Source organism: Bacillus sp. LQ16, from assembly GCF_057784645.1.
Genome location: NZ_CM173491.1, coordinates 2557884 through 2788569, shown reverse-complemented (window position 1 = coordinate 2788569; position 230686 = coordinate 2557884). Strand labels below are relative to the sequence as shown.

Below are 230686 nucleotides of genomic sequence, written 5' to 3'. Positions count from 1 at the left end.
AATATTCCGCAGCACCAGTAGCAAGTAGTACAAACGGTGCTTCTAACGTACCGATATTAGTATGTACAAACCAATTGTTTTCATCTTTATCTAAATTATAGACCGAAACACCGCACCTAATATGTACTGAAAGTGATTCTGCTTCTTCATGAAGTCGCTTCGATTCTTCTATTCCGTTCCACCATTCTCCAGTAGGCTCTTGATGCAACTGTCCTAACAATCTCCCACCCGGCTTCATAAATTCATCAATAACGAGCACTTTTAGTCCGAAACGAGCACAAGAGATAGAAGCAGATAATCCCGCTGGTCCTGCACCAATGATAATTACATCACTCATCGTTTTTTCACCATCTCTCTCACGATATTCGGATGCTGTTTCCCGCTTTCAACAACCATGTTTTCTTCTACAACAGTTAAGCATGCGCGTACATTTGTTTGATTATTTACTGTCACGCGGCATTCAGAACAGTGCCCAATATTACAATAAATACCTCGCGGTGTCCCGCTATCTTCATGAACTCTTAATGTCCGTATTTCATTTGCTAACAGGGCAGCAGCTATCGTTTCATGTTCATATGCTTCGTATTGATGACCGTTAAATTGAAAAGTAATACGCTCACTACTTTGTAAAGTACCTAAAATAGGGTGATGTGTAATTCTACTCATTTACTTTCACCTACCGATCCAAAAGTAACTGCACGTATTGGTGGTTGATATTTTAACGGTAGTTCATTAAGAGTTACGTCAGGATTCGCATTTTCAATCATTCGATCTATCATTATTCTGCATGTACGACCACCGCAAAATCCCATGCCAGCACGTGTTCTTAGTTTTAATTCTCTTGCCGAGCAGTTATATTCAGCAATTGTCGATTGAAGTTGTCCGTATGTAACCTCTTCACAACGACAAACGATTAAGTTGTTTTTATTGGTCATGTGTATTCCTCCTCTAGTTCGGTTTGCACAAATTATATATGCAAAAATCATGCCAATATAGAGGAAGGAGAGAGCTACCTGTAAACGCCTAATCGGTGCATACTGCTTCTTTATTGAAGTCCAAGTTTTTTTAAACGGTTATATAAAGTAGCCCTTGTTACGCCAAGTTGTTTTGCACATTCTAATTTATTCCCATTTAAAATTCGTAAAGCCCTTTCAATAACTTTTTTCTCATGCTCATCCATCTCTTCTTGTAAAGAAAGGATTGTATTATTGTTGCTGAGTAATAGGGAATGAGCTGTATGATTGTCTAAATTTTCGGTTGTATGAAATGGTAAATATTCTTGTTTTATAATTCCGTCTGTCGCAAATACCACAAGTCGTTCAACAACGTTTCGAAGTTCGCGAATATTACCTGGCCAATTGTAATGAAGCAGTTCATGCATAATGCTTGAAGGTAAGTCACGAATTGGTCTGTTATAGTTGATTGAAAAATCGTTTAAGAATGAGTATGTGAGTTCGATAATATCCTCTCGTCTTTCACGCAGCGGTGGAATATGCAGGCTAACTACATTTAAACGATAATATAAATCTTCTCGGAAAGTTCCTTTTCTCATTTCTTCTTGTAAATCCCGATTTGTAGCAGCGATAATGCGGAAATCAATATTAATTTCTTTTTCTCCGCCAACTCGGTAATACTTTCGTTCTTGTAGTACACGTAACAGTTTTACTTGCATATCGAGCGGCATTTCGCCAATCTCATCGAGGAATAAAGTACCGCCTTGTGCGAGTTCAATTTTACCTTTTTTCCCTTTACTATTAGCTCCAGAAAACGCCCCACGCTCGTAACCGAATAATTCACTTTCAAATAACGCTTCTGGAATTGCCCCGCAGTTAATCGAAATAAAAGGCGCCTTCGCTGCTTCACTTGCTTCATGAATTGCTTTCGCAAATACTTCTTTTCCAACTCCGCTTTCCCCAAGTATTAAAACAGTTGATTTCACCGAACAAACTTTTCTAGCTAATTGTATCGTTCTTTGTATAACAGGACTTTTTCCATTCATCGCAAGGAAAGGATCAGATTCATCTTTATACTTTGCCACTTCTTGTTCTAAACGGTGCATTTCATGTGACATATTAAATAGTTTTTCATTTAAAGCGACTTGATTTGTAACATCTGTTTCTGAAACGACTGCTCCTATAATTTCATCATTACAATAAACTGGATTTGAATTAATTAATACGAATAAATCGGGACGAGGCTGATGGAACTGAGCGACTATGCTTTTTCCATCATGTAAAGATTGTAAAATTTCCAAGTCTTTATAATCAAAAAAACGAGTAATCGGTTGCCCAATAATTTCATTATGGTTGACTGAAAATATTTTTTCAGCACCATCTGTCCAAGTTCGAACGCATTCTTTACTATCAATGACTGTAACAGAAGAGTCAGTTGTTAGTATTACGGTGTCATAAAATGCCTGTAGTTCATTGTAGGACTTATAAAGAAATGGAATCATTTGCTGAGAAGTTATACAGCATATCGGCTCATCGTTTTCGTTAAGGATGATAACAGCTAATTCATAAGAAAAAGCGTCAATTAGTGCAGTGAATGAGTCATCTACATAAATAATGGCGCAATTATATTCTTCTGTAGTAGAAGGGAGATAATAAAACCTTTCGTTTACTTGCTTAATGTGATTAAGGCTACATGTATGATCGATTAAAATACTTTCCAAAAACTCTTGTATAGTCGGAAATGAAAATGCCATAATATCCTCCTGTTATGTATAAAAATTTTGACAGTGATAAAAAAATAATACACCTATTTACTATAAATTTGAATTATTTTTACAAATAAAAATATTGTTTATGGAAATTGTATATGTGCAGAATTGGCACGTCAATTGCATAAAAGAAAGTGAGAGGTTTAGGGAAAGGAGGAGTATATTGTGAGGCACTGCGACGTTTTAATTATAGGTGGTGGAATAATAGGGTGTTCTATCGCTTATTACACTTCAAAATACGGAAGAGACGTAACAATCATTGAAAAAGGAGAATTTGTCAGCGGGACGTCTTCACGGTGTGATGGGAATATTTTGGCCATTGATAAAGACCCAGGGTTTGATAGTCAAATGTCTTTAGTAAGTCAAAAATTAGTAACTGATTTAAGTGAAGAATTAGAGCATTCATTTGAATATAGGGCACCAGGAAGTATTCTCGTATGTGAGTCAGACGAAGAGATGGAGGCTGCACAGCAATGGGTAAATCGGCAAAAAAAAGCTGGATTACCGTTTCGAATGCTTGATAGGCAAGATATAAGAGAAGAGTCGCCTTTTTTTGCTGATGATTTATTAGGCGGTTTAGAATGTGCGACGGATTCAACTGTGAATCCATATCTCCTTGCTTTCTCGCTTCTGTCAGAGGCACAAAAGTTTGGCGCAAAAGCCTTTAAGCAGACCGAAGTAAAGAGTATGAAAATAGAGACGAATGGTTCATTTGTTGTAGAAACTACGAATGGTACTTTTACAGCAAAACAAGTTGTAAATGCAGCCGGTGTGTGGGCTCCTAAGATTGGTCAGATGTTGGATATAAATATACCAATTGAACCGAGAAAAGGGCATATTATAGTAGCATCAAGGCAACAACATGTAGGGTGCCGTAAAGTAATGGAATTCGGTTATTTAATTTCTAAATTTGGCGGAAAAAGAAAAGTAGATGTTTTAACTGAAAAATACGGGGTTGCGCTCGTATTTGAGCCTACTGAAAGTCAAAATTTCTTAATTGGAAGTAGTCGTGAATTTGTAGGGTTTCATACGAGAATAAACAATGAAGTCATTAAATGTATCGCAAATAGAGCGATTCGCTTTTATCCGAAAATGGCAGATATGATGGTAATTCGTTCTTACGCTGGTTTACGTCCGTGGACAGAAGATCATTTGCCGATTATTTCACGAGTGGAACATATTCCGAATTATTTCATTGCCGCTGGACATGAAGGGGATGGGATTAGTCTTGCAGCAGTTACTGGGAAAGTAATTGAAGAGTTATTAAATGAAAAAGAGACAATTATTCCTATTGAACCACTTCGTTTGAGTCGTTTTACAGAAAGGGTGTTAAACGGATGAGGTCACAAAGAGTCTTTACGACTATTGATACACATACGGGCGGGAATCCAACGAGGACATTAATTAGCGGACTTCCAAAGTTGATTGGAGAGACGATGGCAGAGAAGATGTTACATATGAAAAAGGAATATGATTGGATTCGAAAATTGTTAATGAATGAACCGCGTGGTCATGATGTAATGTCAGGGGCATTATTAACAGACCCATGTCATCCTGAGGCTGATATAGGTGTTATATACATAGAGACAGGTGGATACTTACCGATGTGCGGTCACGATACAATCGGTGTATGTACAGCGTTAGTTGAATCAGGTTTAATTCCAGTAGTTGAACCGATTACTTCTTTAAAACTAGATACCCCGGCTGGCTTAGTGGAAGTAGATATTGCTGTTCAAGATGGAAAAGCAAAAGAGGTATCTTTCTGTAACATACCAGCTTTTTTATTGAAAAATATTACTGTACAAGTTAAAGACATTGGAACTGTAGAGGCTGATATTGCGTATGGAGGGAATTTTTATGCCATTATTGATGCGAAGTCAGTAGGCCTAGAATTAGTACCAGAAAATGCATCTACAATCATCGATAAGGCGATTCATATAAGAAACACAATTAATGAGAAGTTTGAAATCATTCATCCAGAGTATTCGTTTATTAGAGGATTAACACATGTTGAATTTTATACAGATGCTACTCATGAATGTGCGCATGTGAAAAATACAGTTGTTGTACCACCAGGCGGAATAGATCGATCCCCATGCGGTACAGGAACATCTGCGAAGCTAGCTGTATTATACGCTCAGAAAGAAATCAAAATTGGTGAAGAGTTCATTCATGAGAGTATCGTTGGTTCTTTATTTAAAGGATATGTCGTGAATACGACACATGTTGAAAATATTGAAGCTGTCATAACGAAAATTACGGGATCAGCTTGGCTTATGGGTATGCATAAATTTTTTTACAATGAAATGGATCCACTCAAAGAAGGATTTTTGCTAATTCCGCCGATGGAACATGAAACGGAGGATATAAAATGAACATTCAAAAAATGTATACAGCAGTAGACGTACATGTAAATGGCGAGGCATTTCGTGTAATGAAAGACGTACCATGCAAATACTACTACAGTTTGGAGCAATTAAATGAACAATTTTCAGGTGAATTAGCAGAAGAGATGAAGCTTTTATTAAATGAACCACGTGGTTTTATTGGTTTGAATGGGTGTATTGTTGTTCCATCTATCCATAATGAAGTGGATGCAGCTGTATTATTTTTTAATTATGAAGGTTCGATTCCGCTTCATTATGGGGGCATTGTTGCGGTAATAACGATGTTACTCGAAAGTGGGTATTTAAAAAAGAGAGAGTCCAATCAATACAAAATTGAAACGTTATCTGGAATATTTTTAGTTCATGCGTATGTAGAGAATGATGAAGTTATATCTGTTTCGTTTGAAAGCAAACTTTGCTATTTGATTGAGGAAAATTTACAGGTTGGTAATGTAAGTTATTCTCTCATACAAGCAGATAAAGTATATGCAGTTGTAGAAAAAGGTGCGTATTCGCCAGAAATTCGTGTTGAAAACATTTCAGAATTGAAAAGATGGGGAGAAGCTACACTGCAGGCTATACAAAAACAGTCGCTAATAAAAAGGCTTATTTTAGTAGATCCTTCGCAAAAAGAAAAGAACCATATAAAGTCGATTACATTTCATGAAGATAACTTTATCGTACGTTCGCCAGGTTTTGTTTCTACTATCGTTTCCTATGTTCATGCATTATTTAAAAATGATTATATGGCGGATAAACCTTTTAAAAATGAAAGTATATTTAATAGTTTTATAACTGTGGAAAAAGTGAAGAAGGAGGAACTAGGATACATTTTCCGTTTTGAAAGTAGAGGATTTATTACAGGGATGCAGACGTTTCTATTAGACCCTACGGATCCGTTTCCGGCAGGATTCTTATTAAAATAAAATGTGATAGGGAGAGATAAATATGCAAAAAATTAAAGGGGCATTTCCAGTATTAATAACACCGATGGATGAATTTCAGGAAATTAATTGGGATGGGGTAAAACAAAATGTAAATTACTTTATCGAACAAAAGGTTGCAGGTATTATCATTAATGGAAGTACAGGAGAGTTTGTAAGTTTATCAAAAGAAGAACGATTTAAAATGGTAGAAACTGTGTTGAAAGAAATTGATGGCCGTATTCCAGTCATTGTTGGAACTGCAGCAGAGACCACAAAAGAAACAATTGAATATACGAAACATGCAGAAGCGCACGGAGCGGATTGTGCATTAATTATAAACTCTTACTATTGTAAACCGAAGGAAGAGGAGATTTATTTTCATTTTAAAGAAATCTCAAACTCTGTAAATATACCAATTATGCTATACAATAACCCATTTACTTCTGGTGTCGATATGAGTACAGAGCTAATGCTCCGTATTGGAAAAGAGTGTGAAAATGTTACACATATTAAAGAATCTAGCGGAGATATTCGAAAAGCGAGAGATTTAGTAAGACAAAGTGAAGGGGCTTTCCAAGTCTTCTGTGGTTCTGAAGATTTAGTTATGGAATCATATTTAGTTGGTGCTTCGGGATGGGTTTCAGTAGCAGGAAATATCGTTCCCGGTCTCGTTACAAAAATGTATGAGCATTTTCAAAATGGTGAATTAGAAAAGGCGTGGGAAATAAACGATGCTATTTTACCACTTTGCGAGTTTCTTGAAGGATCAGGGAAATATGTTCAAATCGTTAAACGTTCCATGGAATTACATGGGCAAGCGGGAGGACCTTCTCGCTATCCAAGACTAGGATTAACTGTTGACGAAGATCAAAAGCTTCAAACGATTTTATCAAATATTGCAGCTCATGCAGCTGTTTAAATAAGGAGGAGAACATAATGTTAAAGACAAATATTGAGCTGAAACCAAAAGTGGAAGCGTTTTTAAATGAAGAAATTAAAATGTTTATTAATGGCGAATTTGTTTCTGCTATTGGCGGAAAGACGTTTGAAACATACAATCCAGCAACAGAAGATGTTCTAGCAGTCGTATGTGAAGCGCAAGAAGAGGATATTGATGCTGCAGTAAAAGCAGCAAGATCTGCATTTAAATCTGGTCCGTGGGCAGAAATGACTACTGCTGAAAGAGCGCATCTTATTTATAAGTTAGCAGATTTAATTGAAGAACATAGAGAAGAATTAGCGCAACTAGAAGCTTTAGATAATGGAAAGCCATATCAAGTAGCACTTGATGATGATATTTCAGCGACTGTAGAAAATTATCGTTATTACGCAGGATGGGCTACAAAAATTATTGGGCAAACAATCCCAATTTCAAAAGATTACTTAAATTACACGAGACATGAACCTGTAGGTGTTGTAGGTCAGATTATTCCGTGGAACTTTCCGCTCGTTATGTCTTCTTGGAAAATGGGAGCTGCACTGGCGACAGGTTGTACGATCGTATTAAAACCAGCAGAGCAAACACCTTTATCCTTACTATATACAGCAAAACTCTTTAAAGAGGCTGGATTTCCAAACGGTGTTGTAAACTTTGTACCAGGCTTTGGTCCTGAAGCAGGAGCAGCAATTGTAAATCATCATGACATTGATAAAGTTGCTTTTACAGGATCTACTGTTACAGGAAAGTATATTATGCGTCAGTCTGCAGAAATGATTAAGCATGTAACGTTAGAGCTTGGCGGCAAATCACCAAATATCATTTTAGAAGATGCGGACTTGGAAGAAGCAATTAATGGTGCATTCCAAGGTATTATGTATAATCACGGTCAAAATTGTAGCGCAGGATCACGTGTATTTGTTCATCGTAAACATTATGAAACTGTAGTAGATGCACTTGTGAAAATGGCGAACAACGTAAAACTTGGAGCAGGTATGGAGAAAGGAACGGAAATGGGTCCACTCGTATCTAAGAAACAACAAGAGCGTGTGTTACATTACATTGAGCAAGGGAAGAAAGAAGGTGCTACAGTGGCGGCTGGTGGCGAACGTGCGCTTGAAAAAGGTTATTTCGTTAAACCAACTGTATTCACAGATGTTACAGACGATATGACAATCGTTAAGGAAGAAATATTTGGACCAGTTGTTGTTGTACTTCCATTTGATTCGACAGAAGAAGTAATTGAACGAGCGAACAACTCATCTTATGGCCTTGCTGCGGGTGTATGGACGCAAAATATCAAAACGGGTCATCAAGTAGCAAATAAATTAAAAGCAGGAACAGTGTGGATTAATGATTATAACTTAGAAAATGCAGCTGCACCATTTGGTGGATACAAACAATCTGGTATTGGCCGCGAATTAGGTTCATATGCGCTTGATAATTATACAGAAGTGAAAAGTGTTTGGGTAAATATAAAGTAATAGGGTGTTTTACTGACAAAAATTGAGGGATGAAATAATGAAAGATGCGGACAACTAGAAAGTTTGATAATAGTTGTCCGTTTTCTTATATACAAAATTGCTTTTCCAAAGAATGATAAGGGGGATTTGGATGGAGAATTTAGTAGAATGGTTAGTAGGGCAAGTGTGGAGTATCGGTTTAGTTGTTTTTGCATTAGGGGCAGGCGTATATTTCACGATTGCAACACGTTTTTTGCAAATTCGTTATTTTAAAGAGATGATTAAACTATTATTTGAAGGAAAGAGTTCAGAGACGGGAATATCATCTTTTCAGGCATTTTGTTTAGCCTTATCAGGAAGAGTTGGAATTGGTAATATCGCAGGGGTAGCGACAGCGATCGCTTTCGGCGGGCCTGGAGCTGTATTTTGGATGTGGGTAATGGCTTTGTTAGGGGCAGCGAGTGCGTTTGTTGAATCAACATTATCTCAAGTATACAAAAGTAAAGTAGGGAATGAATATCGCGGCGGTACTCCATATTTCATTGAGAAAGGTTTAAAAATGAAATGGTTTGCAGTCATTGTAGCGGTAGTTGTAACACTTTCATATGGCATGTTATTACCAGGTATTCAATCTAGTAGTATCGCAGTTGGATTCGAAAACTCTAATGGTATTAACAAATATATAACTGGTATATTTTTAGTCGTGTTACTAGCGGCAATTATTTTTGGTGGTGTAAAGAGAATTGCTGGCGTTTCTCAAATGCTTGTTCCATTTATGGCAATTGGTTATGTAATTGTTACATGTATCATATTAATTGCGAATGTAACGGAGATTCCAAGTATGTTTGCTTTAATTTTCTCTAGCGCATTTGGTGTAAATGAAATGTTTGGTGGAATTGTTGGTGCAGCTATTGCATGGGGTGTAAAACGTGCTGTATTTTCAAACGTTGCTGGTGTCGGAGAAGCGACGTATAGTTCGGCTGCTGCTGAAGTATCGCATCCTGCAAAACAAGGATTAGTTCAAGCGTTTTCCGTATATATCGATACAATTGTCGTATGTACAGCGACAGCTCTTATGATATTAATTACAGGTATGTATAATGTTATACCTGAAGGGAAAAGCGCTATTGTAAAAAACATAGGAAATGTGGAAGCAGGTCCAATTTATACGCAACAAGCAGTTGAAACTGTGATGACAGGATTTGGTCCAATATTTATTTCAATTGCAATTTTCTTTTTTGCATTTACAACGTTACTCGCTTATTACTATATTGCTGAAACGACACTTACTTATTTAGATCGTCAATTGAAGTATGGCTGGTTAAAACCAGTTTTAAAATTTGGATTTTTAATTATGGTTTACATCGGTAGTGTTGAATCAGCGTCGCTTTTATGGAATCTCGGAGATTTAGGAATCGGTAGTATGGCATGGTTAAACTTAATCGCGATTCTATTATTAAGTCAAATCGCATTAAAAGTGTTAAAAGACTATGAAACGCAGAAAAAAGAAGGGAAAGATCCAGTATTTAATCCTAAAAATGTGGGGATTGAAGGATTAACATTTTGGGAAGAAAGAAGTAAAGAGGTTGAAAGAAAAAGTTCTAGAGGAAAAGTTATTGTAGATGATAATTTAAAATTATAACATAAATTAACTGAAAATTCTTAATTTAAAAGAAGGTATATTGCCTCCATTTCATCGCATACTACAATAGGTATGGATAATATGACTGGAGGGAATAAGATGGAACATGAGCAACATAGTTCGATAAATGATATTCTACATCATTATAAAGAAGGTATAGGTAGTTTTACAAATCAAATTCCTGAAATCGCTGAGACATATAATGCGTTCACGCAAGCTTGTTTTCAAGAGGGTGCTTTAACAAAAAGAGAAAAACAACTTATTGCATTAGGAATTAGTTTAGCAACGCAAGATGAGTATTGTACAATTTATCATACAAAAGGTTGTCTTGATCAAGGATGTTCGGATAAAGAGATTCTGGAAGCATGTGGTGTTTCAGCAGCATTTGCTGGCGGAGCTGCGATGAGTCAAGCGGTAACTTTAGTGCAAGAGTGTTTAACAGAACTGAAAAATCAAAAGCATTGAATAAAAAACGTTTTAAACTTTATGTTTAAAACGTTTTTTATGTGAAATTAAATTTGAGTATAAAAATTATCTAGGATGGGTTCAATTTTTATCGTTTTCAATTTGTATTCAATTTAATATTCTATATCTTCATAAATAGATTTTCCTACATCAGGAAGAATTGTGTATATACTCTTACCGATTAAAGCTTCTAATTCTTTCTTAATCGCATAAAACCCTTTCCAATGTAAAGATGTATGAGATGTTGTACCATGACGCAAACCAACGGAAATTAATCTTCTTTCCAGCGTAGTAAAGCCATCTGCGTCAGCAAGAGCGTCACAAAGAGTAATTACTTTATTATATAAGTCGTAGTTACTATGTTCATTCAATATTGCAACTAACCGGCTTTTCATATGGTGAGGAACGAGACTCCACTCCGCTGCGATATCTATATGTTCATTTTTGCATGGGAATGAGTGTGTCACACAAATAACAGCGTTTCCTGTATACCCTAAATCATTCATATACATATAACCATCATAGGAATGAATGACCGATTTGGTAAAACCTTTGTATCTTCCGATATCATGCAAAAGGGCAGCATTATATGCTATGTCAGCATCTAGCTTGTACCCTTTTTTTATAAGTTCTATAATTATGTTTTCAGTTGCTTGAGCAACATGTAGTGAATGTTCAAACCAAGGGCCCGGGTTTTGTTCATATGCCCATTCGAGTAATTCTTTTGCGTACGTTCTATCTAATATATATTTCATATCGTTATCCTTTCAAAAAAAATCATATCTTAATATAAATTCATCTTATTATTTCATTATTCCTTCTTTAAAAATTGTTACAATGAAACAAAAGGGGGAAAAGTAATGCGAAATTTAGTAATTGAAGAAATTAAGAAACTAGAAAATGATATGGAAGAACTTTCGAAACTTTTGAAAATGGTTGTAAATGATGGGGCATCAATTGGTTTTTTGCCTCCACTGGAACAAAAAGACGCAACAAAGTATTGGCAAACAGTATTAGCGCCAGAAGTGATATTGTATGTGGCTAAAATAAACAACGAAGTAGTAGGGAGTATTCAATTACAATTAGTTACAAAGCCTAACGGAATTCATAGAGCCGAGATTTGTAAATTAATGACTCATCCAAACTTTAGACGTAACGGTATTGGACGATCGCTTATGCAAAAAGCAGAGGAACGAGCAAAGCAAGAAAACAGGTCTCTTTTAGTATTAGATACTAGAGAAGGAGATCCTTCCAATAAATTGTACAAATCACTAGACTACCAAGAAGTTGGAACAATACCAGGGTATGCAATTTCTCCGAATGGAAAGTTAGATGCTACGGTTATTTATTATAAAAACATTTAAGATATAATCAAACGGGGAGAGTGCTTAATTATTAGTAAGTGAATAATAAACAACTATTTTTAACACAGTCTATATTTTTCTGGCGGTGTTAAAATAGTTAATTATAATCTAATTAACGCACTAAATGAATTTGAGAAAGTTTTTAGAGGGTTCTTTTAGTAATGATTCTCGTCTTATAATAAGTGTAGAGAAGATGACTAGCCAACTATAGTTATTTTCGCTTTATTATCGGAAGGGGATGAAAGTATGAAAAAGAATAGTTTACAAAAGATGAAGAAAGTTATTTTAAGTGGTGGAGTATTACTTACGGGATTATTAACATTTGGATTTTCAGAAAAGGCTTCAGCTCATGGATATGTAGAATCACCAGCGAGCCGATCTTATTTATGTAAGCAAGGGGTAAATGTAAATTGTGGACCGATTCAATATGAACCACAAAGCGTAGAAGGGATAGGTGGATTTCCGCAACTAGGACCTTCTGATGGACAAATTGCAGGGGCTGGTCATTTTCCCGCTTTAGATGTTCAAACTGTAGATAGGTGGAAGAAAGTTACGTTAAATGGCGGGATGAATACATTCAAGTGGAAACTAACGGCTCCTCATAGTACAAAAGAATGGAAATATTATATTACGAAAAAAGGTTGGAATCCAAATAAACCTTTAACGCGATCAGATTTAGATTTAGTGCCATTCTATGTAAAAAATGACGGTGGAGCTAGACCAGGGACAACAGTAACGCACGAAGCAAATGTACCAACTGACCGTAGTGGGTACCATCTTATTTTAGCTGTTTGGGAAATTGCAGACACTGGAAATGCGTTTTATCAAGTTATAGATGTAAACCTTTTGAATAATGGCTTATCCTCAAATTTCGCTTTTAACAATGTAGTGCAAACTCCTACACTATTTTAATTGAAACATATATTTCGATCATCTAATTCATTTTAGATGATTTTTTTTATGAAAATGATGAAAAATATAGAAGAAAGTGCAATTATTTATAAAAAAATATGTTTTAAATATTGTCATATTTGCTTCTTTAAGATATCCTTTTCATGAAGAGGTGGAAAACATGGAAAAAGTACTAGTTTTCGGGCATAAAAACCCAGATACAGATGCAATTTGTTCTGCAATTGCTTATGCAGAATTGAAAAAAGAATTAGGAATGAATGCTGAGCCTGTACGTTTAGGCGAAATCAGCGGTGAAACTCAATTTGCGTTAGACTATTTTAAAGTAGAAGGACCGCGTTTTGTTGAGACAGTAGCAAGCGAAGTGGACAACGTTATTTTAGTTGACCATAACGAGCGTCAACAAAGTGCTAACGATATCGAATCAGTTCGTGTGTTAGAAGTTATTGACCATCACCGTATTGCTAACTTTGAAACAAGCGATCCTATATACTATCGTTGTGAGCCAGTTGGATGTACAGCTACAATCTTAAACAAAATGTACAAAGAAAATGGCGTTACAATTCGTAAAGAAGTTGCAGGTTTAATGTTATCTGCAATTATTTCAGATTCTTTACTATTCAAATCTCCAACTTGCACAGAACAAGACGTAGCAGCTGCTCGTGAATTAGCGGAAATCGCTGGTGTAGATGCTGATAGCTACGGCTTAGAAATGTTAAAAGCTGGTGCTGACTTAAGTGGAAAAACAATGGAACAATTAATCTCTCTTGACGCTAAAGAATTCCAAATGGGTAATGCGAAAGTTGAAATCGCACAAGTAAACGCTGTTGATACAAACGACGTTCTTGTACACCAAGCGGAACTTGAAAAAGTAATCTCTGCAGTAGTAGAAGAGAAAGGTTTAGACCTATTCTTATTCGTTGTAACTGATATCTTAACTAACGATTCTGTCGGTCTTGCGATCGGTAAAGCAGCAAACGTTGTTGAGAAAGCATACAACGTATCACTAGAAAACAACACAGCTACTTTAAAAGGTGTTGTATCTCGTAAAAAACAAATCGTACCAGTATTAACAGAAGCATTCCAAGCTTAATTTTATTGAGTACACAAAAACAGCAAGGACAAGTAGTCAGATTGGCTACTTGTCCTTTTTTATCTCTAAAAAACAGAAAATTAAAAACGGGAGGATTGTGTATGTTGAATGATTTGGAGAGTAAATTACAGTCACTTTTAGAGCGAAATATTACGTCGGTTTCAGAATTAGAGAGCTGGCTTTCGGAGGAGCTGCGTTTAAACGCAGAAATAGAAGAAGAGTTAACGATCAATTTAATCGCTATGTATAGAGATACAAAAGATAGTAATATACGTGATATACATATGTATAACCAAAATGAAATTCAGCCACTTTTAAAAAGATACAATGCAAAATTTGACCAGAAATTTAGAAATTGTCCGTTTTCTGATTTATTAGATGAGCAGAAATATGGATTTATGAAAAAAGCAAGATTGGCAAAAAGTAAAATGTTTAATGAAAAAAACATTGCACTTTCTATTAAAGAGCAAGAACTTATTACGAAGTATAGAGAAGTAATGTCTAACATAACAATTAATTGGGAGGGGGAGCAAAAGACGTATGCATACGTTAAAGCAAAGCTAGATAACCCCAATAGAGTTATTCGTGAAAAAGCTTGGTACGCTTTATGTAAAGCAAGAAGTGCAGTGAAAATGGAAATAGATTGTATTATGAATGAGCTCGTACAATTACGGAATGAGCTCGCTTTAAATGCAGGGTTTCATAATTATAGTGAATATGCTTTTAAACAAAAAAATAGAGATTACAGTATTGAAGATTGCTATAAGCTCCATGAATCTATAGAAAAGTATGTTGTACCAATTTGGAAACAGTTAGGAAGTCTTTTTAAAAAGAATCTTGATGTAAAAACGTATCGTCCTTGGGATCTTGCTCCTTGTAATTTGCAAAAATCTTCATTTGAAAATTACATTGATTTATTGGATGGGGTTGAAGAAATGTTTCGGAAGACAGATTCATGTTTTCATGAGGAATTTACTCATTTAAGGGAAGCGGGATTAATTGACGTACAAGAACGGAAAAATAAAGCATCAGGAGCTGCTTGCTTTACCTTACCTCATAGTAAAGACGTTTTTATTTATTCTAATTTTAGTCCTTCATTTTATGCAATTCATGCATTAATACATGAATTGGGGCATGCATTTCATTTTTATAAACAATTTAACAATGATAGTAGCATGCAGGAAAGATATCTGCGCGAAGAAGTGGCTGAGCTTTATTCACTCAGTCTTGAGTTATTAGTGATGGATAAGTTAAATGTTTTTTATAAGCAAGAGGATGAATATAAAGAAGTGCAGCGCGTACAATTATATCGTGCTCTGTCTTTATTAATGTCGTCAATTGCAGGAGATATATTCCAGCATTGGCTTTATGCAAATCCAAACCATACACCAGAAGAGCGTGATAAGAAATATGCCGAACTATGCAAAAGGTATCAATATTCATCAGTCGACATTGCAGGATTAGAAGGTGAAATCGGTGCAAGCTGGATAGAGTCATTTCACTATGTTCAGTTTCCTTTTTATAAAATTGAATACGCAATTGCACAAATAGGAGCGATGCAACTGTTTCAAATATATCGAGAGGACCCAGAAAAAGCGATTGCTTTCTTTAAAGAGGGAGCGAGTGCAGATTGGAACCTACCTATACAAGAAATATATGAAAAAACCGGTGTCACGTTTGACTTTTCAGAAGAAAGGATTGAAAGTGCTGTAATGGTTATTTTGGATCTGATTAGCGGATTAAAATAAGGATAGCATTCGCTATCCTTATAACTGTTTATTTGTAGATTTTTTCTTGTTTATATAAAATGTAATAATAGCAGTAATGAGGAAAATAGGTATAGCATACACTTGCCCAACAAACAACTTCCAGCCAACATGATTATAGCCTTGAGATGCTGGATCAAGCATAGCGATTATGCAAACAATAATATAGAGTACTAGTGCAGGGGTTATATTTTTCATTTGTTCACCTCCTTTTCAGAAAATCATCACATGTATATTTATATAATACATTATAGCTTGAGATAACAAATATGTTTTTCTAATATTTATGTAAATAAAAGGGTTGTTTTTAAGTGGAATAGAATAGGTGTATGTAGAATGATATAGGGGTGTTACATATAATGAACAATATATTAAATCGAATAAAGAAAGATGTAAGTATAGAATTATTGAATACGCTATGGCCTGGTTTTAAGAGGGCTGCATTTGCACTATACGATGATGAGCATGTGTATGTATTTCATCATCCTCTATTTTTGAAAGATAATGATGAGTATAGTGTTTTAAAGTGGGATGAACAATTTAAAGGTGATACTTGTATTCTATTCAAAGATTATCCAACTGCCATCGTGAATATGAATAGATATAAAGATTATGCAAGTTTACTTGCGATTATGGTGCATGAACTTTTTCATTGTCATCAATATTTGAATAAAGAAAGTAGATTTCCAAATGAATCTATAGGATTTCAATATCCTATAATAGAAGAAAACACAGAATTACGAAATAAAGAACGAATTTGTTTATATGATGCTGTTCATTGTAAATCTCAAGAAGAGAAAATTAATTATATTAAGCAATTTATTAAACTAAGAGAGCAAAGAGCTAGTGTTATGGGAGAAGATTTTATAACATATGAGCATATGATTGAAAGTATAGAGGGGCCTGCTTGGTATATTGAAATGAATGCTTACAATGCAGTATGTAAAAATGATGAAAGCGACACATTACGAAAATATAGCGGACTCATTTTAGATGCATATGAAGCTAATTGTAACATTAGAAAGAGCTGCTATAGCTCAGGAATGCTTTTATGTTTATTATTAGATGAAGTCCTACCTGAATGGAAAAAGAGCTTCTTTAATAGTGATAAATCGTTATATGCTTTTTTAAAACAAAATATAAATGTGGATTTGAGTTTAAATAATGAAATTACAATAAGTAAAGAAACGAAGCAAATCCTTCATTTTGTTCAAGACGAAAGAGATAAGGATTTCAACCACTTTTATGAGGAGAAAGGGTATCATTTGTATATTATAGGAAATATAAAATTAAATTCGTTTAATCCAATGAATGTAAAGTTAAACGGAAATAAAGCATTACATAAAACATTTTTAAGTGTAGGTATACATAATAAAACGTATATGATAAATCAGCCTGTTTTAGCATCTTTTGAAGAGGATTTTAAAAATATGACAAAAGTTCATATCATAATAAACAAAAAACCGAAAGAAACAGATAATGGATGGAACGTATTAGGGGTTGGAGATATAGAAGCTGAGTATGAAGAAGTAGAGGGTTCTATATTTTTATATTTAAAAAGTTAGAAATGAGGTAAGAAAAAACGATGAAAAGGTTATGCATAATTCCATGCGGAAAGAAGAAAATTTGGGATAAGTATCCTGATTACGGACCGATGGAGGCAAAGGATGTATATATTAGCCCATTCGGAAAAGCATGTCAGGTGTATGCAACGATGTTTTTCGAGAATTGGGTTATATTATCGGCGAAGCATGGATTTTTAAAGCCAAATGATATTGTACTAGAAAACTATGATCTTGCGTTTGATTCAAAGAGTGATGAGATTATTAGTATGGAACAATTAAAACAACAAATGATTGAAAAAGGTTTGCTTCATTTTGATGAAATTGTTTTACTCGCAGGTAAGAAGCATAAGAAGGTAGTAACACAATTATATCCAGAAGAAATCATTACGTACCCGTTAGCAGGATGTAAAGGGATTGGATATATGTTGCAGAGGTTGAAAGGGGCTGTAGGGGAAGGTAAGGAATTATAATAGAAAACTAATTCGTGTTTCTATAATATGAAATAAAATCGACTCTTTTTTAGAGTCGATTTTATTATTTAAAACTTAATTTGGTAATTAAATGGTTCAGGTTTTATATCGTAATTTTCACTTGAGCCTTCTAGTATTAGTTGCAATTCACCTTGCTCAATTGGGAGTTTAGGGAATGTTAAAACAGCATCACTAGTTACACCAGGCATCATACCTTGTGGAATTTTAGGGTATTTTGCTTCATAATTATCTTGGTATTCTAATTGTTGACCACCTACAATTAATTTAGAGTTAAAATCATAGAAATTAAATGCTGCAGTTGCATCATTTTTGGCTGTAAAATAAACTCGTGTTTCTTTATCAGCAATTTCAATTTTTTTAACAATCATTTTATAACCATTATGGTCTTGCTCTTGATTTACTTCAATTGTTTTTTTTGCTGGATCAAAAGCTGTTGCATAATCTGTTTTTTCGATACTTGTTGCAACAATAGTGGGGCCTTTTACTTTTCCACCAAATGCATTTTCACCTTCAAAGACGTCTTTTATTGTTCCCTTTACATGAATGTAGTCTTCGCGTTTTACATCTAATTTAGGGTCTTTAAAAGCAATAATAGTGTTTTTGCTGTGCTCTTTATCAGCCCAAGCTTGAAGATATGTACCATCTTTATCACGTTCAGGCTCGACAAAGATTTGCGCATAGAAATCAACCTTTTTTCCTTTATACTCTTTAGGATTAGAGTGCATCTTTTCAAATTCTTCTTTTGATAATACCTGTGTCGATTCACTTGTCTCCTTAGTAGTTTTCTTTGATGTTGAATCTTTAGAGTCTGTATCTTTAGAGCATGCTCCCCCTAAAATAATAGCTCCACAAAGAACAGATAATAGAATTTTTTTCAAAATTTATCCTCCTACACATATAAAATATATTTTCGGTTTATAGTATAACAGATTACAAGTAATTATTTTACAAAAACTTTAAAAAAGAGTTATTTTTAGTAAGATTTACTATACTAAAGAGTCAAAACTAGACTAGCAAACAAGCATTTTATACTTTTAAACATAGAATATGTTGAATTCTAATTAGGAGGATGCATATTCATGGGGAATCATTGTAATTGCAGACGTTCATTTTGGGACGATTTAATGTTTGGAAGATGTAGATGTAGGGAGTGTCACGAATGTCGTTGCAAAGAGAAACCGAAGTGCGATTGTGAAGAGTGTTGCTGCAAGGAGAAGCCGAAATGTGATTGTGAAAAATGTCATTGTAAAGAGAAACCGAAATGCCATTGTAAACATGAAGGGTATTAATAATAAAAAGAGTACGTTAAGTACTCTTTAATTGTATAAGGTTATATTCCATCTTCAACAGATTTTTTTACAATTTTCCATTTATCCTGTTTTTTAATCTTTATAGCTACATGAGTTCCAGTAGACTCCTTATAAAAAATATATCCATTGTTTGCGTTCACATATGTCAATGGTTCACCTATGCAATCTCGTGAACAAGATGTATTGATAATCTCAATTAAGGATAGTTCGCTCGGATCTGTCCTACTTGCATCTATAATCGTATCAAGGTCTGTTTTACGATAACCTTGTAAGTTTACTTGGAAATTTTGTTCGATTTCTCCTGTAATACTAGTATTTATTACTTCAACTGAATTTTTCTTTTCTTGAAGAAATCCTTTTTCATAAAGTAATTTTGTATAGCCAATCCATGCTATTAACACTAGCATGAAAAACATACCCGTCAGTTTAAGTATTCGAAGTCGTTTGCTTATAATTGTTTCTGAGTATTTCATTCAGTCTAATCCTCCAATGTTTTTAATTTAAAATATGCTTGGATACATACTTTTAGAAGAGGATGAAAGTTAATGAGTTTTCAATAAAAAAGAAAACATCTAGAGTTAGATGCTTTCTTTTTTTTGTATTTTTCGCTATCTGTTCGTTACTTGTTTCATAAGTGGTCTTATTTCTTTAACTGGTGGTTTCTTATCATAGGCATCAACGTAAGAAAAGTAGTAGTTTAAGTTTCTTAGAAGACCTTTTCCTATTTTTGCACTTAAGAAAGGAAATACTTGTCCGGTATAATCATCGAGAGATTTACAGTAATATTTTTCATCTAAATATATACTGTATTTACATGTTAGTTCTACTAAAGGATTCCCTTCATCATCAAATACTTCTTTAGAATCAATAATATCTATTAGTGCAAATTTTTCATTTAAGTAAACTTTCTTTTTTTTCTCGTGTTTATTTGTAAGTATAAAAACGAGACCAATCGCGTTAATCAAACTATTTCCTCCTATAAAAAACGGATATTAATAAAATATATCGATATAAGCTAAATGTAAAGAGGAGAGGTGAAATATCATGGAGAGAAAACTAAATAAGCCGATTTATGTTTGGAAATCGACTTATTTTTATTAAGTATTACTTAGTAGTAATACCTACTCTGATTAAAGTTTTACTTTATTGAAATACTTGCGGGAATTGTTTTACGATTGCGTTTGTTATCATGTCGGCCATTTCTAATGCTTCTTTTTCAATTTTATCGTAAAGTTTTACTCCTGCTTCATAATCTTTATTTAGGAATGCCAGTGCTTCTGCCTTAGTTAGTGCTAAATGTTCATAAAACATTTTTCTAAATTCTTCTTTATCTATATATGGGTTGATACTGTTAAGAAATTGAGTAATTTCATCACCATTAGCGTACCATTTTTTTTCTATAGCGGCCGCTGCATTTTGATCACCAGCTTTTGCGGCTTTAACAAGATCCGCTGCAATTACTAAGTGATCTTTAATTAATGCACTATATTTTTTCACTGCATCCTCACCGTAAAATGGTTCAAGTGATAGACCCATATGTGTTGCGTTTTGTAGAAGCCGTCCAACAGTAACGTTAACATCTGGTAAATTAAATACAATACTTATAATAGCCAATCTCGTCCAAGCGACGTGTTGTTCCCATAAAGAACGCATATACCCTTTTAAAAAATTCTCGTTTTTACTAATTCGGTAGTTACGTACGGATAAATCATAGTTTACATAAGGATTATGGTAGGGGGAGTAATACGATTGCCAATAAGAATACATAAATAGTAACACTCCTTTGAACATGTATAACTCAAAGTATGATAAATATTTATTTTTAGTTACGTGTCCTAGATTATTTTTAGGGAATTTGAAATGGAGAAATTCAACGAATGATGTTGTGGTATATATGAATAAAATGAATATAAAGTAAAAGAGAGTCTGCAAGGGAAGTTGCAGACCCTCAAAAGGGTATTGCCGAGATGTCGGACTCGACTACGTAATGTTATCATAAAATTCTTTTGAAAAAACCTGGTAAATGTGTCCAAATGAAATTGGTACCGTCATAAAGTCAAAGGGACCTGCTTCCCGCGGCAGGCCCCATTAACTAGATAATGTCGATGAGCAAAAACTCATCTGGAGTACTTTTATAGTAACAAGTAAAATGTGTTTTGTGTATTGAGAAAGAAGAATTGCATAATTATATGTGAACAATTTAAATCCCAACGATTTATGATTATCATTAATTGTTGGGATTTAAATATAGTTATAAAATGGAGAAAAGACTTGGAAGTGGGATTGAAGTGCACAGAAGTATGTAATCATGAAAAAGACCTGCTAATATAAGCAGGTCAACTTAAGGGGTTTATCCAACAGATTATTATATATGGTAACAACTGAATTGTAGTAAGCCTATACGTTTAATATTGAGAAAACTTCTGTGAATGATACATTTTTTGCGCATATATTAACTTCTAAAAAGTTGAGAAAGAAAATGTAAAAGCTTTTTATAAGAGAATAATGGCTGGTACTTATAGTATGATTCATATTTCCACGCATCATTATTAGAGAATTGGAGTTGTGTTGTTTTCTTTTTTGTTGTGATGGAACTCATATTACGATGTTTCATATAGAAACCTCCTGAATTTATATGTATACGATTAGTAGTATTCAAGAAAGGGAAATAAAATGAATATTTAAATTGAAACTCTTTCTTCATGTGTACTGGATTTACGTTATAAATGTTGTAAAACATATAAAACACGGATGCTAATTCATATTAAATATAGAATAATGAAAAAACAATAAGCATTTATTCATCCCTTTCAAGTCGTATAAGTGATTGATATAATAGAAGTAGATGAAAGATAAAGAAAAGCAGGTGACTCTTTTTTGTTTACTAAAGCACAAGAACTTTTAGCGTCCTACTTTGGTTATTCTTCGTTTCGAAGAGGACAAGATGAAACAATTAAAAATGTACTAGATGGGAAAGATACAGTTTGTATTATGCCAACGGGTGGCGGTAAGTCGATTTGTTATCAAATTCCGGCATTAGTATTTGAAGGAACGACGTTGGTTATATCCCCTTTAATATCACTTATGAAGGATCAAGTAGATACATTGGTACAGAATGGCATTTCAGCTACATATATTAATAGTTCTATTTCTATTGCTGAAGCAAATCAGCGAATTCAATTAGCGAAACAAGGACATTACAAGTTACTTTATGTGGCGCCTGAGCGTCTTGATTCGATGGAGTTTGTTGACCAACTTATCGATATGAAAATCCCTATGATTGCGATTGATGAAGCACACTGTATTTCACAGTGGGGACATGATTTCCGTCCAAGTTATTTACATATACATCGCATTTTAGATTATCTTCCAGAAAAACCGCTCGTATTAGCATTAACAGCAACAGCAACACCGCAAGTACGTGAAGATATTTGTAACACACTTGAAATTAATCAAGAAAATACAATTATGACAACGTTTGAGCGAGAGAACTTATCGTTTTCTGTCATTAAAGGACAAGATCGAAATGCATATTTGGCGGATTATATTCGTCAAAATCAAAAAGAATCTGGGATTATATATGCAGCTACTAGAAAAGTAGTCGATCAGTTATATGAAGATTTAATGAAGGCAGGAGTTTCTGTATCAAAATATCATGCTGGTATGAGTGATAGTGATCGAAATGAGCAACAAGAACTCTTTTTACGAGATGAAGTAAGTGTAATGGTAGCAACATCTGCATTCGGGATGGGTATTGATAAATCGAATATTCGTTACGTAATTCATTATCAGCTTCCAAAAAATATGGAAAGTTACTATCAAGAAGCGGGACGTGCTGGTCGTGATGGATTAGATAGTACATGTATATTGTTATATTCTTCTCAAGATGTACAAGTACAGCGGTTTTTAATTGATCAATCAACTGGAGAATCACGTTTTTCAAATGAACTTGAAAAATTGCAAAATATGACCGATTACTGTCATACTGAACAATGTTTACAATCATTCATTTTGCAATACTTTGGAGAAGAACCGAAAGAAGATTGTGGACGCTGTGGTAATTGTACAGACAATCGCGAGAGCATCGATGTGACAAGGGAATCACAAATGGTTTTATCATGCATGATTAGAACGAACCAACGCTTTGGAAAGCAAATGATAGCGCAAGTATTAACGGGGTCGAAAAATAAGAAAGTTATTGAATTTAATTTTCATACTTTACCAACGTATGGGCTTTTATCGAACCGTAGTGTAAAAGAGGTCAGTGAGTTTATTGAGTTTTTAATTTCAGATGAGTTAATTGCAGTTGAACATGGCACTTATCCGACGTTAAAAGTAACAGAAAAAGGGAAAGAAGTATTACTTGGTAAAGAGAATGTTTTACGAAAAGAACGAGTAGAGACAAGACAAATTGTTCAAGACCATCCTTTATTTGAAGTGCTTCGTGAAGTACGTAAAGAAATTGCACAAGGAGAAGGTGTACCTCCGTTCGTTATTTTCTCTGACCAAACATTGAAAGATATGTGCGTGAAAATGCCGCAAAGTGATTCCGAATTGTTGACGGTAAAAGGTATCGGAGAACACAAACTTGTGAAATATGGCTCGCACTTCTTACAAGCAGTTCAGCATTTTATTGAAGAAAATCCAAATTATGCTGAAACGATTAAGACAGAAGTAGTTTCAGAGCGTAAAAAGTCAGGAAAAGCGTCCGCAAATTCTCATTTAGAAACGTATGAAATGTATAAACAAGGTATTGATTTGAATGAGATTGCAAAAGAACGCAACTTATCAAGACAAACAATCGAAAACCATTTAATTCGCTGCTACGAGGATGGAATGGAAGTAGAGTGGCAAAGTTTTGTTCCATCAGAGTATGAATCTCTTATTGAAACTGCCGTTCAAAATGCAGAGGGTGGTCTGAAATCTATTAAAGAACAGCTTCCGAATGAAGTGAGTTACTTTATGATTCGTGCTTATTTACAAATAAGAAAGTAGAGACATATAAAGGGGATAAGAATTTATGTATCATGTTTTCGTTTATGGCACGTTAAGAAGAGGACAAACGAATGCTCATTATATGCTAGGTGCAACATGCATTGCAGACAGAGCTTGGACATATGGAAAATTATTTGATACGAACGAAGGATATCCGGCCATGACTTATTCGATTGAAGAAAAGGTGTATGGAGAAGTTTATGTAGTAAATGATGAGATATTGTGTAAGTTAGATGAACTAGAAGAATATACAGGTAATGCGGAGACTGATTTATATGATCGAATCACGCAAACAGTATATGTTGCTGATAGGGAAATTGAGGCATATGTGTATATCGCTCAAGATAAAAAGATGATATTGAAAGTTATTGATTCTGGTGACTGGATGGAGTATCAAAAAGAAAAATAAGAGTAGCTAAAGAGTAGATAGTGGAATAATCCATTATCTATTTTTTATACTTTCACTTTCAAAATTCTTATTATTTTGATAAATTGTAAGTGTAGGGAAATCCAAAGGAGGATTTTTCATGGGGATTAGAAATTTAGTTTCTCACCTGTAACAGAAAAATAATTTGCAGGAGGAGAATAATAATGAACGAATTAAATGTAAAAGAATTTTATAAAAAACAATTTGAACTAATGAGCTATGATATAAATAATGAAAATTGGTTACAGGAAGTTGCTAAAGAAGTGCAAGAACAAGTTGGATATCCAATTCAGACGATGTTAGAACTAGGAGCTGGAAATGGCGGATTTGCAAGGGCGATGTCTAATTTGAATGTAAAAATGACTACTGTTGAGCTTGTACCGGAGTTAGCTATGTTTGCAAAAGAACATTCTACTAATGACATTGAGGTTCATTGCGCCGATTTTTATAAAATTAACTTTAAAGAAAAGTTTGATGTTGTTATTTATTTAGACGGATTTGGTGTAGGAACAGATGAGGAACAATTATTTTTATTAAAGCGTATAAATAACTGGTTGAAAGATGATGGATGTGCACTTATTGATATTTATCAACCGTTATATTGGGAAAAAGCCAATGGACAAGAAATGCCGATAGGTTCTGCAATACGAAAGTATGAATATGATAGTGAAAATGCAAGAATGCTAGACCATTGGTGGGAAATAGATTCTTCAAATGATATCGTGACACAATCTTTACGCTGCTATGCTGTAGATGAGATTAGTAATTTATGTGCCGAGGCTCATTTAAGTATAGTTGGGATTTTCCCAGGAGGAGCGTATGATTTTGAAGCTGGGAAATATGAAGAGCAATCATCTTTAAATGAATGTTTATCATATCGAGTAAAAGTGAAAAAGAGTAGGGATTAAATCCTTACTCTTTTTACTTTTATTGTGTGAATAATTGTCGTTCTCTTTTTATTCTTATAGTTCTTAGTACGATTCCAATTCCGAGAAATAAAACAGTAGCAGCGACCCCGCTAATAGGATTTAACCAAAAATCACTACTGTTTGTAAGAGTAATAATCCCTGTTATTGTGACTAAAACAGTAGGAACAGCATCCTCGATCGCATGCATGATAACGCATGGCCAGACGGATTTTGTAAGTCTATATATTTCAACATACATAATTGACCAACAAACCATAAGGATACAGCCAGATAAAAGCATATTTAATCTTGAGATAGATTCAAAATATTCATTTGGCAAAAAGACTATATAATATGCAGCATGCCAAAGTGCCCAAATTAAACCAGAAATAATATAAATGTACCAATCGTTTAGATTTAGTTCAATCAACTTTGGAGTTAAATAACCACGCCAAGAAAACTCTTCAAAAATATTTTTAATAAAGTTACCAATAGTAGACATGACTATGAGTGACAATAACGTGGATATATCAAAACTAGCAATATGAGCTACTCCAAAAATGAGCGATATGCTTATCGTTATTACTGTAACGAATGGATAAATAAGTAGTGCAGTGAAATACCATATAAAGTTTCCTTTCAAATTTGGCTTGATGCCAAAATCATTCCAATCTCGGCTAATAACTCTAAGTAAAATGCTTACGAGGAAAGGTAATATTAGCCATAACCCCATACCTAAAGTATTTCCTTCAGGTTGATTTGTTAGAAGAGAATCTAGAAATACCCCAATCCATCCACTGGCCAAAACAGTTAATACAAAAATAAGTAAATATAACTTTAGTGATTTCTTTTTCGCGAATTTCATTTGAATAGACTCCTTTACTTTTATTTAGCCTACTATTTGTGGGCAGTAAAACCCCCTTATAAAATTTTCACTTTATGTATCTTTGATTTTTACATTGTTTGTCAATATATAAATTAAATAGGTCACAAATAGAAAGAGGTATCTTTTGTATGCATCACTATACTATATGTGTAGTGATGTGATTTAGATGTTGTATATATCTTTAAAATTAGAAAGATAAAAAGTAAGTTTTTTCGGAAAATTTAATTGGAAACTATTGACTTTACGGTTGAATTTTTAATACAATGGTATTTCGACTGAAAAATTAGAACGGACAGGAGGGAATCGTCGAAATGAGCAACATATTTGAAGATGAGTTACAAAAAATGAAGGATACTTTACATACGATGGATGAGCAATTGGATAAGCTTGAAAAAATCCCAGTTTATTATGGAGAAGATTTTAAAGAGCAAATTCTTGAAAGTATGAGAGAGTCTAATAGACAAAATTTACGTATTGGTGTGCAAGAGCCGTACTTTGGAAGGTTAGATTTTCAGGAAGATGGTAAAGAAGCAGTTATGCCGATTTATATTGGAAAAGTAGGGGTTTCGGATATGGACACGATGAAACCAATTATTATTGATTGGAGAGCACCTGTCGCAAGTATGTTTTATTCATTTACCGGTGGAGAAGAGTTAGCATTTTATCAATCACCAGATGGGTTAGTAGAAGGTGATGTGTATTTAAAACGAAACATTTCCATTCGAAAAAGAGAACTTGAACGTGTTGTTGATACATATGTAAAAGGAAATGAAGATGTATCGCATGCCGATGATTTTCTTCTATATCGATTAGGTGAGAATAAAGATAATAAGCTAAAGGATATTGTTTCAACGATTCAATCGGAACAAAATGATATTATTCGTGCGGAAAGAAACTTGCCATTATTAATTCAAGGGGTTGCAGGGAGCGGAAAGACAACAATCGCTTTACATCGCCTTGCTTTTTTAATTTATGAATATCGTGAACAACTAGAAGCAGAAAGAATGATCGTATTTGCGCCGAATAGTCTGTTTTTAGACTATATTTCGAGTGTACTTCCTGAATTAGGTGTAGGGAATATTAGTCAAACAACGTTTTCGGATTGGGCATTACGTACGTTAGAGGGTTCAGTGAAACTAAAGCAGACAGAAGAAAAATTGAAAGAAGCCTTTTCAATTAATCGCGATGAAAGAAAGATTATGATCGGTAAATTAAAAGGTACGCTAGAATTTAAGGCGTTTATAGAAGAAAGAATGACTCAATTTGAAAATGATTTAGTGCCAACAAAAGATTTTGAGGCATGGGATAAAGCTGCTATTCCAGTGGAAGACGTTAAAAAATGGATGCAAGTGGAATATAAACATTATCCATTAAAGAAGAGAAGAGAACGTTTAGTCGGCCGTATGAAACGTTGGATTGAAATTGAACTTAAAAAGTATGGAGAAACAAACGAGAAAAAGTTACTAAAAAAAGAAGCAACAAAGAGATTGAACACCTATATGAATTTTTGGCCAAAAATGAGCCCACTTTCACTATACAGTTCAATGTTGAAAAGCAAAGAAATACTCGAAGTATTACCTGAAGAACTTGTTCAAGAAACAGAAAAGAGTTGTCGTAAAAAAGAAGTGTATGTAGAAGATTTACCAGCTTTAATATACATACATCATCGTATAACAGGGATTGAAATCGGGCAGAAGTTTCATCACGTTGTTATTGATGAAGCGCAAGATTTTTCGCCTTTCCAAGTTTATGTATTAAAAGAAATTACATTAGGTAATTCTTTCACTATATTAGGTGATTTATCGCAAGCGATTTATGATTACCAAGGAATTGAAGATTGGAATGCTTTTAAGGAAGTATTCCAAGAAACCGGTTATTATGAATTGACAAGAAGTTATCGTTCTACAAAAGAAATTATTGAATTTGCAAATGAAATAATTAAAAATGCAGAAATCCCAGTAGGACTCGCAACACCAGTCTTCCGCAGTGGAGAAGATGTAAAAGTAATTCATGCAGAAAATCAATTTACTGAAATTGTGAAGACGGTAAAACATTTGCAAAATGCAGATGTGAAAACAATTGCGGTAATCGGAAGAACAGAAGATGAATGCCGTGATATATATGTGAAATTAACAAATGCAGGATTAACGGTCAACGTAATTGAAGCAAACCAAAGTAAATATGAAGGTGGTATATCAGTAGTACCTGTCTATTTAGCGAAAGGTTTAGAATTTGATGCGGTGCTTTTAATTGATGTGGATGAAGAACATTACAAAAACACAAAACATGATGCAAAATTACTATATGTCGGATGTACGAGATCACTTCATGACTTATGGATTTTCCATAGTGGAGAAGTGTCACCTTTAATTAAAGGATTAAAATAAAGTAAAACTATAATCAGTGGGGAGTTTTACTGCAAGCTAATGTGGGATAAATATAAAAAGAGGATTTTCTAGTACAGTATGAAGATCCTCTTTTTTATATTAAAATGGTAGACGAATTAATGACTTGAGCTGTTGTTTAAATGATATACGATGCTTTTTTCTAATTCCTTAGTTTGTTCTTTTTCCCATGTACGAACAGCATCTACTGGAGTTTGTGTATGTTTTAACCAATCTAGAATAAGGTGTAGTTGTTCTTGTATTTGACCAATGTTTTGCTCCTTTATGTTCTTATTCTGAATTCTATTAATTAATTGAAGCATATAGGGAAGTTTTTCTATACATTCGCTTAAATCTCCGCAATAACCTGAAGGGAATTCATGTGTACCAAATTCTAAAGTATGGATGTAATTAGAAACTAGGTATATCATAGCTTCTTGTTCGGTATCACCACCTAATTCAATCGCTTTTCGAAGGAATTTTTCTAAATCGTCATCTTTATTGCTAGAGTCCATATAAATTCCTATCCATCTAAAAGGTCTTGAATCAAATGGGTTGTTTTCTGTCCATCTATATAGAATGTCTATTAGAAAACTATTTAGTGCGAAAGTTAAGACCTCATCTTTTTCGTTTAATGCATCTAAAATAGTAAACAGTGAAGTGGCAAACTCTTCTTGATCTTTTGATTCCCATTTCTTTGCATTTGAAATAAATGTCTCTAAATGTTTATAAGCTAATTTTCGAAGTCCCGCTTCGCGATGCTGACAGTAACAAATAAAATCATGCCAATGCTCATTTGTATTCATATGTATAATAATAGTTTGTAATGTAGTGAGAGGTTTATCCATTATAAGTCCCCAATCTATTAAGAACGTGTTGAAAATTTAGTGTTATTATATCATTACATAAATTAAAAAGGGAGAGTTACTATGATTACAAAAGTAATTACGAAAAGTAATTGGGAAATCGCAAAAATAATTGGAAAAATTAATGAAGATTCCCTTATAGAAGAGGGATTTATTCATTGTTCATTAGTAGATCAAGCTTTAAGAGTTGCAGAAAAATATTTCAAGTATGAAGAAGATGTTTTATTACTTACAATTGATCCAGCCCTATTAAAAGCAGAAGTAAAATATGAACTTGCTTCAAACGGTCAAGAATATCCGCATGTTTACGGAGTAATTAATGTTGAGGCGATTGTAGAGGTTGTTCCATTTTCTAAAGAAAAAGGGGAATTTATATTACTTAAATCAGTTCGACTTTAGTAATAGGCGATGGAGTTCGCTATAATCGCTATATATAGCTAATGAATCCTATTGATAAACGAGATTTTTTGTTTATCAGTAGGATTTTTAATTGTATTCGAACAGACTTAAAAAGAGCACATTTGAATTGTGCTCTTAAAGAGAAAAGTGAATTAGGGTTTTTACTTCTAGATAATGTATGAGTGATTCATCATAATGTGACGATGAATCACAAAAGAGCAGTTAGAGTGGGAAGAATTTAAGATGGATTTTATTGGTCACGGGATCCAATCGATTGGTAATGAAGCAGTTCTAACAGGACTCATTATAGACTTTGAAGATGAAACGTAAAAAAATTATTATGTTTATCTGAATATTGAGGGAATACAAAAGTTTTACTTATCTAATTTTTAGAAAACATAGACTATAACGTTAATAAATGGTATAATTTCCTTGTTATTGGAATTAAAATGAAAATATTTGAAGAAAAAGGATTGGGTTGGTTTTAATGGGGGATTCTGATCACAAAGAAACAAAGGCAATATTAAAGTTATGGTTTATTTATATACCACTTGCATTTGGAGAGTTTGTCTTTTCGAATATCATAGGTTATTTAAAAAAATAAAGATTTTGCATTTGAAAAACAATTAACCTAATTTAATTGTTTTTTTATTTTACTTTAATAAACCAAATAAAAATAGAGATTTTGAAAAAGATGAAGTTTATGAAGGAAATAACGTTGATTAGGTGCTGAAAACAGTGTGAAATCAACAGTGCCTAAAGAATAAAACAGGAATCATTCAACCATGGTAATTTGCCGTTTTAATAGCTTCCTATAGTGATATGTTATGTTCACATCATATGTATACGATATTTGTAACATAGCATTACTAGAACTTCAAAATTAGTCGTTAAGGTGCTACCTTTTAGAGTGCTATAGATATATAACTTAGCTAAAAAAGCAAAAATCATATAATTTGCGCTTTTTATTATCCTTTTTTTGGTAAATGATTATAGTTTTTGTCACATTAATACTGTACGATACATAGTATAAAACACATACTGTATGACATATAGTAACGGAAATGAGGTGAGTGAATGGATACTTTATTAAACTCGTTAATTACTGAGTTAAGAAGAGGGACATTAACGTTAGCTGTTTTAAGTCAATTAAGAACGCCGCAGTACGGATATTCACTTGTCCAGTTATTGGAGCAATCAGGGATTACAATTGATCAAAGTACTTTATATCCGCTACTTCGCCGATTAGAAAAGCAGGAGTTAGTGACGAGTAGTTGGGATAAAACAGAGAGTAGACCTCGTAAGTATTATGTTTTAAGTGAATATGGATTAGAGATATTTTTACAATTGAAAAAGCAGTGGGTAAAGGATTCGAAAGAACTTTATAACTTATTAAAGGAGGAGGACGAAAATGAGTTTGATTGATATGTATGTCCATGAAGTTGCGAAGAGATTGCCTGAACAAAATCGTGAAGATATTACACTTGAACTACGGTCAACAATAGAGGATATGTTACCAGACGATTATAATGAGGAAGATGTGAAGAGTGTACTCGAAAAATTGGGAAGTCCAGTTTCATTGGCTAATGGTTATTTGGATAGACCGATGCATTTAATTGGACCACGTTATTTTGATGTATATACGACCTTGTTAAAAATGATTATACCAATCGCAGCAATCATTGCACTCATATCAATGGTTGCAGAAAATTTTATAGGATATAGTGGTGATCAAGCGGTATTAAATGTTATTTTACAATTGATAGGTAAAGGTATTGGGGAAATTTTTGAAGTGGGTCTTCATGTATTTTTCTGGTTGACACTTGTGTTTGCTATTTTAGAAAGAACTGATAAAGAAAAGGATCCACACCCATTAACAACAAGCTTAAAAAAATGGACACCAGATGACTTGAAAAATGTTTCGTATATCCCGAAGAAAAAGGCGATTTCAAAGTTTGAAGTTTTTGGAGGTTTAATGTGGACAGCAATATGGGCTACACTTTACTTTTATGCGAATCATCTTGTAGGCGTATATCATGGTACAGAAAACGGATTGAAGTTTGTCGCGCCAACGTTTAATCAAGATGTTTTGCTTCAATACTGGCCCCTAATTTTGGTTATGATCGTTTTCGAAGTAGCTATATCACTTTATAAGTTAGTACAGGGACAATGGACGAAAAGGTTAGCAATTGGAAATGCTATTCTTCAAGTAGTCGGAACAATCATATTCATTGTAATTGTAGTAAATCCACATTTATTAAACGAAGGATTCATTACGTATTTGGCAAATGCATTTACTACTTCCCCAGAGGAGTTTAAAACGTGGCTCATTGGGGGAGGAATTTTCTTTTATATGTTATCTGCTGCAATAAATATATTTGATGGTTTCCGAAAAGCTAGTATTCGTATGTAGATAAAAATACAGAAATTTCGATAAAATAAAACTATTAAGAAAATAGTGAAATAAGATGAACATGATGAAAGGAAGAAAATAATGATAAGGGAAGCAACGAAAAGAGATTTAGCATACATTTTAGATATTTATAACGATGCGATACTTTATACAACAGCTGTATATGCGTATAAACCTGTAACCCTTGAAAATAGAATAGATTGGTATGAACAAAAAAAGGCTGAAGGGTATCCCATTTTCGTATATGAATTAGATAATAAAGTAGTAGGGTTTGCAACATTCGGCCCATTTAGAGCGTGGCCTGCTTATAAATATTCAGTTGAACATTCTTTGTATGTAGATAAGGCGTATAGAAAAAATGGCATTGGATCTTCATTAATGAAAGAATTAATCAAAATTGCGAAGGAAAGAGAGTATATGACCTTAATTGCTGGAATTGATGCAGAGAATGAAAAAAGTATTGCCTTGCATCAAAACTATGGATTTGTTCATGCAGGGACAATAAAAAAAGCTGGTTATAAGTTTAATAAATGGCTAGATTTAGCTTTTTATCAGCTGGAGCTTAACGGTCCTGAAAATCCTATAGAAGAATAAATATTTTTCGGTAGCAAGAAAAAATTCATGCTACCTTTTTCTTATTTTAATAGCTGATGAAAAGGTATTTTATATTTAATATGGAATTATTATAAATTAATATAACAATATTAAAAGGAGGATGGAAATGGAAACTGTCATAAATAAAATAAAAGAGGTACAATCTAATTATGTGGGAATGGAAATTTATTCTACAAAAAACAATCGTATAGTTGCTTCATATAATAGTGAATTAAATATTCCGTTAGCATCAGCAGCAAAATTAGTTATTGGATTTGTAGTAGCACAAATGGTGAAGGAAAATAAACATAATTGGAATGATATACTTCATCACATTAAATTTAATCCGCATGAAGATAGTGCACAGTTATATCCGCACTTACAAGGAAGAACTTCTTTAACACTTAGTCAAGCGGTCGAGGTAATGATAGCTTGTCATGATAGTTATGTTGCACAGTCAGTTGTAATGCACTGTGGTGGATGGGATGCTGTGAAAATGTATGTACAAACGTACTTTTCAAAAATTCATATACAAGAAAACGCTAGAGATGAGAAAAATATTGGAGACTTAAATGAAGTTCTTGCCCTTTTGATACAAACCTTTCAAGGTTATAAATCAGAACCAGAATTATGGGAACCAATTATTAGTGGTATGGTAAGACAACAAGGGGAGTATGAAGAAATCCCATATTATCATTTAGCTCATATGACAGGTGGATTGCTCACAGCTACAATAAATATTGGTATAATAGGAATGTTTAACGAATTTTCGCTTCTTTATGTGATTGGGGGAAAAGATTTACCGAATCGACGTGAAAATAAAGAGGTAGATGAAGCTTTTGCAGTAGTTTTAAAGTACATATACAAAGAATATAGTGAAAACATGCTAGGAGTGAGCGGTTGAAAAGAAACTTAAAGACTTCAACAATCATTATTTTAATTTTAACGATTATTGCTCTTGAAGTTGGAATCGCACTATATGATCACGATTTGTCATTAGATACAATTTACTTTACAGCGATCCTTATTTGTATTGTCTTGCTTTTTGGCACACGTGTTTCTGGAGAGAAAGAAAGTACATCGAAACGAGGAAGAAGAAAAACAGCTCTTATATTTTGGCCATCTATTTTATTGTCTATCGTTTGTTTTGCGGTTATAAGTTACATAAGGGGAGGATATGTCTTTGTACCAGGGATAATTGGCTTTTCATGCCTTGTTACATATGGTGGATTCGTATGTATTAGTATTTCGAAGAGAAAAAATAAAATGTAGCTTACTAAGCTGAAAGGAAGCAATATATATGAAACATATAAAGAACGGTACACGCACTGAAGGAGAATATATTAAAAATAAAGTTATTCAATATAATATGTCCATCTTAACAGATGAGGCAAGACAGACGATGGAAGAAGTACGCCTCGTAGTAAAAAATGAAGAAGGAAAAATTTTTGGTGGCGTAACAGGTACGATGTATTTTTATCACCTTCATATCGACTTTTTATGGGTTGATGAATCAGTTCGTCATGACGGTTATGGCAGCCAACTTTTACATGAAATTGAAGGGATTGCGAAGGAAAAAGGGTGTAGATTAATATTGCTAGATTCATTTAGTTTTCAAGCACCAGAATTTTATAAAAAGCACGGTTACAGGGAGTATGGTATTGTTGAAGATCACCCGAAAGGTCATAGTCAGCACTTTTTTGAAAAGAGATTATAATAATATTATGTATACTGTTTGATAGGAGAAAGAATATGTAGACGTATAAATTGCAACAAGAACAACCAATCTGTGCAGAAAAAATAAAAAAACTTTATGATTCTGTCGGTTGGTGGCCAGAAAGAAAAGAAGTCGATATTGAAAAAATGTTAAAGAATAGCATAGCCATTGGAGTATGGGAAGAAAATGAATTAGTTGGATTTGCTAGAGTCGTTTCTGATGGTGTTTTTCGAGCATACATTGAAGATGTTGTCGTACATGAGAGTATAAGAAATAAAGGTATTGGAGAGAAGATGCTAACAATATTACTTCGAGAAATATCTCATATTGATATTGTTAGTCTATTTTGCGGAGAGAAGCTAATAAAGTTTTATGGTGAGCAACAATTTCAAGCAACGAAGCAAATTGTGATGCATCGTAATTAAACAGGGAAAGAATAAGAGGTGCCAATTAAAATGAATGCAACAAGAGCGTACTGTTTATCGAAAAGAAAAGCGACAGAAGATTCTCCAGATGGTTGGAGTGCAACATGTATGAGGCTTAATAATAAAATATTTGCGATAGTAAATCATGAAGAAGGTGAAAAAGCTGCGATTACATTGAAGTGTGATCCAGAAGTCGCATTAAGAATAAGAGAAGATTATCCAGAAACAATTATTCCAGGCTATCATATGAATAAAAAACATTGGAATACCGTTTATATTCATAAGGGTATAGAACAGGAGCAAATAAATAAAATGATTGATTGGTCGTATGATTTAGTACTACAATCATTTTCAAAGAAAAAGCAGCAGGAGTTAATGAATTAAAATGCATTAGGAGTGTGTGTAATGAAAGATTCGATTAAAGATACGTATGATAAATTAGCGAGTACATATAAAGAAAATCTAGATTTCGCAAATCCATATAACAGTTATTATGAAAGACCGGCGATGATGGAGCTTATTTCAAAGGAACTAGAAGGAAAAAAGATACTAGATGCTGGATGTGCAGCTGGATGGTATACTTCTCAATTCATAGGAAGAGGAGCAAATGTTACAGCAATTGACGTAAGTCCTGAAATGGTAAAAGCAGCAAAAGAATATATAGGAGAAGAAGCAACGTTCCTTTGTCATGATCTGCAAGAAACATTGCCATTTGAAGATAATACGTATGATGTGATTGTAAGTTCGTTAACTCTTCATTACTTAGAAAATTGGAATCAAGTATTTCAAGAATTTCGTCGCGTATTGAAGCCGGGTGGAGAACTTATATATTCTATCCATCATCCTTTTATGGATTTCACAAAGTTTCCATGTGAAAGTTATTTTGAAAAACAGCTATTAATAGATACTTGGGTTAAACCGAATATTACTATTGAAGTCGAATTTTTCAGAAGGTCACTACAAGACATAATAAATGAAACTACAAATTATTTTGTATTAGAAGAGATAGTGGAACCGAAGGCAGTTGAAAAGATGAAAGAAGTAGACGAAAAATCATATTATTATTTAAATACGAATCCACATTTTCTTATCATAAAAGCAACTAATAAATAGCTAGTAAAATAACTTTATTTTACTAGCTATTTACAGTTATACATTATATATTAGGAGACTTTAAAATGAATACGAAACGAAATAGAGTATTATATGCACTATTTACTATAGTTGTTATTATTTTAGGTCTTAGCTCAAGAAAGTTTTCTTTTGCACTACCACATCTATTAAATGATTACTTAGGCGATGCTTTATGGGCATTAATGATTTTCACTGGCTTTGGATTTTTGTTTCCTAAAACAGAGACGAAGAAGTTGGCTTTTATTAGTTTAATGTTTTGCTACGGGATTGAAGTGAGCCAATTGTATCATGCGAAGTGGATAGATAGCATTCGTGCAACGACTTTAGGCGGACTCGTGTTGGGATACGGTTTTTTGTGGAGTGATTTAGTGGCTTATACAATTGGTGTTGGAGTGGGAATACTTTGTGAGTTTATGTTACGGAGGAAATAATCGATTTTAAAAAGGAGCCCTTTATGAAAAAAATAATATTAATTGGTTCTGGTGGTTCAGGAAAATCTACATTAGCAAGGCAGTTAGGGAATAAATTAAATATTAAGGTGCATCATCTTGATGCATTATTTTGGAAACCGAATTGGGAAGGTGTTCCGAGAGAAGAACAAATAACAGTTCAAAATAACTTAATTAAAGATGAGAAATGGATTATTGATGGGAATTATGGCGGGACGATGGGTATAAGACTGAATGCAGCTGATACAATTATCTTCCTTGATATTCATAGAACAATTTGTGTTTATAGGGCTTTTAAAAGAATTGTAAAATACCGAAATAAAACAAGACCAGATATGGGCGCGGGATGTGAAGAAAGATTTGATTTGCAATTTTTTAAATGGATATGGGAATATCCTAATGCTAAACGACCTACAATTTTAAAAGGGTTAGAGCAATTGCCCGAAGAGAAAAAGGTTATTGTTTTAAAATCTCCAAATGAGGTTCGGAAATTTTTAGAACACATATAATAATAGAATGTAACAAAACAATTCTTTGTAGATCTTACCGATTAGTTTAATAAAACTAATCGTTTTTTATTATGAAAAATTTAACGCTTTTTGAAAATTGTATTTTGTAATGAGTATATGACTTTAATTTCATATAAAATGAACGTTTGGAGGAATAGAAAATGACTAACGATTTAATTCAACTAATCGATTCATTAATGGTCAATATTCCAACTGGAGAGGTAGTATTAAGAGATGATCGAATAAAAAAAGAATGGCTAGTACAAATTCAACCATTTCTTCTTGCAAAGTATGCTGTAACAATGGAACTATATGATGCTATTACAAATAGTACATTAAATAATTTTGATAAAAATCATAAACCAGTTGTCAATATTTCATGGAACGATGCCATTGCGTTTTGTAATGTACTTTCAAAAAAAGCGGGATTAAAAGAATATTATTCTATTAGTGATGGTGGTCAAATTGTGAAATGTAATTTAGATTCAAATGGCTACCGATTACCATCTGAGGCGGAGTGGCAATATGCATGTAAAGCAAGTACAACCGGATATACATACGGGAAACTTCATGATATAGCGTGGTATAATGAAAATTCAAATGGACATATTCATGACGTTGGCCAAAAAGAACCGAATGCATGGGGACTTTATGATATGCTAGGGAACGTTTGGGAATGGTGTTATGATTTGTATGATGAAACAGTGTACGGATCATACCGCATTTTTCGTGGTGGTAGTTGGGCTGAAACAGCGAGAGGGTGCGGCGCTACTTGTCGTCGTCGAAGCCATCCTACATTTCATATAGATGATCTCGGTTTTAGACTCGCTAGGTCAATTTAGTAGGAACATGATACGAACAGCTAGGAAAAGAGTATGGAGAGAATCCGTACTCTTGCCAACATAGAAATGATTTAACGTAAGGAGTGTTTATTATGGCGCGTGTTTTATTTATTAATGCTGGATCAGAAGGGCATATAAATCCAACTTTACAAGTTGTAGATGAATTGATTTCTCGTGGTGAAGAGGTCGTTTATTTTTCAATAGAAGCTTTCAGGTAGCGGATTGAGAAGACAGGTGCTACTGTACGAACGATTGATGATCAAAAATTTATAAAAGCGTTTCTATCTGGAGGCAGAAATTATTTACAGGAAAGAATAAATGGCCTTCTACATACAGCGGATATTGTAATACCTAGCGTTTTAGAACAAATTGAAGGTGAACATTTTGATTACATAATTCATGATTCTATGTTTGGCTGTGGCCACTTAATTGCTCAAATTCTTAAATTGCCATCCATAAATTCATGCACATCTTTTGCGCAGGATGAAAAATCCTTTGAGCAAATGTTAGGTCATCTATCAAAAAATATCCCAGTAGAAATTTATGATAAAATACAGAATGATTTTCAAAACTTAACGAAGGGAATTGCTGAAAAATATGGTGTTGAAATAAAATCATCGTATGAAGTTTTCTGTAATCCTGCATCCCTTACTATTGTATATACAATTAAGGAGTTCCAGCCTTTTGGTGATACGTTTGATGAAACATATAAATTTGTAGGACCATCTATCTCTGCACAAATGAAAAACAGAGACGTTGATTTTACTTCAATTGAAGAAAAAAGTCCGATTTATATTTCATTAGGTACTGTTTTTAATGAAGCGATTGACTTTTATAAACTGTGTATGAAGGCCTTTGAGAATAGTGAGCATACAATTGTTATGTCTATTGGTAGTAAAACAAAAATAAGTGATCTAGGCGAAATTCCTAAAAACTTCATTGTGAAAAACTATGTACCCCAAACGGAGCTGCTTACATATACGAAACTATTTATTACACACGGCGGGATGAACAGTGCGCATGAAGGACTGTATAACGGGGTTCCGCTCGTTGTAATACCGCAAAGTGCAGATCAGCCAGTAGTCGCAAAGCAAGTGGAGAGTCTTGGAGCAGGAGTAAAATTACAAATGCAAGGATTAACTGTGGATCAACTAAGTGAAAGTGTAGAAATAGTATTAAATAATCGTTCATTTAAAGAAGTTGCTTTGAATTTGAAGGAATCTTTCCAAAAATCAGGTGGATATAAGGAAGCTGTTGATGAAATTTTTTTATTTGTAGGTCAGTGAAAAAAATGAAATTATACATTAGAAAAGCATCTAAATAGGATGCTTTTTATTTAACTTTATAATTCTTATTTTTAATATCTAGTATGGTTAAAACTAAGGCACTGAGAGATATAAGTATAAGAATAAAAGTTAACCAGTTAAATGTATTTTCAATTATGAAGTAAAGATGATAGATAAATATATTCAAATTTTATTTTAAAATATTAGGACTTAGTTTTACATGTTAGTAATAATTTCACTGTTTCTGCACAACTTCTGCACATACTCAGGTAATTTCTATGTCATGATATATCCATAAAGTGAAATATTTCACAAGAAAAATATAATTTTACTGCGGTGTATGCATAATTAACACATACATCGGTACAAGTTTGTCTCTTGTTATTCTTTTACATCAAAGCCCACATTCCACTACAAAGTATAACAAGAAGGAGACATGAACATGAATAATCGATTTTTAAAACAACTACAAAATATGAAAATGAACAAAAAAAGTTTAGGAGCTGTAGCATTAACAGCTGGAATTATTAGTACGACACTTATTCCTCAAAATGCTTATGCGCACGGTTTTGTTGAAAAGCCCGGTAGCCGATCCGCTTTATGTAGTTCAACTTATGGTGCGCTAAATGTAAACTGTGGAAGTGTTATGTATGAACCACAAAGTTTAGAAGCTCCAAAAGGTTTCCCACAAGGTGGTCCAGTAGATGGACAAATTGCTTCAGCAGGCGGAAAATTTGGTGGTATTTTAGATCAACAAACAGCAAATCGTTGGTTTAAAAATACAATTACTGGTGGGGAAAATACATTTACTTGGAAGTATACTGCGCCTCACTTAACGAGTAAGTGGCATTACTATATTACCAAAAAAGGATGGAATCCAAATAAAGCGCTAACAAGAGCAGATTTTGAACCAATTGGAACTGTACAACATGATGGTTCTGCAGCTTCAAATAATTTAACTCATAAAATCAATGTACCTACTGATCGTAGTGGATATCATGTGATTTTAGCAGTATGGGATGTAGCTGATACAGCAAATGCATTCTATAATGTAATTGATGTTAATCTTATTAATGATGTGAAACCAGACATAGAAGCGCCAAGTATTCCAAATGGACTTCAGACGCAAAAAGTAACAGCGAATAGTGTAGAACTAACATGGAACGCTTCTACGGATAATGTAGGGGTAAAAGGATATCAAATCTTCCGTAACGGAGAGATGATTGATACAGTACTAGGCACTCATTTTATTGATAAGAAATTACAACCAAGCACAGAATACTCTTATACTGTAAAAGCAATTGACTCAGCTGGAAATGTATCGAAAGAAAGTACAGCGCTTACAGTAAAAACAACAGATGAGATTCCTGATACAGAAGCACCAACACAACCAAAAGGATTACATAGTATGGGAACGACAGCGTCAAGTGTGGATTTAATGTGGAGTCCATCTGACGATAATATTGGTGTAGACCATTACGATATTTATAGAGAAACAGAAGGATCAATGAAAAAGATTGCAACATCCAATACAACTTCTTATATGGATAAAAATCTGCTCGCTAATACTACTTATAAATATGTAGTAAAAGCTGTTGATGTAGCTGGAAATGAATCCGTACAGAGTGATATATTCACAATTACTACAAAAACCGAAAGCGCTTCATATGAAGCGTGGGATGCAAAAAAAGCATATAAAAAGGGAGATAGAGTTCTACACGAAGGAAAAGTATATGAAGCAGTCCAGAGTTATCAAGGAAATGGTGATCCGAACTGGATTTATGCATTATCATTATGGAAAACAGTGTAAGCTTTACCTAGATATGAACTAAGAGATGATGGGCTTTGATGAAAAAGGGAATCTTGAGAATTCACTTTTCTATTAATAAAAAAGGGTAGTGTATGAATACATAAGATTCATACACTACCCTTTTTATTATGATAACATTTTCGTCATAAGTATATGCGGAATGCCATCTTCCATAAATATATCAGAAGAAGTTTCATAACCTAATTTTTTATAAAATCCTTCAGCTTGTGTTTGCCCGTGTAGTTTCACTTTTGTAGCTTGTTCGTTACGAGCAATTTCTTCTAACGTTTGAATGATGACTTTACCTAATCCGTATGTACGATAATCTTTTAAAATGCAAATACGTTCTAATTTTCCGACGCCATCAACAAATCGTATACGCCCTGTACCTACAGGAAGCTCATTATAATAAACTAAAATATGTTTACATTGCTCTCCGATTTCATCGAATGTATCGAATTCATCTGAAAGAGGGACACCTTGTTCTTTTACAAATACTTCTTTTCGAATATGAAAGGCAGTTTCTAAATCAGCAAGTTCTGTTATAAGTTTGGATTGCAAAATGTTCAGTCCTTTCTAGTGTAATCAGCTTGTGTTTTCATAGTATATCATAATAAAGCGCTATTAAGAGGAGAACATACTAAAAAGCCAACTTTAAAAAGTTAGCTTTTATTACAATTCCTTTATCCCATTTTTAGCGCCGATAATTACTTTACTCGTCATACTTATAAACAACCCTGTTTCAACTACACCAGTAATCATTTTTAATTGAGTGTGTAAATGGGCAGGATTAGAAATATGATTAGAGAATATACAATCGATAATCATGTTATTGTTATCGGTTATATAGGTTTCATTATTTTTCAAACGTAATGTTGTTTGACATCCTAAAGACTGAATTTTATTTTCGGTTTGTTTCCATGAAAAAGGGATGATTTCAATAGGTAATGGAAAAGTACCTAAATGTGTTACAAGTTTCGATTCATCAGCAATGATAATTAGTTCTTTAGAGGAAGAGGCAACGATTTTTTCGCGAAGTAATGCACCGCCACCGCCTTTTATAAGTTGTAAATTTGAATCAATTTCATCCGCTCCATCAATTGTAAGATCAAGACTTTGTACGTCGTTTAACGAAATTAGGGGGATATTTAGTTGATGTGCTAATGCTTCAGTTTCTTTTGATGTCGGTACAGCTTGAAATGATAATCCTTCTTTTACACGCTCACCTAATTTTTGTATTGTCCAATATACAGTAGAACCTGTACCAAGCCCAATCTTCATGCCATCATTTACAAAGTTAGCGGCATATTCGCCAGCGAGCTGTTTTAAATTCATCGCTTTACTCCGCCGGACGCGGTCCGGCATCAAGACCTGAATTTTCAACTGTAAGTACCGGACGAACGACTATATCTTTATGTACACGCATTTGACAAGATAATCGTAAATGGTCTTCAATCCCTTTTTCCGTCATTGCATGTTTCTCATTCGCACTCGCTTCACAGAAATCACCTGCTAGTATTTCTACTCTACAAGTTGTGCAACGTGCATTCCCGCCACAACGATGAAGAATGTTGACACCGCTATCTTCAATTGCTAATACTAACTTCGTTCCTTCTTTTACATCAAATGTTCCCGCACCTTCAATTGTTAATTTTGGCAAATTTGTTCCTCCTCACGTAAAATTGTACATAACATATTTATGACCGCGAATTATTGAACATAAACATTATTTTTTTATATCCCCGTAACTTTTTTTTATGTTGAATCGTTTATTAAGTAAGCGCTGAAAAGGAGTGGTTATTTTGTGCACAAAAGTAACTCATGTTTTAAAGAACCGTATCGATATGAATCATTCAAATATAAACTTTTTAATTGAACAATATGGAGAGTTAAAAAGATATTGTACTTTTTTAACGAAAAACAAATGGGATGGGGAAGATCTCGCCCAAGAAACAGTGTGTAAAGTGCTTCAAAAATATAGAAATAAAGATATTTGTATGACACTCGTCTATAAAATAGCAAGAAATCGTTGGTTAGATCAGATGAAGTCTAAGTCTGTTCATGAAAAAATAAGAGAACAAATCACTTTTGAAGAACCACATGAGAACATTGCAGATTTGCATGAAATGGTAGGGAAAGTATTGTCTTCATTAAATGTACAGCAATCCGCAATTTTATTATTAAAAGATGTTTTTCAATATAGTATCGCTGATATTGCTAAAGTGTGTTCTGTATCAGAAGGTGCAGTGAAAGCTTCTTTATTTCGGAGTAGAAATAGGCTGAAAACTGTAAGTGAAGAAGGGGTCGAGATAGTCGAATTCACAGATGATATGGAAGTTGTAGTAACGTCTATTCGAGAAGAGAGACCGGAATTATTAACGAAACTGCTTCCGTCAATAGATTTTACTAAGTTACCATCTAAACAGCCAGTCTTATTATTTAATGTGAAACAACCTTCTTCCTACAGTTGTATGCTTTGCGCAGCATAACAAGTATTGGAGGGATTTAAAATGAATGCAATTCCATATGTAGTAGAACAAACAAAATTAGGAGAACGTTCCTATGATATATATTCAAGGTTATTAAAAGACCGCATTATTATTATCGGTTCAGAAATTAATGATCAAGTAGCGAGTAGTGTCGTAGCTCAATTATTATTTTTAGAAGCAGAAGATGCAGAGAAAGATATATTCTTATACATCAATAGCCCCGGCGGTTCAACGACAGCAGGTTTTGCAATATTAGATACGATGAATTTAATTAAACCAGATGTGCAAACGCTGTGCATGGGCTTTGCGGCATCATTTGGTGCATTGCTATTATTATCTGGAGCAAAAGGAAAACGGTTTGCGCTCCCTAACAGTGAAATTATGATTCATCAGCCGCTTGGTGGTGCACAAGGGCAAGCAACAGAAATTGAAATAACTGCGAAAAGAATATTAAAGTTAAAGCATGATATTAATAAAATGATTGCAGAAAAAACAGGCCAACCGATTGAAAGAGTAGCACATGATACAGAAAGAGATTATTTTATGACTGCAGAAGAAGCGAAGGAATATGGGATTGTAGACGATGTTGTTACGAAAAAATAAGATGAAAAAGGCTAGAGGACATATTAATTCTCTAGCCTTTTTATTAATCCTTTACCCATTCATCAACTAATGCTTGATTTTTTTTAATCCATTTTCGCGCAGCTTCTTCAGGATCTTTTGTTTTATTTAACATGACCATTAACGTACCGAGCTGTTCATCGTTCATTTTCCATTTATCAAAGTATTTTATAACATCTGGGTGATCTTTTTCGAAACCTTTACGAACGGAGTAATAAATGTCATCTTTTTCACCATATACTTTCTTAGGGTCTTTTAAATATTTCAAGTCAAATTCTGAAAAACCCCAATGCGGATTCCAAAGCGTAACAGCGATTGGTTTCTTTTTTGTATATGCTTTCTTTAGTTCACTCATCATCGCAGCTTCAGAGGATTGGACAAGTTTTAGTTTTATTTCATATTCTTTCATTGCTTTATTCGTTAAATTCATAAGACTACTACCGGGTTCGATACCGACAATTTTATTATCTAGTTCATCTTTATGAGCATTTAAATCTTCGATACTGTTTATGTTTTTCATATAAGAAGGGACGACTAAACCTAGTCCAGTACCTTCGTACCATTTTGATTTTAAGACAATATCATCTTTATAACGATCGTTTAGCGGTTTATCTGTAACTGGTAGCCATACTTCTAAATTCGCATCAACATCGCCACGAGCAACACCAGTCCAAATTGCGGCTTTTTCTAAATACATAAGCTCAACTTTGTAGCCTTTTTCTTCTAATAAAACTTTCCACATGTTTGCAGTTGCAATATTTTCTTTCCAACTTGTTACACCAAGTTTAATTTTTCCTTTCGAATTTGCATTTGTTGCATTACATGAAGTGAAAATCATAGTAATAAATAATGCAAGGCATATAAACCAAATTTTCTTTCGCATCGAAAACCTCCTAAGTAACGTTTGCCTTATAAAATAAATGTATAAGTAAGCATTCTTATTATGAACGGAAACGAGAATTTTAAAGAAATCTTATGAATGTCATTTTTATGTAATATTTCTTTGTAAAATCGCAACACTATGTGAATAGATGGGTAGAAAAGGAGTAGTGACATGGATAATACAAAGGTGCGTGTTGAAAACGTAACAAAAGTATTCGGGAAACATCCGCAAAAAGCCCTTTCCTTATTGAAAGAAGGAAAAAGTAAATCGGAAATTTTAAAGGAGACAGGAATGAACGTTGGTGTGAAAAAAGCAACGTTTGAAGTATACTCTGGAGAAATTTTCGTTATTATGGGTTTGTCTGGTAGCGGGAAATCTACGCTAGTTCGTATGTTAAATCAATTGATTAAACCAACCGCAGGTCATATATACATAGATGGTGAAGACATCGCAACGATGGGAAAAGAAGAGTTACGGAGAGTAAGAAGAACGAAAATGAGTATGGTATTTCAGAAGTTCGCTCTATTTCCGCATCGTACGGTTATACAAAATGTTGCATATGGGTTAGAAATACAAGGAGTTCCGGTTGAAGAGCGAGAGAAAAAAGCGTTAGAATCGCTACAGTTAGTAGGACTCGATCATCATAAAGATAATTATCCAAGTCAACTTAGTGGTGGTATGCAGCAGCGCGTTGGAATCGCAAGGGCGCTAACGAATAATCCAGATGTATTACTAATGGACGAGTCATTCAGTGCATTAGATCCACTTATTCGAAAAGAAATGCAAGATGAATTGTTAGAGTTGCAAGATAAAATGGAAAAAACGATTATATTTATTACGCATGATTTAGATGAAGCGCTTCGAATTGGAGATCGTATCGCATTAATGAAAGATGGAGAAATCGTTCAAATTGGAACGCCAGAAGAAATTATGATGAGCCCCGCTAATGAATTTGTAGAAAAGTTTGTTGCGGACGTGAATTTAGGAAAAGTAATTACGGCGGAGTCTATTTTAAAACGACCAGAAACTTTATTAATTGATCGTGGACCTCGTGTAGCCCTTCAAATTATGAGGAATGCTGGTGTTTCAACTGTATATGTTGTAAACAAAAAGTATGAGTTTTTAGGTATATTAACTGCGGATGATGCGAGTAAGGCAGTACAAAAACAGTGGCCGATTGCTGATTTATTACTTAATGATATTCCGCATGTGTATTTAGATACTTTACTGGAAGAGACGTATGCAAAAATGGCGGAGATGAAATATCCGTTACCAGTAATCGATGAGAAGAAAAGGCTAAGAGGAATTATTAAACGTGAAAGTGTCATTCAAGCTCTTGCAGGAAACATTGAGGAAGAGGTGAAAGACGATGAATAGTATACCGCGTATTCCATTAGGGGAATGGGTAGACTCATTTGTTGCAAGTTTATATGAGCACTTTGAAGGCTTATTCCGAGGATTCTCTTATATTATTGGTGGATTCGTTGATTTACTCACTAATTTTTTAATAATAATTCCTGCCATATTGATGATTATTATCTTATGTTTCCTCATTTGGTACACAACGAGAAAACTATCTTTAGTCATTTTTACGCTTATTGGATTATTATTTATTTTGAATATTAACTACTGGGCACAAACGATGCAAACATTGGCACTCGTACTTACGTCAGTTATTATTTCAATTATTGTCGGAATTCCAATTGGTATATTAGCATCTCAAAATGAACGTTTCTCAAAATTTTTAAAACCAACATTAGATTTTATGCAAACAATGCCTGCATTTGTATACCTTATTCCAGCGATCACATTTTTCGGAGTAGGTGTAGTACCTGGAATTATTGCATCAGTAATCTTTGCAATGCCACCGACAATTCGTTTTACTGACTTAGGAATTAGACAAGTTCCAGAAGATTTAATTGAAGCAGCGAATGCATTTGGATCCACTGCATCACAAAAACTATTTAAAGTACAATTACCACTTGCTACCGGAACGATTATGGCTGGTGTGAACCAAAGTATTATGCTTTCGTTATCGATGGTTGTAACAGCGTCACTTGTAGGAGCTCCTGGACTTGGAGTTGATGTATATCGCTCGGTAACACAAGTTAATATCGGAATGGGATTTGAAGCTGGATTAGCTATCGTAGTAATCGCAATTATATTAGACCGAATTACACAAGGGTTCCATACGAAAAGAAAATAATGACCAAAAAACACACTTTTATACTACAAAGTGTGTTTTTTATTGCATCCAGTTTACATACGAACGATAACAGAACCTCCAGCTGGTGCACAAACTTGGTTTTGCTGTTGTTCCATGGATTTAATTAATTGATTATTTTCTTCAATTAATGAGATTAATTTAGCTAACTGACTTTCAAGACTTGCGATGCGCTGCATCATATATTGTGAATCATGATGCAATGTATTCCTTAAAGGATGGGGGAATAAACATACTGTTGATTTATATTTGGATTCCAATGAGGATGCATTTGAATCGTTCCTCCTTCAATAAATTACGGATCTTTCTTATAGTAAATGCCTATATATATTTAATGGTTACTTGAAATTTTTTCATTATAAAAGGAGTATGTACAGAAAATGGAAAATATTATATATGAAGTTAAAGTGCATTTTTTGAAAAGATTCAAGCGAGATAGTGCGTATATTAATACATTTAAATGAATGCATGTTGTTTAGGGAGAAATGATGGGAGGAGATGCAATTTTGGCTAAAAATAAAAAAAGAAATGATGCTTTGGCAGTAGGTGTCGGTATAGGGGTTGTAATCGGTGTATTTCAAGGGCACTTTACAAATAATTTAATAATCGGAATTGTGATTGGGATTATAATTGGGATTGCGTTTTTGAAGAAATAATGAGATGTAAATTCATTTCAAAAATTGTTGTATCAAAAGAATGAAAATTCGGAATACGAAACCTGTTTTTCCTTTTTTTGTGCTATTATATATGAAAAGGAAGGTGATGGATATGTCAACAAACAATCAAATAGAACAAAACTGTTTCATTTGCGAAAAACATAAAGGAAATATTATAGTTCCAGGTGGAGCTATTTACGAAGATGAACTCGTTTACGTTGGACATGTCTACTGGGATAGTGAAGAAACATACCTAGGTTATGTAATGATAGATATAAAAAGACATGTACCTGGACTTGCTGAACTAACAGATGAAGAAGCGAAAGCGTTCGGACTTATAACAAGTAGAGTAAGTAAAGCGCTAAAAGAAAGCGAAGGTGCAGAGCATATTTACACTTTTGTTTCAGGAAATGGTGTACCACATATGCATATGCACATTATTCCACGTTATCCCAATACACCAAAAGAATTTTGGTCACCAACCGAAGTAGCGAAATGGACTGGTGCACCATATGGTGATGAAGAGAAAATAAAAAAACTATGCGAAAGAATACGTAAGTATATGGTAAATGAGTATGCATACAACAAATAATACACAATATTCATGGGTTGGAAATATAGAAATGTGTTTAGGAGAAATTTCAGTTAAGCAATATGGTGATATTGTACTTGGTAAATATGGCGGGAATATAAGTGCTGGAGCGAAAAAGAATGAAGATGGTGCATTAGTTTGGTCAAATGGTGAATGGGAATTTGCAGCTACATTAGATGGACATAATAGTGCAGAAAGTGTTGATTTAGTAGTAAATACAATCGAAAAAGAATATGAAAATATAAGCGTAATTTTGAATGAACCAATTGATACAGTATTTCAGTCTGTTGAAAATCATATACTTACAATTTTTCAGTCATCTTCATTTAAGGAAAAGTGCAAAAGAATACAAGGTGAAACAGCTTGCTTACTATGTGTAAGAAAAGAAAATTATATATGGTGGCTTTCTATTGGTGATTGTTTAGTTTATGTATTTCACGAAGAGTTACATAAGTTAGGACAATATGCATTAAATCAACGTCATTTTTACGAATGGATTGGAAATGTAAACACATTTGATTTACTTGTTCCTTGTTATTCATCAGGTATTCGTGAATTACGTACTGGAAAGAACCGAATTGTAATGGTGACAGATGGAGTATTAGAATGCGGGGAACGCCGATATGAAACGCCAGTAAATCTGTATAATAATATGAATAGAAATAATAAAAAACTTGAAGAAAGTGTTCATCATGTATTAGAGCACGTTCATCATCAATTCGGACGCGATAGTGCGACTATAATTAGTTGGGACGTTGAAAATAAAGAGAGTGCTACGTATCCGAGTAATCAGCCGGAGAAAAGGTAAAGGAGGAGGCCTTTCTGTTTTTTTTGAAACTAATTGTCTTATTGTTATGGATTATAATTTTATTCTTTTTAGAAAAAATTGTGAGGAAGAAGTTAAATATACCGAGACAAACTGGATGGAATAGTAAATATGTCAGCCAATCACATAAATGGGGGCAATGGATTATCATTATTTCTTATGTAGTACTTATGATGATAGGTTCAATTTTGAATCCAATATACATGACTTATATACCAATTTTCTTTTTTATGACGTTGTACATTTTTCAAGGATATATGCAGTGGAAATATGATAGGAAAGCAAAAGAATATATTATTTCGTTTGGAATTGTTCCGTTACTAATAATTACAGGTTTTATTTTGAATGTATTCTATAATACGTATTGGTGATGAATGGTCATACAAATAAAGGGTGAGAAAATGATAAGACACCACGTTTACGGGCTGAAGTAATGATTGTAAACGACGAACATTCAAAAGTACTAGTACAATGTGATGAGAATGAATCATTTTACCGTTTTCCAGGTGGCTCTATTGAATTTGGTGAAACGCCAAAAGAAGCAATGATTCGAGAGTTAATAGAAGAATACGATTTGAAAGTTGATGTTCAAGAGTTAGCAATTGTAAATGAACACATTTTTGAGTGGGGCAACGAAAATGGTCATCATTGTACATTGATACATTGGGGGACTGTTGAAAAAATCATTACAAATGAAATAAGGCATAAAGAGCATGAGGATATTATATTAATTTGGAAAAGTCTAGAGGAATTACAGGAGAAGCCGACATATCCTGAAGGCATCATAAGTTATTTAGAAGGGGATAACCGTAATATAGTCCAATTTATTTCAAGTAATTAAATGAAATAATAGGAGGGGTTAAAATAGGAGCTTCTACTTTTTGGATTATAACTATTGTTTTTTGTATAGCTGTCTATTTTCTCGATAAGTTTTTAAGAAAAAAATTGAATATGCCCACGGGTGGTTTTTGGGGATATAAGAAACATGTAAATAGTTTACATAAAAAATTGGAAATAGGACTACTTTTTATTTATTTAATAACTAGCTTTATATTTATCTTTAAATTTGAGAGTGTTAATATCGCTTATGTCATTTTTGCTTATTTAGGTGGGACGTTAATCTTAAGAGCAGTGATGGAATGGAAGTATGATAAAGAATCGAAAGAATATATATTTTCGGTAATTGGGGTATTCACGTTTATTTTTATGACTTCGATACTATTTTACTTCTTTCCACCTGCTGTATAATAAAAATTTGATAGTGCAAATAATGAAATAACTAATAAGCAAGAAACCATTTACTACTAAATGGTTTCTTGTTTATTTAAGCATTTATTTTAGTTAATATAGATGTAATGAAATTAGTTTTATCTTCTGCATACTTATGTTTATCAATAGGATTAGCTTGTGAAAGTTGAATCTTTAACTGTTCATACTGCATGCGTGCAGTTTTATTGTCTATTAAGTAATCACGAAATTGTAATTGTTCTATTAAATATGTATTCCCTTGTTCATACATATGAATTTGATGAGTTCTTGGTTCACCTTTATTAAAATAGTATCTTTCGGGTAATACTTCTTTTCTATATTTATAGTTTAGTAGTTCTAACTTTTTAATACAATGTATACCGTCCGTATAATTTTCTAATTCAATTACTATATCAATAATTGGCTTTGCACTTAAATATGGAATAGAAGTACTACCAATATGGTGTATCGCTAAAATATGTTCGCCAATTTGTTCCTCAATGATTTGTTTCTCTTTCATAAACTCAATTTCCCATTCTTCAGTCCACGGCACTAAAAACACTTCCCCATACGGTAAACCTAACATTTAATTAGCACCTCTTTCAAAATAGTTTTCAAAAAGTTTATTACATCTTCTTAAAGCTTCTCAAAACAAGGTATTCCCACAATCTCCAAGGAAGAATCTTCTTCGTAAAGATCATAAATTTTACACCTTTTCCAATAGGATATCGTAAAGTAGTACGCTTTTTTTCAGCAATTTCAACGATTTTATTAGCAACATTTATCGGATTACCAAATGTATCACTACCGCTATTAATATGTTTTTGTATTTTATCCATATATTCTTTGTAAGGAGATGTTGTATCAGATTGGTTTTCAGCTAGTTGTTTACCAACCTCCCATATATTTGTGTTGTAAGAACCAGGTTCAATTAAAGCGACATCTATTCCGAAAGGTTTTAATTCTAAGCGAAGCGATTCACTCCAGCCTTCTAATGCATATTTTGAAGATACATAAGGAGATAAACCAGGAAATCCAACTTGGCCGCTAATGCTGCTTATATTAATGATTTTTCCGCTTCTTTGTTCTCTCATATATGGTAAAACAAGCTGAGTGATTGATATAGCTCCAAAAAGGTTCGTTTCAAATTGCTTTCGATATTCGTCTACTGGGATTTCTTCTACAAAGCCCCCAGTTGCATATCCTGCATTATTTATAAGGAGATCTATTCTATTAATTTCTTTTAAAAACAATTGGAAATTATGTATAGAATTTTGATCTGTTACATCTAATTGTTGAACTTTTATATTGTGCTGTAAGTTAAGTTGAGTAACTTGGGATAGTAAGGTTCCTTGTTTTTCAAGGTTTCGCATTGTAGCGATAACTAAATAATCTTTTTTTGCGAGTTCGAGTGTAGTTAATAGTCCAAATCCACTTGAGGCTCCAGTAATTATTGCGATTTTTTTATTCATTTTTCGCCAGCTTTCTTTTTCTTTTATCATAACGAGTTATGATAAGAAAATCTATTATTCTTACATTCAGTATGAAATGAATTTGTATGTAAAAAAGGAGATTATAGGGAATCAGCGTATATAGAGTAGTGTATATTAATATGATAATGAAATGAGGGAAGAAAAATGGTCCATGTAAAAGCTGTATTAGCAGATCAGCTATTAGCGAATGCAAATGATCTCAGTTGGTATATGCCATTTTCAGATGCAGTTAAGGATTTATCTGAGAGGGAAGCTTTCTGGAAACCGAATGAAGAGAGTAATAGTATAGCTGAAATCGTACAACATTTACTGTATTGGAACTCTACGTGGCAAACTAGGTATAAAGAATCAAATGTGAATGCAGTACCCGCTATAGGAGATAATAACAAAAGTTTTATGCTCTCAGATAATCAAACTTTCGATGAATTACGGGAAAAACTACTAGAAAAACTGTTACAATGGCAAAATCTCATAAATGAAGAAAAGGTTGAAAGTGATGTAGTGGGATTTCCTGTTTCTGCAAAGTGGTGGGAAGTGCTAGCGAATGTAACAACTCATAATGCATATCATATTGGTCAAATTATTTACATCCGAAAATTACAGAAGAGCTTTGATAATGAATAAAGTAACAATTCTCTTATTAAGGGAACAAAAGTGGACAAAACGAGACAAACGTCTCATTTTGTCCACTTTTTTATTGTTTAAAGATAGAGAAAACCTATTAAAACAAGGATTCGAAATTGGCACAATACTTGCAATATAAAAGACGAACAAGAAAATAGGAGGGCTGGACATGTTAAAAACAACTGAAAGTAAAGGGAATGAAATTACGAAAGAACAAGCTCGTTGGATGTACGAAAAAATGTTAGAGATTCGTAAGTTTGAAGATAAGGTGCATGAATTGTTCGCGCAAGGCGTTTTGCCAGGTTTCGTTCATTTATACGCAGGTGAAGAAGCGGTAGCAGTTGGTGTATGTGCCCACTTAACGGATAGTGACAGTATTACAAGTACACATAGAGGTCATGGACATTGTATCGCAAAAGGTTGTGATTTAAATGGTATGATGGCTGAACTTTTCGGGAAAGCGACAGGATTATGTAAAGGAAAAGGCGGTTCCATGCATATTGCCGATTTAGATAAAGGAATGCTAGGTGCGAATGGCATTGTAGGCGGCGGTTTCCCACTTGCTTGCGGTTCAGCATTAACAGCTAAATATAAAGGAACAAAAGATGTAAGTGTTTGCTTCTTCGGTGACGGAGCAAATAATGAAGGGACATTTCATGAAGGGGTTAATTTAGCGGCGATTTGGAAGTTACCAGTTATTTTTATCGCAGAAAATAACGGTTACGGTGAAGCAACTACATTTGAATATGCTTCAAGTTGTGATTCTATTGCTGATCGTGCAAAAGCTTATAATATTCCAGGTGTTCAAGTAGATGGAAAAGATCTTCTAGCTGTATATAAAGCTGCTGCAGAAGCAGTGGAACGTGCACGTAATGGTGATGGTCCAACAATTATTGAATGTATGACATATCGTAATTATGGTCATTTCGAAGGTGAAGCACAAACATATAAAACATCAGAAGAAAAAGAAGAACATTTAAACGAAAGAGATGCAATTGTGAATTTCCGTAAGCATTTAATTCATGAAGGTTTATTAACGGAATCTGAACTTGTTGATATGGAAAAAGCAGTAGATGATGCAGTACAAAGATCCATTGAATTTAGTGAAAATAGTCCATACCCAGACGATGAAGAATTATTAAAAGATGTATACGTTTCTTACAAATAAGAGGAGGGTGAAAAATTATGACTAGAACAGTAAGTATGTCAACTGCAATTAATGAAGCAATGAAAATCTCAATGCGTCGTGATGAAAATGTAATTTTAATAGGTGAAGACGTTGCAGGCGGTGCACAAGTTGATCACCTGCAAGATGATGAAGCTTGGGGCGGTGTGCTTGGTGTTACGAAAGGACTTGTACAAGAGTTTGGCCGAAATCGTATATTGGATACACCAATTTCTGAAGCGGGTTATATGGGAGCTGCGATGGCCGCTGCTGCAACTGGGTTACGTCCGATAGCTGAGTTAATGTTTAATGATTTTATCGGTAGTTGTCTTGACCAAGTATTAAACCAAGGTGCGAAATTCCGTTATATGTTTGGAGGTAAAGCAAAAGTACCCGTTACAGTACGTACGATGCATGGCGCTGGTTTTAGTGCAGCAGCTCAACATTCACAAAGTTTGTACGCATTATTTACGAGCATACCAGGTATTAAAGTTGTTGTTCCTTCCACACCGTATGATGCAAAAGGCTTATTATTAGCGGCAATTGAAGATGATGATCCAGTAATCTTCTTTGAGGATAAAACACTTTACAATATGAAAGGTGAAGTGCCAGAAGGATACTATACAATTCCATTAGGAAAAGCAGATATTAAACGGAAAGGTTCTGATGTAACAATTGTCGCAATCGGAAAGCAAGTTCATACAGCGCTTGCAGCTGCAAAGCAATTATCGAAAAAGGGGCTTGAAGTAGAAGTAATTGATCCACGATCTTTATCACCGCTTGATGAAGATACTATTTTATCATCTGTTGAAAAAACAAATCGTCTTATCGTCATTGACGAAGCGAATCCTAGATGTAGTATTGCAACAGATATTGCGGCAATTGTAGCGGATAAAGGTTTTGATTTGTTAGATGCACCTATTAAACGAATTACAGCACCACATACACCCGTTCCGTTCTCACCACCACTTGAAAAGTTGTATTTGCCAACGCCAGAAAAAGTAATTGAAACTGTATCAGAAATGATCGGAGACCAATCTTTATTACATGTGTAATAAAACGATGAGAAGGGAGAGAGAGACATGGCTGTAGAAGTTGTAATGCCGAAGTTAGGTATGGCGATGAAAGAAGGTATTATTACGAGCTGGAATATTAAAGCAGGCGATAATGTAGCAAAAGGAGAACTAATTGCTAGTATTAATTCAGAAAAAATTGAAACGGAAATTGAAGCGCCAGCTGATGGTACGGTACTTGATATAGCTGTAAGTGAAGATGAAGGAGTGCCGCCTGGTACTGTAATTTGCTACATCGGTAAACCGAATGAAAAGGTAGAAATGCAGGAAAGCACACATGTTGTAGGAGAAAAAACATCTAATATAGAAGTACAAAATGTACAAAATCAAGAAGCAAATGGGAAAGAAGTATCGAAGCAAAGAATTAAAATTTCACCTGTAGCCAAGAAAATTGCAAAGTCTGAAAATCTGGATATCAAGGCATTAGTTGGTACAGGTCCTGGCGGAAGGATTACAAAGGCAGATGTATTAAAAGTACTTGAGGTAAGAGTAAACGTTCCGGAAATATCTGAACGAGAAGAAAGTAAAGCGATTCCTGTTACTGGTATGCGTAAAGCAATCGCAAATCGTATGCACGCAAGCTTACAAAATAGCGCACAATTAACGTTAACGATGAAAGTAGATGTAACAGATTTAGTTGCTTTACATAAAGAAATAGCGGAAGTTGTACAAAAAAGATATGATAATAAATTAACTATTACGGATTTTGTCTCGCATGCTGTTGTATTAGCACTTGGAGAGCATAAAGAAATGAACAGCGCTTATATAGATGATGCAATTCATCAATTTGAACATGTGCATTTAGGCATGGCAGTCGCATTAGAAAAAGGGTTAGTCGTTCCAGCTATTCGCTTTGCAAATAATTTATCTTTAGTAGAGTTGTCTAAAGAGATTAAGAATGTGGCACAAAAGGCACGAGCAGGTAGCTTAAGTAGTGATGATATGCACGGAACGACATTTACAATTAGTAATTTAGGTAGCTTTGGTATTGAATATTTCACACCGGTATTAAATACACCTGAAACTGGTATTTTAGGTGTAGGTGCAATTGAACATGTTCCTGTATTTAAAGGGAAAAAATTAAGAAAAGGAAGTATGTTACCTTTAAGTTTAACATTCGATCATCGTGTATTAGACGGTGCACCAGCAGCTGCATTTTTACGCACAATTAAACATTATTTAGAAGAACCTATAACAATTCTTTTATAAAGAGAAGGTGAGAGAATGAGTAAATTAGTTGTTATTGGGGGCGGACCTGCTGGCTATGTAGCAGCAATTACCGCGGCTCAAAATGGCAAAGATGTCACTCTTATTGATGAAGCTGACCTTGGCGGAACATGTTTAAATGTTGGGTGTATGCCGACGAAATCACTGTTAGAAAGTGCTGAAGTACATGACATTGTGAGAAAAGCGAATGATTATGGGGTTACGCTTAATACAGGAAGTATATCAATTGATTGGGATCAAATACAGGCGAGGAAATCACAAATCGTAATGCAACTCGTCCAAGGAATACAATATTTAATGAAGAAAAATAAAATTAAAGTTGTAAAAGGAAAAGCGAAATTCGAAACGGATCATCGTGTGCGAGTTGTACAAGGAAATAAAGAAGAAGTAATTGATGGGGAGAGCTTTATTATCGCAGCTGGTTCCGATCCTACAGAATTACCATTCACTCCGTTCGATGGAAAATGGATTTTAAATAGTAGCCATGCCATGTCTCTTGAGAGTGTACCATCTTCATTGTTAATCGTTGGTGGTGGTGTAATAGGATGCGAGTTTGCAAGTATTTATAGTAGACTTGGCACAAAAGTATCGATAGTTGAGATGGCACCGCAATTACTACCTGGTGAAGATGAAGATATCGCGAATATTTTAAGAGGAAAATTAGAAAAAGATGGTGTGGAAATTTTTACGGGAGCAGTTTTAAAAGGATTAAATAACTATAAGAAGCAAGCTGCATTTGAATACGAGGGAATTACTCACGAAGTAACTCCAGAATTTGTTCTTGTTTCTGTAGGAAGAAAACCACGAGTACAACAATTAGGATTAGAAAAGGCAGGAGTTCAGTTTTCAAATAAAGGGATTGCTGTGAATGAACATATGCAAACGAACATATCGCATATTTACGCAGCTGGTGATGTGATCGGTGGAATTCAGCTTGCTCACGTTGCCTTCCATGAAGGAACGACAGCAGCATTACACGCAAGCGGAGAAGACGTGAAAGTAAATTATCACGCTGTGCCCCGTTGTATATACACAGCTCCAGAAATAGCTAGTGTCGGGTTAAGTGAAAAAGGTGCAAGAGAACAATATGGTGATATTCTCATCGGAGAATTTCCTTTTACAGCGAACGGAAAAGCTCTTATTTTAGGAGAACAAGTAGGTAAAGTAAAAGTCATTGTAGAACCTAAATACCAAGAAATTGTAGGGATTTCTATTATCGGTCCTCATGCAACTGAACTTATTGGTCAAGGAACCATAATGATTCATACAGAAGTTACCGCTGATATAATGAGAGATTATATTGCAGCACACCCTACTTTATCAGAAGCAATTCATGAAGCGTTAATGCAAGCGGTAGGACATGCTGTACATGCTTAAATGGAAATATAATAAACCACTATTCTCTAAACAAATAAGAGAATAGTGGTTTGATTTTTTATTAATAGAATATCCTATTATTTTTTAATTTCAATCGCTGAAGTAATATCGTTCCAATCAGGAGCTAAATTAGCAGTTTTACCATACCAATCAGCGTGTTTAAATATAACACCTTTTCCTAATCCTTGTGTAGAAGTATGCTCCCAAAGTGTCGTTGAATAACTTGCAGAAGGTGACGCTGTACTTACAGAAGAAATTCTGTCATTCCAGCTAGATGGTAAGTTTTTAAAGCCGCTGCTCCAGTATATATATTGGCCACCTTTATCTTTATGTTCATAAAAATCAGTACTACCAGCACCGCTACCTAAAGAATAAATATTATTTTTAATTGCTTTTTTATCCTTTTCAATATACGCATCTAATGTTTCGCGGCTAGTAAAACCATAAGCTAGCCAATCTCCATTTTCATTTTGCTCTGGTAATACCATAGTAATTTGGATATCTTTCTTATCCTGATCACTTAATTTTGCAAATGAATTAACATTTTGTTCATCCACTTTTAAATAATCAAATGACTTAATTGTGTTACTTTTTTCCTCAGCACTTACTGCACCTAGTCCTCCAGTTAATGCAAAACCCGCTACTAATGTCCCTGCTACTAATTTCTTCAACATATAACCATCCCTTTTTGTTTGAATTTTTGTACAGGTGAATCTTGTACAGCTAAAATGTATTCTAATTTTATACTTTTGTAAATATTCTGAAGTTTTAGAAATAATAGGCGGAATATTTACATTTTTACATTATTTCTTTAGAAAAAATGGTTATTGGAATGATATAATAAGTGGATATATTGTTTTTACTGGATGTAAAGATATTTTAGGAGAGGTGTCATTGAAATATTTTACAAGAGAATGGTATAAAAAAATGCAAGTTTTAGAATTTATAAGTTTTATAGAGTCTATAAAAGAATGGTCGGAAATGGATATACAAAGTTTAAAGGAAGAAATAGAGGAAAGGAAAATAGATTTATTAAAATTCCTTCCTGAATCGATATACTCAATTATACAAAACATAACAATTAATTCAGAATACTCATCAGGTGAACTGAAAAAACTTATGCAAGAGTGGACAACAGATTATGAGAAAAGAATGGCACAATTAGATCAATCATACGTAGAATATTTTAATTCCATTGAGAAAAAACTTCCGTCAAATGTCGCTCAGTTACACAAGACATCACTACACGATAGTGTAATTAAAGTAATAAAGAGAGAATCAGAAGATACTTTGTCTATCGTATTAGATTGCAGTGGTACTTTTAGTGAATTTGATAAACTTGAAGTAACCTTTATAGGAGTAACAAAGTGTTCTATGCCGGAAAACTTTGAAAATGCTTGGTGGTTATATCATGAAATAGCTCTTACTGAAGATGGTTTTGAACTTGGCGTTTTATTTGACTCTCCGTTTAGAGAAGTGACGATTTGCGCAGCAGATGTATTACTTGTGAAGAAATAATGTTGTATGGAGTATTACAAACGTTTGACATAATAAAAAAATAAAGTTATTGTAGATACATGAAGTCTACAATAGGAGCTGTACTATGAAATATTCTAAAGCTACAAATTATGCTCTTCATACAATGCTTTTTCTGGCAAAGGCCACACCAAATAAGTTAGTTAGTGTTCACCAATTAGCAGAAATGCAAAATGTTTCACCAACGTACTTGTCTAAAATACTAACTAAGTTGACGAAGGAAGGGATGATACACTCATCATCTGGTCCAAAGGGCGGTTACTCGCTTAGTAAGAATTGGGAAGATATTTCATTTTTAGATATTATACATGCAATTGAAGGCAAAACATCATTGTTTGACTGTTGTTTACATGACAAACCTGGATGTTTAATTAATGAGGCAATGCTCGCAGCAGAAGAGAAAATGGAAGAAGAGTTAAGAAATCAAAAAATCATAGATCTTGCGAAAAAAATAAAAGTGGATTTTTAATCTGCTTTTATTTTTAAGTTAATTAAGGATAAAAAGGCTCTTTAATATCTTTAATTGTAGTTAGAAAATGATATGAAGAAGGAGAGAAGATGATGAATAATTTTTGGAATGATCGATATAAATCAGATGAATATTTTTACGGGGAAGAACCTAATACATTTATTAAAGAACAAGCATTTCGTTTAGCAAATCACAATAAAGTAATAGCATTTGCGGAGGGAGAAGGTAGAAATGCTGTATTTCTAGCAAGACAAGGGAACGAAGTAACAGCTATTGATTATTCGGAAGATGGATTAGAAAAGACAAAAAAATTGGCAGAGAAGCATAACGTAAACGTGCATACAAAAAAAGTAGATTTATTAGCTGATAGTTTGCCAGAAAATGAATATGATGCAGCAATTATGGTATTTGGACATTTTCATGATGATTATAAAAAAATGATATTAGGTAAAATGATACAAACGATAAAGCCTGGTGGATTAATTATGTTTGAAGTTTACTCAAAAAAACAAATAAACTATGGTACTGGTGGACCAAAAGATGTTGATATGCTGTATGATCCAATTGATATCCTTACTTGGTGTGAAGAACATAAGGTAATTCATTTCTTTAATGGAGAACAAAAGCGAGTTGAAGGGAAAGGGCACACTGGTTTAGCTGATGTTATTCAAGTTGTTATTAGAAAATTAATATAAGTGTTAATGAAAGTGTTAAATGTATGAATGTAAAAAGACCAGTCGTATAAGACTGGTCTTTCTATTTAGATACTAAATTATCAAGCTTCCAATATGTATTTGTTAACGGCGCAGCTTTGCTATCTATGTATAAATACATATTATTTAAATCTTTTGGTGAAGTTTTCAGTTCAAACACAATGTCAGTAGTTAATGAGAATTCGTGTGGAACATTTTTATAGTGCTCGTCATCTATCGGATGAGCTTCACCTTCATATTTCTCACCAGTTTTTTCATCTTGTATGAAATATTTTATTTCCGAGAGGTCAATAGTTTGTCCATCGTCTCGAACATTATTAATCATAACACGAGTAGTAAGGCGTCGCTCTTCGTCTATTTTTTCAAACTTTGCATTTTCAACTGTCGCTCTATAGTATTCGTTTTTAACTATTTCTCCATAATGCATTGCATTCTTTTCGAGAGCGCTCTTTTCTTGTTTTGATGTAGTATTGCTATTACATCCTGTTAATATTCCTGTAAATAATAATGCTGTACAAGTTACTTTAATTAAAGAGTTCATAGAAATTCCTTTCTGTATTAAAAAGTAAAACATAGGAATAATTTTACAACAATAAGGAAATAAATAGAAGCCTTTTAGTAAAATATGCAAATGTACATTTATCCGGTGTTTGAGTTAATAAAATGGAAAAAATGGGGGGAACCTGCATAAAAACGGAAGAAAAAGGATTGAAAATATTGTAAAACGGAAGAAACGGGCATATAATTAACATAAAGTTTAAATTTCTGAATCTTCAATAATGGTGGTGGCAACATGTTTACTGAAGAACGTCGAGAGAACATTTTAGAATTGCTTAAGAAAGATGGAAGAGTAATCGCAAAGGATCTTGCGGAAAGGTTCGATATGTCTATCGATTCTATAAGAAGAGATTTGTCTATTATGGAGAAGGAAGGGTTATTAAAAAGAACCCATGGGGGTGCAATTGAACTTGCACGAGTGAGAAACTTAGCTGCGGAACCAACTAAACGTTATAGTGATAGCTCAATATATGAGGACACAATTGCAAGAGTTGCGGTATCTTATATACAAGAAGGTGATTCAATTTTTATTGGTGGGGCTTCCGTTCATAATGCGATGCTGAAATATTTACCGGAAGTATCATTTACGGTTATTACGAATTCTATAGGAATAGCTGGTTATCTACGAGAATATAAGAATATTGATACGTATTTAATTGGCGGAAAAGTAAAACCTTCAGGAAATATTACTGATACACTTGCCTCTGAATTGATAAGTAGATTTTCTATTGATCTTTATTTCTCTACAGGTGGAGGTATTTCATTAGAAGGTATAAGTACAGCAACACCTGAAGTTGCTTATTTTAGTAAAAGAGTAAGTGAAATTGCTAGAAGAAATATTTGTTTAGCTCCGCATAATAAACTTGGAATAGATTGTTTTATAAGAGGAGAGTCTCTAAAAGAAATTGACCTTATTATAACTGACGAAGAGGCTAGTAAAGAAACTGTTCAAGACTTTGAGAAACAAGGTAAACAAGTTGTAATAGCACCAGTATACTCATTTGAAAGGAGTTTGACATGATTATAAAAGAGCAAGAGTTTCATATAAATGGATTAACTTATACAATTCGTTCTGCAGCTGAGAAAGATGCTGACCAGTTATCGAAAATTAGAGTTCAGATTGATGGAGAAACTGAAAATATGGATAGAGATGCTGGAGAGGGATTTATAGATAATCTAGGATTTCAAAAAATAATAAAAACAGATAGTGAAGAGACGAAGAATCTCTTTTTAGTTGCAGAAGTGCACAATCGAATCGTTGGATTTTCAAGGTGTGAAGGATCAAATTTTAAGAGATTATCTCATAAAGTGGAGTTTGGCGTTTGCATTTTAAAAGAGTTTTGGGGATATAAAATGGGTAAGAGCCTATTACAACAATCTATTAAATGGGCTGACGAAAATGCAGTAAATAAAATATCTTTACAAGTATTAGAGACAAACGAGAAAGCTATTCATCTTTATAAAAAATTAGGTTTTGAAGTAGAAGGCGTTTTGAAAAATGACAAAAGACTATCGGACGGAAAGTATTATAATACGGTAGTGATGGGAAGGTTTACTGATACTTTTCATGAAAGAGGTGAAGAAGTATGTTTTACAGAAGGAAGTACTATGTAGTGAAAAATGAATTCATAGAAGTATTTAATGATCATTTCAATAACACGAACTTACCTAATCAATTAAAGCATGGTTCTAAGCTAATATGACGCTGGATGAAAGATAATAAGAATGGTACGTCTGAAGTATTTGCCATATGGGAATATGATAGTTATGAACAGTATAAAGAAATAGAATCGAAAATTAGAAGTGACGAGAGGCATATTAGAAGAATACATGAATGGTATGAAAACCATGGCGGGAAAGAATATGTTTTACAGGAGTACATAGTAGAGATGAAAAATGAAGAGTTAGTATGTACTGTAAAGTAATAGAGGGGTGAGGGATAATAGGAATGAAAACAAAATTATATTTTAGTTTAGCATCCACTATTTTATTTGCAATAGCCGTGATTGTTTTCTTTATAAACGGTAATCCACAAAAGTGGTTTTGGTTATGTATTTTCTTTGCTTCCATTATACAAAATATAGTGCTACTAAAAAAGAATAAAGAAGTGCATTAAGATATTCAAATTATTAACATATTTGTGTCGTCTTTCTAGTTTTATTGAAAACGCTTTTATTCAGTTTTATAATAAAAGTATGTTTTTACAGATCTCCAAAACAATGAATAGGGAGATGATACAATGTTAGCTTCACCGTTTTACTTACATACATGGAAAAAGTTTATTAATGAAGGAGTCCTTGATTCGAACCGTATAAACGAAAGAATTTCAGAGTCATGGCATCGATGTAAACAAGCAAATGTGAATCCTCACATGAATAAAGGTCAGAAAATTTTGTCTTCTATTTTTTTTCAAGATCAAAAGAAAAAGAGTGAAATCTTCCTAGATATCGCAATCCCTCAAATACAAAATATGAGAAAAACCATTGATGAACTACAAATGATGGCATTATTAATCGATCCAGATGGTTATGTTCTATCGTTAAGTGGAAATAAACAAACGTTAAAGCGAGCGAAACATATTAATTTTATTGAAGGTGTAAAATGGACGGAAGCAGCTGTGGGGACAAACGCAATAGGAACAGCGCTAGAAATTGAAGAAGCTATTATGATAAGTGGTACTGAACATTACTCCGTGTTATCTCATAGCTGGAGTTGTGCGGCTGCTCCCATTCATAATGATGATGGGAAATTAATTGGTGTTCTAGATTTCTCCTGTCCAATTGAATTTTCGCATCCATATATGCTCGGTATGGTAACTTCAATTGCACATGCGATAGAACGTGAATGTAGCATAAGAGTTCATCAAAATGAATTACACTTAATTCATCGTTTTTTAGATGTCATTGATAGTGATGAACAAGTAGTTATTTGTAATCATCGTGATGTTATCGTTTCTGCGAGTAAGAGCGTTCGTGAACGAATAAATAATTGGTCAAGAATGAAACTTGAAGAGTTAATGCACCATGGATTAGAAACTAAATTAGAAATACCAGTATATAGTAATGAAAGAATGATTGGGAAATATATGTATTTAAAGGAAAACAAACAAATGAATACATATTCTGCTTTCACATTTATAAAAGGAATTACTTTTCCAGGAGTTACCGGGACAAGTAAAGCATTTCAACACACACTAGAAGAAATTAAGCTTGTTTCACCGACTGATGCTAGTGTGTATGTATGTGGTGAGACAGGAGTAGGAAAGGAATATGTCGCGAGAGCGATTCATGAAAATAGTCCAAGAAAAGACGGACCCTTTATAGCTGTTAACTGCGGTTCTTTGCCTAAAGAATTAATGGAAAGTGAATTGTTCGGTTATGCTGAAGGTGCGTTTACAGGTGCGCGACGTCAAGGATATAAAGGGAAATTTGAACAAGCGAATGGAGGAACACTGTTTTTAGATGAAATTGGCGAAGTACCACCAGAGATGCAAGTAGCCTTATTGCGTGTTTTACAAGAACGCACAATAACTCCAATAGGAAGTTCAAAAGAGGTACCAGTAAATATTCGTATTATTACTGCCACACATAAAGATTTACTAAGGTTAGTAGAAGAAGGAAAATTCCGTCAAGATTTATATTATCGTTTGCACGTTTATCCGTTATATGTTCCATCGTTAATAGAAAGAAAAGAGGATATCCCATATTTTATACAACACTATTGCGAACGGAAGAATTGGAATGTTGTATTTCCAAAGAGTATATACAATCAATTTTTACAACATACATGGCCCGGAAATATTCGAGAACTAGTAAATGCATTAGAACGCATTTACATTTTGTCGCAAGGACGGGACATATGCGAAAAACAAGTCGCTCTTTTGATACAAACAAAGATGGGAAATCAACAACAACTTGAGTTACAAGTTGAAAATAAAACCGAACATACATTGAATTTTCGCGAAAAAATACAGCGTGATAGCATGATTGAAGCATTACAAAAGACAAACGGAAATGTTTCATTAGCTGCAAAACTATTAGATGTACCCCGTAGTACATTTTATAAACGAATGCAAAAATATAAGTTATAAAGTAGATTTTTGTAATCTACTTTTTCTTTGTGGGCTCATGTTCTGTCGGAATGTGCGCTTACCGGGGAAATAATAGAATTGTTAGAAGGGAAATTTCCTAATGGGGGTTAGTGTGTGAAGTATATTGAAATTGGCTTCGGAAATAGGTGGTTCGTTCGAACAGAAACTGAAAATAAAGATGGAACTGAATTTGAAGAACGAGGAATTATAAAACCTATTTATTTTGAGTCTTTATATGTACGAGTGTGGTTTCGGAAAACGTGTTTAATTTTTGATACGAAAGAAAGGTTTAAAAAGGTTAAGAAGAGGAGGATTGAATATAAATTTATAGTTGGAATTGTAAGTAGACTGGATAAAGAAGAAGTGGGCTAACATGCGTAGTTATATTGGACAGGAAATTCTTTTGACTTATATCAAATTCATAAAAAGCAATTTTACTAAATATAAATTGTTAATACAACCACTAAAAATTATTATCAAGACCTAAAAGCTAAAAATCTTTAAAAAATAAAGGTGAGCGCATATTAGTCATGTATAATATGTACTCACCTTTATTTTCTTGTTCAAAGCACCCGTTAGTCACTCATGGAACATGGAATAAAGTGTGGTATTGATTTAAAATAAAGTTTGATAATTTATAAAAAAGATTGATAAAATCCTGTATTAATATAAGGTTTTTTTTTGCCCCTTAAATTTCAGTTGTATTGTTCAATTAAAGGGCCAGATTGTTGAGGAAACAGGAATAATAAGAATACTCAAAAGATTGTTTGTGAAGTGTTACACTTAAACTAACGGGCAGTTTAGCTTAAGTACATTTTTTCACAAATTTAAAGGGGGAAATTTCCCCATTTTTTATACCAGCTTAACGTTGATTCGGGAATATTGAACTTCGCTACCTGCTAATTGAATTCTACTTCATCTGGAGACCTTTAAATTAAAATGTTTCCTTTCTTCTGACAGACTTATTAAATTTCGAAAACAATCAATTCAATCATCTTTTCGTATAGAAAAACTTATTAAGAAACATGCACTAGAAAAAATATAAATCATATATAGGAGATATCCCGTTTGAATGCTTGAGGAGGATATTATGAAACCTATGTTACCTAGTGAAAAATATTTCGGTAATTTAGAACTAGTTTATGCATTTTATGGGGCTATGCCTACAGGTGTTACTGTTTCAGAAACCGGTCGTATTTTCATTTGCTTTCCGAAATGGGGAGACGATGTTAAATTTACTGTGGCGGAAATTTTTGAGGATAAATTGCAGCCTTATCCTAATTTACAAACCAATTTGGTTAACCCCGAGAATATCCCAATGACTTTCATCAGTGTCCAAAGTGTAGTTGCTGATGGAAGGGGAACGCTTTGGATATTAGATACAGCGGCACCAAATTTTTCTGAACCTATTAAAGGGGGGGCAAAATTAGTCGCTGTTGATTTAGAAACCAATACAATAAGAAAAGTATATACCTTTACAGAAGATGTTGTCCTGCCTACAACTTATCTGAATGATGTCCGTTTTGATTTTCGTGTTGGAAAAGCAGGTTATGCCTATATAACGGATTCTTCTTCAAGAGGACCAGGAGCTATTATCGTCGTAGATTTATCAAATGGAAACGCGTTTAGACGGTTAAATGGAGCAAATTCAACTTCACCCGATCCCTATTTTTTACCGAAAGTAGAAGGTCAAATTTTAATGAATCGAAACAAAGACGGTTCAACTTCTCCATTTAGATTGGCGTCTGATAGTCTTGCGATTTCTCCTGATGGAAAGATATTATTTTTTGCTCCACTAACCAGTCGGCATTTGTTCTCGATCTCAACAGAAGCCCTGAGAGACAGAACGATATCGGACATGAATTTACCTTATCATGTGGAGTATTGGGGAGAAAAAGGTGCGTCTGATGGAATGATCACTGATGCAAAAGGAACTGTTTATGCTGGAGATTATGAAAATAACAGTATCCGTAAGATATTTCCAAATGGCATAATGGAAACTATTGCACATGATCCGAGAATTTTGTGGCCGGATACTTTTTCAATTGGTCCGGATCAATATTTGTATGTCATTGTGAACCAATTACATCGACAGCCTAGATTTCATTATGGAAAAGACTTACGACAGAAACCTTATAGTTTACTTCGTATCAAAATTGATGAATTTCCTGCTCCGACCTTTTCATAATAAAAATAGTCAATTAATTGTTTTCATTGATAGAAAATGATCAAACTTTTTTATAAAATCAAAACATAAACCTGCTGAATAAGAATCCATTTTGATCAATCTTTTTCAAAATGGATTCTTTTTATTTACCATAGAATACGGGTTAACACGATATTTTTAATCAAACTTTATTTTAAAATTACGAAGAAACTCATGAATGTTTTAAAAAATATGGTGAAGTAGTAATACCCGAACTTATGAGTGAAATTAATGAAAAGTTAAAATGGGATGTTGTTAGTTATGTAGATCATAAGGAGTATGCTTTATGGCCACTACTAAAATATTTTAAAAAGATAATTAAACAAGATTCACAAGAATGGAAAACGCGAGGTTTAGAACTGTATAAATTATCTAGTGTAGCAGATATAAAGGGGAGTCATTTTCTTATCCTTTCTATATAGAAATTGCTATTGGTATTATTATACAATAGGTGTCAGAAAATACAGTTGTTTATTATTGGAGTGGGAGAGAATTATATGTCGATGTCGCTATATTATAAAAAAATCCGTGAGCAATTAGGCCATGAACTAATTCTAATACCGAGTGTAGCTGCTGTTATAAAGAATGGGCAGGGAGATATTTTGTTTCAATATCCTGGCGGGGAATACTGGAGTTTGCCAGCTGGAGCAATTGAGCCTGGAGAAACTCCAGAAGAAGCGGTAGTTCGTGAAGTGTGGGAAGAAACGGGTTTGAAAGTGCAAGTAAAAAAACAAAAAGGGGTATTTGGAGGGGAAAGGTTCCGTCATATATATCCGAATGGCGATCAAGTAGAATATATTGTTGTTGTGTTTGAATGTGAAATTACTAGTGGAAAACTGAAATCGATAGATGGTGAATCTTTAAAACTACAATATTTCTCATTTTCTGAAAAGCCTACTTTAGCGCTACCATACCCAGATAATATATTTTTATAGATGTAAAATAACACACCTTACTTATTGAAGGTGTGCTATTTATATAACCCGGTCGTATACATCTCCGTTAACGTATACACAATTTCCTCTAAGTTAATCTTTTTATCATTTTGCGTAATAGTCCAAAGAAACGATTCATTCATCGCGAACCAACCGCGTGCTACAATCTCTTTATTTAAATTAGGTTGTGCTAATCCACTTTCTTGAGAGTAAGTAATATCCTGTTTAATACTTGTTATAAAACGTTCCCGAATCTCATCCCATTTTTGCCGTATTTCTCTTGATAATCCTATTGCTTCCTCTACAACTTGCAAAATAGCGCGTTCTTCATCTGCTAATTGCAGGAATGCTCTAACTTGATTTTGGATCATTATACGTGCTTCCTCTTTTGTTTGTGGAGAAAAAGAGAGCTCAGCAATATTATAAAATTGATTCATAACATCTTCCATTAAACTAATTAGGAGATCATCTTTGTTTTTGAAGTATACATATGCTGTTCCATAACCAGTTTCTGCATGTTTAATAATTTGTGTAATTGTCGTTTTTTGAAATCCATTATTTATAAAAATAGTGTAACCAGAGTGTAATAGTTTCTTCTTCGTTTCTAAGGAGCGGTGTTTTCTTGATGAAAGAGTAGAGTTTTTCAAAGAATCACCTCTTTATACTGAAATATCTGAAAATATAACTGTATTGTAAAAGAAGTTCATATATAAAGTCAACTGACACAATATCATTGACGTTGTATCAATTATGGTGATATATTTCAATTAGTTAGAATAAAAAGAAAATTAAGAGAAGGTGACACCATGTATAAAGAACCATTTCAACCAACTTATGAGTATGCGCTTGAATGTGATAAACATGATGAACTGAAAGATTTTCAAACTGAATTCTATAAAAAAGAAGGTACTATATATTTAGATGGAAACTCATTAGGGCTACTTTCAAAAAGAGCAGAGAAATCATTACTTACGTTGCTAGAATCTTGGAAAGAGTATGGCATTGACGGCTGGACAGAAGGTGAGCACCCGTGGTTTTTCCTTTCAGAGAAATTAGGTAAACTTACAGCCCCTCTTATTGGAGCTTTACCCGAAGAAACTATTGTAACCGGTTCTACGACTACGAATATACACCAAGTTATTGCGACGTTTTATGAACCAAAAGGAATACGTACAAAAATACTTGCGGATGAATTAACTTTCCCGTCAGATATTTATGCACTTCAAAGTCAAATTCGTCTAAAAGGATTAGACCCAAATGAACATCTAGTAAGAGTGAAAAGCCGAGATGGTAGAACACTTTCTGAAGAAGATATTATTTATGCGATGGAAGATGATATCGCTTTAATTTTATTACCTTCTGTTTTATATAGAAGTGGTCAAATTCTGGATATGAAACGTTTAACAACGGAAGCTCATAAACGCGGCATTCATATCGGATTTGATTTATGCCATTCAATAGGATCTATTCCGCATCATTTCAAAGATTGGGATGTCGATTTTGCTGTTTGGTGCAATTATAAATATTTAAATGCAGGACCAGGTAGTGTTGCAGGCCTTTATGTAAATAGTAAACATTTTAATAGACTGCCAGGATTGTCTGGATGGTTTAGTTCTAGAAAAGATAAACAGTTTGATATGGAGCATACATTAACAGCTGCTGATCATGCAGGTGCTTATCAAATTGGTACACCGCACGTATTAAGTACAGCACCATTAATTGGTTCACTTGAAATTTTCAAAGATGCTGGTATTGAACGTTTACGTGAGAAATCTTTACATATTACGAGATACATGCTGAATTTAATTGGACATGAATTAAAAGATTTCGAATTTACAATTGGAAATCCATTAGAGGATGAAAAACGAGGTGGGCACATTTATTTAGAGCATGCAGAAGCAGCACGTATATGTAAAGCACTAAAAGCAAATGGAGTAATTCCAGATTTTAGGGCGCCAAATGGGGTGAGACTTGCGCCGGTCGCTTTATATAACACATACGAAGAAGTGTGGAAATCTGTACAAATATTAAAGAAAATTATGAAAAATGAAGAGTATAAGCAGTTTGAAAATAAGCGAGAGGTTGTGGCATAAATATGAAAACATCAGAGTGGATTGATATTTCACAACCGCTAAATAATAATATTGCAACGTGGCCAGGAGACACACCGTTCTCGTATGAAGTTTCATGGTCAAAAGAAGAAAGTGGCTCAGTAAATGTCGGAAAGTTAACGATGAGTATTCATACAGGCACTCATATTGATGCACCATTTCATTTTGATAATGATGGAAAGAAAGTATTAGATTTAGATGTTCAAGTTTATGTTGGCCCAGCACGGATTATTGACGTTTCTAATCTTGAAAGCATCGGGAAAAAGGAATTAGAAAGCTTTCATTTAGAAGGTGTAGAACGATTATTATTACGTACATCTTCACATGGAAAAGCTGAAGAATTTCCAGAGGTGATCCCTCATTTACGTGCAGACATAGCGTCGTTTCTTTCAGAGAAAGGTATTCGTTTAATCGGAGTAGATGTACCATCAGTTGATCCGCTAGATGATAAAGAATTAGCAGCGCATCATCAATTATTTAAACATGGAATTCATATTTTAGAAAATGTCGTACTAGATCATGTAGCAGACGGTGATTATGAACTTATTGCATTACCACTTGCATTAACTGATGCAGATGGAAGTCCAGTTCGAGCCGTTATTAGACCAATATAAGTAGAATCATATAAAAGGGGCGTTTGGCTAATATGAAAGAAAATGAAAAAGTAATTATGGAAAAAGGGATTCATACGGATTTTAAAGAGAATATGACGTATGGGGAGTATTTACAATTAGATAGTTTACTATCTTCTCAAAAAAGATTATCGGACCATCATGATGAAATGTTATTTATCGTTATTCACCAAGCAAGTGAGCTTTGGATGAAGCTCATTTTACATGAGCTAAATGCGGCGATTGAATCTATTAAACAAGATAAATTACAACCAGCTTTTAAAATGTTAGCACGTGTATCAAAAATTCAGTCTCAAATTATTCAATCTTGGGATATTCTTGCGACATTAACACCATCAGAATATATTGAGTTTCGTGATTCACTCGGTCAAGCTTCAGGTTTTCAATCGTATCAATATCGTATGATTGAGTATGCACTTGGCTATAAAACGCCACACGCATTAAAAATTTATGAAAAGGATCCAGAATTACATGCACGACTTCATAAAGCGCTACATGCACCAAGTCTATATGATGTCGCGATTCAAGCATTAGTAAAAGAAGGATTCCCTATTCATAAAGATGTGTTAAACCGTGATATTACGCAGCCTTATGAAGAAGATGCAACAGTAGAAGCAGCGTGGTTAGAAGTATATGCGGATGTGAAAAAATATTGGAATTTATATCAGCTTGCTGAAAAATTGATTGATATTGAAGACTGGCTACAACAATGGCGTTTCCGTCATATGAAAACAGTAGAAAGAATTATTGGACATAAAATGGGAACAGGTGGATCCTCCGGTGTTTCTTATTTAAAACGAGTACTTGATCAACAATTCTTCCCAGAGCTTTGGAATGTTCGTACGAAATTATAAAAATAAACCTGTCAGTTCATTATGGCTGACAGGTTTATTTTTATTTGAGCACAATTATGTTTAAAATGAAGGAACAAGATATAATAAATGGAGTAACTATTTAAATGGAGGTAAAGTTTTTGGATTTCAAGCAACTAGAAAATAAATTCGAAAAGAAAAAAGTGAATACATTTCTTGTTTATCAAAAAGGGGAATTAACAACTGAGTACTATAAAACACCTGAATGTGCAAATAACTTATATAAAATAAATTCGATTACAAAAAGTATTGTATCTTTATTAATTGGTATTGCTCTTGATAAGAGCTATATAAATGATATACATACACCGATTACAGAGTGGATTGAAAATGTACCTGGGGAAAAACATGATTTGACGGTTTATCACTTATTAACAATGACTACTGGTGAGGATTGGAAAGAGTTTGGAAATGGAGTAGTATTCCCAAATGACTTTGTAGAATCAGAGAACTGGGTGCAGTACATATTAGAAAAGCCAATAATTGAAGAACCCGCTAAAAAAATGAATTATAATTCAGGTTCTTCTCATTTACTGAGCTATATTATTCAAGAAGCTACTGGAATGTCGACAGAGCGGTTTGCAAAGAAATATTTATTTGATCCATTAGAAATTAACGAATACGAGTGGCAACAAGATCCGCAAGGTATATATGTCGGCGGCTTCGGTATGAAAATGAAATCTACCGATTTATTAAAATTAGGAAAGTTATGTTTGCAAAATGGATATTGGAATGAAAAAGAAATTGTATCAGCGAAATGGTTAGAAGAGTCAAGTAGGGCTCTATTTGAAACATATGAACATGTCGGTGCATATGGATATCACTGGTGGGTATTACATAACGGAAGATTTCACATACCGTATTGTATATATTTTGCTATGGGATACGGCGGACAATACATCGTTATCATTCCTCAGTTAGAAATAGTAGCAATTATAAGTAGTCATATGCCAAAACGTGGGCTTGTTCCATTAAAACTATTTATTGAGCATGTACAGGGAAATTCTAATTATATATAAGAAAAGGGGGGAATGTATGAAGGATGAAAAAATTTTATCTTTATTTAGATTATGTTTAAGTCTTCTAGTGTGTAGCGCCATTGTTACGCAATTCATAATTAGGGCACAAGTGAAGCCGTTTAATCCAGTTAACTTTTTTAGTTTCTTCACCATTGAAAGTAACATTTTAGTTGCATGTATTCTCCTTTTAAGCAGTATCGGAACAGCTACATTTGGTCGCTCAGAACAGTTTAGTATACTTCGTGGTGCGGCAACGGTATACATACTTACGACAGGACTCGTTTATTTTTTGTTACTAAGAGGGTTAGAAGAGTCACTTCAAACGGCAATACCATGGGTAAATACTGTGCTACATTATATCATGCCGATTGCAATGCTTTTAGATTGGATTTTAAATCCACCTATTAAGAAAATCACTTGGAAACAAGCTGCAAGTTGGCTCTTATTCCCGTGTTTTTACGTTGTATATAGCTTAATACGTGGTCCAATCGTGAATTGGTATCCATATCCGTTTTTAGATCCGAGAATAGGTGGATATGGTAAAGTACTTTTATATAGCATAGGGATAGCTGTAGTAATTGGCGCTATTTGTATATTGGTAAGATTTTTAGGGAATCGAAACTTTAGGAAAAAATTTTAGAAATGCAAGGAACCCCACTGTTTCCATTTTTAACAGTGGGGTTTCATTTTATCCCGCATTAACGGGCAGCCCGATTGGTGAGGGCTGATTAAAGTTTCACTTTATCTACTCGTCTTCTGAAACGACAACTTTATAAATTTCTCCGTCTTCGTTTCAAATTCTACATCAACAAAAACACCATATTCTTTTCCATCTTCACGTAACCACAATTTAAATTTTTCAACAGTTATTTGAACTGTTTTTGGTTTTCTACCTATATGAAGATAGTCAATAATTTCTGCTTTTGGGTATTGTTCTTTCGTCTTTTCTACGGCAAGTTTACCCCATTTGGCATACGGCGGCTGCGCATGAACAATTGATGAGCCTGTATATATATTTGAACATGTTGTTAGGAACAGAATGACGAGTGCGACACGTTTTAACGATTTCTTCATGATGAACTCCTTTCATCCTTTTTTTATATTGTTTACATATTTTTTCAACGATATTAGTTTGGATTTTTTTGTCTTCTTTACATAAAAGCGAGGCTTTTACAAAACATAACCAAGAAATCATTTCCGTAATTAAGGAGGGAAAATTATGCGCCAAAAAGCTATTTTTAAAATAGCAGTTTTACTTGCGTTCATAGGACTGTCTTTAATGGTCAGTAGTATACAACTAAAGAATGTAGAAGCTTTTTCTAATCAAGTTATTCAAAGAGGAGCATCTGGCGAAGATGTCATTGAACTGCAATCTCGTTTGAAATATAACGGATTTTATACGGGAAAAGTGGATGGTGTTTTCGGATGGGGTACATACTGGGCACTTCGGAATTTTCAAGAGAAATTCGGATTACCCGTTGATGGTTTAGCTGGAGCTAAAACGAAGCAAATGCTCGTGAAGGCAACGAAGTATGACAAGTCAACTGCTAATAAAGGGACAACAACGAATAAAGGAAATAGCGGCGGAACTGCACAAGAGAATAAACCACCTCAAAATAAAGGGACAAATGTTCCGAACGGTTATTCTCAAAATGATATTCAGCTTATGGCAAACGCAGTATACGGAGAATCACGTGGTGAACCGTATTTAGGACAAGTTGCGGTAGCTGCCGTTATTTTGAATCGTGTTACAAGTGCGTCATTCCCAAATACTGTTTCAGGTGTAATCTTTGAGCCTAGAGCATTTACAGCAGTAGCCGATGGACAAATATATTTAACGCCAAATGAAACAGCAAAAAAAGCAGTTTTAGATGCGATTAACGGATGGGATCCAACAGGAAATGCTTTATATTATTTCAATCCAGATACTGCGACTAGTAAATGGATTTGGACTCGTCCACAAATTAAAAAAATCGGTAAACATATTTTCTGTAAATAGAGCGGAGGTGGGACAATGTTACGAGGTATTATCATTGTATTATTAACAGTCGGTGTAGTAGGAACAGGCTATTGGGGCTATAAAGAGCACCAAGAGAAAAATGCGGTTTTAATTCGAGCGGAAAATAGCTATCAACGTGCATTCCATGATTTAGCATACGAAGTCGATTTATTACACGATAAAATTGGCACAACACTTGCGATGAATTCACGATCATCTTTATCACCTGCATTAGCGGATGTATGGCGTTTAACATCTGAAGCTCGCTCAGATGTAGGACAACTTCCTTTAACATTAATGCCATTTAATAAAACGGAAGAATTTTTAGCGAATATCGGTGATTTCAGTTACCGTGCAGCCATTCGTGATTTAGAAAAAGAGCCGTTAAATGAGCAAGAATATAAAACGCTACAAACTTTATATTCAAATGCAGGAAATATACAAGATGAACTAAGAAAAGTACAACATCTTGTTTTGAAAAATAATTTACGCTGGATGGATGTAGAAATGGCACTTGCATCAAATCGTGATCCAGCAGATAACACAATTATTGATGGATTGAAAACTGTAGAGAAAAACGTAACATCATATTCTTCTACAAACTTCGGACCGACCTTTACAAGTGCGCAAAAAAATAAAAAAGGCGGATTTGAAGCGGAAGGAAAGGCAATTTCTAAAGATGAAGCGGCGAAAATTGCCAAATCGTTTTTGAATTTAAAAGGAAATGAAAAAGTAGATGTAGAGAAAAGTGGAAAAGGTGCGAAAGAATCCTTCTATAGTGTGAAAATTAAAGATGAAGCAACGAACAATGAGTTCTATATGGATATTACCGGAAAAGGCGGATATCCAATTTGGGTTATGAATAACCGCGAAATTAAAGAACAGAAAGTTAGTTTAAACGATGCAGGTAGTAAAGGTTTAAAATTTTTAAAGGACCATAAGTTTAATAATATGGAGCTTTATGATAGCTCACAATATGATAATGTTAGTGTATTTACGTATGTAGTAAATGAAAATGGAGTACGAATTTATCCAGAAGCAATCCAAATGAAAATTGCTTTAGATGACGGTTCTATCGTAGGGTTCTCCGCAAAAGAATATTTAGCGTCACATCAAAAACGAACAGTTCCATCGGCAAAGCTAACTGCAGCAGAAGCAAGAAAGAAAATCAATCCGGATGTAAAAGTAATGGAAGAACGTAAAGCTGTAGTAGTTAATGATTTGCATAATGAAGTACTTTGCTATGAATTTGTAGGTACTTTAGGAAAAGATACGTACCAAATATTCATTAATGCTAATAGCGGGGCCGAGGAAAAGGTAAAGAAAATGCAAGCTGTTGAAAAAATTTATGATTAAACCTTAAAAGTGAAGTGGTGAAAATAATGAAAACTCTAATATATATATTAATGCTTTGCTTCGTTATAACTGGATGCAGTATTGGAACAAAAGAAAACCCAAACGAAAAGCCGGAACAAAAAAATGTTTCAATGAAAAATGTTAATTATACGAATAAATCCAATAAGCCAAATGAAAAAGCGGCAGATCATTTAGCATCTTTAGCAGCAAGTGTGCCAGGTGTGAATGATGCGACAGCGGTCGTTGTTGGAAAATATGCTATTGTAGGTATAGACGTAAAAGCAAAACTTGATCGAACTCGTGTTGAATCAATTAAATATTCTGTTGCAGAAAGTTTAAAAAATGACCCTGACGGTGCTAATGCAGTCGTTGTAGCAGATGTTGATACGTATGAACGCCTCAAACAAATCGGAAAGCAAATTAAAAAAGGAAAAACAGGTGAAGGTATACTAGATGAATTAGCGGCTATTGTGGGACGAGTAATGCCACAAGTTCCAAATGATATGATTGAAAATCGAGAAACGAATCCAATTAAAGATAATGATAAACAATTACCAAAAGATGAAGAACAAGAGTTAAGAAAAGAACAGGATGATCAATCAAATAATCATTTGAATAAATGAAATTAGCCTCGTACTTAATTGTGCGAGGTTTTTAAGTATAATATTAAATATTCAGTTTATTTTTAAGGGAATATATGGTTTAATTATGATGGGAGGGACAACTGTTATGATGAAAAAAAGCGCATGTATATTGTTTAGTTTATGCTTAGGTTTCAGTATGACAGCGTGTGAAAAGAGAAAAGAAGCGAAAAATCAAACAGCAACTTCTTCTACTGTGATGGAAAGGCAACAGAAAGAATCTATCAATATAAATCATTTCTCGAACATAAATGAAGGAATGACTTATACAGAAGTGAAAGATTTAATTGGTTTTGAAGGGGATTTACTTATAGAAGAAGGGGTAGAACATTCTACACAAATTAAACAAATTTTTGCTTGGAAAGGAAACGATCCAAATTCATTTGTTGAAATTACCTTTTTAGATGGAAGAGTGCATTCAAAAGCACAGCAAGGTATAAGTTAATAAGCTAAAAAATGGGAGAGTTTAGCATGAACATACACACAGGGGAAATTCAATTAGTTCCGTATAAGGAGAAATATAAAGAAGTTATACAAACATTTACTTTACCAAGTGAACAAGTTCAGTTTACAGCAGATCCAAGCGCATTACTGGAAAAAGCAAAAAGTGATCGTACAAAAAATGTGATTGTTATTTTAGATTACAATAGGGTACCGGTGGGTCTTTTCGCATTGGAAACGGGAGATAGAGTAAAGGAGTTCACAGATAATGAGGATGCTTTACTTTTAACGTCATTTTCTATTAATCACAATAGACAAAGAAAAGGATTCGCTAAAAAGTCATTGTTATTATTAGAAGAGTTTGTAAAACGCTATTTTCCAATAAAAAATGAAGTTGTACTTGCTGTGAATGAAAGAAATATTCCTGCACAAAATTTATATGCAAAAGTGGGCTTCGAGGATAAAGGTTTTAGAAGAATGGGACCAATTGGCCAACAAATAATAATGCATTTACCTATAATGAAATAATGAGATAGAAAACTTACTCTTGAATATTCACGTAGTAGGTTTTTTTATTTTAGTAATATATAATATATGTATATAAAATGAAACAGAAATGAAGGATATAAAAAATGAATCAAGATAGAAAATGGAATATCGTTGGGGGAAGAGTGATTAAAACTGGGATTGCAGTTTTTCTTACAGTGTTAGTTTGTGAATTTTTTAACATTCCAACTATTTTTGCTGTAATAACAGCAATTGTTACAATTGAACCAACTGCAACAGACTCAATAAAAAAAGGGCTTATTCGCTTTCCGGCCTCAACAATTGGATCGGCATATGCCATGACTTTCACATTTTTCCTAGGTCACCAAGCAATTTCTTATGCATCAGCTGCAATGTTTACAATCGTAACATGTCAAAAACTAAGGTTACACGCGGGAACTTTAGTCGCAACTTTAACTGCTGTAGCTATGATTCCAATTACGGCAGATCATTATTTTACTGCATTTTTAATTCGTTTAGCTACTACATCTACTGGTATTATTGTATCTACTTTAGTGAATTTTTTCATTTTCCCACCCCACTACACGAAAACGATTTTTGGATGTACAGAGGATCTATTCGCTAAAACAGCAAATATTATGGAAGAATGGATTACTGCATTAGTTGCAGGAAAAGGTATGAAAAAGGAGACTGCTCAGGATTTATCTAAATTGACTGTATTATTGCATAAGGCGATACAATTTGTTCAATATGAGCAGAAAGATTGGAAATATCATCAACATACAAAGAAGGAAATGAGAAGCTTTTTAATGATGCAGAAGCAACTTCATATATTACAGCAAATCATTTACCATATAGATAATTTAGCTCGGGTATCAATTGAGACTTGTGACTGGTCACAAAGTGAAAGAGAAATATTACAACGAACAATTCATTCTATAATTGCTATATTGAGAAACCATTGTAATGAAATTGATGAGGAACATTTCAAACTTATTGCTGAATTAGATAAGCAATTTTGGAGTTATAAAAATGATTTAAAAGATTTTAAACCAAATCATTATCATCACCATTTTTTAAGTGAATCTATTGTTTTATTTGAGGTATTATCTATTCATGATATGTTAGAAGAATTAAAACAAATATCCGAGAAATATGAGTTGGAAAATCGATTCAATTGATAAGTTCATTTTATTGTGGGGGGGATAATATGACACTTTATATTGCATTACTAAGAGGAATCAATGTCGGTGGCCATAAAGTAATCAAAATGGCTGATTTAAAACGAGTGTTTGAATCAATAGGGTTAAAACAAGTGAAAACATATATACAAAGTGGTAATATCGTGTTCGAATCTGAGGAAGGTATAAACTTTCTAAAGGACCGAATACAATCTGAACTAAAAAAAGAATTTGATTTCGATGTTCCAGTCATGCTAAGAACACATGATGAATTTATAAATATTATTAAACAATGCCCGTATGAAGTTCATTCATTGTTAGAAGGAGAAAGTGTTCATATTGCTTTTTTAGCTAATGAACTTTCTGAAGAAGAGAGTAGTCAATTGCTTACATTTAAAAGTGAACTTGAAGATTGCTATATAGATGAGAAGGTCGTTTATTTATTGTTCAAATATAGCATTCGAAATTCTAAATTAATGAACCAGTTTCAGAAGTTACATACACCAGCTACAGTTAGGAATTGGCGGACTGTGAATAAATTAAAAGCAATTGTAGAGAGTATGTAAATATAAAAAGATGAGGTTTTCTACATGTAGAAAACCTCATCTTTTTACTTATATTGTTTTGCAACTATGAGTTCGACAATAGGATAAATAAAGAATGAAGAGCAAATTGCGATGAACAGAGGGAGGTTTTTAACGCCATCTAAATTAGCCCCCATAGAAAATCCTTCGGAGAAGATTAATAAAAGGAACATTACAACTACAAGCACAAAATACGCAATTTTAAAGCTTTTATATGTAATTTGTTGGCCCATTTCATCTTGACTTTCTTCTGATACACCGTGGGGATCTCCCCAAGTAATGTGATTAATTAAATTACTAAGTATTAACGAGATAGCAAAAATCGTACCACCCAAAATAGAACCTTCAGTGATGTATTTATATGTGCCATGTACTAGTATTGCAATTAATGCTAAAACAATGATTATAAAAATAGTTTTTTTAGTATTCAATAAATAATTGCCCCCCTCGATTGTAAAAAACTCTTTACAAATATAAGTATAAAATTGGAAAAGTATCATGTCAAATACTTTTTACATATAATATGTAAGTATGCAATATTTTGGTTTTATGATAAATAAAAAATTACAATACATTTGAATGTAAAAGAATGGGCTCGCATATATTTGGAAGGGATGTCAGATTAATTTAGGGGGTAGTTATGTCTATACTTTTAAAAGCTGGTGCAGATGCAGGAAACAACGGTTTGAAGTTAATGGTGAAAGGGCAAGACCCTATTTTTATTCCGAGTATTTATTCTTTATATATAGGTGAGCCGACAGGACTCTTAGATGAGGTAGATGTTTCATTATCTGAATTAGAAAACCACATTGATGTGACTATAAGTTCGCCATCGTTAATGCTAAATAATGTACGATACATCGTTGGAGAAAAAGTCATTCAAGATCAATTAAAAGGTACTGAGGTAGAGAAGAAATCAAATAAGTCAACGGATGAGTTAATGGTTATTACAATACTATCAGGTTTGGCGGTAAGCGCTATGCGTCAAAGTCCAACTTCTAGCCATATTAATATTCGATATGATTTATCTGTCGCTCTTCCTATGCAGCTTATTACACAAGAAATAGCTGCTGAAAATGCAAAACGTTATATGGGAAATCATAAGGTTATTTTCCATTATCCGAACGGACGCGATGTGACAATTAATGTTTCAATTGAGTATTGTAAATGCCTGCCTGAGGGTGCTTCTGGGACGTGGGGCATTGTATACGATGAAGAAGGAAATGTTGTGAAACATAAAATAGAATGTGAGCAAAATCAAGTTTCTGAAATTGATTTTGTAGATAAAACTCTACTCTCTTTTGATATTGGTGCAGGGACGACAGAAGAAGTCGTTTCATTAGGGGTAAATTTCCGTCCGCAACTAAGTAAAGGTTTATCTTATGGTGTAAAAGAGACGTTACTACAAATCATTACGAGATGGAACCGGAAGTATCCAACTAAGACGATTGATAGTATTACAGAATTCAATCAAATTTATTTAAATGATAAGCATCCGAGAAATACCTTATTAGTTGAGGAATCACAGCCAGCGCTATTAGGTTTAGCAGCACGTGTTGCAACAGATATTATAAATAAAATTGATGATATGAAAGACGATCCATACGTGTTTATTTATGGCGGGGGTGCAGTAATTATTAAAAACAGTTTAAAAATGATTTTAAAGCAAAAAGGACGACTCAAAAATGTAATCTTTGTAGATAATCCGTTATTTACAAATGCACGAGGATTATTAGTTTATACTTGTTCGCCAAAATATAGAGAGCATAAGCAAAAAGAGTTAGGATTTACAAACTTAACGATAAGTTAGTTGGTGGAAGTATGCGATCTAGGCGATATAAACGTGGTGATCGAGTAAAAATCAATATTCATAAATCGGTATCACCTGAAATGCTTGCGTGGCTGAATAAACAATCAAATCCAACTAATTTCTTCTTTTTTGCTGCGCAGCAATTATTTAAACAAGTAGGAGATATTGACGTTTCAAAAGCTTTACCAAGCAGCCATGTTTTCTCATTATATGTGGAGCCTTCATCCTTATTAAAAGTCGAAGTAAACCCTTTTAAAAACATGACACTAGAAGCAAATACATCCACCGAAAATGCAAAAAAAAAATTATGGGAATCTGTTGATCAATTAGATTGTCCATTTTTTTAAACATAGAAAAATATAAGAAGTCCCATCACTATACATACGAATACAGTGATGGGTTTTTGTTTGTAAATGGAAGGGGGCACAATACAATTTGTGCCCCTTCTGTTAATTATTTGTTTGTCTAAATTTCAGATGTATGTTTAGAAACCGCAGTAATTATGCTTTCCCAATCATTTAGATGATTTTCATGACCTGCCCCTTTAAGAGTTAATAGTACTGAGCTTGGAATTTCATCAATTAGTGCGAGGCCATGTTCAAATGGGAGTGCTGTATCGTCTGTTCCATGAATAACCAATGTTGGTGATTGTATGGAGTGAAGTACACCTTCATATGCATCATCACCTTGAAGTAAAGCGTGATTAAACATACTTAATAAATTGTTTGCGCGTTCTATTTCTTGTTTTACTTGTGTATAAACTCTATTTTCATCAAATATTCGTTCTGATCCACATAATAGACGAGATCCTGAAACTAAATACTCTGCCACATCATTTTTATTTGTCCAATCAATACTTGCGCTCTTTACATGATGTGTTAAAATCCTTTCATCCATTGGGGGTAAATCGCGAGTATTATTATCAGATCCTATTACACTAGTCGCTAGTAAAGTTAGCGTCAAAATTCTTTCGGGATGTTTTACAGCGGCAATTTGAGCAATCATACCACCTAATGACATACCAAAAAGATGGGCTTTATCAATATGATAAGCGTCTAATACCCCGATTACATCTTCAGCCATATCTGTTACTGAATAATTTGAAGTGCCAGGTTCATATGTAACAGAGCGTCCAACATCGCGATTATCAAAGCGAATAACAAATTTTCCTGTGTTCGCCAACTGTTCACAAAATTCTTCATCCCAATATATCATTGAACAAGTAGCTCCCATAATTAATAAAATAGCGGGATCATTAGAGTTACCGAAGCTTTCTGTACATATATCAATACCGTTTATTTTAAATATCTTTTCACTCATAAAGTTAGCCCCATTTCTTTTGAATTTAATTAATAATACAGTTTTGAATAATTCTAAGATGTGTGTAAGATTCTTTTTGAAATTCATCCCGCTATTTGCCGGGCAGTAAGAGCCCGATTGGTGAGGAATGATTAAAGTTTTACTTTATAATGCTTTATGCATAATTACCCCCAAAAATAAGTATATGGTAATTCAAGGCAAAAAATTTTGAGAAATAATTGTATGTTATTAAAATAAACAGTAAGGAGGAGAGGAAATGAAAGCAATTGTTATTGATCGATATGGCAGTGTTGAAGAATTAAAAGAAAGACAAGTTTTAAAACCGGTTGTTAAGAATAATGAGGTATTAATACGTATTCATGCAACATCTGTTAATCCAGTTGATTGGAAAATAAGAAAAGGTGACTTACAAGAACAGTTACGCTTTTCATTTCCAATCACTTTAGGATTAGATGTAGCTGGAGTTATTGAAGAAGTTGGAGAAGATGTAGAGTGTTTCAATATAGGAGATAAAGTGTTTACGAAACCTGAAAATATAGGAAGCGGCTCTTATGCTGAATTCATTGCAGTACAATTAGATTTAGTATCACATATGCCTAATAATATTAGTTACGAAGAAGCAGCTTCTATTCCTCTTGCAGGACTTACAGCGTGGCAAAGTCTTGTAGATTACGCAAAAATAAAAGAAAATGACCGTGTATTCATTCATGCCGGAGCTGGTGGCGTTGGAAGTTTGGCAATCCAAATCGCAAAATCATTTGGAGCTTTTGTTGCAACGACTGCTAGTAGAAAAAATAAAGAATTTTTACAGTCTTTAGGAGCGGATCTCGTTATTGATTATAAAAAAGATAAATTTGAAGAACTAGTATCAGATTTTGATATTGTGTTAGATACAATAGGTGGCGAAGTGCAAGAAAAAAGTTTTCGAATTATTAAACCTGGTGGTGTTCTAGTTTCCATTGTTCATGAACCACTACAAAAAGTAGAAGGAATAAAATCAGGATTTTTATGGCTAAAACCAAATGGAAAACAATTAGAAGAATTATCAGCTTTAATTGTAAACGGGAAAATCAAACCAATCATAAGTAAAGTGGTGCCATTTAATGAAGCAGGAGTTCGAGAAGCTCATATTTTGAGTGAAGGACAACATGTTAGAGGAAAGATTGTAGTTAAAGTGGAATGATAATCAAGATTACAGCTTATAGAGTAACTAGATTTGAATAACGAAAAAGCTCAACAATAAATAATATCCCATACTATACATTTTCATTTGCAGGTATTATTTATTGTTGGCTATTGTGATATTACTTCTAATAAATACTGTTTCGTATTGTATCGTGTAATTTCTCTAATCCAATTTCCATATCTTTCTCGTTTAACATTGAATAGCTAATTCTTAATTGGTTATCATTTGTTTCGTAATTTAATAGACAAGCTGTTCCTGGTAAAAAAGAGACATCTACTTCATTTGCTTTTTGTAATAAGGTAAAGGGATCTATCGAATCAGGCAGTGTCACCCATAAATTAAAACCGCCATTTGGTATTTCAAAGTTTAGTTCTTTTAATGGCGATAATATATCAATTGTTAAATCACGTCTCATTTGTAAAGCTGTTCGTAATTTTTCTAAATGATTTTTCATACGTTCCGCACGTAAAAACGGTAGAAGTGCCTTTTGTGTTAATAAAGGACTACCGATATCCATTGAACCTTTCACTGCATATAGCCACTCAAAAATAGGGCCATCGGCAATAAGTGCTGCAATACGCAATCCTGGTGCTAACGTTTTACTAAATCCTTTTATATATATTACGTGGCCATCTTTATCAAAACTTTTGATTGGAGGTGGTACTACAGCATCTTCAAAATATATTTCTCCGAAAGAATCATCTTCAATGATAAAAAATTGATATAGCTCCGCTAGTTCTATAAGTTCCATTCTTCGTTCTTTACTCATTACTGTACCTGTCGGGTTTTGGAAGGTCGGATTCGTATACAATAAAACGGGATTTTTACTTTGACAAATATCATCAATTAAGTCGGAGCAAACTCCATGATTATCAAGAGAAACAGGAATGATTTGAACACCTTTATTGATGAAAACATCAAGCGCGGCACTGTAACACGGACTTTCTACTAATACAGTATCTCCAGGTTTTAATAATGTTTGAGCAATTAAATCAATTCCTTGTTGTGCTCCGCTTGTAATTAATAATTGAGATGGGTCCGTCACTAATTTCTGGTGTTCATTTAAGTAATTTGCTATTTCAACTCGCAATTCATAATCGCCTTGAACTGGCCCATAAGTTGCTAACAACATCGGATTTTTATCCAGCAATTTATGCATTTCATCTGCCAAAAATGGATTTGGTAACAGACGAGGATACAGAATTGCTTGTGAAAAATTATAATATTTAAGGTGCTTATTCATTGCATATTGAGAACGCATAACATTAATCGTTTTCGTTTGTTGCCATTTATACGGAATTGGTTTGAAATCTTTCTTTACCCGTTTATATATGTAAGCACCTTTTCCTTGTTCGATGCGTATATACCCTTTCGTTTCTAACTGTTTATACGCTTTACGAACTGTTAATACATTGATTTGTAAATCTGTGGCCATACAACGTAAAGAAGGAAGAGATTCACCATGTGAAAGCATACCACTTTGTATTCTGTCAACAATTTGCATATATATTTGCTTGTAATACGGTATGTTTGTTTCTTTACGCAACACAATCTTCATAGGTTCACCTATTTTTCTTTTTAATTTAATTAAAGCGAAAAATATATAGGGAATCAACTACAACTTGAAGTAACTGTTATATGTACCGATACACTGTTATACACCATAGCCTCTATACTCATTTTAAGAGTAAAAAGGAGGAAGTAAAATGGTCATTTTTAATTACATTTTAGTATGTATTATTTTCGGGACAACATTTTTAACGATTAAAATTGGAATTGAAGCAGGGGCGCCACCGTTGTTTTCAGCAGGAATTCGCTTCTTTTTAGCGGGTATAATCCTTATGATTATTTTTAAATTAAAGCGAAAAGAAATTATGCCACATATATTTTCAAAACGTATTATGTATGCTGGATTTTGTTTAACATTTATGACATTCGCAAGTTTATATTGGTCAGAACAATATATTTCTTCGGGATTAGCTGCTGTTCTTTCTGCTACGGGACCAATGATGATTTTATTAATACAAGCAAAGAGGAATAGGGAGAAATTACAAAAGGAACAACTCGTTGCTTTAGTTATTGCACTAATAGGTGTTATATTTGTTTCTTTACCAGGAATGCATCAACAAGTAAGTTTCATATGGAGTATTGCTTGTATTGTTTTAGTTATAGGAGAGTTATTTTACGGAATAGGCTCTATTCGTTCAAAAGAAATACTTTCAGATTTATCAAATGTATCACCATTTCTTATTAACGGAATTCAAATGTTTTATGGAGGGATTTTACTACTAATCGCATCTATTATTGTAGAACAACCAAATGTAACTGTATTAACTTCATGGAGTGTACAATGGCCTATTTTATATCTCATATTTATCGGATCGATCGGTGGACACGGATTATATTACTGGCTCTTATCAAAAACAAACCCAGTATTTCCATCGACGTGGTTGTATGTATCACCATTAATAGCAATTATCGTAGGGTATATCGTATTAGGAGAACCCTTAAATCCTACAATGGGAATGGGGGCTTGTTTCATTTTGATAGGTGTATTTTTAGCAAACCGTACAACAATTGGAGCTTATTTTAAGCAAGGGAAGCTATTAAAGAAGGAGCTTTAAATAGAAACGACTGAAGTGTTTTGAGAACTTAAATAAATAGATGACACAAAAAACATGCTATTACTAATTTGTAGCATGTTTTTCTTATTGGAGCCGTTACCGTAATTTTCCTGGATAATAACGAACACTGTACTTTACGAACAGTGTTCGTTATGTTATAAATAGAACAAGTAATTCAAAAACATGTAAGGTGTGATTAATGATGGAAAGAACGAAAAATACGAAAAAAAGAATTGCCATTATAGGCGCTGGACCAGGAGGATTAACATTAGCTCGTATATTACAACAACATGGTTTAAAAAGTGTGGTGTATGAAAGAGAAACATCCCCAATGAGTCGTCAACAAGGAGGTTCATTAGATATCCATCATGATTCTGGTCAAGAAGCGCTAAAAGAAGCAGGATTGTTAGAGAAATTTTATGAATTTGCTAGATATGAGGGAGAAGATTTTCGCTTATTTGATAAAAGTGGAAAAATATATTTAGATGAAGAAGCAGATTCAGCTGGCGGAGATCGTCCTGAAATTGATCGTGGTACTTTGCGTGAGTTGCTTTTAAACTCTGTTGATTCAGAATGTATACATTGGGGATATAATTTAATAAAAGCCGTTTCTCTAGAAAATGGTATGCATAAACTTCATTTTGAAAATGGACATGTAGATATTGTGGATTTAGTTGTAGCGGCAGATGGTGCTTTTTCACAAATTCGCCAACTTGTCACAGATTCGGCACCGCAATATACTGGAATTAGTATGATTGAATTGAATTTGCAAAATGTCACGGAAAATCATCCGGGAATAGCGGAGTTTAATCGACGTGGTAAAGTCTTTGCACTTTCGGATCAAAAAGGTATTTTGGCACAGTTAAATGGAGATGACAGTATTCGAGTATACTTAAGTTTTAGAACTAATAAAGAATGGCTTGATAATTGTGGGATTCCATTTGAAAATGTAGAAGAAGCAAAGAGTCAACTTCTACAATATTTTGAGGACTGGGATGAAACTCTTAAAAATTATATTAGATGTGCAGATGGTGCAATTTTTCCTAGACGAATTTATATGTTACCTGTGGGGCTAACTTGGAATAGTACACCTGGTGTTACTTTAATTGGTGATGCTGCTCATTTAATGTCTCCATTTGCTGGAGAAGGTGTGAACCTAGCTATGCGTGATGCAGCAGAACTTGCACTAGCTATTGTAAAGTATGACGATTTGAACGAAGCAATCAAAACTTATGAAGGAAAAATGTACGATTATTCTTCACAATCTGCTGCTATCTCAAATGATAACCTTGAAATTTGTTTTTCAGAAGATGCTGCTATTAAAATGTACAATCTTATGAATCAACTTCATGGACAACAATAAAACTGGATGTAATTAAGGAGAACTATGGAAGAGAAAACAAATACAACGAATAGCCGTCGTTCGCGACCAGCAAAAGAACCATTGAGTAAAGAAATCATTGTGAAAACCGCATATAACCTCCTGGAGTCTGAAGGAATATCAGGTCTTAGTATGAGAAAAATTGCAAAAGTGCTAGATACAGGACCATCTTCTTTATATGTTTATGTTAAAAATGCTGATGAATTAAGAGCGTTTGTATTAGATTATGGTCTAGGAAAGATTGAAGAAATAGATGTCAAAAATGAAACATGGAAAAAAGAATTATTTGAACTTGTATATTCATATTTCAGAATTTTGTTCAATTCCCCTGGAATGGCAGAATTGGCTTTAATGACAATTCCAATTGGACCAAATTCGTTAGCTCTTACCGAACAGATTTTGCACCAATTACACCTAGGAGGAGTAAATGCGAAATCATCAGCATGGGGAGTAGATATTCTACTGTTATATGCTGCTTCAGTCGCCTTTGAACAAACAGCACGTAAAGAAAAGGGAACTACACTTGACGCAATTCGTGCTTCGTACGAAACATTAGATGTAGTAAAGTATCCGATGATTGTAAGCTTAAAAGATGATATGTTGTCTGGTGGAGAAGAAAGGTTCCGCTGGGGATTAGAAGTTGTACTTCAAGGTATTTTACATGCGCAATAATAAGGATTTTAAAATCGAGAATTAATGGCGATATTTATATAAAATAAAAAACACACTATGTCTTTAAAATATAGTGTGTTTTTTATAATTAATTCACTTTTTTAATAAAGCCTTTATAATGACGTTTTACAAGCTGGCTTTCTAACGTCTTCATAGTTTCTAGTGCTACACCGACAATGATAAGTAAGCTTGTACCACCAATTTGAGCAGAAGGTGGTAACGTAGCAATTTTCGTGAATACGAGCGGTAATATAGAAATTACACCTAAGAAAATTGCACCAATAAATGTTAAACGGTATAAAATTTTAGTTACATATTGTTCAGTTGCTTTACCAGGACGAATACCAGGAACATATCCATTTTGCTTTTTCAAATTCTCAGCCATTTGTTCAGGATTTACTTGAATAAATGCGTAGAAGTATGTGAAAGCAACAATAAGACCGACATAAAGTGTCATTCCAATTGGATGTGCGAAATCAAGATTTGCAACTAACCATTTTGATACGCTTGAATCAGGGAAGAGCTGCGCAATTGTACGCGGCGTCATTAAAAATGCAGAAGCAAAGATAACTGGTATAACACCAGCACTATTTACTTTAAGCGGTAAATGAGTGTTTTTTGCTCCTTGATATTGATTGTTTCCTGAAACAGCTTTTGCATATTGGATCGGTATTTTACGTACAGCTTGTTGAATGTAAATAACACCAACAACTATCGCTAAAATTATGAGTCCAATTAAAACAATTTTTATTATTTGCATAAATAGCTGATCGCCAGCATTTTGGAATTGTTGTAAATAAATTTGATTTGCAACATTTGGAATCGCGGCAACAAGACCTGCGAAGATAATCATCGAAATACCATTACCAACTCCGTTAGCGGTAATTTGTTCGCCTAACCAAAGTAAAAATGCAGTACCTGCAGTTAAAACTGTCGCAATAAATAAGTATGTAGTCCAGCTTTGATCTGTTATTAATTGTCCACCTGCTATATTATTAAAGCCATAAGACATTCCGATGGCCTGTATGAATGCGAGAATGATTGTAAAGTATCGAGTGAATTGAGCTGATTTCTTACGGCCCATTTCTCCTTGCTTTGCCCATTCCGAAAATTTAGGTATAACATCCATTTGTAGTAACTGTACTATGATGGAAGCTGTAATATATGGTGTAATACCTACAGCAAAGATTGAGAAGTGTTGCAATGCTCCTCCGCCAAATACGTTTAACATACCTAGAACGTTAGCTTGATCTTGTACTTTTAATACCTCTGCGTTAGTATGAGGAACTGGAATAAACGTGCCAATTCGAAAAACGATTAACATCGCTAGTGTAAAAAGGATTTTCCTTCTTATCTCAGATACTCTCATGAAATTTGAAATCGTACGAAACATTATGTCGCCTCCTATATTTTTATCAGTAAAAAACTGATTATTATACCCTATGAAGTAACCACAAACCTCCTTCCGCACTAAATTCATTTGACAAATGGATTTTCATACACTTTGTAGTTTTCACGGATATAAAAATATAAGGTGTTATATAAGCGACCTATACACTTCACGTAATCATTCAATACCCATAATATATCGAATAAATTAACAAATGTACATACATACGCATTAAAAATGAATAAATAGGGTCATTTTTTACATTTATTTAATGATAAATTGATAGGACATTACTATTCAAGATTGTTATACATGTTATAAAAATAAAAGCGAGCCATTATGATTTATAACTAATATTCATTCAAATGTGTCAGCTAATAGTGTCTCCCAATCTTTAAAGGATAATTTATCATTTATATGTTTTAGTGCGTTAGGTACAAAAATATGACAAATAAGTTCTAAGCTATTACCATCTGGATCAATAAAATAAACAGATGCATTACCTTGATGTGGACGGACAAATGGTTCAATAGATTCATTACTCCCAAACGGAACAGCTTTAATTTGAAGTGAGTGTAACCAATGTAATGATTCTTTTAAATCCTCATAGGAAACTCTAAATGCAATATGACGTAAAGAAGGATGATATTTTGTTTCGTATTCAGAGCCCGCCCATAATCCCAGCCAACTTTTCCCGTCCTCAATCCAAAAGAATGCTGTTGATTCATCGCTCCAGGCTAACTTCAACCCTAGTTTTTCATAAAATTCGATAGATTGTTGTAAATTACTCACTGGTAAATGCGCTTCGTATATTCCTTTAATCAATTAAAATCCTCCACCTTTTTATTTTCTTACAATTAATATATCGATTTAAAAAGAATGTAAAATCAAATAAAAGTATGAAAGTACATACTACTTTAGTAGTAATAGTAATCAATTATATTTCAATTCAAATTCATCGCCCGCTGATTAAAGTTTCACTTTATGTGATTAGAAAATTCTTTTTGTTTAAGAAGGAATAAATATTAAAGAAAGCTAAATAAACAGTGTACGTATTTATAGGGGAGAAGATGTAAATGAAAGTTGTTATAAAAAAATTACCACCATTAGAAGTAGCGTATATAAGACGAACTGGTAGCTACTTTGAACCGCAAGATCATTGGGGAAAGTTACTGAACTGGTCAATTGAAAATAAACTGTATCCACCAGAGCAATCATTTATCGGAATATCATTAGATAATCCTGAACTTGTTGCAAGTCATAAGTGCCGGCATGATGCATGTGTTACGATTCCTGAAAACTTCGATAAAGAAAAGTATCATGATGTGCAATTTAAAAGATTAGATGGAGGTACATATGGTCTATACCAGTTCTATGATGAACCTCATAAATTAAGTGAAGCGTATCAATACATGTATGCAGAGTGGCTACCAAATAGTGAGTATGATGCAGATTATGATAGAGATAATTTAGAGTTTTGCTTAAATAATGTTGCTGAAGATTTAGAAGGAAAGTTAAAGGTTGATTTATTTGTGCCAATTAAAAACATACAAAAAACAAATAACTTCATTTGTGGCTTTAAAATGAAATTGGAATAGTAGTGAAAGAAAATCTGTTTTCGAAGATAATATTTTTAGCGTAGAAATTTAAGTATGAAGGTTGCAATGAAAGGAGAATCCGCATGGATACATTTGTAAATGAAAAGTTTTATGAAACGAGAAATCAATTAGTTGAGGAAATTTCTTTGTTGAGTGATGCTCAATTTAATAGGAAACCAGATAAGGATAAATGGAGTATTGCACAAGTTTGTCATCATTTAGTTTTATTAGATGAGAGAGTGATAACAGTTATTTCCTCAGGGTTAAAAAAGTTAGATAGTACCCAAAATGAGCGTAAAGAAATTCATAATATTTTATTAGATAGAACGAAAAAGTTTATAGCTCCAGAAATGATTGAACCAAGTATAGAACCATTTGAAGTGCAGCAAATGCTCAATATGCTAAGCAAATCAAGAAAAGAATTGATGCATTTCCTGAGTACAATAGAAGATGAATCTATATTAGCGAAAAAATCAGTGATGCATCCAGCTCTTGGAGAATTACACCTTGATCAGTGGATAGAACTGATCTATCTGCATGAACAGCGTCATATAGAACAAATTAAAGAAATAAAATTGCTATGTGAAATTGAAAAGTAAAAATCCCCCCTATTTATTGATACGTATTATAAACAGGGAAAACGGTTGATTCATATTGATTCAGAAGAAAACAAAAGTAGAATGAAATTAGTTGAAAGTAACCAATAAACTTAAGAAAATATGAAACTACCCGATTTTCTGTATAAGTGTAACCCCGTCTTAAATGAAGAGCGGGGTTATTTTTTTTGAAAGTGTTTTTATTTAGAAGGAAATAAATCAGCAACGAAATTCAAAAAATTAATCATCATAACATATTGTATATGCCCGTTTTAATAAATAGAAATGATGATGAATGATATGTCCTTATTTTGAAAGTACACTTCACACCCTTAAGGAAGGGGTATTCTGTCAGGAAACGATAAAATACAATTCTGTTAGGGGATGTATGCAATTTATTCTCTTTATTTTTGCAACAGAACCACCTTCAAAATTATTTTTTGTAGTTGAAGTTTCCCGAATAATAAGTTACATTTTTAAAGTTCAAACAACTTTACGAAAGTACAAAAAGGGGAGAAATATTATTATTATGCAAAGAATGAAATGGAAGAACTATGTATGTTACTTTGTAATTCTATTACTGCTCGGAACAGCAGTCATAGTCAAACCACTTATCTCTATGGCTGAGGAATCTGAAGTTAATATTACATTGTTAGGTACTGCAGATATTCATGGTAGATTTATGCCGTGGGATTATGCACTTGATGGAGCAAATATGAGTGGAAGTTTGACGCAGCTTTATACGGTTATAAAGAAGGTCCGTCAAGAAAATCCAAATACCATATTAGTAGATGCCGGGGATACAATTCAAGGAAACTCAGTAGAATTATTCAACGATAAGCCACAATCGCCAATGATGGTAGCGATGAATACAATGGGATATGACGCCTGGGCATTTGGAAATCATGAATTCAACTTTGGATTAGATACATTGAAAAAAGTTAGTGAGCAATATAAGGGAAAAACGTTAGCAGGTAATATTTATAAGGAAAATGGAGAGCGCTTTCTTCCTGCATATACAATTGTAGAAAAAGGTGGAATTAGAGTTGGGATTATTGGTATGAATACACCAATGATTAGTGATTTTGAAAAAGGGACAGATCACTTAGATGGTTTAGTGGTGAAAAATCCGGTAGAAGAGACGAAAAAGGCAATTAAGGAATTAGAAGGTAAAGTAGATGTAATGGTAGGAGTTATGCATATGGGATTAGAAAATGAGAATGGTATCCCTGGTACTGGTGTTCAAGATATTGCAAATGCTTGTCCGGAACTAAGCGCTATTTTTGCGGCTCACATGCATAAACTTGTAAAAAAAGAAGTTGTAAATGGCGTAATTATTACAGAGCCAGATAAATATGGAACACATATTTCACGTATTGATCTTACTTTTACAAAGCAAGATGGGAAGTTGGTTTTAAAAGATAAAACTGCTACCGCTATACCTGTAAAAAATGCTGATGGAACAACGATATTATCTGATCCTACACTTGAAGAAACACTAACACCTTTTCACGAATATGCGAGAGGAGATGCAAATGTTGTAGTCGCTCAATTAAAGGGTAGAAATCTTGTTCCTGAAAATGAAATAAAGGGTATCCCAAGTGTTCAGGTTCAAGAAACACCTTTATCAGATTTCTTTCATGAAGTCATGCTCTACTACAGTAAAGCAGATGTAGTAGCCCATCAAATTGATAATGATTATGCCCGTTTGGATACAGGTCCTATTAAGAAAAAAGATATTGCGTATAATTACCAATATGCCTTGGGAGAAATTACAGTATATAAGATTTCTGGAAAAGATTTAAAAGACTATATGGAATGGGCAGCAGGATATTTTAACTCATCTCGTGCCGGAGATGTAACCGTTAGCTTTGATAAAACCCGCCGTGCATCTAAATACAGTACGAACGATTTCTTTGGAGGCGTAAAATACGAAATTGACTTAACAAAACCATACGGAAGTAGAATTACAAATTTACGCTCTATTCGTACAAACAAACCAATCAAAATGAGCGATGTTATGACGCTGGGAATGAATGCATATAGAATGGAGGCTCTTCAGGCAAAAGGAGGAGCTTTAGAGGGGCGTAAGTTTGAACAAATTTGGTCATCTAAACAAGAGAATGCATTTGGAGAAACAGGTGGAACCATTCGTAACCTTGCTATTACATATTTAAAAGAGGTAAAGAACAGTGTATACACACCAAAAGTTATGCGTAATTGGAAAATTACTGGTGTAGATTTACATTCTTCAGAGCATAAGGCTGTAGTTGATCTTGTGAATAAAGGGATTTTAGAAATTCCAAAAACAGAAGACGGAAAATACACAAATATAGCATCTATAAATACGAAAGACTCAATTTCACAAGAAGAGATTGTAGCACTCTCACAAAAAGCAAATATTAATCCAAATCAGTTTAAGCATATAAAAACGAAAGGTGAATTTTACAAAAAACTTAGTAGGATTACTAAAAAAATATAAATTATAAGGTTTCTTATAGTAATTGTTATTTTAATAACATTAAACCCACTCTTACAATAGTAAAGAGTGGGTTTTTATGTTGTTATTTAGAGGTAAGTATACTTTTATTACAATGAATATAGATAATTAATAACTAACCAATTGGATGAGCGCCTATAAGGACTCTCTTTTATTCAAATTAATGTACATATGTGTTCCGTTCATTATTTATAATATTGACCACAATTTATGTAATTTTGCATAATGTTACATAAATTGTGTATTTTCTCTTTTTTCCGACAGAAATAGACAGTATACTTTGTACAAGCTTTCTATTTCAAAAATTATACGAGGTGAAATAATGAAAAACAAAAAGACATTAACTAAGGTAGCATTAACAACAGGATTAGCTTTAACAGCTGTGGCACCATATGGGGTAGCTCATGCAGAGGAAACAGATCAACTACAAGTTCAAATTCAGGAAGAATCGTTCCGTTCGGGTGAACTGACACAACCGTCACAAAAGACACCAGAAAATGTAGTAAAGGATGCACTTAAGAAGAAAACAGAGCAAGCTCTCTCCCAAAAACAAGTCAATGGAGAAGCAGGAGTAGATTATAAAGTCCTTCAAAAACGTGGTTCGTATGATGGAACTACACTTGTACGTATGCAGCAAACATACGAAGGAAAAGAAGTATATGGTCATCAATTAACTGCACACGTAGATAATAATGGTGTTATTAAAAGTGTTTCAGGTGATAGCGCGCAAAATTTAAAACAAGAAGAATTGAAAAAATCTATTAATCTATCAAAAGATGAAGCAAAACAATTTATTTATACGAAGTACGGGAACGATATCAAGTTTATTACTGAGCCAGAAGTTAAAGAGGTTATTTTTGTTGATGAAAATAATGGACAAGCTAAAAATGCATACCAAGTTAAATTTGAAGCTGCAACACCAAACTATGTTTCTGGTACTTATTTAGTAAATGCACAAAATGGTGATATGTTAAAAAATATGGTACAAGAATCTAACTTAAAAGCCAGTGACAAACTAGTTGGCGCTTTAAAGAAAAGTAAACAAAGCAGTCTTACATCATTAACCGGAACAGGAAAAGATGATTTAGGTATTAATCGTTCATTTGGTATCTCTAAACAAAGTAATGGCAAATATGCTCTTGCTGATTATACAAGAGGGCAAGGAATTGAAACATATGATGTGAATTACAGAGATATTACTAAAGAAGAAAGCTATTATCCGGGTACATTAGCGACTAGTACTTCGGCAACATTTAACGATCCAAAAGCAGTAAGTGCTCATTACTTAGCAACAAAAGTATTTGATTTTTATAAAGATAAATACAAGCGTAATAGCTTTGATAATAAGGGACAAAAGGTAGTTTCAGTTGTACACGCTTGGGATTCTGAAGAGACGAATGATCCGAAGAATTGGCAGAATGCATTAAGTGCTAATAATGGAAGTATGCTTGTATATGGTGATCCTATTGTTAAAGCATATGACGTAGCTGGACATGAATTTACACATGCTGTTACTTCTAGCGAATCTAATCTTGAATATTACGGGGAATCCGGTGCGATTAATGAGGCACTATCTGATATTATGGGAACATCTATTGAGAAATACGTAAATAATGGAAACTTTAACTGGACAATGGGAGAACAAACGGGATCTGTTTTCCGTGATATGGAAAACCCAGCTTCTGTTCCATCTTCACTTGGAGTACCTTATCCAGATGATTACAGTGAATTTAACGATTTTAATGGATGGGATCAAGGCGGTGTTCATTTTAATTCAAGTATTATTAATAAAGTTGCGTATCTCATTGCAAAAGGCGGAACTCATAATGGAGTGACTGTTAAAGGAATTGGTGAAGATAAAATGTTTGATATTTTCTATTATGCAAATACTGATGAGTTAAACATGACTTCTAATTTCAAAGAATTGAGATCAGCATGTATTCGAGTGGCAACTAATAAATATGGTGCAAATACAGCTGAAGTTCAAGCAGTTCAAAAGGCATTTGATGCAGCAAAAATTAAGTAATTTAGAAATATAGTTATCATTCATATATTAATACATTATGAAAAACAGCTAATATCATTTTAAGGATATTAGCTGTTTTTTTACTTAGCAATGTATTATTGGAAATAAACTGACTAAGCAATAATTAGGTGCGTTATCTGTAAGAAGTTGCGACAAATAAATAAGGTTTAAAGTTTGTAAAAACAGAAAATTAATAATATATTGACCTCTTGATAGAAAGTCTATAAAATGAAAGCGATAACAAACGATTGCTTTAAAATGATTTCCCTGACCTTTTAGCATTTACAAATATATGAGGGCATACACAAATCTATTTTTTTAAGCATTAATGCAAACGTTTTCGTATTAAAAGGTCATTGAAATACATACGTGAAAATAGCCAATATGGAGGTGAATTAAAAGAGATTTCTAGATTAATTTAAGCAGTGTTATTCAGTGTAAGCATAATAAATCGCTAGTAATATTTGAAGAAAGGGTGTATGTGGTGCAAATTACAAAAAGGTTAATTAACAAATCATTCTTATTACTTACCATAATCGTTATGTTATCATCTGTTTTCTCCTTTCAGAGTGTGAAGGCAATTTCAAATTCGAAAACAACTGAAATTATCATTCATTACAAAGAGAAGCTTGGAAATACAAAAGACTGGAATCTTTGGTTATGGGGTGAAAATGCAAATGGTACATCTTATGAATTTACTGGTGAAGATGAATTTGGAAAATACGCTAAGATAAAAATAGACGGTGACTATAATCGTGTAGGATTTATAGTTCGAACAAATGAATGGGAAAAAGATGGTGGAGATCGTTGGATTGAAAATATAAAGGACGGTCGTGCTGAAGTATGGATTCTTTCGGGTGATGAAAAAGTATATAACTCTAAGCCTTCTTCAGATCTCTCAATTCAAAAAGCAACTATTGATAGTTTCCATGAAATTACTGTAATGACTAATGTCCCATTTAATATTAGGGAAAAGAAAATTGAAATTGAAGGCATTAAAATTAAGAATATTAGTCCTTATGATATAAACAGTGGAGATATTACTAATAAGGTTAAAATAATTACGGAACAGAAAATTGATTTAAAACAAACATACAAACTTAAAATAGAAAACTTAGCTGATACGAATACTGAAATTGGTAAAGTCATTCGTAGCGAGGAATTTGATAATTTATTTTATTATAGTGGTAACGATTTAGGGAATACATATACCGCGCAACATACAAAGTTCCGTGTATGGGCTCCTACTGCAAGTGAAGCGAAGTTAGTTACATATAAAAAATGGAACGATAAAATAGGTACTGAAATAAACATGCAGCAAAGTGTAAAAGGAACTTGGACTGCAGAACTAAAAGGGAACCAAAAAGGGCTCTTTTATACATATAAGGTCAAAATTGGTGATAAGTGGACTGAAGCAGTTGATCCATATGTGCGTGCTGCTTCTGTAAATGGGGATAAAGGTGCAGTCGTTAATTTAGAAGAAACAAATCCGAAAAAATGGAAAGCAAACAAAAAGCCAAAATTTAAAAATCCGGAAGATGCTATTATTTATGAGTTACATATACGCGATCTTTCCATCCAACCTGAAAGTGGTATTAAACAGAAAGGGAAGTATTTAGGTGTAACAGAAAAAGGAACAAAAGGGCCAGAAGGTGTAAAAACAGGACTTGATCATATAAAGGATCTAGGTGTTACTCACGTTCAGTTTTTACCGATATTTGATTATGCTTCAGTAAATGAAGAGACTTTAAATGAACCGCAATATAACTGGGGATATGACCCTAAAAATTTTAACATTCCAGAAGGCTCCTATTCTACAAATCCTTATGAGCCGACTGTGCGAATAACTGAATTGAAGCAAATGGTTCAAACACTACATGATAATAATCTTCGAGTAGTGATGGATGTAGTATATAACCATATGTATAACGCTGCTGAATCTAATTTCCATAAGTTAGTTCCAGGTTATTATTATCGTTACAATGAAGATGGAACATTTGCAAATGGAACTGGAGTAGGAAATGATACTGCTTCAGAAAGAAAAATGATGAGGAAATTTATGATAGATTCCGTCACATATTGGGCGAAAGAATACAATTTAGATGGATTCCGTTTTGATTTAATGGGTATTCATGATTATGAAACGATGAATGAAATACGTAAAGCTGTTAATCAAATTGACCCTTCTATTATACTACACGGAGAAGGATGGGATTTAAATACACCTCTTGCAGCTGAGCTGAAAGCAAATCAAAAAAATGCAGAGAAAATGAAAGGGATTGCTCATTTTAATGATAATATACGTGATGGATTGAAAGGTAGTGTATTTGAAGAGAAGGAAAATGGTTTTATAAATGGAAAGGAAAACATGGAAGATCGTATTAAAAAAGGTATTACGGCAGGTATTGACTACGATACAAATTCGTCTACCTATCAAGATCCAGAGCAGGTGCTAACTTATGTGGAAGCACATGACAATCATACATTATGGGATAAACTTGAGTTAACTAATCCAGGTAACAACGATGAAGTGCGAAAACAAATGCACAAATTGTCTTCTTCGATTTTATTAACATCACAAGGAATTCCATTTTTACATGCAGGGCAAGAGTTTATGCGGACGAAATATGGTGATCATAATAGTTACAAATCTCCAGATTCAATTAACCAGATGGATTGGCTGCGCCGTGCAACGTTTAATAATGAAGTAGATTATATGAAGGGCTTAATAGAATTACGCAAAAAGTACTCAGCTTTTCGAATGACATCTGCAGAGCAAATAAAAACACACGTATCATTTATTGATGCTCCGAAAAATACTGTAGCTTATACAATAGAGGGGAATAAAAATGAATACTTTACAGTGGCTCACAATGCAAATAGAGAAGCTGTTGAAATAACACTTCCATCGAAAGGTCCTTGGAAAGTACTAGTAGATGGGAAGCAGGCGGGAAGTACACCACTTTATGTTGTCCATGACAATAAAATTAAAGTCCCTGCATTAAGTTCATTTGTTTTAAAGTTAAAATAATATAATTTCACATACTGTAATTATATTACAATTTAATAAACAAAAAGAGAAGAACTCACCAAGGTTCTTCTCTTTTTAATGTGAAATTAGCGTTTCCATAATTGTAGATATAAGAGTTCTTGAAAATAGCAAAAGGCAAGACGATGAACCTATTTACAAAATGACAAGAAAATGACAAAACTGTAAGAATGCATGAATGTTTGTAAGAAAGTTCGATGTTTTCCTTTTTCTTTTTTTATTAAAGTGAAAAAGAAGAAAGTGATGTCATAAGAGGTTGATATTTTTAGATAGATACAATAACCAAAACTATTTATGTAATGAAAGTATATGGAAATCGGTAAAACACCTTACTAAAAAGGAGGGATTTGAAATGTCTTTTTCTCAATTCAATATTGATATTTTTCGAGCAATTAATGATTTAGGTAAACAATATTCATTTCTAAACTCAGCCATGGTATTTTTGGCAGAATATATGGTATATATTTTTGCTTTAATTATTTTAGCTTATTGGTTTACTGGGTCCAGAAAAAGTAGAATGATGGTTATTCAAGCGCTGGTTGCTTTTGTAATTGCCGAGGTAATCGGGAAAATAGCAGGGAAATTTCATTTGAATTATCAACCGTTTGCAGTATTACCTGATGTTAATAAACTTGTCAATCATGCTATAGATAATTCATTTCCTAGCGACCATACGATTCTCTTTTTTTCGATTTGTTTTTCATTTTGGCTTGTTCGTAAGAAGACTGGATGGTTATGGCTTATACTTGCATTTTGTGTGGCAATCTCTCGTATTTGGGTAGGAGTTCATTATCCTTTTGATGTAGTAATAGGGGCTTTAATAGGATGTGTTTCAGCGTTATTTTCGCATTGGTTTATACCGAAATTTTCTTTTATCAACAAGTTGCTTACTCTATATGGAAGAGTAGAGAAACATGTTTTACCATCAAAAAACAAATCAAAGGGATTTTGAGTATACAAGTATGTGAGTCTTTTGAATAACCAAATGGCATTACATTAAATCGTCTTGGAGGTCATTTTAAAGGAAGAACTGTTTTACACTGGAATGTTGGAAATTATATTAAGGCATTTTGCTAACAGGTGATATTTTTCAAGTGATTGCCAACTGTCAGTGAGTGAGTTTCATGTACAGTTATCTACATCCACTGCTAGTAAAGTAAAATAGCTGACGGATATAGTAAAAGGGCTACCATTCAACCGTATTTATAATGCTTTTCATCGAGTCGTGTCAAAGCATGTGGACCTTGCTGTTCAGAAGTCAGCAGATCGATACATAAATGTACTGCAGGGAACACTTTTTAATACATGGGATGTTTCAATATTATCTATAGATATCTGTAAGAAATAAAAATAAATAGATAAGTTTAGAGCATGTTATTATCATTTTTTAAAACATGCTCTTTGTATTTAAAGTAACACCAGCATTACTGACACGTACAAGTTATCAACAATCTTTATGTTGAAAGAATCTTAGTGTACAAATGTTGGTACTACCCCTACTTAGTAATCTCACAATTTAAGACCTGTCATTGGATAAATGCAGGGAGTTCAATCGATTTTGAATAAAATTGATAGTATCAGTTGCAATTTTTTTACGTTTAAGAACTATCCCGGCATGCCCACATGTATAAATATATCGTGTAGGCCTTTCCCAAGATTCCCACAAGTAGTCTGTATCCTCAGAATGCACATATAGATCGTGCTTACCTGAAATTAATAAAATATTTTCTTTTTTTACTTTTGGTAATGCTTGACTCGGTTCAGTGATTTTCCAATAATCTATTAAATCATCATACGTTACACCATGATGTTCCAAGTCTTCTCTAATAAATTTACCTGGAGTTGTATTCCAAATTGAATAAGAGAGTCGATTTGCATAGAAAATGGATGCTAACACATCAATTTCTTCTTCAACAAGAGAGGTTAAGTTAGTAATAAATCCACCTAAACTAATTCCTATTAGAATCAGGGGACCATTTTTATTTGCTTTAATCCATTTAATCAAAGCTCGTAAATCAGCTACCGCTTGTCTAGTTGCTTGTACTGTTCGTTCAATATTTGCACTTACCATATACTCTCCACTGAAAAAGGATTGATCGGGTTTTCTTTCAAAATGATAGGGTAGAGTGAAATAATACATATTCCACTTCAGGCTGGTCATATGATCGTGGAATATTTTTTTCACACGTTCGTTAGAATCCATTCTCCAACCGTGAACAAAGATAACATGAGGTGCATTTTCATTTTTATGTAAGAATAATTCCCCAGTTACAGAGTCGTTGCGTGAATCACCGGATTGAACCGAGCTTTTATATTTGAATTGCCCAACCATGTATTCCTTTTCCTGTTTTGAATGCTTAATGTCAAAATGAATATAGGATGGTTTTACTTTATAAAAAGATTCTATGTCCTTTATATTTAATGAAGTGTTAGAAAGGGAAGTATACTGAAACGCTACACTTCTTTTTTTGTGTAAATCATATAAGGCGTACCGATCAATGAGTTTTGAAAAAATCAAATTAACCTCCTCCAAAATACATATTGTTTAAAACATGGACAAAATTTATGTTGTAAATTAATTATAAAATATTCTCTTTTCCTAATAGTAGGTGATAAATTTGTATATCATATTATAAAGCTTGCAATAAAATAAAACTATAAATAAATTATACTAAAATCTAAAAAGCAAGTTAATATTCTTATTCATATAAGAGAATATTAACTTGCTTATTTTCGTATTAAAAGATGCACCTTTTAAAGTGACGTGATTTGTATGAGATACAGTATTAAAATCCCTATTATAGATATCCAAATAGGTTTCTCTATATTTATTGTATAGAAATTACACAGTAAATATTTTTTGTGCTACATACATTAAATTAATCTTAACTTTTATATAAATTTATTAAACGGAATAACTCCTTACCAATATTCAAAAACGGCTGCGTTTTTGAATTTGTGTTCTAGCTTTTTTGGAACAGGTAAATAACTACACATAAACTCCTTATTTCTCTAGTTAAACTACCGATTAGCTCCATATAAACTCTAGATAACCTATATAGAATACAAGATATCAAGGAGGTAAGAAAAAATGAATTTTATGAAACGAGCAATTCTCAGTATGAAAAAAAGGATAGGAACATCATTAATTTTGATGGCAGTTTTTCTGATTGTTACAAATTTGGTTCTTTCAGGTTTCACAATCCAAAATGCGTCAAAAAAAGCAGCGGATGCTGCGAGAAAAAAACTTGGTGCAGATGTTACTTTAGGTCTTGATTTCGACAAATTAGGTCAAAAAGCTAAGGAAACTGGAGAAATGCCAAATCCACCGCAGCTCGATACAAAAGAAACAGATCAATTAGCGAAATCCAAGTATGTAAAAGACTATAATTACATAGCTAACACTTTTGGTATTTCTGATGGACTTAAACTAGTAGGAGCTTCAGAAGAAGAAGGAAAAGGTAAAGCCGGAATGGCGGCTGTGCGAGGCGGTTCAAGCTCTGGTACAGAAATAGATATGAATGCTTCTTTTATGATTGAGGGAGTTCGCAAGACTGCATTACAAGAAAGCTTTAAAAACGGAAAAAGTAAAATCATTGATGGAAAACCAATTACAGAGCAAATGAAGGATCAGAATGTAGCTTTAATGGAAAAACGATTAGCGGAATTAAACAATTTGAAAGTAGGAGACAAAGTTAAAGTGCAATCAGGGGATAAGAAGGAAACCCTTGAGGTTGAAATTATCGGTATTTACGAAACAAATGAGCAAGCAATGGGTCAACAGGCTCCTCCTATTATGGATCCAGCTAATAAACTATATATGCCGCATTCAACTATGAAAAAATTAGAAGTAGACCAAGGTATAAGTAGTGTTCAAGTCGTGTATTTCTTGAATGATCCACAATATATTGATGCATTTAAAAAAGAAGCAAAAAAATCTAATATTGATTTTAATTATTATAAATTAGATGCGCATGATTCATTGTACAAGCAAATGATTGGTCCTATCGAAAATATCTCTTCGACTTCTCAAATGATCATTTATATTGTATCGATTGCAGGTGCGATCATTTTAGGATTAATCATTATGCTATCAATTAAAGGGCGTCGTAAAGAAATGGGAATTCTATTGTCTATTGGAGAGAAAAAGTGGAAACTGATGGCGCAATTCGTAGTAGAAGTAGTGTGTGTCGCTATTTTAGCATTTGGATTATCCATAACAACAGGAGCTAAAGTTTCTCAATATATCGGGGATAATTTACTTTCGAATGAAATTGCTACTGCAAGCGAAGAAACAGATACCTCGCAACATGGTACTGTAATGATGGCTGGACCCGGTGGTACTCTACAAAATCAAAAAGAAGATCCAATTGATAAAATTGATGTAAGTGTAACAGGAGAAGATGTAGGAAAAATGGGTGGAATTGGACTAGCTATTGCTATAATAGCAACGCTTCTTCCAGCATTATCTATTCTACGTTTAAACCCAAAACAAATTCTTTTAAAAGATGAATGAGGAGGCTCGATATGGAGACGATTTTACAGTTTAAAAATTTGGATTATTATTATGAAAGTAACGGAAAAAATGTAGCGATACTAGATAATGTTAACTTTTCTTTTCAAAAAGGACATTTCTACACGATTTTAGGACCATCTGGCTCTGGTAAAACTACAACTTTAAGCTTAGGTTGTGGACTAGATGTCCCTAAAAATGGTTATGTACTGTATAATGGCAAAGATATTAGAAAAATTGGTTTGGATCGATACCGTAATCAAAATGTATCTGTAATTTTCCAATCTTATAACTTAATTACCTATATGACCGCTCTTCAAAACGTCTTAACAGCAATGGAAATTACAGGTGTTAAAGTGCAAAATAAAACAGCAAGAGCATTAGAATTATTAGAGAGGGTAGGACTCTCAGAAGCTGAAGCGAAACGAAACGTCCTGCAACTAAGTGGCGGGCAACAACAGCGTGTAGCAATCGCTCGAGCACTATCTTGTAATGTTGATTTACTAATTGCAGATGAGCCGACAGGAAATCTCGACGAGGAAACCGCAATGGATATAATAGAACTGTTTCAAGAACTTGCACATAAAGAGAATAAATGCATTATTGTTGTGACGCACTCACAGGAGGTTGCAAAAAAATCAGATCGTGCTGTGTATTTAAGTAAGAAGAAGTTGGTCGTAAATGAAATCTAATATAAACATCGTAGTTATTAAATTAACATAATTTTCAAAATCTATCCCTTTCAAAAGTTTATATTTGATTTATAATAATATCAAGCCATAACCAAAATGGTCTCCCTGTACTGAATGTTAAAATAGTTTGTTGTTCCCGTTTTAATAATATTTGAAAAAGAACTTGTAGGATATTCTACAAGTTCTTTTTATTATAATTGGTTACCTATATCATGGGATAATCACACATAGTTATTGCAGAATTAAACCTACAATCATAATTAAACTAAATACTATTATCCAACCAAACACACAATAGCCAAAAATTCTAATCCATTTAGGTAATTGATTCATGTTAATTTTATTTGAGGGAACTCCCTGCATAAAAAACATCATTTTTTGATCTCTATCTCTATTATTTTGTTGTTCATACATAATATCATCACCTTTCCAGATATATTGAGTTTGTAGTATATCAACCTAAAGAAATTCATGTACAGAATAAGAGGGGATAGCATATATATTATGTGGTGGACTTTATAAATAAATGCATTTAATTGCCATAGTTCTAAGCACTAATCCGTTATAAATACTGAAAAAGAGCCCTACATAAATAGGACTCTTTTTCTTCAAATGTTAAGTTGCTGGATATAAATCAGAACCGAGGTAACGTTCTTTTATAATTTGAAGATGATGAAGCTCATGACCAGCAATGATGTATGCTAATGCACGAACTGTAACTTCAGAATTATTCGCATTTCCTCTTTGTGACCAAGCTTCTTTATCTAAGCTTCTAAGTAAATACAGGGTAGATTGGCGAACAACTATTAAATTCTCAAGAAGATCTTGCATAGATTGCTTATCAAAAGCAGCTCTAAGAACATACATATCATCATTATAGCCTGGAAGTTCTGCTGTCTCACCTCGAGCGATAGATAGCAATCGATACGCCATAATCCGTTCTGTATCTGCTATATGACCGATTACTTCTTTTATACTCCATTTAGTAGGAGCATACCGGAAAAGCCCCTCACTATTAGAAATTCCCTTTAATAAAAGATTCGTTTCCTTCATTTGTTGTTCTAGAATATGTATGATATTTCCGTCTGATACTAAGTTGGTATACGTTGCATAATAGGAGTTATATTCACTTACCTTTGGTCTTATTTGCATACGAATCATCCTTTTTGTTTTATGTTTAATCTTTACATATAGCTTATCATAAAAGAATTCCAAATTAATCTGAAAAGTAGAAGATAAATATGTAAATTGAATACAGTTTGTCACTACTTATGACAATCGCCATTTAAGAAGCAGCATTTGTCCATTAAGTGAAAAACCTGTTAATAAGTTTATATTTACTACAAAAACAAACAAACTCGTCCTATTTAAAGGAGAGTTTGTTTGTTTTTGTGTTTAAATAATGGAATCCTCATGCGAAATTGCACACTATGTTCCATATTTTTTATTGAATACTTTATATCTAGCGTTTCAAGAATTTGTTTAACAATATATAACCCCAAACCACTTCCTCCAGTATTTCGATTTCTTGATTTTTCAATTCGATAAAATGGTTTGAAAATTTGTTGTAAATCTTCATCTTTAATATTGACACCTGTATTTATAATTTGCATTTCGATTTGACCTTGTTTCGAATCCTCACTTAACTTTATATAGACTTTTTCATTATGTGGTGAATACATAACCGCATTGTGAATAATATTTTTACATGCTTTTTCTAAAAGAGCACAATCTGTATAAATAGAAAGATCAGAATCAATTTCTTTTATTATTTCGATGCTCTTTTGAGAAGCAAAAAATTCGAGATCTTTTGTGATTGTACCTATTAACTTTGAAGGATTAACTTTCTCTACTTTTAGTTTGAAGGTGTGTTGTTCTAATTTCGATACGCTTAAAATTTCACGAACTAATTGTTCCATACTTTCAATAATTTGATGATTTTTCTTTAAATATTGATCGCGATTTTGATAAGGGCCAATATTATAAATCATCCCTTCTAAGTAGCCTTTCATTACAGTAAGAGGGGACTTTAATTCATGTGCTACAATCGCAAAAAACTCTCTGCGTTTTGTTTCTATTTCTCTTTCTTTTTCAATATCATTTTTTAATTGTTCATTTGCTTTTTTTAAATCAAACATAGCTTGTTGTAAGTTAATAGACATGTCATTCAAACTATTAGACAATTCTCCTAACTCATCTGTAGAGCGAACCTCAATTTTTTCGGAGAAATCTAAATTTGCCATCTTTTGTGCACCTTCATTAATATAAATAAGTGGCTTTGTAATAAACCTGGAATAAAAATAAGCACTCCCTATACCAATTACGAGTACAATGATACTAATATAGGGGAGAAAGCGTACTAAAACCTGTGAAGCTTCATCAATCGGTTGAAATGTAGCAAAGACTATAAGCGTTAAACTACCATCTTGGAATTGAATTGGTTTCGTAACGTTATATGAATTGCTAAGGGTACTTGCATTCTCGAATCGTGTTGCTTTAGTAACTACTGTTTTTTGCGTACCACTTTGAATAAAAGAAAATGAAGGAGAGTAAATAATTACTCCTTCTTTATTTTGAAGGTAAAGCATCGCATTATTTTTTTTTGCGTATTCATCAAAAAGTGGTATCGCATCTTGAAACGTAAGATTTTTAGACTTATCAATGATTTCGTTTATCCCTGTTTGAAGTTGATCTGTTTTATATTGCTCATAAAATGTAGGAAGAAAGAAGTATAAAGTTAAATAAATCAATACTGCAAAGGATAACAAAATGAGAGATGTAGTCATAAAGAGTTTGTAAGTGATTTGCTTCATTTTCATGAGTTTCACAATACTATTCATCAATTTTATAACCAATACCCTTTATTGTTTTAATATAAGGGATAGCTAATTTTTTGCGTAGATTTTTAATATGTGTATCAATTATTCGTGTTTCTCCAAAATAATCGTACCCCCAAACTTTCTCTACGATATTTTCTCTTGTAAGTACTTTTCTCTCATTTTGAAATAGTAGTTGTAGAATTTCAAACTCTTTTGTCGTTAATATAATTTCAACGTCATTTACATACACTCTATATGCATCCACATCGATACGAACTTCTTTAAATATCAAATGATTATTTACATTTTTATCATAACTTCTTCTAAGTACAGCTTCGACTCGTCTAATCAAAACATGAAATGAAAAGGGTTTTGTTATATAATCATCGATCCCAAGATCGAATCCTTTCATTTGATCTTCCTCTTCTTCCAACGCAGTTAGCATAATAATTGGTACGTTTGACTGACTTCGGATCATTTTAGAAACTTCAAATCCATTAAGATTGGGCATCATGACATCTAGAAGAATTAAATCAAAGGATTGCTTATTAAATTGTGTCATACCCTCTAGTCCATCTGAAGCGACTACCACTGTATAATGCTGTGTCATTAAAAATTGTTTAATTAATTCCTGAATTTCTTGATCGTCCTCAACCACGAGGATATGATAATTTTTCATAATATCACCTCTGGTAGTCATTATAGCCGTACAATCTGGAGTTTATGTGGAGATACAGTAGTAAACTTCATAGGACGTTTACTACCAAAAAGTATTATTAGCTATATTCCTTTTTTATGGAGAAATAATTGCTTAAAAAAACTTATCGTATGAATTGATGTACGATTAATATTTACGAAAAACTAATGTATAATAACGTGAATTGTATGTAGTTTCTTAAAATTCTCGAAAATATACTTTTGCTTCTTTACCAAAAGAGGAAAAGGAATTTCAATATAGAAGAAGCTACTGTAATACTAGAGTGTGTGCCAAGAACTATGGATTTCTTTCATCTAGTTTTTATTTAATCGTTAATCACTACATAACAATGTTCTTGCTAAACCAAAAGTTTAAAGGTACAAACTTGGAAAGATTTATATAATGCTAGAAAGGTTGTGAAATGATTTGATGGGTTATAAAGCGATGCTGTTTGATTTAGATGATACATTACTTGATAGGGATAAAGCAGTAGAGGCATTATTTTTAATTGTTTTAGAAAAGTGTTATGAAAATGTAGATGGTGCGGCTAAAAGCAACATGTTACAGAAATTCAAAGAATACGATAAAAGAGAATATGGTATAAGTAATAAAACGACAGTTTTAGAATCATTGTTTGATGAATTCACGCCGAAGTATAGATTGCCACGCAATTACATCCAAGATTTTTGGAATAATAATTTCCCTAGATGTTTTTCAATAGACCAAAATACTATTCATTTCTTAAATCAAATAAAGAAGCACTTTAAAGTTGGAATTATAACAAATGGCTCAACTCAGAGGCAAAAAGCTAAAATATTTAACACGAATTTAAATAGGTATTTTGAAACAATCATTATTTCTGAAGAAGTGGGATTTAGTAAACCTGATAAACGTATATTCGAACTAGCATTAAATAAGCTAAATTTACAGCCGGAAAATACTTTATTTGTTGGTGATGACTTAGAAAAGGATATTGCTGGTCCTCAAAATGTAAATATAAAAGGTGTGTGGTTTAAACCCTCAGAAGATCAAGAATACTACCAAAATACAACCGTATGCCGAGATTAACACTTTGGATAGTTTGTTAAGTTATGTTACTCCACAATATTTTTATAACAAGTAAAGGCAATTCCATATATATATTCAAAAATATAAAAAAAGAGAAACTATCATTAATTTCATTGACCGTATTAGTAATAAAAAATATATACTTACAATAAAAAATAGATGCGATTTTAATAGCTGTGGCTAATTTAATCTATGCTTAATACGAAGTTTTGTAAAACAATTTTACTCATACTGTGTAAATTATAAAGGGGTGGGACTATGGAAATAAAGAAAGTAGTAATCGATGGAATCAATATTGCGCTCATTAGAAACGATAAGGTATTAATATCGGATGTTCAGTCTGCATTAGATACTATGGCAACCGTTCAATATGAGGTAGATGCGAAACATATTATTATCCATAAATCTTTAATAAGTGAAGATTTCTTTGATCTAAAAACACGGCTTGCGGGCGATATCCTTCAAAAGTTTATAAACTACAAGGTAAAGATTGCTATTGTTGGAGATTTCTCTATGTATACTAGTAAAAGCTTAAAGGATTTTATTTATGAATGTAATAAAGGGAATGACATTTTTTACTTAGCAACTGAACAACAAGCAATTGAAAAACTAAGTACATTAAAGTAATAATTATATCCTGCTAAATTCCCTCATTTCACTTAGTTCATGATTATATACGATATAGAAGAACTGATGTTTGTGGTAAACTAAGAGGCGGATAAAGGGGGAGTTTTTTTGAACAATTTTAATGATACGATCCGAAATTTAAACAATAAAGTTTACAAACCTAACAACTTAATGATTACGAATCTAAAAGAAGAAAAGCAAAACGCAGAATATGCCGGATGTTTATTCCACTTAAATAACAAAACCATTCGTTTTAGAAAATCAAAAGTTACACCTAATAAAATTGGTCAATTTGTTTCTTTTTGGGAGAAAGATGAAAATATGCGAAATAGAGCTTTCTCTTATGAAGCTGCTCCTGATTTATTAGTAATCACTTGTATTGCTGATAATAAACTAGGGCAATTTATTTTTCCTAAAGAGATTCTTCTTAAAGAAAAAATATTGAGAACACCAAGTCAAACAGGGAAAATGGCAATGAGAATTTATCCTGGTTGGGATACCACTGTTAGCAATCAAGCTAAAAAGAGCCAAATGTGGCAACTTCAGTATTTTGTTGATTTAAGCGATCATAATAATCTACCTATAGACAAACTATTAAATTTCTATTCGTAGCTTCTTATCTTAAGTGATCTTGTCGGTTAGACTTTTTGTACCGGTACAGTTAAACGAAATGTACATTGTTTCAGTACCCCATCAAATTTACAATCAGCATATACTATTTTAACTTATACATTTTAAGGGGTGCTGACTATGACAAGTCTACAACATAAGCTTTTTACAAGATTGAATCTTGCAAAGCGTACTGAAGTGAAGTTTGAAGAATTAAATACAATTCTCTTTGCATTTGCACACACTATACCATTTGAGAATTTAGATGTTATAGCGTGTAATACGAATCAAATCTCTCCGGAAAACTTGCGAGAGAAAATTTTAACTAGTTCCCGTGGTGGACTTTGCTACGAATTAAACACTCTTTTTTACTATTTTTTAAGAGACTGTGGTTATGATGTACAACTGGCATTAGGTACGGTTTATAAAAACGATATAAATGCATGGGCACTTGAGGATGGCCATATAACAATTATTTTAACTTATAATAATGTACAGTATTTAATTGATGTAGGTATAGCTTCTTTAGTACCTCTTATTCCTGTACCTTTTACTGGTGAATCTGTTTCTTCAAAAAATGGTTCGTACCGGGTGAGACAAAAAGATACTAGTAGAGGAAATTATGTTTTAGAAAGAAAAGATGCTGCTGGAGAATGGAAAGTTTGTCATGCTTTTTATAAACATATTATTGATGAGATAGTAGTAAATGATGTTCAAAGAAGAGTGATAGAAGATGAGAAGTCTATTTTTAATAAGGGACCAATTGCAGTAAAGTTGACGAACTCTGGCCATATTTCATTAACGAATACAAGTTTAACCGAAATTATTCATGGGGAAAAAACTAAGCGTGAAATTACAGAAGATCAATATAGAGAGTTGTTATATACTTTATTTGCTATTAAGTCATGAATAATAAAGATAGCCGGTTCTTATTCAGAAGCGGCTATTTTTATTATTTTTGGTGTAAATGGTTTTCTTCTAATACGTTTCGGAAACTGCGATATAGTTAATGTTTTTAATGTTTCCTCAGCTTCTTCATATGTATGAAAAATTGGTTCTTTTCCATCATCCCCTTGTAAAACTAGCCCTTCATTCCGGATTACATATGGCATAAAACCACCCCATCTATTAAAGAATTCTGTTCTTTTGCAGCAGAATAAAACGATTTAAAGTTTGATTTTCTTAATACATATAATACACTAGAACAGTACGAAAAAGTATGTACAATGAATTTTGAATGTAAAGGAAGATTATTATGTCAGTTATTGATAAATTGAAACTTAATAAGTATACAAATATGGTCGTTATTAACGAACCAAGTGATTATGACATTTTTACAGGTAAAGAAAATGGATTCTCAAAAGAACACGATGCTATCTTTATATTTGTAGAAACGCTTGATGAAATGGTGAAACAAACGAATTTTATTATTAGTAATGAAGAATTACTAATTGAAAAAGGTTACGTATTCTTCGCATATCCGAAAAAAGGTAATGCTCGTTATAGTACGTTTATTCACCGTGATGAGATGTTTCCGGCATTAAACGTTGGAGAAGATGGTTATGTGGGAGAAAGCGATATTAAATTTGCACGAATGGTAAGTATGGATGAAGTCTTTACTGTTGTAGGTTTAAAACGTGAAAAGAAAAAAACAACGAAAACATCTGCTATGAGTCAATGTGTTGCCGATTATGCAGATCGAATTAAAGATGTTGAAGCATTATTAACAAATCACCCGAATGAACTTAAGTTTTATCAAAGTTTAACGCCTGGATATCAGAAAGATTGGGCACGTAATCTTTTTTCTGTAAAACAAGAAAAAACACGTGAAAAACGTCTAGAGAAAATGATAGAGATCCTTTCACAAGGCTATAAAACAATTGAATTATTCCGTAAGAAGAAAAAATAATGATTAAGAAAGTCACAATGCTGCAACAATTAATTGTGATGAGTGCATTGAAAAAAGCATTCCTTCCATTATACTAAGGAATGTTCTTATATTTATATAATTAGCAAAAGAGAAAAGGTGTTTGAAATGAAATCGTATATTGTAGTTGGATCTGGAATTTTAGGAGCGTCTACTGCTTATCATCTTGCTAAGGCAGGTGCGAATGTTACTATCGTGGATCGCCAACAATTAGGGCAAGCAACTGATGCAGGAGCAGGTATTGTATGTCCATGGCTATCACAGCGTCGTAATAAAGCATGGTATAAAATCGTTAAAGGCGGTGCACGTTACTATTCTTCGTTAATTCAGCAATTAGAAGAAGACGGTGAAACTGACACAGGATATAATCGTGTAGGTGCAATTAGTTTACATACTGACGAGAAAAAGTTAGATCAAATGGAAGAGCGAGCTTATAAACGACGTGAAGATGCCCCAGAGATTGGTGAAATAACTCGCTTATCAGCTGAAGAAACAAAAAAATTATTCCCAGCATTATCAGACGAATATAGTTCTGTTCATATTAGTGGTGCTGCACGAGTAAATGGAAGATTATTACGCAATGCGTTAATAAGTGCTGCGAAAAAACATGGTGCAACTTTTATAAAAGGCGATGCCATATTAGTCCGTGAAGGAAATCATATTACTGGAGTTACAGTAAACGATGAAACAATTTTAGCAGAAAAGGTTATTGTAACTGCAGGCGCATGGGCGAATGAAATCTTGAACCCATTAGGAATTAATTTCTTAGTTACATTCCAAAAAGGACAAATTGTTCATCTGCAAATTGAAAATACAGCAACAGAAAATATGCCAGTTGTTATGCCACCGAACGATCAATATATTTTAACGTTTGACAATGGTCATGTCGTAATTGGTGCAACACATGAGAATGATACTGGTTTCGATCATCGTGTAACAGCAGGTGGTTTACATGAAGTATTCCATAAGGCATTAGCAGTTGCACCTGGCTTAGAAAATGCTACAATGCTTGAAACGAGAGTTGGATTCAGACCATTCACACCAGGATTCTTACCTGTTATCGGGCCACTACCTAACTTTGAAGGAATTCTCGTTGCGAATGGATTAGGGGCTTCGGGTTTAACAGCTGGTCCATACTTAGGAGCGGAACTTGCTAAACTAGCGCTCGGACAACCGATTGAATTAGATTTAAATGATTATGACGTTGCTGGCGCAATTGAATAATATGGAGTACTGCTAACATTTATGAAAAACCATGCTAAACAAATTCGACAGAGAATAAGTAGTTTTTCCTCTGTTAAGAGTAAGCCTGTTTATGAAAAATAAAATTATTTAAAAATAGAGGGCCGACATTATAAACCTGCATTAATAATGTAGAATTGTGATGTCGGCTCTTTATTCATATTGATTTAAAACTTATTTTCGAGAGGAGGTTAAGTAATGAGAGCGCCATATCAAGTATTGATATTTCCTTATATAAAAACTGCCGATTCTATTCAATATGCCATTTTTAACCGAAGTGATTATGGTTATTGGCAAGGAATAGCTGGTGGCGGAGAAGACGGTGAGATTCCTATTGAATCAGCAAAACGGGAAGCATTTGAAGAGGCTGGTATTACAAGAGAATGTCCATATATACAATTAGATTCTGTGTCTTCACTATCAGTAGAAGATGTAGTTGGAGGATTCCTTTGGGGAGAAGAGGTTTATGTAATAAAAGAATTTTCTTTTGGAGTTAAAGTCCCTACAAAAAACATATCATTATCTAAAGAACACTTCAATTATAAATGGTTATGCTTTGAGGAAGCAGTAACGTTTTTGAAATGGGATAGCAACAAAACAGCATTGTGGGAATTAAACAAAAGACTATTAAAACAATAAAAGTTTTAGCTAACAAAGATAGTAGTGGAACAAGAATTGAACCATTAACAAACCTTTGCTACACTTCTAAACAATGTTTTAGATTATAAAATAGAGTAATATAGATTTTGTATAGGTAATTTACTAAGAGAACTTGTACTAAGAAAAGCCCTATACAGTTGACTCTGAAAAAATGAAAATAGTTAGAAATATTTTTATATCGTACGGTTTTTGGCTATGAATAACGGAATAAATATTAAGTATTCAACAGTTTAAATAAAATGAGTTAGCTTTTTATTTTAAGAAGAAAGATGACTCGTTTTATGCTAAAATTCGCTTAGTGTATATTTTCGTTAAAATGTGGGTGGGCCCCCTTTTAGCAAAACCGGAGTGGGAATGATGAGTATAAATAGTTTTGTGGGATTGATAAAGGACGAATTATTAAAAGAGGTAAGTATAAGAAGTGAGGATGAATTCGAGCCTGTAGTAGTTAAAGATATTCCTAGACTTTGGAAGTGTTTAGGAACAGGTAATTATGCCGCAGTATTCATGCACAAAGAATACAAAGATTGGGTAGTGAAAGTTTACGTGCGAGAAGGAGAAGGAATTGAAAAAGAGTCAGAAGTATACCGAAGAATTGGAGATCATCCTTCTTATTCAAAGCTTATATATAAAGGAGAAAATTTCATAGTATTGAAACGTTTAAAAGAAATTACCTTATACGATGCTATTCATAAGGGGATTAAAATTCCTAAGCAAGTAATACTTGATATTAATGAGGCTTTAGAGTATGCGAGGGAGCAAGGGTTAACTCCTTGTGATGTTCACGGGAAAAATGTGATGATGGAAAAAGGAAGGGGATATGTAGTCGATGTATCTGATTTCTTAAAAACAAAAGAAGATAGTAAGTGGAGAGACCTAGAAAAGGCATATTTCACCTTTTATTTTCCTTTCATTTATAAATTGCCTTTCCCCGTTAAAATACCGTATTTTATGTTAAACATTGTTAGACGTTCGTACAGAAAATATAAGAAGCTTAAAAAGAACTTCAAATTATAAAAGGATCACATATGTTCCTGAAAACGATTTGAATTCACATAAATAACTTTAGAAAAATTTAAAATTTTGTTTAGGGGCTACTTCAAGACCTTAGCTTGCTGGGCATATGGTGCTACCTCAAAATATAAAAAGATTAGGAGTGAATCCTAATCTTTTTATTTATACATATTTTTGTTATGAATATCACTATCAATTCCAAAACGGGATATTTTGAATAAATGAAACCGTCAAAATAAGTGTTGATACGGAACCAGCAGTTACTAAAGTTACTATTTTTCGTCCATTCTGTTCTTTTGAAGGTTTTATAAGTTCTGTAATTAACACAATCCATATTATGATAGAGATTATTGAAATAATATCTATAGACATATGTAACACATCCCTTCTTGTTTTCACATAAATATTTCTTCTTTTATAAAATAAAAGCAATTTAACAAGAAAATATGTAACGCATTACAAATCAATATTTTCCTGTTAAACCACCTTTTTTAAATAGAAATACGACTGATAAAACGATAACAACAGCCTTCAAACTTCCCCAATATGGATAAATAGCATGATCTGTTAGACTAGCATATTGAAAAATATTCTCTAAACCGAAAATTCCTATCATGACTGCTAAAATGAATGAAGCTGATCCATACGTCCCGTTATGATAGAGGGTAAATAAATAGACTGCGAAAATTAGTGGTAAGATGATTTGTAGTACGATTATCATAGTTCGTCCCCCATATTATTTATAATTATATTATATACAAAATTGTAATAAAAAGGAATGCGACTTATTTGATACTAACAGAACTACTCTAATCATATTCTTCTATAAAAAGAAGAAAAAGGGGTGTACAGTTAATTGACAAAAGTTAAAGTTAGTTTACGACCCATTGTTCATAATATAAATTTACCAACCGTATTGAAAACAACAATACTTCCAGGCGAATCGACCGAAAGACTATTTATCGCAACCCAATTAGGAGAGATTTTTTACATAGGGAATGGAGTTATAAAGATATTTTTAGATATTCGTCACCTAATTATTAAATTAGGTACATTTGAAGAAGGTGTTTCTAGTAGCGGTTATGATGAACGCGGATTGCTAGGACTTGCGTTCCATCCACAATTTTATCAAAATAGGTTATTTTATCTACATTATTCAGTAGCCGGAACTCAAGGGCCAGGTGCACTTTCTGAACAATTTAAACCGAATCCTTGTGACCCTAAAACATTAAATTTAAAGTGGGTTAATAGAAATACGCAATATGATCACATTGATACTGTGGAAGAATGGACTTTACAACCTAATGGTCAAGCTCAAAAGCGACGAACATTACTGAATGTAAGAAGACCATTTTTTAATCATAACGGAGTCAATAGTTTAAACTTTTCACCTGAGACTGGAAAACTTGTTTTTACAAATGGAGATGGCGGATCAGGTTATGATCCATTTAATTTAAGCCAAGATGATTTAGAAATAGCAGGTAAAATAATTGAAATCGATGTAAGTAAAAATACATTTATAAATAACCCTCCTGTAGTTACACGCTTTAATGAACTCCCTTTCTCTATACAAGAAACACTTACAGTAATTGCAAAAGGAGTACGTAATATAACCGGCATTTCATTTCAAAGGTTTTATAATCAATATATCAAATACGCCGGAAATGTCGGACAAGATATTGTAGAGTCTATTTTTTCATTTGTTCAATATAAACCTATACCGGTTACAGAACTTGTTCAAATGCATTTTATGAGGCTCACTCCCAATCAAGATGGGTTTATCAATTTTGGTTGGAGAGGATGGGAAGGGGATTTACCTACTTCTTTTATACGGCATTGTTCCGAAAATCAGACTTTGGATGAAAGAACAATGACTTATTATGATGAAACAATACAAACTTCAGTGAAGCGCATTCTACCTCTACTTAGTTATTTTCATAAAGATTCTAGAACAGATAAGTTTGGAGGAACTTCCCTTACAGGAGTTCAGCCATATATGGGAAATGCAATTCCAAATGCAATTCCAAATTTAACAGGTAGCGTAGTGTTTACTGACCTTGCTAAGAAAGAAGATTCTCGACCGCCAGTTAAAGGTGTTTTAGCCTATACTAGAGCAGGTACAGACGGTAAACATGCTGACTTTCATGCTATTGAAACCAATTATGATTTTGGTACGCAAGCAGCTTATTATATGAGTTTAGGAACAAATTTGAATCAAACTAAATTATATTTAGGAGTTTACGGTTCTATGAAAGTAACTGATTTTAATAAAGGTACCATTTTTGAAATTATCCCTTAATACGATACAAATTATCAGTCTAAAAATATAATATAAGGAATTCATTCTGTTCCCAAAACGCACGACTTAACTTATCCCCCTAAAAATCTTCAATGTATGAGCATCTATTAACTTGCAGAAAGTAACTCATAAACCGTATGTGTACGAATAATATAGAAAGTAATGAATGAGGTGTCTTTAGGGGGGATTTTAATGAATCGGTTTGTACGTTATTGGTATCAACTGATGATAGAGCATGATATAAGCTTTGTTCATAAAAGAAAATTGTCCCTTGCGAATAAGTTAGTACTTACAGCTTTGATGAGTGCATTAGCCACCATGTTTCAAGCAGCGGGTAACTTAGTTCCTGGTATAGGTTTGCTCATTAGTCCATTTTCGACATTACCGATTTTTTTTGCTATTTTCTATTCTATTCGTGAGGGAATAGTTTCTTATATTCTTACTATTTTTCTATTATTTATTATTGAGCCAAGTGAACTAATTGTCTTTCCTTTTACTACAGGCTTATTAGGTCTAGCTTTAGGAGTATCTTTTTTAAAATTAAAGAGGAGAATTTGGATAGTTTCTTTTTCAGCAACGTGTCTACTTATAGGTATTATGATCGTTCTCGATGTTTTCCGTTTTCCGGTACTTGGTCCTACTGTTCATACAACTATGGACATAAAAATTATTTTATCAATATTTATAATGAGCTTTCTATACTGTTGGATTTATGCAGGTTTTTGCAGAATAATGATGAATAGATTATATAAAGTGTTGTATTGACAATGGCATAATGAGGATTGGAGATTGAATTCATGACTAACGTTGCAGTTAGAAGACCGAATTTGAATGATGTAGATGAACTATATTTATTTTTCCGTATAGTTATTACGAATACATACAAAAATGAAGGATTGTCACAATTATTAGATGACATAGAAAATGAAATTAACTCAAAAAAGCAGTATTTGAAAAGTGATTTTGATAGTAACGGAGAAAGTCGTTACTTTTTATTAGCAATTGATACAAGTAACGATAAAATCATTGGAACAATCGAAATCGGTCCAGCAAGTACATTGATTAATAGTTGTACAGGTGGTGTACTTAAAAATTTGTATGAAATAGGAACTGTATTCATACTTCCGGAGTATCAGAGAAAGGGAATAGGGAGTTTATTACTACATACAATGTTTCTTACATTACTTAGCAGAGGGATAACAGAATATTGTTTAGATAGTGGATATAAAAATGCGCAAAGTATATGGATGAAAAAGTTTGGAAAACCTAGCTATGTATTGAAAGATTACTGGGGAGAATCCAGTGATCATATGATTTGGAAGAAAAGTTTACATGATACACCTATAATATTTGAATTATAAAATGAAATATGCCTCTGAACATAGCTTTTCTTACTTATGTATGCTATTATTTATCTTTATAATAAAAGAGGACGTGAATGAACTTGATTAAAATTAATATTCCTGAAGCTGATGTTTCAATTACTGAACGTAAACAAGTTATTAAAGGAGACGAGCCAATCATTACTCCAATTAATGGATTTATCGATTTCCACTTGTTCCCTAGAGATAAAGGCGGCATTTTTATGTTTTACAATATTAATGACGAACTTCTTTTCGTAGGTAAAGCTCGTAAAATTAGACAACGTATTAAGAAGCATTTTGAAGATAATGTTTCACCAATTAAAAATCACCGTGATGAAGTATACCGCATAGATGCATGTATCGTAGAAGATCCAACAGAAAGAGAAATTTACGAAACATATATCATTAATGAATACAAAGCGAAATATAACGTTGATAAAGTATTCTACAAGTAATCAACATTAATAAAAAACAATCCTAGCTAATATGCCAGGATTGTTTTTTATTTAGATTTATTCTTCATATCTTTCTCCTTTTTTCAAATGATTAGCAGCAACAAAACAGATTACACCTATAAATATAAGTACAATACCAACCGTTTTATGTTTTCCCTCAAAGAAAGGAATATCTGAAATAACATTTGTCATACATAGTCCTAAAAATACAAGGATAGGGCCCACCCAAAGTAATACATTACCGAATTTTGTGTGCTTCCACATAATAACCCTCCTTAACCCTCTTTACATATATATCCATAAACAAAAAGTAAATTCATAGAGAAATATAGTTTTTTTCATATCGAAAATTTAACCCTCATATATTGGTACAAGCAAAAGAGAAAGGAGACCATCATGAATTGGTTAGAAGCTTTCATACTAGGTATAATTCAAGGTTTAACAGAATTTCTACCAATCAGTAGTACCGGACATCTTTATTTAGGAAGGCATTTGTTCCGATTAGATGAGGCTGGCTTATTTTTAGATACGATGCTGCATATTGGGACTTTACTTGCGGTTTTTATTTATTACAAAAAAGAATTTATATATTTAATTAAAAACCCATTTTCAAAGCTCATGTTATTACTTATCGTTGGGACAATACCCGCAGTTGTAATTGGTTTATTGTTTAAAGACTTCTTTGAAGATATTTCAAAAACAGGAATCACGATCGGTTGGGAGTTTTTAGTAACCGGATTCTTTCTCTACATGGCAGATAAACAAAAGAATGGTCGTAAAAAAATGGATGACATAACATATAAAGACGCATTAATTATCGGTTCATTTCAAGCTGCTGCTATTTTTCCAGCCATTTCCCGTTCTGGAATGACAATTGTCGCTGCATTATGGAGAAAATTAGACCGTGAAACTGCTGCTTACTTTTCTTTTTTACTATCGACACCAGCCATTGTTGGAGCTATCATTTTGCAATTTGTAGATGTTTTTGAAGGGAAAGCAGAATCTATTTCTAGTACATCTTTAATTGTCGGAACGTTATCAGCAGCGTTTTTTGGATACATAGCCGTTTCATGGATGATTCAATATTTAAAACGGCACTCCTTAAAAGTATTCGCGTATTACGTATGGGGATTAGGTATTTTAATTTTAATGTTGCAATTTACTGATGTATTTTAAGTATAATGATAAAGAAGTTAATTAGTTTAAGATCCTGTTTCATTCATACAAGGCAGGATCTCTTTTTATTAAGGGGGAAAATATGTTTAATAAAGCTATCGTTATTGGTGGAAGTATGGCAGGAAAGTTTGCAGCAAAAGCATTATCAACTTTTTTTAAAGAAGTAATCATTTTAGAAGTCGGTGAAAAATGGGATGGAAAAGCTTCAAGAAAAAGAGTTCCACAAAGTAATCATCCTCACGTGTTATTAAAAGGTGGAGAAAACGCAATTGAAGAATTATTTCCTAATATTACGAACGAATTAATAGAAGCAGGTAGTATTATAAACAACTTTACGCGTGATTTGAAATGGCATCAATTCGGTCTATGGAAACAACCGTTCATAGGGGAAGTACATATGATTCAACAAAGTCGTCCTTTGCTAGAATGGCATATTCAAAAACGAATACATCAAATTTCAAATATTACTATTAAATATGAAACATTGGTTAAAGGGTTATTGGTAGATGAAAAGCTTAACAAAGTGTGTGGAGTAAAAGTTAAATATTTAGAGACAGACATACAAGAAGAAGTTTATGCAGATCTTGTTGTTGATGCGAGTGGATTTGGCTCAAAAAGTATAGAGTGGTTACGAGAATACGGAATTGAAGTACTAGAAGAGAAAGTTCGTATTGATTTATTTTACGCAACAAAAATGTTCAAACTTAAAGAAAATGAGAAATTAGACTGTTGCAATGTGCTAATGTCTCCGAGTTTCCCTGATAACCCTTATGGCGTTCTTATTCAAACAATAGAAGATAATCGTTATTTTGTTACTTTCAGTGGATACGCAAACGAGAAAGCACCACAAACAGATGATGATTTTTATGATTTTGCTGAAAACCTATCAATTTCTAATGTTACAGACTTCCTAAACAAGGCTGAGGGAATTACTGATATAAAGACATACAAAATTCCCTATCAAGTACGCCGGCGATTTGATTTAGTGAATAATGTACCAGAAGGCTTATTAGTTGTTGGAGATGCGCAATGTCGTTTTGATCCCGTTTTCGGCCAAGGCGTATCAGTTGCTGCTATGGAGGCTCACCAGTTGCAATTACTTCTGCAAGATAGAAAACAACTTGATAAAACATTTACACAACAATTTTATAAAAAGGCAGCTAATATAATAGAAACCCCATGGGATATGACAACAACGGAAATATCACGTCATCCGCAACTAAAGAGAGAATTAACTACAAAACAAAAATTTCAGCTATGGTATACGAAACAAATATATCGACTATCCGCAAGTAATTCTGATGTTTATATTCGGTTAGTACGAGTGATGAATTTAATTCGTAGTCCATTTCATCTTTTTCATCCGAAAGTGCTACTATCTGTATTACTTAATCGAAAGTAATAGCAGGAATATAATTGATTAAAAAAGAATGTATAACAGTTAGTAAATCTAGAAGGAGAATACGGGATGGAAATATACATAGAGCAACTAAAGAAACAAGATGCTAAGGATTTATTTACGTTTGAACTTACGAATAAATCTTTTTTTGAAACAATGGTACCAAATCGTGGCTCAAAATATTTTGAATTTGAATATTTCCAAAAACTACTAGACGATTTATTAATAGAACAAGCAGATGGAGATTCTTATTTTTATTTAATTCGTAATGAAGAAAAAGAAATTGTAGGGCGAATTAATTTAGTAGATATAGATACGGAAACTCGAATTAGTTCTCTAGGGTATCGGGTCGGAGAAAAATTTATTAAAAAAGGAGTTGCTACAGCAGCCGTAAAATTAATTTTAGATGTAGCGAAAAAGAATGAAATTACTGAAGTTCATGCTAAAACAACTACTAATAATCTCGCATCACAAATTGTACTAGAAAAAAGCGGATTTTCTTCTTATCAAAACGAATCAGATATAACATCTGTAGAATTAAATGGAGAACATGTGAAGTTTGTACACTATATTTGGAGAAATACTTCGCGCTTATAATAAGGAGGACTTATTCATGAATGATTTACGTTATCCAATTGGCCAATTTACATACAAACGTCCTATAACTGAAGAAATGATTGATACATGGATTCAAGAAATTGAAGATTTACCTCATGAACTAACAAAGGCAATTAAAGATTTAGATCAGAAGCAGTTAGATACACCATATCGCGTTGGAGGGTGGACTGTCCGTCAAGTTGTTCATCACGTTGTTGATAGCCATATGAATAGCTACATACGCTTTAAATTAGCACTGACAGAAAAGAATCCAACTATTAAGCCGTATAAAGAAGAGAAGTGGGCAGAGTTACCCGATTCAAAATTACCGGTAGATGTTTCACTAGTAATGCTAGATTCATTACATAAAAGATGGGTTAACCTTTTATATTCTCTAGAAATTGAAGATTTAGAAAAGACATTTAACCATCCTGAAACTGGTGAAACAAAACTTGCTGTTGCAATAGGACTATATGCATGGCATGGTCGTCATCATACCGCTCATATTACCTCGTTAAGAAAGCGACTTAATTGGTAACATGGAGATTACATTAGAGAAGGCGACAGAAAGTGATGCAGAAGTTATATTTCAAATGCAAATAGACTCATTTAGCCCTTTATTACATAAATATAAAGACTATGAAACAAATCCAGCAAATGAAACTATCGAAAAAACTATTTGTAGAATAAATCATGTAGACGGTGGCTTCTATAAAATAATAGTGGCAATGAATCTTGTTGGAGCGATATGCATTTCACAAAAAGAAACACCCTCTAAATTTTGGATCAGTCCAATGTTTATTCACCCGAGTTATCAAGGAAAAGGAATTGCCCAAAGGGTACTTACATTAATTGAGGAAATGTTTCCTGAAGCAACGAGCTGGGAACTTGCTACTATTTTAGAAGAAGAGAAAAATTGTTTTTTGTATGAAAAGATGGAGTATAAAAGAACAGAAGTTATAAAGAAATTAAATGATGAAACTACACTTATTTATTACAAAAAAGAAAGGTAAAGCATATAAAATACGCTTTACCTTTTTATGTTATTTTAGATTAAATATACAAAGATAATGTATTTTCTTCCAAAATACTCGGGTTAGTAATTTTAAAAATGAATAAAAATACAAAAACCACTACTTTGTCGTAAAGGTTACTAACGCTTTTTGAATGCTTAAAATACTATCGTCACCTTTAAATTCTTTCGTGATTGGATCCTCCATACTAGACACCCAAATTTTAAGTTCTGCATCTAAATCAAAATGCCCAGCCGTTTCGATGCTATATTGTGTAATACTTTTATAAGGAATAGAATGGTATTCTGTTTTTTTGCCAGTTACTCCTTGTTTATCTACTAAAATAAGACGACGATTTGTAAATACGATTAGATCACGAATTAATTTATAAGCATGCTCTACTTTTTCATCGTCCAGCATAATCTTCTCTAAATCACGTTCTACACTTTCAGAACTTGTATTTGATGCATTTCCTAAAATACCGCTAAATAAACCCATATTAAATTCCTCCTTTAATATATGTGGAATGAATTACTTATATTGTAACATGTTACTCACAAAGATATTATGACATTACTTTAGTAGTTTCTGGTTATTGTTGTAATTAGTTTATATAATCTCATCTTAAAATCTTATGCTAATATGAAATTAAGAAAAAAGAAGCAGAGGGATATAGCATGAAGAATATTGGTTTAGTACTAGAGGGCGGAGGAATGAAAGGTTTATATACTGCAGGTGTACTCGAATATTTCATGGAAACGAACTTATTCTTTCCATATGTAGTCGGCGTATCAGCTGGAGCCTGTATGGGAGCAACCTATTTGTCACGTCAAAAAGGTAGAAATAAGAAAGTAAATACAGAGCTAGTATCAGATTACAGGTATATATCTTATCGAAACTTAATTCGAAAACGTGAATTATTCGGAATGGATTTTTTATTTGATGAAGTACCTAATAAAATTGTACCATTTGATTTTCAAACTTTCTTAAACTGTAATGAACAGTTTGTTATAGGGACAACTGATTGCGAATCAGGACAAGCCATTTATTATAATAAAGCAGAACACGGAAATGATATTTTAAAAATCATTCGTGCATCTAGCTCTGTGCCGTTTATAGCACCTGCTGTAGAATATAATAATCGAAAATTATTAGATGGAGGGATTATAGACCCTATACCAGTTTTGAAAGCCCAAAAGGATGGTTATGAAAAGAACGTTGTAATTATGACAAAGCCAGAAGGATATGAGAAGCAGCGAAATAAATTTTCAGGCCTGGCTAAAATTTTATATAGAAAATATCCGAAAATCGCAGAGAATTTAGTAAACCATTATCGTTTTTATAATGAGACGATATCTTATATGAATCAAGAAGAACAAAAAGATAATTTTTATGTAATTCAGCCAAGTGTACAGCTTCCTATAAGCGGAATAGAAAGAAATAAGGAAAAGCTTGTTAATCTATATAATCTTGGGTATATCGATGCTCAATATCATTATGAAAACTTATTAAATTGGATAGAGAAATAAAGGGGTGGAAAGTTGCTATTAGGTAAAAAGGTGATTTTTAATGAATTGCAGAGAATGCATAGTCCACTGCACAAATCGTTTCCTTATCGTGCTACAGCAAAAATGCAGCTAAACTTAAAAAGTGAGTTTACCGAAGATGACTGTATAAACGCTGATTTTAATCATTATTGGATGCATACAGCAGCAATTTTAAGTTCTGTACTAAACGGAAACGAACAGAACATTACGTTTCAGCAAATCAAGTGGTTAAAAAAATCGTTTTTTGAGTGGTTTCCGCAATATCGTTTTATAGAAACAGAAATTGTGAAGTATCCTATTTTGTATAGAGATTTCATGAATTATGAGAAGACCAGGAAGCTATTACTTTATTACCTTACTGAATAAAAGCGAAAACGTACAGGTTACATTACTTGTACGTTTTTTTGTTCATAAAACATTCAATATTAACAACTAGTTTATATAGGAATTCTAATGAGAAGAAAGAAGTACATATAATAGAATGCTACAGGGGAGGAGAGAGGAATAGCTGTTTTGCTTTAAGTTACTGTCCAACTCGAATACAGTTAGTTATTTATGTTAAAATATTTCGAGTGAAATCAAGCTTTTAAGGATTTCATTAAACATTAAACAAAACAAGTTAGCAACGTAGAAGGGATAACATTAACATGAAAAACGTATCAAATATAGATAAAGTAGAATCAATAAAATCTTTACAGTCAACAATTAGTAAACTTGAAAATGCCTTGTCACAGATGACTCAAAAAGGATCAAATACTACTTTAGTGAAAAAAAGACTCAAAGCAGCTAGTATCGGCTTAGCTATGTTAGAAAGTGTTTGGAAGCAAGAAACTCATCATTATACTCAGGAAGATTTAGCAGAAGCTCGTAATGTTCTAATTGGTTTGCTTCCATCAATTGAAAAGATTTACGTTAAGTCAAAGCTTGGGAGTCCTCAAAGAACGCTTTTAGAAAGAAGAATAAAATCGTTGGAACTTTCTATTCAAGCAATAGACAATTATTCTAGTAAATAACTCATTTAAAGAGTCTTATTACAAAAGTGTAGCAAGGCTCTTATATCATTCTATCAAAATTAAATATCCTTACTGCCACATTGCAGCAAGGGCAAAACATCTTGATCTACCTCATAATTATTCTCAAACTTCACATCTTCAAGAACATTTCATTGTCTTTAATAAAAATCCATGCATTAAGTAATCTTCAATCGCAAAAACACTCAATTATTTAATTTACGAAAATGGAATACCGCCATGTATTGCTGTAGATCATGTTAATCAGCTAGAAGAACTAACTTTTGAAAACGATATTCCTTGGATTGAAAATCAAATTTCATCTATAAATTCTATTGCAACTCAACTTCACTTTTACATGGTAGCAGGACAACTTGAAAACAAACCTCTTTTAACGGCCAATAACCACTTGTATAGAGCTTTAAAAGATAAAGGGTACAAAAACCACTTATGAAGAGTTTCGAGACGGTCATGATAGCGTGTGAGGGTGAAAAAAGTTGTTAGATGGATTGAAAGCTTTGAAATAGATAAAAACCACACTATAAAATAAAAAGGAGAGAAAATCTATGAATCAAGAAGAACTAGATAAAAAACTAAAAAAACAAGAGATTTTAGTAAAAGATGAGAAAGTTTGGTCCTATACGTATGAGGATCATATTAGTTCTATCGTTAAACAAGCAGAACAAAAAGGAGCTTTTGATAATTTACCTGGTAAAGGGAAACCTCTTAATCTTGATAAAGATCTTTCTTACAATCCTGAAAAGCAACTTTATAGAACTTTAGCAAATAATCATGTTTTACCTAGGTGGATTGAGCTTTCAAAAGAAATTGATGATTTAAAAGAAAAGCTAAAAGAAAATACAAATACTGCAGAAGCAGCGGATTTAATTCGAACTATTAATAAAAAGGTTTTAGAACATAATCTACTTTGTCCACCAAGCGCGCAAAAAATGAGGGTGAAAATGGATTTTTAACGATTTTCAATTAAGCTATCGCTTACTATATAATTAAGTTAGGCATTTTCAATTCATTACTAAAAGGAGGCAAATGTAGTGAAGAATACGTATCAACTTCAAATTCCGAAAGAACTAGAACAGTATCGTAGTATTTTAGAAGAAAGTGTGAAACCGTATGTTAAAGTGTCTGGAACATTAGCAGAGACAACGCTTTTTGAAAGTAAGTTTGGTGGATATCCGTATTTACCTATAGATCAAGAGCATCCTAAAGACTCAAACGGACAACCTATGATGCTACTTGCGCAGTTAAACCTTGAAGAAATACCAAACATTGAACATATGCCTCAACATGGAATGTTACAGTTTTTCATAAGTGCTGAAGAAGATCTTTTTGGAGCAGATTTTGATCATCCCACAAGCCAAAAAGACTTTCGAATTGTTTATCATTCTACAATCACAGCGGATTTAACTAAGGTGATTACTGATTTTAGTTATTTAAACACTTTAGATTTAGAGAATTTCATCATACCCAAAGCAGCAAAACTAAAGTTTGAGTTGGCATATCAACCAGTAACACCAAGAGATTATCGATTTGAAATGATTTTTAGTGATAACATTGATTGGGAAGAAATTGTTGATGAAGAAAATAATACAGAATTAGGCGAACTGTATGATGATTTATGTAAGGATCAAGGGCATAAAATTGGTGGTTATCCATTTTTCACACAGACAGATCCGAGAGAATGGGAAGAAAAATACCAGCAACATGACATATTATTGCTGCAAATCGATACAGACGATTCATTAAATATTATGTGGGGCGATTCTGGGGTTGCTAATTTCTTTATACGTAAGGAAGATTTGTTAAATCTAGATTTTTCCAATGTCATTTACAATTGGGATTGTTACTAGAAGATATAAATAAAATAATAGCAAACAAAAAATCTTCCTGAAGGTGAGGAGGATTTTTTTATGTTAAAAATAAGCGTTATGTTAACTAGAATAAAAAACAATGAGTGTAATGAAAGTCAAGCCTAAATAACAGAAATAACAACAAATAATGTAAAGTTGTAAAACATGTGCAAATAGCAATAAATTCATTAAGTAAAACATAAAATAAAATTACTAATTTATATTTTGTATAGAAATAACTTTTCTGTATAAAAATTTCTTACCAATCAAAAATATTTTTAATTCGTTAAATCTTAAGTGATTAAGATTTGCTGTGATGAATTTATAACAAATAAAAACGATAAAAACTGAAGAAATTTGTTTAGATAAGATTTCATGTGAATCTCACTAAAAATCCCTATTTCGTCTCATTAAGTATAGTTTACTTGGGTTTTGATACCTGATATTGATTTGTTTTTATAACTGCCTATAATATATATTATGTTAACTGGATAAAAGTAATAAACTTATTATATGTTAGTGCAGATTGTTACGCTTCCCTTTTCATCGGATTCATTCTGTGTAATCGATTGTGTGCTTATTTGTTTTATGAGTTGTTGATGATAATGTCTCCAGATATAAATTATATTTAAGACAATAAAAAATGCAATTCGTTTTAAATGAACGCATTAAACGAATTGCATGGATATGATTCATAATAAGTTTTTAAAATTAGTTTGCTACAGCAATTGCTTCGATTTCAATTAAAAAGTTATCGTTAATTAACTTTCTAACTTCTACAGCTGAACTTGCTGGTGGATTTTTAGTATCAATGTATTGATCTCGTATATCTCTAACAGTGGCCATTTGAGAAATATCTGTTAAGAAAAATGTTAATTTTACTACATCATTAAATTGTAATTCCAAAGTATCTAATGCACTTTTAATGTTTTCGAATACTTGTCGCGTTTGTATAGCTATATCGCCAACACCAACTATTTGACCATCGGTATTGATCGCTACTTGTCCAGATATGTAAATTGTTCGTTTAGCGTTACTAACTTCGACTACATGCGAGTATCCAAAAGTTGGTGACATCGTTTCCGGATTGATAAATTTCTTTTGCACGGCTCTACTCCCCTTTAAATATTTCATTTTCTTCATATGTTAGATTTTAATTTCAGATTATCCTCTATTTACTAATAATTATTTATCCATTTAGCTGCTACATTTGTAAAAGTATATTAGCACTTTAATTTAAAGTTATTAATGGATTATGTACGTTTGATTTTCTTGTGCGCTTGTTATAATTACACCTTGTTTTATTAATTCTTCAGTTACTTTTGTATAGAAAAAGTGATACCACCAGATAAAAAACTCTTCATAAGTTATTTCTTGTGAGTATCTGCTGCTCGCAAAGTATTCTTTTAAAGGCTTATCGTTTTCTTTAAATAATAAGACTAAATCTTTACTGATTGTGTTTGCAATGTCGTTAAGCCTAGATACGTCTGCTTTTTTAAACATCGGGATGATAGGTTGTGAATTTTGATATAAACCTAATTTTTCATAAACTACATTTAAATGTAAATCTATTTGTCTATCTGCTGCTACGTAACCTTTTACTAATTGCTTTTTCTTATAATTAATATCAGTATTAGTGTTTTGAAAATATTCTTCAAATGTTTCGTTATTTGCTGTTATTAAATTTAATGTTGAATATCGAGAATTTCCATAAAGACCAATTTGAACTTCTCCTAAATCTAAATACGTATTACCATACATCCCGAAAGCCTCTATATCTGCTAGTTCTTGTTCTTGAATAGCATAATAATATCGTTTCTTATTTCTTAAAGGTCGTTTCTTTTTTAAATAGTTTTCTTCAATGTAATTTATTTGTCCAAAATCTAATAACACACCACTATACAGTAAAAGACTATACGATTCTTTAGATAAATGATTAAACGTGTCGATTCTTTTTGAAATAAATTCAATTTGATTTGAATGATTTTCAATGATCTTAAGTGTTGGTTTAATTAGAGGTTCACAAAGGTTATAAAGTTTTTTTCCTTCACAAGCTGTTATCACCATGCACGTTGGATAGTACCTCCCTCCTGTTTGTTTCAATAGCCCCTCTACTTCTAATGAATTAACGTGCTTTTCAAATTCATCATTTGTCCAATTTAGCATCATTTTTATAGCATTTGACTCAAAACCAAGATGAACCAATACAAGTAAATATTGAAGTTTCGTTCCTTTTATTTTTATAGATGGCGAATTATCTCCAGATGAAATCATTTTAGTTTCATAAGCCGTATGTAATATATTCTCCGGACTATTATTAGTGAGCATTTCATATTCCCTTCCTTACTAATAAATTCATTGTAAAATCTATGTATTTATTAAGTTCTATAAACGAAAATGAGTGTCCTCTAATAATCCAAAATTAAAAACCTTAGCATAGATATACTAAGGTTTCTTGCGTTTTTATAATGAATGAATTCTTTCATAGTCTTTTTTAAATTGATTATCATTTTTTAACCAACTTTTAAAAGTTGGCTCCTTTATTTCTAAAATGGAACAAGTTTTAGCGATACATTTATTTTTCATATATTCCTTAAGGAAATTTTGTTTTCTCTGCTTAACAGCAGCTTGAGTTCTTTTTAGCTTTCGATCTTTTAATTGATCTAGACTTAGACTTTCTTTCTGAAATTCTTCATATTTTCTATGCAGATAAATATCTTTGTCTTTATAAATCCACTTTGAAAATAGTTGTATTGGTTTTCTTCCGGTTAAAATGACGCGATAATGTTTATTTTGATTTAGTAAATCGGCTGGTAAATTTTGATTTTGTAGTACCTGATTTAAAGAATTCATAAAGTTATATGATCCTCCTACAAAGCTTACTGTATAAGTTTCATACTTGACGTAACCATCCCCATCAAAATATCCACGAACAAAATGATGTAAATATTCTTCTGGTACTAAAGGAAATTCAATGTTAAAAGATTTACATGGCATGATTCCGTGAATATTCATTAGATCGTCTTTTATTACTTTGCTATTAATGTTTAGCATATATACGCCTGTTTTTTTATTTCGATATAGTGGCTGGTTGGTGTTTAGTTCTTGTTTTATATCTTCTAAAATATAACTTTCTTTTTGTCATATACTGACACATTGATTTTCTTTTGGTATAGCACCGTCTGCTGCTATAAACCCTAATATATAAGCCATATTATTTGACCAAGTTTTAAAATAATCTTCTTTTATGTCATACTTTCTCTTCCAGCTCCCTATAGCTCGCCTTGGAACGTTGTTGTCTGTTAGAACCATACGAATCTACCTTGCAGACACATTAGCAAGCATAGCGATTTCTGAGGTGCTCTTCCCTTCAGTATACAAATGCATGATTTCAGATTTTGATAGTTTACATTTTGATTTCTTTTTTCGTTCTATGTGCACTTACATCCTCTCCTTCCTTTCTTTTATTAGAGACATATTTTCTTCTATAACATACAACGGAACTTATGTTCTTTGTTGCGTATAAGAAGGAATTTACTAAATAAAAACAATTTACATGTACTTAATATTTGTCTTAGCTGCTGCTGTGCGATTTGTACTTTATAGATACAAATAATGAATTTGACGGATTTATGAAATACAAGGCATTTTAGATGAAAGGTAAAATAATATAGTTTAAACTACAAATAGCTACAAAAACAACATACGTAAATTGTTAATCGTAAAAAGGAGAACGAATGAATAAGAAATATACAAATCAAATTCATACTGATATGAGTTTTAAATCGAAAGATATTATAAGTTTAATGACGGATTACTTTAAAATAAAATCAAAGCTGCGTCCTATAAAGGATTTGCCTATCGTTTTATCAAATAAAGATAATGAATCGTTAGAGAGTGTTACATGGTTTGGCCATTCTGCTTCTCTTTTGAAAATAGAAGGTAAAAAACTATTATTAGACCCTATGTTTGGAGATGCCTCTTCCCCATTCCCTTTGTTTAATAGTAAACGCTATAGTGGTGCTTTTTCTTTAGAACGTGATGACCTTCAAGAAATTGATGCGATTATCATTTCTCATAATCACTATGATCATTTGAATTACAAAAGTATTATGCAGTTAAAAGATCGCGCAAAGCACTTTTATGTTCCAACTGGAGTTGCACAATATCTTATTAAATGGGGTGTTTCGCCTAGTAAAATTAGTGAACATAATTGGTGGGACGAAATTACGTTTGATAATATTAAGTTAGTATGTGCGCCTGCAAGGCATTTCTCGGGACGTGGTATGACAGATAGAGATCGTTCATTATGGTGTTCATGGCTTATTCTTGGTCAAGAGACTAAAATTTTCTTTAGTGGTGATAGCGGTTATGCCCCTCACTTTAAGGAAATTGGTGAGAAATACGGTCCATTCGATCTTACATTAATGGAATGCGGGCAATATGATCCGAGGTGGTCTGCTATTCATATGTTGCCTGAAGAAACGGTACAAGCTCATATTGATGTTAAAGGAGAATTACTTCTTCCGATTCATTGGGGTGCCTTTACGTTAGCATTACACGAATGGAGTGACCCGATAGAACGTGTTACGAAAGAAGCTAACCGTTTAGGAGTTAAAATTACAACGCCTCAAATTGGTGAATCTATTACGTTAAAATCTACAAATTATCCTTCATCCACTTGGTGGAAGGAAATTTAATTTTAAAATATAAAAAGAGCGAATCCTCTTATAAAGAATTCGCTCTTTTTTCTGTATTTAAACTTATTTCACAATATTGGATTTCCCACTATCTAAAACTCTATTTGCTGGTACACTGGACATTTCAACCACTGTATTCATACTCTTATCAGTCAGTTCAATGAGTTCGTTTTCATGTTTTATTTTATTTAAATCCCACACCATCCCATGAAATTCATTATGCTGACCACTTACCTGTATAATGCTTTTTGTTTTATTTGAAGGCTGTATTTGAAGATTTGTAAATTGATTCCCACTAATTTCATTTGGCGTAGTTACTTGACTATCCATATAAATCATATTTACACAGTCTTCTAAAGAAAAGTTCATAAAACGATTGGCATTTATCCAAGCTTGTCCGGTGCTCGGTTTTTTTGCTACTAATTTTAGTCCGGTTTCCATTCCTACAATTTTAATGTTTTCGAAGTTAACAAACGAAATTTCATTTTCTTTTCCAGCAGAGTATAAAGAAATTCCGGTACCTTTATTCGTTTCCGTCCAATTAATAATATTTATATCTTTTATTTGTGTTTTGTTCCAAGTGTTATAATATTTATTTTTACCGTCTAAATAAATAACTTCAGAGTTAAATTTAGGATCGTCAATAGCTATATACGCTCCTTCAATGGATGCGTTTTTCTCTAGTTCTAGAACTCTAAAGTTTCCCTCAACCACAAATTGTGATCCATAACCAAATAATAATTTTACACCTTTTTTAACAGTGATTGGTGACGTGATTTTATACTTTTTATCATCAAGCAATACGGTTTTTATTTTACTAGACGCTGCTTTATTAATAGCAGATTGTATTTTTATTGAATCATTTGCCCCTTTAAAGTCTTCTACATACAAGTTATTACTTTTAGCTGCATAGTCTTTTTTATTGTATTGATAAAAAGCAAAAATAATTAAAACTATACCAATGAGTAAAACAATTACTTTCTTCATCGTACTCACCCCATATCGATTAATCTATGGCTTTTATATTTAGGTTATTATTATTTTGCTTTGTATTTCAGATTTCCATTGCTGCTTTGTCTATGATTGAATTATATTATGTAGGATTTAGTAAACTGTTTGCTATACTAATACATCATTCTTATAATGTATTAATTTATGATTTCATAAAACAAAAGTCTGCTTGTACCTAATGTAATCCCTTCCTCTATCCCTAATAAGCTCTTACTGGTGATATAAGATGTACTGCTGCAGATTGCTCTCCTGCTTCAATCAATATCGGTCTCATAGAACCGCCAAAGCTTAAAGTAATCGTTTCTTCTTTTATTGCTCTTAAAGCATCAACCATAAAACGCCCATCGAAAGATATATTTAATTGTTTTTCACCTTGAATCGCATCTATTTGTTGCGTTTCGGATATTTGCCCAATTTGAGAAGCGTTTGAAGAAATTTTAATTGTAGATTCGTTTATGATTTCTAAGTTAACATTGTTATTGGCCCATTCACTTGCTAATAAACTTGATCGGTCTACACCTTGTAATATCTTTTTTCTATCTATGTTAATAATCGTTTTAAAGTCGTTCGGAATAAGGTTAGAAATATTAGGATATTTCCCTTCAATTAGTCTTGAATATAATGTAGTTGTTCCAAACGTAAATATAATATGACTCTCTGAAAGGTAGATATATACGAATTCCGAATTGCTGTTCATTAATTTTAGAAGTTCACTAATGGTTGCGCTCGGTACAATACAATTTGCTTTTACATCTGAGGAAAGTAGCGTTTCACGTATCGCTAGTCTATGTGAGTCAGTTGCAGCACAAATTAACTTATTATTAGATAACTCTATATGCACCCCAGTAAGAACAGGTCTAGATTCATTTTTCGCTACCGCAAAGACTGTTTGTTTAAATACTTCAATCAATTGCTCTGTCTCTACTTTGATTTCTGCATGATTGTCTATAAGCGGTACATTTGGAAACTCATCTGCAGGAAATCCATTTAAACTTAATGTGATTTCTTCTGATTGTATCGTAATTAATTGCTCATTCTTACTTTTTATTGCTATATCACTTGGCATTTTCTTTATTATTTCAATGAAATACTTTGCAGGTACAACAATAGTTCCTGCCTTTAAAATAGTTGCAATCTTTTCGTCTTCAATTGAAACAGGAATGAATTTTTCGATAAAAATATTCGAGTTACTTGCAATTAAAGTAATTCCAGATTGATCTGCAGTTATTTTTATACCAGATAATATAGGAATTAAAGATTTTGTTGATATCGCTTTGTTAACTTCTGAAAGTGCTTGAGTAAATTGTTTGTGATTAACGATGAACTCCATGTTTTCCCCACCTTACATGAGATAATATTTTTATGAAGATTGATGAACGATTGTTCCGTTAAAAAAGTACGGTACTGTTTCTTTCCTTTGTAATAAATCTAGTAAATGTTCTGGTATGCGTAAATATGGAGCTGCTATATGTAATTCCATCCAAGTAATCTCTTCGATTTCTTTTGGTCTTGATATATAGGTCTCCCCGCCAATTATTTCGCCTAGAAAATTAAAGAAAATTGCATGATGATCTCTTTCCTCGAAAAAGGCTTCGCTGATAGAACAAATCCCTTTTACGTTTATATGTAACCCTGTTTCTTCTTTTACTTCTCGAATTACTGCTTCTTCTAACGTTTCTCCTAATTTAACTGCGCCACCTGGTAATGTATAATAAGAACCATTTTCCCCTTTGTTTTTTACCATTAAGATCTTTTCATTAGTTTTATTGTACAAAATCGCGTATGTAACATTAACTTTTTTCATATGTACCTCCTCTATTTTTAATAAAAGGAATTTTCTGTCTTCTATCCATTCTACCATTAACTCCTTTTAATATATATAAGTTAGTAAAGTCTTGCCTTTACCGCTATTGATGGAGTTAATAAAAATAGGCTACTGATATAAAAAAGAACGTACCTTAGGAAGATTATCCAAAGTACGTTCTTACAGTTTTAGTATGAAAATTGATTCAATTAATACTTAAATTAATAATAACCTCGCCCTTATTGCATTTGTATTCCAAATACTAATGTTAACAAATTCTATGTACTTTTTAGCCGTTTTTCTAAATAATAATGATTATGTCCTTTCGGATGATCTTCACTTACTCCAATTACTTTATATCCATGTTTCTTATAAAAATCAGGAGCTTGGAAACTAAAAGTATCTAAATTAATTAACCTACACCCTTTTTCAATTGCAAACTCTTCAATAAGCTTTATTAACTTGCTTCCGTAACCTTCATGCCTATACTCTTCAGAAACCCATAGAAAGTCAACGTGTATATGGTGCCAAAAAGTTATTGCTGTTACCCCACCTACTATTTCTTCTTTTTCATTTCTTACTATGAAACTAACCTTTTCTGAAGGTGTTTTTTCTTCATCTGCGAGATATTTTTGATTATATTCAATTACTTTCTCTCTTATGTAATCACTATCTTCTTGTACCCACTGCTGTACTATTTTCATTTTAAGTGTCACGCTCCTTTTTACTTATCTATTCAATTTTAAAATGATATTGTCCTGTCTTTAATGAGTTGGTAAAGAAGCAAAGTTAATGGAATAAAAAAGAGCCCTAGTATGAGGACTCTTTTTAAAATTAAGCTACTTTCCGATGTAAATGTTTTAGTTCCTTTTTCTTTTCTACATTTGGTGGACGGATTAATATTGAAATAATGAAGGAAATAACACTTAAAACACCAATTATAATGAAAGTTGGTTGAAATCCTCCAAGTATCGCTCCAATGAATGATCCTGCAAGCGCACCAAATCCAAAACCTTGGTAGACAATCCCGTAATTTGTACTATGGTTTTTTAATCCAAAGAAATCTCCGACAATAGCTGGGAATATAGTTATATTACCGCCGAAGCAAAAGGCGACACTTGCTACACAAGCAAAATAGATTCCGTAATTTAGCGGAATAAAACTTAAAGTAAAGACTGACAATCCTATAATAATAAACGTTGCAGAGACAATTTTCATTCGCCCGATTTTATCTGATAACGTCCCAAGAATGATTCTACCTACTGTATTAAAGATTGCAATCATAGCAACGGCGTTTGCAGCGGTTGCTGCGCTAAGTCCAACAAGTTGTACGCCGATATCTTTTACCATACTGATTAAATACAAACCACCCATACACGAGGTGAATAACATAAAAAATAGCAGATATACTTGTTTCGTTCGCATCATTTCACGCGGAGTATAGTCATTGTGTAATGTTTCAGTTACAGTATTACTTACAATTGCCTCACGTAAGAAGAACGATCCGATTAACACTAAAAGTAACACGATAATACCCCAATATAAGAATGCTTGTGATACACCAAGGTTATCGATAAGATTTCCGTTTATATATCTAAAGATTAAGCTGCCCATTCCATACGCTGATACAGATATACCTGAAATAAGCCCTTTCCGATTTGGAAACCATTTAATTAAATTAGATAGTGATGTAATATAAGCTGTTCCATCCGCATAACCAACAACGACACCAGCTAATAAATATAATAGTGGTAAGGAAGAAATTTGTGAACTAAGTATTAAGCCGAGTCCTAAAACAATTCCTGCAGTAGCAATAAGTTTCCGAAGGCCTAATTTTTTCTGCAACTTGGCTGCAAATAAAGTTGAGAATGATAAAGAAAAACTAGTTATGGAGAAAGTTATCGCTACTGAATTAAGATTCCATCCAAACTTACTTACAAGGGGTTGATTAAATAAACTCCATGTATAAATTGTTCCAAGTCCAATTTGAACAATGATTGTACCTAGAACAATTAGTAACGGATTTATAGAAGTTTGTTTCATACTAACTGTCCCCTTCTTTTATCTTGACATGAATTTTCACAGTTAGTATATCCATCATAAATTGCAAGATACTGTACGGAAAATGGTAATTAAGTTCATATACACAAAAAGACACTTCATAAAGAAGTGCCTTTTGCAGGTTATATCAGATTTTTCTAAAGAAAGCTTTGTTAAGATAAGACATTTTCAAATGCTTATGTATATATGTTACCAAATGATTTCTTATATGTGATGGGACTTAAGACGTATTTTTCATTCATCATATAGTCGGATGAAAAATTAATATTCGATTTCATCAAAATCTTTCGGCTGCGGTACAGTTTGCATATTAGCTGCATCTTTAGGATCGCTATAGATCGCATTTTGTTCTGTATTTACATCTTTTATATTTTGCTTTTTATCTTTGTTCACTTTATCTTTCACTTTCAATCACTCCTTTTTGTTATAGGAGTAATTATGCCCTATTACCGTTACTAAATGTATCAGCGACTAAATTACTAAATTCACGTAGATAATATAAGTAATTATCACCGCCGTAGTTATATCTTTTGTTATACATTTTTGCAACAACTACATTATATTCAGGTATTACTAAAATAGTCGGTCCAGTAATCCCTAATATTTGATACGATCCTTTTGGAATACGTTCACCAAGTTCGCTTAATTGTGCAGGCTCATTTTGGATGAACCAAAACACCCCATTTTGTGGTAGCTCTTTGTTTATAAATGTTGGGCTCTGCAAACTCGTAGCGATTTTTATAACTTCTTTTGGAACAATTTGTTTATCATCTATCATACCTTGATTTAAATGAAGATTACCCCACTGCGCAAATTCTCTAGCTGAGACAAATAAATTTTTTTCAGTACCGTCATCTACCGTACCAATTTCACTAATTGCGTCTTCATTTGGATCATTAACAACGTCAACTAAATTTTCATCTCGCTGAACTCTCCAACCTGTTTCTTGAAAATTAGCAGGTTTAAACACACGCTCCTTTAACAATTCAGGAAAACTTTTGTTATATAGCTGATAAATAAGACGTGTCATCATTCTTACATTAATATCTCTATACGCCCATGATTGTCCCGGTGCAAATTCACGAAAAATTGTCCTGTCATTCGTTTCTTCTAATCCGTGCGAATGTGTTACTAAATGTCTTATCGTCGTTTTACTAAGCAATGCAGGATCAAAGTCTTTAAAATATTTTATCGCTTCATCATCAATAGAGTTTATTTTCCCCTCATAAAGCGCATACGCTATCATTAATCCTAAATAACTTTTTCTAGCAGAAGCAACGTTAAATTGTGAAGATGCTGTTACTTTCTTGCTTGTAGATGTATTTGAGTGATAACCACTATAATGCTCTAGTACGATTTTATTATCTTTTATAATACAAAGTGCTGTAGCAGAACTATGATTTTTTTCTTTTATATCCTCTACCCAAGAAATCAACTTATCATATGTATACAAATAAATCCCCCTTAATACACATCAAAATTACAGCATGAAAGAAAAGTGCAAAATAGTTTTTACACCTTTCTTTCATATAAAATAACTTGGATTTTCTATACTTAAATAATCCACCAGTTCCAGCAATTAAAGCAACTGAAACATCCTGCGCATCCTATACATCCGCCGCAACGACCTGCACAACCACCACATCTACCGCCACATCCACCGCAACGTCCACCACAACCTCCACATCCGCCGCAACGACGTGCATCGTCTTGAATGTAATAGTATGGATATTGACTTTGTTGTTGATCCCAATACACAACATTGCCAGTTTGATAATCATTAAGGTTTAATGATTGTAGTTCTTGTTGAAACTGATTCATTATGAAACCCTCCATTTATAAATGTAAATTCCGTCCAAATATGAAAGTTAATAAATTCTTTTAAACATAGTAGAAACAAGACTATAGACTAAATGCGTACATCAACAAAATATGAACTTACACTAGGTGATGTACCTTGTTTTTCAGCCTATTTTCTTTATATTCATTCGATGGACGTATTTACTATAAATAAAGTGATTTAAAAATTACTAATCCAACAATTTAGGAGTTCATCATTTAACTTACTTTCTAGTAATTCCTTTACTAAAGGCATTGGCATGATTTCATAATGATTTAAGGCTTCTTTATTATAAGCTATCCAGTGAAATGCTAAATGAGACTCGCTAGATTTCGGTGTTAAGTCCGTATGTAAATCTTGTGACTCTACTTCAAAAATGTGGTTAATTTCATGATGAAGAACTTCTTTATCTTGCCATTGATTTTCTATGACGCCTAAAAATTGTTGTATACTACAGTTTACTCCAAGTTCTTCTCTTAACTCTCTTTTTAATGCATTCTCTGCTGATTCTCCAATTTCAACATGGCCACCAGGTAAAAAATAATGATGGCCGATATATTCAGCAACTAATAATTTTTCATCTTTTATCATGACTGCTCGTACAATATGATGAAATTTACTTTTCAATTGATATTCCTCCTAGTTATTTAATGTATAGTTTCTCAAAATAGTCATTTAGTATTGGTATAATATAAATCATAGGTGTTTCATACGGATGAATATCATTAATAACTTCAAGAGCATCTTTTACAAGTTCTCGTTTACACTTTATTTCAACTTTACATTCTTGTCCTTCGCATATTTGACCAATTTCTCCATTAAAAGGAGATGCCTCTTCTAAAGGTCTCCAATATCCTTTCACTGAACTATAGGAAAGACAATGGTCATATTCGCCCGTTTTACATGCTCCAATTTTATATAATTCATCCCTTAATGTTTCAATATATTCTTCAGGAATGAACACTGCAATTTTCACTTCAGTAAATTGCATATTTCATTTCACACCTTTACTTCCTAATAGTTAAACAAATAAACGATATACTTGCTCACCATCATACTCCTGCCCTAATGATATGAAACCATATCGTTCATATAATTTCTTTGCAGAGAGATTATCTTTATGTACGGTTAATCTAATTTCTTTACACGTCTTAAACGTATTTTTTATTATATTAATACTTTCTTGTAATGCTGCTTTTCCATAACCATTACCTTGTTGCGATTGATCAATAATAAATCCGTTAATCCAATACATATCCGATGTCTCTATTACAACAGCATGCATAACAAAACCAACCATAAGGTCACCATCGTATATAGCGAATGGTATGTACTCTACATTGTCACCATCTGGTTTTATATATACTTTAGCAAGTGAAACTGATACAGCGGGGACAAATTTTCTTTGATCTTTTTTAACTTGTAACTTTAATGCATCTTCCCAATTGTCTCTCGTAACAACCTTTAACTGGACATTCAATATTGTAAGCTCCTTTATCTAGAGGATGTATTTTTATATTCAACGCATTGAAATAATTCCCTTTTTCGACAGCAACTTATAACATGATTTTTATAAAATCTTGAATGAATTTTTGTTCATCTATTTCTAGTGCTATATGGGCTCCTTCAGATATAGAGCTAGGGCGAAAATCAGCAAATGTTTGTCCTTTCGTATCTCCGTATGTATCTACATTTACTGTACGATGCACAAATTCAAAAAAACTTGGATTTACTAATCCACTTATTGCAACCACATCATGTAGCAAAGGTCCTGCCATAGATGGATTAAGTTTTTGGTATGCGGATAGATAGTAGTCATACATTGGTTTCATTATCATATGAAATGGATTCTTTGCATTAGCTTGAATATAGTTAAATACATTTGGTGTTAACACAGCTTTGTTTGTTACATTTAAAGGGAATATGAATAAATTCTTTGCTTGATGGAAAACAATTTTACTTGCTATAGGATCCCCATACACGTTTGCCTCCGCTAATGGCGTAACGTTTCCGACTTCTAAAAAAACACCACCCATGAAATAGATTCCTTTTACATTTAGCATTAAATCATTCCATAAATTAAACGCAATTGCTAACGAGGTAGATCTTCCTACATCAACAATCGTTAAATCTTTTCCGTGCTTTATAAGAATCGCAGCAATACTACCAAAATTGTATATTGGAATAGATAATACATTTTCCGGAACATGGATGGGCCCTAATCCTTCTGCTCCGTGAATTTCAGGATAGTACGTAGTGATTTCTTCTGTCAGTGGTTTTGTTGCACCACTAATGACAGGAATGTCTTGTCTATTTGCTAACTGTAAAATATACGCTGCATTATGTGCAGCATGTATATGCTCAACATTTCCGTATCCGGTTACAATACCGACAATTTCAATTTCGGGATGCAGTAAACCATACATAATGGCAAATGAGTCATCAATACCTGGGTCTCCGAAAAATAATACTTTTTCCAAGAAATACTCTCCCTTCATAAAAACATAGAGTCATCAATAACTATGTATATGAAAAAAGCAAGTATATCTATGCGAATTTTAGAATGGATAATGTTTTACAAAACATTAAAAAGGAACTAGCGAATGCTAATTCCTTTCTTCAGTAACCATTCTCAAATTTAATTAATTATCGTATCCTTCATAAATTGCATCATTTATTAGATTTTGTGTTTTTTTATCATCAGGTACAGGCTTCCACCAATTTCCTGTAATAAATAACATAGTTAATAAATTATAACTATCACTAAAATAACTTTCTCTCTTATTCTTCATCCAATCCCAACCACTATTTACCCACCTTTGATTATTGCTACTCGTTATACTTGCAGCAATAAACGGTGAAACAAATACAGCAGTTGGATAACTACCAATATTGGATCCATTTAATTGATAACCATCCACAATTTTAGAAGGATTTCCATTCGTTTTATTTTGAATCCATGAAGAGACTTTATCAGAAATGACTTTACTTCGCTTCTCGCCGTACATCGCATAGTCCATTACAATTCTTAAAGGTACTCGACTAGCATTATAATAATATGCATTTGTATATTCTGACTCATCTAAGAAGTCTTTAGGTGCGGGTTGTGGTGGGTTTTTTACAACGAAATCTGAAATAAGTCCTGTATTTGGAGAGTACTTATTACTAAATTGCGTATAAACATCGTACAAATTATTAATAACAGTAAGCCAAGTTTTATCACCTGTAAATTCATAAAATGCTCTAAGGTGTGACATCATCCAATCAGATGGTCTCGTATCAAGTGAACTTTTAGAATCCCAATCTCCTAAATTTAGTCGGTTATTATTTGTAACATTACTAGCTTTAATACCTTTTGTAATCATGTCTTGTGCTTCTTTCAAATAATTAACTGTTCCATTAGATCCCCACTGCTTATGAGCAAGAAGAAGAGAATACGCAATATCTAAATCTCCATCAGTAGCAGAATCAAAATGACCTTGTGCTTTTTTACTATCTGCGACAACCCATCCCATTAAATTAGGATTTTGAGAGCTTTTAAAAGTTCTTGCTGTTTTAAATAATCCGTCATAGATTTTTTGAGCATTCGAATCATAACCAGCCATTAATACTGTAATTATCATCCCATACCCTTGACCTTCTGAAGTTCCAAGTGGCTTAAACCCATCCGCATCACCTGTAATCTCTCCTTTTACGTAATAACCACCAGGTAAAGAAGATAAATCATTTTTCAAATATTTCTTTTTCCAATTATCGTAGTAACTTCTTACAGAAGCATTTAAACTTTCCTGTGTAACATGATTCGGTTTTATAACACCTGCATAATTAACTTGCTGGGGAAATGGTTTCATTTCCTTTGCAGCAGCTACTTGTTGATTAACTACGGGAATAGAATTTTGTATTGAATTGTCCGTTACACTTGCTGCGAAACTAGAATTAGAAAAACTAGCTAGTCCGATTCCTACAATAGAAATACATGTGAAAAATTTTCTTTTTCCATTCATTATGTTGTCAGCTCCTTTTAAAATGCTTACTACATAAAATGTAACATACAATATTTAACTGAAATACAAAATATTATATTTATCAACATAAGAAAGAAACTATATGAAAAAGTATCATAAAATCATTATTGAATTACATTATACGGATTGATTATTTGCTAAATTCCTATGTTTTTCTTTTCTTAATACTGGTATATGAGCAATCACAATTCCAAGTATAGTAATTCCTCCGCCAATTATCGAAACTAAAGTTGGCACTTCTCCTAACCATATCCAAGCAATGAAACACGCAGTTATTGGCGTTAAATATAGAGAACTTGTTGCTTCAGAAGCACCAGCACGAGATATAATATAGGCCAATGCAATATACGGGAGTACTGTTGGAAAGACACCTAAATATATAACGCTCAAGTTAACTTCAAGAGGAGCTACTAGTATTTCTTGATAAACTCCGGGTAAGAAAATAAGCATACATACAGTACTAGACAAAATTGTATATATGGTAAATGGTAAGAAGCCGTATTTTTTTAAGGAAGATGTTTGGAAAACGAAAAATAGACTTTCTGAAATCGCCGCTAATAATATAAATAATCCCCCGCTATTCAATTGAATAGCATCGCCCTGGCTAAATGAAATTAAGGCAATTCCTGCAAAACTCATTACACCACCGATCCAGCCATTTAATTTCATTTTTTCATTCAAAAAAACAGAAGCAAGAATTGCCGTTACTATTGGAGTGACTGAAATTATTAAACTTGCAGATCCAGCATTTACTGTTTTTTCGCCGTAGTTTAATGCGATGTGATAAATAGTAAATCCTAGAGCACCAAATATGAAAATTGCTGGGATATCCTTTAAATCCGGTAGTCGTAGTTTGTATATAAATGAAAATAACAAAAGTATAAATGAGGCGATTAATAAGCGTAGTAAAGTAAGGTGTTCAGGCGTATAAGATTCAAGCCCCAGACGAATTGCTGGAAAAGCAGTTCCCCATATAAGAATTGTAAAAGCGTGAGCACATATAATGCGTAAATCCCATTTTTTATTATGCATATTTTCTCTCCTTCCCTAAAAAACCAACCATTTTTAAATTACCAATTATTTCTTTTCATCATATTTAATAGTTGATACAATGTCTTCAACCAGTTATTTATCGGAAAAACCAACCACTTTGAATCTTTTAAATAAACGAAGGAGTTTTTTATATGACGACCGATAAAAAAGTGCCCAAATATCAGCAGATAATAGACTATATGAAAGAAAAAATTGAAAACGGAGAATGGCCAATTGGAAGTAAAATCCCTAGTCAGCGGCAGTTAGCAAAATTATTTCATGTAAATCGAAGTACTGTAATTACTGCGCTAGATGAACTTATGGCAGATGGTTTAATTCAAGGACAAATCGGAGCAGGAACAATTGTAATGAATAATACATGGTCATTATTAGCAACTAATCCTCCGCCCGATTGGAGTGAATATGTAAAAGCCGGTATTCATAAACCAAGTAAGTTAATGGTGCGAGAAATAAATGAAGCAGAAGCAAATAAAACGCTTATCCATCTTAGTAAAGGTGAACTTGCACCTCATCTTTTCCCGCTCGAAACTATGCAATCTATAATAAAAAACGTCAGTGAGGAATTAGATTATTTCGGATACGAAGAACAAAAAGGTTTTTATCCGTTACGTGAAGCAATAAGCAAATATGTAAGATCATTTGGAATACATGCATCACCGGATTCTATATTAATAGTCTCTGGTGCACTCCAAGCATTACAATTAATATCGATTGGTCTTTTACATAGAAAATCAACTGTTTTACTTGAACAACCTTCTTACTTATATTCACTTCATGTTTTTCAATCAGCAAATATAAATTTATCCGGTATATCAATGGACCATCACGGTATTTTACCTAACGACTTATTAAAACGAATTAAATATAGTCAAAAGAATAATATTTTATATTCAATCCCTTGTTTTCAAAATCCAACGGGGATATTGATGTCCAAAGAGCGAAGAAAAGAAATATTAAAAATATGTGAAAAAGAGCAGTTGCCTATCATCGAGGATGATATTTACCGAGAGTTATGGATTGATGAATCACCTCCAGCTCCTTTAAAGTCGATGGATAAACATGGACATGTATTATATATTGGTAGTCTCTCTAAAACACTTAGCCCAGGACTTAGAATTGGATGGATAATCGGACCAGAACCTGTTATTGATAGATTGTCAGATATAAAAATGCAAACAGACTATGGATCCAGCTCTTTATCTCAAAGAGTAGCTGCTGAATGGATAAATGAAGGTTTTTATGAAGAACATGTAGCAAACGTAAGAATGCACCTGAAAGAGCGAAGACAAATAATGATACGAGCTTTAAATAAATATTGTGCAGATATTGCATCGTGGGATATTCCTAGTGGTGGATTTTTTATATGGCTAAAGGTTGTACATAACATTCCGATGAAAAAACTATTTTCAGAGGCTCTATCAAAAGGAATTCTTTTAAACCCAGGACGTATTTATGAAGAAGAATCAGATCAGTACATTCGTTTATCATATGGATATGCTTCACCAGAACAAATGACTTACGGGATTAAATTGCTCAGTGAATTAATTCGAAAGTTAACGGCATAAAAAAATCCTCTTTTGTTTTTGGAGGATTTTTTTACGTATCTTATTTACCACAATTTCATTTCCTGCCCTAATAAAATAAGTTTTTCATAAGGATCTCCGTCAATATTTAATACTTGAGCAAAAGCAGGTTCTGTTTTTAAACCTTGTTCCTTTAAGCGAATAACTTCTTCCCTTATATGGGGATGTTGCATTAATAACATGTGTTCCACTATCATATGTCTATATGCATTTTGATTACGCACTGGCTTCGGTTGAGCAAATAATTCAAATTCAAAACCTTCGAATTCAAAATTCACCTTTATCGATTCAGTACCTTTAATTTTTTTCTTTTTTATGTTGAACCCTCCATAAGAACCATATAAAGATCTCATTTCCTGCTCAAAAACATCAAAGTTATATACTTCCATTACAATATCTAAGTCAGATTGAGGAGTATCAATTCTTATAGGGATTGTCCCGCAAAGAACGGGATTATATAAAGCTAAATCCTCCATTATGTTTAGGCTATTCAAAACATCATATATTTTTTGTTGTTTCTCATTGCCCGATTGTAAATATGTAATAGATGTAAACATAGAAGTCTCTCCTTCATTTAACATAATAATCATCTCACTAAATATTTAAATCATTGGGTTTTGTTCTAGGAGTACCTTTATTTCAATATATTAAGCCGAACTAACTATATTTTTCAACTTTTCTCCTATACTGCAATACTATAAAAATAAAAAAGGAGGAATTATTATGAGCATTTTTAACATTCTTTTAACCATACACATCCTATTTGGAACAATATGCTTAATCACTGGTATTGTAGCGATGGTTGCCCAAAAGAAGAAAGGAAAACATACCGAATGGGGCGAAATATATCATGCATCCTATGTTTTCATTACCCTTACGGCAATAATATTATCCATTATCAACTGGGATAAAATCGCATATTTATTTTATGTAGCAATCTTCTCTTATTCATTTGCGATTTATGGATACCTTGCACGAAAAAAACGTTGGAAAAATTGGCTCCATCACCACATTAGAGGTATGCTAGGTTCTTATATTGGTGCAGTCACCGCACTTTTAGTAAATATCGGCATCCATATTCCCATTTTAAATTTACTTCCGCCAATATGGTTTTGGTTTTTACCCACCTTAATTGGTATCCCCCTCGTAGCCAGTGTATCAAAAAAATATAAAAAGCGTAGTTGAAATTAATTACATTTTGATTACTTTCTGATTATTAGAATGAAAAATTATACTCTATGTATCACGAATGATATTATGAGTGTTCGCCCTATGAATATTTAAAATAAAGAGCCGCCCAACTGGACGGCTCTTATTTTCACTTTACAAACGTAACATATTCACCAGAAACCCATTGATTTCCACCAACATTATACCAACCATCTTTATATCCAAACGATTGATATTTTTCACCTTGATACACGTTTTTCACAATGCCGTAATTTGTTCCAGGGCCGGTACGAACACGCAATACATCCGCGATTATAGTAACTACACCTACACCATCATTTGATGATTGTGAAGTTGCTGGTACATTTCCTCCCGTATAACGAATGTATGATGGATCGTTATAAATCCACTGATCGCCACCTAGATTTAACCAGCCATTTGATTGTCCAAATACTTTGTAGGACTCTCCTTTCCCTAATTGACGAATAACGCCATATCCAGTACCAGGTCCTTTTCGTAAATTTACATTACTACCGTTAATATAAGCAACCCCTACATTATCATTCGACGTGGGAGGAGTCACTACATTTTGAGCACCTTTTCCAAAAGTATCCGTTCCATACCCTTTGTAGTTATATTGCAAATGCGGGCTATCCACAAATCCTTTCCAGTCACCGCCCCATTCAAAACCAATTTGTTTAGCATAACGAATTGCTGATGCCCACGGTTCTTTGTTATAGCCATTCCAATCTTCTGTACCATTCGACTGAATTGGAACAAAATCTAATGCCTGTCCTACTAAGTGATATGAGCGCATCGTTTGTGATGCTCCTTTACGAACATATTCACGTTGTTGCTCGACTGTACGGATTGTTTCATAAATTAACACTTCAATTCCATTGTCGATACAGTACTGATACCACTTAAAAGCTGCAGCTTTCGTATTATCCGCTAATTTATTCAGATTATTTACGTTTCTAGTTTGGTATTTCAATATGCAACATCTCCTTTTCTATTATCATATGCAAAACTCGTCTCATGGGTTGTACATATACCTAGAACGATCCGAAGTACAAATACATAAGAAGCCAATTCATCTAAATAGATTTACATTTCTAGCTTCAAACTTTGTAAACTGAAATCTAAGCAATAAAAAAAAACGCAACCCAGGTCTTCCAGTTGCGGTTTTTGGTATTTTCTTTTTATATGCAACATGCCATCTTACATTGATAACCCTAATATATAGGTTGTGTAAATTTCCCTTTTATGAATAACACTTCTTATTCATGACTTTTCAAATCCAATAATATTGAATGTAAACGATCCGGATAATTAGTAAACATCCCATCGACTCCCCATGAAAGTAACTTTTTCATATCTTTTTCATGATCTACTGTAAATGGATGAACTTCTAATCCGCTTTTCTTTATTTTCTTTACATAATCTGAATCAATATATTTGTAATTCATACCAAGACCTATGCAGTACGTTTTATACTTTTCTATCTCTAATTCTGTTAATTGAACTGCTTTTTTATAAGGTAATAATTGTACTAAAGATATATTACTATTTAAGCTATGAATCTTTTGTAGACTTTCTTCACTAAACGATTGAATAATAACTTTATTCTGTATTTCGTAGTGATTAATAATTTCTAATAATTTTTCTTCCATTCCTGGATATTCATTAGGTGATTTTGTTTCAATATAATAGTTCGCATTTTGCCCAAACGTTTCAACAATTTCTGTTAATGTTGGGACTTTAGCATTTTCAAATTCTTTCTTTGCTAAGTTCGGATATTTTTCGTTGAAAAAAGAATCTGCATTTAGTTGCTTTATTTCTTCTAATGTATGCTCTTTCACTAGCCCAGTACCATTTGTTGTACGGTTTAAGGTTTCGTCATGCATTGCCACTAAATGCCCATCTTTTGTCATTTGGAGATCAATTTCTATATAATCTCCATTCATTTTTTGTCCTAATTTATATGCTGCTATTGTATGTTCAGGCGCATATTCAGAAGCACCTCTATGTGCGATATTTTTTATATGATTTGATTGATTAATAGCTTTAGTATACTTATGTTCATTTATTTTCTGAAAAACAAAGATACTTATTACTATAAAGGCACAAATTATTGTAACGAGATATATCTTTTTCATAACGATTTATAAGCTCCTATATAAAGACGATTTAACTTGAATGATTTACTCAATTAAATGTCGATTTTCCAATACAGTCATTTTGCCGATAGCTTGAAATCCCGATTTTTTATAAATATTGATTCCATCGGGTGAAGCTTGTAATACACAATACGTATTTTTAAATTTATGTGCTTCTTGCAGCAGGAAATTGAACATAGCAGATCCGAACCCTCGTCCTCTCATTCCTTCTTTCGTTGCTATGTCATAAATACCAATACTATCTTTTGAACATATCAATGAACCAACAGTTACGACTTCACCTTCATATAACCCTAAAAATAATTTCATATTCTCACTGTTACATATATCAAGATTAGAAATTTGATTATAGAATGCTTGTACATGTATACCTTCTTCTGATGTGCCGAATAGATCAGCTAACGTTTCTCCAAATTTATTTATTTGTCCAGGTGAAGATGCTTGTTGAATAGTAAAACTTACTGGCATGTTTATTGTTGGGGAAATTGTTTTTAAGTCTGCTACCATCGCAATATTCTGTTCCACTTCTTTTAAACCGATTTTAATTAACTCACTTTTTATATCCCGCTCTTGCTCCTCATCCCATAACCAAACACTCATTGGAAAATTTCTTTGATAATAGTATTCTACCTCTTTATATAATTTCTCGATCCCTTCCGTTAAATTATTGTTTAGTAGAGTGATGATATTAAATGTATCGGCAGGTAATCCACAATCAACAGCAATATAATCTTTCGTTTTTTTTATACTCATTCCGGGCACAAATTGTGCAACATATGAAGTTTTAAATGCAAAGTTATCTAGTAGTAGTTGTTTATAATTCATCAATTGTTCTCCTTTTCATAAAAAGTAACACTCGAATTTTTCTATATTAAATATAACATATTAGAAATTTACCATTTTCTATAAAAAGTACCTCTTTAAATTGTGCTCTATAGTTTAAAATAATTAAAAATGATATAACGTTGTCGGAATGAAAAAAGTGGTATATAATAAATATTAACATTACTAGTAATTATTTTAGGTATTCCTAGAATAAAGGAGCGATACATATGAAAATTACTATTTATTTCGGAAGTCATGAAGATCAAGATGTTCGTACTATGGACTGTCATTTAGATGTAGAAGATACAGAAGAGATTGTTTCTGTATCATAATATAAATAGTTAGGGTAAACCCTATCCCTTACAGCGTTTAAGGCACCTTTTATAAGGTGTCTTTTTTGTTATATTTTCATCAAAAACCCTTTACTTTATAGCGTTTTAATAGTAAAATATAAATATACGAACAAACGTTCTTTTTATTTTAAACGTACATGAAGGGATGATTTTAACAATGGCTCCATTAAAGCGCAGAGGAAGAAAAAAGCAAGCACCTATTATTTCAAATACAGGCTTTATCGGCTCTGTCTTTATTGATACATTGGAGTTACAAAAGAAATCCTATTATTTCGCTCGTAAAAAACTTCAAATTGTTCATCACGTACTAGATGGTCTCTCTGGAGCAACAAGTGCTTTATTTAAAGAACATAACATTTCAGCATACATGTCATGTGTGTATTTACATAAACAAAAGAAAATTGGTTTTGTTCTTTCAACGAAACCATTTGAACAAAGTGATGGCATTGCTTATTTTGTAAATTATTTAATCGAAAAGAATTTTTATGGCGGCCATGATGAAGATGTAGAATATCAAGAAGTATTTAATACAGGTTTTATCGGTGTAGTATTCGCTGATTTATCTAGTATAGATCGCTTTAATTTCGAGTTTGAAATGGGTATGCTAACGAAATTAATGAAAGATATGATTATTCCAGTTAAAGAACTCTTTTTACGCCATAATGTACCGGCTTACATCTCCACTTCTCACTTAGAAGAACAAAACAAATTAGGTTTCGTTCTCTCTGTAAAGCCATATGACGAACGCGCTGAAGCAGATTTATATTTTGAAGCATATTTAAAAGAACGCGGATTATTTATTGGTGATGAAGAAGATGATATTGATAAGATTGTCATTAGAAAAACCGCTGAATTACGATAGAAAAGCGCAGGATGCTGATCCTGCGCTTTTTATAATTTATGAAACTGATTTACCAAATAAACGGTATTAATTTTTTTGTTTTCTGTTTATAGACTGTAAATTGTTCTCCATACTTTTTCTGTAAGTAACCATCAGATTTTGGAATATATTCAAAAACGAATACAAAGAACAGGCCTAGAGGTATAAATAAACTATAAATATTGCTAGCGATAAATGCTAAACCTAACACCCAAAGGCAATCCCCCAGATAATTAATATGAATCGCATATTTAAATAAACCACCTGTATATAGCTTACCTTGATTTACAGGATTGTCTTTAAAGGATTTTCTAAGTAGCTCTGAAACTGTGTTTAACATACTTCCTCCTAAAAACAATATCCAACCTATTGTAAGTAATATTAAATTAGGATCCTGATTACTAGTAATCATTAAGATTGGAAAACCTAAATAATAAATTCCAAAAGCAATACTGTTCATAATGGCTTCTTGCCATGAAATCCCTCTAGGCAACCATATAAACATCATAGCCGTTAATCGTAAAGCGGTGATAATCAAAGCTATAAACAGCCCTATTGAAATGCCTGGTTTGAAATAAGTAATGAAAAGTAAGTAATACGCAATGACTAGATAAATAATCTCAGTAACTAAAATTAATATTTTTTCTTTTATTGTTGGCCGGTTTATACCATACATTGTGATACGCTCCTTCCTTTATTCATTTTATAGGAAAATAAACTTCTATGATATTATTCTCCTCCTGTGTGCTATAAGGATTCGTTTTATAAACTTCAAACGGAGCTCCATTCAGTTTATAATTATTTTCTTCAATCCAAACATGTAGCTTTGTATGAATAAAAGGTAATTCTTCGTAAGAACCAATAAGCGTAGCCATTGCGCAAAGACCGGGATTAAACACTTTTGTTTTATTTGTGGCTTCTGCAAGGGGAATCGCAATTTCAACATCATAATTTTCAGGTACATATTCTGAACTATGGAATATAGCAAGTGGTTTTGCACTAGGTAATAAATTTTCAAATAAAATTTTACTAAACAACTCATTAAAGTGTGTTAGGAAATCAGCGGTATTAATTTGTTTTCGCTGAGATAATATATTATAGGTTAAGTGATTTACAAGATTAATCTCAATACGATTTAAGTAACCTATGATACTTTCCTCTTCATTTAATTGTTGAATATCAAGCTTTAATTTTTTTAATAAAGAAGAATAATATGTTATCTGCTGTGTTAGATTTTCTTGTTTGCCTTTCATTTTAGAGTTAAGCAATTCAGTATTCTCCCGATCTTCTAAAATATCCTTAATTTCTTCCAGCGAAAATAAATAAGTTTTTAATCGTGTAATCAATAAGGCTATTTCTAATTGGAAAATATCATAGTAGCGATAGCCATTCTTAGCGTCTATGAAAGCTGGTTTTAAAAGCCCAATTTCATCATAATAGCGCAGCGTCTTCATTGTAAGATGAGATATTTTTGAAAACTCTCCAATTGAAAGCATAATACTCACCTCCTGTATTTAATTATTTTAAATATACTGCTTCCTGTAAGGGGAAGGTCAATCAACAAAGTTAAATTTTATTATTGTATTTCGGAACGATATTCATCCCCTCAACCTACAATTTTAAAGTATTCTCCAAAACGAATATGTAATCTTTTCAAAATTGTTCATGGGAAATCAGCCCATTTTTTCGTTTTATAGTATTTGCATTTCTTAACTTGAAAAATGTAGTAGTATCCATTCTATAAATAATCTAAGATCTACTAAGCGCTATAATCTTTCGAGTGAACTTCTAATATGAAACAATTCGATGAAACTTTAATTACTATTAAATATAAGATTCCCCCTACAATTGTAATCATGTAGGCTGGAATATAATTTAATAATAGACCGGATAGCGCCATTGCTATAGGAAGCATCATTTTACTTATACTTAATCCAATGCTGAGAACCCTCCCTCTATATTCATCAGGAATCTCTTTTTGCATGAAATAAGCTATAGGTATATCAATAAGCACTATAATTAGTCCTAAAAAGAACATAACAACACAATAGGTAATAACGTATACAAAATCATTTACCTCAAAACTTTTGAATAAAACTGGAATTCCTGAAATAATCATAAAAACCGCCAACATAAAGCTTAACTTTTTCAAAAGATAAGCGTAAGAAAAACGATCGGTTATCTTTTTTACTAAAATCGCACCAATTATCATGCCTACTGGAAAAGTCCCTTGAATCATACCAAATTGTTTAGAACCAAGATCGAGAACTGTATTAATAATGTATGGCAATGGAACAGTTACAGCAAACCCTAAAAAGAAATTAAGAGAAATTAAAATACTAAAAGTATTTTTTAAGCTTTTCCGCTCCAATAAATAAGAGTATCCCTCCTTTATATCTTCAATAAAATTAATTTCTCTAATTGAACATTCCTCATTTATGTTTTGCTCAAACAATTTAAAGTTAATAAACAATATGGAAATAGCCGAAAGGATAAATGAAATACCATTTATAATTATAAAAATTTTAATATCAAAGACTGCAAAAACAATCCCCCCTAACATAGGCCCTAGAATTAAAGATATAGAATCGATAATTTTACTTATAGAATTAATACTCATTAACCGCTCTTTAGTGACCATATTCGGTTTTACGGCCTCTAAACCTATTCCAAAAAAAGTTGTAAATACTGTCATAAGAAAGGTAGTAGTATAAATGATGAATAAGTTTAATCCATAATAGCTGCTTAATATATAAACAGTTATTAATAAGCATCCGCTTAGTAAATCCATGCAAATAACCAGTTTCTTTTTATCAACCTTATCAGCAATGACACCGGCAAATGGATTCATAACAATCATTGGAATCGTTCCTAATATGAGCGAAATTGCAAAATTTAACGCAGATCCGGTTATTTGTAAAACATACAATCCTAATGCAAAACTATAAATAGAGCTACCAAATAGTGATACTGTTTTTGCAATTGAATATAAACAAATATTTCTTAGTTCTTGGTTTCTTTTTTCATTTTCTATATGTAATCGTAAACTTCCCATCACTTTTCCCCCTGCCTAACTTTGTGTTACGTACATTGTAAGTTCTTGGGTCAACCCAATAGCAATATGTACTATTTGAAAATTTTTAAGGGGAAATAAATAAAAGATGGGGTTAACCCCATCTTTTTCCGAAAAATGAATATGTATAAATTTCTTCTCCTTGAACAAAGAAATCTTCGTACCTTCCCCCTCGTATCAAATAATTTGAAGTACTTTCATCAATAGATTGAAACTGTAAATTTTCGATTTCTTTTGTTACTTTTGCAGATGTAAAATTTTCTCTGAGTCTAGGTGCAATTTGGCTATTTATACTAAATTTATTAAATAAAATAAATGAACTTAATAAATAACAATTGTGTTTAAAAAGGGAATTTAATTCGCACAATAAGAACTCCTCATGTTCAAAACTATAATTACTTGTACCTGATTGATCGATTACAATATCAACAGAATTATTCTGAATAGGTATGTTTAGAAAGTCGGCACAGATAAATAACATATTTCTTTTCACATTTCTTCTCTCAATTACATCTTTTAAAAGTAAAAGTTTATTCAAATCTCGATCAACAGCAATATATAAACACTCTTCCGGTAGTTCTTCATAAATATTTCGTAAAAAGAACCCAATACCAGACCCTAAATCAAGTAGTATTTTTTCATTTAAATCTAATTGCATTAGTTTCTTTTTCGCCCATTCCCCTCCTCTTTGAACATTTTCCAAAAAAGCAGTATCAGTTTCATGAATATAATCCGAAATAGAATCTTCAAGTGATTTCTTTTCATACGCTTTCAATGAGTTACCCGCTGTTAAAACCCCTGAAATAATCGTGTATTTTTCACCACAATTACAAATTAACTTTCCCTCAATAATTTTATTCTTATTAATAATGCCATCTTCAAGAATTAAATTTCCGTTACACTTAACACATTTAAATAAATGAAGTACTTTTAAATCTACCCCTAAAATTGAACTCGAAATTTCAGTTTCTATAGATAAATTATGTAACACTTCCTTTAATTTGCATTTTCGTTCCTCTAAAGTTTTTATTTCTTGTTCAATCTTTTCATATTTTACTTTAAATAAAGATTGATAAAAATTATCCTTTTCATAGTCTAAGGATTTCCCTAAATTTTTATAAAGAAACAGTTCTTTAATTTCATACAAGCTAAACCCTAGCCATTTGTACTCTAATATAAGTTCTATATCCTTTTGACAATACTCGTCAAAAAAATAGTGACTTCCTTTTTTCTCGGGAATAACGAGTCCGAGATCCATATAATGTCTAATCGTATCTACACTTACATTATTTACTTCTGCAAACTTACTGATTTTCATCCTAATCACTACCATTTATATATTTGTTTATACATACTTCTTTATTATTTTAAAAAATCCTTTCATCTCCCTATACAAAATTATTTATGTTATGAAAAAGATGTAATTAATTTTAAAGTTACGCCACATACCCATCAAGCTAAGCTTATATAAGTTTAGCTCCTCTTTTTTAATTTTAAATTTAAAAAAGAGGAGCAGGTAGTACGTTTATGTTTATATATCTAAAAACTGTGAGTTCATGGGTGACTTAAAAACTGCGGCGTAAGTACTACAGTTTCTTCCTTCTTCATTGAGTTGAAATATGTAAAGTTACGTACTTTAACTGTAGTGGACTTGTACTACGCGTTCATATTAATTTTATAGACGTTTAAGGATTTTGTTTTATGGGTAGTATTCTTGCTGTGAAATCAGGATTGTAAATATAGATGAACGTGATTCAAATCAAAAAAGGTACTCCTAGAAGTACCTTTTTTACTATTCTATATGTGCGAACGCTTTCAAAATTATTGGATATAAATTGATGTACGCATTGTATTAAATGGTGCATTTATAGATGTCTTTTGGTACTCAAAAGTTCCTTGTTGGTGTCCAGAAGCATCCCATTTATAATACCAGCCAACGATTGGTCTTCCGCCAATTATAGTGGAATCAATACTTTTTACATTAGAACCATTCATTTTAGCAAATGGGTTTTGGCCATAGCCCATTTCTTTCGTTGTAATATATAAGTATTTTCCCCCGTGGTTACGCGATGTGCTGAAGCTGTTCTGATTAATTGTTTCTACCCCGCCTAGCTCAGACTCTACTTGTACGACGTTTAGTGAAGTAAGTGGTGCTGCTGGTCCAGCTGAAGCTTCTGTTGCCATTCCTAATCCGACGAACGCTGTGATTGCTAACGATGAAATCCCTAGTGCTGCTTTTTTAAACATAAAAAACATCCCCTTCCATCTATTGTTTTCTCTTTCATTTTTAATATAATCCTAATAACCTTATATGTAAATAGATTGTAGCTGTATAAATATTAGTGCGAATATTCTATTATATATTTCTACAATTCTATTACTCAATATGAATGATTTACAGTGCAAAACGAAATAGACATTACAAATTGATTCTATTATTTTCATTATTAACTAGCGTATACCGAATTTAAACCATATGAACCATTGTCGCTATTTTTTTTTTGGTTCATAAACAGATGCCTATATTTCTTGTTACTGTATAATAATGTTACATCAAACTGATGTCAGTACACATAGAAACAATAAAAGAGAGCATATTTTAAAAGATTTATTAAAAAAAGCTCTCTTTTTATTAATTTGAATGAATCTTTCAGTAAAAAAGTACATTGATTTGTATCCTTTATGTAACAGAAATAATCGTTTTAAAAATCTTGTTTTTATGCTTTTTCCTATTATTCTTAAAGATAATTTATTGAATATTTTTATTGTATTCTAATTGATTTTGAATTCCTGATCTATCAATTTGAATCCAATACTCTGAAATTTTCCCGTTTTCTATTCTATACACTGCACTTGCTATTTGAATTATAGGGAGACCTGTAGGTTCATACCCATCTATTTCTCCTATGTGTGTACCTACTTGTTTCCAGCGTACATATACTTTACTATCTTGTACTAATAATTCTTGAATTTCTAAAGAAAAATTCCCATATACTTCAATCATCTCTCTTACATGCTCAGCGTAGTCTTTCGGCGATCTGTATACTGTTTGTTCCTCTTCAGATATAACTTGATGTGCCAATACTTTATCTGCCATATATCGATTTGAAAAATCTGGATTAATCCCTGAACGCACTTCTTTAAAGAAATTTCTGATAATTATTTCCGGTTTCATTAAACATCCCCCTTAAAAATAAATCCAATTCTAATATCCCCTGAATGTATCGGATAAGTGTTATATTTTCATTCTCACTCTTTCTTAATAAACATGTCAAGTTTGTAGTGTTGACATGAAAATTGTAAACTTGCTTATGCCTCGTATTTATCATATTTTATATCCAATATTCCTAAGCTTCTGTATTCTAATTTCATTTTAATTAAATAAAAAACCCGTGAATAATTCACGGGTTTTACTTTAATAACTAATTGCTATTGTTCCTTCACCTGCATGAACCGCAAATGAAATTGGTAATGGATATAATTTGAAATCCATTTCAGGGAATGCTTGTCTAATATCTGCAATCCATTCCTCGGCTCCATCTTTATCATTAGCATGGAACATATGAAGTACTTTTGGTAATTCTTTTTCAAGTTCATTTTTAATATATTCTCGACATTTTTGGATTTTACGAACTTTCTTTTCAAGTAAAAGCTCTCCACCTTTTACTTCTAATATTAAGTTAACACTTAATAAACTTCCAAGTAAAAATTGAATGCCCTTTACACGACCACTTGCATATAAACCTTTTAAGCTTTTTGGGAATACATGAAAAGGTCTTCTTTTTTCATCTACTAATGTTTTGTGTATATCTTGTAAAGTCATACCATCATTGTATAACGATTTCGCTTTTCTAATTAGTTCATCCATTGGATAACTTGTTGTTTCACTATCTAATACCGTTAATGGAAAACCTGCCATTTCTGCAGCTAGCTTCATATTTTGATAGGTTCCACTTACTTTTCCGCTAATAGCAACTGCAAATCCTTCTTCATATTCTTCTTTGCATTTCGTAAATAACTCTACCATTTCCCCAATATTAGGTTGTGAAGTAGTGACTGTTTTACCTTCGTTTAACGCATTATAAACACGTTCACGTACACCTTCTTCACAATCTTTGTACGACATTCCATCAATAATAACTTCGATTGGGATAACAAAGTTATCTCCTTCTGTTTTAAAATTCGCAGTTGTACTATCAGTAATCCAAGCAACACGCTTCATGTTGTTCCTCCCTTAATTCAATTCCTCTTTTCTAATTTTTCTATATATTTATGTTATAAAAAGAGAATATCCCTGTAATAGTAACAGGACTTTATTGTTTTGGCTATAGTAGATGCATATTAAATGTGACTATTTCTTGTCTATTTCACAAATAAAAAAGAAAATCAAGGAATTTGCTCGATTTTCTTCTTATCATATACTATTTAAAAGTTTCATTATCTAAAATTACAACATAATCATTCGTTAATCGTCCAGCTTCTTTAGTATAACTAACAAGCCTTTGTATATTATCACAGCAAATTTTTGCTCCCCATACGAGTAACGGTACGCCAATAAAATCGATATGGAACCTTCTAGAAAACAGACCACCAAAAGTCATTGGTAAAGGTACGGTTGGTGATGTATTAGAAAAAATAATTTTTTCATGACTTTGATAATGTTTTTGCAAGATTTCTCCTAAATGCTTCATCGCAGGTACAACAACTTTTGATGCGCCACATCCAATCGTATATACAGGATGACCATGTTCATCAATTCCATGAAAAATAATTTTTCCCATATCTTCTGTTTTCAATTTATTAAAGTAATCTACATTCAAAATTTCTTCTTTCGTTAACTTACGATCCGTTGGTAATTTATTTAAATGATACGCTGCAGCAAGTGAAGTTGTATGTGTGCCGCCGAAGTCTGTGTAAATGTATATCATATTATCATCCCTTGTTATAAAAGTTCAATGTTAATTAGTATTACCGTTCTTAGCAATGTTAAACAAGGGATGAATGTATTTACGCTTTTTGTGTTAATTCATTATATTTTTTCCAAATATAATAACATCTACTAATCACGGTGCCTAATGTAATACATAAAAAGGCGTTTGTTACAACCATTAATGTCTGGTGTGTACTACCAGAAAACATACTTTGTTTAATTATAATTTTTGCTCCTAAAATAACAAGAAGGATTATTGTACTTACCCAATTTCCTTTTCGTAGTACATGACCTGTTTCACTATCTACTCGAAATGTTAAAGCTCTTCCTCGTATAATTCCAAGACCTAGGCCGATTCCAAGCATTACAACAAACAGTAGTCCTTGCAACAAAGTTATTTGTCCCGCATGAATAATGGACTGGATTGTTACAAAGCACAACAAAGCCGGAATGAGCCAAATACGGTTTATTTTCACTTTTCGTTCTTTACTTTGCATCAAAACAATAATAAGAATAACAAGTAAAATATCCATTTAGAATCCTCCCATAAACTTGTTTATCTTTAAAAATTATATTCTCCCCTTTTCATTCCATACTTGAAATACGATAGCTACTTTCAATTGTAAGATGGGAAATGTGATTCCTCATCAGCCTTAAGCATTATTTTTAAAAATAAAAAGACGTACAATTAAAAAGTACGTCTTCAATAATTTTATTAATATATTCATAACCTCGTTTAAATTTTTATTTATCAACTAATTTTACACCTTTAGAATTAGTTTTATCTAACACTCGAATGTTACATTTATTAGCCATTTTTAAAAAGATTTTATAAATACAATATCCCAAAATAGAACCTAGAACGTTACAGATTACATCATCAATATCAGTAATACGTCCCACTCCACTAAATAAAGACTGAATTAATTGTAGCAATTCAATACTAACTGATATAGTAAATCCTAATAAAATAGTATTTTTGAATTTCGTATATTTATCCCATAAGATTGGTGCTAAAAATCCTAAAGGCATTAATAATAAAATATTCCCGCCTACATTTCTTACAATTAGACCAATCATAAATAGGGCATCCCCATCATAAGCACTACCAATTTGATTGATATCTTTAATAATTGATGCAAATGGTATTATATTGACCGATCGATTCAAATTTTCAATATTAGAAGGAAAACCGATTGGTAAAGGGAATAAAGTTACTGCAACAACCATACAAATGTAGACCACGAATAAAAAACTTATTATTTCTTTCCACCAAATCATATGTTTTTTATTTTTTGTACCAATTAATATTCCACGTACAATTAAATAACAAATAACCCCTAAAATAATAAACAAACTACCGTTGATCATATACAAATTGTTAACACATCCTTTCATATGAATTAATAATTTAAATTTACAATTATATAGTAATGTTTTTTAATTTAAAAATCCATATAAACATATGTAATTGTGCAGAATTACAAAAACCCCTTATTTAATAAATAAAGGGTTCCTCGTTAACTAAAATATTTTTCAGAACAGAAACAATCATAAACCCATTTAAATTATTTTCGTATCTCTTCTTTTATATCCATATAATTAAAAAGCTCTTTCTATTTCTGTCATTAATTTTTCAGGTCCTGCCTCTTTATTCGATGGAATAACTAAAGTGATTCCTAATTCTGGATATATGGCCGAGCGAAAACTGACGCCTGGATCATATCCCATTACATGATATTTGAATACCTTGTTTTCTCGTGTTTCAATCCATATTCCATATCCGTAAGACTGTTTATCATTTACATGAATGTGGGGAGTTAAAAGTAACTTTGTATATTCCTTTCCTAAAATTTCATTATTAAATAGTGCCGCCCAAAATTTCAACATGTCTGGTGCAGTAACATATGCACCTCCATCAGTCCCTCCTTTTATTGGTATAGCGTAAGCGTTTGTTCTCCAATTTTGGTTGGTTTCGTCCTTTATATATCCTAGAGCTGTATGTCTTGGTAATTTATCTAACGAAAAATAGCCAGAATCATTCATGCCAATCGAATTAAAAATGTTTGTTTCTATATACTCCGTAAATTTAAGTCCCGTCTGTTCTTCTATTATTAATCCAAGTATGATAAAACCTGCGTTGTTGTAGTGAAACTTACTCCCAGGTGCAAACATCATATTACTGTTTTGGAATAATGGTAAAAAGTCTTTTAAGCTCTTTAATAGATACATAGGTGTTTGTTTCCAAAGATCCTCGAAGTTATCCATAATACTTTCATCAAAATAATCTGGTATACCAGAGCTATGCGTTAGTAGTTGATGTATTGTAATATCTTCATCGAAGTTTGGAAGTTTTATCTCTAGACAATCCTTTAATTTTGTATGAAAAGAAATAACACCTTTTTCAACAAGTTGACAGATTCCAATTGCAGTGAAAATTTTACATCCTGAGGCAATGCCAAATCTTGTTTGTATCGTATTGTTTATACATTCACTTTGGTTTGCGTAACCCATTGCTTTTTCATAGATTATGTCTTTTTCTTTTTTTACTAAAACTACCCCAGAGAAATCTATTTTCTTTTGTATTTCTTTTACAATTTTATTAATTTCATCTTTTGTTTTTATCACAACAACCACCCTTATCTTTCGGTATTGTTCTTTCCCCTTATTAAATACGATAAATTGTTAATGAGAACACAAAGTTCATTTCGAATGTATTCCGCTATTTGTGGGCAGTAGGACCCCCATCTCAAAATTCAGCGAAAGCAAAGAAGTTAAGTGGGGACCCTGCTGCCCGTAAAAGCCCGATTGGTGAGGGCTGATAATCAGTGGGGGATGCCCCCCTGATTAAAGTTTCACTTTATTGATTCAGTAGAATACAACTTAGATTGTGATGGGAATAAAGTAAACACACACAAGACGATAGTAATAAATAACATGATCAATGAACCTACAATAACTACAAGTTGTATAGAAATGAACTGAGTCGCAACACCAGATAATATTGTAATAAAGATTGTTACTAACGCAATAACAAGTCCATATATACTTCCGATCCGTCCCATTATATGAACGGGAACGTTATTTTGGTAAAACGTATAAAAGCCTGTATTTGCATATGCCATAGAGAAAGATAAAATAAAGAATCCAATAGCAGCTATTAAAAATATATTTGAAAAAGCATAAATTAAATAACCAATTGCGATGAATAATGATCCTATTCCAATTAGAAATGAAGGTGCTAATTTCTTTGACAAAATTGTATTTGTTATGGCACCTAAAATAAATCCTGCACCAGCTATACTAACTAGAAAACCATATTCACTATCTGTTAGTAGTAATACCTCTTTCGCAAACGATAGTTCAAGTGAATCAGTAGCGGTTGCTAATACGAACATACTTTGAAATAAGAAATACACACATACGACATACACATGTTTTCTACTAAAATTTATAACAGTGTTCCAATCTTTTTTTAATACTGTAAGAGATAATGTATTACTTGTTGTATCCGAAGCTTCTTTCTTATCAAGATTAGGTAAAAGTAATGTAATGAATCCTGATAAGAGAAATGCTATAGCATTCATATATATAGCAAACTCTGGTGTACCTGCAATTAATAATCCCCCCGCTACTGCTGGTCCAATTAATGATGCACCAGATCCTATTAAAGTACGTAATGAGTTGAAACGTTGTCTTTGCTCTACTGGAATTAATTTCGTCATATACGTCATAGCAGTTGGCTCATAAATTGCACTGGCCATACTTATAAAGAATACGAATACATAAACAATCCAAAGTGACGGAAGTAAAGGTAAAATAGCGATAAATAACGCACGATATATATCGAGGTGAATCATTAATTTCCGTTTATTTAAACGATCAATCATACTCCCAGACCAAGCATTTGTAAATAAAGTAGCTAATGGTTTTATTACATATAAAGTAGCAACAGCTAAGGCTGAGCCACCCATATTATAGACAAGTACATTCAGTGCTATTAAGTAAATCCATGCCCCTAAATTCGCAATACCAACTCCGGACAATAGTAATAAAGGATATTTCCAATCTTTAAGTAAATTTTTCATTTTTGGCCCCCGCTTTCAAAATTGTTTTACAACAATAAAAAAATCCCACCCCCAAGACTTTTAATCTTAGGGACGAGATTTATCATCGCGGTGCCACCCTAGTTTGTTAATATGTCACCATACTAACCTTATCAGGTACTGCATTCTAATTCATGCTTATACCATAGCTCTATAACGGGAGCTCCCGTCACACCATCCCCTAATAATAGGTTCCGATGTGCTGCTCAGAGGCTTGGTTCAATAAAGAATTTTTACTCCTTTTCAGCTACATGGAGCTCTCTGTGAAAAATTCATTTTATTTACTCTTCTCTTCACTGCATTTATTTTTTCCATATTATCACATATACATTTAACTGTAAATAAACAATAATCAGACATTTATATTTTCGTCATTTTTGCTTTACGACCAATTCGACATACGAAACGCATTAGCTTTTTATGAAGATAAGGAAATAAAGTAAAGAATACGTCCATCGTTTTTTTTAATGGCATTGGACAAATTACTAATTTATTTTTATGAATAGCTTTCAGTGCAATTTCAGCAAACTTGTCAGCTGAAATTGGCTTATTTGTTTTTAGTTGTTTTATAATTTGATTCTTATTCATATTAATTGCAATTGATTTTTCAAATATGGGTGTATCTACAAAAGTTGGACAAAGCACACTTACATTTACACCGTATTCTTCCGCCTCATAATGTAATGAAGTTGTTAAACCTACGATAGCATGTTTGGTTGTTGCATACGCGGTACAAAAGGGAGCTGGTCCTAAACCAGTTGCAGAAGCAGTATTAATGATATGACCAAATCCTTGTTTTTTCATGAATTGGTAAGCCAATTGTGTCCCGTAAATTACTCCTAATAAATTTATTTCAATAATATGTTTCCAATCATCCAAAGACATATCGAATACTTCTCCATACATAGCAATTCCTGCATTATTAAACATATAATCAATTCTACCAAACTCATTAACTATTTTTATAATAAGTTCTTCTACGGATCCAGCGTTAGTAACATCTAAATATTCGAACCTAGCTAGTTGATTATTATTTTTTATATTATTCACAAGGACTTGGCCACAAGTTTCATTAATATCAGCGATAATTACAAATATATCTTTATTTGCTAATTGAATGGCTAAAGCTTTACCAATACCAGAAGCGCCGCCAGTTATAATTGCGATTTTTTGCTCATCCATATAAATAACCTCCTGTTGTTTATGCATAAAATGAAAACGGACGAGTGTAAGGATTTGAACAATCGTTCTAATTCGCGTGTCACGCTACATAAATTTGTTTGAAATAGAGAGTAAAAAAATTTTAATAGCTTCTTCAAATAAAACTTCTAATTTCTCCATTTCAATTGAATGAATGAATTGACATAATCCACCTAGCCATGAACCTAATAAAAGGCATGAACCCTCAACATTTTTCATATAAAACTCACCACTTTTTATACCTTCATCTAAAATTTGTTGATATGCCTTTAAAGGGACAACAGCTAAACCATAAAGTTGTTGAACTGTAGAAGGATTCGTGCTCGGATCAGAGGCAAGTTCTTGCCCCGCTCTTAATAACGGCGTTTTGTAATTATAAAGTACAAATTTAGCCATTCCATATAATTTTTCAGTTGCGTTTGTATACTGTTTTTCTGCCATTTCCCATTTATCATGCCAGTTTTTCATACTGTCTTTAGCTAAATAAACAAATAATTCTTCTTTATTTTTATAATGATAATATATATGTCCTTTACTATAACCAGAGGCTTTAGCAATGTTATCAATGGAGGTTCTTGTATACCCTTTTAAGGAAAATAACTCTATCGCTTTTTCTGCTATTATTTCTTTGGCTAAATCACTATCATATCGTCTTTTATTCAATGTAGACTCCTTCCATCGTTTAATACAAAAATTGAACAATCGTTCTAATTTCAATATATGTAAGTTTTTTTGTTTTAGTAACTGTTAAGTATTTTATTTATTATTTTTTCTAAAAAATACGGTGCGTGAAATTACTCATAAATTTTTAAAAAAGAACCTATTGGATATAGGTTCTTCAACAAGTTTGAATTAATTCGTATTCGCCTCTGTTAACGGTTGTAACGGCGGTTCTAATTCTAGTTCCAGTGTATCTCCTTCTTGTAAATTTTGTCCTTTTTCAATACTTTGGCTCGTTACATAACCTGTACCAGAAGTTTTCAAATCTAATTTCAAAAGCTTAGAGAAATACATAACATCACGCATGGACCAACCTTTTATATTTGGCATTTGTGCGTTATTCCCTAATAAAAATATACGATCCCCTTCACTCATGACCTCGCCAGACTGTGGATATTGTTTTATTATTTTTCCTTCTCCTAAAATTATTGGCTGTAGCTTCTCTTTTTCTACACTTTTCTCTGCTGTACCCATCGATTGATTTACATAATTTTGTACTTTTAATTGAGATTGCTTCGTTGCATCAGCTATTTGTTTTTCTGTATACGGTTTCACCTTTAAATATTCAAGGCTGTTTTTTATAACAGGTTTAAATATTTCAGCAAGAGGCTGAGCTCCATACTCATCTCCTTTTAACTTTGGCTGCTTAATAGCTAAGTATACGATTAACTCCGGATCATCAATTGGAGCCATTCCTAAAAAGGAGAAAATGTAATTCTCTTTCCCTTCCATATATCGGCCGTTTTCAGGATTCGGGATTTGTGCTGTTCCTGTTTTACCTCCAATTGGATAACCATCCACTTTATACATTGTACCAGTTCCTTTTGAAGATGTTATGACACGCTCCATTAAGCTTCTAACTTTGTCCGCTGTTTCTTTTTTTATCGGATTCCCAATTTCTTTCGGTTGATTTTCCATAATAACTTCTTTGTTTGTTGGATTTACAACTTTATCAACGATATATGGTTGCATCATTTTCCCGTCATTTGCTATAGCAGTAGCCGCTTGGATTAATTGAATCGGAGTTACTGTAGAACCTTGACCAAAAGAAGTTGTAACCTGTTGAATTTGTGTATTTAATAATAAAGTATTTTTCCTTTCTCCAGGTAAATCTATCCCTGTTTTTTGATTGAATCCAAATTTATTCATATATTGCTTAAATTTATTTGGTTTCAGTAACTGATCTTCTAAAATAGAAAAAGCTACGTTTGATGACCTTTCAAATCCTTCATCAAATGTAATTGATCCCCATCCAAATCCACCATTATGGTCTTTTATATCAGATGAACCAACGGAATATTTTCCAGATTGAAAATATTCTTTTCCGTTATATACACCTTCATTAATGGCAGCTGCTAACGTAAAAACTTTCATTGTTGAACCTGGTTCATATGCATTTGCAATCGGGTCATTTAAAAAGTATTCGATATCACCTACATTAGGATTGTAACTAGGTTTACTAGACATTGCTAACACCTTTCCTGTTTTTGGATCAGCAATAATGCCAATTAACATAGAAGGATCATAATGTTCTTGCGCTTTGTTCATCGCTTCTTCTAAAAAGCTATTAATTTGTTTATCAAGCGTTAAATATACGTTATTCCCATTTTTAGCTGGTTCTACTTTACCTATATCATTCGTAAGCGGAATCCCCCTTCGTGTACCCACATATTCTATATTCCCGTTTGTAGAGCGCAAATATTTATCCAAACTCTTTTCAAGCCCAAACTTCCCTTCCGTATTCCCTTTATCATCTGGTCTAGCAAAACCAAGTATATAGGATGCAAAGTCTTCATTTGGATACACTCTTGCTTTTTCCGACATAAAAGATACACCTGGTATTTTTAAATCATTAATTTTTTCCTTCTTTTCCCTAGATAAGTTCCGACCAATTTTCCCAATTTCAACTTGCGTACGCCCTTCATGAAAGTTTTTTAATACTTCTTCTTTATCAATTTCAAGCGCATCGGCTAATTGTTGTGCGGTTTCATCTTTATTTTTCACTTTATCTTTTCCTTTTAAATTCACAACAACTCGATATGTTGTAGAATCTTGTACTAACACCTTTCCGGTTTGATCATAGATAGTGCCACGATTCGCTTCTAAAACACCTTTTTTATTATGTTGTTCATTCGCGAGATCCTTTACATTCACATTATGCACGACTCCTACTGCCTGAATATAGAATATACGCAAAATCATAATAAGAAACAAAACAATAAAAGCAATCATCATATATCGAGCGCCTTTATTCGTTTGAAGTTTTTGCATATTTATCTCCTTTCTTTTTGGATTGATTTATACGAAGATATGGTTTGAAATTTGTAGTTTTTGTTTGCAATACTATATGTTTCGAAGTTTTCTTTTTAATTCCTTTAAAACAATGCGAAACTGACTATTGTTATTTTGTGTCTTTATTTTTTTATTTAAAATACGGTGCGTGAAATTTCTGAATATTAATTAGTACAACTTGATTACAGAGCACTCTAAACTCTTTTCGTATTTCCTATAAAAAAATTCCCCTCTGGATGTCCAAAGGGGAACTTTTTATAGGAAAATTATGCGATATGGTTATATTTCGCTAAGAAAGGAATTCGTCTCGCTACTAATGCATACATTTTGAATACAAGTTTCGCTATTGGTTCAAACATACGTGTACTTTGCATTACTAAAGCACTCGTAATAAGTGTTAAGAATGCTGCACCAAGTATATCTAAAGGATAATGAACACCTACGTACATACGTGATATACCGACTAGTACTGCCCATAATAGCGCGATATATTTCAGTTTTTCTCCTCTAAGAATAAATACGAAGGCGATTGAAAATACAAGTACAGAATGATCACTAACGAATGATGAATCTGCTGCATGTGGTACTAATTGATGTACATCATGTGATACGAACGGACGCGGATGGTAATATACCGCGTGTATAAGAACATTTACTAATAATGCAATAATAACCGAAAGCGTCGTATATAAAACTGTATATTGTTTTCTAATTGCTTTCTCTTTCTTTCCATTATTAAACCATAAGATAAGCATAAATAGAATGGCTACGTATGCAGCGCTATTTGTAATAGCAACCATTAGCGTATCTAATAGTTTGGATGAACCAGCAAAATTATTAAACCACTGAAATACTGTGTAATTCATTAAACTCTCTCCTTACATACAAGTGTTCTTGATTTACACAGTATACAATACCATTATGAAAATAGGCTTAAACTTTTTTCATCTAATTCTCATTTTACTATTACTCATGTGACAATTATAAAACAAATTTTATACGCTATTTATGTATAAAGCCGGTAAGCCTTTATAATAAGGCGGTTCGTATTTTTTCTTGTTTTGGATACATAACATGTTCATTTAAATATACTAATTGCAAAATCATATTTTTTAATTCATTTGAAGTACAATATTTCCGAATTGTTCTCCAATCTCCATACGGCTTAGCGCACTAATTGCTTCTTCTAACGAGTAAACTTTATCAATAATTGGTTTAATTTGATGTTTTTCTATAAACTTTATCATCTCATTAAATTCCTCACGGCTACCCATGGATGTTCCCATAATATCAATTTGATTATAAAATAATGCGCGTAATGGTAATTCAATTTTATCTCCTGAGCTTGCACCAAAATTCACGATTCTTCCATTTGGTTTTAATACATCAAAATATTTCAAAAAAGTTGCCGGACCTATACTATCTATTATTAAATCTACTTTTTCACCTTGTAAGCTCTCTCCCCAATTTCCGGCACTATGAAACGAAATATCTGCACCATATTTTTCAGCAAGTTCCATTTTATTCTCTACCCTTGAAGTAACACTCACTTTTGCGCCGATTGCTTTCGCGAATAACATGGAAAAAGTAGCAACACCACCGCCTATTCCCGGAATTAAAACGTGTTCGCCGCACTTCAATCTACCTTTTGTAAAAAGCGCTCTATATGCAGTTAATGCGGATAAAGATAAAACACCTGATTCTTCCCAAGTAAGATATGACGGCTTTTCTACTACATTTTCAGCTGGTACAATTACATATTCAGCAAACGTTCCATCTTTTGGTCCACCTAGCACTTCCGGTAACTCCGGTACTTCAGTAGCATGTTCCCATCCAATACTAGGATTAATAATAACTTCTGTATGTAGTATGTTATCAGAAACACCATTTCCAATTTCCGTAACAATACCTGCACCATCTGATCCTAAGATTAAAGGTAATTGCATTTCTTTTCTATTATTCATAATAAATAAATCCCGATGATTTAAACCTGCTGATTTTAATTTCACTTTAACTTCCCCATCATTAAGTGTTCTCCCAGGTGATATTTTATATTCTACACCGTCAAATCCAGTTTTATATTGATGTACGATAGCTTTCATTATTATTCCCCCTTAATAATTTTAATGTACTAGAAATTTCGAAATAAACAAAATGATTTGATCGTAAAAAAAGAAGGAATGCAAAAAGCATCCCTTCTTTGATTGCTTATTTTATTATACACGGTAATGTAATCGTAACGATTGTTCCTTCATTTTCTTTACTCTCTATTTGAATATTTCCGTTATATTTTTCTACAAGTCGTTTGGCAATAGACAAGCCTAGCCCGTTACCACCTTGTTTTCGACTTCTCGCTTTGTCAACTCGGTAAAACCGATTAAGAACAAATGGTAAATCGGATTCAGGTATTCCCGCTCCATGATCTATTACACAAATTTTAACTTTCCCTGATTGTAAACTAGATTCTATGCAAATATATTTATTAATCTCTTTTGTATACTTAACTGCATTATCCATTATGATAATAATAATTTGTTCTAAGTAAGATGATGGCATTGACACATAAGCTGCATCATCCCCAAATTTCATATCAAATTGAAAATCACTTTGAAGTACTACAAAGTTTTGTGTAACATGTTTTAATACGCTATTTACATGTACTGGCTCAGCTGCTATTGGATGCAATTGTTCAGATTCAGCTCTTGATAGTTCTAGCAATTCTGAAACTAATTTATTTAAACGATCTACTTCCTTTAAACTAGATTGAAGAGATTTATCTAATACTGCTGGATCACTTTTCCCCCATCGATTTAACATCGCTAAGTGCCCATGAATAATTGTTAACGGTGTTCTTAATTCATGAGATGCGTCTTCAACAAACTGTTTCTGTTGTGTAAAAGAAGTTTCTACTTCATCCATCATCTCGTTAAAAAGAAGTGCTAATTTTGCAAGCTCATCGTTATTTTCTCGTACTGGAACTCGTTCATTTAGTCCATTCTTCTTAATACGTTTCATCGTATCTGTTATACTTTGGACACTTGATAATAGTTTCTTCGTTATAAGTATCCCGCCTAAAAAACTAAATATCAATCCGAATATTCCAGCAATAACCATTACCACTAAAATAATTTTTAATAAATGATCAAATATCTCTAGGTTTTTCGTAAGTTCAATAGTGCCAGTAAAGTCTTTCGTTTTAATTGGTATGCGCTTAACTAATATTCGATCTTCTAAATGCCTTTTTATAAATGACTCATCTTTTATAACCTGCTTCGGTTTTACCCACGTTTCATTAAAATCTCGTGAAACAGTAATAATCGGCTCCCCATTCATGTCAATAATACGAATCATTTGATGCTTATCAATCATATTGTTTAGAAACTCTTTACTATTTTCAAATGTTTTACTCGAAAGGGTATCATTTTTATCTTGGAAATATGCTGCTATTTCCGTCACTTGCCTATTTATTTGTTTCTGTTCATAATCTATAGTCCACTTATTAATTACAATAAACTGCAATGCACTATATAAAATGAATAAAATAAATACTAGTGTAGTGGACCAAAGTGTTAGTTTCCACTTTATAGGTAGATTTCGAATTCGAAACACAATATTTTTTATCATTTCATTATATATCCCGCACCACGGACTGTTTGGATATACTCCTCCTTATCTACACTATGTAACTTGTTTCGCAAATAACGAACATATACATCAACGATATTTGTCTCAACAATTGCACCATATCCCCATACTTGGTCCAATAAAATATCACGAGTAAGTACGCGATTAATATTTTTCATAAACATAAGCAATAACTCGAATTCTTTATTTGTAAGTTCAATTTCTTCATTTCCTTTAGTTATAGTTCGAGATTCAATCTGAAGTTGCAAATCTTTGAATGTAAGAAATGAAACCTGCTTGTTTTCATTATGTTCTTCTCGTCTAAATATCACTCTCATACGTGCTAACAGTTCTTCAATTGCAAATGGTTTCGGAAGATAATCATCAGCTCCACTATCTAAACCTGTCACACGGTCCATAATACTATCACGAGCAGTCAGCATAATAATAGGTGTATTTTTAGTAGCTCTTAGTCGACGACATACCTCTAGTCCATTTAATCCAGGCAGCATTAAATCCAGCAATATGAGATCGTAATCCTTTTCAAGTGCTGCGCTTAATCCTTTTCTCCCATCAAGTTGTATATCTACTTGATACCCTTCATATTTTAGTTCTAATTCTAAAAAATCTGCTAAACTTTCCTCATCCTCAATAATTAAAATGTGTTGCAACAGTAGTTCCTCCTAGACGATTAAATGAATAAATAATCCTATTCCAAAAATAATTACAATGATTTGATGCACTTTTTTATACATCACAAATTTTTCTTTATTATTTATTCGCTGTAAATAAAACCCAACAATCCCTAGTACAATTATAGCTAATAGAGAAAATATACCACTGTATATGAGTAAAATATGACGACTCCCTTTTATTAAAAAATAAACACCGTGAGTAATCGTAACAGCTATTACAGCGTAACCAATTAATACATGAAACTTTTTGGCGAATAGATATATTTCTTTAACTTTTTTAAATCCTTGTATATTTTTATTCTTTAAAAACAACCATATATGCCGTAAAAACCATAGTGAAGCAGCGATAATCGCCCCATATTCACCAAAAGAGCCTAATTTTTTATTTAATCCTTTTACATTCAGTGCATTGCCGTACATAACATTAATAAATAGCAATTCTACACTACAAATAATAATAGTAATGCCTATAATTTTAACACACACATGCAAATATTTATTTCTTAATATCTTCTCCATTTTATTTAATCCCCTTACTAATAAAGGCTTTGTAACAAGCAGTCTATCAAATAAAAAAGAAAAGAACATGAGAAAAAGATTAAAATAAAATGAGAATATCAATTACTATTGATTTTTTTAGCTAACTTTATTATATTTTGAATAAACGGCGCTTTCGCCTTTGTATATGAGACACGATCAAAAGCATATGTAATAGCATGCCTCTCTTTTAATTCTCTATATTCTTTACGTGCCCATTCATGGCTTATTAGAAAGTCACGAAATAAAATATTGTTTCTCCACTCATCACTATTATAAATATAAATATGCAAATGATGAGTACCGGCTCTCCATTTTCCCTTTCTAAAAAAACGCCAATTGATTGCATCTTTTGGAACAAACTCATATCCAATTTCCGATAGAATTTCAATCCAGTTTTCAGTAATTTGTAAGTCTGTTACGCCAATCATCATATCAATAAGAGGTTTAGCTCCTAATCCTTCTACTGCAGTGCTTCCTATATGCTCAACAGCAATTATTTCTTGTCCTAACAAGGAACAGAATTTCTCTTTTTCTTTTATATACTCTTCAATCCAGTCTTTTTGATATGCTTTAATAACAATTTGTTTGTCCATTGTATTCACCTCTTTATAAATGTTTATCATTATATTTATAAAGTTTTATATTATTAGCATAGGATTTCCATAAAATATGTCGAATAGTGGAATGTACAACTTAATTATATTAAATGTGAGGTAATCTATGAAAGAAAATTCCGTGGAAATTCAGTTAAATAACGTAACATTCCAATTAAAAGAATATCATAATTTTGATTGGCTTATTAAATTAGGGACCGTATTTGCAGTTTTTGACCAGCAAGACTCAGGTAATATAAGTTTTGGTGTAGAAAAAGATGGGCATAAGAAATTTATTAAATACGCAGGAGCACAAACAATTGCATTTGAAGGAACAACGGGTCACGCTATTAAAAGGCTAAAAAATTCAGTTACTATCTATGAAGATTTAAAGCATGAATCGCTCATAAGACTAATTGATCATTTTCCAGTTCAATCTGGATATGTATTAATTTTCGATTGGTTTGATGGTGAATGTCTTCATTCGCATTGGAGTTTCCCACCTCCTGAGAAATATAAAAATCCAAACTCTCCATTTTATAAATTTAGACATTTATCTGCTATAGAACGAATTCATTCCTTACATTCCAGTTTTTCTTTCCATACTTATGTAGAAAAGAAAAACTATGTAGCAATAGATTTTTATGACGGTAGTATTCTATATAATTTTAATACAAACGAGACAAAAATTTGTGATATAGATTTATACAGTAAGAAACCTTACATAAATAAAATGGGCCGGCTATGGGGTTCCTCCCGTTTTATGTCACCAGAGGAATTTGAACTAAACGCTATAATTGATGCAAGAACAAATGTATTTAATATGGGAGCAATGGCTTTCTCACTTTTAGGCGGCGAAAAAGATCGTTCTTTTATAAAATGGGAAGCAAGTAAGGAATTATATGAGGTAGCGTATCGTGCTGTAAATAAAGATCGCGCAGAACGGTATGCATCAGTTACAGAATTCTACGAAGCGTGGTTAAAAGCAGCTAACGCAGAAAAGATATAACCCTAAATTATTAAAGGAAATATAGAGTTTATACTATTATCATGTATATTAAAAATGGTTTTATGAACGTTTCGTACTAATTACAACTCGAGTTAATGACTATAACATGAATAGAGTTAATAATGATGTGAGAACTCGAAATGTAAATACGACAAATGATTTAAATGATAATCAGAATAAAAATAATAATTGGGCTTGGCTTGGTTTATTGGGACTACTAGGATTATTTGGTCTTAGAAAAAAAGACAAAGATCCAGAAACATGTTAATGTAGAACATTGTATTTAATTTTAAAAGATATTTATTTATCAAAAGAATGCAAAATGAATCGCCTTTAATAAGGCGATTTTTTATTTTTTAAAATCAATAACAATCACAAAAAACGGATGCAATTAATCGGAAACAATGAATTTCTTAACTTAATAGTAATAGAGCATTACATCTATTGGACAAACTACGCTCCTTTTTTATACCTTTTCTTCACTTACCCATATCTTATATTTTGTGTAACTAATTTAAATGCTACAGCCCTTGATATTCATAGCTTCATAACACTTCCTCTTTTGAGTTACACAACACATTAAAAATGAGTAACTGTATAGAATGGGGTAGAATAACATAGTCATCAAGTTAAAAGTTTAATGTACCAACAATTAGGAAGCTTTGTATGTTAGAGAATTTCAACCTAAAAAAGTCGGATTCCTATACGTTAAGTAAAGTGAATAAAGTCTGTTACACTCTCTTCTTTAGGAACGTTTCCATAATATCCTTCTTGAACCATTCATAATCAAACTGAAAAGCTACATTATGCGTTTTATAGCCTGGATTAGTAACAAAACGAAAGTCTGCAATGCTTTGACCAAATCCTTCCCCTTGATCAGGAATTACTTTAATGGGTACCCTTGAAAGACTAACAGCCTCTTGATTCAGCAAATACCACACCGTTACAAAATCATGCATAGGACTTCCACTTATACCAGGATTAGACTTGGAGTAGAAATTATAATAATAATCTAACATAGGTTTGATGATGAGTCCTGCAAGATCCTGTGTATTCCGATGAAATGCATCAATTTGTTGGACCATTTCGGGTGTAACAATCGCATGTTGAGTCACATTTAAAGGAATAATCGTCAAGTTCTTTGCATGCTGTAAAATTAAGTTTGCTGCATAAGGATCTGCGTAAAAATTAGCTTCAGCCACAGCAGTTACGTTACCTGGATAGAAAAAAGCTCCCCCCATGCAAATGCATTCTCTTACATTTCGCATTGTTTCTAAATTTAATACAAAAGTCGTAGCTAGCGAAGAAAGTCTTCCTAAATTGATAATGGTAAGATCTTCTAAATTTGATTCTATAATTTGATAAATATCATTTAAAGGATAAACTGGATATGAAATTTCAGGTGGAATAATAGGTCCTAATCCAACTTTTCCATGTACCTCAGGGAAATACTGAATTAATATACCTGTCAACGGTACAGAAGCACCAAGGAATACAGGTATTTCTTCTCTTCCCGCAATGTACTTTAAATAGTTTATATTTCTTATTACATTTTCTCTTGATACATTTCCATAATCGGCCACAATTCCTACAAGTTGAATGTCTTTACGAAAAAAGATGTACAGTATAGCAAAGGCATCATCAATCCCTAAATCTGTAAACAGGAGAACCTTTTTTTGCATATCTCTTCCTCCAAAAAATTTATAGAATTCTACTTTCACCAATGATGTAGTGATTAGACTACGCTTGTATATATATTTTTTATGTATTCTTAAAGAAGGGATTCTATTCACTTGAAATAGCTTTGCTCATCTAAATTTGATTTTATGTTCTTAAGTCGTTTGGTCTATTGGGACGTATTTTAAATCCAAAGTCTCAATACCATCTACAGTAAGTTCTCCACCAATTGGCTTACATTGAAAACAATGAGTGATAGTCTGAGCTTTATCTCCGTTCGGAAACTCACCAGAATATTTAGAATAGACACCTATAAGATGTTCAACTTCAACATTTAATCCTGTCTCCTCAAATATTTCTCGTTTAGCGGTTTCTTCTAGAGATTCTCCAAGTTCCATAGCACCACCTGGAAGACCCCATTCATTTCTATCTCCCCGTTTTTGTAAAAGAATTTCATTTCGTTCGTTATAAACAATACCTCCAGCAAAATTAAGAAATATTAAATCATGCCCTACTTTTCCCCGGATATAACGAATGTAGTCCTTATTTGTAGTCATAAATTCCCTCCTAATTTATATATAAAATACAAATTAATTATATATAAAGATAGAAGAAAATAGTAACAAAAATGATAATATTCCTTATTCTCATAAGGGATTTGCCCTTTACTTTTTATCAATCTATGCGTTTATTAACCATTTCTATTTTAATACCTTCATTTCCTAAATCCCCTTTCAAAATAAAGAGACCACCATTTCTTAAAACAATTTTATCGCAGTTCTAAAAATTGGTGTCCTCTAGTTTTCTAGCCGGACTATATTCTATTTTCAAGCCCATTTCTATCTCCCCATGAATAAAACTCAATGTTCTGTTTATACTACAACTACATCTAGAGACACATCACTGTTTAGAGCGGCTAGGTTTTGTTAGCTGCTCTTTTGTATTTTACACAAATAAAATCAATAACTCAGCATATAATATCTATGTAGCTAGACTATTACCTCTGTATCGAGCAGTTAGGCTGGGCTAAATGCTCTTTTATTTATGACAAAATAAAACTTTTAAACAAAATTACTTTCGTATAACATTTTCAATCTCGCTTACACTATAACTGTAACTTTAAATTACACATCTATTACTTGTAGGGCCTAATTTTCTTTTGTGGAACAGGTGGTTAGCTCATAAAGTTAACCACTTTGTTGCGTTAAATATTTTTTATTTCTCAATACTTAATACCTGGAATTATTTCTAATTTATTGGTATTAAGTATTGACATTGATTTTCCTCATTTGCAATTTTTGAAAAGGCCTTTTCTCTCATATCAGGCTCTTTTATTTATTAAAAAAAGATTATTTTATATAGATTACTATAAGCATCCATAAAGCCAAAGCACCAATGATAGCGAGTACTATACGTGTTGATAGTATCCTTACTTCAAAGTCTGTTTTCTTGGAGGGTTCAGGATATGCAATTATGTAAATTCCCTTTAATAATGCAAGCCATGCAATAACCGTTAGGAATCCCTGCCAGTTGAATACCCATACATTATGTAGAATTACAGTACCTAATCCTAGGAAAATCGATAGAAAACCATACATAATACCAAATCCTCTGTCTTCAACCACTAATTTTTTTAAGTCACGTAGCACAGATGGACGGACGAAAAGTATTCCCGATACGATAACCGTCATCCATCCCCAGAACAGCCCTAAAAAAGTACTAGTTTCCATTATTATTTCACTCCCCTCAATTATATTTATATTTCAGATATTCCTTCCTTTAGAACAATTCCAGCACTTTTCACATTTACAATAACTAAATATCCCCATCTTACCAGTTTTAAAATCTTCATTGTCATGACTATTAATTTAATTTACCCAACCAATTTCCTAATATAAATTAATTCCTTTCCTCTCGAAGATATTCTTTCTATTCCCACCCTCTTAAGGATACCTTAGAAAATATTTCTAATTATTGTAACGTGGTAGCTTGTTTTTCTTTAAACAAAAGGCTTATTTTGTTTAAAAATTCATTCCAATTTATAACCACTATATTTTTCCTATATTTTCTATTACAATTTAATAGAAATATTTTGATAACAAAGGAGCAACCTATGAAGCATAATATAAATCTATGGTCTTTTATTTTTTCATTCATTTGCATTGCTTTTTTTCTTATATATCTTGAAATATGCACACCTGAAATGAATGCGTCGTTTATAAATATCGTTTATTTTCACCCTTTATTTTTTGTACTCATTTTTTCAATAGGAACTTTTTTTGCTGGTATTAAAGGCTTCTCTAAAACAGGTAATTGGATAACAATGCTTAGAAGCATAGTAACAGTTCTGCTAACATTGTTATTATCAGTGTTTTTAACACTAACTTTAATCATTGGTTATGCATTAAGTTAAATGTAATTCTTCACGAATAAAACTAAATATTACGTCAATACTATATATGACATTAGATTTTCTCCTTGTTCCCCCTTGGAGATGAGCAGTTAGTTTTTGTTAACTACTCTTATTTTCTACAATTGGTTTCATTTACCTGATGTATTTAACGTAATATTAAGTTACGATATAAACGAATAAAATATATTTGGCTGTTATACCATTACCCTAGGAAACTAGGGTTTTTATTTCTATAAAATGAAATTTTTATTGTAATTACTCACCTATAGTTTTATATTTTTCAAACATTCCTTCCGGAGAGTATTTACTAGCTGCCTTATCATTAATTCCGTTCTTCCTAATGCTAAAGCAATTTCCTTCACCTTTCCGAATCCATAATACTTATATATGTAGGCTAATCCTTTCGTTGTATACGGCTTCTTATGATTCGGATGGTAATCGGGATGATACTTCATTCGGCCCTGCGCATCATATTGAACTTCCACCTTGATCACTTTCCTTTCAAATGAAGTTTTTATTAAGCTACTTGATAAGCTTTACAAACTCATGATTCATCTTCGTCTGCATCAATCCGCAAAGAATATTTCTACCTTCAATTTCAAACCATTCTTCATTACAGCCGTCGCCTCAAATACTCCGCTTATATGATCAAATTTCTTGATATCCTCGTCCTCTAACATTCCGAATTCTTCTGGGAGACTATCGTAGAATTTTTCTACTGCATTTTCTAAATCATACTGACTTTTATATGTTTGTTCGTGAATTAACTGGACCTCCATTTTCATCCTCCTTTTCTAATAAAATAGCGTTTTTGTTTAGTTTCACTCTAAAAGTAAAATTTTCATTTTTTCATTCAACCAAGTTCATAACATATTCTTTTCCCCCGATAAAATAATGATTAGGTGTCCCATGCGCATTTTATTCATTGGAAATAATACCTTTCACGTACTTACGTATTAGAAACTTCATTTCTGCTTCTTCTCCACTAGCAATTTTGTTCACTTTTTTGATACATTTATGAAACATTCACATGTTATCTTCAATATGTTCTATTCTTTTTGAAAAACCATGTGAGAATACCAAAATAAGAAGCCCTAGAGCCCTAACTCTAGGGCTTCTTGTTTTCAAATAAGGATTTTGCTAAAAAACTACACATTTATTAAGAACATGCATAAAATATAATGTGGTATTCTTTTTCAATATTAATGTTTATCCGAGAGCGCCTTGAATGGCGCTCTTTAATTTCCAAATAACATTTTTAGATAATTACGAGAGCGGATTTTATTATGTTGTACAAGCATTACTTCACTTTATTAAATAGACTATATAGATATTTAAAAGAAGGGAGCTTTAAATTCATATGGCTGATTACTTTTATAAAGATGGTAAAAAATATTATAAAAACCAATCACATTCCAACAATCAAAAAAATAACTGTTTTATTGAAACTCATACGATAGCTGGTTCTGCAGAAAATGAAAATGGAAATATACCTGTGTCAGTTTTCCTTGAAACCACCGCTCCACAAACTGTATTTGAGGATTTTACAAACAATCATAACAAAACATTAATTCAGTTATTCGTTGTCGGTATGAGTGCACCCGTTCAAGTAACTATTCTAACAAGAAGATCTAGCGTACCAATTACTACTACATTACAACCTGTTCAAACAAAAATATTTCAAGTTGAAGATTTTCAAAGTCTTACTCTTACAAAGCAGGAAGGTTCTACTAGTGTAGTTAGTTTATTTGTTCAAAAAACATTTTGTATATGCTGTAACGATAATAACGATTCATGTGATGAATATTACCAAGAATGTAATTGATAGATTAAATCACCAGAAAAACCCTTTATATAAAGGGTTCTTTTCCTTTTACTCCCCTCATTTTCCCGTTTTTTATTAAAATAACGATTTTATTATGTTTCCTAACTTACAGTAATGTCCTTAAAAAACATTCATATATATTTATCAGATGCACTTTTAAATTCCAGAGTATCAAATACTTTTAAAAGTTAACTGACCAACAATATTCGACTTATCTTTAAAAACTTATTAAAAATCACTTAGATACAAAAAAGCTACGTTTTATATAGGATAAAAAATTATCTTACGCAAAGGAGCTTGATTATTTGTGAATTACCAAAATGATAATAACTCTAACATTCACAAACCTTGCACTTGTCCATCCCCCACGGCTAACAGTTTAAATGTTGTTCAAACTACCCCATCAATAGTCTCAGTAAATTCTGCGATTCCACTAGATACCGTGGTAAATTCTAATGGTACGGCAATCTCATTCACACCACCAACAACTGTTTTACTTGAAGGTGGAAGAACCTATTTGGCAATCTATGAAGTGCAAGTTATCATTCAACCAGGAGGTAATTCGGCAGGTATCACTATGTATCTGAATAATAATCCAATCATTGGCTCTGGTACTTCTCTGGGATATACTGCAGGATTCACTTCTGTATCAGCACCCGCTATTTTCACTACACCTTTAGGTATAACAAGTACTCTTACTGTTAATGTAGGACCATATTCTAATACATTAAATACATTGGGCTTAACTCTTGCTGTTGTAGCATTAACATAATAAAATGTAAAACTCTCTAAAATGATTTTATTTATCCCTTAACTGTCTATTGGGCTAGCCTCTAAGAACTCCACATAACTACATATAGAAAAAGAACATTATTTGGTTCCATAGTACTAGGTGACTCGGCTAGCACAATTGCTGAGTCACCTATTTATCTATAACAAAATAAAGCATTTGTTTAATTTATTACTTGTTCTTTTTAATGCATTATTCTATTACAATTCATTTTCATGTTATAATTACCAACAGTACATATTTTAATAGGCACAACAAATCTCATAAATATAGGAGGACCTTAATAATCCTAACTCAAGAAAAGAACATAAAATTAATTATGCATTTTCTTACATTATTATCTTTTTTTATTCTTATTTTCTTTAGTGTCACAATTTTTTATATACCTTTGGTTTTCTATTTTGTATGTAAATCACAAAACATTCGGAAAAATATTCTTGAAGCTGTTTTTTTCAACTATTCATTTGGATAATTACAGTGATTTGGAATCTTTTCATAATAAGAATCTTAATGCTATTTTGGTCTAATTTAGACTTAGCTTCAAATAACGCTTTGATTATTTTCGGGGTAGCTTCTTTATATCTAATACTGTTTCTCTTGTTAATTTTTGGACCTATAAAAGGAATTTTATATGTGCTACAAGAAAAAGACTTTCATTATCCTATTATTTCTAAATGGATTAACAAATAAAAATACGTGTAGAAGAATTCAGAGTTTCACTGAATTCTTTTTTTATAGATCTTTTAAAATCTTTTACATCTTCCTTCATTCCTTCTTTTTAATAAACTTCAACTTTTATTACAATAACGCTTTTTTAAAATACAATCGTTTTTCTATAAACTTTGTAACCTTCATTTCCTTTCCTATGATTACAATTTCCTACTAGCAACCAAGTATTGGCTATATCCCCCATATGAACACCTCAATTTTATTGGCATATACTTTGAAGGAAAAAACATTTCAATTAAACATATACCTACAAATTCAGTTGCTAATAATTTACCAAAAATTACTTAACATTTAATTTTTTAAAGGAGGTATTTATGAGATATAATCGAAAATCAAATTCGTGTGATAAATTTCAGCAACCCTGCTTTGTTTCTATATCCCCTTGTGATCAAAGTAATTGCTGTACACCTGTTTTTTTCTCGAATGCTCAACAACAAGAATTATTGCAAATAATAAATCAATTAAATCAAGCCATCCTTTCTTTTTTCACAACACCAAATCCAACAACTATACAAATACTCCAATCAGCATTACAGGCATTAAATGATTTATTAATAGCAGTACAACCAAATACACCAAATAGAAATTTAGTTATAAGAACTATAAATCAATTAATTAATTCTTTACCTACCGCATCTCTCACTCAAATCTCAGCATTATTCCAATTTCTATTCCAAAGCTTGTCTTCACTTATAAGTTGTTCAAATATATCGGACCCCTTATTACAGCAAACATTCAACTTAATTTTACAAGGAATCTTAAATAGTTCGCTATTAAGTAACATCGGAACACCGGGGCCGACTGGAGCCACTGGACCTAGAGGATTTCCTGGACCTAGAGGCGCTCAGGGTTCTCAAGGTGTGCAAGGAATTCAGGGGCCGGAAGGACCAGAAGGACCGGAAGGACCTCAAGGTGTGCCAGGGATTCAGGGACCGGAAGGGCCTGAAGGGCCTCTAGGACCTCAAGGTGTAGAAGGACTTCAGGGGCCGGAAGGACCAGAAGGACCGGAAGGACCTCAAGGTGTACAAGGGATTCAAGGACCTCCAGGACCACCTGGGCCTACTGGTTCAGGGACCGGAATGGGAATTCCTGGACCACCGGGACCTACTGGGCCTCAGGGTATCCAAGGGATTCAAGGACCGGAAGGACCGGAAGGGCCCACTGGACCTCAGGGTGTACAAGGAATTCAAGGGCCGGAAGGACCGGAAGGAGCCACTGGACTTCAGGGTGTGCCAGGAATTCAAGGGCCGGAAGGACCACCAGGAGCCACTGGACCTCAAGGTGTGCAAGGAATTCAAGGGCCGGAAGGACCACCGGGACCTACCGGAGATTGTGATTGTCCACCGGGACCTACTGGACCGACCGGACCTACCGGGCCAACCGGACCTGCATGTAATTTCCTAGTATATGCTACAAATGCAGGACTCATAGATGACCCTACAAATGATACAGTATCTGTAATTAACACCGGAACAAATATAGTAGTTGATACAATTACTGTAGGTAATGCACCACTTGAAGTAACAGTTTCACCAAATGGAGCTCGTGCTTATGTTACTAATATTTTTTCTAATACCGTTTCCGTTATTGATACTGCTACGAATACTGTTATCGCTACCATTCCTGTTGGAACTAATCCAATAGGTGTAGCTGTTTCTCCAAATAACACAACTGTTTATGTTGGAAATCATGGTAATAATACGGTTTCTGTCATTAATGCGGCAACAAACACAGTTATTAATACTATTCCTGTTGGCATCGCTCCACAAGGGATTACTGTTTCCCCAAATGGTGCCTTTGCATATGTTGCAAACGAATTAAGCAACACAATTTCTGTCATTAATACTGCTACCAACACAGTTATTGCTACCATCCCTGTTGGTATTCGTCCTAGAATAATCGTGTTTACACTAGATGGTACTCGTGCGTATGTCACAAATCAAAACAGCAATACGGTTTCTGTTATTAACACCGCTACCAATGCAGTTATTAATACAATTAACGTAGGTACCGAACCTGTTGGCATAGATATTACACCGGGTGGAAACCTTATTTACGTTGTAAATAAAGTTAGCAATAATGTATCGGTAATAAATGTGGCGACAAATACTGTGATTGATACAATTTCTGTTGGTTTATCCCCTGATCAAGTAACCATCATACCTGATGGCACTCGAGCATATGTTACAAATCAAGCTAGTAATACTGTTTCCGTTATTGATATTGCTACGAATACTGTTATCACTAATGTCCCAGTAGGTGTCGCTCCAACCGGAATAGCTACTGGAACTATTTGTGAATAAAATAAAGAAGTGCTAGCTGTTGTTAGCTGATCTCTTTCTATAAAACCCAAATCACATACCAATTAATTTACTAACATTAAATTTTTTAGAATTTAATAATAATATTTACCTATAAAACCATTACCCTTATACAAAGAGCTATGAGCCTTTCCACTCATGACTCTTTTTTTTACGATTTTCACTTCACATCTACGCGATTTTGACTAGCTTCTCGACTAAATCCGTCTGGGTATCTTTCTAAAAATAATCATTTTATCTTTTCAGCAAACTTAGTATCTACACGATCAACCTTACCGTTTATCTAAACCGCGACTTGCTCACCAAATCCGCTCATTGGTGGATTGACTACTGTTACATTTTCGTCCTAAACTATTAAAAGTTTGTTGCTACTAACATCAATTTCTACTTTTTTCATATGTCCATCTACCTTTTACTACCACATGTACTCAACAACATCAGTTTTAAAAGCCACTTCCCAAATAAACTCTTACTGGAATTACTACACGACCTAGCTCGTCCACTTTTCTTGAAACACCTGTTTTTTCATACCTTACTTTCCTTTAGTATTTTTATATTTATTTAGAATCTCATGCAAACGTTTCTTATTACCAATCAGTTCTGCTTATCAAGATTTAGATTTAATTAATTGTAATAAATCAGGTGGGGGGTTATGCAGAAATGCTTTCAAGGAAAAATTTTATAAGGAAATAAAAAATGCAGCAGTGAAAAAAATTAAAACTCGTAATTTAAGACATCCACACTCAACTATACTATTGAAACAAAGAGTTAATCCTAAAATTATCAGTGAGAGATTAGGTCATACAGACATTTCATTAACTCTTAGGATTTATTCTCATGTTTTACCGAACATGCAGGAAGAAGGAGTAAAAAATTTTAGTAAAAGTATCTTTGGATAGCTAACGTTTGAGAAATATTTGCATTTTATAACAAAAAGCCAAACTAATCTTGTATTAACAAGGTTTATTCACCTTAACATATGTTATTATGTATAATACATATGTTAAGTAAATTCAGAATAACGAGGCAAATATTATGGACTTTGTTTATATTAATCAAAACGTATTAAATAATCTTCTATACATTTTATGTAGTATATTTGTTTTTTATTTCATATATGATAGCAGGCATTATTTGAAAAAATACAAAATATTACTGATTACCCTTTGTTCTAGTATCCCGCTTATTTTATGTATGCGATACCCTATCTATATGGATGAAAGTTGTATTCATGATTTAAGACAAATTCCGGTCATAATAGGTACGCTTTATGGTGGATTCCCTGTCGGTATCATATTGTTTACAATTTTATTAATTACAAGATTTATATTTTATGGCTTTAATATGCTGACAGTCGTTGTTTACGGAATAATGTTCATCGTTACAGCACTCGCATCTTCAAAATTTAATACATATAATAGAAAGCTTAAAGTAGCTTTTTCCATGTTTTTAACCTTTTTCCTAGCAATATTTACAACTGTAATTGTATTAACTTTATCAGATTTTGAAGTGAATAATTTGTATATTATTTATTTCATGGTATTACCGACTACTTTAATGTTATTTATTGTTTATATAAATGAAGTTATAAAAGATGCTGTATTAATGCGCTCAAAATTAATTAAAATAGAAAAAATGGAGATTGTTAGCCAACTCGCTGCAAGTATATCGCACGAAGTAAGGAATCCTTTAACGGTTGTAAAAGGATTTACACAGCTTTTAAAAACACCAAATTTAACTCCTGAATCAAGAGACGAATATATTAAACATATACTTGAAGAGTTAAATCGTGCCCAAGAAATTATCGATGATTACTTAACGTTTGCCAAACCTGCTCCAGAAAAATTAGATCAAATTTCAGTAAAGCAAGAGTTAAATCGAGTTATTAATATGATATTGCCATTGTGTAATATGAATACGATACATATTACACAGGATTTTTCTGAGGCAACCATTGTTGGTAATAAACAGCACTTTCAACAATGTTTTTTAAACTTAATAAAAAACAGTATTGAAGCAATGCCGAATGGTGGTACCTTAAATATTTCCTCATCTATCAATAATAGTAAAGTTGAAATACGAATTGAAGATAGCGGAGTTGGAATGTCACAGGAGCAAATACATCGATTCGGTGAACCGTATTTTAGTACAAAAACAAAAGGAACTGGTTTAGGTACGATGGTTGCTGTTAAAATTATTGAGACGATGCATGGAAGTTTAAAAATCCGAAGTATCGTTAGTAAAGGAACGACTTTAACGATTACGGTCCCGAAATATAGTGAGAATACGCATTTAAACAAATAAAAAAGGAGCATAGTTGCTCCTTTTTTATTTGTTTCGATACATAAGTATCTTCAATGTTTTTTTAGTTTACATTTGTGAAGACTAATTAAAAATTAGTATCCTCCGCCCCAGCAGCTGCATCCTACAATTATTAATAGAATGAATAACACAACTAGTAAAGCGAAACCTCCACCAAAACCACAAGAACCACCGTAACTCATATTTTCTCCTCCTTTTGGTTTGAAAACTAATAGGTAGTTGATCATTTTAACTGGTTCGTATTATACATTATGTGTATATCCCTTTTTTGAGCATGTCTACATAAAAATAAGTAAAAGCACTCGTTTAAAGAGTGCTTTAAAATGGATACCAAAAGTTTTGAAATACGTTTAATTTTAAATATACCGCAACAATGAATATGAAAACACCGGCAAATAAAGCGATGAAATCTTCACGTTTCGCCTTACTTGTATAAAACCATGTACGTTTATCCTTCTTTCCAAATCCTCTTAAATCCATTGCATTTGAAACCGTATCTATTCTTTCTAGAGAATGAATGATTAGTGGCCAGAAAATTAAAACACGGTTCTTCATACGAACCCATAAACTTGCTTCTCCTTTTTCAAAAGCCACTCCTCTCGCTTCTTGCGCGTGTTTAATAATTTTATACTCAGACTGGATGTCAGGAATATAACGTAGTGCAATATTTATTGCATATGTAATCTTATAATGGATACCAAGTTTACTTAAACTACTTACAAATTCGCTTGGATCTGTCGTGTATATAAAAAGAAGTGTAAATGGTAATAACGTAAAATACTTTAATGAAAGTGTAGCTGCATAAAATAATGTTTCATATGTAATCGTTGCATATCCAATATGTAAAAACGAGGTATATGATTCAGTTAATTCAGATCCATGAGTTGGTGTAATAAATAAAATCATGACAGAGTTTAATAAACTAAATGTAAATATGACACTAAAAACAATTAAAATTTTATGAAATGGAATTTTAGCAATGCTGAGTCCGATACACCCGATGATAAATAGTATTAGCAACACCCGAAAATCAAAAAACAAAAAAGTAAGCGTCATACAAAAAATAAATAAAAACAATTTCACTACCCCATCCATACGATGAAAATATGTACTATGCACCTTCCTCCCTCCTATTACTATCTAAATAAAGTTCCATAAATTTTTCCGGACATGCAATCCCACTAAATTTAACAAGCTTGGTTAAAGAACTCTCTCTTAAGTTAGCTATTTGTAACGTTTCTTGATCACCAAATACATTAGACACTGTATTATCCGCAATAATTTTCCCTTCATGTAGAACTACTGCACGGTCTGCATATTCTAGTGCGAGATTCATATCGTGAGTGATAAAAATAAATGAAATACCCTTCTTAGCTAGTTTTTTAATAAACGACATAAATTGTTTATAATGATAATAATCTTGTCCCGCTGTCGGTTCATCTAATATGATAAGCTTAGGATTTGTTGTTAATACAGATGCGATTGTTAATCTCTTTTTTTGCCCATAGCTTAGTGCTTGAATTGGCCAATTACGAAATGGATATAAACCACAAATTTTTAAAGTTCCTTCTACTCTATTCTTAATTTCTTCCTTAGAAAAATTATGTAATGTTAATGTAAATGAAACTTCTTCAAAAACAGTAGGCTGTGTAATCATATGATTTGGATTTTGCATCACGTAAGATATGATTTCCCCACGTTTACGAATAGACCAAGAACTAATATTTTCACCTTCTAACAAGATTTTCCCATTTTTCATTTTGTTTATGCCTATAAGACTATGAGCTAATGTGGATTTCCCTGCTCCATTATGTCCCAACAGTGCCACAATTTCTCCTTCATATATTGAAAGGTTTACATTTTCTAATACTTTTTGTTTATTAGGGTATGAAAATGATAAATTCTCCACTTTAAGTAATTCCTTGTTTTTAGTATTACCTTTTAATATGACTTGTTTCTCCATCCACTCTTTTAGAACGTTGCCTATCTTTTCTTTTTGAAGGTTTTCCATTGGATATATTACGTCATTATTACGATCAAAATGTAATCTCTTTAATGCTTCGATGTAAATAGGCTCTCTTAAGCCAATACGTGGCAATATATTTGACGCTAAGATTTCTTTTGGTGTTCCTATTGCAATGACTTTACCTTCATCAATTAATATAACTTTGTCTAAATCCAGCTTTAAAATTTCTTCTATCCTATGTTCGATAATAACAATCGTTTTATTATATTGCTCATGTATATCTTTCATAAGTTCTATCGTATGTACGGCGCTTAGTGGATCTAAGTTCGCTAACGGTTCATCGAACAATAATATATCCGCATTTGTTGTTAATAAACCAGCTAGAGAAACTGTTTGCTTTTGACCTCCTGATAATTCATGTGGACTTTGTTTATGAAACGTATGCATCTTCACCTTTCTTAATGAGTCCGAAACAATCTTTTTCATATCATCTTGCTTTACACATTCATTTTCTAAATAAAAAGCTACATCTTCTTCTACTGTCAGACCAATAAATTGAGCATCTTGATCTTGCAAAATTGTTCCTACCTGCTTACTTTGTTCAAAAATACTTCCTTCCCTCGGGTCTTTACCGGCAATTAAAACGTTACCTGTACTAGTCCCTTCGTAAGAAAATGGGATTAGCCCATTTATACAATGAGCTAATGTCGACTTTCCTGAACCACTTCGTCCAGCAATTAGTACTTTTTCCCCAGGGTATATATGAAAGGTAATATCACTTAAAGTAGGCTGCGCAGCATGCCCATATTGAAAGGTGAATTGTTCAAACGAAATAATTGGTTTCATGTTAACATCCCTACTTTTCAATTTTTAAATGTGTATGTTTCTTATTAGATTTTGTCAAGCCAATTGTAAGTGGCAATCCAACTACTAAGAAAACGATAACATCGGAAATTGTTGCTCCTAATACTTGTATAACAATTTTGTCAAATGGTTCTCCCATCACAATAATATCGAATGCCCCAGCAAATATAATAGCAATGACAATACCAACTAACCCAGTAATTGCTAAATAAGAAATATGCCCCTTGTTAAACGACCCGTTTTTCACACTAAAACCAACTCTTTTTTGAATAAGACCCATCGAAAAACCAATAATCCCTGAACTAATAACCCAGCCCCACCAAATCCCCCATCCAGCAATCGTATCTGTTACGGTATGACCGATAAGTCCGATTAAGAGTCCTGCCACTGGACCAAATAATGCTCCAAAAACAGTTAATATAGCTAATGCTGGTTTAATAAATGTATTCGGTGCAATAGAAAATCCCCAAAGTCCTAATATCCCGTATAATGCTGCTCCAATACCGATTGCTACTACTAACTTTGTTGATAATTTGTTCATTACAATTCCCCTCTCATATTAGTCAACTTTTATTACTCTATATTTAATTTAAAAATGAATTATGCATCTACACTCCCTTTCTATACAACAAAAAATGACCTCTTATATAAGAGGTCATTTTCTTTCACGTTCAAGAATCCTCTTATCTTTCAAAAAACACAACGTGTCCTCTGCGGAATTAGCACCTTCCTATAAAATTGCATAGGGGTTGCTGAGGTTTCTTAGGGCCGTTCCCTCCACCTCTCTGGATAAGTATTAATTTGTAATTCGTATTATGGCACTAAAAAGTGTAAATTTCAACACTTTTCTTACTATTTTTATTTTTTGTTAAATGGCGCATTTAAATCATTGTATTCTTATCGGAATTGTGAAATAATGAATTCAAAATCGTTTCGGGAGGAATGCATTATGAAAGTGATTGGTTTGATTGGAGGATTAAGTTGGGAATCTACATCATTATACTATAAACATATTAATACGCTTACACTCTCTCAATACGATCAAAATGCAAAGTTAGTTTTATATAGTATGGATTTTGGTGAAGTAACTACTTTATTACAAAACCATCAATATGAAGAAGTGAAAAATGAACTAGTTACAGTTGCAAAGAAAGTTGAAAAATCTGGGGCTGAATGTTTATTAATGTGTTCAAATACCGTACATCTATTTGCCGAGGAAGTAGAACAAGCAATATCTATCCCGCTTCTTCACATTGGTGATGTAAGTGCTAAAGAAATGGTAGAACAGAATATAAAACGTATCGGACTATTAGGAACAAAACAAACGATGGAGCAAGATTTCTATAAATCACGATTAGCGAAATATAACATTGAGACAATTATCCCCAATGACGAGGAAAGAACTTTTATCCACCATGTCATATTAGATGAATTAAGTAGAGGGATTATTTCAGAAACATCTAAAGAAGAGTTATTACAAATTACAAAATCATTAATTCAAAATGGTGCTGAAGGTATATTATTAGGCTGCACTGAAATACCTTTACTCATCTCCCAAAATGATCTCACTGTTCCCGTTTTTGATACTGCTTTTTTACATGCAAATACTGCTGTGCAATTTGCTGGATAAGAATATACAAGCATAAAGGTGAGAACCTCTATGCTTGTATAAAGTTATGACTATTTATCCTGCTATTTGCAGGCAGTAAAGCCCCACCAATTAAATTTTTACTTTATTTAAAAGAGATTCAATAACTGCAATTGCTTCTTTTGAACCACCACATTCTAAAAAGCTATCATTAAGTTTTCTTATACCATGTTTATACTTTTCATTTGAAAGAACATCTGTTACGGCCTCTTTTAAAGTGTGTACATTAACATGTTCTTTCAATAGTCTATGTGCCGCTTCAAGCTCAGTTAATCTTTGCGCTATCATAGGCTGATCTTTATCATGCGGTATTATTACAAATGGGACATTATAATGAATGGCATCGTGTACGCTATTCATACCACCATGTGTAATAAAAACATCTGCTTCATTTAATATTTCTGATTGAGGTACGTATGGAGCAATTATAAAATTATCTGGCGCTTGCTTTATTTTTGAAATATCATTTCTATCACCAATTGCCATTACAACTATCCCATCAAAATCTGAAAAAGTATCAATACAAGTATTAAAGAATGGTTCGAGTCCTTCAAGCAGTGTTCCCATTGAAATGTAAATAACTTTCTTCTCTTTAAGTGATTCCAGTGGAAACTTTATATTTGTTTTACGCTTTGAAATGCTCGGTCCAATAAAAATGTTATTTTCTCCGAACGATTCGCTATTAGGTTGGAAATAACGACTTGTGTATACGAAACAAACATCACCCTTATTATTCATAAATTGAAGATTATTCTTTGGTTTTACTCCAAATTTATGTTCCATCTGATTTAGTAATTTTTCAGAGATCTCCTCTGGTTGGAATGGTATATCTGCATTTGGATGAAAAGGTAATGTCTTCAAAAACTCTGAAGGAATTAAAAATATAGGTGAGGAAACTACACCTGGAACTTGTAAATACTCCTTTACTAACTCTCCCGCGCCAAATATATCATAAATTACGAAATCAAAATTTATACTTTCACATAATTTTTTCGTAATTTCCAATATATATAAAGAAGTTTGAACATGCACATGAAAGAAAGCATTTAATCCAGATGAAGTTTCAGCATCAATAGAAATCTCCTTTAATAGATCTGGATGAGTATGTACAGTAGCTCCTAAATCTTCAATTCTATCCTTAAAGTTTGCCGTTGTAATATAATGTACGTGATCCCCTCGTTCAGTAAAGGCTTTTACTAAATTTAATGTAGGGTTTACATGTCCCTCTGCTGGAAAATTAACCACTAAAATATTTAGCACTTATTCCTCACTCCTTATATTTCACTGTTTTAATTAAGCATACTGTTATTTGTACATATAATCGTCCCCTAATAGTCCTAAAGTGCTTGTTACATTATGTTGATAAATAATTTTCAGTCATCAACATAAAAAAAGCATCTACCTATGTAGATGCCTAACCGTGATAAGGAGTGTTCTGTGAGGTTAGAACAAGCTTTTCTGCTTGTCCTATGCTATCAATATATGATTTATTTTATAAAATGTGAATCGTTAATAGAATTATTTTATCCATTTTATATGATCAAATGGATAAAATACCATTTCTACCTTACCTATTATATTTGACTCATCAATAAGTCCAAGTGTATTCCTACTATCTTTACTATGATTACGATTATCACCTAACACAAATAATTTATGCGTAGGAACGTTTATTTCTCTAAAATTTGAAAAACGATTGGATACTTGTAACATATCTAAATGTATATACGACTCATCACGCTTTTTACCGTTAATATATACCTCAGCCTCTTTTAATTGTATATTATCCCCCGATAATCCAATAATTCGTTTCACATAGTAAGTAGGCTCGTCTTCTTTTTTTATGATGACAACATCCCCATGATGAAAAGACGATAAACAGACGTTTACCTTATTAACAAGTATATAATCTTTTTCATTTAAAGTAGGTTGCATCGAAATTCCTTCTACCATACAAAATAAAAATGACTTATTAATAAAAATAACCCCTATTATAATTAAGATGTAGCTACATATGTTCCTCCAATATTTTAGAATATACAGCTTCATATATACCTCATTTCCAATCTATTCCCAGGTAAAAACGCCTCTAGTTCACATGAATGCTAGAGACGTTTCGTCCATTTTAATTCTCTTTAGAGTTATCTGTTTTTGGCGCTTCACCAGTTAATCGCTTATTTTTCAAATCAAAATAAGCATCTAAAACTTCTTTTCCAATATCGGAGTTAATGCCCGATTTATCATTTTCAACCCACGGTACTACAACAGAAAATGCTACTTCTGGATCATCATATGGCGCATATCCAGCCAATGTTAAGTTATAACATTCTCTACGATCGCCTTTCGCATTTCGCCCAATTTCATTTTCTCCACCATATACAGTTTGTGCGGTCCCTGTTTTACCAGCTGGTTTATATGGTGCTTTTTGGAACGCTCTTACTCCCGTTCCATCTCCTTCTTGAAATACTTTTCTAAATCCTTCTTTTACTTGATTAATATATTCTTGTTTCATATCGATTCTATTTAAAACAACGGGTTCTATTGATTGTACTACTTTACCAACCTCATCTTTTTGAACGGTTTGTTCTCTAATTTCTTGAACAATTTGCGGTTTCATTCGATACCCTCCATTTGCGATAGTCGAAATATATTGTGCAAGCTGAAGTGGTGTATACGTATCATATTGTCCAATAGAATAATCTAATAAGAAACCAGGCTGATTATCTTTTCTTCCAATTTGGCCTGCAGTTTCATTTGGTAAATCAATACCAGTTTGTACGCCTAGTCCAAATTGCCTGAAATAATACCTCATTTTATCAAAATATTCTTGTTTAATATCTAGCGAACTATTTTTTACATAATCCACTCCAGCAATTTTTAATGCTATATTAAACATATAAACGTTTGAAGATACTTGTAACGCTCTTAGATCGTCTATATCACCAAAATTTTTCCAAGACTTCTTCTCCTTAGTTCCTTTAAACTTCATAGGTGCATCATAAAAATGTGTTCCAGGAGTTATTGCATTTGTTTCAAATCCTGTTAACACTGTCGCACCTTTAACCGTGGATCCAAGCTCATAAGAACTAGTCAGCGTGCCTAAAGCGTAATCTTCTACTTCCATTTTCCCGTCTTTTTCTACAAGCTTTTTCCCAGCCATTGATAATACTTGACCATTTTTTGGATTCATCATCACTACGAAAGCACGGTCTAACATTGATTCTGATCCTTTATATTGTTTTAATATTTTTTCTATGCTCTCCTCTACTTTTTTTTGCAATTCCATATCTATTGTTAAAGTTAAATTTTTACCGCTTTTCCCTTCAGTAACAGTTTCCGTTCTAATAGTATTTCCTTGTTTATCAGCAATGCTTCTTACTTCTTTTTTTGTACCATGAAGTACATCTTCGTATTGCTGTTCGATATAACTTTTGCCGACCCTATCATTTCGACTATAATCACGCACTAAATAATAATCTAATCTTTCACGTGGCAATCCTTCATCAGCATTTGAAACGTTACCAAGGACAGAACGGAATAGACCATCATTTACATAGATTCTCTCCCAATCAACTGATGCATCTACCCCTGGAAGGTTCGCTAAATTTTCACTAATCACCGCATATTCCTGTTCACTAACGTCCTTTTTAATAATTTGAGGTGCCATTTGAAAACCTGAGGTCATTTTACTTTTAATAGCTAACACTTCTATATCTTTAGCTGTTAGTTCTTGAAGATTTTTATCTGTAACGCGCTTCCTTTTTAAATCTTCTATTTTTTTGTCTAGCTCTTTTCCTGTAATATCCTTATTTCGGAACTTATCTATTTCTTTTTTGGATACTAAGTCTTGAGCAAGTTCTGGATTTAATTGCATCCAAAAGTCTTTCTTATCAGTCTCAGTTAACTTATCAATATCTTCTTGTGGCATTTCAATAATGTCTGCAAGTTGTCTTGCTGATTTTAATATTTCTTCTTGTTTTACACCTTTCACCTTTGTATATGTAATCGTACGTAAAGACTTATTATCAACTACTGGATTTCCTTCACGATCAAATATTTTCCCACGTGGTACAGAAAGGCCCACGGTTGCATTTTCTCTCTTCTCTACTTCATTTTTATATGTTTCTCCATCAAAAATTTGCACTTTCCCTAACTGAATAATAATGCCAGAAAATAATAAAAATACACAAAGGAATAAAATATTTAACCGGAGAGGTACTACTCTACCACTTTTCTTCTCTTGCTTTTTCACCTTGTCATAATCTCCTCCTTACAATATTCCAAATAATAATCATATTTCTATATTAAAAGTAATGTACAATTTCTATACATTGCTTTGTACAAATATTAATATAATGTTTAAAACTTAATAGAAATTAAAACAAAGGTAAAGAAAAGGTAAAGTTTACTAAATTAAATATAAAAAATACCCAATAACAAAAAGTTTAGTTTTCACTAATCGCTTTGTTATTGGGTATTAATTGATTTAAGAATTACTACTAGTGCGTATCGCTATACATTTGTCGTCACAATTAGAAAGAGATTGTTTATTTAGTACTTTCGGTAAGTAAATAGTTACTGTTGTCCCGACCCCAACCTCGCTCATGATACTAATTGTCCCTTGATGACTTTCAATAATTTTATAACTTAACATTAATCCAATACCAGTCCCTTTTTCTTTCGTACTATAAAAAGGTTCACCTAATCTCTTAATTCTTTCTTCAGGTATTCCTATTCCTTCATCTATTACATGAATAATGACACCATCATCATTTATTTCTTTTATGTGAATTGAAATTCCCCCACCATTTGGCATAGCTTCGATTGAATTTTGCAAAATATTAATAAATACTTGTTTCAATTGATTTTCTGAGCATTCAATAATTATATCTTTGTCACCCGTAAAAAGTTCAACTTGAATATTTGTCATAATTGCTTTTGTATTCATTAACGATACGACATTTTTAAAAATTTGATAAATATTTTTCTTTTCTGTATTTATCTCATCTGTTTTAGCGATTGATAGAAATTCTTGTAGGATTGCTTCTATCCTTTCAATTTCAGAAAGCATAAGATCAAAATATCTTTCTTGATCTTCTTTATTAATTTGGAATAACTGTATAAAACCTTTAATTACAGTTAAAGGATTTCTTACTTCATGAGCCACGCCAGCTGCTAATTGACCAATTGCTGCAAGCGTATCTGATTTGTTTAACAATTCTTCTGTCTTTTTTCGCTCTGTAATGTCGCGTACAATAATCATAATTTTATCACGTAATAATGGTAAGCACCTAGCTTCAAAGAAATCAATACTTCCATTAAGTGTGAGTGGATATTCTACAATTACATTCGTTCCTTTTTCCTTCACTTGATTAATGGCTTCCTGAAACTGCTGTGCTACTGAAGATGGTAATACTTCGTAAAACTTTTTTCCCATAAAAGCTTCTGCGGGTACGTAAAACTTCGTAGGAGATCCTGCCTTGTAATCAATAATCGTACCATCATCTTCTGTTAAGAAACATAAATCTGGTAAAGCTTTAAAAATTAATTCCAGTTCAGATGTTTGTTGTTTTAACTGCTCTTCTATCGCTTTTAAATGCGTAATATCTACACCAACAGCCCAATAACTATATCCTGTTACAGGAAACTGTTCTGATATATTCGACCACATTATTGTTTTGATTTCACCATTTTTACATGTTAAGTGCATTTCCCAATCTCTGAAATTTTTTCCACAAGTTAAAAATTTCTTTTGTATTTGATGGCGATAATTATGATCAGGATACAATAATTGCAGTGCATTTGGATTTCCAATTATTTCTTCAGCGGTATAACCTGTTACGATTTCGCATTCTCGGTTCCACAAAACAAAATCTCCATTATAATCAAGCGCATCGACCATAACAGGCATGTTTTGTAAAATCGTATGTAGTTCCTCCTCTTTCCGAGAAAGCAACGTTGTATTTTTACTTTGAAATACTTTTATTGCACCATCTAAAATTAAACTTGAGAGCATTTCAAAGTATTTTTGACAACTGAAAATTTCACTTTTTTTGGACCATACAACAAAAGATCCTAAATGTTGATTGTATAAGAAAATGGGGATTTCAATCTTTGGAAGTTTACTCTTTTTTATCTCATTCATTCCGAATGAAAAAACACACTCTTTTTCAGCATCAAGAAGTTGATGTGATATGTTAGTTAATTTATAAAATTGTTCTGCCATGGTTTCTATTGTACTCACATCAATAAGTTCCATTAGCCGCGAATTCATTCTTTGTTCACCTCAATATGTAAAATTAATACAAATCTAAAATTCATACTTCTCCATTATACGAAGAAAGCTAGTGTAGGTATATAGCTGTAGAATAATTATTCGAACAAATTTTATTTTTCAATTAAAACAAGAAAAGAATATATTTCGTTCATTCCTCATTTATTGTCTAGGTAACTTGAATTCCTCCTTACATTCACTGAATTTTCACTTGAGAGTCATACGCGTCACTAATAGCGGTATAAACATGCAATAAGTATAAAGTTCATAAAATATTCACAATTTTTATGAAAAATATACACATTTATTCCAATATATTCTATATAATAAAATGTAATAAGGCTTCTATGAATCTCATAGAATACCTTACCCCTAATAAAAAAGAAAAAAGAATCCATTTGGATTCTTTTTTCTTTTTTTAATTACATTACATATTTATATAAAGCATGTGCCACACCATGTTCTTCATTTGATAACGTTTCGTATTTACACATTGCTTTTATTTCTTCAACTGCATTTCCCATTGCAATTGATATATTCGCTTTTTCCATCATAGAAACATCGTTTAGTCCATCACCTATCGCTACAGTGTTTTCAACCGGAATATTAAGATGTTCTGCTAAAGTATATAATCCATTCCCTTTTTGAGCATCTCGATGATTAATCTCTAAATTGTGCCAATATGAAGATGTAATTGCTAAATCTGTATTATGAAGAAATGTTTCTTTTAGTTTTTTTAATTTCTCAATATCATAAGAAAATGGTAATAGTTTATGCACATGTATATCTGTTTCTACAATTGGTTTACAACTTTCCGCACTATGAAACGCTGTATGCTCAAGATATAATGCTGCGATTGTTTCTAACTCTTTCAAGTCGAAATTTTCTTTTGAATTCTTCACATACTCAATTTCATTACGTACACTCTCTACTCCATAATCCGGTACATACACACCTTTATCAGTATAAAGCTGATAATATAAACCATTCTCTTCAAGATATTCTACAATTTCAAGTGCCTGCATATTTTGAATTGGATATCTCTTCATCATTTTTTTATCTTTATATATAAGAGCCCCATTTTCCGCAATGATTGGACACTCTAAATTAACTTCTAACAATAATCGCTCAATGTCAACAATAGAACGTCCTGTACAAATTGCTACAACATGGCCAGCTTCTTGACATGTTCGAATTGCTTCTGCATTTTCTTTACTTATCATTTTATTCCCCGAAAGAAGAGTTCCATCTAAATCAATTGCGATTAATTTCATTATTTCTTCACCACTTTCTATAAATACACGAGTTCTAATTAATTATTAGGTATCGTTTCCATACAATCCTCGTGAGGTACTTCTTATTTATAATTTATGAAAAGCGTTTCAGGTCAAGAAATAATTAAAAATAAAATCCAAAGCTTTTCTTTTAAAAAAAGCTTTGGATTTTAAACTATGAATTATAACTAATGTATTTTGTCTCACACATGTACACGTTTTTTTCTTCAGTTGGGATATATACTTTAAACTTTTCTAATCGTTTTCCATAGACATGAATCGTAATAACGCTTTCATTTTCGCTAATTTCAAGAATATGACAATCTGCTGGTGGAATTACTTTATCAGTTTCTCCTTCTCCCAAATAAAGATTTCCTGTATGTGTTAAATAAACAAGTGAATTTCCAAGTTGTTTCGTTTGTATAAAGTTCTGCACCATTATCCTTCCTGAAAAAACGCCTTCTACTCCCCATGTGCCGTCATGATCATGTAAAGGTGTAGATTGTCCATCTTTCCATACGAGAGCTAGTACTTCAAAACGTTTGAGCGGATCTTCATACAATAAATGTCTTGCATATTGGGTCAAATTGGCCTTCTGTTTTTCTAACGGAAGCCATGTTTTCTTTTCTAAAAGTTCTTCTAGTAATTTTTCAATGCCACACACTATTTCTTCTTCAAATAAACCGTTTTCCATAAGATCTGTAACACCTTTAATAAACTTTTGAAATGATTTACTTCCATTACAAGTCAACATAAGAATCCTCCTCTACGTTTTATACAATTCCATATTAAGGTAATTGCCGAAAACTCACAATTGAGAAACAAAAAAACAAGATGCAAATGTATGCACCTTGTTAAGATTTTTATTTGGCTTTCAATCGAATAGGTAAGTATTTTAATGTTTGTTCATTTTCCAATATACATTTTTCTAAACAGAAAGATGGAGATAGCTCTATTTTTTCAAAAGCATTTATAAAGGTAGTTAATGCAATCTCAGCTTCTAAACGTGCAAGTGGTGCTCCTAAGCAAAAGTGAGGACCTTTCCCAAAGGTTAAATGCTTTTCATTTCCTGTTCGATGTACATTAAATTGAGAGGCTTGTGAAAATTTTTTCTCATCTAAATTCGCTGCACTAACCCACGCAACAATCATCTGATTCTTTTTCATGAAAGGACCAAATATATTTGTATCCTCTGTAATCCTCCGGGCCAATGTAACAGGAAAGCGATAGCGTAATACTTCCTCAATCGCTTTTGAAATTAAGTTAGGTTCTTTTCTTAACTCTTCATAAATTCCAGGTGAATCTACTAAAAAGCAATAAAAGCTATTAATAATTAAATTTGTAGTGGTTTCATTCCCAGCCGCTAGTAAACCTAATGAAAAGGTTACAATTTCTTCATCGGTTAATCTTTCGCCTTCATATTCAGCTCGAATTAAATCAGAAATGATATCATCGGTTAAATGATATCTCTTTTCCTGAACAATCGGTAGAAGGTATGCTTTGAATTCATGTAATGCTATCCCTTTCTCGGCATCCAGGTCATTAAACTTTTCTTTACTATACGGCATAAATAAAATATCAGACCATTCTTTAATTTTTTTACGATCTGTTGTTGGGACTCCTAATAAATCGGAAATAACGGTAACAGGTAAAGGTGCAGCAAACTGTTCAACGATATTAACTTCACTACATTTTTCGATATGTTGTACAAGTTCATCTGCGATAGCCTGTATTCGAGGTTTCCACTGTTCTAAACTTCTTGGAGTAAATGCCTTAGAAACAATGGAACGTACATTGCGATGTTCTGGTGGATCTGTAGAGTTTATATTTATTCTAGTTTCTAAAGGAGGGATTGAGAATTGTCTGCGCTCCCTTCTACTTGAAAATAAGCGATAATCTGATAATACACGATTTACATCATCATATAAAAAAACATTCCATACATCCTGCTCTTCATCATAATGAACTGGGTGATTATCCCTCATCAAACGATACCATTCATATGGATTCCATAATTCTTCTTTTGTTTTCAGCTTTGAAATTTCATGAACTAAAATAACATTTTCAGGTGAAGCCATAGTTCTTTCCTCCCTTTTCTTTTACAATAAAAGTGATAGGTCGGCAGTCCAAAGTTGTATAAACTATCATATGTTATTTTAACATATACCAAAGGGGATTTTTCATTAGAGAACTTGAGAAATATATAAGGGGGATTTTTATGTACGTTGACATTTTACTACTAGCAGAATTAACGACAGGACCAAAACATGGATATGAAATTAAAAAAAATGTTCAAAATCGTTTAGGTGAAAATTTCGAATTAAATCACAACATGCTTTATCCTGCCCTTCGGCGCTTTGAAAATATGGGTGCTATAACGAAAAAAATACATAAACAAGTCGGAAAACCAAACCGAAATATGTACGATATAACAGAAACAGGAGAAGAAATTTTTTCTGAAATGTTACGAGAGTTTCCCGAAAAACTTGCGACAAACAATACAGAATTTCTTGTTCGTATTGCGCTATTTGAAAAACTTGACTATGAGGATAGAAAAGAGATTTTGACTGTACGTCAAAACGTACTATATAATCAGCTTACTGCTATTCAGTCTCTAGATGTTACCTCATCTTTTATTACTGAAGTCATTGAATTTAGTAAATCACGAATTGAACATGAATTGAGTTGGATTACATCACTTATGAAAAAAATATGAAAAAATAACAAGAAAAGTTAAAAACAATGAATGAAAATGATATTTATTATCAATACTATAATTAATAAAAGGGCAACCACGATTTGGCTACCCTTCAAACATTTACACTTCTGGATCGAAAGTTTTGCAATCTGTTTCTTCCGTTGTAGATGCATGTTTACCTTTATGACTTACTACGTAAATTGCCTCTGCACTACATTTATTACCGTTCGCCCAAAATTTACAGTTATTTACTTCACATAAAACGTCTTGTGCCATAGTATCACACCTCCTTGTTCTATTATCATTAACAAAATTCGGAGGTATGATACTCTTTGTCATGCATTTTTTATTCCCTTTTTAGCTTTCTTAATGGTTCAATATCTCCTCGTACAATCACATCTATATTTTCAGTTATTTTTTCAATGTCAAAATGCCACCATTGAATTTGTAATAATTCTTCTATTATTTCATTTGAAAATCTCTCTTTTATTTTATTTGCTGGATTTCCACCAACAATTGTATATGGTGCGACGTCTCTAGTCACAACAGATTTAGCTGCAATGATTGCACCATCTCCTATTTTTATTCCGGGCATAATAGTTGTGTCCATACCAATCCAAACGTCATTTCCTATAACTGTATCGCCTTTGTAAGGTAAATCAGACAAACTAGGTGTATACTTCTCCCACCCATTTCCAAAGATATTAAATGGATATGCCGAAAATCCATCCATCCGATGATTCGCTCCGTTCATAATAAAGTTAACTCCAGATGCAATACAACAAAACTTTCCAATAGTAAGGCGATCCCCAAGAAATTCATAATGATGTAATACTCGATTTTCAAATGTTTCTCCATCTTTCGCATCATAATAAGAATAGTCACCAACAAGTATATTAGGTTTTGTTATTGTATTTTTTATAAATTGAACGTTTTGATTTCCTTCAATAGGGTATTTAATATTTGGATTAGGATTCATTTTGTACAGCACTTCCTTTACCACTTATTTCACTTTCTACCGCTATTACTGGCTTTAAATTGTATATAGGTAAAATAAACAATAATCCAATTATAAAAAGTAAAGCCGTCCCTTCATACATCATACTTAATGAAAACATCTCTTTTAATGAGCCAGCTATACTCATCGTTACTACCATTGAACCGGTAAATAGCGGACTTAAAATACCATTTACACGACCTATAAAATCGGTATCGCTATTTTGAATAATAAGCGTATTAATACCAATTTGGATACAAGGAAGAGCTAAGCCACTAAAAAGCTGAGCTGTAAGTGTCACCCATAAATTTGTAGAATATCCTATAATGCCAATACCAATTGCTTGACCAAGCATACCGATAATTAACATCTTTTGCGGAGCAACGTTTTTCGCAAATACCATTGCTAATGCTCCGCCAACAATCATTCCCGCACCATTTACTGTTAGTAGCCACTGTAAACTCTCTTTTGATAATCCTAGCTGCTCAGTCACAATAAATATACCTAATGGTTGAATTAATCCTATACCTAGTCCTGCAGCCATAAAGCAAAGCCCTAGCAAAGTTAATGCTTTTTTCTTTTTGACATACTTAATACCATCCTTCATCTCCTGCAGCAGAGTGATATCTTTCTTTTCTACGTCGTTTTCAAGATCTTTCGGAAGAAATAACAATACAACTGCCGCAAGTAAAAACGAGATACCTGTTATGATGATTGAAATATAAATTCCAAAACTATGAAAGATAAATGTCCCTAGAATTGGTCCTAATACCATAAATATTGCAAATATCGTTTGATATATAGACATCGCTAATTGAATTTGTTCCGTTGATAAATGTTGTTTAAACAACTTCATTCCAGATGGTTGTGAAAACTGTGAAAGGATTGCAGAGATGAGTGTCACAAAAAACACAATTTTCCACGTTCCAAACATAAGCGTAATTAAGACAGCGAATACTGAAATGGAACTTAACGTTTCACACCATATCATTGTCTTCTTTGGCTTCCACCTATCAGCAAAGGTACCGCCAATAAATGAAAAAATAAAAATTGGAGCGAATTCAGCAACTGAAATCATGGAAATAGCAAAAGCATCACCTTTTGTCATTTCCATTACATATAGTAATACCGCAAAGTTTCGAACCCATATTCCTATTTGTAAAAATAATGCTGATGCTAAAATCCCTTGTACAAACCGATTTTTTAATACTTGTGATACCCCATTGTTTTGTTTCGTTACTACATTTGTCGACATAAAAAAGCCTCCTATTTCATGTTCTGAACAGGAGGCAGCACAAATCATATAAAAAGACTATATATTCGCAGAGCGAAATACATCCCTTTTCTATAAATGTACAGACTAACCCTATTCAGAAGAATATTTCGTTTTTTAACGAAGATCTCTTACAAATAGAATTAGTTGATCATTGGGATGTCTTCACCCTTCCGTTTCGAATTTAAATAACACATACATACTCTATGTAAATCATTTTCGATGTATGCATGTCTCCTTTTAACTATTCTAGAAAGTTAAAGGTAATTCCTCTAAAGAACGCATTAAATAGTTACCTTGCCATTTAATTTCTTCACGATTCCCTTTTATTTGTAGTTCAGGCATTCGATTAAACAAAGTAGTAATAGCAATCTTTGCTTCTAACCTCGCAAGTGGAGCGCCTAAACAGAAATGGCTACCATGACCAAAGGCAATATGACGATTATTTTCCCGAGTAATATCGAATACTTCTGGGTTTTCAAATACAGTTTCATCACGGTTTGCAGAAGCTAAGGCAATGACAACCATATCTCCTTTTTCGATTGTTCGGTCGTGAATTTGAAAAGGTTCCGCTGCCCATCTTGCAGTTGTAACCTCAACTGGAGAATAATAACGCAATCCTTCCTCAATAGCCGAATCAATTAGTTTTGGATTATCTTTTAATAACTGTAATTGATTTGGATTTTCAAGAAGTGCTAATACCGTATTTGTAATTAAATTCACTGTCGTCTCATGTCCTGCGACAATTAATAGCATTATCATTGAATATAGTTCCCGAGCGCTAAGTTTACGCCCTTCACTCTCTGCAAGTATTAAAGCACTCACCAAGTCTTCTTTTGGCTCTTTTCTTTTAATATCAACTAAATATTGAAGATATGTAATAAACTCAGATAGTTGTTTTTCGGTCTCTTTTATTTCTTCAGGTGTTTCTGGTGATGCAATAACAGCATGAGACCAAATCCTAAATTTCGCTTGATCTTCTTTTGGAATACCGAGCATCTCACTTATTACAATAATTGGTAATGGAAATGAATAATCATCCACAAGATTTAATGTACCTTTTCGCTCTATATCACTTATCAAATCATCTGCTATTCTCTGAATTCTTCCGTCTAATTGTGCAATCATCTTCGGTGTAAAAGCTTTTTGAACTAAAGATCGTAAACGACTGTGGTTAGGTGGATCTGAATTTAGCATATGTGTTGTTAAGTGGTCACTATTATCAACGGAAAGATACATGTTCTTTATATCTTGAGAAAACACATTTGTCCAATCTTTTTTTAAACGATTATCTTTTAAAAGTGGCAGAGCATCTTCATATCTAGTAATGAGCCATTCTTTACCGATTTCAACTTGGTTTACAAATAATATAGGTTGTTTTTTTCGCGATTCTTTATAAATTTCATACGCATCTTCTTTAAACTGAGCTGAAGCTAAATTAATGCCATCCTCTATGCTTAACCCAACTTTGTTTTTCATTGACATTGTATTCCCTCACTCTCATTTGTTTTTGAAAACCAACCAACATATGCATTATACTCTAATAAAAACGTGAAAATTGTAAATTTTTAATCAAAATCTTACTTCGTATATTGAAAAATAAAAAAGTGAGAGAGTACAATCGTTTTACTCTCCCACTTCTCTTTATGCGAAGCACATAAAATTACTAATTTGTTGATAGCGATAACTTACTTTACGACGACGACCACCTTGCCAAGTGTAACCTGATACTCCGCTTCTTCTCACTTCAGTCGGAAAAAACCATAAATCCCTTCCAAAAGGTCCAGGACGATGTAAACGTAAATAGCCCCATCTTCCTAAACAGTTACACATCCATGATTTCATATTGCCTGGTTGTGCTGGAGAAGCAAATGTAGACGGTAACGATGGCGCTTGTGACGGTGGTGGTGACGTTGGAGCATCCTCCGCATCATCTGGTCTGTAATCTTCTTGTTCAATATCTCTCACTTCATTTGTAGGTTCATACCCGTAGTTTTGTGGATTATAATACATCGCTTGATCATATGGATAATTTTGTTGGTTATACATATTAACAAATCACCTTCTTTTCATTCATTACCTTTATCATTCATATGTGATATGCCCTCTCTGGGAAGCTTATGTATAGCCCAAATTCAACTTAAAAAACTCGTATTATTAAAAATACGAGTTTTTCAAAAATAGAATATTTTTATCATCTCCTTAACTTCACACTATAAAAACGCATTTCATCTAACGAACCTTCAAATTCAAATACTTCTTGTTTAATTAATTGTTTCAAGCGATATTCTAAGAAAGTATCTCCAACCAATTGTTCAACAAGACCAAGTGCTTCACCAATTACTCTAGGAGCTTTGAGGAACTCTCGATCAGCACCCACACTTTTCGCGCATTCAATTATAAATTGATCAAAATAATCTTCCTGTACAGAATGCACTTCATTTTCTTTCCACACTCTTAAACATTCTATGCTTTCCGATAATCTATTCCACTCATGTTCAAACTTCATGCGCTTCTCTTCAGTTAAATAAGGTAACTTTATAAAACTTTTTTGGAATAGAGCTAAACTTTCAGGTGGTAATTCTCCCGTGCCACGAATATCATACTCTTGTTTTAATATTTCTCTGCTTGCTTCAGACGTATTAATTATTCGAATGTTTTTCTTATCCTTTAATTGTGCTATTACAAAACTTAGACCTACATGTTCATGTGCATTATCAGCCCTCCAAATTGTAATAGGCGTTTCAACAGGAATAGTATGTAGTTCTTCTATAGTTGCTATAAATCTTAATAAATATTCTTCTTCAAAATAACTATCATATGCAGTTAAGTTATTTATTAACCACTTCTGTCTTGCTAGTTGCCCCTTATTCGTATGCAACTTATATATCGGTCCAATTGAAAAGAATTCCGAAAAAGCAACAACACTCTCTTTAAATAATTCTTCTTGACTTAACATATATTTCAAGCAACCAGCCGTTGAATCATCAAAAGCAATATGTACGTGCGTACTTTCTTTTACATTCCTTTTATAAGTAGGATTACTTGTTAATTGTTTCGGAATATCCATCAAATTTTTAATTGTATCTTCACTATAGTTTTCTTCTAATAAGTTTAACTGTATGAGAATACTTTGAAGTAAACCTTTAGCCTCATCTTCGTACATATCCTCTACAGCATTTTTAATTTTATCTATCACACAAATCCCTCTATTCATTTCAAAAATAACGTAGATTATAGTGTATCATTTTAGTATAGTTCTTTAAAGTCAAATCCAGATTACTACAGCAATCTGGATTTTTAACAAAAGCTCTTCTTATATTTTTGAATTGCTAAATATTTTTACTTTGAAAATCCTTGTATCTAAATGTATAATTATATAAAAACAAAAATATAGGAGCTATATTTATGGATAAAGTACTTACAAATTATAAACATTACTTAAAAAATTGGAGATTTATATTTATTTGCATACTACCTGCTATCGCCTTATTCGTTACTTTCTATGTCATCTTCGAACTACTGTTTCATCAAGATTTCTACCTATCTAACTTAATTTCTGCTATCATATTATTTTTAATATTTATTAACGTTAAAGATAAATTTAAAATTAAAGGCTAAAAAACACTATTTCAAAATAGTCCTTTATTATTGCATCCTACTATAAAATAAGGCTCGTAGTAGATTTTCATAAAAAATAAGAGCACCCTGCAATTGGATGCTCTTATGTGATTAGAGGTTTTTTCTGAGTATTAAATAGGACACGAAGATCTTGTCCTACTACATAATATATGCTTGTACTTATTATTTCGTGCATATATTATGCAACATGTTCAGGTACTTAATATACGCATAGTCATTGCTATAAAATTTACTCAAATATTTACTGTACGATTATCATATTTATAAATTAAAAAACATCCCCAATGGATGTTTTTTATCTAACATTTTAAGCTTCCATAAACTTAGCCGGTACACAAATTTTTTCAACTACAGAAGATATATTAGTAGGATTAATCATTACATTTTCAATACATACTAATTTATTTTCTAATATCCCATTCTCTGTAGTAATAAGTTCTTCAAACCGATCTAAAGTCATTGAGAATTTGTGTTCACTTCCACCATTCATACTAACTTTTACATACTTCATAGTGTCACCGCCTTTCATAATAATTTACATTTCGACAAGAATGCGCTTACATCCTTTTTATTTACTCTTAGATTTCTCACGTTTACATGTATTTTGAGAAAAGAAACTACTATTATTTACTCACAAAATTATTGTTAATAAGAAAGATAAAGATAATAATGCACAAAGTGGAATATATAAACCGGTATCCATTCTAGCAAAGTGTGTATCTTTTTGTCGTTTAAAGATACCAAAATAATTGAACTCACCAATTACTCTAATAGAAAAGACGATCATACAAATCCAGGAACCGACTTGAATAATAACATTAGGAACTGCAAAATGAACAATTTTTGCTTGTTGCAACAAAATTATTGCTGCCATACTTAATAATAATGCAATGAACAATGTCATTCCGGCACGAGGTGTAAACGCCTTTTCCCCTGCTTTAGTTGGAATAACACTATTTGTCCCCCAATTACCTCCGAAAGCCCAATATACATGTAAAAAACTAACTAAGAATAATATACAAACAGATATATATGTAATAATAAGCATTTTATCCTCCCCTTATTTTATTTAACTTCTCATCTATAAAATATGCTATTCCCCTTTCATTAGCAACCTTCATTTAATTACATAAAAAACCCCGTAATGATTTATCAATATTAAGATAAGTCATTACGGGGTTATTAAACTTCATTATGCATTATACCTATTTCTTCGGCGTTCCATCCTTGTTTGACCTTGAACTGCATTTTCTTTGTATGGATCTATTTGCTCTGTCATTTCATATGTTGCAACTGGTTCTTCGTACTTATACTCATGGTTCTTTTCTGGCATTTTACTTTTAGATTCTTTCCCACCAAACTTAAATAGTTTCATCTTTAATTTCGGCAATCTTGGAAGTCGAATCTTAATTGATAATCTTTTGCGTTTCTTTTTTGGTCCAAGTAGATTTATATTTTCTTGATTATCTTTCTCTTTGCGGTGAATGAACATCGCAAGTAATCCTCCTAATACAAGTCCTCCAATTAATAGTAATATATATACATAATGGCTTGTCATTAAACTCGTTATGCGTTCAAGTATGACTAACGACTGTACTTCTTTTATATCCCATAGTAAAGCGGCCCATAATGAGAATAAGCCCAAAGTAAGTCCATATGTACGAAAACGGAATAAACATGGAATTAACGCGACACATGCAGCAATTTTCGCGTTTGCTATGATTGAACTTGTCGAAATATCCTGATGCCAAATAACTAACAATAATGTTATAAATGGTGCATACGCTATCCAGCTACATATACGTGAATACATCTTTTTAGCAAAATAACTACCGAAACTAATAAAAAATAAAAGTCCTCCAATATATAAAGATTGTTCTAGAGGGATTTGCTTTGTAATTCCTGCAATTGGAAAGAGGCCGCTCAGTAGCATTAAGAGCACATCTAATTTCTTCACAATTCCCCATTCCTTTCAAATTTTTTTCAATTAATAAAAATCGCTTTTCCATATGATGTAGATTTTTGTATTTCTAAAAAACATCTTAATCCTGTATGCACATAAAGTAAATATGTAAACGAAAAGATACTTGACAAAGGATATCCTTATTTACATGAAAAAATGACAAATCCTGATCGATATAACGAGCAGGATTTGTTTACTAGTATTTAAAGTAGAATAATTGAATCTTTCTTTTCTATTTTTACTATATCTACATCCAATTCATCATCAAATTCTTTAAACTCTCGTGCATCTATGTCAGTAATATAACTCTTTATTACCTTTTCCATATGCACGGAATATGTCATGTGTGCATTCTTTTTCGAAAGCATACTAGAATTACAGCACATGTAATGTATCATTTTAGCGATATAATCCCTTTCTACAGGTTTTACCCCTAATGGTAGAATTTCAAGTATATATCGTTGGAAAATTTCACTACAATTAAGTGAATATTCACCAGTGCTATAATACATCCCTTTTTGATCTGCATATAAGCCAATGCTATCTAGAGCATCATCACGTTCTATTACACCGTAGCTTGGTACATCAAAACCTGTATTTATTCTAATAATATTTAAGTTTGGAATCTTTAATACCTCTGGAACAATATTAGGTAAAATATCTATATTAATTTCTTTATTTTGTAACTCTTTTATCCAATACTTTCTCAAATTTGCATCTATAATGAAGTAAACTTGTTCATTTTGTTCTTTTGCAGATTGTACAATTTCCATTAATGTTTCAAAAATAAATTGTTTAAAAAGAGCACCCATATCATTTCTTTTTGATGGTTGTGGTAAAAATGCCTTATGTTTATTTATATTTAATAATAAGTAATCAATCGTTTGCCACTCTGTATTCCCATATAATTTATATAAAATTTCTTTTCCTTTTATTTTTGAAAAAATAGGCAAGAAATCAAATTTCGAGATTCGTTCAATTGATAAATTAACATATGTACAAGGTAAATTTATCTTATTCCAACTACGCTTCAAAAATCCTTTTTGTTCTAATAGACTAAAAACACTATTTATAATTGTTTTACGAGATACACTTTGGCCTATAAATAAATTAATAAATGTTGAAATACGGTTTGTTCGTGCAAATCCTTCTCTAATGATTTGTTTTGGATCAATTTTTTCGCGGCCATCACAATTTTCCATTGCGATTAATGCTAATGTCGCATCACTGCGCTCACCCGCAGTAGCATAGACGGCTTTCGTAACATCATCTACAAGATTTGTTTTATATTTTTGACAATATTGCATTTTATATGGATTTTGTAACACCTTTTCAATATTGTATCTCACAATCTTTAATAACACTGGAAAATCTGTATTCAATACGTAAGATGTTTCACCAATTTTAGCCAAAACAATTTCGCTATCAAGTAATGCTTGTTCTATTTCCAGTGATATATTTTCAGACCACACTTCTAATGTTAGTGTCTCTAATCCTTTTGGTGCAAATAAAGGAAATAATTCATTTTCATTATTTGTTGCTACCTTTTTACATTCGGGAAGTATTGTGAAATAAGAGAATTTGCGCTGAAATTCTTTAAATAAATACTCTCTTTCCTTTACTTTTATACCCGCTTCTATTTTAGTACCTTGAACTTTATATATTCTCTCATTGTATGGAAATAACACCCTTATATTTGTCCCTACAATATAATCTTTCGGACATCGGAGAATATGGTCTAAATCCACTTCTCCACCTATATGAAAATCATCTTTTAAATTTCTAAATATCTTAATCCATTTCATGCCGGTTGTAGCTTGTTGGATTTTTAGTTTTATAAACCGAAATTTTTTATTATTTGATGCAAACTCTGGGGTAGAAATCAATATCATGCCTCGTTTTCGTCTCAAAAGTAAAGGAATATCTGGATGATTATATTCTTGATAGAACCTCCTAATTCCTATTGAAATATTTAATAATGGAGCGTTCTCACCACCACGGGTTATGCATTCAAATCGATATACGTATGCGAAAAAATCTTGTGTTTTTTCATCTTTTATCGGCTCTGACATCGCCTCACAAATATTTTGTGATCTAAGAGGAGAAAAATACATTTCTTCTTCATGTGTATTTTCTAAATATATAGGCCGCTCACAAAAAATATGTGAGATTAAAGCGGGCACCCACTTAGAATACGTTTTATTATCATGTAGTACTGACAAATTAGAAATCAAATCGGATTGCCATTCATATTTTGGTGGCTCTATTAATTGATTTGGTTTCCAATCATGAATAATTTCATACCAACTTTGAAAAATATAATCGAGTTGCTCTTGTCTAATAGGTTCTTTTGATACAATCCATGGTGTATTTTGATTTAATACGTACGGATTATGCTGAATAAACAATATATCTGAAAACATATCATACAATCTTTCATTCAAACGCTTCAACTTACTCGTTAATAAAAACGTCTTATAATGTATCTCTACGATGTCCAGCCATTCAATAGGAAAGTATATAAATGATACCCTTTCATTTAAAAGGGGCTCTACTATATTTTCAAATGTTAATAACCTTAATTTTTTCATACAATAATCCCTTCCTTTCTTCAGTGGTCTTGATTATCAAAAAACTAGCACAATACTTACTTAATCTAATCCATTTAAACCAAGTATTTAAAAGAAAAGCAAAAACTGTTTATCTAAATAAAACATTATTAAAATGACTCTTTTAAAAATTAAAAGTAATTATCATATACAGCACCCCTTTATACTGTTAATTTAATACATTATAATTATATAATGTAAGTAATGTATTGCACTTATCATTTACAATAACTTTACAAAAAAACCAAAAAAGAACACCTTAAGTCGGTGCTCTTTTTACGAATATCAACCTTTATGTAATTGAACATATAGATAACAGTAATCCTCCAAATGAAATGGCCCCTAGTAAACCTACTACAACTCCTGTTAAACAAATACAATCAGCGAGACAAATAGAAGACTGCGATAATGGAACGAATGACCTACTTGTACTCGACCCATACTGTTTTATTTTCTCATAATTCATATCTAACATGAAATGTAGACATGTTACACCCTCTTCAATAGTATGTAAAGATTCTTTTTCTAATCGGTCCAATAATCTACTATCAAAAACAGCCGATAGAGGATACTGCTTATCTAATTTCATGTTTTGATACATTAATTGTAAACGAGATAATATATTCTTTTTCTTTTTTTCAGATGTTACTGTACATTTCATTTTATTAAATTCATTTAATAACAGTGTCAATTCATCTCTTTTTCCGTATAAATCTTTAGCTATTTTTCTCTTTAGTTTGTACGAATGGATAATAGATTTAAGTTCAACCATATTAATACACTTCCTAATTACATATTATTTACCCAATATTTTATAGATAAACAGCACTTTTTAATCCTATTAAAAATACACTCAAGCGTCTTAATTTACTATCGATTAATATTACATTAACCTTACACCGTTGTAATAAATTCACTATCTAGAAGAAACCAATCGCTAAACTAGACACATATTTGATAGTAATACCATAAAAAAAGCAATGATTAGATTTTAAACCTAGTCATTGCTTTATCCATGCATCCTGATTTACACCTATATATCTTATCGTTACTCTTTCACTTGAATAATTGAATATATCCATTAGCAATAGCTATATTCTTTGTCGGCATGTACATATATAAAACTAATGTTTTTTTATTGATAACTTGAAACTTTAATCAGCCCTCACCAATCGGGCTTTTACGGGCAGCCCGCTCCCCACCTAACTTCTTTGTTCTCGCTGGATTTTGAGGGAGAATCTTACGGCCCGATAAATAGCGGGATAACTGTAATCAATATTCATATGTTACAATTGTACCCGTAGTATCAGTAGTACCACTAAAACCATCAAAACAATTAGAGCAACCACCACAGCCGCCACAACCTCCGCAACCTCCACAACCAAAACAACCGAAGCAACCAATACAACGGAATCCACCACAACGGAATCCGCCACACCGTCCTCCACCACAACCTCCACAACGACCACAACCGCCACAGCGACGAGCGGCATCTTCAATATAGTAATATGGATATTGGTTTTGCTGGTCCCAATACACAATATTTCCAGACCGGTAATCATTAAGACTTAACGCTTGTAGTTCTTGTTGAAACTGATTCATTTTCATGACCTCCGTTTATAAAATACAACCTCATCGATGCTTGCCCATATTTCTGTTCGTTACATCTAAGTAGAAATAGCGCTATAAACTAAGTTCAATACGTACACCAACAAAGTATGACTTATCACTAGATGATGCACCTTGTTCATATACCTATTTTTGCTATGGGCTCATTTTTATAAAGTGAAACTTTAATCAGTGGGGGGGAGTTCATCCCCCGCTGATTATTAGCCCTCACCAATCAGGCTTTTACGAACAGCCCGTTAATGCGGGATAAATAAAAATTAAAAAATATGAATTCTAGCGTCATATCTTCATACCTACTAAATTCAATTAATTTCTCAATAATTATGTTGCCATATCCTATATATTTTCGTCTGCCGCTTAGATTTTTCTGTACTGTAAATGCCTTTCGCTATAACACCTCCAAGTAACCGGTTTCTATGACGGATAAGAAATTCCTACAAAGAAAAAAGCCCTTATTAGGGCTTTTCATTCTATTTCTCCAGCAAAACTCTCTATGAAATTCCTAATAGAAAAAAGACACACTTAGATTGATGCGTCTTTTTGTGATGCCTCTTTTGTGAAATCATATAAAGCAATTGCGCCTAAAAGAACAAGTATACCTTGAGGAACATCTAGCAAAATAGTTTTCCAAATTTCTGGAATTACCCATTTAATATCTGCTGCTGTTTCAAGATATGTTTGGAAATAGCTGATTGTAAAATTAATTATCCCTAAAAATACAAACAACGATAAACCAAATCGAATTAATTTCTTATTTGTAAACATATAACACCTCTCAAAATTCATTGGATATTCCTGCTTTTGCTTCTTTATATTTCCATATCTTTATATCTAATTTTAACACATAAAGAACTCAAAAAAATACGATATGCATATTTGCATATCGTATTAACAACACTCCATGATAATTTAGAAATTCCTGCAAAGAAAAAACAACTCGGTTACAGCTAACAGCTCGGGTTTCTTTTCTTATTTAACTTCATACCACCAACATTTACGTTCTTTGATTGTAAAATAAATGTGACAGAAGTTTATCCAGTTAATACGTAGACAAGTAAATGAGCTAAATTATCGATATTCTATTTCGCCATATCCGTAGCACTAATGACTTTACGCAAATTTGACAAGAAAAAATATATAGATAGGTATGATCCATACCTATCTATAACATTACTTCTATTCTTTATCCAATTACGTCTTTTACGTCTGTATCCACTGGCCACTTTTCTAATGTATAAGCCATTTCCCAAAATGAATATTCATATTGACTGCTAATAATAAAATGCTGTTTCATACGTTTGCGGTCTGCCTCTGTTACTTTTTCAGCGATAGTATCTAAACGTGTAATTTGTTCTTCAACTAGCGTACGGAACCAATCAGATCCATAAGCAGAAATCCATTCGTTATAAATTGGCTCTTCCGGCTGGCACTCTTTTAAGTGTTCGCCAATTTCATAATACAACCAATAGCAAGGTAAAATTGCTGCAATGATATCTCCTAAATGCCCTTCATACGCAGCACGATACATATGTGAAGTATACGCATATGCAGTTGGCGCAGGAATAAAATTATCTTTTTCTTCTTTTGTTATCCCTAGCTTTTTAGCAAAATTCTCATGTAAAGATAACTCGGCCTCATATGTATTTTGAGCATGATGTGCCATACGAGCTGTCGTCTCTAATTCAAGAGCTTTTGCAGCTCCTAAAGTTTGTACTCTAGCAAAATGACTCAAATAATATGAATCTTGAAGCACATAATAGCGAAAACTAGCTAAATCTAATGTTCCTTCACCAAGTTTTTTTACAAAAGGATGGTTAAAACTCGCTTCCCAAATTGAATCTACTTCTTTACGTAATGATTGTGAAAAAGTCATTTAAATCCCTCCAATAATGTATAAAATATAAGTATTTATCCACAATTATTAAAGCTGTAAAATAAAAAAACTTTCTTTACAGGCGTAAAGAAAGTGAAATTGACAGTATTTATTTACTCATTAAATAGCAACGTCTTTCCCACTTCCCTACGCTGGCATTAACCAGATCAGGTACTAAGAGTCTCAAAATCACATTTGATCTCAGCCTATAAAAGGCCCCCCTAGTGGATAAATATTTTGTTTTTATAATGTATTCATCATAGCATACTTCGTGAAACTGTCAAAAGAATTAGTTATATAATCTCCTTAAAACCCTTCTTCATTTCTAACTTTTAATGATGTTTCAATAATCATATCTAATAGTTTGCTATAACTAATTCCCGCTGCTTCTGCACTTTTGGGCAATAGGCTTGATTGTGTCATCCCTGGTAATGTATTAATTTCCATTACATATGGAATTCCGTCCTTCACCATCATATCAACTCTTGCATAAACACTACATTTTAATGCTTTATAACAAGTCAGTGAAGCTTTATTTACACGTTCATTAATTTCTGCTGGAAGTTCGATAACTTCCTCAACTGTACTAGTATCATCATATTTTGCATTGTAATCAAAGAACTCGGTTGCATGTCGAATTGAAACTATAGGTAACTGTTTTCCATCCAGAATAGAACATGTGATTTCATCACCTTTTATATACTTCTCAATTACTACTTCAGAATCCCATTCGAATACAGTTTCTAGCATTGAGATCAATTCATTTTTATTGTAAACGATTTTCACCCCGACACTCGATCCGCCAGAGTTTGGTTTTACCACTAATGGAAATCCTAACTTATCTAACTCATCAAGATTTAGATCCTCCATTTTTGTAAGTTCAATCCAATCTGGTGTTTCTACACCTTCATAACGTAAAATCTTTTTCGAAATATTTTTATCCATACATATACTGCTAGATAACATATTACTTCCGCTATAAGGAATCCCTAAACTCTCCAGTGTTCCTTGAACTGTCCCATCTTCTCCGTATTTTCCGTGTAATGCGAGCAATGCAAAGTCAATGTCTTTCGCTTTTTCAATTAAATCCATTTTTTCGTTTAATGTAATTGGAACTATTTCATACTTATTTTTATCTAAATGAGCAATCATTTCATTCCCCGTCATAATTGAAACTTGTTTTTCAGACGATACCCCGCCCATAATAACACCGATTTTCATTTTCTCAACTCCAAATTTCATTTTTTAATGTATCACCAATTATTTTAATTCCCCGAACTATTTCTTCTTCTTTCAAGCGCGAAAACCCTAATCGGAAAGTGTTTGCTCCTTCTCCATCAGAGTAAAAAACATCTCCAGGTGAAAACGTAACGCCTTTCTCATAACACTTTTGTAAAAGTGTGCGGGCATTCATATGCTCTTCTAGCTCTATAAATAAATGAAGTCCACCATCTCCAGTCATTCTTTTAAAAGGAATGTACTGGTTACATGCCCCGACAGCTAACTCATATTTTTTCTTATAAACAGATCTTGCCTTTTTTAAATATTTTTCAAAATATCCCTCATGTAAATATTGAAACAGAACAGCTTGATCTAGCGTAGATGTGTGAATCGTTCTTGCTCTTTTTACGCTTTCTAAATAATGAATCAGCTCTTTATCTGCAATAATCCAGCCTACACGTAAACCAGGGAAAAGCACCTTTGAAAAGCTACTAATATAAATCACATTATTGCCAGCTCCCGCAAAAGTTAATAATGGAGCTAAATGTGAACCTGAATAACGTAATTCTTCATTAAATCCGTCCTCTATAATAGGAACCTTGTATTTTGAGAATAACCTCATCAATTCCGTTCTTTTCTCTGAACTCGTAACAATACCGGTTGGATTATGATAAGAAGGAATTAAATAAGCAAAATCAAAATCTTTTTCACGCAAACTTTTTTCAACTTCATTCGTATCAATACCATCCTCATGCATATCAATCCCATGAACTTCAAGTCCATGTAAACGGAAAAGCTTAAGTGCAGCATGGTGAGTTGGATTCTCACAAATGACACGACCGGATTTTTTTGATAAAGAAGAGAGTACAATATCCAATCCTTCTGTAAATCCATTTGTAATTAGAATATCTTTATTCGAAATGTCTACACCTTTCATTTCCATGTAATGAAGTAAATAATTCATTAACGGTCTATATCCCTTTGCATATCCGTAGTTCAATACGATGTCCCCTTCAATGGACATACGAGTAAGAAAAGCTCTTTTGAAATTTTCAACATCAAATAGCTTCTCATCCGGGGCTATACTATTAAAAACAATCATTCCCTTTTCCCAACGAACACCATGTTTCATTAAATCTAATTCGTCCGCTAATGCGGTCACTGTATTAAGTTTATTTTTCCAATCTATTTCAACAGACGAAGTGTTAGATATATCCACCTTCGCAACAAAGTTCCCTTTTCCTTTAACTGCATAAATGAGTCCTTCTTGCTCTAAATCTGCATAAGCAGCGAGTACAGTGTTTCTACTCACACTTAGTAATTCACTTAGTTCCCTTGTTGATGGGATTTTTTGATCCCCGAGCAAATGCCCTTTCATAATCATCTTTTTCAAATAGTCTTTTAATTGAATATAAACGGGACGATCTTTAACAACTTTAAAATCCTTAAACAATTCCTTACCCCCTGCAATCATTTTTGCATATTTATTTCATTCTCAAAAGGTCCACGACATATGTATTTTTTATAAAGGGCGGTACGGTCTTACAAATCTTTTCGATATAAGTTAATTACATCTTTTAAAGCTGCAGCTGCAGCGCCTCGTGGATTAGAAGCCCCACCAATTGTAGTAACTTGTCCCATCGTATCTGTAAAGAATGTAATTCCTTTTTCGGTCCCATTTACATTTGCTAACGGATGATCTTTTTCTATTTCGCACGGTTCAACATTTAAATTCACATTGCCACCCTCATCCTTATATATTGATGCTATTAATTTAATAATTTTATGTTGTTTCTTAGCATTTTGTATTTGCTGTTTTGTAACGTGCTCAATTCCTTTTATATGTATATCAGTAAGTGTTTTCTTTGTTTCCATTAAGCTGTTAGTCAAAAGTAACAATTTACACGCACTATCTGAACCACTTATATCTAATATAGGGTTTGTCTCAGCAATCCCTTTATTTTGTGCTTCTTTCAGCGCTTCTTCAAATGTCATATCTTCCTCATACATTTTCGTAAGAATATAATTAGTTGTTCCATTTAATATTCCTTCTATTTTATCAATACAGCAACCGGCTAAACTAAATTGTCCAATATCTAGTGTCGGTAGTGCAGCGGCTGTTGCACCGCTATATCGAATTCGTACATTTGCGCCTCTTGCTGCTTCATTTATTTCTCTCCAGTTTGTAACGAGCGCACCTTTAGAAATTGCTACTATATCCATCTGTTTCTCAATCGCTTGTTTCATATATTGTTTCCCTGGATTTCCATCTTTAAGATTTGTAACCGTTGATTCTACCAATACAGTACCACTTATGCTAGTTGTTGCACGTTCCTTCGGATGATACTCTAAATATTTTTCAATTGCAGCGGTACCGCCACCATACATCAATAAATGATGAAGAGATAAGCCTTCTTCATTATGTATTGCAATATTTCTCCCTAATACGCCACTTACAACTAATTGAATCCCATATGTTTCATATATATATGAATATTTTTCATTTAATAAATTTATAAACTCTCTGCCTACTGTTCCGTATCCTGATAATACAACTTGAATTTTCATAATATCCCCCCATATTTTTCTACCAAATCCCTCTTTCAATATAATATAAAGCGCTCTCGAATTCCATCGAGAGCGCTTTATTATTACCTATTTCGGTAAACGTGATAGCTTTTCAGCAATTGTTCTATAAAACTCTTGAATGCTAGAAAAACCTAACGAGTCTGAAACACTTAACCCTACCATGTCGAGATGGTCCCAATTCGCTTTCGTTTCGATATGATTCCATTTTCCAACCTGTAATGACTCATTATTATTTACAGCAACATTAGAAGATGGTGCAATCATGGAATTTGTATTTACTACACCATCATTTTGCCACCAAGAAGTATCAACTAGCGGACGGTTTTCTTCATATCTCGCATAAGAACCTAAGAAAAATGCATTTCCCATTAACACTTTATTCATCGTTATATGAGGCAAATGTAAACCTGTTATAGGTGCTGCTTGTGATGCATGTCCACTATAGGATAAATAATACACATCTGGTTGCGTCTTTACCCAATTATTTAACTCCTTTGCACCATCTGTACTTAAATCCCACTGACTTATATCTTTTGTATTTTTCCAAAGTGAACTATTTAGAATACGATTACTATATTGGAAAAAGGACTCTCCAGCATTCTTCTTTATACCCCATTGATCCAATTTAAAATCATATAATGATAAATTATTGTTTCCTCCAAAGCTTGCAGCTGTAATGAGTAAATCTTTAACGAACGGCAATAGAAGACTCCCATCCGCAAGTGTTGTACCGTTGTGAGGGGTTGCTAATGTTGTAACACTATGAACATATGATTTTCCGCCTTCAAATAGTGGTGATATTTTGGTGTTTGGGTGATTTTTCACATAATTCTTTTCTTCAAAACTACCTTCTTTTAATAGCTGTACTAATGTTCTAATCGTTTGTCCACCCATGCTATGTCCAACTAAATGAACTTTATTTGTTTCAGTCCAATTCGGTGCAAAACCACTATAAGTTCTGCCAAAACGATTATGTCCATGTTTCTCAGCATGTACGGCACCATAGTCTACTGTCCCACCGTTAATTTGTGCATACAATTCACATGCACGATCCCAGTTACTAGAAACAGGTCCAACAGCAGCGGTATGTACCGTATAACCATTTCGTTTCAAATCTTCCTGTATATCATGAACACCACCCCAATATTTTACGCCCAGCATTTCTTCCCTACCCCATCCAGCAAATCCATTCACCAATATGATAGGATAATTATTTTGTTGCCTTTCTTCAGCGTATGATATTTTCGCTGCGAATGAACATACGGTCACTAATGCGAAAAAACATATTTTTAAAAATAACTTCCCCATACTTTCTCCCCCCTAATAAAACGTTTACATTTTTCTTTTTGAAAAATTAACAGAATAATTTAACAACTTAAACATAATGTAAAGTATTTTATATACGTTGTATATATAGAAAACATATACAAATGTTGATAAATATTAATTCAACTGAACATTTACTTTTTACAATATAACTTGTAAATCTGTTTATTTGAATTTATAATTAGATATAGTTTCCTCATGTTAAAAAAATTTAAAAACCATAAGAAAACTAATCTCATTGCTTCAAAAAGGAGGAAAAAGCATGCAAATCGGATCAAATATTCATACATTATCTCAACCTACTAAAATAACTCCATCTACTCTTGAGCATAATACTATCTCTTCTACTAAACTTGAAAGTACGAAAGTAAATGATCCTATCAAGTTTGATATTCGTTCATCTGAAAAAGAAATGAAACAGCCTGAGCATAAATTTAATGAATTAGATTTATGGAAGATGTTAAAGGATAAAGGCGTTCCTTTATGGATCATCCTTGAAATGCTACAAAAGGCTCGTAAAGAAAAAGAAGCCCAAAATAATTCAGTTCAAAATTCAAATGGGATTGAGGAAACGAGTGATACTCGATTAAATGAAGTAATGTAATCTTGTTATATGAATGTTTTATAAGACAAGCACCACTCCTCACAAATAGTGGGATAAACTAAAAAGAGTTCAAAGTTGATAGAACCATTATCAACTTTGAACTCTTTTTTAAGATTTGCCTCCAATCGTTACAAACTGAACTGATCCTTCCCCTTTAAAACCTTCAATTAACTTTCTTACTTTTACTTTTTCATTAATCAACGTATTATCTGTCGATATTTTAGGGTTTTCATCACCTAATGACTTTTTCAAGTGTAGAAGTTGCATATTCGTTTCAGTTGCCCTTATTTCTTTATACACACTATTTCTCGCCACAATAATATACCATAGTGCTCCATAGTCACGTTTATTGCCAAGCCAAGCATCATTACCATATGTAACAGGTATCTTGCTTCCTTTTATTTCAATACTTTTTATATTCTTTTCTTCTTCATTTATAAATAATAGGGAACTTTCTTTTGGAAAATCCGGCAACGTATCTAACGTTTTAGAAAGGGATGATTGATCACGTTTACGAAAAATCTTTGCATTCATCATCTCTTGTGCAGTAGATTCATTTATTATCAGAACCCTTTTTTGGTCGAATCTACCTGTTTTCACTGCAAAAGCTTCCTGTTCTTTCGTGTTTTCCTTATAACGATTCATAATTGCTCCAGTATGATTCTCATCTCCAATGATTAATACACCGTTAGCTGGAAATCTGTTTTCATTTTTAGAGCATGCACCTACACTTAATAACAATAATATACTTAATATGAAAATAGATAATTGTTTTTTCATCACAGTTCCTTTCATAACTCAAATTGGTTTATACATGCTTTTCTGCAAGCATACTTGCTCATATTCTCTACTGTTCCATCGTTTTATAAAGCTTTTGTAAATAACGCCAACGAGTTATAAAGAAATATAAAACTTGTATACACATAAATGAAATTAAAATGACGATAGAGCTATTTAGAATAGAAAAATCGACTAATTGTTGTAATGCCATATAAGCGACTACAGTATGTATTACTGCAACGACAATCGGTAAGAAAAACATTAATAATAACTGTCTCGTTACGACTTTCTTTAACTCCCGTTTACTTAACCCCATTTTCGAAATCATTTTATACTGCTGTTGATCGCGGTCCAAATCAGTATATAATCGAAAATAAATAAAACTAGCAGCAAATGTGAAGAAAACAATTCCGACTAAAACACTTGCCATAAGTAATAATCCATTCGTTTGTTTTGCACTTAACAACTCTATAGTTAGAGCTCTAAATTCAAAATGTATATCTCTAGGATCTTGATTAAATATATTATTTAATTGGTTTGAAACCTCTTTCGTTTTTATCCAATCATCTACAACAAATCCGTAAGTACGATATTGAATAATATCTTCATTATCTGGACCACTATTCAGTGGAATTCCATCATATACATGATCTTGAATAGCAATATATATTCCTTCCGTATCATGAGGTAAAACTAAATTATCGACAGTTTTTTTTACATGAAATGTCTTTGTCCAATCGCCTTGAATGACTTCAATATTCTTCTTATAATCACCATTTTTAAATTCTTGTTTTTGTGATACCATTCCAGGAATTAATAACATTTCATCTTCTTTTTCAATCGTTTCTTGTTGATACCCTAGCGCTCTCGCAAGTTCGTTATATTCACTTAATTTCATTACATATACATTACTTTCTGTATATATATATGAAGATGAAGCCATTCGATACGGAATATTAGCATCAGCCAGATGGTTTTTTATAATAGAGAGATGTTTATCCGCTATTTTGTTGTTTTCAGGAGCCATGTATAGTAATGTATACGGATTCGTCATCCTTACTAAATCTTTATTTCCAAGAGCAGCTGTCGTGCCAATTGCTGTAAAAGCAACTGCCGATATAATAGATACTATAAAAAACATTGTTGCATTATCTTTCATACGATAAATTAATTCTGAAAATGTTAGTATATTTGTTCTCTTTAAAAAGAAAGTTTCTCTCCTTTTAGCAAGATGCAATATATAAACGCTACACTGTGTATATAAAAAGTACGTTCCAATAATCACCAGGAATACTCCTATTCCTAGCACAATAAAACTATGATTTGGGATAAAGCGAAATACTAAAATATAGCCATACCCTATACTAAATAAAGAAAAAATTGATAATAAAATTGACGATTTTGGTTCAGGTTTTGGCTTTTCTCCTGCTTGAATCAGTTCCACAAGCTCTGCAACTTTTATCATTTTAAATGTTACTAGCGAAACAATTAAAAATAAGAACAGAAATGTAATGATTGTTAATAATACAGCCTGTACTGGTATATAAAAAGGCAAGCCGTTACTAATCATTAATACACTTGCGCTTATTAATAAAACTAGTTTAGAAAATATGAGTCCAATAAGAATACCTATACATATTGAACCAAAACCAATTAACATATTTTCAATTAACAATAACTTTTTAAGCTGTCTCATTGACATACCTTGCATCATTAAAATGCCAAATTCTTTCTTACGCATTTTTAAAAATGAACTAACTGAATATAAAATGAAGAAAAATGAAAATACAAATATCAACCCTTGTGAAACTTTAAATCCTAATGTACCAAATGCACTGATTGTTGTACTTGTCGATTTCAACTCCCCTTGTAGATCAGGATGAAATAATAAAAGTGCATACGTAAAGAAAATCATAATTGAAAATGCACTACTTAAAAAATGACCTGCATATGTACGCTTATTACGAAAAATATTATTAAATGCGAACTGACGAAAAGTCATGCCTTTTCCCTCCTAACAAAGAAAGAACATCCATAATCTTTTGATAAAAGGCTTGTCTGCTTTCACCACAATAAATTTCGTTATATAGTTGACCATCTTTAATAAAGATTACTCGGCTGCAAAAACTCGCTGCATACGGATCATGAGTAACTAACATCATCGTAGCTTTTTCTTCTTTATTTAGAGTATCAAGCATCTCCATTACATCATTTGAAGATTTAGAGTCTAAATTCCCTGTAGGTTCATCTGCAAGTAATAATTGCGGCTTATGAACGATTGCGCGAGCGATTGCTGTTCTTTGAGCTTGTCCCCCTGATATTTCAAACGTTCTTTTACTCAATATATCAGTAATGTTTAACTTCTCTGCAATCTCTTCCACTCGTTTATTCATTTCTCGGACGGAAACACCATCTAAAGTCATCGGCAATACGATGTTTTCTTTTACAGTAAGTGTGCTAAGAAGATTAAATGATTGAAATACAAATCCTAATTGTTTTCTGCGAAATAACGCTAAATCTTCTGATGATAATTGAAAAGGATTTGTGCCATTTATTAAAATTTCTCCCGATGATGGAGAATCAATAGTAGATACCATATTTAATAACGTTGTTTTCCCACTACCAGATGGCCCCATAATCCCTACAAATTCACCTTCTTGAATTGATAAATCAATATCAACTAATGCCTTATAAGGTACTTTCCCTTTATATACTTTACTAATACTTTTTGCATGTAAAATTTCCATGTATATTCTCCCTTCATTTGCACGTCTCATAACAGAGTGTAAATGAATTGTCTTACAGCTCATATTGATTCATCTTTCATTTATCTTACACGCATGTAAGATTTCTAAAAAAACTGATAACAAATCTATTTTCAATCTATAAACAAAGTATATCTATCTTATAATATTTGCATATTGGTTTGAATTACAATGCTATTTTCTAATCTGTATTTTATTAATATGAAAAGACCGATTTTTTTATCGGTCTTTTTACTTTCAAATATTATATTTTAACTGTTGTATGTAGTTGAAGCATATTTGAGTTACCTATTAAATACTATTTCACTTTATAATAACCTCCGCAAAAAAATGAGCGCTTCGGTTTCATTGCAATCAAAAACGAATTGTAAATATCTGAGGCGGAAATGAATGTGTTTATCCAACATATAAATAATAAAATTGATTTAATATTTCCTGATACAAAGAATGACATCATGGCAGGAACTACTGATAATACAATAATAGGCAAGCTCATAAAGACCCAAAATCTCGTTTTAGATAAGACTACATTTGTATTTAACCAAAAAAATCTTTTACTAAATGTTAAGCTAATATCCCCTTTTTTACTTATTACTAAAATGTGTAGACATTCGTGAATGATGAAGACTAAGATACCTATTATGATAAGATAAAATATATTAATATGAGTGAAACCTGTTTCAAAGAAATAAGGTATTAGAAAAATAATTATCTGGAGTATATATACAAACTTCATATAATGTTTTCGGTACCAATTATTCTGTATAAAAGGAGTCCATTCTGAAAAATCCATACTTATTTGTGGCAAGTGACGAAACCAAATTATAATATGTGTTCCCCTCCCTCATTTAAACTAATTCCTGGCTTAAAGATTTAATCTACTAGCACTCAACCGTAAGTTTTATATGTAGCTCTTTAATAGACTTACCAGCAATTTTTGTTGACTAATACTAAATGCTTCTTTATACCGCCCACTTTTCTTTTCCCTTCCATTTTTCAAGTAATTCATCTGTAGAATGATTTGAGTAAGAAATTTGTATTATCATTGATACATAAATTCGACAAAATCTTCCAACACCCTTTTTCATGAATGATTTTTCAACTGATTATCCCCTGTACAGCTTGATTTCCCTATTTTGTTGAAAAGCAATTCCATCAAGAAGTCATTACAATTGTACCTTTCATATGTTAGCAGCTATAAAGTGAAACTTTAATCAGTGGGGGTTTTACTGCCCGGTAATGCGGGATAAAATGAATATAAAAAGCTTAGAGTTTTAGCTCTAAGCTTTTTTATGATTTCGTTTTAATTCCTTTTACAGAGAAATATTTTTTATCCACTCAGATTTACTCAATACATAATGATTATATATTTGATCTTCTATCTTCTGTTCACTCAAATAAGTAAACCTGCATTTTTTAATAACTTTATTTGATGGTACATTGTTAATTAAAGCAATTGCGTTGAGGACATTTAAATTTGTTTCTTTAAACAAATAGTCAATTAAACCTTTAGTCGCTTTTGTAGCATAGCCATGATTTTGATGTTCATTTGAGATAGCATACATTATCTCTCTGTTTGGTGAAGGAAGTTCTTCTTTCATGCCTGTGCAGCACCATCCAATGCATTCATTTGTAGCTTTCTTAAATATTCCTAGCTTTAACATACGATTATCTATGTTATTCGTAGTTTTCACTGCCTCAAGAAATACTTTATTTGCTGGTATTTCATAATTTGCAATCCAATCCATCCTTTGTTCTTTTGTTGATTTCCAGTCTGGTAAAAACTTTTCTATTTCCGGTTGATTTGCTATTTTATAAATACTCTCTGCATCTTTGACCATAAACTCTTGCAAGTATATATCTCCACAATCTATTCTAAATAACTTAGTCAAACTCTCTTCTCCCATATTAATCCCCCTTACTTACGTTATAGCGCCTTAATCTGCTTCGTAAGTTCTATAAATCGTTCATCAAGTTCTTTATATTCTTTGTCGTTAGAAGTTAAAAAGCTTAATTTTCCTAATACTTCTTGTCTCTCTGTTTCTAACGTTAAACGTAGCTCTTCAATATCATCTCTTGTTTTAGTAGGTTCTTCTAGCTGCTTTTGTATCGTATTGTTTGAAAACACGAGTTTTGTGTTAGTTGTTTTCTCCAGAAAATATCGATCGTGAGATACAATTACTAATGTTCCGTTATACTCAGCTAATGTATTTTCAAGTTGTTCACGTGAAGGTAGATCCAAGTGATTCGTCGGTTCGTCTAAAATGAGTACATCTTTTTCATCTAAAATATAAGCCATTAGCTTACATTTTACTCTTTCCCCCATACTCATATGCTCAATCGGCTCTTTCCATTGAGACGCTTGGAATCCTAAATGTTTCATTAAATTTTGGACTTGTCCTCTTTCTTCAAACGTCTCTTTAAAAAATAAATTTTCTGGTGTTTTATCAAGCGGTAAATCAAAAACTTCTTGTGTTAAATAGCCGATATTTGCAGAAGGTGAAATCCATATTTCTCCTTCTGCAGTTTCGTTTCCCATAATCATCTTCAGTAATGTTGTTTTCCCACTACCGTTTGGTCCAACAATCGCAACTTTCTCACCGTGCTGAATTGTAAAATTAACGTTTTCAAATAATACTTTCCCATGAAAGTCTTTTTTTAATTGCTTCACTTCTAAAAAGCGTTTTCCTACTTTTTTGTTCGCTTGAATAGAAAACTCAACTGAATATTCTTCTTTCACACGTTCTACTTTCGTTTTCTCCAGCTCTTTTTCGAGTCGTTTTCGTTTTGACTTCACTTGCGCATCCATTCGCTTCGCTTTTACACGATAGAATTCTTTCACACCTTCTTGTTTTGTAGACTGCGCATGTGCCTTTTGTGACCATGAACTCAATTCTTTTATATGTGTTTCTACTTGTTCTATCTTTTTTTGCTGCTTTTCATATTCACGCTGCTGCGACTTCCTTCTTTGCTCACGTACTTTCATGTAGCTCGTATAATTACCACTATGCTCAATTAATTTTTTGTCCTCAATTGACCATATTTTTGTTGCGACAACATCTAAAAAATATCGGTCATGCGATACAACAATAACAGTACCTTTCATCTTTTTTATTTGTTTAATGAGAAATCCCGTACTGATCTCATCTAAATGATTTGTCGGTTCGTCTAATATTAAGACATTAGGATTTTCGGCAAATCCTTTTGCTAATCGAATTTTCAGCTTTTCACCACCACTTAAAGTATGAAAATCGTTCGTTGGCACGCCCCATTTCGCAAGAAGTTCTGCTTCTTGCGAAATCACATCATTACTAATAAAAGATTCTATTTCTTGCTCAACATATGCGGTTTTCATATTCATTTGCTGCCATTCAACAATCCCTTTTGAAGGCTCAATCTTTCCATTTATTAATTGAAGTAACGTTGATTTACCAGCACCATTTTTACCAATTAATCCGATAACATCCCCTTGTTTCACTGCTACATTCATTTTTTCTAACAAAGTATTTTCCATTATTTCAACGTAAACATCATTTAATTTTAAAATTTCTTTCATATTACCGATCCCTTTCATTAAGGGAGAACAAAAAAATCCTCCCAAAGTAATTTTGGCAGGATTAGTCGTTACATTATTTATACCCAAATAAGCTATTACGCAAATCAAATAGCAATACCGTTGTTTGGAATTGGGCAGACTAATCCTAATTTTTATAAATTGAAATTTATTTCATTTCAACATTTAAAAATAAGATTAGTTAATCATCGTCCACCCATCATTCCTTTCCGTCATTAATAACCATATTGTACCATACTAGTACTGTATGAGTAAATGCAATTATTTGTGCTGTTAAAAAGATCGCTTTCTTTTAGGCTTATTTATCATTTCTTAGCTTCATATTGAACAAGCACAAATTACATTGATTGTAATACGTCCTTTAGATTTCCCCAGTAGTAAACTTCTAAGCACTCTCTCTTATATAAATTTTATATAAAAACAAAATGTTATTCGTTACCCAATAACCACTTATTGTTTTTCGATAAATTTTTATTGATTATTCCCTTGTGATAAGCTATTATATCTTTACAGAAAATAATAATGTAAGGATTGAATTTATGGACAGGACATTAAAAATCACAAAGTTAAATATGTTTTTAAGGATTTTTCTCATCCCGATTATAGTAGGGATTATTGTTGGTATACTAACTAAATTGGGGCAAAGTATACTTCCTGGACACTGGAATTCATTAGCTAATCTAGGAAGCGTTTGGTTAGTTCCATCCTTTTTTGTGGCTAGCTTTAGTTATTCTAAGCGTTCAGCTATACTTTCTGGTATCCTTGCACTACTCGGTATGGTATTAGGCTACTATGGTTATGCAATAGTTATTAAAAATGTAGCTCACTCTATTTATTTTATATCTGTATGGATTGTATGTGCATGTATAGGAGGAACTATCTTTGGAATTGCAGGTTTTCTATGGAAAGATACTACAAATCCACTTCATAAATTCGGAAGCGCACTTTTAAGTGGAGTTTTTGTAACGGATGGACTTCACATTCTTTTAAATTTTGAACACTATAGTCACATGTTACCTGTTGGATATACCGAAGTCATAGTCGGGATTATCTTGATTCTTGTATTAGAACGCTCTAATGCTAATCGAATTTCTTCTTTCTTAATGATGGTTCCTATCACTATTTTAGGATTAATTGGATATAAATTATTAAGTTTGTTTGTTTAATTACAATACTGTATCATGAAAAAATAAAAGACTAATTCTATTATAATCCACAAAAAATATCACGAATTTGAACATTATACTTATTCATGTTAATACACTTATTCATAGGATAGATACATAAAGCTACCTCTTTCAAAGGGGTAGCTTTTTTCTTACAAAATCTATTTATCAATTTATTATTAAATCCTTCTAATTTAACACCCGTATTTATTAACGTGTCATTATACATACTAAGATGACCTTTTACTATTTCATATAATTGCTATAAAATAAGGCTAAAAAACTTATCTCCAAAGTTTTTTAGCCTAGATCACTTATCTACACATTAAAAAAATTAATTTGTACAACTGTACCTTTACTAACCTCTGAATTGATTTCTACACTATGTCCTAATTGTTTCGTAATTTCATATACAAGATATAGTCCCATCCCTGTTGATTCTTTAAAATCTCTACCATTTTCTCCTGTAAAGAAAGGTTTAAAGACTCTTGGTAAATCTTGCTTTGGTATTCCTACACCATTATCGATAATTTCAAGCACAACTGTATTACCTTCCTTACAAGCTTTCACTTTAATCTTTTCTCTACTACCTGATGAATACTTAATCGCATTCGATAGTATTTGTCCGATTAAAAATTGTAACCATTTCACATCACTTTCTACAGTAATATCCTTATCAATTTCAAGCTCTGGATATACAAAATTCCGGATAAAGAATCGTTTATGTTCATGTACCGAATCATTCACTATTTTATGTAGTTGTACCCTTTCTACATAAAAGTCTTGTGTAAACGCTTCTAAACGTGCGACATACAGAGCCATTTCTAATCCCTTTTTTAATCGATCAGTTTCCTCATTTATACTTTCAAAACGTGAATCTACTTCATCCTGTGTAATTAATTCTATTACAGATAAAGGTGTTTTCATTTGATGGATCCACTGATTCATAAAGGTTAAATGGTCATTATTTTTTCTCTCTTGCATTTGCAGCTGATTTTGATAATGTCTATATTGCACCTCAAGTAATTCTTGAAGAGCAGCCGATACAGCTGCAAAATCAGATTTTTGAACAGATTCATCCAAAGATTGCATCGGGTTTGCTAGGCGCTCATAAAAAGAACGATGTGTAAAATAACGAAACACTAAATAACTTCCCATAAAGAAAACACCTAGAAACATTGCATATAACGCCGTTGTAATATGATTATGCCCATCAAACCAATATACGAGAAATATAGCTAGTAGTTGAATTATGGTAAAGCAAATAAGTGGTATATGATCACGTATAAACAACCTTATCATTTTTCTATACCAGTATCCCAAGTAATATGCAATCTATATCCAACACTACGAATCGTTTCAATCGCACCTTCTATATGTAACGTTTGTAACTTTTTACGCACACGTGTTGTATTTACACTTAATGT

At 32.6% G+C, this 230686-nt stretch carries 237 protein-coding genes, 14 pseudogenes, 3 riboswitches and 1 other annotated feature (2 of these 255 only partly in view); of the genes and pseudogenes, 127 read left to right on the top strand and 124 right to left on the bottom strand.

Annotated features, from left to right (window positions below):
• The 4 genes from AC3EMB_RS13980 to AC3EMB_RS13965 form a co-directional block, all read right to left on the bottom strand.
• Positions 1 to 337: the start of an NAD(P)/FAD-dependent oxidoreductase gene (locus AC3EMB_RS13980; protein ID WP_416474343.1), read on the bottom strand. 908 nt of this gene lie to the left of the window's left edge; only the first 337 of its 1245 coding nucleotides appear in the window; it begins with the start codon at positions 335 to 337; its stop codon lies beyond the left edge, outside the window.
• A complete protein-coding gene (locus AC3EMB_RS13975; RefSeq protein ID WP_000087063.1) occupies positions 334 to 666 on the bottom strand; it encodes a (2Fe-2S)-binding protein in 333 nt (110 codons plus the stop codon). The genes AC3EMB_RS13980 and AC3EMB_RS13975 overlap by 4 nt, the downstream gene beginning before the upstream one ends.
• A complete protein-coding gene (locus AC3EMB_RS13970) occupies positions 663 to 935 on the bottom strand; it encodes a (2Fe-2S)-binding protein (protein WP_000182619.1) in 273 nt (90 codons plus the stop codon). Before AC3EMB_RS13970 ends, AC3EMB_RS13975 begins: the two co-directional genes overlap by 4 nt.
• Positions 936 to 1045: 110 nt before the next feature.
• The gene (locus AC3EMB_RS13965; protein ID WP_053564217.1) at positions 1046 to 2707 is read right to left on the bottom strand and encodes a sigma-54 interaction domain-containing protein; all 1662 of its coding nucleotides are present in this window, start codon (positions 2705 to 2707) and stop codon (positions 1046 to 1048) included.
• Positions 2708 to 2887: 180 nt separating this feature from the next.
• On the opposite strand from AC3EMB_RS13965, the gene AC3EMB_RS13960 reads away from it, so the two are divergent.
• From AC3EMB_RS13960 to AC3EMB_RS13930, 7 genes are all read left to right on the top strand, one after another.
• Positions 2888 to 4063: an NAD(P)/FAD-dependent oxidoreductase gene (locus AC3EMB_RS13960; RefSeq protein ID WP_088023693.1), complete on the top strand. Its 1176-nt coding sequence runs from the start codon at positions 2888 to 2890 to the stop codon at positions 4061 to 4063.
• The gene (locus AC3EMB_RS13955) at positions 4060 to 5097 is read left to right on the top strand and encodes a proline racemase family protein (protein WP_069355759.1); all 1038 of its coding nucleotides are present in this window, start codon (positions 4060 to 4062) and stop codon (positions 5095 to 5097) included. The genes AC3EMB_RS13960 and AC3EMB_RS13955 overlap by 4 nt, the downstream gene beginning before the upstream one ends.
• Positions 5094 to 6035, top strand: a complete 942-nt coding sequence (locus AC3EMB_RS13950; RefSeq protein ID WP_098853081.1) for a proline racemase family protein — start codon at positions 5094 to 5096, stop codon at positions 6033 to 6035. The genes AC3EMB_RS13955 and AC3EMB_RS13950 overlap by 4 nt, the downstream gene beginning before the upstream one ends.
• A gap of 22 nt (positions 6036 to 6057) precedes the next feature.
• Positions 6058 to 6954, top strand: coding sequence for a 4-hydroxy-tetrahydrodipicolinate synthase (gene dapA / locus AC3EMB_RS13945; RefSeq protein ID WP_001169449.1), 897 nt, complete (start codon positions 6058 to 6060; stop codon positions 6952 to 6954).
• A 17-nt stretch (positions 6955 to 6971) separates the two neighbouring features.
• Complete coding sequence (locus tag AC3EMB_RS13940; protein ID WP_000920978.1) at positions 6972 to 8456, top strand: aldehyde dehydrogenase family protein; 1485 nt, start codon at positions 6972 to 6974, stop codon at positions 8454 to 8456.
• A gap of 130 nt (positions 8457 to 8586) precedes the next feature.
• Positions 8587 to 10077, top strand: coding sequence for an alanine/glycine:cation symporter family protein (locus tag AC3EMB_RS13935; RefSeq protein ID WP_488517068.1), 1491 nt, complete (start codon positions 8587 to 8589; stop codon positions 10075 to 10077).
• A gap of 72 nt (positions 10078 to 10149) precedes the next feature.
• Positions 10150 to 10542 (top strand): carboxymuconolactone decarboxylase family protein, encoded by a 393-nt coding sequence (locus tag AC3EMB_RS13930; RefSeq protein ID WP_001999958.1) that lies wholly within the window; start codon positions 10150 to 10152, stop codon positions 10540 to 10542.
• Positions 10543 to 10655: 113 nt separating this feature from the next.
• Here AC3EMB_RS13930 and AC3EMB_RS13925 read toward each other — a convergent pair whose 3' ends face one another.
• Positions 10656 to 11297, bottom strand: a complete 642-nt coding sequence (locus AC3EMB_RS13925; protein ID WP_488517067.1) for an HD domain-containing protein — start codon at positions 11295 to 11297, stop codon at positions 10656 to 10658.
• A 105-nt stretch (positions 11298 to 11402) separates the two neighbouring features.
• Here AC3EMB_RS13925 and AC3EMB_RS13920 point away from each other — a divergent pair, with 105 nt between their 5' ends.
• The 4 genes from AC3EMB_RS13920 (at position 11403) to AC3EMB_RS13905 (ending at position 15656) form a co-directional block, all read left to right on the top strand.
• Positions 11403 to 11906, top strand: a complete 504-nt coding sequence (locus tag AC3EMB_RS13920; protein ID WP_488517066.1) for a GNAT family N-acetyltransferase — start codon at positions 11403 to 11405, stop codon at positions 11904 to 11906.
• A 246-nt stretch (positions 11907 to 12152) separates the two neighbouring features.
• Positions 12153 to 12818 carry a lytic polysaccharide monooxygenase gene (locus AC3EMB_RS13915; RefSeq protein WP_488517065.1) on the top strand — a complete coding sequence of 222 codons (666 nt, stop codon included), beginning with the start codon at positions 12153 to 12155 and terminating at the stop codon, positions 12816 to 12818.
• Positions 12819 to 12978: 160 nt separating this feature from the next.
• Positions 12979 to 13908, top strand: a complete 930-nt coding sequence (gene ppaC / locus AC3EMB_RS13910) for a manganese-dependent inorganic pyrophosphatase (RefSeq protein WP_000416871.1) — start codon at positions 12979 to 12981, stop codon at positions 13906 to 13908.
• A 101-nt stretch (positions 13909 to 14009) separates the two neighbouring features.
• The gene (locus tag AC3EMB_RS13905; protein ID WP_488517064.1) at positions 14010 to 15656 is read left to right on the top strand and encodes a M3 family oligoendopeptidase; all 1647 of its coding nucleotides are present in this window, start codon (positions 14010 to 14012) and stop codon (positions 15654 to 15656) included.
• Between the two features lie 18 nt (positions 15657 to 15674).
• Here AC3EMB_RS13905 and AC3EMB_RS13900 read toward each other — a convergent pair whose 3' ends face one another.
• On the bottom strand, positions 15675 to 15872 hold the full coding sequence (locus AC3EMB_RS13900) for a DUF4017 family protein (protein WP_075718911.1): 198 nt from the start codon (positions 15870 to 15872) through the stop codon (positions 15675 to 15677).
• A 161-nt stretch (positions 15873 to 16033) separates the two neighbouring features.
• On the opposite strand from AC3EMB_RS13900, the gene AC3EMB_RS13895 reads away from it, so the two are divergent.
• Both AC3EMB_RS13895 and AC3EMB_RS13890 read left to right on the top strand, forming a co-directional pair.
• Positions 16034 to 17239 (top strand): peptide ABC transporter permease, encoded by a 1206-nt coding sequence (locus AC3EMB_RS13895; protein WP_454484974.1) that lies wholly within the window; start codon positions 16034 to 16036, stop codon positions 17237 to 17239.
• A gap of 20 nt (positions 17240 to 17259) precedes the next feature.
• Complete coding sequence (locus tag AC3EMB_RS13890; RefSeq protein WP_270673576.1) at positions 17260 to 17709, top strand: DUF6884 domain-containing protein; 450 nt, start codon at positions 17260 to 17262, stop codon at positions 17707 to 17709.
• Positions 17710 to 17777: 68 nt separating this feature from the next.
• Here AC3EMB_RS13890 and AC3EMB_RS13885 read toward each other — a convergent pair whose 3' ends face one another.
• On the bottom strand, positions 17778 to 18608 hold the full coding sequence (locus AC3EMB_RS13885; RefSeq protein ID WP_000722394.1) for a hypothetical protein: 831 nt from the start codon (positions 18606 to 18608) through the stop codon (positions 17778 to 17780).
• Between the two features lie 250 nt (positions 18609 to 18858).
• Here AC3EMB_RS13885 and AC3EMB_RS13880 point away from each other — a divergent pair, with 250 nt between their 5' ends.
• A complete protein-coding gene (locus AC3EMB_RS13880; protein WP_075718905.1) occupies positions 18859 to 19050 on the top strand; it encodes a hypothetical protein in 192 nt (63 codons plus the stop codon).
• 10 nt (positions 19051 to 19060) lie between these two features.
• Here AC3EMB_RS13880 and AC3EMB_RS13875 read toward each other — a convergent pair whose 3' ends face one another.
• The 3 genes from AC3EMB_RS13875 to AC3EMB_RS13865 all read right to left on the bottom strand — a co-directional run bounded on the left by AC3EMB_RS13875 (position 19061) and on the right by AC3EMB_RS13865 (position 20807).
• Positions 19061 to 19513 (bottom strand): hypothetical protein, encoded by a 453-nt coding sequence (locus AC3EMB_RS13875; RefSeq protein ID WP_416474338.1) that lies wholly within the window; start codon positions 19511 to 19513, stop codon positions 19061 to 19063.
• A gap of 135 nt (positions 19514 to 19648) precedes the next feature.
• A complete protein-coding gene (locus AC3EMB_RS13870; RefSeq protein ID WP_000606231.1) occupies positions 19649 to 20005 on the bottom strand; it encodes a hypothetical protein in 357 nt (118 codons plus the stop codon).
• A gap of 178 nt (positions 20006 to 20183) precedes the next feature.
• Positions 20184 to 20807: a hypothetical protein gene (locus AC3EMB_RS13865; RefSeq protein WP_000287723.1), complete on the bottom strand. Its 624-nt coding sequence runs from the start codon at positions 20805 to 20807 to the stop codon at positions 20184 to 20186.
• 1110 nt (positions 20808 to 21917) lie between these two features.
• On the opposite strand from AC3EMB_RS13865, the gene recQ reads away from it, so the two are divergent.
• The 3 genes from recQ (at position 21918) to AC3EMB_RS13850 (ending at position 25370) form a co-directional block, all read left to right on the top strand.
• Complete coding sequence (gene recQ, locus AC3EMB_RS13860) at positions 21918 to 24035, top strand: DNA helicase RecQ (protein ID WP_000494276.1); 2118 nt, start codon at positions 21918 to 21920, stop codon at positions 24033 to 24035.
• A gap of 25 nt (positions 24036 to 24060) precedes the next feature.
• The gene (locus tag AC3EMB_RS13855) at positions 24061 to 24444 is read left to right on the top strand and encodes a gamma-glutamylcyclotransferase family protein (RefSeq protein WP_000274900.1); all 384 of its coding nucleotides are present in this window, start codon (positions 24061 to 24063) and stop codon (positions 24442 to 24444) included.
• A 182-nt stretch (positions 24445 to 24626) separates the two neighbouring features.
• A complete protein-coding gene (locus AC3EMB_RS13850; protein ID WP_088023663.1) occupies positions 24627 to 25370 on the top strand; it encodes a class I SAM-dependent methyltransferase in 744 nt (247 codons plus the stop codon).
• 19 nt (positions 25371 to 25389) lie between these two features.
• Here AC3EMB_RS13850 and AC3EMB_RS13845 read toward each other — a convergent pair whose 3' ends face one another.
• Positions 25390 to 26235, bottom strand: a complete 846-nt coding sequence (locus AC3EMB_RS13845) for a CPBP family glutamic-type intramembrane protease (RefSeq protein ID WP_197242570.1) — start codon at positions 26233 to 26235, stop codon at positions 25390 to 25392.
• A 332-nt stretch (positions 26236 to 26567) separates the two neighbouring features.
• Here AC3EMB_RS13845 and AC3EMB_RS13840 point away from each other — a divergent pair, with 332 nt between their 5' ends.
• Positions 26568 to 28643: a HelD family protein gene (locus AC3EMB_RS13840; RefSeq protein ID WP_488517063.1), complete on the top strand. Its 2076-nt coding sequence runs from the start codon at positions 26568 to 26570 to the stop codon at positions 28641 to 28643.
• A 116-nt stretch (positions 28644 to 28759) separates the two neighbouring features.
• On the opposite strand, the gene AC3EMB_RS13835 is transcribed toward AC3EMB_RS13840, so the two are convergent.
• On the bottom strand, positions 28760 to 29488 hold the full coding sequence (locus tag AC3EMB_RS13835) for a hypothetical protein (RefSeq protein ID WP_366988591.1): 729 nt from the start codon (positions 29486 to 29488) through the stop codon (positions 28760 to 28762).
• Positions 29489 to 29569: 81 nt separating this feature from the next.
• On the opposite strand from AC3EMB_RS13835, the gene AC3EMB_RS13830 reads away from it, so the two are divergent.
• From AC3EMB_RS13830 to AC3EMB_RS13760, 15 genes and pseudogenes are all read left to right on the top strand, one after another.
• Positions 29570 to 29905, top strand: a complete 336-nt coding sequence (locus AC3EMB_RS13830) for a DUF952 domain-containing protein (protein ID WP_000629082.1) — start codon at positions 29570 to 29572, stop codon at positions 29903 to 29905.
• Positions 29902 to 29963, top strand: a riboswitch (Fluoride riboswitch). It overlaps the preceding gene by 4 nt.
• A gap of 1019 nt (positions 29964 to 30982) precedes the next feature.
• On the top strand, positions 30983 to 31330 hold the full coding sequence (locus tag AC3EMB_RS13825; RefSeq protein ID WP_000380296.1) for a PadR family transcriptional regulator: 348 nt from the start codon (positions 30983 to 30985) through the stop codon (positions 31328 to 31330).
• Complete coding sequence (locus AC3EMB_RS13820) at positions 31317 to 32318, top strand: HAAS signaling domain-containing protein (RefSeq protein WP_089171230.1); 1002 nt, start codon at positions 31317 to 31319, stop codon at positions 32316 to 32318. Before AC3EMB_RS13825 ends, AC3EMB_RS13820 begins: the two co-directional genes overlap by 14 nt.
• A gap of 81 nt (positions 32319 to 32399) precedes the next feature.
• Positions 32400 to 32912, top strand: coding sequence for a GNAT family N-acetyltransferase (locus AC3EMB_RS13815; protein WP_075718381.1), 513 nt, complete (start codon positions 32400 to 32402; stop codon positions 32910 to 32912).
• 127 nt (positions 32913 to 33039) lie between these two features.
• Positions 33040 to 33816 carry a serine hydrolase gene (locus AC3EMB_RS13810; RefSeq protein WP_488517062.1) on the top strand — a complete coding sequence of 259 codons (777 nt, stop codon included), beginning with the start codon at positions 33040 to 33042 and terminating at the stop codon, positions 33814 to 33816.
• The gene (locus AC3EMB_RS13805) at positions 33813 to 34184 is read left to right on the top strand and encodes a hypothetical protein (protein ID WP_488517061.1); all 372 of its coding nucleotides are present in this window, start codon (positions 33813 to 33815) and stop codon (positions 34182 to 34184) included. The genes AC3EMB_RS13810 and AC3EMB_RS13805 overlap by 4 nt, the downstream gene beginning before the upstream one ends.
• A gap of 28 nt (positions 34185 to 34212) precedes the next feature.
• On the top strand, positions 34213 to 34629 hold the full coding sequence (locus tag AC3EMB_RS13800; RefSeq protein ID WP_000680536.1) for a GNAT family N-acetyltransferase: 417 nt from the start codon (positions 34213 to 34215) through the stop codon (positions 34627 to 34629).
• A gap of 50 nt (positions 34630 to 34679) precedes the next feature.
• Complete coding sequence (locus tag AC3EMB_RS13795; protein ID WP_454484956.1) at positions 34680 to 35054, top strand: GNAT family N-acetyltransferase; 375 nt, start codon at positions 34680 to 34682, stop codon at positions 35052 to 35054.
• Between the two features lie 30 nt (positions 35055 to 35084).
• Entirely contained in the window at positions 35085 to 35438 is a 354-nt protein-coding gene (locus AC3EMB_RS13790; RefSeq protein WP_000994624.1) for an MmcQ/YjbR family DNA-binding protein, read from the top strand.
• A gap of 21 nt (positions 35439 to 35459) precedes the next feature.
• The gene (locus tag AC3EMB_RS13785; RefSeq protein WP_000655266.1) at positions 35460 to 36167 is read left to right on the top strand and encodes a class I SAM-dependent methyltransferase; all 708 of its coding nucleotides are present in this window, start codon (positions 35460 to 35462) and stop codon (positions 36165 to 36167) included.
• A gap of 65 nt (positions 36168 to 36232) precedes the next feature.
• Positions 36233 to 36619 carry a ribosomal maturation YjgA family protein gene (locus AC3EMB_RS13780; protein WP_078400771.1) on the top strand — a complete coding sequence of 129 codons (387 nt, stop codon included), beginning with the start codon at positions 36233 to 36235 and terminating at the stop codon, positions 36617 to 36619.
• 23 nt (positions 36620 to 36642) lie between these two features.
• Entirely contained in the window at positions 36643 to 37146 is a 504-nt protein-coding gene (locus AC3EMB_RS13775; protein WP_000720562.1) for a DNA topology modulation protein, read from the top strand.
• Positions 37147 to 37307: 161 nt separating this feature from the next.
• Positions 37308 to 37988, top strand: a complete 681-nt coding sequence (locus AC3EMB_RS13770) for a formylglycine-generating enzyme family protein (protein WP_098128038.1) — start codon at positions 37308 to 37310, stop codon at positions 37986 to 37988.
• A gap of 92 nt (positions 37989 to 38080) precedes the next feature.
• A pseudogene (locus AC3EMB_RS13765) lies at positions 38081 to 39274 on the top strand (macrolide family glycosyltransferase).
• Between the two features lie 442 nt (positions 39275 to 39716).
• Positions 39717 to 41084, top strand: coding sequence for a lytic polysaccharide monooxygenase (locus AC3EMB_RS13760; protein ID WP_088023622.1), 1368 nt, complete (start codon positions 39717 to 39719; stop codon positions 41082 to 41084).
• Positions 41085 to 41210: 126 nt separating this feature from the next.
• On the opposite strand, the gene AC3EMB_RS13755 is transcribed toward AC3EMB_RS13760, so the two are convergent.
• From AC3EMB_RS13755 to AC3EMB_RS13745, 3 genes are all read right to left on the bottom strand, one after another.
• Positions 41211 to 41645 carry a GNAT family N-acetyltransferase gene (locus tag AC3EMB_RS13755; RefSeq protein WP_001190870.1) on the bottom strand — a complete coding sequence of 145 codons (435 nt, stop codon included), beginning with the start codon at positions 41643 to 41645 and terminating at the stop codon, positions 41211 to 41213.
• A gap of 111 nt (positions 41646 to 41756) precedes the next feature.
• On the bottom strand, positions 41757 to 42419 hold the full coding sequence (gene rpiA, locus AC3EMB_RS13750; protein WP_488517060.1) for a ribose 5-phosphate isomerase A: 663 nt from the start codon (positions 42417 to 42419) through the stop codon (positions 41757 to 41759).
• A 4-nt stretch (positions 42420 to 42423) separates the two neighbouring features.
• Positions 42424 to 42744 carry a 2Fe-2S iron-sulfur cluster-binding protein gene (locus tag AC3EMB_RS13745; RefSeq protein ID WP_001125388.1) on the bottom strand — a complete coding sequence of 107 codons (321 nt, stop codon included), beginning with the start codon at positions 42742 to 42744 and terminating at the stop codon, positions 42424 to 42426.
• 142 nt (positions 42745 to 42886) lie between these two features.
• On the opposite strand from AC3EMB_RS13745, the gene AC3EMB_RS13740 reads away from it, so the two are divergent.
• Both AC3EMB_RS13740 and clpP read left to right on the top strand, forming a co-directional pair.
• The gene (locus AC3EMB_RS13740; RefSeq protein ID WP_000337521.1) at positions 42887 to 43573 is read left to right on the top strand and encodes an RNA polymerase subunit sigma-70; all 687 of its coding nucleotides are present in this window, start codon (positions 42887 to 42889) and stop codon (positions 43571 to 43573) included.
• Between the two features lie 21 nt (positions 43574 to 43594).
• The gene (gene clpP, locus AC3EMB_RS13735) at positions 43595 to 44176 is read left to right on the top strand and encodes an ATP-dependent Clp endopeptidase proteolytic subunit ClpP (RefSeq protein WP_000991612.1); all 582 of its coding nucleotides are present in this window, start codon (positions 43595 to 43597) and stop codon (positions 44174 to 44176) included.
• Between the two features lie 43 nt (positions 44177 to 44219).
• On the opposite strand, the gene AC3EMB_RS13730 is transcribed toward clpP, so the two are convergent.
• Positions 44220 to 45077, bottom strand: a complete 858-nt coding sequence (locus tag AC3EMB_RS13730; RefSeq protein WP_098126253.1) for a glycine betaine ABC transporter substrate-binding protein — start codon at positions 45075 to 45077, stop codon at positions 44220 to 44222.
• 171 nt (positions 45078 to 45248) lie between these two features.
• Here AC3EMB_RS13730 and AC3EMB_RS13725 point away from each other — a divergent pair, with 171 nt between their 5' ends.
• Complete coding sequence (locus AC3EMB_RS13725; RefSeq protein WP_000370603.1) at positions 45249 to 46454, top strand: quaternary amine ABC transporter ATP-binding protein; 1206 nt, start codon at positions 45249 to 45251, stop codon at positions 46452 to 46454.
• Positions 46447 to 47283, top strand: coding sequence for an ABC transporter permease (locus tag AC3EMB_RS13720; RefSeq protein WP_001084752.1), 837 nt, complete (start codon positions 46447 to 46449; stop codon positions 47281 to 47283). The genes AC3EMB_RS13725 and AC3EMB_RS13720 overlap by 8 nt, the downstream gene beginning before the upstream one ends.
• Positions 47284 to 47336: 53 nt before the next feature.
• Here the strand turns inward: AC3EMB_RS13720 and AC3EMB_RS13715 are convergent.
• Positions 47337 to 47572: pseudogene (locus tag AC3EMB_RS13715) on the bottom strand (hypothetical protein).
• A gap of 217 nt (positions 47573 to 47789) precedes the next feature.
• On the opposite strand from AC3EMB_RS13715, the gene AC3EMB_RS13710 reads away from it, so the two are divergent.
• From AC3EMB_RS13710 to AC3EMB_RS13685, 6 genes are all read left to right on the top strand, one after another.
• Positions 47790 to 47957: a glycine zipper domain-containing protein gene (locus tag AC3EMB_RS13710; protein ID WP_488517059.1), complete on the top strand. Its 168-nt coding sequence runs from the start codon at positions 47790 to 47792 to the stop codon at positions 47955 to 47957.
• Positions 47958 to 48048: 91 nt separating this feature from the next.
• Positions 48049 to 48549: an HIT family protein gene (locus AC3EMB_RS13705; RefSeq protein WP_003291689.1), complete on the top strand. Its 501-nt coding sequence runs from the start codon at positions 48049 to 48051 to the stop codon at positions 48547 to 48549.
• The gene (locus tag AC3EMB_RS13700; RefSeq protein ID WP_488517058.1) at positions 48533 to 49357 is read left to right on the top strand and encodes a PP2C family serine/threonine-protein phosphatase; all 825 of its coding nucleotides are present in this window, start codon (positions 48533 to 48535) and stop codon (positions 49355 to 49357) included. Before AC3EMB_RS13705 ends, AC3EMB_RS13700 begins: the two co-directional genes overlap by 17 nt.
• A 23-nt stretch (positions 49358 to 49380) precedes the next feature.
• Entirely contained in the window at positions 49381 to 49746 is a 366-nt protein-coding gene (locus AC3EMB_RS13695) for a DUF4181 domain-containing protein (RefSeq protein WP_000767735.1), read from the top strand.
• Positions 49747 to 49808: 62 nt separating this feature from the next.
• Positions 49809 to 50216, top strand: a complete 408-nt coding sequence (locus tag AC3EMB_RS13690; RefSeq protein WP_098126249.1) for an NUDIX domain-containing protein — start codon at positions 49809 to 49811, stop codon at positions 50214 to 50216.
• Positions 50217 to 50239: 23 nt separating this feature from the next.
• The gene (locus AC3EMB_RS13685) at positions 50240 to 50623 is read left to right on the top strand and encodes a DUF4181 domain-containing protein (protein WP_488517779.1); all 384 of its coding nucleotides are present in this window, start codon (positions 50240 to 50242) and stop codon (positions 50621 to 50623) included.
• 76 nt (positions 50624 to 50699) lie between these two features.
• Here the strand turns inward: AC3EMB_RS13685 and AC3EMB_RS13680 are convergent, their stop codons facing one another.
• Positions 50700 to 51209, bottom strand: coding sequence for a GrpB family protein (locus AC3EMB_RS13680; RefSeq protein WP_488517057.1), 510 nt, complete (start codon positions 51207 to 51209; stop codon positions 50700 to 50702).
• A gap of 40 nt (positions 51210 to 51249) precedes the next feature.
• Positions 51250 to 52095 carry an oxidoreductase gene (locus AC3EMB_RS13675; RefSeq protein WP_212660425.1) on the bottom strand — a complete coding sequence of 282 codons (846 nt, stop codon included), beginning with the start codon at positions 52093 to 52095 and terminating at the stop codon, positions 51250 to 51252.
• Between the two features lie 165 nt (positions 52096 to 52260).
• Between AC3EMB_RS13675 and AC3EMB_RS13670 the strand changes: the two genes are divergently transcribed.
• Genes AC3EMB_RS13670 through lpdA form a run of 6 tightly spaced genes read left to right on the top strand, consistent with a single transcriptional unit; the run spans position 52261 to position 57582 of the window.
• Positions 52261 to 52740 (top strand): DinB family protein, encoded by a 480-nt coding sequence (locus AC3EMB_RS13670; protein WP_488517056.1) that lies wholly within the window; start codon positions 52261 to 52263, stop codon positions 52738 to 52740.
• On the top strand, positions 52733 to 52879 hold the full coding sequence (locus AC3EMB_RS13665) for a hypothetical protein (protein WP_001045412.1): 147 nt from the start codon (positions 52733 to 52735) through the stop codon (positions 52877 to 52879). The genes AC3EMB_RS13670 and AC3EMB_RS13665 overlap by 8 nt, the downstream gene beginning before the upstream one ends.
• 30 nt (positions 52880 to 52909) lie before the next feature.
• The gene (acoA, locus tag AC3EMB_RS13660) at positions 52910 to 53908 is read left to right on the top strand and encodes an acetoin:2,6-dichlorophenolindophenol oxidoreductase subunit alpha (RefSeq protein WP_000921277.1); all 999 of its coding nucleotides are present in this window, start codon (positions 52910 to 52912) and stop codon (positions 53906 to 53908) included.
• Positions 53909 to 53925: 17 nt separating this feature from the next.
• Positions 53926 to 54960: an acetoin:2,6-dichlorophenolindophenol oxidoreductase subunit beta gene (gene acoB / locus AC3EMB_RS13655; RefSeq protein ID WP_454484937.1), complete on the top strand. Its 1035-nt coding sequence runs from the start codon at positions 53926 to 53928 to the stop codon at positions 54958 to 54960.
• Positions 54961 to 54987: 27 nt separating this feature from the next.
• Positions 54988 to 56187 (top strand): dihydrolipoamide acetyltransferase family protein, encoded by a 1200-nt coding sequence (locus AC3EMB_RS13650; protein ID WP_366987828.1) that lies wholly within the window; start codon positions 54988 to 54990, stop codon positions 56185 to 56187.
• Between the two features lie 15 nt (positions 56188 to 56202).
• Entirely contained in the window at positions 56203 to 57582 is a 1380-nt protein-coding gene (lpdA, locus tag AC3EMB_RS13645; RefSeq protein WP_488517055.1) for a dihydrolipoyl dehydrogenase, read from the top strand.
• 77 nt (positions 57583 to 57659) lie between these two features.
• On the opposite strand, the gene AC3EMB_RS13640 is transcribed toward lpdA, so the two are convergent.
• Positions 57660 to 58256, bottom strand: coding sequence for a hypothetical protein (locus AC3EMB_RS13640; RefSeq protein WP_454484933.1), 597 nt, complete (start codon positions 58254 to 58256; stop codon positions 57660 to 57662).
• Between the two features lie 220 nt (positions 58257 to 58476).
• Here AC3EMB_RS13640 and AC3EMB_RS13635 point away from each other — a divergent pair, with 220 nt between their 5' ends.
• The 3 genes from AC3EMB_RS13635 to AC3EMB_RS13625 all read left to right on the top strand — a co-directional run bounded on the left by AC3EMB_RS13635 (position 58477) and on the right by AC3EMB_RS13625 (position 60282).
• On the top strand, positions 58477 to 59100 hold the full coding sequence (locus tag AC3EMB_RS13635; RefSeq protein ID WP_488517054.1) for a DUF4085 domain-containing protein: 624 nt from the start codon (positions 58477 to 58479) through the stop codon (positions 59098 to 59100).
• Between the two features lie 85 nt (positions 59101 to 59185).
• Entirely contained in the window at positions 59186 to 59587 is a 402-nt protein-coding gene (locus AC3EMB_RS13630) for an Rrf2 family transcriptional regulator (protein WP_366987825.1), read from the top strand.
• Positions 59588 to 59676: 89 nt separating this feature from the next.
• Positions 59677 to 60282, top strand: coding sequence for a class I SAM-dependent methyltransferase (locus tag AC3EMB_RS13625; protein WP_003270732.1), 606 nt, complete (start codon positions 59677 to 59679; stop codon positions 60280 to 60282).
• Between the two features lie 61 nt (positions 60283 to 60343).
• Here the strand turns inward: AC3EMB_RS13625 and AC3EMB_RS13620 are convergent, their stop codons facing one another.
• A complete protein-coding gene (locus tag AC3EMB_RS13620) occupies positions 60344 to 60841 on the bottom strand; it encodes a hypothetical protein (protein WP_001086651.1) in 498 nt (165 codons plus the stop codon).
• Between the two features lie 252 nt (positions 60842 to 61093).
• Here AC3EMB_RS13620 and AC3EMB_RS13615 point away from each other — a divergent pair, with 252 nt between their 5' ends.
• From AC3EMB_RS13615 to AC3EMB_RS13585, 7 genes are all read left to right on the top strand, one after another.
• A complete protein-coding gene (locus tag AC3EMB_RS13615; RefSeq protein ID WP_488517053.1) occupies positions 61094 to 61879 on the top strand; it encodes a DeoR/GlpR family DNA-binding transcription regulator in 786 nt (261 codons plus the stop codon).
• Positions 61876 to 62472 (top strand): GNAT family N-acetyltransferase, encoded by a 597-nt coding sequence (locus tag AC3EMB_RS13610; RefSeq protein WP_488517052.1) that lies wholly within the window; start codon positions 61876 to 61878, stop codon positions 62470 to 62472. The genes AC3EMB_RS13615 and AC3EMB_RS13610 overlap by 4 nt, the downstream gene beginning before the upstream one ends.
• A gap of 95 nt (positions 62473 to 62567) precedes the next feature.
• Entirely contained in the window at positions 62568 to 62783 is a 216-nt protein-coding gene (locus tag AC3EMB_RS13605) for a pyridine nucleotide-disulfide oxidoreductase (protein ID WP_488517051.1), read from the top strand.
• Between the two features lie 314 nt (positions 62784 to 63097).
• Positions 63098 to 64948, top strand: a complete 1851-nt coding sequence (locus tag AC3EMB_RS13600; protein ID WP_488517050.1) for a sigma-54-dependent Fis family transcriptional regulator — start codon at positions 63098 to 63100, stop codon at positions 64946 to 64948.
• Positions 64949 to 65062: 114 nt separating this feature from the next.
• The gene (locus AC3EMB_RS13595) at positions 65063 to 65320 is read left to right on the top strand and encodes a DUF3977 family protein (protein ID WP_000873830.1); all 258 of its coding nucleotides are present in this window, start codon (positions 65063 to 65065) and stop codon (positions 65318 to 65320) included.
• Positions 65321 to 66038: 718 nt separating this feature from the next.
• Positions 66039 to 67136 (top strand): L-dopachrome tautomerase-related protein, encoded by a 1098-nt coding sequence (locus tag AC3EMB_RS13590; RefSeq protein WP_098126255.1) that lies wholly within the window; start codon positions 66039 to 66041, stop codon positions 67134 to 67136.
• A 515-nt stretch (positions 67137 to 67651) separates the two neighbouring features.
• On the top strand, positions 67652 to 68089 hold the full coding sequence (locus tag AC3EMB_RS13585; protein WP_000062938.1) for an NUDIX hydrolase: 438 nt from the start codon (positions 67652 to 67654) through the stop codon (positions 68087 to 68089).
• Positions 68090 to 68124: 35 nt separating this feature from the next.
• Here the strand turns inward: AC3EMB_RS13585 and AC3EMB_RS13580 are convergent, their stop codons facing one another.
• Positions 68125 to 68736 (bottom strand): TetR/AcrR family transcriptional regulator, encoded by a 612-nt coding sequence (locus AC3EMB_RS13580; protein ID WP_000798534.1) that lies wholly within the window; start codon positions 68734 to 68736, stop codon positions 68125 to 68127.
• Between the two features lie 159 nt (positions 68737 to 68895).
• On the opposite strand from AC3EMB_RS13580, the gene kynU reads away from it, so the two are divergent.
• The 5 genes from kynU to AC3EMB_RS13555 all read left to right on the top strand — a co-directional run bounded on the left by kynU (position 68896) and on the right by AC3EMB_RS13555 (position 73363).
• Positions 68896 to 70182: a kynureninase gene (kynU, locus tag AC3EMB_RS13575; protein WP_029442519.1), complete on the top strand. Its 1287-nt coding sequence runs from the start codon at positions 68896 to 68898 to the stop codon at positions 70180 to 70182.
• A 2-nt stretch (positions 70183 to 70184) separates the two neighbouring features.
• Complete coding sequence (gene kynB, locus AC3EMB_RS13570; RefSeq protein ID WP_000858074.1) at positions 70185 to 70814, top strand: arylformamidase; 630 nt, start codon at positions 70185 to 70187, stop codon at positions 70812 to 70814.
• Positions 70815 to 70846: 32 nt separating this feature from the next.
• The gene (gene kynA, locus AC3EMB_RS13565; protein WP_000661957.1) at positions 70847 to 71686 is read left to right on the top strand and encodes a tryptophan 2,3-dioxygenase; all 840 of its coding nucleotides are present in this window, start codon (positions 70847 to 70849) and stop codon (positions 71684 to 71686) included.
• A 119-nt stretch (positions 71687 to 71805) separates the two neighbouring features.
• Positions 71806 to 72723 (top strand): serine hydrolase domain-containing protein, encoded by a 918-nt coding sequence (locus tag AC3EMB_RS13560; protein ID WP_488517049.1) that lies wholly within the window; start codon positions 71806 to 71808, stop codon positions 72721 to 72723.
• Positions 72724 to 72739: 16 nt separating this feature from the next.
• Positions 72740 to 73363, top strand: a complete 624-nt coding sequence (locus AC3EMB_RS13555) for a Pr6Pr family membrane protein (RefSeq protein WP_029442517.1) — start codon at positions 72740 to 72742, stop codon at positions 73361 to 73363.
• Between the two features lie 101 nt (positions 73364 to 73464).
• Here AC3EMB_RS13555 and AC3EMB_RS13550 read toward each other — a convergent pair whose 3' ends face one another.
• Entirely contained in the window at positions 73465 to 73797 is a 333-nt protein-coding gene (locus AC3EMB_RS13550; RefSeq protein WP_000749154.1) for a DUF3889 domain-containing protein, read from the bottom strand.
• 145 nt (positions 73798 to 73942) lie between these two features.
• On the opposite strand from AC3EMB_RS13550, the gene sleB reads away from it, so the two are divergent.
• The 7 genes from sleB to AC3EMB_RS13515 all read left to right on the top strand — a co-directional run bounded on the left by sleB (position 73943) and on the right by AC3EMB_RS13515 (position 79414).
• A complete protein-coding gene (gene sleB / locus AC3EMB_RS13545) occupies positions 73943 to 74722 on the top strand; it encodes a spore cortex-lytic enzyme (protein ID WP_001249053.1) in 780 nt (259 codons plus the stop codon).
• 15 nt (positions 74723 to 74737) lie between these two features.
• A complete protein-coding gene (gene ypeB / locus AC3EMB_RS13540) occupies positions 74738 to 76078 on the top strand; it encodes a germination protein YpeB (protein ID WP_488517048.1) in 1341 nt (446 codons plus the stop codon).
• Between the two features lie 26 nt (positions 76079 to 76104).
• On the top strand, positions 76105 to 76701 hold the full coding sequence (locus AC3EMB_RS13535; RefSeq protein WP_000854060.1) for a YhcN/YlaJ family sporulation lipoprotein: 597 nt from the start codon (positions 76105 to 76107) through the stop codon (positions 76699 to 76701).
• 106 nt (positions 76702 to 76807) lie between these two features.
• Positions 76808 to 77164 carry a hypothetical protein gene (locus AC3EMB_RS13530; RefSeq protein WP_075718757.1) on the top strand — a complete coding sequence of 119 codons (357 nt, stop codon included), beginning with the start codon at positions 76808 to 76810 and terminating at the stop codon, positions 77162 to 77164.
• Positions 77165 to 77175: 11 nt separating this feature from the next.
• On the top strand, positions 77176 to 77688 hold the full coding sequence (locus AC3EMB_RS13525) for a GNAT family N-acetyltransferase (RefSeq protein WP_141435877.1): 513 nt from the start codon (positions 77176 to 77178) through the stop codon (positions 77686 to 77688).
• 104 nt (positions 77689 to 77792) lie between these two features.
• The gene (locus AC3EMB_RS13520) at positions 77793 to 78848 is read left to right on the top strand and encodes an aromatic acid exporter family protein (RefSeq protein WP_488517047.1); all 1056 of its coding nucleotides are present in this window, start codon (positions 77793 to 77795) and stop codon (positions 78846 to 78848) included.
• A 29-nt stretch (positions 78849 to 78877) separates the two neighbouring features.
• On the top strand, positions 78878 to 79414 hold the full coding sequence (locus AC3EMB_RS13515) for a DUF1697 domain-containing protein (protein WP_075718761.1): 537 nt from the start codon (positions 78878 to 78880) through the stop codon (positions 79412 to 79414).
• 44 nt (positions 79415 to 79458) lie between these two features.
• Here AC3EMB_RS13515 and AC3EMB_RS13510 read toward each other — a convergent pair whose 3' ends face one another.
• Positions 79459 to 79863, bottom strand: a complete 405-nt coding sequence (locus tag AC3EMB_RS13510; RefSeq protein WP_001093141.1) for a hypothetical protein — start codon at positions 79861 to 79863, stop codon at positions 79459 to 79461.
• A gap of 209 nt (positions 79864 to 80072) precedes the next feature.
• Here AC3EMB_RS13510 and AC3EMB_RS13505 point away from each other — a divergent pair, with 209 nt between their 5' ends.
• Together AC3EMB_RS13505 and AC3EMB_RS13500 are read left to right on the top strand one after the other, a co-directional pair.
• Positions 80073 to 81242, top strand: coding sequence for a ParM/StbA family protein (locus tag AC3EMB_RS13505; RefSeq protein WP_000025622.1), 1170 nt, complete (start codon positions 80073 to 80075; stop codon positions 81240 to 81242).
• A gap of 11 nt (positions 81243 to 81253) precedes the next feature.
• Positions 81254 to 81589, top strand: a complete 336-nt coding sequence (locus tag AC3EMB_RS13500) for a hypothetical protein (protein ID WP_001257761.1) — start codon at positions 81254 to 81256, stop codon at positions 81587 to 81589.
• A 118-nt stretch (positions 81590 to 81707) separates the two neighbouring features.
• Here the strand turns inward: AC3EMB_RS13500 and mleBCA are convergent, their stop codons facing one another.
• Entirely contained in the window at positions 81708 to 82562 is an 855-nt protein-coding gene (gene mleBCA / locus AC3EMB_RS13495) for a BCA family alpha/beta fold macrolide esterase (protein ID WP_488517046.1), read from the bottom strand.
• A 256-nt stretch (positions 82563 to 82818) separates the two neighbouring features.
• Between mleBCA and AC3EMB_RS13490 the strand changes: the two genes are divergently transcribed.
• Complete coding sequence (locus AC3EMB_RS13490; protein ID WP_000644577.1) at positions 82819 to 83745, top strand: NADP-dependent oxidoreductase; 927 nt, start codon at positions 82819 to 82821, stop codon at positions 83743 to 83745.
• A 127-nt stretch (positions 83746 to 83872) separates the two neighbouring features.
• Here the strand turns inward: AC3EMB_RS13490 and pdxR (AC3EMB_RS13485) are convergent, their stop codons facing one another.
• Entirely contained in the window at positions 83873 to 85306 is a 1434-nt protein-coding gene (gene pdxR / locus AC3EMB_RS13485; protein WP_078400584.1) for a MocR-like pyridoxine biosynthesis transcription factor PdxR, read from the bottom strand.
• Between the two features lie 148 nt (positions 85307 to 85454).
• Here pdxR (AC3EMB_RS13485) and AC3EMB_RS13480 point away from each other — a divergent pair, with 148 nt between their 5' ends.
• The 3 genes from AC3EMB_RS13480 (at position 85455) to AC3EMB_RS13470 (ending at position 88425) form a co-directional block, all read left to right on the top strand.
• Positions 85455 to 86372 (top strand): DMT family transporter, encoded by a 918-nt coding sequence (locus AC3EMB_RS13480; RefSeq protein ID WP_000234338.1) that lies wholly within the window; start codon positions 85455 to 85457, stop codon positions 86370 to 86372.
• Between the two features lie 199 nt (positions 86373 to 86571).
• Entirely contained in the window at positions 86572 to 87735 is a 1164-nt protein-coding gene (locus tag AC3EMB_RS13475; protein ID WP_075718771.1) for an FAD-dependent oxidoreductase, read from the top strand.
• A 24-nt stretch (positions 87736 to 87759) separates the two neighbouring features.
• On the top strand, positions 87760 to 88425 hold the full coding sequence (locus AC3EMB_RS13470) for a TetR/AcrR family transcriptional regulator (protein WP_016081346.1): 666 nt from the start codon (positions 87760 to 87762) through the stop codon (positions 88423 to 88425).
• Positions 88426 to 88513: 88 nt separating this feature from the next.
• On the opposite strand, the gene secY is transcribed toward AC3EMB_RS13470, so the two are convergent.
• On the bottom strand, positions 88514 to 89818 hold the full coding sequence (secY, locus tag AC3EMB_RS13465) for a preprotein translocase subunit SecY (RefSeq protein WP_488517045.1): 1305 nt from the start codon (positions 89816 to 89818) through the stop codon (positions 88514 to 88516).
• Between the two features lie 354 nt (positions 89819 to 90172).
• On the bottom strand, positions 90173 to 90640 hold the full coding sequence (locus AC3EMB_RS13460) for a VOC family protein (protein WP_000589636.1): 468 nt from the start codon (positions 90638 to 90640) through the stop codon (positions 90173 to 90175).
• 251 nt (positions 90641 to 90891) lie between these two features.
• Between AC3EMB_RS13460 and AC3EMB_RS13455 the strand changes: the two genes are divergently transcribed.
• The 7 genes and pseudogenes from AC3EMB_RS13455 to AC3EMB_RS13425 all read left to right on the top strand — a co-directional run.
• Positions 90892 to 91413 carry an AraC family transcriptional regulator gene (locus tag AC3EMB_RS13455; RefSeq protein WP_088023978.1) on the top strand — a complete coding sequence of 174 codons (522 nt, stop codon included), beginning with the start codon at positions 90892 to 90894 and terminating at the stop codon, positions 91411 to 91413.
• Between the two features lie 83 nt (positions 91414 to 91496).
• The gene (locus AC3EMB_RS13450; RefSeq protein ID WP_488517044.1) at positions 91497 to 92012 is read left to right on the top strand and encodes a DinB family protein; all 516 of its coding nucleotides are present in this window, start codon (positions 91497 to 91499) and stop codon (positions 92010 to 92012) included.
• 526 nt (positions 92013 to 92538) lie between these two features.
• Entirely contained in the window at positions 92539 to 94491 is a 1953-nt protein-coding gene (locus AC3EMB_RS13445; protein WP_488517043.1) for a bifunctional metallophosphatase/5'-nucleotidase, read from the top strand.
• 340 nt (positions 94492 to 94831) lie between these two features.
• The gene (locus AC3EMB_RS13440) at positions 94832 to 96535 is read left to right on the top strand and encodes a M4 family metallopeptidase (protein WP_488517042.1); all 1704 of its coding nucleotides are present in this window, start codon (positions 94832 to 94834) and stop codon (positions 96533 to 96535) included.
• A 484-nt stretch (positions 96536 to 97019) separates the two neighbouring features.
• Positions 97020 to 99566, top strand: coding sequence for a type I pullulanase (gene pulA, locus AC3EMB_RS13435; protein WP_488517768.1), 2547 nt, complete (start codon positions 97020 to 97022; stop codon positions 99564 to 99566).
• A 370-nt stretch (positions 99567 to 99936) separates the two neighbouring features.
• Positions 99937 to 100536 carry an undecaprenyl-diphosphatase gene (locus tag AC3EMB_RS13430; RefSeq protein ID WP_089171191.1) on the top strand — a complete coding sequence of 200 codons (600 nt, stop codon included), beginning with the start codon at positions 99937 to 99939 and terminating at the stop codon, positions 100534 to 100536.
• Between the two features lie 38 nt (positions 100537 to 100574).
• Positions 100575 to 100932 (top strand): annotated as a pseudogene (locus AC3EMB_RS13425) (MBL fold metallo-hydrolase); the annotation flags it as partial.
• Positions 100933 to 101100: 168 nt separating this feature from the next.
• On the opposite strand, the gene AC3EMB_RS13420 reads toward AC3EMB_RS13425, so the two are convergent.
• Positions 101101 to 102102 carry an alpha/beta hydrolase gene (locus tag AC3EMB_RS13420; protein WP_053564278.1) on the bottom strand — a complete coding sequence of 334 codons (1002 nt, stop codon included), beginning with the start codon at positions 102100 to 102102 and terminating at the stop codon, positions 101101 to 101103.
• Between the two features lie 573 nt (positions 102103 to 102675).
• Here AC3EMB_RS13420 and AC3EMB_RS13415 point away from each other — a divergent pair.
• Together AC3EMB_RS13415 and AC3EMB_RS13410 are read left to right on the top strand one after the other, a co-directional pair.
• Positions 102676 to 104100, top strand: a complete 1425-nt coding sequence (locus AC3EMB_RS13415; RefSeq protein WP_095690762.1) for an ABC transporter permease — start codon at positions 102676 to 102678, stop codon at positions 104098 to 104100.
• An 11-nt stretch (positions 104101 to 104111) separates the two neighbouring features.
• The gene (locus tag AC3EMB_RS13410; protein ID WP_000447852.1) at positions 104112 to 104789 is read left to right on the top strand and encodes an ABC transporter ATP-binding protein; all 678 of its coding nucleotides are present in this window, start codon (positions 104112 to 104114) and stop codon (positions 104787 to 104789) included.
• 231 nt (positions 104790 to 105020) lie between these two features.
• Here AC3EMB_RS13410 and AC3EMB_RS13405 read toward each other — a convergent pair whose 3' ends face one another.
• From AC3EMB_RS13405 to AC3EMB_RS13390, 4 genes are all read right to left on the bottom strand, one after another.
• On the bottom strand, positions 105021 to 105203 hold the full coding sequence (locus tag AC3EMB_RS13405) for a hypothetical protein (RefSeq protein WP_069355672.1): 183 nt from the start codon (positions 105201 to 105203) through the stop codon (positions 105021 to 105023).
• A 201-nt stretch (positions 105204 to 105404) separates the two neighbouring features.
• Positions 105405 to 105941 (bottom strand): DinB family protein, encoded by a 537-nt coding sequence (locus AC3EMB_RS13400; RefSeq protein ID WP_016512709.1) that lies wholly within the window; start codon positions 105939 to 105941, stop codon positions 105405 to 105407.
• Positions 105942 to 106156: 215 nt separating this feature from the next.
• Complete coding sequence (locus tag AC3EMB_RS13395; protein WP_488517767.1) at positions 106157 to 107608, bottom strand: sensor histidine kinase; 1452 nt, start codon at positions 107606 to 107608, stop codon at positions 106157 to 106159.
• Positions 107609 to 107621: 13 nt separating this feature from the next.
• Positions 107622 to 108287, bottom strand: coding sequence for a response regulator transcription factor (locus AC3EMB_RS13390; protein ID WP_000800727.1), 666 nt, complete (start codon positions 108285 to 108287; stop codon positions 107622 to 107624).
• Between the two features lie 447 nt (positions 108288 to 108734).
• On the opposite strand from AC3EMB_RS13390, the pseudogene AC3EMB_RS13385 reads away from it, so the two are divergent.
• From AC3EMB_RS13385 to AC3EMB_RS13370, 4 genes and pseudogenes are all read left to right on the top strand, one after another.
• Positions 108735 to 109428, top strand: a pseudogene (locus tag AC3EMB_RS13385) (HAD family hydrolase).
• Between the two features lie 203 nt (positions 109429 to 109631).
• On the top strand, positions 109632 to 110000 hold the full coding sequence (locus AC3EMB_RS13380) for a DUF4180 domain-containing protein (protein ID WP_061660937.1): 369 nt from the start codon (positions 109632 to 109634) through the stop codon (positions 109998 to 110000).
• Positions 110001 to 110108: 108 nt separating this feature from the next.
• Positions 110109 to 110612, top strand: a complete 504-nt coding sequence (locus AC3EMB_RS13375) for a MepB family protein (protein WP_488517766.1) — start codon at positions 110109 to 110111, stop codon at positions 110610 to 110612.
• Positions 110613 to 110750: 138 nt separating this feature from the next.
• Positions 110751 to 111518: an arylamine N-acetyltransferase family protein gene (locus AC3EMB_RS13370; RefSeq protein WP_488517765.1), complete on the top strand. Its 768-nt coding sequence runs from the start codon at positions 110751 to 110753 to the stop codon at positions 111516 to 111518.
• A gap of 20 nt (positions 111519 to 111538) precedes the next feature.
• Here AC3EMB_RS13370 and AC3EMB_RS13365 read toward each other — a convergent pair whose 3' ends face one another.
• Positions 111539 to 111721, bottom strand: coding sequence for a hypothetical protein (locus tag AC3EMB_RS13365; RefSeq protein WP_488517764.1), 183 nt, complete (start codon positions 111719 to 111721; stop codon positions 111539 to 111541).
• Between the two features lie 143 nt (positions 111722 to 111864).
• Between AC3EMB_RS13365 and AC3EMB_RS13360 the strand changes: the two genes are divergently transcribed.
• The 4 genes from AC3EMB_RS13360 (at position 111865) to AC3EMB_RS13345 (ending at position 115455) form a co-directional block, all read left to right on the top strand.
• Complete coding sequence (locus AC3EMB_RS13360) at positions 111865 to 112518, top strand: YdeI/OmpD-associated family protein (protein WP_106824908.1); 654 nt, start codon at positions 111865 to 111867, stop codon at positions 112516 to 112518.
• 126 nt (positions 112519 to 112644) lie between these two features.
• Complete coding sequence (locus AC3EMB_RS13355) at positions 112645 to 113760, top strand: NAD(P)/FAD-dependent oxidoreductase (protein WP_000844382.1); 1116 nt, start codon at positions 112645 to 112647, stop codon at positions 113758 to 113760.
• A 216-nt stretch (positions 113761 to 113976) separates the two neighbouring features.
• Positions 113977 to 114417: an NUDIX hydrolase gene (locus AC3EMB_RS13350; protein WP_001202588.1), complete on the top strand. Its 441-nt coding sequence runs from the start codon at positions 113977 to 113979 to the stop codon at positions 114415 to 114417.
• A 378-nt stretch (positions 114418 to 114795) separates the two neighbouring features.
• Positions 114796 to 115455, top strand: a complete 660-nt coding sequence (locus AC3EMB_RS13345) for a protein kinase family protein (RefSeq protein ID WP_000026522.1) — start codon at positions 114796 to 114798, stop codon at positions 115453 to 115455.
• A gap of 189 nt (positions 115456 to 115644) precedes the next feature.
• Here the strand turns inward: AC3EMB_RS13345 and AC3EMB_RS13340 are convergent, their stop codons facing one another.
• Positions 115645 to 115824, bottom strand: a complete 180-nt coding sequence (locus AC3EMB_RS13340; protein ID WP_063547452.1) for a hypothetical protein — start codon at positions 115822 to 115824, stop codon at positions 115645 to 115647.
• 91 nt (positions 115825 to 115915) lie between these two features.
• The gene (locus AC3EMB_RS13335) at positions 115916 to 116173 is read right to left on the bottom strand and encodes a hypothetical protein (protein ID WP_000587696.1); all 258 of its coding nucleotides are present in this window, start codon (positions 116171 to 116173) and stop codon (positions 115916 to 115918) included.
• A 135-nt stretch (positions 116174 to 116308) separates the two neighbouring features.
• Between AC3EMB_RS13335 and AC3EMB_RS13330 the strand changes: the two genes are divergently transcribed.
• The 4 genes from AC3EMB_RS13330 (at position 116309) to AC3EMB_RS13315 (ending at position 119570) form a co-directional block, all read left to right on the top strand.
• Positions 116309 to 117751, top strand: coding sequence for a PQQ-dependent sugar dehydrogenase (locus AC3EMB_RS13330; RefSeq protein WP_488517763.1), 1443 nt, complete (start codon positions 116309 to 116311; stop codon positions 117749 to 117751).
• 192 nt (positions 117752 to 117943) lie between these two features.
• Complete coding sequence (locus AC3EMB_RS13325) at positions 117944 to 118516, top strand: hypothetical protein (protein ID WP_488517762.1); 573 nt, start codon at positions 117944 to 117946, stop codon at positions 118514 to 118516.
• A 32-nt stretch (positions 118517 to 118548) separates the two neighbouring features.
• Complete coding sequence (locus AC3EMB_RS13320; RefSeq protein WP_000185961.1) at positions 118549 to 119112, top strand: GNAT family N-acetyltransferase; 564 nt, start codon at positions 118549 to 118551, stop codon at positions 119110 to 119112.
• Positions 119113 to 119189: 77 nt separating this feature from the next.
• Complete coding sequence (locus AC3EMB_RS13315; protein ID WP_001048941.1) at positions 119190 to 119570, top strand: nucleotide excision repair endonuclease; 381 nt, start codon at positions 119190 to 119192, stop codon at positions 119568 to 119570.
• A 57-nt stretch (positions 119571 to 119627) separates the two neighbouring features.
• On the opposite strand, the gene AC3EMB_RS13310 is transcribed toward AC3EMB_RS13315, so the two are convergent.
• A complete protein-coding gene (locus AC3EMB_RS13310; protein ID WP_000265477.1) occupies positions 119628 to 119834 on the bottom strand; it encodes a hypothetical protein in 207 nt (68 codons plus the stop codon).
• A 132-nt stretch (positions 119835 to 119966) separates the two neighbouring features.
• Here AC3EMB_RS13310 and AC3EMB_RS13305 point away from each other — a divergent pair, with 132 nt between their 5' ends.
• The 5 genes from AC3EMB_RS13305 to AC3EMB_RS13285 all read left to right on the top strand — a co-directional run bounded on the left by AC3EMB_RS13305 (position 119967) and on the right by AC3EMB_RS13285 (position 123755).
• Positions 119967 to 120746: an undecaprenyl-diphosphate phosphatase gene (locus tag AC3EMB_RS13305; protein WP_486896214.1), complete on the top strand. Its 780-nt coding sequence runs from the start codon at positions 119967 to 119969 to the stop codon at positions 120744 to 120746.
• A gap of 82 nt (positions 120747 to 120828) precedes the next feature.
• A complete protein-coding gene (locus tag AC3EMB_RS13300; RefSeq protein WP_486896215.1) occupies positions 120829 to 122148 on the top strand; it encodes an FAD-dependent monooxygenase family protein in 1320 nt (439 codons plus the stop codon).
• A gap of 66 nt (positions 122149 to 122214) precedes the next feature.
• Entirely contained in the window at positions 122215 to 122742 is a 528-nt protein-coding gene (locus AC3EMB_RS13295; protein WP_488517761.1) for a GNAT family N-acetyltransferase, read from the top strand.
• 16 nt (positions 122743 to 122758) lie between these two features.
• Positions 122759 to 123280, top strand: coding sequence for a YfiT family bacillithiol transferase (locus AC3EMB_RS13290; RefSeq protein WP_000999062.1), 522 nt, complete (start codon positions 122759 to 122761; stop codon positions 123278 to 123280).
• A 1-nt stretch (position 123281) separates the two neighbouring features.
• The gene (locus AC3EMB_RS13285) at positions 123282 to 123755 is read left to right on the top strand and encodes a GNAT family N-acetyltransferase (protein ID WP_488517760.1); all 474 of its coding nucleotides are present in this window, start codon (positions 123282 to 123284) and stop codon (positions 123753 to 123755) included.
• A 120-nt stretch (positions 123756 to 123875) separates the two neighbouring features.
• On the opposite strand, the gene AC3EMB_RS13280 is transcribed toward AC3EMB_RS13285, so the two are convergent.
• Positions 123876 to 124253: a PH domain-containing protein gene (locus AC3EMB_RS13280; protein ID WP_000522472.1), complete on the bottom strand. Its 378-nt coding sequence runs from the start codon at positions 124251 to 124253 to the stop codon at positions 123876 to 123878.
• Between the two features lie 179 nt (positions 124254 to 124432).
• Between AC3EMB_RS13280 and AC3EMB_RS13275 the strand changes: the two genes are divergently transcribed.
• From AC3EMB_RS13275 to AC3EMB_RS13250, 6 genes and pseudogenes are all read left to right on the top strand, one after another.
• On the top strand, positions 124433 to 125284 hold the full coding sequence (locus tag AC3EMB_RS13275; protein WP_488517759.1) for a patatin-like phospholipase family protein: 852 nt from the start codon (positions 124433 to 124435) through the stop codon (positions 125282 to 125284).
• Between the two features lie 12 nt (positions 125285 to 125296).
• On the top strand, positions 125297 to 125668 hold the full coding sequence (locus tag AC3EMB_RS13270) for a YxiJ-like family protein (RefSeq protein ID WP_053564294.1): 372 nt from the start codon (positions 125297 to 125299) through the stop codon (positions 125666 to 125668).
• Between the two features lie 281 nt (positions 125669 to 125949).
• Complete coding sequence (locus tag AC3EMB_RS13265) at positions 125950 to 126315, top strand: hypothetical protein (RefSeq protein ID WP_029442483.1); 366 nt, start codon at positions 125950 to 125952, stop codon at positions 126313 to 126315.
• An 88-nt stretch (positions 126316 to 126403) separates the two neighbouring features.
• Positions 126404 to 126797 (top strand): annotated as a pseudogene (locus AC3EMB_RS13260) (hypothetical protein); the annotation flags it as partial.
• An 81-nt stretch (positions 126798 to 126878) separates the two neighbouring features.
• On the top strand, positions 126879 to 127286 hold the full coding sequence (locus tag AC3EMB_RS13255; RefSeq protein ID WP_001987779.1) for a DnaJ family domain-containing protein: 408 nt from the start codon (positions 126879 to 126881) through the stop codon (positions 127284 to 127286).
• A gap of 78 nt (positions 127287 to 127364) precedes the next feature.
• Positions 127365 to 128180: a YwqG family protein gene (locus AC3EMB_RS13250; RefSeq protein ID WP_048656826.1), complete on the top strand. Its 816-nt coding sequence runs from the start codon at positions 127365 to 127367 to the stop codon at positions 128178 to 128180.
• Between the two features lie 711 nt (positions 128181 to 128891).
• On the opposite strand, the gene AC3EMB_RS13245 is transcribed toward AC3EMB_RS13250, so the two are convergent.
• From AC3EMB_RS13245 to AC3EMB_RS13235, 3 genes and pseudogenes are all read right to left on the bottom strand, one after another.
• Positions 128892 to 129287 carry a RidA family protein gene (locus AC3EMB_RS13245; protein WP_050843840.1) on the bottom strand — a complete coding sequence of 132 codons (396 nt, stop codon included), beginning with the start codon at positions 129285 to 129287 and terminating at the stop codon, positions 128892 to 128894.
• 138 nt (positions 129288 to 129425) lie between these two features.
• Complete coding sequence (locus AC3EMB_RS13240; protein WP_098126544.1) at positions 129426 to 130508, bottom strand: hypothetical protein; 1083 nt, start codon at positions 130506 to 130508, stop codon at positions 129426 to 129428.
• A gap of 135 nt (positions 130509 to 130643) precedes the next feature.
• Positions 130644 to 131621: pseudogene (locus AC3EMB_RS13235) on the bottom strand (LAGLIDADG family homing endonuclease).
• Between the two features lie 296 nt (positions 131622 to 131917).
• Here AC3EMB_RS13235 and AC3EMB_RS13230 point away from each other — a divergent pair.
• Entirely contained in the window at positions 131918 to 132880 is a 963-nt protein-coding gene (locus AC3EMB_RS13230; protein WP_075719780.1) for an MBL fold metallo-hydrolase, read from the top strand.
• A gap of 63 nt (positions 132881 to 132943) precedes the next feature.
• Here the strand turns inward: AC3EMB_RS13230 and AC3EMB_RS13225 are convergent, their stop codons facing one another.
• The 14 genes from AC3EMB_RS13225 to AC3EMB_RS13160 all read right to left on the bottom strand — a co-directional run bounded on the left by AC3EMB_RS13225 (position 132944) and on the right by AC3EMB_RS13160 (position 144653).
• Positions 132944 to 133867 carry a hypothetical protein gene (locus tag AC3EMB_RS13225; RefSeq protein WP_488517758.1) on the bottom strand — a complete coding sequence of 308 codons (924 nt, stop codon included), beginning with the start codon at positions 133865 to 133867 and terminating at the stop codon, positions 132944 to 132946.
• Between the two features lie 223 nt (positions 133868 to 134090).
• The gene (gene dnaN, locus AC3EMB_RS13220) at positions 134091 to 135221 is read right to left on the bottom strand and encodes a DNA polymerase III subunit beta (RefSeq protein WP_071732165.1); all 1131 of its coding nucleotides are present in this window, start codon (positions 135219 to 135221) and stop codon (positions 134091 to 134093) included.
• 30 nt (positions 135222 to 135251) lie between these two features.
• Entirely contained in the window at positions 135252 to 135695 is a 444-nt protein-coding gene (locus AC3EMB_RS13215) for an NUDIX hydrolase (RefSeq protein ID WP_053564301.1), read from the bottom strand.
• A gap of 278 nt (positions 135696 to 135973) precedes the next feature.
• Entirely contained in the window at positions 135974 to 136399 is a 426-nt protein-coding gene (locus tag AC3EMB_RS13210) for a GNAT family N-acetyltransferase (RefSeq protein WP_053564302.1), read from the bottom strand.
• A 130-nt stretch (positions 136400 to 136529) separates the two neighbouring features.
• Positions 136530 to 137738 carry an L-lactate MFS transporter gene (locus AC3EMB_RS13205; protein WP_053564303.1) on the bottom strand — a complete coding sequence of 403 codons (1209 nt, stop codon included), beginning with the start codon at positions 137736 to 137738 and terminating at the stop codon, positions 136530 to 136532.
• A gap of 279 nt (positions 137739 to 138017) precedes the next feature.
• On the bottom strand, positions 138018 to 138161 hold the full coding sequence (locus AC3EMB_RS13200) for a hypothetical protein (RefSeq protein ID WP_071732166.1): 144 nt from the start codon (positions 138159 to 138161) through the stop codon (positions 138018 to 138020).
• Between the two features lie 31 nt (positions 138162 to 138192).
• Positions 138193 to 139209, bottom strand: coding sequence for a serine hydrolase domain-containing protein (locus tag AC3EMB_RS13195; protein WP_071732167.1), 1017 nt, complete (start codon positions 139207 to 139209; stop codon positions 138193 to 138195).
• A 101-nt stretch (positions 139210 to 139310) separates the two neighbouring features.
• Positions 139311 to 139577 carry a heterocycloanthracin/sonorensin family bacteriocin gene (locus tag AC3EMB_RS13190; RefSeq protein WP_001071389.1) on the bottom strand — a complete coding sequence of 89 codons (267 nt, stop codon included), beginning with the start codon at positions 139575 to 139577 and terminating at the stop codon, positions 139311 to 139313.
• A 199-nt stretch (positions 139578 to 139776) separates the two neighbouring features.
• Entirely contained in the window at positions 139777 to 140223 is a 447-nt protein-coding gene (locus AC3EMB_RS13185; RefSeq protein WP_000836831.1) for an NUDIX domain-containing protein, read from the bottom strand.
• 16 nt (positions 140224 to 140239) lie between these two features.
• Positions 140240 to 140587: a divalent cation tolerance protein CutA gene (cutA, locus tag AC3EMB_RS13180; RefSeq protein ID WP_416474316.1), complete on the bottom strand. Its 348-nt coding sequence runs from the start codon at positions 140585 to 140587 to the stop codon at positions 140240 to 140242.
• 30 nt (positions 140588 to 140617) lie between these two features.
• On the bottom strand, positions 140618 to 141076 hold the full coding sequence (locus tag AC3EMB_RS13175; protein ID WP_488517757.1) for a GNAT family N-acetyltransferase: 459 nt from the start codon (positions 141074 to 141076) through the stop codon (positions 140618 to 140620).
• A gap of 76 nt (positions 141077 to 141152) precedes the next feature.
• Positions 141153 to 142076 carry a nucleoside hydrolase gene (locus AC3EMB_RS13170; RefSeq protein ID WP_488517756.1) on the bottom strand — a complete coding sequence of 308 codons (924 nt, stop codon included), beginning with the start codon at positions 142074 to 142076 and terminating at the stop codon, positions 141153 to 141155.
• A 162-nt stretch (positions 142077 to 142238) separates the two neighbouring features.
• On the bottom strand, positions 142239 to 143600 hold the full coding sequence (locus tag AC3EMB_RS13165) for a family 8 glycosyl hydrolase (protein WP_406652618.1): 1362 nt from the start codon (positions 143598 to 143600) through the stop codon (positions 142239 to 142241).
• Between the two features lie 138 nt (positions 143601 to 143738).
• The gene (locus AC3EMB_RS13160) at positions 143739 to 144653 is read right to left on the bottom strand and encodes a DMT family transporter (protein WP_069355696.1); all 915 of its coding nucleotides are present in this window, start codon (positions 144651 to 144653) and stop codon (positions 143739 to 143741) included.
• Positions 144654 to 144805: 152 nt separating this feature from the next.
• Between AC3EMB_RS13160 and norG the strand changes: the two genes are divergently transcribed.
• Complete coding sequence (norG, locus tag AC3EMB_RS13155; protein WP_071732172.1) at positions 144806 to 146239, top strand: efflux pump transcription regulator NorG; 1434 nt, start codon at positions 144806 to 144808, stop codon at positions 146237 to 146239.
• Between the two features lie 44 nt (positions 146240 to 146283).
• Here the strand turns inward: norG and AC3EMB_RS13150 are convergent, their stop codons facing one another.
• Positions 146284 to 146814 carry a DUF4269 domain-containing protein gene (locus tag AC3EMB_RS13150; RefSeq protein WP_069355698.1) on the bottom strand — a complete coding sequence of 177 codons (531 nt, stop codon included), beginning with the start codon at positions 146812 to 146814 and terminating at the stop codon, positions 146284 to 146286.
• 166 nt (positions 146815 to 146980) lie between these two features.
• Between AC3EMB_RS13150 and AC3EMB_RS13145 the strand changes: the two genes are divergently transcribed.
• Positions 146981 to 147442, top strand: a complete 462-nt coding sequence (locus AC3EMB_RS13145) for a DUF2306 domain-containing protein (protein WP_098125800.1) — start codon at positions 146981 to 146983, stop codon at positions 147440 to 147442.
• Positions 147443 to 147575: 133 nt separating this feature from the next.
• Here AC3EMB_RS13145 and AC3EMB_RS13140 read toward each other — a convergent pair whose 3' ends face one another.
• The 3 genes from AC3EMB_RS13140 to AC3EMB_RS13130 all read right to left on the bottom strand — a co-directional run bounded on the left by AC3EMB_RS13140 (position 147576) and on the right by AC3EMB_RS13130 (position 150432).
• Positions 147576 to 148421: an SH3 domain-containing protein gene (locus AC3EMB_RS13140; RefSeq protein WP_053564313.1), complete on the bottom strand. Its 846-nt coding sequence runs from the start codon at positions 148419 to 148421 to the stop codon at positions 147576 to 147578.
• 286 nt (positions 148422 to 148707) lie between these two features.
• Positions 148708 to 149586: a glycerophosphodiester phosphodiesterase gene (locus AC3EMB_RS13135; RefSeq protein WP_078401235.1), complete on the bottom strand. Its 879-nt coding sequence runs from the start codon at positions 149584 to 149586 to the stop codon at positions 148708 to 148710.
• A 45-nt stretch (positions 149587 to 149631) separates the two neighbouring features.
• Positions 149632 to 150432, bottom strand: coding sequence for a GNAT family N-acetyltransferase (locus AC3EMB_RS13130; protein ID WP_053564315.1), 801 nt, complete (start codon positions 150430 to 150432; stop codon positions 149632 to 149634).
• A gap of 510 nt (positions 150433 to 150942) precedes the next feature.
• Here AC3EMB_RS13130 and AC3EMB_RS13125 point away from each other — a divergent pair.
• Entirely contained in the window at positions 150943 to 151647 is a 705-nt protein-coding gene (locus AC3EMB_RS13125) for a hypothetical protein (RefSeq protein WP_053564316.1), read from the top strand.
• Positions 151648 to 151696: 49 nt separating this feature from the next.
• On the opposite strand, the gene AC3EMB_RS13120 is transcribed toward AC3EMB_RS13125, so the two are convergent.
• The 21 genes from AC3EMB_RS13120 to AC3EMB_RS13020 form a co-directional block, all read right to left on the bottom strand.
• Positions 151697 to 152341 (bottom strand): methyltransferase family protein, encoded by a 645-nt coding sequence (locus AC3EMB_RS13120; RefSeq protein WP_488517755.1) that lies wholly within the window; start codon positions 152339 to 152341, stop codon positions 151697 to 151699.
• A gap of 22 nt (positions 152342 to 152363) precedes the next feature.
• Entirely contained in the window at positions 152364 to 153161 is a 798-nt protein-coding gene (locus AC3EMB_RS13115; RefSeq protein WP_069355700.1) for a MerR family transcriptional regulator, read from the bottom strand.
• A gap of 263 nt (positions 153162 to 153424) precedes the next feature.
• Positions 153425 to 154720: an MFS transporter gene (locus AC3EMB_RS13110; RefSeq protein ID WP_488517754.1), complete on the bottom strand. Its 1296-nt coding sequence runs from the start codon at positions 154718 to 154720 to the stop codon at positions 153425 to 153427.
• 112 nt (positions 154721 to 154832) lie between these two features.
• On the bottom strand, positions 154833 to 156056 hold the full coding sequence (locus AC3EMB_RS13105; RefSeq protein ID WP_095690787.1) for a MerR family transcriptional regulator: 1224 nt from the start codon (positions 156054 to 156056) through the stop codon (positions 154833 to 154835).
• Between the two features lie 503 nt (positions 156057 to 156559).
• Positions 156560 to 156985 carry a DUF4879 domain-containing protein gene (locus tag AC3EMB_RS13100; RefSeq protein WP_000472916.1) on the bottom strand — a complete coding sequence of 142 codons (426 nt, stop codon included), beginning with the start codon at positions 156983 to 156985 and terminating at the stop codon, positions 156560 to 156562.
• Positions 156986 to 157487: 502 nt separating this feature from the next.
• Positions 157488 to 157913 carry an ester cyclase gene (locus AC3EMB_RS13095; RefSeq protein WP_488517753.1) on the bottom strand — a complete coding sequence of 142 codons (426 nt, stop codon included), beginning with the start codon at positions 157911 to 157913 and terminating at the stop codon, positions 157488 to 157490.
• A 240-nt stretch (positions 157914 to 158153) separates the two neighbouring features.
• Positions 158154 to 158960: a DegV family protein gene (locus tag AC3EMB_RS13090; RefSeq protein WP_000831923.1), complete on the bottom strand. Its 807-nt coding sequence runs from the start codon at positions 158958 to 158960 to the stop codon at positions 158154 to 158156.
• 199 nt (positions 158961 to 159159) lie between these two features.
• The gene (locus AC3EMB_RS13085; protein ID WP_000639421.1) at positions 159160 to 159666 is read right to left on the bottom strand and encodes a DUF3189 family protein; all 507 of its coding nucleotides are present in this window, start codon (positions 159664 to 159666) and stop codon (positions 159160 to 159162) included.
• 79 nt (positions 159667 to 159745) lie between these two features.
• Complete coding sequence (locus tag AC3EMB_RS13080) at positions 159746 to 160201, bottom strand: CcdC protein domain-containing protein (protein WP_016081410.1); 456 nt, start codon at positions 160199 to 160201, stop codon at positions 159746 to 159748.
• A 211-nt stretch (positions 160202 to 160412) separates the two neighbouring features.
• A complete protein-coding gene (locus tag AC3EMB_RS13075; protein ID WP_488517752.1) occupies positions 160413 to 161045 on the bottom strand; it encodes a VanZ family protein in 633 nt (210 codons plus the stop codon).
• Between the two features lie 225 nt (positions 161046 to 161270).
• A complete protein-coding gene (locus AC3EMB_RS13070; RefSeq protein ID WP_488517751.1) occupies positions 161271 to 162296 on the bottom strand; it encodes a serine hydrolase domain-containing protein in 1026 nt (341 codons plus the stop codon).
• Between the two features lie 227 nt (positions 162297 to 162523).
• Positions 162524 to 163756, bottom strand: coding sequence for an MFS transporter (locus tag AC3EMB_RS13065; protein WP_086395533.1), 1233 nt, complete (start codon positions 163754 to 163756; stop codon positions 162524 to 162526).
• A 65-nt stretch (positions 163757 to 163821) separates the two neighbouring features.
• Positions 163822 to 164080, bottom strand: a binding site (T-box leader).
• A gap of 54 nt (positions 164081 to 164134) precedes the next feature.
• Positions 164135 to 164956: an SDR family NAD(P)-dependent oxidoreductase gene (locus AC3EMB_RS13060; RefSeq protein WP_089171147.1), complete on the bottom strand. Its 822-nt coding sequence runs from the start codon at positions 164954 to 164956 to the stop codon at positions 164135 to 164137.
• Positions 164957 to 165040: 84 nt separating this feature from the next.
• The gene (locus AC3EMB_RS13055; RefSeq protein ID WP_089171146.1) at positions 165041 to 165637 is read right to left on the bottom strand and encodes a TetR/AcrR family transcriptional regulator; all 597 of its coding nucleotides are present in this window, start codon (positions 165635 to 165637) and stop codon (positions 165041 to 165043) included.
• 189 nt (positions 165638 to 165826) lie between these two features.
• A complete protein-coding gene (locus AC3EMB_RS13050; protein ID WP_089171145.1) occupies positions 165827 to 167965 on the bottom strand; it encodes a penicillin-binding protein in 2139 nt (712 codons plus the stop codon).
• Positions 167966 to 168252: 287 nt separating this feature from the next.
• On the bottom strand, positions 168253 to 168852 hold the full coding sequence (locus AC3EMB_RS13045; RefSeq protein WP_016081416.1) for an undecaprenyl-diphosphatase: 600 nt from the start codon (positions 168850 to 168852) through the stop codon (positions 168253 to 168255).
• A 246-nt stretch (positions 168853 to 169098) separates the two neighbouring features.
• Complete coding sequence (locus tag AC3EMB_RS13040) at positions 169099 to 170088, bottom strand: zinc-binding dehydrogenase (protein ID WP_048564730.1); 990 nt, start codon at positions 170086 to 170088, stop codon at positions 169099 to 169101.
• Between the two features lie 106 nt (positions 170089 to 170194).
• On the bottom strand, positions 170195 to 171610 hold the full coding sequence (locus AC3EMB_RS13035) for a HAMP domain-containing sensor histidine kinase (protein ID WP_243168465.1): 1416 nt from the start codon (positions 171608 to 171610) through the stop codon (positions 170195 to 170197).
• On the bottom strand, positions 171607 to 172281 hold the full coding sequence (locus AC3EMB_RS13030; protein WP_089171143.1) for a response regulator transcription factor: 675 nt from the start codon (positions 172279 to 172281) through the stop codon (positions 171607 to 171609). The genes AC3EMB_RS13035 and AC3EMB_RS13030 overlap by 4 nt, the downstream gene beginning before the upstream one ends.
• 12 nt (positions 172282 to 172293) lie before the next feature.
• Positions 172294 to 172824, bottom strand: coding sequence for a hypothetical protein (locus AC3EMB_RS13025; protein ID WP_016081420.1), 531 nt, complete (start codon positions 172822 to 172824; stop codon positions 172294 to 172296).
• A gap of 98 nt (positions 172825 to 172922) precedes the next feature.
• On the bottom strand, positions 172923 to 173438 hold the full coding sequence (locus tag AC3EMB_RS13020) for a GrpB family protein (RefSeq protein ID WP_488517750.1): 516 nt from the start codon (positions 173436 to 173438) through the stop codon (positions 172923 to 172925).
• Between the two features lie 127 nt (positions 173439 to 173565).
• On the opposite strand from AC3EMB_RS13020, the gene AC3EMB_RS13015 reads away from it, so the two are divergent.
• Positions 173566 to 174447 carry a protein kinase domain-containing protein gene (locus AC3EMB_RS13015; protein ID WP_098852804.1) on the top strand — a complete coding sequence of 294 codons (882 nt, stop codon included), beginning with the start codon at positions 173566 to 173568 and terminating at the stop codon, positions 174445 to 174447.
• Positions 174448 to 174526: 79 nt separating this feature from the next.
• Positions 174527 to 174715 (top strand): annotated as a pseudogene (locus AC3EMB_RS13010) (WGxxGxxG family protein); the annotation flags it as partial.
• Positions 174716 to 175178: 463 nt separating this feature from the next.
• Here AC3EMB_RS13010 and AC3EMB_RS13005 read toward each other — a convergent pair.
• The 3 genes and pseudogenes from AC3EMB_RS13005 to AC3EMB_RS12995 form a co-directional block, all read right to left on the bottom strand.
• A complete protein-coding gene (locus AC3EMB_RS13005; protein WP_001170283.1) occupies positions 175179 to 176129 on the bottom strand; it encodes a nucleoside hydrolase in 951 nt (316 codons plus the stop codon).
• Between the two features lie 159 nt (positions 176130 to 176288).
• Positions 176289 to 176681, bottom strand: a pseudogene (locus AC3EMB_RS13000) (NUDIX hydrolase); the annotation flags it as partial.
• Positions 176682 to 177473: 792 nt separating this feature from the next.
• Positions 177474 to 177854, bottom strand: coding sequence for a hypothetical protein (locus AC3EMB_RS12995; RefSeq protein ID WP_000450247.1), 381 nt, complete (start codon positions 177852 to 177854; stop codon positions 177474 to 177476).
• Positions 177855 to 178237: 383 nt separating this feature from the next.
• Between AC3EMB_RS12995 and AC3EMB_RS12990 the strand changes: the two genes are divergently transcribed.
• Positions 178238 to 178537 carry a hypothetical protein gene (locus tag AC3EMB_RS12990; protein ID WP_488517749.1) on the top strand — a complete coding sequence of 100 codons (300 nt, stop codon included), beginning with the start codon at positions 178238 to 178240 and terminating at the stop codon, positions 178535 to 178537.
• A 255-nt stretch (positions 178538 to 178792) separates the two neighbouring features.
• On the opposite strand, the pseudogene AC3EMB_RS12985 reads toward AC3EMB_RS12990, so the two are convergent.
• Together AC3EMB_RS12985 and AC3EMB_RS12980 are read right to left on the bottom strand one after the other, a co-directional pair.
• A pseudogene (locus AC3EMB_RS12985) lies at positions 178793 to 179022 on the bottom strand (DNA-entry nuclease).
• Positions 179023 to 179081: 59 nt separating this feature from the next.
• Positions 179082 to 179316 (bottom strand): annotated as a pseudogene (locus tag AC3EMB_RS12980) (hypothetical protein).
• Between the two features lie 581 nt (positions 179317 to 179897).
• Here AC3EMB_RS12980 and AC3EMB_RS12975 point away from each other — a divergent pair.
• From AC3EMB_RS12975 to AC3EMB_RS12960, 4 genes and pseudogenes are all read left to right on the top strand, one after another.
• Positions 179898 to 180362: a hypothetical protein gene (locus tag AC3EMB_RS12975; RefSeq protein WP_000796393.1), complete on the top strand. Its 465-nt coding sequence runs from the start codon at positions 179898 to 179900 to the stop codon at positions 180360 to 180362.
• Positions 180363 to 180669: 307 nt separating this feature from the next.
• Positions 180670 to 181134 (top strand): hypothetical protein, encoded by a 465-nt coding sequence (locus AC3EMB_RS12970; RefSeq protein WP_001109248.1) that lies wholly within the window; start codon positions 180670 to 180672, stop codon positions 181132 to 181134.
• 301 nt (positions 181135 to 181435) lie between these two features.
• A pseudogene (locus AC3EMB_RS12965) lies at positions 181436 to 181842 on the top strand (magnetosome magnetite crystal formation protein family).
• A 353-nt stretch (positions 181843 to 182195) separates the two neighbouring features.
• A complete protein-coding gene (locus AC3EMB_RS12960) occupies positions 182196 to 184184 on the top strand; it encodes a YVTN family beta-propeller repeat protein (RefSeq protein WP_488517748.1) in 1989 nt (662 codons plus the stop codon).
• 301 nt (positions 184185 to 184485) lie between these two features.
• Here AC3EMB_RS12960 and AC3EMB_RS12955 read toward each other — a convergent pair.
• Positions 184486 to 184599 (bottom strand): annotated as a pseudogene (locus tag AC3EMB_RS12955) (DUF3954 domain-containing protein).
• A 196-nt stretch (positions 184600 to 184795) separates the two neighbouring features.
• Here AC3EMB_RS12955 and AC3EMB_RS12950 point away from each other — a divergent pair.
• Positions 184796 to 185101 (top strand): annotated as a pseudogene (locus AC3EMB_RS12950) (tyrosine-type recombinase/integrase); the annotation flags it as partial.
• A 136-nt stretch (positions 185102 to 185237) separates the two neighbouring features.
• Positions 185238 to 186506: a LytS/YhcK type 5TM receptor domain-containing protein gene (locus AC3EMB_RS12945; RefSeq protein ID WP_488517747.1), complete on the top strand. Its 1269-nt coding sequence runs from the start codon at positions 185238 to 185240 to the stop codon at positions 186504 to 186506.
• 92 nt (positions 186507 to 186598) lie between these two features.
• On the opposite strand, the gene AC3EMB_RS12940 is transcribed toward AC3EMB_RS12945, so the two are convergent.
• The 4 genes from AC3EMB_RS12940 to AC3EMB_RS12925 all read right to left on the bottom strand — a co-directional run bounded on the left by AC3EMB_RS12940 (position 186599) and on the right by AC3EMB_RS12925 (position 189895).
• Positions 186599 to 186706 (bottom strand): YjcZ family sporulation protein, encoded by a 108-nt coding sequence (locus AC3EMB_RS12940; protein ID WP_000120182.1) that lies wholly within the window; start codon positions 186704 to 186706, stop codon positions 186599 to 186601.
• A gap of 136 nt (positions 186707 to 186842) precedes the next feature.
• A complete protein-coding gene (locus tag AC3EMB_RS12935) occupies positions 186843 to 187643 on the bottom strand; it encodes an energy-coupling factor transporter transmembrane component T family protein (protein WP_089171135.1) in 801 nt (266 codons plus the stop codon).
• Positions 187636 to 189336 carry an ABC transporter ATP-binding protein gene (locus AC3EMB_RS12930; protein WP_095690804.1) on the bottom strand — a complete coding sequence of 567 codons (1701 nt, stop codon included), beginning with the start codon at positions 189334 to 189336 and terminating at the stop codon, positions 187636 to 187638. The genes AC3EMB_RS12935 and AC3EMB_RS12930 overlap by 8 nt, the downstream gene beginning before the upstream one ends.
• A gap of 10 nt (positions 189337 to 189346) precedes the next feature.
• Complete coding sequence (locus AC3EMB_RS12925; RefSeq protein ID WP_095690805.1) at positions 189347 to 189895, bottom strand: ECF-type riboflavin transporter substrate-binding protein; 549 nt, start codon at positions 189893 to 189895, stop codon at positions 189347 to 189349.
• 139 nt (positions 189896 to 190034) lie between these two features.
• A riboswitch (SAM riboswitch) is annotated at positions 190035 to 190150 on the bottom strand.
• A 153-nt stretch (positions 190151 to 190303) separates the two neighbouring features.
• On the opposite strand from AC3EMB_RS12925, the gene AC3EMB_RS12920 reads away from it, so the two are divergent.
• On the top strand, positions 190304 to 190984 hold the full coding sequence (locus AC3EMB_RS12920) for an aspartate/glutamate racemase family protein (RefSeq protein ID WP_053564339.1): 681 nt from the start codon (positions 190304 to 190306) through the stop codon (positions 190982 to 190984).
• A gap of 90 nt (positions 190985 to 191074) precedes the next feature.
• Here the strand turns inward: AC3EMB_RS12920 and AC3EMB_RS12915 are convergent, their stop codons facing one another.
• The 7 genes from AC3EMB_RS12915 to AC3EMB_RS12885 all read right to left on the bottom strand — a co-directional run bounded on the left by AC3EMB_RS12915 (position 191075) and on the right by AC3EMB_RS12885 (position 200628).
• Positions 191075 to 192262 carry a macrolide family glycosyltransferase gene (locus AC3EMB_RS12915; RefSeq protein WP_488517746.1) on the bottom strand — a complete coding sequence of 396 codons (1188 nt, stop codon included), beginning with the start codon at positions 192260 to 192262 and terminating at the stop codon, positions 191075 to 191077.
• A gap of 258 nt (positions 192263 to 192520) precedes the next feature.
• Complete coding sequence (gene lepB / locus AC3EMB_RS12910) at positions 192521 to 193051, bottom strand: signal peptidase I (protein WP_488517745.1); 531 nt, start codon at positions 193049 to 193051, stop codon at positions 192521 to 192523.
• 76 nt (positions 193052 to 193127) lie between these two features.
• Positions 193128 to 195254 (bottom strand): peptidoglycan D,D-transpeptidase FtsI family protein, encoded by a 2127-nt coding sequence (locus AC3EMB_RS12905; protein ID WP_088022279.1) that lies wholly within the window; start codon positions 195252 to 195254, stop codon positions 193128 to 193130.
• A 234-nt stretch (positions 195255 to 195488) separates the two neighbouring features.
• Positions 195489 to 197276, bottom strand: coding sequence for a PAS domain-containing sensor histidine kinase (locus AC3EMB_RS12900; protein ID WP_053564341.1), 1788 nt, complete (start codon positions 197274 to 197276; stop codon positions 195489 to 195491).
• A 422-nt stretch (positions 197277 to 197698) separates the two neighbouring features.
• On the bottom strand, positions 197699 to 198550 hold the full coding sequence (locus AC3EMB_RS12895; protein ID WP_000766393.1) for a Cof-type HAD-IIB family hydrolase: 852 nt from the start codon (positions 198548 to 198550) through the stop codon (positions 197699 to 197701).
• 175 nt (positions 198551 to 198725) lie between these two features.
• Positions 198726 to 199304, bottom strand: a complete 579-nt coding sequence (locus AC3EMB_RS12890) for a cysteine dioxygenase family protein (protein WP_023522059.1) — start codon at positions 199302 to 199304, stop codon at positions 198726 to 198728.
• Positions 199305 to 199413: 109 nt separating this feature from the next.
• Complete coding sequence (locus AC3EMB_RS12885; RefSeq protein WP_053564342.1) at positions 199414 to 200628, bottom strand: cytochrome P450; 1215 nt, start codon at positions 200626 to 200628, stop codon at positions 199414 to 199416.
• A gap of 140 nt (positions 200629 to 200768) precedes the next feature.
• On the opposite strand from AC3EMB_RS12885, the gene AC3EMB_RS12880 reads away from it, so the two are divergent.
• Complete coding sequence (locus AC3EMB_RS12880; protein WP_000289127.1) at positions 200769 to 201266, top strand: PadR family transcriptional regulator; 498 nt, start codon at positions 200769 to 200771, stop codon at positions 201264 to 201266.
• Between the two features lie 102 nt (positions 201267 to 201368).
• Here AC3EMB_RS12880 and AC3EMB_RS12875 read toward each other — a convergent pair whose 3' ends face one another.
• The 6 genes from AC3EMB_RS12875 to AC3EMB_RS12850 form a co-directional block, all read right to left on the bottom strand.
• On the bottom strand, positions 201369 to 201524 hold the full coding sequence (locus AC3EMB_RS12875; protein ID WP_000046095.1) for a DUF1540 domain-containing protein: 156 nt from the start codon (positions 201522 to 201524) through the stop codon (positions 201369 to 201371).
• A gap of 70 nt (positions 201525 to 201594) precedes the next feature.
• Positions 201595 to 202227 carry a Vat family streptogramin A O-acetyltransferase gene (locus AC3EMB_RS12870; protein ID WP_001069204.1) on the bottom strand — a complete coding sequence of 211 codons (633 nt, stop codon included), beginning with the start codon at positions 202225 to 202227 and terminating at the stop codon, positions 201595 to 201597.
• Positions 202217 to 203500 carry an MFS transporter gene (locus tag AC3EMB_RS12865; protein ID WP_000106396.1) on the bottom strand — a complete coding sequence of 428 codons (1284 nt, stop codon included), beginning with the start codon at positions 203498 to 203500 and terminating at the stop codon, positions 202217 to 202219. Before AC3EMB_RS12865 ends, AC3EMB_RS12870 begins: the two co-directional genes overlap by 11 nt.
• Positions 203501 to 203767: 267 nt before the next feature.
• Positions 203768 to 205003 (bottom strand): cytochrome P450 family protein, encoded by a 1236-nt coding sequence (locus AC3EMB_RS12860; RefSeq protein WP_144465199.1) that lies wholly within the window; start codon positions 205001 to 205003, stop codon positions 203768 to 203770.
• A 159-nt stretch (positions 205004 to 205162) separates the two neighbouring features.
• Entirely contained in the window at positions 205163 to 205567 is a 405-nt protein-coding gene (locus tag AC3EMB_RS12855; RefSeq protein ID WP_000282689.1) for a hypothetical protein, read from the bottom strand.
• 145 nt (positions 205568 to 205712) lie between these two features.
• The gene (locus tag AC3EMB_RS12850; RefSeq protein WP_366987389.1) at positions 205713 to 206717 is read right to left on the bottom strand and encodes a DUF1835 domain-containing protein; all 1005 of its coding nucleotides are present in this window, start codon (positions 206715 to 206717) and stop codon (positions 205713 to 205715) included.
• Between the two features lie 209 nt (positions 206718 to 206926).
• Between AC3EMB_RS12850 and AC3EMB_RS12845 the strand changes: the two genes are divergently transcribed.
• Positions 206927 to 207139, top strand: coding sequence for a hypothetical protein (locus tag AC3EMB_RS12845; protein ID WP_000362069.1), 213 nt, complete (start codon positions 206927 to 206929; stop codon positions 207137 to 207139).
• Between the two features lie 328 nt (positions 207140 to 207467).
• Here the strand turns inward: AC3EMB_RS12845 and AC3EMB_RS12840 are convergent, their stop codons facing one another.
• From AC3EMB_RS12840 to AC3EMB_RS12780, 13 genes and pseudogenes are all read right to left on the bottom strand, one after another.
• Positions 207468 to 207671, bottom strand: coding sequence for a hypothetical protein (locus AC3EMB_RS12840; RefSeq protein WP_488517744.1), 204 nt, complete (start codon positions 207669 to 207671; stop codon positions 207468 to 207470).
• 120 nt (positions 207672 to 207791) lie between these two features.
• Positions 207792 to 208208: a DUF3995 domain-containing protein gene (locus AC3EMB_RS12835; protein WP_095690811.1), complete on the bottom strand. Its 417-nt coding sequence runs from the start codon at positions 208206 to 208208 to the stop codon at positions 207792 to 207794.
• A gap of 144 nt (positions 208209 to 208352) precedes the next feature.
• Positions 208353 to 209117, bottom strand: coding sequence for a DUF3959 family protein (locus AC3EMB_RS12830; RefSeq protein ID WP_488517743.1), 765 nt, complete (start codon positions 209115 to 209117; stop codon positions 208353 to 208355).
• A gap of 209 nt (positions 209118 to 209326) precedes the next feature.
• Positions 209327 to 211714, bottom strand: a complete 2388-nt coding sequence (locus AC3EMB_RS12825) for an RNaseH domain-containing protein (protein WP_377856761.1) — start codon at positions 211712 to 211714, stop codon at positions 209327 to 209329.
• A gap of 310 nt (positions 211715 to 212024) precedes the next feature.
• Entirely contained in the window at positions 212025 to 212510 is a 486-nt protein-coding gene (locus tag AC3EMB_RS12820; protein ID WP_213745376.1) for a homoserine dehydrogenase, read from the bottom strand.
• A 206-nt stretch (positions 212511 to 212716) separates the two neighbouring features.
• Positions 212717 to 212857, bottom strand: a pseudogene (locus AC3EMB_RS12815) (site-specific integrase); the annotation flags it as partial.
• Positions 212858 to 213004: 147 nt separating this feature from the next.
• Complete coding sequence (locus AC3EMB_RS12810; protein ID WP_016512777.1) at positions 213005 to 213334, bottom strand: heterocycloanthracin/sonorensin family bacteriocin; 330 nt, start codon at positions 213332 to 213334, stop codon at positions 213005 to 213007.
• A 549-nt stretch (positions 213335 to 213883) separates the two neighbouring features.
• Positions 213884 to 214147: a DUF3937 domain-containing protein gene (locus tag AC3EMB_RS12805; RefSeq protein WP_002082716.1), complete on the bottom strand. Its 264-nt coding sequence runs from the start codon at positions 214145 to 214147 to the stop codon at positions 213884 to 213886.
• A gap of 397 nt (positions 214148 to 214544) precedes the next feature.
• On the bottom strand, positions 214545 to 215234 hold the full coding sequence (gene tenA / locus AC3EMB_RS12800; protein WP_053564403.1) for a thiaminase II: 690 nt from the start codon (positions 215232 to 215234) through the stop codon (positions 214545 to 214547).
• A gap of 127 nt (positions 215235 to 215361) precedes the next feature.
• Positions 215362 to 215467: riboswitch (TPP riboswitch) on the bottom strand.
• 73 nt (positions 215468 to 215540) lie between these two features.
• Entirely contained in the window at positions 215541 to 216455 is a 915-nt protein-coding gene (locus tag AC3EMB_RS12795; RefSeq protein ID WP_488517742.1) for a D-alanine--D-alanine ligase, read from the bottom strand.
• Between the two features lie 4 nt (positions 216456 to 216459).
• The gene (gene pdxR / locus AC3EMB_RS12790) at positions 216460 to 217908 is read right to left on the bottom strand and encodes a MocR-like pyridoxine biosynthesis transcription factor PdxR (RefSeq protein ID WP_086422389.1); all 1449 of its coding nucleotides are present in this window, start codon (positions 217906 to 217908) and stop codon (positions 216460 to 216462) included.
• A gap of 89 nt (positions 217909 to 217997) precedes the next feature.
• A complete protein-coding gene (locus AC3EMB_RS12785; RefSeq protein WP_488517741.1) occupies positions 217998 to 219023 on the bottom strand; it encodes a homoserine dehydrogenase in 1026 nt (341 codons plus the stop codon).
• Positions 219024 to 219110: 87 nt separating this feature from the next.
• On the bottom strand, positions 219111 to 220352 hold the full coding sequence (locus tag AC3EMB_RS12780; RefSeq protein ID WP_488517740.1) for an esterase/lipase family protein: 1242 nt from the start codon (positions 220350 to 220352) through the stop codon (positions 219111 to 219113).
• A 280-nt stretch (positions 220353 to 220632) separates the two neighbouring features.
• Between AC3EMB_RS12780 and AC3EMB_RS12775 the strand changes: the two genes are divergently transcribed.
• A complete protein-coding gene (locus AC3EMB_RS12775) occupies positions 220633 to 220974 on the top strand; it encodes a DUF3914 domain-containing protein (protein ID WP_053564407.1) in 342 nt (113 codons plus the stop codon).
• 108 nt (positions 220975 to 221082) lie between these two features.
• On the opposite strand, the gene AC3EMB_RS12770 is transcribed toward AC3EMB_RS12775, so the two are convergent.
• From AC3EMB_RS12770 to abc-f, 6 genes are all read right to left on the bottom strand, one after another.
• On the bottom strand, positions 221083 to 221754 hold the full coding sequence (locus tag AC3EMB_RS12770; protein ID WP_157676090.1) for a lipoprotein BA_5634 family protein: 672 nt from the start codon (positions 221752 to 221754) through the stop codon (positions 221083 to 221085).
• Between the two features lie 67 nt (positions 221755 to 221821).
• Complete coding sequence (locus AC3EMB_RS12765) at positions 221822 to 223756, bottom strand: ABC transporter permease (RefSeq protein ID WP_488517739.1); 1935 nt, start codon at positions 223754 to 223756, stop codon at positions 221822 to 221824.
• Positions 223731 to 224501: an ABC transporter ATP-binding protein gene (locus AC3EMB_RS12760; protein WP_406652571.1), complete on the bottom strand. Its 771-nt coding sequence runs from the start codon at positions 224499 to 224501 to the stop codon at positions 223731 to 223733. The genes AC3EMB_RS12765 and AC3EMB_RS12760 overlap by 26 nt, the downstream gene beginning before the upstream one ends.
• Positions 224502 to 224817: 316 nt before the next feature.
• On the bottom strand, positions 224818 to 225312 hold the full coding sequence (locus AC3EMB_RS12755; RefSeq protein WP_089172117.1) for a DUF3267 domain-containing protein: 495 nt from the start codon (positions 225310 to 225312) through the stop codon (positions 224818 to 224820).
• A gap of 520 nt (positions 225313 to 225832) precedes the next feature.
• On the bottom strand, positions 225833 to 226426 hold the full coding sequence (locus tag AC3EMB_RS12750) for a GNAT family N-acetyltransferase (RefSeq protein WP_089171081.1): 594 nt from the start codon (positions 226424 to 226426) through the stop codon (positions 225833 to 225835).
• Between the two features lie 20 nt (positions 226427 to 226446).
• Positions 226447 to 228075, bottom strand: coding sequence for a ribosomal protection-like ABC-F family protein (gene abc-f / locus AC3EMB_RS12745; protein ID WP_488517738.1), 1629 nt, complete (start codon positions 228073 to 228075; stop codon positions 226447 to 226449).
• Between the two features lie 557 nt (positions 228076 to 228632).
• Here abc-f and AC3EMB_RS12740 point away from each other — a divergent pair.
• Entirely contained in the window at positions 228633 to 229259 is a 627-nt protein-coding gene (locus AC3EMB_RS12740; RefSeq protein WP_000376270.1) for a DUF6518 family protein, read from the top strand.
• A 318-nt stretch (positions 229260 to 229577) separates the two neighbouring features.
• Here AC3EMB_RS12740 and AC3EMB_RS12735 read toward each other — a convergent pair whose 3' ends face one another.
• Both AC3EMB_RS12735 and AC3EMB_RS12730 read right to left on the bottom strand, forming a co-directional pair.
• Entirely contained in the window at positions 229578 to 230561 is a 984-nt protein-coding gene (locus AC3EMB_RS12735) for a sensor histidine kinase (protein WP_488517737.1), read from the bottom strand.
• A protein-coding gene (locus tag AC3EMB_RS12730; RefSeq protein ID WP_000238996.1) for a response regulator transcription factor crosses the window boundary here: on the bottom strand, positions 230558 to 230686 show its 3' portion. It continues 579 nt past the right edge of the window; only the last 129 of its 708 coding nucleotides appear in the window; its start codon lies beyond the right edge, outside the window; it ends in the stop codon at positions 230558 to 230560. Before AC3EMB_RS12730 ends, AC3EMB_RS12735 begins: the two co-directional genes overlap by 4 nt.

Bases quoted from the DNA above. Each gene is read 5' to 3' on its own strand.
- AC3EMB_RS13975 (WP_000087063.1), bottom strand. From the start codon at position 666: ATGAGTAGAATTACACATCACCCTATTTTAGGTACTTTACAAAGTAGT.
- AC3EMB_RS13970 (WP_000182619.1), bottom strand. From the start codon at position 935: ATGACCAATAAAAACAACTTAATCGTTTGTCGTTGTGAAGAGGTTACA.
- AC3EMB_RS13965 (WP_053564217.1), bottom strand. From the start codon at position 2,707: ATGGCATTTTCATTTCCGACTATACAAGAGTTTTTGGAAAGTATTTTA.
- AC3EMB_RS13955 (WP_069355759.1), top strand. From the start codon at position 4,060: ATGAGGTCACAAAGAGTCTTTACGACTATTGATACACATACGGGCGGG.
- AC3EMB_RS13950 (WP_098853081.1), top strand. From the start codon at position 5,094: ATGAACATTCAAAAAATGTATACAGCAGTAGACGTACATGTAAATGGC.
- dapA (WP_001169449.1), top strand. From the start codon at position 6,058: ATGCAAAAAATTAAAGGGGCATTTCCAGTATTAATAACACCGATGGAT.
- AC3EMB_RS13940 (WP_000920978.1), top strand. From the start codon at position 6,972: ATGTTAAAGACAAATATTGAGCTGAAACCAAAAGTGGAAGCGTTTTTA.
- AC3EMB_RS13935 (WP_488517068.1), top strand. From the start codon at position 8,587: ATGGAGAATTTAGTAGAATGGTTAGTAGGGCAAGTGTGGAGTATCGGT.
- AC3EMB_RS13930 (WP_001999958.1), top strand. From the start codon at position 10,150: ATGGATAATATGACTGGAGGGAATAAGATGGAACATGAGCAACATAGT.
- AC3EMB_RS13925 (WP_488517067.1), bottom strand. From the start codon at position 11,297: ATGAAATATATATTAGATAGAACGTACGCAAAAGAATTACTCGAATGG.
- AC3EMB_RS13920 (WP_488517066.1), top strand. From the start codon at position 11,403: ATGCGAAATTTAGTAATTGAAGAAATTAAGAAACTAGAAAATGATATG.
- AC3EMB_RS13915 (WP_488517065.1), top strand. From the start codon at position 12,153: ATGAAAAAGAATAGTTTACAAAAGATGAAGAAAGTTATTTTAAGTGGT.
- ppaC (WP_000416871.1), top strand. From the start codon at position 12,979: ATGGAAAAAGTACTAGTTTTCGGGCATAAAAACCCAGATACAGATGCA.
- AC3EMB_RS13905 (WP_488517064.1), top strand. From the start codon at position 14,010: ATGTTGAATGATTTGGAGAGTAAATTACAGTCACTTTTAGAGCGAAAT.
- AC3EMB_RS13900 (WP_075718911.1), bottom strand. From the start codon at position 15,872: ATGAAAAATATAACCCCTGCACTAGTACTCTATATTATTGTTTGCATA.
- AC3EMB_RS13895 (WP_454484974.1), top strand. From the start codon at position 16,034: ATGAACAATATATTAAATCGAATAAAGAAAGATGTAAGTATAGAATTA.
- AC3EMB_RS13890 (WP_270673576.1), top strand. From the start codon at position 17,260: ATGAAAAGGTTATGCATAATTCCATGCGGAAAGAAGAAAATTTGGGAT.
- AC3EMB_RS13875 (WP_416474338.1), bottom strand. From the start codon at position 19,513: ATGAAATACTCAGAAACAATTATAAGCAAACGACTTCGAATACTTAAA.
- AC3EMB_RS13865 (WP_000287723.1), bottom strand. From the start codon at position 20,807: ATGTATTCTTATTGGCAATCGTATTACTCCCCCTACCATAATCCTTAT.
- AC3EMB_RS13855 (WP_000274900.1), top strand. From the start codon at position 24,061: ATGTATCATGTTTTCGTTTATGGCACGTTAAGAAGAGGACAAACGAAT.
- AC3EMB_RS13850 (WP_088023663.1), top strand. From the start codon at position 24,627: ATGAACGAATTAAATGTAAAAGAATTTTATAAAAAACAATTTGAACTA.
- AC3EMB_RS13845 (WP_197242570.1), bottom strand. From the start codon at position 26,235: ATGAAATTCGCGAAAAAGAAATCACTAAAGTTATATTTACTTATTTTT.
- AC3EMB_RS13840 (WP_488517063.1), top strand. From the start codon at position 26,568: ATGAGCAACATATTTGAAGATGAGTTACAAAAAATGAAGGATACTTTA.
- AC3EMB_RS13835 (WP_366988591.1), bottom strand. From the start codon at position 29,488: ATGGATAAACCTCTCACTACATTACAAACTATTATTATACATATGAAT.
- AC3EMB_RS13830 (WP_000629082.1), top strand. From the start codon at position 29,570: ATGATTACAAAAGTAATTACGAAAAGTAATTGGGAAATCGCAAAAATA.
- AC3EMB_RS13825 (WP_000380296.1), top strand. From the start codon at position 30,983: ATGGATACTTTATTAAACTCGTTAATTACTGAGTTAAGAAGAGGGACA.
- AC3EMB_RS13820 (WP_089171230.1), top strand. From the start codon at position 31,317: ATGAGTTTGATTGATATGTATGTCCATGAAGTTGCGAAGAGATTGCCT.
- AC3EMB_RS13815 (WP_075718381.1), top strand. From the start codon at position 32,400: ATGATAAGGGAAGCAACGAAAAGAGATTTAGCATACATTTTAGATATT.
- AC3EMB_RS13810 (WP_488517062.1), top strand. From the start codon at position 33,040: ATGGAAACTGTCATAAATAAAATAAAAGAGGTACAATCTAATTATGTG.
- AC3EMB_RS13800 (WP_000680536.1), top strand. From the start codon at position 34,213: ATGAAACATATAAAGAACGGTACACGCACTGAAGGAGAATATATTAAA.
- AC3EMB_RS13790 (WP_000994624.1), top strand. From the start codon at position 35,085: ATGAATGCAACAAGAGCGTACTGTTTATCGAAAAGAAAAGCGACAGAA.
- AC3EMB_RS13785 (WP_000655266.1), top strand. From the start codon at position 35,460: ATGAAAGATTCGATTAAAGATACGTATGATAAATTAGCGAGTACATAT.
- AC3EMB_RS13780 (WP_078400771.1), top strand. From the start codon at position 36,233: ATGAATACGAAACGAAATAGAGTATTATATGCACTATTTACTATAGTT.
- AC3EMB_RS13775 (WP_000720562.1), top strand. From the start codon at position 36,643: ATGAAAAAAATAATATTAATTGGTTCTGGTGGTTCAGGAAAATCTACA.
- AC3EMB_RS13770 (WP_098128038.1), top strand. From the start codon at position 37,308: ATGACTAACGATTTAATTCAACTAATCGATTCATTAATGGTCAATATT.
- AC3EMB_RS13760 (WP_088023622.1), top strand. From the start codon at position 39,717: ATGAATAATCGATTTTTAAAACAACTACAAAATATGAAAATGAACAAA.
- rpiA (WP_488517060.1), bottom strand. From the start codon at position 42,419: ATGAATTTAAAACAGCTCGCTGGCGAATATGCCGCTAACTTTGTAAAT.
- clpP (WP_000991612.1), top strand. From the start codon at position 43,595: ATGAATGCAATTCCATATGTAGTAGAACAAACAAAATTAGGAGAACGT.
- AC3EMB_RS13730 (WP_098126253.1), bottom strand. From the start codon at position 45,077: ATGCGAAAGAAAATTTGGTTTATATGCCTTGCATTATTTATTACTATG.
- AC3EMB_RS13725 (WP_000370603.1), top strand. From the start codon at position 45,249: ATGGATAATACAAAGGTGCGTGTTGAAAACGTAACAAAAGTATTCGGG.
- AC3EMB_RS13720 (WP_001084752.1), top strand. From the start codon at position 46,447: ATGAATAGTATACCGCGTATTCCATTAGGGGAATGGGTAGACTCATTT.
- AC3EMB_RS13710 (WP_488517059.1), top strand. From the start codon at position 47,790: ATGGGAGGAGATGCAATTTTGGCTAAAAATAAAAAAAGAAATGATGCT.
- AC3EMB_RS13705 (WP_003291689.1), top strand. From the start codon at position 48,049: ATGAAAAGGAAGGTGATGGATATGTCAACAAACAATCAAATAGAACAA.
- AC3EMB_RS13700 (WP_488517058.1), top strand. From the start codon at position 48,533: ATGCATACAACAAATAATACACAATATTCATGGGTTGGAAATATAGAA.
- AC3EMB_RS13690 (WP_098126249.1), top strand. From the start codon at position 49,809: ATGATTGTAAACGACGAACATTCAAAAGTACTAGTACAATGTGATGAG.
- AC3EMB_RS13680 (WP_488517057.1), bottom strand. From the start codon at position 51,209: ATGTTAGGTTTACCGTATGGGGAAGTGTTTTTAGTGCCGTGGACTGAA.
- AC3EMB_RS13675 (WP_212660425.1), bottom strand. From the start codon at position 52,095: ATGAATAAAAAAATCGCAATAATTACTGGAGCCTCAAGTGGATTTGGA.
- AC3EMB_RS13670 (WP_488517056.1), top strand. From the start codon at position 52,261: ATGGTCCATGTAAAAGCTGTATTAGCAGATCAGCTATTAGCGAATGCA.
- AC3EMB_RS13665 (WP_001045412.1), top strand. From the start codon at position 52,733: ATGAATAAAGTAACAATTCTCTTATTAAGGGAACAAAAGTGGACAAAA.
- acoA (WP_000921277.1), top strand. From the start codon at position 52,910: ATGTTAAAAACAACTGAAAGTAAAGGGAATGAAATTACGAAAGAACAA.
- acoB (WP_454484937.1), top strand. From the start codon at position 53,926: ATGACTAGAACAGTAAGTATGTCAACTGCAATTAATGAAGCAATGAAA.
- AC3EMB_RS13650 (WP_366987828.1), top strand. From the start codon at position 54,988: ATGGCTGTAGAAGTTGTAATGCCGAAGTTAGGTATGGCGATGAAAGAA.
- lpdA (WP_488517055.1), top strand. From the start codon at position 56,203: ATGAGTAAATTAGTTGTTATTGGGGGCGGACCTGCTGGCTATGTAGCA.
- AC3EMB_RS13640 (WP_454484933.1), bottom strand. From the start codon at position 58,256: ATGTTGAAGAAATTAGTAGCAGGGACATTAGTAGCGGGTTTTGCATTA.
- AC3EMB_RS13630 (WP_366987825.1), top strand. From the start codon at position 59,186: ATGAAATATTCTAAAGCTACAAATTATGCTCTTCATACAATGCTTTTT.
- AC3EMB_RS13625 (WP_003270732.1), top strand. From the start codon at position 59,677: ATGATGAATAATTTTTGGAATGATCGATATAAATCAGATGAATATTTT.
- AC3EMB_RS13620 (WP_001086651.1), bottom strand. From the start codon at position 60,841: ATGAACTCTTTAATTAAAGTAACTTGTACAGCATTATTATTTACAGGA.
- AC3EMB_RS13615 (WP_488517053.1), top strand. From the start codon at position 61,094: ATGTTTACTGAAGAACGTCGAGAGAACATTTTAGAATTGCTTAAGAAA.
- AC3EMB_RS13610 (WP_488517052.1), top strand. From the start codon at position 61,876: ATGATTATAAAAGAGCAAGAGTTTCATATAAATGGATTAACTTATACA.
- AC3EMB_RS13605 (WP_488517051.1), top strand. From the start codon at position 62,568: ATGAAAGATAATAAGAATGGTACGTCTGAAGTATTTGCCATATGGGAA.
- AC3EMB_RS13600 (WP_488517050.1), top strand. From the start codon at position 63,098: ATGTTAGCTTCACCGTTTTACTTACATACATGGAAAAAGTTTATTAAT.
- AC3EMB_RS13590 (WP_098126255.1), top strand. From the start codon at position 66,039: ATGAAACCTATGTTACCTAGTGAAAAATATTTCGGTAATTTAGAACTA.
- AC3EMB_RS13585 (WP_000062938.1), top strand. From the start codon at position 67,652: ATGTCGATGTCGCTATATTATAAAAAAATCCGTGAGCAATTAGGCCAT.
- kynU (WP_029442519.1), top strand. From the start codon at position 68,896: ATGTATAAAGAACCATTTCAACCAACTTATGAGTATGCGCTTGAATGT.
- kynB (WP_000858074.1), top strand. From the start codon at position 70,185: ATGAAAACATCAGAGTGGATTGATATTTCACAACCGCTAAATAATAAT.
- kynA (WP_000661957.1), top strand. From the start codon at position 70,847: ATGAAAGAAAATGAAAAAGTAATTATGGAAAAAGGGATTCATACGGAT.
- AC3EMB_RS13555 (WP_029442517.1), top strand. From the start codon at position 72,740: ATGAAGGATGAAAAAATTTTATCTTTATTTAGATTATGTTTAAGTCTT.
- AC3EMB_RS13550 (WP_000749154.1), bottom strand. From the start codon at position 73,797: ATGAAGAAATCGTTAAAACGTGTCGCACTCGTCATTCTGTTCCTAACA.
- sleB (WP_001249053.1), top strand. From the start codon at position 73,943: ATGCGCCAAAAAGCTATTTTTAAAATAGCAGTTTTACTTGCGTTCATA.
- ypeB (WP_488517048.1), top strand. From the start codon at position 74,738: ATGTTACGAGGTATTATCATTGTATTATTAACAGTCGGTGTAGTAGGA.
- AC3EMB_RS13535 (WP_000854060.1), top strand. From the start codon at position 76,105: ATGAAAACTCTAATATATATATTAATGCTTTGCTTCGTTATAACTGGA.
- AC3EMB_RS13530 (WP_075718757.1), top strand. From the start codon at position 76,808: ATGATGAAAAAAAGCGCATGTATATTGTTTAGTTTATGCTTAGGTTTC.
- AC3EMB_RS13525 (WP_141435877.1), top strand. From the start codon at position 77,176: ATGGGAGAGTTTAGCATGAACATACACACAGGGGAAATTCAATTAGTT.
- AC3EMB_RS13520 (WP_488517047.1), top strand. From the start codon at position 77,793: ATGAATCAAGATAGAAAATGGAATATCGTTGGGGGAAGAGTGATTAAA.
- AC3EMB_RS13515 (WP_075718761.1), top strand. From the start codon at position 78,878: ATGACACTTTATATTGCATTACTAAGAGGAATCAATGTCGGTGGCCAT.
- AC3EMB_RS13505 (WP_000025622.1), top strand. From the start codon at position 80,073: ATGTCTATACTTTTAAAAGCTGGTGCAGATGCAGGAAACAACGGTTTG.
- AC3EMB_RS13500 (WP_001257761.1), top strand. From the start codon at position 81,254: ATGCGATCTAGGCGATATAAACGTGGTGATCGAGTAAAAATCAATATT.
- mleBCA (WP_488517046.1), bottom strand. From the start codon at position 82,562: ATGAGTGAAAAGATATTTAAAATAAACGGTATTGATATATGTACAGAA.
- AC3EMB_RS13490 (WP_000644577.1), top strand. From the start codon at position 82,819: ATGAAAGCAATTGTTATTGATCGATATGGCAGTGTTGAAGAATTAAAA.
- pdxR (WP_078400584.1), bottom strand. From the start codon at position 85,306: ATGAAGATTGTGTTGCGTAAAGAAACAAACATACCGTATTACAAGCAA.
- AC3EMB_RS13480 (WP_000234338.1), top strand. From the start codon at position 85,455: ATGGTCATTTTTAATTACATTTTAGTATGTATTATTTTCGGGACAACA.
- AC3EMB_RS13475 (WP_075718771.1), top strand. From the start codon at position 86,572: ATGATGGAAAGAACGAAAAATACGAAAAAAAGAATTGCCATTATAGGC.
- AC3EMB_RS13470 (WP_016081346.1), top strand. From the start codon at position 87,760: ATGGAAGAGAAAACAAATACAACGAATAGCCGTCGTTCGCGACCAGCA.
- secY (WP_488517045.1), bottom strand. From the start codon at position 89,818: ATGTTTCGTACGATTTCAAATTTCATGAGAGTATCTGAGATAAGAAGG.
- AC3EMB_RS13455 (WP_088023978.1), top strand. From the start codon at position 90,892: ATGAAAGTTGTTATAAAAAAATTACCACCATTAGAAGTAGCGTATATA.
- AC3EMB_RS13450 (WP_488517044.1), top strand. From the start codon at position 91,497: ATGGATACATTTGTAAATGAAAAGTTTTATGAAACGAGAAATCAATTA.
- AC3EMB_RS13445 (WP_488517043.1), top strand. From the start codon at position 92,539: ATGCAAAGAATGAAATGGAAGAACTATGTATGTTACTTTGTAATTCTA.
- AC3EMB_RS13440 (WP_488517042.1), top strand. From the start codon at position 94,832: ATGAAAAACAAAAAGACATTAACTAAGGTAGCATTAACAACAGGATTA.
- AC3EMB_RS13430 (WP_089171191.1), top strand. From the start codon at position 99,937: ATGTCTTTTTCTCAATTCAATATTGATATTTTTCGAGCAATTAATGAT.
- AC3EMB_RS13415 (WP_095690762.1), top strand. From the start codon at position 102,676: ATGAATTTTATGAAACGAGCAATTCTCAGTATGAAAAAAAGGATAGGA.
- AC3EMB_RS13410 (WP_000447852.1), top strand. From the start codon at position 104,112: ATGGAGACGATTTTACAGTTTAAAAATTTGGATTATTATTATGAAAGT.
- AC3EMB_RS13405 (WP_069355672.1), bottom strand. From the start codon at position 105,203: ATGTATGAACAACAAAATAATAGAGATAGAGATCAAAAAATGATGTTT.
- AC3EMB_RS13400 (WP_016512709.1), bottom strand. From the start codon at position 105,941: ATGCAAATAAGACCAAAGGTAAGTGAATATAACTCCTATTATGCAACG.
- AC3EMB_RS13395 (WP_488517767.1), bottom strand. From the start codon at position 107,608: ATGAAAATGAAGCAAATCACTTACAAACTCTTTATGACTACATCTCTC.
- AC3EMB_RS13390 (WP_000800727.1), bottom strand. From the start codon at position 108,287: ATGAAAAATTATCATATCCTCGTGGTTGAGGACGATCAAGAAATTCAG.
- AC3EMB_RS13380 (WP_061660937.1), top strand. From the start codon at position 109,632: ATGGAAATAAAGAAAGTAGTAATCGATGGAATCAATATTGCGCTCATT.
- AC3EMB_RS13370 (WP_488517765.1), top strand. From the start codon at position 110,751: ATGACAAGTCTACAACATAAGCTTTTTACAAGATTGAATCTTGCAAAG.
- AC3EMB_RS13365 (WP_488517764.1), bottom strand. From the start codon at position 111,721: ATGCCATATGTAATCCGGAATGAAGGGCTAGTTTTACAAGGGGATGAT.
- AC3EMB_RS13360 (WP_106824908.1), top strand. From the start codon at position 111,865: ATGTCAGTTATTGATAAATTGAAACTTAATAAGTATACAAATATGGTC.
- AC3EMB_RS13355 (WP_000844382.1), top strand. From the start codon at position 112,645: ATGAAATCGTATATTGTAGTTGGATCTGGAATTTTAGGAGCGTCTACT.
- AC3EMB_RS13350 (WP_001202588.1), top strand. From the start codon at position 113,977: ATGAGAGCGCCATATCAAGTATTGATATTTCCTTATATAAAAACTGCC.
- AC3EMB_RS13345 (WP_000026522.1), top strand. From the start codon at position 114,796: ATGAGTATAAATAGTTTTGTGGGATTGATAAAGGACGAATTATTAAAA.
- AC3EMB_RS13340 (WP_063547452.1), bottom strand. From the start codon at position 115,824: ATGTCTATAGATATTATTTCAATAATCTCTATCATAATATGGATTGTG.
- AC3EMB_RS13335 (WP_000587696.1), bottom strand. From the start codon at position 116,173: ATGATAATCGTACTACAAATCATCTTACCACTAATTTTCGCAGTCTAT.
- AC3EMB_RS13325 (WP_488517762.1), top strand. From the start codon at position 117,944: ATGAATCGGTTTGTACGTTATTGGTATCAACTGATGATAGAGCATGAT.
- AC3EMB_RS13320 (WP_000185961.1), top strand. From the start codon at position 118,549: ATGACTAACGTTGCAGTTAGAAGACCGAATTTGAATGATGTAGATGAA.
- AC3EMB_RS13315 (WP_001048941.1), top strand. From the start codon at position 119,190: ATGAACTTGATTAAAATTAATATTCCTGAAGCTGATGTTTCAATTACT.
- AC3EMB_RS13310 (WP_000265477.1), bottom strand. From the start codon at position 119,834: ATGTGGAAGCACACAAAATTCGGTAATGTATTACTTTGGGTGGGCCCT.
- AC3EMB_RS13305 (WP_486896214.1), top strand. From the start codon at position 119,967: ATGAATTGGTTAGAAGCTTTCATACTAGGTATAATTCAAGGTTTAACA.
- AC3EMB_RS13300 (WP_486896215.1), top strand. From the start codon at position 120,829: ATGTTTAATAAAGCTATCGTTATTGGTGGAAGTATGGCAGGAAAGTTT.
- AC3EMB_RS13295 (WP_488517761.1), top strand. From the start codon at position 122,215: ATGGAAATATACATAGAGCAACTAAAGAAACAAGATGCTAAGGATTTA.
- AC3EMB_RS13290 (WP_000999062.1), top strand. From the start codon at position 122,759: ATGAATGATTTACGTTATCCAATTGGCCAATTTACATACAAACGTCCT.
- AC3EMB_RS13285 (WP_488517760.1), top strand. From the start codon at position 123,282: ATGGAGATTACATTAGAGAAGGCGACAGAAAGTGATGCAGAAGTTATA.
- AC3EMB_RS13280 (WP_000522472.1), bottom strand. From the start codon at position 124,253: ATGGGTTTATTTAGCGGTATTTTAGGAAATGCATCAAATACAAGTTCT.
- AC3EMB_RS13275 (WP_488517759.1), top strand. From the start codon at position 124,433: ATGAAGAATATTGGTTTAGTACTAGAGGGCGGAGGAATGAAAGGTTTA.
- AC3EMB_RS13265 (WP_029442483.1), top strand. From the start codon at position 125,950: ATGAAAAACGTATCAAATATAGATAAAGTAGAATCAATAAAATCTTTA.
- AC3EMB_RS13255 (WP_001987779.1), top strand. From the start codon at position 126,879: ATGAATCAAGAAGAACTAGATAAAAAACTAAAAAAACAAGAGATTTTA.
- AC3EMB_RS13240 (WP_098126544.1), bottom strand. From the start codon at position 130,508: ATGCTCACTAATAATAGTCCGGAGAATATATTACATACGGCTTATGAA.
- AC3EMB_RS13230 (WP_075719780.1), top strand. From the start codon at position 131,918: ATGAATAAGAAATATACAAATCAAATTCATACTGATATGAGTTTTAAA.
- AC3EMB_RS13225 (WP_488517758.1), bottom strand. From the start codon at position 133,867: ATGAAGAAAGTAATTGTTTTACTCATTGGTATAGTTTTAATTATTTTT.
- dnaN (WP_071732165.1), bottom strand. From the start codon at position 135,221: ATGGAGTTCATCGTTAATCACAAACAATTTACTCAAGCACTTTCAGAA.
- AC3EMB_RS13215 (WP_053564301.1), bottom strand. From the start codon at position 135,695: ATGAAAAAAGTTAATGTTACATACGCGATTTTGTACAATAAAACTAAT.
- AC3EMB_RS13210 (WP_053564302.1), bottom strand. From the start codon at position 136,399: ATGAAAATAGTACAGCAGTGGGTACAAGAAGATAGTGATTACATAAGA.
- AC3EMB_RS13205 (WP_053564303.1), bottom strand. From the start codon at position 137,738: ATGAAACAAACTTCTATAAATCCGTTACTAATTGTTCTAGGTACAATC.
- AC3EMB_RS13190 (WP_001071389.1), bottom strand. From the start codon at position 139,577: ATGAATCAGTTTCAACAAGAACTACAATCATTAAACCTTAATGATTAT.
- cutA (WP_416474316.1), bottom strand. From the start codon at position 140,587: ATGCAATTTACTGAAGTGAAAATTGCAGTGTTCATTCCTGAAGAATAT.
- AC3EMB_RS13165 (WP_406652618.1), bottom strand. From the start codon at position 143,600: ATGAATGGAAAAAGAAAATTTTTCACATGTATTTCTATTGTAGGAATC.
- AC3EMB_RS13160 (WP_069355696.1), bottom strand. From the start codon at position 144,653: ATGCATAATAAAAAATGGGATTTACGCATTATATGTGCTCACGCTTTT.
- norG (WP_071732172.1), top strand. From the start codon at position 144,806: ATGACGACCGATAAAAAAGTGCCCAAATATCAGCAGATAATAGACTAT.
- AC3EMB_RS13150 (WP_069355698.1), bottom strand. From the start codon at position 146,814: ATGTTTACATCTATTACATATTTACAATCGGGCAATGAGAAACAACAA.
- AC3EMB_RS13145 (WP_098125800.1), top strand. From the start codon at position 146,981: ATGAGCATTTTTAACATTCTTTTAACCATACACATCCTATTTGGAACA.
- AC3EMB_RS13135 (WP_078401235.1), bottom strand. From the start codon at position 149,586: ATGAAAAAGATATATCTCGTTACAATAATTTGTGCCTTTATAGTAATA.
- AC3EMB_RS13130 (WP_053564315.1), bottom strand. From the start codon at position 150,432: ATGAATTATAAACAACTACTACTAGATAACTTTGCATTTAAAACTTCA.
- AC3EMB_RS13125 (WP_053564316.1), top strand. From the start codon at position 150,943: ATGGCTCCATTAAAGCGCAGAGGAAGAAAAAAGCAAGCACCTATTATT.
- AC3EMB_RS13120 (WP_488517755.1), bottom strand. From the start codon at position 152,341: ATGTATGGTATAAACCGGCCAACAATAAAAGAAAAAATATTAATTTTA.
- AC3EMB_RS13115 (WP_069355700.1), bottom strand. From the start codon at position 153,161: ATGCTTTCAATTGGAGAGTTTTCAAAAATATCTCATCTTACAATGAAG.
- AC3EMB_RS13110 (WP_488517754.1), bottom strand. From the start codon at position 154,720: ATGGGAAGTTTACGATTACATATAGAAAATGAAAAAAGAAACCAAGAA.
- AC3EMB_RS13105 (WP_095690787.1), bottom strand. From the start codon at position 156,056: ATGAAAATCAGTAAGTTTGCAGAAGTAAATAATGTAAGTGTAGATACG.
- AC3EMB_RS13100 (WP_000472916.1), bottom strand. From the start codon at position 156,985: ATGTTTAAAAAAGCAGCACTAGGGATTTCATCGTTAGCAATCACAGCG.
- AC3EMB_RS13095 (WP_488517753.1), bottom strand. From the start codon at position 157,913: ATGAAACCGGAAATAATTATCAGAAATTTCTTTAAAGAAGTGCGTTCA.
- AC3EMB_RS13090 (WP_000831923.1), bottom strand. From the start codon at position 158,960: ATGAAGCGTGTTGCTTGGATTACTGATAGTACAACTGCGAATTTTAAA.
- AC3EMB_RS13085 (WP_000639421.1), bottom strand. From the start codon at position 159,666: ATGATATACATTTACACAGACTTCGGCGGCACACATACAACTTCACTT.
- AC3EMB_RS13080 (WP_016081410.1), bottom strand. From the start codon at position 160,201: ATGGATATTTTACTTGTTATTCTTATTATTGTTTTGATGCAAAGTAAA.
- AC3EMB_RS13065 (WP_086395533.1), bottom strand. From the start codon at position 163,756: ATGAAAAATTTACTTAAAGATTGGAAATATCCTTTATTACTATTGTCC.
- AC3EMB_RS13060 (WP_089171147.1), bottom strand. From the start codon at position 164,956: ATGGATGAGCAAAAAATCGCAATTATAACTGGCGGCGCTTCTGGTATT.
- AC3EMB_RS13050 (WP_089171145.1), bottom strand. From the start codon at position 167,965: ATGCAAAAACTTCAAACGAATAAAGGCGCTCGATATATGATGATTGCT.
- AC3EMB_RS13045 (WP_016081416.1), bottom strand. From the start codon at position 168,852: ATGAATTACACAGTATTTCAGTGGTTTAATAATTTTGCTGGTTCATCC.
- AC3EMB_RS13040 (WP_048564730.1), bottom strand. From the start codon at position 170,088: ATGAAAGCTATCGTACATCAATATAAAACTGGATTTGACGGTGTAGAA.
- AC3EMB_RS13035 (WP_243168465.1), bottom strand. From the start codon at position 171,610: ATGATAAAAAATATTGTGTTTCGAATTCGAAATCTACCTATAAAGTGG.
- AC3EMB_RS13025 (WP_016081420.1), bottom strand. From the start codon at position 172,824: ATGGAGAAGATATTAAGAAATAAATATTTGCATGTGTGTGTTAAAATT.
- AC3EMB_RS13020 (WP_488517750.1), bottom strand. From the start codon at position 173,438: ATGGACAAACAAATTGTTATTAAAGCATATCAAAAAGACTGGATTGAA.
- AC3EMB_RS13015 (WP_098852804.1), top strand. From the start codon at position 173,566: ATGAAAGAAAATTCCGTGGAAATTCAGTTAAATAACGTAACATTCCAA.
- AC3EMB_RS13005 (WP_001170283.1), bottom strand. From the start codon at position 176,129: ATGCAAAAAAAGGTTCTCCTGTTTACAGATTTAGGGATTGATGATGCC.
- AC3EMB_RS12995 (WP_000450247.1), bottom strand. From the start codon at position 177,854: ATGGAAACTAGTACTTTTTTAGGGCTGTTCTGGGGATGGATGACGGTT.
- AC3EMB_RS12990 (WP_488517749.1), top strand. From the start codon at position 178,238: ATGAAGCATAATATAAATCTATGGTCTTTTATTTTTTCATTCATTTGC.
- AC3EMB_RS12975 (WP_000796393.1), top strand. From the start codon at position 179,898: ATGGCTGATTACTTTTATAAAGATGGTAAAAAATATTATAAAAACCAA.
- AC3EMB_RS12960 (WP_488517748.1), top strand. From the start codon at position 182,196: ATGAGATATAATCGAAAATCAAATTCGTGTGATAAATTTCAGCAACCC.
- AC3EMB_RS12945 (WP_488517747.1), top strand. From the start codon at position 185,238: ATGGACTTTGTTTATATTAATCAAAACGTATTAAATAATCTTCTATAC.
- AC3EMB_RS12940 (WP_000120182.1), bottom strand. From the start codon at position 186,706: ATGAGTTACGGTGGTTCTTGTGGTTTTGGTGGAGGTTTCGCTTTACTA.
- AC3EMB_RS12930 (WP_095690804.1), bottom strand. From the start codon at position 189,336: ATGAAACCAATTATTTCGTTTGAACAATTCACCTTTCAATATGGGCAT.
- AC3EMB_RS12925 (WP_095690805.1), bottom strand. From the start codon at position 189,895: ATGAACAAATTATCAACAAAGTTAGTAGTAGCAATCGGTATTGGAGCA.
- AC3EMB_RS12920 (WP_053564339.1), top strand. From the start codon at position 190,304: ATGAAAGTGATTGGTTTGATTGGAGGATTAAGTTGGGAATCTACATCA.
- lepB (WP_488517745.1), bottom strand. From the start codon at position 193,051: ATGAAGCTGTATATTCTAAAATATTGGAGGAACATATGTAGCTACATC.
- AC3EMB_RS12900 (WP_053564341.1), bottom strand. From the start codon at position 197,276: ATGAATTCGCGGCTAATGGAACTTATTGATGTGAGTACAATAGAAACC.
- AC3EMB_RS12895 (WP_000766393.1), bottom strand. From the start codon at position 198,550: ATGAAATTAATCGCAATTGATTTAGATGGAACTCTTCTTTCGGGGAAT.
- AC3EMB_RS12890 (WP_023522059.1), bottom strand. From the start codon at position 199,304: ATGTTGACTTGTAATGGAAGTAAATCATTTCAAAAGTTTATTAAAGGT.
- AC3EMB_RS12885 (WP_053564342.1), bottom strand. From the start codon at position 200,628: ATGGCTTCACCTGAAAATGTTATTTTAGTTCATGAAATTTCAAAGCTG.
- AC3EMB_RS12880 (WP_000289127.1), top strand. From the start codon at position 200,769: ATGTACGTTGACATTTTACTACTAGCAGAATTAACGACAGGACCAAAA.
- AC3EMB_RS12875 (WP_000046095.1), bottom strand. From the start codon at position 201,524: ATGGCACAAGACGTTTTATGTGAAGTAAATAACTGTAAATTTTGGGCG.
- AC3EMB_RS12870 (WP_001069204.1), bottom strand. From the start codon at position 202,227: ATGAATCCTAATCCAAATATTAAATACCCTATTGAAGGAAATCAAAAC.
- AC3EMB_RS12865 (WP_000106396.1), bottom strand. From the start codon at position 203,500: ATGTCGACAAATGTAGTAACGAAACAAAACAATGGGGTATCACAAGTA.
- AC3EMB_RS12860 (WP_144465199.1), bottom strand. From the start codon at position 205,003: ATGTCAATGAAAAACAAAGTTGGGTTAAGCATAGAGGATGGCATTAAT.
- AC3EMB_RS12855 (WP_000282689.1), bottom strand. From the start codon at position 205,567: ATGTATAACCAACAAAATTATCCATATGATCAAGCGATGTATTATAAT.
- AC3EMB_RS12845 (WP_000362069.1), top strand. From the start codon at position 206,927: ATGGATAAAGTACTTACAAATTATAAACATTACTTAAAAAATTGGAGA.
- AC3EMB_RS12840 (WP_488517744.1), bottom strand. From the start codon at position 207,671: ATGAAGTATGTAAAAGTTAGTATGAATGGTGGAAGTGAACACAAATTC.
- AC3EMB_RS12835 (WP_095690811.1), bottom strand. From the start codon at position 208,208: ATGCTTATTATTACATATATATCTGTTTGTATATTATTCTTAGTTAGT.
- AC3EMB_RS12825 (WP_377856761.1), bottom strand. From the start codon at position 211,714: ATGAAAAAATTAAGGTTATTAACATTTGAAAATATAGTAGAGCCCCTT.
- AC3EMB_RS12810 (WP_016512777.1), bottom strand. From the start codon at position 213,334: ATGAATCAGTTTCAACAAGAACTACAAGCGTTAAGTCTTAATGATTAC.
- AC3EMB_RS12805 (WP_002082716.1), bottom strand. From the start codon at position 214,147: ATGAATTTTGAGAGGTGTTATATGTTTACAAATAAGAAATTAATTCGA.
- tenA (WP_053564403.1), bottom strand. From the start codon at position 215,234: ATGACTTTTTCACAATCATTACGTAAAGAAGTAGATTCAATTTGGGAA.
- AC3EMB_RS12795 (WP_488517742.1), bottom strand. From the start codon at position 216,455: ATGAAAATCGGTGTTATTATGGGCGGGGTATCGTCTGAAAAACAAGTT.
- AC3EMB_RS12785 (WP_488517741.1), bottom strand. From the start codon at position 219,023: ATGAAAATTCAAGTTGTATTATCAGGATACGGAACAGTAGGCAGAGAG.
- AC3EMB_RS12780 (WP_488517740.1), bottom strand. From the start codon at position 220,352: ATGGGGAAGTTATTTTTAAAAATATGTTTTTTCGCATTAGTGACCGTA.
- AC3EMB_RS12775 (WP_053564407.1), top strand. From the start codon at position 220,633: ATGCAAATCGGATCAAATATTCATACATTATCTCAACCTACTAAAATA.
- AC3EMB_RS12770 (WP_157676090.1), bottom strand. From the start codon at position 221,754: ATGAAAAAACAATTATCTATTTTCATATTAAGTATATTATTGTTATTA.
- AC3EMB_RS12765 (WP_488517739.1), bottom strand. From the start codon at position 223,756: ATGACTTTTCGTCAGTTCGCATTTAATAATATTTTTCGTAATAAGCGT.
- AC3EMB_RS12760 (WP_406652571.1), bottom strand. From the start codon at position 224,501: ATGGAAATTTTACATGCAAAAAGTATTAGTAAAGTATATAAAGGGAAA.
- AC3EMB_RS12755 (WP_089172117.1), bottom strand. From the start codon at position 225,312: ATGGATTTTTCAGAATGGACTCCTTTTATACAGAATAATTGGTACCGA.
- AC3EMB_RS12750 (WP_089171081.1), bottom strand. From the start codon at position 226,426: ATGGGAGAAGAGAGTTTGACTAAGTTATTTAGAATAGATTGTGGAGAT.
- abc-f (WP_488517738.1), bottom strand. From the start codon at position 228,075: ATGAAAGAAATTTTAAAATTAAATGATGTTTACGTTGAAATAATGGAA.
- AC3EMB_RS12740 (WP_000376270.1), top strand. From the start codon at position 228,633: ATGGACAGGACATTAAAAATCACAAAGTTAAATATGTTTTTAAGGATT.
- AC3EMB_RS12735 (WP_488517737.1), bottom strand. From the start codon at position 230,561: ATGATAAGGTTGTTTATACGTGATCATATACCACTTATTTGCTTTACC.